Here is a 230,686-nt window from a genome sequence, read left to right as displayed (position 1 = left end):
ATCCGGATCGTGGATGACGGACAGCAGAAGATGCAGACGTCTTTGCATGCCGCCGGACAGATTCTTCGCCAGCACCTTGCGTTGATCAGAGAGCCCGATACTCTCCAGCAGCATAGCTGTACGCCGCTTGGTTTCTTGCCTGTCCATTCCATTCAATCTCCCTGCAAAATGAAGCTGCTCCTCACAGGTCAGCATCGGCCACAGCTGTAGCTCCTGACTGCAGATTCCCACCCGGTTGTTCAACGAACGGTTACGCCGGGAGGGCGTGCCGCCAATGCAGATGTCGCCATTGTCCGGCTCAAGTGTTCCGGCAATCAAACGAATGGCCGTTGTTTTACCGGCACCGTTCGGACCGAGCAGACTAAAAATCTCCCCCCGCCTGACGGTGAAGGATAAGCCATCCACCGCTTTGAGGCGGCCAAAGCTTTTATCCACTTCCTTCAATTCCAGTAGTATTCCGTTCATGATCCTCACCTCTAGACACTTATAATACGGCGCTTACACACTGAAGGATTCTATTTCCTGTTATTTTATCCCACAATCTCCCTGCCGTCTGTGATCTATGGCAATTTATCTTGCAGAAATAGAATCAACAAAGAACCAAAGGAACGGATTCCCTTGGTTCTTCGTCATTTCATCATTTCAGTCTGGCTGATCCGGACTACGGTTGGTTATTCACTGCGCAGGGCAGTCACCGGGTCCTTCTTCGCCGCCATCTTGGCCGGAATAGCTCCACCAAGCATAGTCAGCAGGACGCTGATGACACCAAGAATGAGCGCGTGGAGCGGATTCAGCTGGGCGACATTTTTGAGCTCCGTCAGGTTGTAGAGGACCGCATTGACCGGGATGGTCAGCAGATAAGTGATGCCGATGCCCAGAATCCCCGAGCAAGCCCCGATAATGAAGGTCTCGGCATTGAACACCCGCGTGATATCCTTCTTACGGGCACCCAGTGCACGCAATACGCCGATCTCCTTCGTACGTTCCATCACGGAAATATACGTAATGATCGCAATCATGATCAGGGAGACCACCAGGGAAATCGCCGCAAAAGCAATCAGCACCATCGTAATCCCGTCCATAATTCCACCGGAAATATTCGTCACAATCGCTGCAAGGTCAGTGTACTGCACTTGATCCTCCTCCGCTTTGCCTTCATTCCATTTATCCAGATAAGCATTTACGGATTCCTTCGCACTGAAATCAATCGGATACAGCGAGACTGCACTTGGAATATCCGTGGCCCCCAGCGCTGCAAGGGCATTCTCCTTCGTGGGCGCTGCCATACCAGCAGCGGCTGTCTGACCCGCATTCATCATAACAGACCCGCCCATCGGGCCGGTTGAACCCGAGCCTGTGAGGCCATCCGACAGCCCCTGCCCCGTTAATACATTGATATCTGCCTTCTCTTGGGCCAGGACAATCTCGGATTCTTTCGCATCGGCAATGAAGGAGGCCGCCAGTTCATCCGAATAGACCAGACCGGGCGACAGTGTTGAGATTCTCGACCCTTCCTGCGCACGCAGCACACCTACAATGTTAAGGGTAACCGCCTTGGGACTGTTATAGAGATCCTTCAGATCCCCTCCGGCTGCATTGACCACAAACTGTTCGCCATTCTTTTTATAATAGTCATTGTTATTGATCAATTTCAGCTGTGTTCCGACCAAATCGCTCAGATTGATGCTCTTGGCTTCATAATCCAGCCCGAGCGCATCCACTGCCGCATTAGTCAGACGGTTGTATTGATCGACGATGAGCACCAGATCCGTCTTCTCTGTAGGGAACTTTCCCTCTAGCAGATCATAGTACTGCTCCAGGTAGCTTCCCGAGTCACTGCCCTGTTTGCTCGGGTAGGGAGCTACAGTAATCTTGCTTTTATCCAGCGCTGCCGCCTTGTCCCCGTCCTTCACCAGCCAATTCATATTCACACTGCGGGTATAGGAGACGCCGTCCAGCAGCTTGGGATCGATTCCCTCCAGATACTGCATATACTCCTTGGTCAGCACATTCACATGCATGGCTGAGTTCACAGTCGGGTCGTACGGGAAAAGCTTTTTCTCTGTCGGGTATGAGGTAAGCTCCGTGTTCTCCTTGCCTGGAGGGCCCGCATTCTGCAGATTGACCGCCGTCTGGTTGATGGAGATCGGGAAGTTGGATAAGGCCCCGGTCTCATAGGAGCTGATCTGTTTGTCGAAGCCATTGGACAGGGACAGAATCAGGGCAATACCGATAATCCCGATACTGGAGGCAAAAGCGGTCAACCCCGTGCGCCATTTCTTGGTGGCAATGTTTTTGCCGGATAATTTCAGGGCTGTGAAAAAGCTCATGCTTGTCTGCTTCAGCTTGTACGCACTTGAGGTCTTCTGCGTAGCCAGCGGATTGCTGTCCGAGATCGCATGACCGTCTGAGAAGCGGATCACGCGGTCTGCATAATTCTCCGCCAGCTCCGGGTTATGGGTAACCATGATGACGAGCTTATCCTCGGCAATGGTCTTGATCAGCTCCATGATCTGCTCACTCGTCTCCGAATCCAAGGCGCCGGTAGGCTCATCGGCCAGGATAATATCGGGATTGTTCGCGAGCGCCCGGGCGATGGCTACACGCTGCATCTGTCCGCCCGAGAGCTGATTCGGCTTTTTGTGCACATGATCCTTAAGGCCGACCTTCTCCAGTACCTCCAGCGCCTTACGGTGCTTCTCGGCTGAAGATACCCCGCTGAGTGTCATCCCCATCTCCACGTTGTCCGTGATGCTTAAGTGCGAGATCAGATTATAGCTCTGAAAAATAAAGCCGACACTGTTATTGCGGTACGCATCCCACTCGCTGTCCTTGAAGCGCTCGGTAGATTGGCCGTTAATGATCAGCTCTCCGCTGTCATACTGATCCAGTCCGCCAACGATGTTGAGCAGCGTGGTCTTGCCCGAGCCGCTCTGGCCCAGAATCGCAACGAACTCACTTTCTCTGAAATTAAGATTTACTTTATCCAGTGCGACTTGAGTGAATTCCCCGGTCTTGTAGCTCTTGGTGATGTTTTTTAATTGCAGCATTGTCCAGTCTCCCTTTCCATTCCTATACTCTTATTCTCTGTATGTGCTACGTGCTTCCTGTCCTGCTGTTCCCCAGTATAATCGTCCAATATAAACTAAACCTAAACTCCCGGTTGAGATTAAGTTGATCTTGGTGAGGTATACTGGAAGAATCCGCAAAACATCTATACAAGCTATACGTTAAATTACATGGAACCGTTCCAGGAGGAGAATCTATGTTTACTATTCTTGTAGTGGAGGACGACGCCAAGCTGCGGCAGCTCTTCTGCACTGTACTGACCAGACAAGGCTACCGCGCGGTTCCGGCTATGAATGGCGAGGATGCGCTGGAGATGCTGGATAAGGAATATATCGATCTGATGATCTGCGATATTATGATGCCCGTGATGGACGGCTTCGAGCTGACACGGATGCTCCGGGACAACAATAGCCAGCTTCCGGTCCTGATGGTGACGGCGCGGGAGACTTTTGCCGATAAGCAGCAGGGCTTCCTCGTTGGCATCGATGATTATATGGTCAAGCCGGTCAATGTGAATGAGATGATCCTGCGTGTCGGGGCGCTGCTGCGCCGGGCCAAAATCATCAGTGAACGCAAAATCGAATGGGCAGAAACGGTGCTGGACTATGATACGTTAACCGTGATTCAAGAGCCTGAGAGTATCGTGCTGCCGCAGAAGGAATTCTATCTCCTCTATAAAATGATCTCGTATCCAAATAAAATATTCACCAAGCAGCAGCTCATGGATGAAATCTGGGGGATGGACTCCGAGTCGGATGAGCATACGGTGGTGGTCCACATTAACCGGCTGCGGGAGCGCTTCAGGGACAACCCGGATTTTGAGATTGTTACGGTCAGAGGGCTGGGCTATAAGGCGGTGAAGCGGGGATGATCCGGGGGAGAAACCGAGGGCTATGGTGGTATTTCGTCTCGATGGTGTTCGTAATCATTCTGTTCTTTGTGTTTATTCTGTCTGTGCTGGCGTACCTGTATTTCCGGGTAGGGAATAATACGATTGGGCACCGCAATATGTTCCCGCCTGTGCTCATGATGATGCTGTTCAGCGTGGTCATCGGGACTACGATCAGTATTATGGTCGGCAAAAAGATCCTGGCCCCGATCACGGACTTCAGCCGCGCCGCCAAAGAGATTGCCAGAGGCAACTTCGACATCTATCTGAATGAGTCGCACCGTGTGGATGAGATCAGTGAAGTAGCGCATCACTTCAACCTTATGGTACAGGAGCTGCGCAGTATCGAGACCTTGCGCAATGACTTCGTCGTGAATGTGTCTCACGAATTCAAGACGCCTATTGCGGCGATTGAAGGGTACGCCATGCTGCTGCAGGAGGAGAATCTGAGCAAGGCGGAGCATGATGAATACACCGGAATGATTATCGAGAGCTCACGGCAGCTGTCCAATCTGTCCGGTAACATCCTCAAGATATCCAAGCTGGAGAACCAGGAGATGCTCTCAGAGCTGGCCGAATATCCGCTGGATGAGCAGCTCCGCCAGGCACTGCTGCTGCTGGAATCCCTCTGGTCAGCCAAGCAGCTGAACCTGGATATTGAGCTGGATGAGGAGCGGTATTATGGCAATGAAGAGCTGATGATGCAGGTGTGGCTTAATGTGCTCGGCAATGCGATCAAGTTCACGCCGGAGGGCGGAACGATCTCGGTCGCGCTGCACTCGGACGGGACCTGGATCTCGGTGGTTATCGCGGACACCGGCATCGGCATGACCCCGAAGGTGCGCAAGCACATCTTCGAGAAGTTCTACCAGGGCGACCCCGCCCGCTCCGACGGAGGCAACGGCCTCGGCCTGCCGCTGGCCGCGCGCATCATCAGCCTGAGCAAAGGCACCATTGAGGTGCGCAGCGAGCCGGGCCAGGGCTCAGCGTTCACGATCAAGCTGCCGGGGGGCGGGGCGCATTAGGCCCGTGTGTTCGGGGCCGCTTGTGGGGGGAACGAGAGGGAGGTGCACTTCTGCTCCTCATTTCCGCCTACTGCCTACCTTTGGCTAATTCAGGTGCACTTCTGCTCCTCATTTCCGCTCACTGCCCGCTTTCGGCTAATTCAGGTGCACTTCTGCTCCTCATTTCCGCCCACTGCCCGCTTTCGGCTAATTCAGGTGCACTTCTGCTCCTCATTTCCGCCTACTGCCTACCTTTGGCTAATTCAGGTGCACTTCTGCTCCTCATTTCCGCCTACTGCCCGCTTTCGGTCGAATTGCCTACCATATCTCGGAATCCATCATACTTTGAACAAGCTCATAGCGGCAGATCCGGTTACTCCCGGGTGTCAACACTGGTTTGAATTTACCTTTGTCACATAGAGTAGTTAAATGCTTTGTCGCCGTCCTCCGATTGATCCCAAGCCCCTTCACCACATCCACCGGCCGTATCATCCCATTCATCCGGCTCGCCATGTGCAGTATGTCGCGCTCTATCCTTGTATACTGGCGGCCGCCCTCAGCCCTCTGTTTCAACAAACATGGGGTTAACAAAGCTTTCAGCAAGGAGATGGTCTGCTCCGGTGCGGACTCCAGATCATCGTACGGGATGGCGATGACGCGGTATCCGGCAATCTGCAGATACGTCTCCCGGTTCAGCTCCTGGCGGTAGCGGGTGCGGTCCGTATTCTGAACATGCGGTCCATATCCCTTGATCTCAATAGCGAACTTAACCTGTCCCGGCTTCCACACAAAATCAACAAAATACGGCCTGCCCCGCCAGTCTGCTACCTCGTACTCGGGATGCAGATCATCCAGGTTACCGAAAATCGGCCACCATACCCGCTCCACAAACATCTGCTCGCCGTGCCGGTGCCCCCGGTCCAGACGGTCCAGTCGTTCCCCTGCCCTGCGTTTCTTGTGATACTCCAGCCATCTGTCATGCTCTTCGGCAAATCCCATTTCCTTCTTCCTCCTCTGAAAAATCGACTCTTTCCCCGCAAACAGAGCATCATCTTCAACACTTGCTCACTCGCTTACTGGGGCACTTGAACCTAAAGTTACCGGCATATCCACACACAAAAAATCCCGCACCCGATAAACCAGGGTGCGGGATGTGCTTCATCCGTTTTACAAATTATAGTATCGCCACACTGCAGGCGTCAATAGCATCCTTCACCGGTGCATCAACTTCGCTTCCATGCGTACCTCTCACTGCGAAAATGTACCTCACACTGCGAAAATGGTGGGGGCGATGGAGGATTCACGGACCCAGGGTTTGGGCAAACAAGATTCTGCCAGCAGCTACGCTCCCCCGCCACACCCCTACTTTCCCTCCGCCCAGCACATCCGCTCTGTTCTTATGGCTTCGCCGGACTCAATGGCCTTCTCGATCATCTGGCCGAGGTATACATCCTGCGAGGCTTCCTCCAGTCCGTAGAAGCTGGGGCCGCCAGCGGCATAGAGGGCCATCTTGTCCAGACAGGACGCAATGGCGAGCTCGTCATCGTACAGCCGGGCTGGGGCGAACGGATTGGTATAGAGCCATTGCTCTCCGCAAATAATCCCCTGAAGGTAATAGCCTTCGGCATTCTCCAGTTCCCCGCGGTTTATGCGCTTCAGCTCCATTTGCAGAGGCACCAGGTTCTCCTGCTGGATCAGCACCCGGTTGTCGAAGATCTCTCCCCGTTCTCCGCGCACGTTAAGATGATTCGAACGCGTCCAGGAACGGTGCTGGTCTTTGGTGAAATCATAAATGCCTAAGCAGTCTCCGAAATCCAGCCAAGCCAGATCCCTGTGCAGCGGAATCAGCTTGTCTTCAGCCGGGGGGCCGCTGCGGGTTGGGCCGCTAACCCAGCTGGAGTCGAACCGCATCCCCCGGATGACTGCCTCCTCGAACCCGATGCCGAGCATCCTGCGGATCAGGGCTGCCCCGTGATACAAATGAGATACGGAGACTGTCGTCTCCGTGATTCTGCCCAGCCTGCCTGAGCGGATCAGCGATAGCCGCGCCTCTTGAACCGGATGATACGGGTACTGCTCTGCGACTTGTATCGAGGCCCCGTGTACGGTCAGCTCCTTATGCAACTGCTCCAGCTCTTCTAGACTGGAGGCAGGCGGTGTCTCTGTCAATGCTGGAAGGCCGGTCTCTGCCAGCCTGTACAAATAGTTCATTGCCGCCCCGCCGCCGACAGAGACCACTGCGAAATCCGGGTCCTCACTCCGCAGCAGCTCGTCAAGCGAGCGGTACGTCTGAACGCCCCACTCTGTTTCTATCGCCAGTCCCTGGGCCCGGTCTCTGACCACAAGGCCGCCAATCCGGAACAAATCCGGCAAGACCCGGGCAATTCGTAGATAATACTGTGCGCGGAATCCGGCTCCGCCGATAATACTGAAACTAACGGGCATAACGCTGTCCTCCCTGATGGCACATTGATGTTGATGCAGCTTTAGCCGCAAGTCCCTGCTCCGTCATCGCGGCTTCTACCATCATACTTGTCTCTGGTGGATTATATGTGTCATCATTTGATCAGCTCGGTGGGATTCATGCCGGTAATCTTTTTGAATAGCGTGCTGAAATAAGGAATGTTCTTGTAGCCTACCCGCTCCGCCACTTCATAGACCAGCATATTACGCTCCATTAATAGTTCCCTGGCCTTCTCGATCCGTACCCGGGTCAGGTAGTTATTGAAGGTCTCCCCGGTGATGTTCTTGAAGATGATCGACAAATGATTCCGGGAGATGAACACCTTATCCGACAGATCAGCCAGCGTAAGCTCCTCTGCGTAATGCTCATGAATGTAGTTGGTCATGAAATCCACGACCTGCCGGTGCTTACTGCTGCCCTTCCATTGACGGCTGGCACAGATCGCTGTGATTTTGGCGGACAACCAGCTTGCCAGCTGGTCGGGTACGGCCAGGTTACCAATCTCCTGGGCAATCTGGTCATTGGTGAACAGATCATCGAGTACGAAGCCCGACTCATACAGGGAGTAGGTGATAATGCCCCATAGCTCGCTGCCGAGCATCTGCACATAGTTGGCGGAGACCCCTTGCTGTGCCTGCAGCTCGGTAATATAACCGTATACAAGCTGCTGTGCCTCTGCCTCTTGTGAAGCCTTCATCGCAGCAGCCAGCTTGTAGGAGAATTTCACCGGGAAAAGGACTCCCCGGTCCTGCCCGCTGCTGTGGCTCTCCCGGTAGCAGTATACCTCATATGCCGGGCTAATCCGTAACGCCCCGTGATCCATGGCACGGAAGGCCTCCTCTGTCGATTCGGGGATCTTCGTCCACGTATCCTTCAGACCACCTATACCGATACGAACCATCAATCGGAGATAGGAGTGAATGCTATCGACCAGCCGGGTCGCCAGCTCTTCCAGCTGCTGTGTACATTGTGCTTCAGGGTGAATAATCAGCAAGGCCCGATAGCTGTTCAGCTCAGTGTATTCCATATTGGCGTAATGCTTGCGCGTGACCTCACAGGCAATGTTACTGACCGCGAAGCGCAGCAGGTTCCAGTCCGAGACCGAGAAGGAGCTGGCCCGGTCATCGCGGATCAGCTCGATCCCGATGCTTACATGCCTGCCGTCGAGCCAGTAATGATACGAAGGCGGAAGATGGGAATTGTTCCGGTACGAAGGCTCCAGGGTACCGACCGCTGCGGACCGGACCCATTCCTTCTCGACAAAAGGCTCGTACAGCATCATTTTCAGCTCCAGCTCACCTTGTCTGATCACCGTCTCCTGCTCTCGGAGCAGCTCTGCAATCACCTTGTGAAGGATCGTTCTAAGCGTAGGCAGACTGATCGGCTTGGAGACGTAGTCACTGACCTGAAGCCTGAGGGCTTGTCTGGCATGCTCGAAGTCTGAATATCCGCTTAGTATTATAATTTTGCCCTTGAAGCCCTCGTTCCTTAATTGCTCCATCATCGTAAGGCCGCTCATCACCGGCATATAGATATCCGTGATTACAATGTCGGGGCTGGTTGCGCGGATCATCGCCAGGCCGTCTTCCCCGTTAAGCGCCTCACCGGCCCATTCCGCACCCAGCTCCTCCCATGGAATCGCCCGCTTCATCCCCTGAAGTACCTGCCTTTCATCGTCAACAATAGCGATCTTCCACATCATGTCTGCCTCCTTAAGCTTCTCTGGCCTGCAGCAGCCGTATCAGCCTTCCTTCGCGGCGAGAGAAGCAGTCAGTATCTGTGCCGGAGCCTCTGTGAGCAGCGGCAGAACAATCTCTACCCGTGTCCCTCCCTCTTCACGTTCCTTCAGCGTGACCCCATAGTCATTTCCGAAATATCCGGCAATCCGCTCCCGCACATTCCGTATGCCATAACCGCCGGTATGCCGCCCTGGCGGACGCGCCTCCGGCTGCTTCAGGCCTGCCCCGTTATCATCAATTCTAATCTGCAGCGTCTCCTCTACCTTAGTTAAGGAGATCAAGACATGTCCGCTGCGCTGCTTATTGAAGCCGTGCACAATTGAATTCTCCACGAACGGCTGCAGGGTCAGCTTTGGAAGATAGGACTCCTGAATCCCCTGTTCCACATCAATGGTGTACTCCAGGCCATCGCCCCAGCGGAGTTGCTGGATTTCGAGATAACACTGGATGTGCTGCAATTCCTCCGATACCATGATAAAGCTTGCCCCGTTGGATAAGCCGATCCTGAACATCTGTCCCATCAGCTCCAGAATCCGGCTCAGCTCATCCTGTCCGGCCTCAATGGCCATCCAGTTGAGCTGGTCCAGCATATTGTAGAGAAAATGGGGATTGATATTGGCCTGCAAGGCCTCAATCTCCGCTTTGCGCTGCTGCTCATACCGCCGCTCCAGCGACAGGTACAGCTCCTCGATACGCTCGGTCTGCTTGCGGTAGCCGGAGAATAAATAACCGAATTCATTCTCATAGTCGCTGGGCAGCTCTTCCTTGTGCCCGCCAACTGAATACATTTTCATAGCGCTTACAAGCTGCTTAATCGGCTTGGAGAATTGCCTGCTCAGATAATGCGTCAGGAGCAGGACCAGCAGAATCGCTCCAATCCCGATTAGCCCGATCCATTCCGCCAGTTCCAGACTGCTCGCCGTAATCTGCTTCCAGGAGGTGAACTCAATCAGCGTCCAGATGGAATTATCCATTCTGGAGTAGACCAGCAGCGTATTTCCGGTATCCTTATCGCCGGGAATGTGAACATAGCCGGATTTGTTGCTCTTGAGGTCGATCCATTGAGACCACTCGCTCTGCTCCAGCGTCTCTCCGATGCTCAGAATCTGCTTGCCGGCGCTGTCCGCCATGATCCGGTTCGACCCGGAGGAGTTGCCGGTCAGTAGCGCACGGATCTCCTTGGCCTTGATATGAACGACCAGCACACCCAGGTAGTCGTTCTCGTTCATGATTTTCCGGGCGAAGCTTAGTACCGGAATGTCTCCCTGCACACTGGGAATGGAATATTCCCCCGACCAGGCGAAATCGCTTTTCACCAGATTCTTGGACCAGGACTGCTTATCCAGATCGAGAATATTGCGGAACTGAATATAGCTCTGCCCGCTGCTCGGCATCGGCTGATCCATGTAGAGGTCAATCCCCTGGATTAACGGAATGGCATAGGTCAGATTGCCGAGTGCACTCTCAACGCTTATACGCTTTCGGTACCGCTCGAAATCATCCTGCCTGTTCGATAGAAAGGTCGTCAGCTCGTTGTCCCGTGAGGTGGATAGTGAGATCTGCTCGATCATATCCAGCCGGGTGGTAATTTCATTATTCAATTCATCCAGCAGCCGCTGCTGATAGTGGGAGGTGGTCTGCACAAGGGCTTTGGAGGAATTGCTGTAGCTGGTCCAAGCTGTAACCGCTATCACCAGAATAATTATAATAGCAAAACTGTGAAAAAAAAGACGGTCGATCCTGTACTTTTTAAAAGGATTGGTCAAATGGTCCCCTTCCTTCTCCTCCGGCTCACACGAAATAAACGGTAAAGCGTCGAATAAGGCTCAGGCGCTTTACCGTTATCGGACGGATGTTTTTTTACATCTTATCCCTTTATGCCTGTTGTCGCAATCCCGTCTACGAAATACTTTTGCAGGAAGGTGAACACAAGCGTTGCCGGAACAATAGAGACAAGTGACATGGCCAGAAGCTGGCCCCACTCGGCTGCAGACTGGGAGTCATTGATCATGCGCAGCGCCAGACCCACCGTGTACTTGTCTACCGTGTTGATGTACAGGAGATGTCCCAGGAAGTCATCCCAGTTCCACAGGAAGCAGAAGATCGTCACCGTAACAACCGCCGGGAAGGCCAGCGGCATGACCACTCTCCAGAAAATCCCGAACCAGGAGCAACCGTCGATTTTGGCCGATTCGTCCAGCTCCTTGGGCACGCCGCGGATGAACTGGATCAGCAGGAAGACGAAGAAGCTCCCGCCGGCCCCGCCCGCCAGCAGATGGGGAACGACAAACGGCAAATACGTGTTGACCCAGCCCAGCTGATGGAACAAGGCGTACTGGGGAATAATCAGCACCTGGCCCGGCATCATCAGCGTCAGCATTAGAATCGAGAACCAGAATTTCTTCAGCGGAAAATCAAGTCTTGCAAATCCGAAAGCAACCAGCGTGCAGGATAACAGCGTTGCGATCAGCACCATAATCTCAAGGCCGAAGGTGTTAAGATAGAAATCAGTGAATGTATGTCCGGGAACCGATTTCCAGCCTTTGGTGAAGTTCTCCCACTGCGGGACGGACGGGAAGATTCCCGGTGAACTCAGCTCGGTGCTATCCTTCAGTGAGGCCCCGATCCACCAGACAATCGGATAGACCATGAGGAAGCTGAAGAGAATCATGAACACATGCCGGAGTGCAGGCTTCCAATTCAAAGTTGTCATTTGCGTTTTTTCCCTCCAGTGTCAGTCTCATAGAATACCCAATATTTCGAAGTGTAGGAGATCAGCAGCGTTGCAGCGACGATGGCGACCAGCATAATCCAGGCCAGTGCAGAAGCGTAGCCCAGCTCGTACCGGCTGAAGGCCCGTTCATACAAATACATAGCGTACACGTATGTAGCGTTCATCGGTCCGCCATTCGTAATCACGAAGGCCGAGGTGAACATCTGGAAGGCATTGATTACGGCCATGATCAGGTTGAAGTAGAGAATCGGCGACAGCATAGGCAGTGTAATGCGGAAGAATTGAATGAACTTGTTCGCCCCGTCTACCGAGGAAGCTTCATACAAGTCATTGGGGATCTGCTTCAGTCCTGCCAGGAAGATAACCATGGTGGAGCCGAATTGCCAGACCGTCAGCAGAATCAGTGTGCTAAGCGCAGTGTCCGGGTTGGTGATCCAGCTTTTTCCTTCGATGCCGAAGACAGCGATCAGCTTGTTGAAAATCCCGTCAACCCCGAAGATGTTACGCCAGAGCAGCGATACCCCGATACTGCCTCCGATTAGAGAAGGGAAGTAGATCGCTGTGCGGTAAGCACTGATCCCTCTGACTGCCTTGCTAAGCACCATGGCTACTAGCAGGGCTGCAATCAGCTTAAGAGGCACGGAAGCCAGCACATACATGACCGTGACTTTGGCGGATTGAATGAATTTGGGGTCTGCGGTGAAAATCCGTTCGTAATTGCGGGTCCCGATCCATTTCATTGGCTGCATCAGGGTGTAGTCAGTAAACGAATAGTACAGTGATAAGAACAACGGATACGCCGTCAGTACCAGGAACCCGAGCAGCCAGGGCGAAATAAACAAATAGCCTGCAAGCGGAGCGTTCCACCGGCTTTTGAAATAGGAGCTTTTTTTCGGCGCTGGCGAGGCTTGGGCTAAAGTGGTTGTGGAGCGGTTCATCTGTGGTCACCTCTTGTGGTCAATTTGTATAGCTTAAGTATAGTATTGGGCCACACTTCGGCTAAAGGAGGGCAATGCTCGAATTCTTTCAAAATATAACGATTAATTCGAAAACACGAGTATAACCGCGTTCCAAGTGGAAACGGCATTGCCGTCCTTATAAAGGACGGTACCATTTCAGCGAGAAAGATAAGGATAATTATAGTGCGAAGCATATAAATTCTTATCTTTTAAAAAGATAAAGCCCGGAACATTGCTGTCCCGGGCTTTCAGTTCATACCTTATTTCTCGTAAGATAACGAGGCTTCCTTCAGCTGCTTGAACGCCTCTTCCGGTGTGGATTTACCGAAGCTGAGCTGGTCACGAACCAGTACCCAGTCTTTATCCACGAAGTTCGTCCAGCCGCCGGCTCCGGCCGACCAGGTCTGGCCATCCGGCTCCGTAGCACGGAGCAGTGCCAAGCCTACCTTATCCAGATCGCTCATATTAGCTTCCAGCATAGTGGCGTTATCCTTGTTGGCCGGGAGGCCGCGGAAGGTTTGGGTAATCTTGGCAGATTCAGTATCATTCACGAACCAGTTAATGAATTTCTTGGCTTCTTCAGCATGCTTGGAGTTCTTGGAGACCGCCATGTACATCGACGGCTTCAGCCAGCCTCCGGCCTCTTCGGCACGCGGCATGGTTACAAGTGCGTAGGCTCCTGGCTTAATGCTGTCCCAGGTTCCCAGATTGTTGGAGAAGCTGTAACGGAACAGCACCTTGCCTGCTGCGAGCAGATCCATTTGCGGATCATTTTCCTTATCGGAGGCATTCACATCCGCTGGAGGAACAAGCCCTTCCTTGCGGAGCTCTTCGAACTTGCGGGTCCATTCCAGATAGGTGGCTTCATCCACGTTGAAGTGACCGTCATCCGTGATGACCTGCCCTTTGCCTCTGGCATACTGATACGCCGAGTACATGAAATAGTTACCTGCGTAGTCGAGGGTGAAATACTGTCCCTTCGGCAGCTTGGACTTGGTTTCCTTCGCTAAGGCGAAGAACTCATCCCAGGTCCAGCCGTTAGCCGGGTTCGCAATGCCCAGCTTATCCATAGCCGCTTTATCATATACCATACCGAAGGCTACCGAGCCGAGTGGAACAGCATACTGCTTACCGTCCAATTGGCCGCCTGCCAGCAGCTTCGTATCGAATTTGCTCACATCTACCTCGGGAGCCAGGTCAGCCAATTGCTGGCGGGCCATCCAGTCCGGCATCCAGCCCGGGTCAAGCTGAACCACATCGGGTGCATTGTTGGCCGCAGCCTGCGTGGATAATTTGTCCAGATAACCGTCCATACCGGAATACTCCGGCTCGAAGGTTACGTTTGGATTATTCTTCGTGTACAATTCCAGGGCCGCCAAAGTGGCTTCGTGACGCGGCTGGGAGCCCCACCACATAATCCGCAGCTTGACCGGCTCATTGGTGCTTGGCGCATCAGTTGCAGCAGCTGTCGCAGCAGCATTGGTGCTGGCAGGTGCTTCTGTAGCCCCTCCTGCATTGTTTACTTTATTCCCTCCGCCGCCGCAGGCAGCCAGTGTACCTAATATCGCTGTCATCGCCAGGACCGAAAGAGAACGCTTCCATTTCAACATCTTTAACCCTCCTGTATACATCTGTATTCTCTTGCTACATTGCTATATTAACAAGACGGGTTGGAAGTTCATAGGAGGACGATGCACGAATTCTTATAAAATCTTACGAATATGCCATCCTGCAGCTAGGCAAAAAACGTTCAAAGGCTGCTCCGCTATCCTAAGATAGCTGGGCAGCCCTGAGTCTCAACTCTGCGTTACTTATTTCATCATACTGGCGGCAATGCCGATAAGCTCATCCTTCGTTAGCTCCGTATTCTCCTGGCCGGCGATCACACGATAGTTGACCTTTGCATCGGGGTCAGACCAAACCAGACTGTATTTATACCCCAAGTCGAGCTCCTTGTTGTCCGTATCGTCCGAAAAAATGGCCTGTCTGCCTTTAATCTCTATATTCTCCATCTTTGTATATTCACTCCATGAGAGCGGATCTGCCGGGTTTTGGTTGTCATCCACACGCGAGACACCGATTCTCACCTGAACCTCCCCCTTCTTGTATACCAGTGAGGAATACGAGTAGTCAATGTTCTCCGCCTTCTCCACTCTCCAGGCCAACTGGAAGTTGTCTCCCAGGTCTCTCTCGTTTTCGCCTTTAAGCTCCTGCACATCCGGCACTTTTAAGAAAGAAGGGTTGATGATGGCCTCGTCCAGGGTATACCCTTCCGGCAGATACGCCGGCTGCTCCAGGACCGGAGCGTTGTGCTCCTCTACACTGGTCTTATAGGCGGTATAGTCCTTGAACGTGAGGGGCGGACGATACATATTCATACTCCCCTCTCCCTCCTCTCCTTCACGTGTAATTAGATAGGTGGCATACTCTCCAGGAAGCAAAATCTCCTTCATGAGCTCTGCCCCTTTTGAATACTTCTGGTTATAGAGAATACTCAGCTTCTTGTTGGCTTCATCGTCTGCACCCGGCTCTGCGTTGGGAATATAAGGCTTCAGGGGTTCTTTCGCCTTCTCAATCATCGTTCCGCCGGAAGCCGTCGCCGGAATCGGCTGATAAGGCAGCACCTTATACTGGGCTCCGGCCCCTTGCCGGACTTCATCCGGACTCTGGGCTTCAGCTCCTTGCTGGAGTTTGCCGGAGAACTGGGTATAGCCGCCGCCCAGCAAGACCAGTGCCAGGACCGCCGCCGCCCAGCCCTTCACCGGAATCCGTTTCTGTCTCCGCCCGGTTCTGGTTTCCATTCTGCGCATTACTTTAGGTGCCTCTCCGCTTGGCGGAAGGGTCTGAAGCAGGTTCTCATCTTCTTCAGCAGTCAATGCCCCCTCAAGCCCGAGCGCCTTCATTACTGGTTCATGAACATCAACGGTGTTCCAATGTGCTGAACGGTCTCCATCCTTGAGAAACTGCTCCTCCGGAGTTAATTCACGCTTGCCCATAATTGTTTCTCCTTTCGCTCAATCGCTTTTTTAAGTTTTTCTCTGGTCCGTTCATATCTTTTGCGTACGGTAGCCGTACTCACACCCAGAATTTCACTGATTTCCGCAAACGATTTATCTTCATAAATCCGCAGGATCAATAAATTCCGGTCCTCCACATCCAGCTTCCCCAGAGCCGCCGAGACCGGCTCGCTGAACAGGCGGTTCTCAACCATTTGCTCGGCGCTCTTTTCCGTAACCTCCTGCCCGATCAGCTTCCGCAACTGCTGCCGGGATTTCTGCCTCCGCAGCTGATTCAGGCAATGATGATAAGCAATCTTGTAGAGCCATGAGGTGAAATCTGCCTGAGGCTTGTACTGCCCGATATTCTGGTAGGCCTTGATCAGGATATCCTGTACTGCGTCTTCTGCCTCTTCCTTGTTATTCAACAAGCGATAACAATAGAGGTAAATCCGTTGCTGGTACAGCCTGATCACATCTGAGTACAAGCCTCCTTCTCCGCCCTGAATCCTTCTAATCTTCTCTTCGATAGGGTCCACGTTAATCTCCTTTCTGCAAATCATATAGATATAACACATGAGCCGTATGTAATGTGACAATTATCTTTTATCGGCGCCACAACAAAAAAAGAGACCCCCAGATGAATTCTGTTGATCTCTCCGTTGCAGAACCTATGAACCTATAGCTTCCTAATACCGTCTGTCTGCTCTATTCCAGCTCGACCGTCTGATTCAGATTCAGCCCGTCCGTGTCCTGGCCGGTCATCCGCTTGAACATGTATACAGCCTTCTCGGCCATATTGCCGCTCTTCCAGTATTCGGCAGCTTCGGCATGGACTTTTATCAGAATGACATTCGGATCATCATAGCTTGTCTTCAGGAACGTATCGTACCCTGCACTCCAGAGCTCTTTCTTCTTGTTCACATCGGTTACAATCTCAGCCGTCCCACGAATGGATACATAGGATTTATCGGCATACACGACATTCACGCGCGGGTCATACAGAATCTCCCCGAACTTGCTGGTATCCTTCTTGGTCAGGAACCACAAATCCCCGTCAAATTCGACCTCCTGGGTCTTCATGGGCCGGGAGACCAGCCCTTCCTCCGAAATCGTGGTGAGCATAGCCATATCGATACCCTTGATCAGCTTCCGGACCGTCTCAACGGCTTCCTCGTGACTATGGTGTGTAGTTGACATCTTTACCGCCTCTTTTCTTCCAGGATAGGGAATAGGTTATCCAAATGCATAGCATTTATTAACCAGAAGCAGCGAAACATTACCGGATGCCGGTGAAATCCGCGAGATCAGCAGCGTACATGCTTGCGCTTGAACCCGGTCCGTCCTTTGCCGACAGCCTTCATAATATTATCGTATGCGCTGATACGCTTGCTCTTCGGCTTGTCCTTGTCCACCTCGACCGGACCCACCCGCTCCGCCGTCTCGCGTGCCAGATCATGAAGCGGCGAATACGATACGGCCACCGTATACATAAAGTTGTTCATCGAATACCGGGTGCGCTCAGGGGACTGATGAATGCTCTGCTCTGCCTGCTCCAGCATACTGGCCAGCTTACTCTCCGAGAACTCCTGATCCGGGCGGCTTCCCAGCAGCCAGCAGTAACAGCTCCAGCCTGCCGACATTCGAAGGTCCTCTCCGCTCCTGATCCACTCATCGGCCACCTGCTGGGCAATATCCGCTTCAGCCAAGGTTACAGCCACCACGAAATCGGACAGCATATAGAAATAAGCCCCGTCTATCCAGCGGTTGTAATCCGCCTCTGTCATCCCGTTCGGATCAGCAATGATCCCGGCAAAATACATCGCATCATAATTACCTGTGGCATACAGCTCCTCAGCCAGCGTCTGATTGATTCCGGTTTGCCTGAAAATCGGCTTCATGGCACCGGTAGCCACACCAAAGAGCGGTTCCCGTGCACCGTTTGCGGTATACATCTTCTTGGTCCGTTCCTTGCCAAGCGCTTCAAGCTCCTGCATTACCTGTTCTGCATTCATTGAACGTTCCTCCTTATAGCTACCTCTCATCTTCCGCCGGAATATCCGGCAGCAGCGGACGGCCCTCAGGGTAGGCATTCTGATTCAGCTGGTCGCCAATCCACGCTTTGCCGTCCTCGCCGGTTTCTTTTTTCCAGATGGGGACGATTTGCTTGATCCGCTCAATCACATATTCATTCGCTTCATAGGCAGCCTTACGGTGGGGCGATGAGACTGCGATGACTACAGCAATATCGGTAATCTCCAGCCTGCCGATCCGGTGGGTGACCGCAACCTTCGTATCCGGCCAGCGCTCCAGCACTTCCTGCCCGATGCGCTTCAGCTGCGTTACAGCCATAGACGGATACGCTTCATATTCAAGATACAAGGTTTTCTTTCCCTGCGTGAACTCACGCACTGTACCGATGAATAAGGTAATCGCCCCGGCCTCTCTACGCAGAACTTTATCGGATACCTCAGCAGGTATTATCGCGGACTCTGTAATTTCAAATAACGAATCGCCCATTTCCTCACTTCCCTTCGATAGATGCAGCAGCTGCTCATATTGCTCGGGTGTATCTATATCTGCCGCGAAATCTTCCTCTAGCCCCGCACCGGCCAGCTCATCCCGTTCCACGCCTAACCAGTGCAGTGATTCTAACAAACCGCCCAGCCGGTACTCCCGGTTCGCAAGTCTTGCTGTAATGTCCGGCAGGAGCCGGTGCGGCCGGTATACGCCATGCAACATCTGATGCTTGCCGTCAATGACTGGCAGAACCGCATCATAACCGCCGGCCTCAAGCCGGGTAAGCATCCATGCGGCAGCTGGAGCTGATATATCGGGGCTGTCACAGCTTACCACCCAGGCATAGTCCGTCTCTACATTTGCAAAAGCAGCATGAAACCCGCTAAGCGGCCCATGCCCGGCATAAACATCCGGTATATATAGAATATCCGATGGAAGACGTTCCAGATACGGGGTAGGATCGTTCGTGACCACAATCACGCTGGAGCACAGGGACTGCAGCTCCCTCACCTGCCGGACAATGAACGCTTCCCCGTGATAGGTCAGGAGGGCTTTATTGCGGCCCTGCATGCGGGAATTCTGTCCGCCCGCCAGTATAATTCCTGTCAGCACCAAGGGCACCTCCTGTAGTAGAATCTAGGACTGAAGCAGTGACAGCGCCAGTGCGATAACCGCCTGATCCGCAAGCGCCTGATCCCGCAAAGGCAATACCGGCGGACTATCCGGGCTAATCCGGGAACCAGACGCTGCACTCTGTAGTTCCACAGCCTCTTCCCAGCTTAACCACAGGCGTATGTTTGTTGCTTCCTTGTGCAGCGTTATCTGGTCTGCTGTGCGGCGAATTAGGGCGATCTTGGGATAATCCGCAGATTTGAACCCCTCAGCAATCACCAGATCTACTCTGCCGCGCATCGACTCGGCAATTTCCCGCAGTGAAGCCGCAGATCTGCGCATGACCCTTGTCGCCTCCGGCGAGGTCAATACCGTCTCCACTGCACCGTGCAGGAGATGCTTGCTGCTATCCGTTCCCGGATCATCCAGCTGGAAGAGATGGGCATCATGCTTGGCAGAGCCAACCCGTAGTCCTTGCGCAGACAAGGCCTCGATTAACCGGCAGGCGAGGGTTGTTTTGCCGCTGTTCTTGTATCCGACGATTTGCAGTACAGGAACTAGGCGCTGTACCGCCGCATGCTGAGATTCCATAGTCACAGTGTCTGCTCCTCTGCTTGAAGATCTATTTTCGATTATACACTATTCCGGCCGCTGCCCATTCCCCGCCTAATCTCTTGACAGCGCTACTGTGCTTGAAATCACCAGCATTCTCCGCCGGGTACAAGTATAGTTAAAGAGTCTAGTAGCTTACGTGTCATGATATATCCGTGAAGGAGGTCTATTGCTGCATGAAAAAATACATCCCCAACCAGCACGGCGCCTGGGCGATGCTCGTTCTCCCTTTTCTGCTGGGCGTCGCCGCTTCCAAGGGGCAGTTCATACATATTCCGCTGTTTATCTGCTGGCTGCTGATCTATCTGTTCAGCTTTCCGCTCTTGCAGGGGGTGAAGACCCGGAAGTTCGCACGTTATTTCCAGCCGCTCAGGTTATACGGACTTCTGCTGCTTCCGTTCGCCCTCTATCTGGTGATTGTCCAGCCTGTGCTGCTGGGGTTCGCGCTGCTGCTCTTGCCGTTATTCGCCGTTAACCTCTATTATGCCCGGACCCGAAATGAACGCGCCTTGCTTAATGACATCTCCGCTATTGTGGCGTTCTGCCTGGTGATTTATCCGGTCTTCTATGTGGGGCTTGGGGAGAACTGGAGAGCCGTGAATGAGCTGTTCGTGCTGGCGGTGCTGTACTTCATTGGAACTGCCTTCTATGTCAAAACCGTCATCCGTGAGCGGAACAATATCCGTTTCTATTATGGCTCCGTCGCCTATCATCTGCTGTTCGCGGCAGCCGGTCTGTATCTGTTCCCTTCACTGCTGGTCCCGCTGCTGGTTCTGCTGTTGCGGGCAGCCATTCTGCCGAGGACAGGAATTACCGCCAAACGTACGGGAATCATCGAGATCGGCTTCTCCGTCATCTTATATGTGTCTGTGCTGGTGCTGTATTTCTAGGAGAATCACAATGCTTATTCGGACAAAAAACAGGAAGCTCCTTCGCCAATCTGCGCGAGCGGAGCTTCCTTCGGTCTGCCAGCCTATTCTACGATCATATCCTGATTGCTTGAGCCTGGCGGTACAATGGGATAGACATTATCCTCCTCGGTGATATCAAATTCCATCACAACCAGTCCTTCCGTATGCAGAGCCTGTTCAATAATCTGCTCCGCTTCAGCCAGCGTTCGCGCCCGGAACCCGTGGGCGCCGAAGGATTTGGCTAAGGCCACGAAATCCGGCGAACTGATCCGCACCGAGGAATAACGCCGGCCCAGAAACAGCTGCTGCCATTGCCGTACCATTCCCAGATACCCGTTCTTGAAGATTGCCACCTTGACATTCAGGCCGTGATCCACGGCGGTCATAATCTCCTGCATATTCATCTGGAAGCTTCCGTCCCCTGTAATACACACCACATCGCGGTCAGGAAAAGCAACGGCCGCCCCAATCGCAGCAGGCAGGCCGTACCCCATCGTTCCCAGCCCGCCGGAGGTCAGGAAGGATCGGGCTTCCGAGAATTCATAGTGCGTAGCCGTCCAGATCTGATGCTGGCCGACATCGGTGGCAATCATCGCATCGCCTGCGGTAGCCTTTTGGAGGGCGCGGATGACTTCCTGCGGGGTCAGCTTAGCGCCTTGTTCCCGGCCCGGCTTCGGCTTGCGCTGACGCCAGACCTTAATCTGCTCCTCCCAGAGCAGATGCTCCGCGGTATATACCTGTTCCTGTATTCCTCTGAGCAGCTCCTCACAAGAGCCAGTCACTGCAAGGTCTACGGGGATGTTCTTGTTCAGCTCTGAGGTATCCAGATCCACTTGGATTTTATACGACCCCGGCGAGAATGCCTTCCGCTTGCCCGTTACCCGGTCGCTGAACCGTACCCCGAGACATAACACGACATCGGCGCCTTGCAGCGTACGGTTGGCTGCCACCGTTCCATGCATCCCGACCATTCCCAGATGCAGGGGATGCCCGGAAGGGAAAGCCCCGATCCCCATCAGCGTACTTGCTACGGGGAAGTGATGCCGCTCCGCGAATTCCCGCAAGAGGGCAGGGGTCTCTCCCTGCATGCAGCCTCCACCGACCAGCACCAGCGGCCGCTCTGCACGGCTCAGCCGCTCTGCCGCAAGCTGAATATCCGCAGGATCAATGGACGGATTCGGCTCGTATCCCCGGATCACCGGCGCAGAGCAAGGCTCAGCCGCTCCACTGACAGGAATGAACTCCGCATTCATCACGTTCTTCGGCAGATCAATCAGGACGGGGCCTGGTCTTCCCGTGACCGCTACATGGAATGCTTCGTGGACGATTCTGGGAAGCTCGGCAATATCTCTGACGATATAATTGTGCTTCGTGACCGGCATGGTCATTCCGTAGATATCCACTTCCTGAAAGCTATCCAGACCAATAAGGTCAGTGGCTACCTGACCTGTAAGCACAATTAACGGAACAGAATCCATGAACGCAGTAGCAATTCCGGTTACTGCATTGGTGGCTCCGGGACCGCTGGTTACCAGCGCTACCCCCGGCCGTCCCGTTACTCTGGCGTATCCGTCTGCAGCGTGAACCGCAGCCTGTTCATGGCGGACCAGCACATGCTGAATCCGGTCATTATCATAGAGCGCATCATATAGAGGCAATACGGCACCACCGGGGTAGCCAAACAGGGTCTCTACCTTTTTATCAATCAGCATCTCAATCAGCAGTTCTGCTCCGTTCATAGTTACACTTCGCCCCTTGTCATGCGAATTATCCTCCAATATAGGACATGCCAATCTTGGCCTTGCTTCTGCGGGTCTCTTCCGTCCGCTCATCGGAATAACGGTCGCTGCGCTGCTCCCATACCTGCTTAATTGCTGCCAGCAGCTCTTCGTCGCCAGCCCCTCCGCGCAGCATGGCCCTAAGGTCAAAGCCCTTGGAGGCAAACAGGCAGGTATACAGCTTACCGTCCGAAGACAGCCGGGCACGCGAACAGGTGGAACAGAACGATTCGGACACGGAAGTGATGAAGCCGACCTGGGCCGGACTGCCAAGATAGCCGTAGCGCTGCGCGACCTCGCCGCTGTAATTCTGCTCAAGAGCTTCCAGCGTATAGACGCTTTGCAGTTGCTGCAGGATTTCTTGCTTGGTGACGACCTTATCATAGCTCCAGCCGTTATCGTTGCCGACATCCATGAACTCGATGAAGCGCAGCGTGATCTTCCGCTTCTTGAAGTAGGCGGCCATCGGAAGAATCTCTGATTCGTTCACGCCCCGCTGGACGACCATATTCACCTTGACCTCGAACCCGGCGGCTGCTGCCTGATCTATAGCCTCCAGAATCATTCCCGGCCTGAAGCCCCGCCCGTTCATTCTGCCGAACAGCTCGGGCTCCAGCGCATCCAGGCTGACATTCAGCCTGCGCAGGCCCGCAGTATACAGCGGAGCTGCCTGTCCGCCCAGCAGGACTCCATTCGTCGTCAGTCCCATATCCTCTACACCGGGAATGGCGGAGATCTTGGTAACCAGCTCCGGCAGATGGCGGCGCATCAGCGGCTCGCCCCCGGTCAGACGGATCTTGCTTACGCCGAGCGAGACGAACAGTTTCGCCAGCCGGGTGATCTCTTCGAAGGTGAGCAGCTCACCGGATGGAAGAAAAGCATAGTCGTCACCGAAAATCTCCTTCGGCATGCAGTAGGAACAGCGGAAATTACACCGGTCCGTGACCGAAATCCGCAAATCATGGATAGGCCGCCGCAGCTGATCTTGCAGTGGATGATGATTCATGTGCGTCTATCTCCCTTCCCGTACACTTGGCCTTACAATACCCAATCATTCATGCCCTCTTCCACCCCGAGCAGCAGGACATCCACCTTATCCCCTGCGGCGAAGCCTCTTGTTCCGCCAGGCAGTACTATCAGGGAATTGCCGCGTGCGATGGACGAGACAGCATTCGATTTATTGAAGCCGGCAGGCCGGACCGAAGTGCCGTCATATACCGCCCGGACGAACCGGGTGAACGGATTCGCCTTGGCGAAATTCTCCGCCAGAACAGCTATGGTACGCGGCAGATACAGATGGTCTGACCCCATCATCTTAAGTAGCGCAGGTCTTACAAACAGCTCGAAGCCAGTGAAGCACGCTGAAGGATTGCCGGACAGTCCGAACAGGAATTGATCCCCGGCCACTGCCACTGTAGTCACACTGCCGGGACGCATCGCCACCTTATTGAACAACACATCGGCTCCAAGGCGCTTGTAGATCTCCGGCAGGTAGTCATAATCACCCACTGATACTCCGCCCGTTGTGATCAGACAGTCGGTCTCAGCGAGCGCCCGACGGACAGTCTGCAGGCATTCCTCCAGCCGGTCCGCTGCCGTATCATAGATCCGGTACGGGATACCCATCCTGGCGAGCTGAGCGGCAATCATCGGCCCGTTGCTGTTACGGATTTTGCCAGGTACGAGCGCGTCTGTCACTGCCAGCAGCTCGGTGCCCGTAGACAGAATCCCCACCACCGGCCGCTTCCCTGCCTTAACCTCCCCGTAGCCGAAGGTAGCCAGCAGTGCCACAACCCCAGGATGAATGAAGCTTCCGGCCGGAATGACCGTTTCACCCGCTAGCATATCCTCCCCTTGCAGGGACAGATTCTCCTGCGGCGCAAACGCCTTACGGATCGTAAACGTCCGCCCCTCTGAGACTGCTTGTTCAAACATAACTACCGCATCTGCCCCAGCAGGCAGCGCTGCCCCCGTCATCAGCCGTACCGCTTCGCCAGCACCGATCACTGCCTGCGAGACTTCTCCTGCGCCGATATGATCTACCACGGTGAAGCTGACCCGGTTGCTGCCGGAAGCCTCGGCCGAATCCCGGGAAGCGATGGCATAGCCGTCATACGGGGAACGGGTGAAATGCGGTACATCATGGGTTGCCGTGAGCGGCTCAGCCAGAATACGTCCATAGCTGGCTTGAAGCGGAACGGTCTCTGTACCTGTGCGGCATACTCTCCCGGTTACCCTCTGCACAGCTTCCGCTACAGTAACCGGAGTTCTGGTCTTCTCCACCTTCATCTGCTCCTTACCGGGTGACGGACTGAGCATCCGTACATCCGTTTATTTCTCTGTAATATCGCTGAAGGTGCCTACATACCGGACATCTTCACCGGTCTCATCCTTCACAGCGCTGATATTCAGCCACTGCAGGTATTCTTCTCCATTCTTGCGCTTGTTCCAGATCTCTCCCTGCCACATGCCCTTTGCCTTGACTTCACCCCACATCACGCGGTAAAAGTCCTTCGGCTGGCGGCCGGATTTCAGCAGGCTTGGCTGTTTGCCAAGCACCTCTTCCTCGGTGTAGCCGGTAAGCTTCGTGAAGGCCGGATTGACCGTCTTGATGTGGCCGGACACATCCGTAACCAGAATCCCCTGGCCGGTCGAATTGAACACCTCAGAGGTGAGAGCAAGCCGGTCCTGGAAGTACAGCCATACCACGAGCACCAGACTGGCCAGCGCCACCTGGGACAGCAGCATGAAGCCGATGGAATATTGTCCGGTTGCCGCATGAATCACAGATAGCATGATCGGAGGGAAGAATCCGCCCAGACCGCCCATCATCGACACGATCCCGTTGGCAATCCCCGCCTGCTTATTGAAGTACAACGGCACCAGCTTGAAAATAACACCGTTGCCGATTCCCGCACTTACAGCAATCGCCAGGCAGCCTGCTGTATACAGGCCCATGTCCGGCATGAATGCCAGAATAATGGCAGCCACGGTGTAGACACTGAAGGTAAAGATAAGTAAGAACAAGGGCTGGAACTTGTCAGCCAGCCAGCCGCCAATCGGACGGAAGAAGGTCGCTACTGCGATGAAGCCGGCGGTGCGCATCCCGGCGTCCACTTTTTCCAGGCCAAAACTGGATACCAGAAAATTCGGCAAATAAATGGTAAAGGATACGAAGGAGCCAAAGGTAATGAAATAGAACAATGAGAACAGCCAGAGCTTCTCGTTCCTTGACACGCCCTTGATCTGTTCAATAATCGGAGTGCGGAGCTTGGGCTCCTGACGGTCCCCGAAGAAGAAGTTAAGGACGATGAAGACCAGCAGCAGAATCAGATACATTTTGACTGCGTTCGCCCAGCCGAACTGTGCTGCCAGGATAGGCGCCGAGAAGGTTGTAACCGCTGTGCCGAGATTTCCGATTCCATAGATACCGTTAACCAGACCATGCTTCTCCTTCGGATAATACTTCGGCAAAGAGGTTACCCCTACAGAGAAGACCGCGCCGCCGACACCCAGGAACAGGCCGCCGATAATCAGATGGGTTACGGTTGAAGCCACACTGATGAAGTAGACCGGGAACAGCAGCAGCACGAAGCTGGACATAAAAATAATCCGCGCCCCCAGAATATTCGCATAATAGCCCAGCGGAATTCTCAGAATCGAGCCAAGCACGACCGGAATGGCCGTCACCATCGCCAGCCGCCCGGGAGGGATGCTGATATCCTCCGAGATAAAGGGCATCAAGGAGGAGATAATGACCCACACCATGAATCCGGTAATCAAGTTTAAGGTTTGCAGCGGCAATTGCATTTTTTTAATCATTCGTTTCACCTTTTCGCCGTTTTTTCTTGTGATGATTTCCTGTGATCTATACTTCCTGTACTCATTGTATCCGCCGTTCCCCGGCTCAGATATAGGGGAGTCCCCTTTCCCTGACAGGGGAAACCCTAAAATAACCCCACAAAGTGGGGCTTTAGCGTAGGTGATGATTCAGGTACTTTGCGGGGACCCCAAAACATATAAATCCTTGTAAAAAATAACGCCGCCTAATGGACTGTATGCGTTACAGAGTTTTAGGGACAGAATAGCATTGTTTGTATACAAAAAGGCTGATTTTGTTTACGTTAACTGAGATCATATTAATGAATTCTTACACAGATAAAGATGCTCCGGCTGAAAAGCAGTCCATACTGGACATCAAGGCGAAAACGGCAGAGGGCAAGCGAATTAACATCGAAATGCAATTGTTCAATCCTTACAATATGGAGAAGCGGACACTTTTTTACTGGAGTGAGATGTACTATCATCAAAGGGTGTTGAACAACCAAACTGGGAGGTGCAGACCATGAATGAACCCATGTTAAAAAAAGCAATGGATACACTTGAATTTCTTAGCCAAGATGCCGCTACACGTATGGAGTATGATGCCCGGATGAAGTATTTGCGTGATGAGGCTTCACGGATGAACGGTGCTAAAGCGGAAGGACGTGCAGAAGGACGTGCGGAAGGAATTGCGGAGGGAATTGCTAAGGGTGAACAAAAAAGAGCAGAGGCCATAGTACTTGAACTTCTTGCGCTTGGAGTAGAGACCTCAGTTATTCTTAAAGCTTCAGGTCTCACAGAACAACACATCCTAAGGTTGAAATCACAGATGGGTAAGCACTGACCGTGAATAGTCCCTTGTTGAAAAAGTATCAAAAGCCGCCCCAGTTAGAATGGAGCGGCCTGTTTTTTGTCACGTAATCAGCGTATTTAACTGTTCACTTAAACGTTCCTTGTCCTTCGGACTCAGCTGGTTCTCACCCATCGGGAAGATCACCGTCTCTTCTTTGACAAAATGGACGGTCAGCACCTCGAAGGCCTCTCCCGCATCGTGCACTGCTGAGCGGATTCCCTCAAGCGTCATCTGGTTGATATCCCCCTCAGAGTGATGCAGGAAATGCCCGATGTACCCGTCAATCTCGCGGTGCTCCTCCTGGATGCCTGCCAGCGGGCCCTGGTCGAAGCCGATATACTGGCCCAGCAGCGGGAAGAAATACGTCTCTTCCTTCTCCGTGTGCCGCTTCAGCGGAACGCCGAACTCCTGCACTGCCTTACGCAGCTTCTCAAGCTGTGTCTTGGCCTCTTCCAGCGTAATCTGCTCCTGCTCAAACCAGAGGACAATGGCATGCCATTCCTCCATCAGAAAAGTCAAATAGCGGTGTTCATTCTCAAGGATGCGCATCGCGGGCAGCGTAAACTTAAGGTTTGTATGTTCCGGCATACAGCTAACCCTCCAGTGGCCGGTCAGAAATCCAGCATTTTTTTCCTCAAAGCGTATTCGACCAGCTCGGGCCGGCTTTTAAGGTTAAGCTTCTCCATAATTTTGGCCTTGTGGGCCTCCACGGTCTTGACAGAAATAAAGAGCTTCTCGGCAATCTCCTTATTCCCGTATCCCTTGGCAATGAGCGGCAGAATCTCCAGCTCCCGCTTGGACAGCAGCTCGAACAGATCCTCGGTCCCGCCGGTCTTGTCCTGCTTAATGAACTCACGGACCAGTGAGGTAGCCATCTTGGGATGAATATAAGTACCGCCTTCATAAATCGTGCGGATCGCCAGCAGCAGCTCCTCATCCGGTGCACTCTTGAGCACATACCCGGAGGCCCCGTTCTTCAAGACATGGAAGAGATATTCATCATCGTCATGCATCGTCAGAATGAGAATTCGGGTATCGGGATAATCCTCCTTGATCTTGCCGGTCGCGGTCAGCCCGCTTTCTCCAGGAGGCATGCTTAAATCCATAATCAGGATATCCGGCCGGAGCTTGGCGACCATGGTGTAGGCTTCCCTGCCGTCCGCCGCTGCTCCGATCACTTCAATATCATCCTGAAAATTAAGAATCATGGAGAATCCGCTGCGTACGATCGCATGGTCGTCTGCAATGACGATCTTCATCAGAAGCTCATTCCTTTCCTCGGGCCCATCATACAGGAACCTGCAGCATAATCCGGGTCCCCTTGCCGGTCTCTGAATCCACACTGAAGGTTCCGCCCACCAGTTCCGCCCGCTCCTGCATCCCGAACAAGCCAAGCCCGGTTCCAGTAGGCTCATCTCCCAGATGGAAGCCGATGCCGTCATCCTGAACCAGAAGCTGCAGCATGCCGCCGTTCTCGGTGAGCGAGACCTTGACGCTGTCTACCTGGGCATACTTCAAGGCATTCAGCACCGCTTCCTGGCATACCCGGTACATGACCGTCTCGATCTCACTCCCGTACCGCTTCTCGGGCAGCCGGGATTCATACTCAATCACAAGGCCATATGTTTGTTCTACCCGCTTGAAGTGGGAGCGGAAAGCCGCCTCCAGACCGAAATCATCCAGGGCAGCCGGCCTAAGCTCCACCGACAGGTTGCGGATATCACTCAGCAGCCGGGTCATCGACACTTCGGTTTGCTTCACTTTCTTCAACAGGCCATCATCGGCTGTCATATATTTCAGCACACGCAGATCAATCACGGCACTCATCAGCTCTTGCGCAACGCTGTCATGCAGTTCACGGGAGATCCGCTTGCGTTCATTCTCCTGGGCTTCAATAATATGCTTCATCATCTTGTTCTGGTAGAACTTCTCTTGCGTCTTGAACTGTCTCGTTAAATCCCTGAGCATAAAGATCCGGATTCCGTTCTCTTCATCTATCGTGTGAAAGGTCGCGGCATAAGGCACAATCCCCTTGTCCCTGGTCTCCAGATAGACCTGATAAGAGGTGAACTCCTCTGAGTCCGGGGTGTGAAAATAACAATTCAGGCAGGTACGCAGCTCCGTCTCACTGGTATATCCCCGGCAGGTTCCGCAGAGCGCTTCAGGATTCCCCTGATACAGCTGCCTTAGAATATCCTTGTCGACAATCGTCTCGGCAGCCGGATTCATCGCCAGGGCTTTCCCTTGCCGGTCAAAAAAGAACATCGCCTCCGAGCTGTTCTCGAACAGCTTCGTCATAAGCTCACTGCGCAAATCCGTAGCAGGGTTCCTCAACTGAGCAACAATTCCTTCCCGTTCAAGTCTCCAATGCCGCCCCGCGCTGTCGCTTCCAGGTCACGCAGCATCTCAGCGGTCACCTGCCGGTCCCCTCTGAAGCCGCCCAGAAGCACGCCAGCCACACGGGCATCATTCCACATCGGCACCGCCCCGATGCTGTTCAGATTCTCCATCTTAGTGATGGGGTAATTGAACAGGCTGTCTGGCTTCACCATAAGCTTCACCGAAGGGATCAGGAAGGGCTTGCCGGTCTTGAACACGATGCCGGCAATCCCTCTGCCGGATTGCAGCACAATCCGTTTGTAGCGGTCACTTATATTGCCTGAGGCGTATTTCCAGCGGATCGCATAGTCATACTCCGCCGGTTCGGCGAACGCCAGCGACATGAAGTCATATCCCAGGCACTTACGGATCTGGTCAAGCCGGGTCTGGTAATCCACCTTATTCATCATCGCTTTCTCTCCTCGGATTGAACAGGGAAAGAAGTCCACGCTGCTCTCTTCCGTTAATTTGATTTATTTCTTCTGTATAGGATATAACTTCTGCCTACATAATTCAACGGAACACTCCATACGTGAACCAGCCGGGTGAACGGCCAGAAGGCAAAGATCGCGAACCCTGACAGAATGTGCAGCTTGAAGGAGAACGGCACTCCGCTCATCAGCGACGGGTCCGGGCGGAACATGAACAAGCCGCGGAACCACACCGAGATCGTATCCCGGTAGTCGAACTCAGGCTGTACCACATTCGTGACAATCGTGGAGTACATCCCCATGAACACAATGAACAGCAGGAGCGTGTTGACGATCAGATCGGAGGCGCTGCTGAGCCGGCGGACGTTCTTCAGTGTGAAGCGCCGTGAGGTCAGGATCAGCATCCCTGCCAGGGTAGCCGCACCGAAGATTCCCCCGATGTATACAGCACCGATATGGTACATATGATCGCTGACACCGACAGCCTCCAGCCAGGACTTGGGAACGGCGAGACCGCCGATGTGGCCCAGAATGACCGGCATGATGCCGAGGTGGAACAGAATGCTGCCGAATTTCAGCTGTTTTTTCTCAATGAATTCGCTGGACTTAGCTGTCCAGTTGAATTGATCCTTACGGTAGCGGGCAATATGCCCGCCGATAAATACGACCATACACATATACGGGAAAATAACCCATAAAAACTGACCCATCATATTCATTGACTTAGGGCCTCCTGTTCCGCACAAGCTTTGAAGGTTTCTCGCAACCCTTTAACCAGGTGATAATATGGACTCTCCCGCTGCTCCAGCGCCTTCACCAGATGATACGAGCCATCCTCCAGAATCGCCATCAGCATCCGGAAGTTCTCCGGCGCGCCGGGAACGTCCAGCCACTCTGCAGCATAGATGAATTCGCACATCAGCGGCAAGTAATCGGGCAGCTCGCTCTCCGGCATTTCAAGGCCGAACATTTCGTACAGCAGCTTCAGTTTGGCGAGCATTTGCCCGCGTTCCTTGGCATCCTCGAACTTGAAATAGGTCATATAGAGCGCACAGTCCTTCTGAAAATCAAACGTAGCCGCATAGTTCTCCTGAATCTCTTCCAGGCTGAAGCTCTGCATGTGCTTCCAGTACGTCTGCACGTGGGCATATCCCGGGTGAGCAGGGTCAAACGCCTCTTCCAGAAAAGCCGGATGGAAATCCAGCTTCTCCGGGTACATAAGCTGCAAGGCGAAATAACCGAAGGACTCCTTGTATTGATGCAGTTTGTTCAGATCAATCACGCCAGATCCCCCCGTAGAAATTCTCTTCATACATCTCCTTGCCGGTCTTCATGGTGTCGCCGGAAGGACTGGCCGGTCCGCAGCCGTCACAGCCGGAGCCGAAGCCCGAGCCGCCCATGTCGCTGCCATAGCCAGCCGCGCCTTGCGCGCGGTAAGGGTTCATGTGCTGCTCCTTGTGGGAGGTCGGGATCACGAAGCGGTCCTCATATTTGGCAATCGCCAGCAGGCGGTACATCTCCTCGGTCTGCTGCGCCGTCATGCCGACACGGTCCAGACGGCTAAGATCGAATTCCTGACCGGTAGACTGGGCGCGCATGTAAGAGCGCATCATCGCCATCCGCTGCAGGGCTTCCTTCACAGTCTCCGTATCGCCAGCCGTCAGCATATTCGCCAGATATTGAATAGGCGTACGCATCTCTTCGATGGCCGGGAAGATCATATCCGGGTTCTTCAGTGAATCCTTGCCCTCAAAGTAATTCATGATCGGGCTAAGCGGCGGTACATACCATACCATCGGCAGCGTCCGGTATTCCGGGTGCAGCGGGAAGGCCAGCTTATGCTCAATCGCCAGCTTGTAGACCGGTGAGTTCTGCGCAGCCTCCAGCCAGTCCTCAGAGATGCCGTCCGCCCTCGCCTGGGCTCTAACCTCTGGATCATGCGGATTCAGGAACAGATCACACTGGGCCTGGTACAGATCTTTCTCGTCAGGGGTGGACGCAGCCTCCAGAACCTTGTCGGCGTCATACAGCAGAACACCAAGGTAACGGATACGGCCCGTACAGGTCTCGGAACAGACCGTTGGCAGGCCTGCCTCCACACGCGGGAAGCAGAAGGTGCATTTCTCCGCCTTGTTGGTCTGCCAGTTGAAGTACACCTTCTTGTACGGACAGCCGGTCATGCAATATCTCCAGCCGCGGCAGGCCTCCTGGTCCACGAGGACGATGCCGTCCTCATCGCGTTTGTACATCGCTCCCGATGGACAGGAAGCCACGCAGCTCGGGTTCAGGCAGTGCTCACAAAGACGGGGCAGATAGATCATGAAGGATTTCTCGAAGTTGAACTTGATCTCTTCCTCGATCTTCTGAATGTTCGGGTCCAGCGGGCCGGTCACATGCGCACCTGCCAGATCATCCTCCCAGTTCGGTCCCCATTCCAGATCCATCTTCTCGCCGGTTACAGCAGAGTGGGCCCGGGCAACCGGGGAATGCTTCTGCTCCCCGGCATTAGTCAGATGCTCATAATTATAGGTCCAAGGCTCATAATAATCCTTCATTTCCGGCATATCAGGGTTGTAGAAGATTTTGCCGAGCGCGATCTTGGACAGCTTGTTGCCGGATTTCAGCTCCAGCTTCCCCTTGCGAAGCTGCCAGCCTCCCTTGTACAGTTCCTGGTCTTCCCAGCGCTTCGGATAGCCGATGCCCGGCTTCGTCTCCACGTTGTTGAACCACATATATTCCGCACCCTTGCGGTTCGTCCAGGTGGTCTTACAGGTCACGCTGCAGGTGTGGCAGCCGATGCATTTATCCAGATTCATTACCATTGCAACTTGCGCTTTAATTTTCAAGCCAGTTGACCTCCTTCATTTTGCGAACGGCTACGTAGACATCACGCTGGTTGCCGATCGGACCGTAGTAGTTGAAGCCGTAGCTGAGCTGTGCATATCCGCCGACCATCTGGGTAGGCTTCAGATGAATCCGGGTTGGCGCATTATGGCTTCCGCCGCGCGTATCCGTAATCTCGGAGCCCGGTACTTGAATATGCTTATCCTGGGCGTGGTACATGAACATGGTGCCTCTCGGCATCCGGTGGCTGACTACGGCGCGTGCAGTGACCACACCGTTCCGGTTATAGACCTCAAGCCAGTCGTTGTCCGCAATGTTATGAGCCGCCGCGTCCTCGTTATTGATCCACACCGTCGGACCGCCCCGGAACAGAGTCAGCATGTGCTGGTTATCCTGGTAAGTCGAATGGATATTCCATTTGCCGTGCGGCGTCAGGTATCTCAGAACCAGTGCATCCATCCCGCCCTTCACTTCCTTGTCGCGGGGTCCGAAGACCATTGGAGGCAGGGTCGGCTTGTAAACCGGCAACGCTTCGCCGAACTGCTGGAAGATCTCATGGTCAATATAGAAATGCTGTCTTCCGGTCAGGGTACGGAACGGAACGAGACGTTCGATGTTCGTCGTGAACGGCGAATACCGGCGGCCTTGCTTGTTCGAGCCGCTGAATACCGGTGTCGGAATCACCTCACGCGGCTGAGCGGTAATGCTCTGGAACGTAATTTTCTCAGCGGCCCGGTCTGCCGAAATATCCCGCAGCTCGACCCCGTGATCCTTCTCCGCCGACTCATAAGCCTTCTGGGAGACGCGGCCGTTGGTGGCGGAAGACAGATGAAGAATGGCATCCGCCGCCTGACGGGCCGTCTGCAGCTTCGGCAGTCCGTGCCGGATCGATTCATCGTAATGCACACCGCTGATCTTCTTCAGCTCTTCGTATTCCTCCGCAACCGAGAAGCTGACGCCGTGTGCGCCTGCTTTGCCGGTAGCCAGGTTCGGTCCGAGCGAGCTGTATTTATGATGAATCTGCGTGTAATCCCGCTCGACAATGGTGAAGTTCGGCATGGTTTTACCCGGAATGGCCGGCACTTCGCCCTTGGTCCAATCCTTGACCAGACCCATCGGCTGTGAGATTTCGCTAATGGAGTCATGGCCCAGCGGGGACATCACTACATCCTTATAGACTCCGGGCAGCTGCGATTTCGCCATCTCGGAGAATACCTCCGAGAGCTGACGGTAGATATCCCAGTCCGAACGGGATTCCCACAGCGGATTCACGGCCGGATTGAACGGATGGACGAACGGATGCATGTCGGTGGACGACAGATCTGTTTTCTCATACCAGGTTGCGGCAGGCAGAACCACATCGGCATACAGCGGCGTAGTGGTCATCCGGAAATCCAGCGCCACCATCAGATCCAGCTTGCCTTCCACATCCTCACGCCAGACGATCTCCTCCGGCTTCTGCTCCTCATTCGGCTCGGCCAGCAGACCATCTGATGCTCCGAGCAAATGCTTCATGAAGTATTCCTGTCCCTTAGCGGAGCTTGAGATCAAATTCGAGCGCCAGATGAACAGGGAGCGCGGGAAGTTCTCAGGTGCGCCGGGATCTTCTACAGCAAAGCGCGTCTTCCGTGAAGTAACCTCTTCTACAGCATGGCTGATAATCTCCGCATCCGTCTTCTTGCCTTGCTGCGCCGCTTCCTCGGCGAACAGCAGGCTGTTCTTGTTGAATTGCGGGAAGGACGGCAGCCAGCCCAGACGCGCAGCCAGTACGTTGTAATCTGCCGGGTGCTGGTAAGCAACCTCTCCGCCTGTCGGCGATTTCAGCGAATCGGTGCCGCTCTCCTCATAACGCCACTGCTCGGTAGCAAAATAGAAGAATGAGGTTGCATTCTGCAGCCGCGCCGGGCCCTGCCAGTCCTTGGCGAAGGCAATGGTGGACCAGCCTTCAATCGGACGGCATTTCTCCTGGCCGACATAATGCGCCCAGCCGCCACCGTTGACGCCTTGGGATGCAGTCAGCACCACCAGATTCAGAATTGAACGATAGATGGTATCGCTGTTGAACCAGTGGTTGATGCCTGCGCCCATGATAATCATGGAGCGTCCGCCGGTCTCAATGGAGTTCTGGGCGAACTCGCGGGCAATCTGCACGACCACGCTTGCTTTTACTGTAGTAATCTTCTCTTGCCAGGCCGGAGTGTAATGGGACAATTCATCCTCATACCCCTTAGCGTTCAGCAGACTGTCTCTGCGCTTAATGCCGTACTGGCTCATCATCAGGTCGTATACGGTGGCGACATAACGTTCCGTGCCGTCCGCAAGCTTCATCTTCCGGGCCGGAATGATCCGGCTGAAGGTGCCATTACCGGCATTGTCGAAGTAAGGGAACACAATCTCTGTCCATTCTTCCCCGTGCCCTTCGATGGTCAGAGCCGGCTCCACCTTGCTGCCGTCCTCCCGCTCCAGAATCAGGTTCCACTTCTTGCCTTCCTCCCAGCGCTGTCCCATTGTCCCGTTCGGCACGATCATCTCGCCAGTTGCTTCATCGAAGATTACCGGCTTCCAGTCCGAGTGCGGGGAAGCATCGCCCAGATCACTGGCCCGCAGGAAGCGTCCGCCCTTCAGGCTGTCCTCATGCGGATCAAGCAGAATCAGGAACGGCATATCCGTATATTGCTTCGCATAATTCAGGAACATCGGCTCCTGGCGTTCCTGGTAGAACTCCTGCAGGATGACATGCGTCATCGCCTGGGCAAGCGCCGCATCCGAGCCGGGGTTCGGAGCCAGCCAATTGTCGGCGAACTTCACGTTCTCAGCAAGATCCGGGGCGACCGATACGACCTTCGTGCCTTTGTAGCGCACTTCAGTCATGAAGTGGGCATCCGGCGTCCGGGTCAGCGGTACGTTCGAGCCCCACATCATCAGGTACCCGGCATTGTACCAGTCCGAGGATTCCGGGACATCCGTCTGCTCGCCCCAGATCTGCGGCGAAGCCGGAGGAAGATCGGCATACCAGTCATAGAAGCTCAGCATCTGACCGCCCAGAAGGGAGATGAACCGCGCCCCTGAAGCATAGCTGACCATCGACATGGCCGGAATCGGGGTGAATCCGGCGATCCGGTCAGGACCGTATTTACGGATCGTATAGATCAGCTGCGCTGCGATTAGCCGCAGTGCATCATCCCAGGCCACCCGGACATGGCCGCCCTTGCCGCGTGCCTTCTTATACTGGCTGGCCTTCTCAGGATCTTCTACAATGCTGGCCCAGGCATCGACATAATTGTCATGCTCCTGGAGCGCCGTCTGCCACAGCCGCCATAGCTTGCCTCTGATATACGGATACTTCACGCGCAGCGGGCTGTATTCATACCAGGAGAAGGTAGCTCCGCGCGGACAGCCGCGCGGCTCGAACTCCGGCATATCCGGTCCGCAGGACGGATAATCAATCTGCTGGTTCTCCCAGGTGATAATCCCGTTCTTCACGAACACCTTCCAGCTGCAGGAGCCTGTACAGTTCACGCCATGGGTGGTGCGGACTACTTTATCGTGAGACCAGCGCTGGCGGTACATGTTCTCCCAATCTCTATTTTTCTCTTCAAGAATGGACCAGTTCCCGGAATAGCTCTCCACCGGCTTAAAAAAGTTAAGGCCGAATTTCTTCTTCATCTGTCCAGAACACTCCTTTGTACGAATCTATTCAATTAATCTCATTATGGATCTCCCCGGCCGTGCTTCCCATTAGGGAAACACCTATTGAACCTCGGGAATTCCCTTGATCTCATCCCGCAGCAAAAAAGCCTTTCCCCCTGAGGAGAAAAGCTCTGATTCTGCGCTGCACCGCCGGGCCCGGAGTTCCATTAGGGACTTCCCTCTTTATATTCGGGGGAAGTTCCTAGCGGGAATTCCATGGCAGCACTCTATGCTATACTGACCAGTAGATACGTCTGAGATAGTTATACTACGGGAGGATGAAGAATAATGTCAGGACCCTCACTACGCCAGCTGCACGCCCATCATGCCATACATCAGGGCGGGCTATCCGGCGCTGTAGCCAAGACAGAAGAAGTGGAAGAACTGCTGGCGCTTAAGGAAGTGGAGGTGGCCCGCCAGGCGGCTGACCACTTGATTGAGTACTGGGAGACGCGGATACTCAGCCATGCTGATGCGGAAGAAGACGGCTTCTATCAGGAGATGATTGCGAAGAATCCCGCTCTGGAAGAAGCCGTTACCCGGCTGAAGCGGGATCATGAGCTGCTGCGGATCATCGTGCAGGATGTCAAAAGTATGCTCGCCGAAGACGGCCTCACCTCAGAGGTGCTGCACCAGTTCCATGCGCTGCTGGTAGTGAATGCTATTCACAGCCGGGATGAAGAGCGGCTGCTGTTCCAGGAGCCGTAATGCCGCCCTGAATAGAAGGGTACACAAAACACACGGACTGCATAGCGGATCTGAATGTTCCGGTTGGAGTCCGTGTGTTTTTCTATATGCGGCCGGAGTCTTATTCCTACGGGCCCCGGCTGCTTAAACCAATAATTTTCTTGTCATCATATTTGACCAGATGATAAGTTAATTTATCCTGATACCCCCACGTTCGAACCGCTGTTAGATTTATATAATGTGACGCTGAATGATCCGAGATTCCACATTGCGCTGCTGTCTGATTTGGTCTCTTTGAAACCGAACAAAAGATTGTCCCCTTTGATTTCTACAGTTCCTTTTCCGCTGTTTCCCCAACCATCATCAGTGTAGGAGAAAACCCCTTTGCCATTCTTAATTTCTGTTCTGATCTCAACATCAGCTATCCGATTGGATGGAGGGGAACTAATAGAGAAAAAATGTCCGGTCAGCATATTATTTTTGAAGCTTTTCAGTTCGAAATAAATAGCACCATCAGTTAACAGCTGTTCTTCTGAATTTTTAATGTCCTTCTTTTCTACCCACAGCCCTGTACTGAGACTTACTGTCTTAGAAGCTACATTGATTACTGCATATGTGCTTTTGCCGCCTGAGCTTGTATATATGATTGCTTTTCCTGGATTGACAGCCGTTACTAAACCGCTCACATTTACCGTTGCTACCTTAGTATTGGTTGAAGAGTATGTAATCTTTACATTTGTACCTTTGGGTGAAGTAGCTACGTTTGGCTTTAATTGAAATGTCTGTTTTGGTTTCAATGCGTTTGACGGACTTGCGACCGATATTGAAATCACTTTTACCGCTTGATCTGCATAAACCACGAGAGTTGGAATAGTAACCAAGATCACAGAAGACAGGGTTAGAACAGATACCAGTAGAATATTTTTAATTAGTTTCATTGTGAAGCTCCTCTCCATTGCCGCTCTCCTGCAGAATAGCACGCAGATCATCTCTATTCATCAGCAGATCCTCGAGCGTATACTCATCCAGCACCTTCAGATAGGCGTGCAGAGCCTTGCCCAGCACGCCTTTGAGTCTGCACACCGGAGAGATCGGGCAGCTGCCGCCTGTGGGATTGAAGCACTCCACGAGATAGAAATCATCCTCCATCCGGCGCACAACCTCCCCGATATTGATCATCTCCGGCGCAAGCGCAAGCCTGATCCCTCCCCCGCGCCCTCTCACTGTTTCGAGATAACCCGCCTTGCCGAGTTCATGCGAGACCTTCATCAGATGATTCTTGGAGATACCGTAGGCACTAGAGATATCCTGTATTGTAGTTAACTCCTCCCGCTGCTTGGCTCCTAGATACATGAGGATTCGCAGGGAATAATCGGTATATAACGTCAGCCTCATAGTCATGCTCCGTTCTATTTAACTCAGCTTAATGTAAGTGATATTTATTGCAAAGTTTATCATATTCTTTGTCTAATTTGTTAAAGTGGTATTTTAAATATATCTTTTCTCTTCAAAACCGTATATATTAATTTTGTACTATATGGAGAGGGGATGATCAATATTTTAACACAAGAGACTCGTGACATTGTCAAATCCACAGCGCCAGTCCTGGCGGAGCACGGCACCACCATTACAACGGTGTTCTACCGGAATCTGTTCGAGGCCCACCCGGAGCTGCTGAATGTGTTCAACCACGCCAACCAGGCGCAAGGCCGCCAGCAGGCAGCACTGGCCAATGCGGTCTACGCAGCGGCAGTCCACATAGACAACCTTGAGAATATACTGCCGGCGGTGGTTCAGATCGCACACAAGCATGTCAGTCTCGGTATCAAGCCGGAGCATTACCCGATCGTCGGAGAATTCCTGCTGAAGGCCATCAAGGAGGTGCTGGGCGATGCCGCTACGGATGAGATCCTGAGTGCCTGGGAAGCCGCGTACGGAGTGATTGCTGATGCATTCATCGGTGTGGAAGACAGCATGTACAAGGAAGCGCGGGAACAGGACAACGGCTGGAACTTCTTTAAGCCTTTTACCGTGGTGCGTAAGGTTGAGGAGAGCGGCAGCATTACATCGTTCTATCTGAAACCGGCCGACGGCTCGAATGTACCAGACTATAAGCCGGGCCAGTACATCTCTGTCCGTGTGCTGATTCCTGGAGAGCAATACACCATGATCCGCCAATACAGCCTGTCCCAAGCGCCGAAGCCGGATGAGTTCCGCATCTCGGTGAAACGCGAGGAGACGAATGACCCGAATGGCGTGGTATCTGTCTATCTTCATAACGGAGTGAATGAGGGCGATACCGTTGAGGTGAGCGCTCCTGCCGGTGAGTTCCTGCTGGATACTTCTATAACTACCCCAGTAGCCTTTATCTCAGGCGGCGTAGGCATCACCCCTATGATGAGCATGCTCGAGACCGTGGCTAATGTAACACCGGACCGGCCGGTTGTCTTCCTCCACTCTGCGCGGAACGAATCGCTTGCTGCCTTCGGAAAGGATATTGAAAAGCATGCGGCGGCGCTGAGCAACGTCAAGACCCGAACCTTCTACTCCGGCGGACCGGATGGCGTGATTACCGGCGAAATTCTAAAGAGTTATGTAGATGTTACCGGAGATGCTTACGTGTGCGGGCCTGTTCCTTTTATGGAAGCCATGATTGGTGAACTGCAGAAGCTCGGAATGACCGAGTCTCAGATTCATTATGAGTTCTTCGGACCGGCACTGCAGCTAAGCAACGCGTAGATTGTTCAGCTAAAAGCACACGGGCCGCCTGCCGAACGGATATTCATTCGGAGGAGGCCCGTGTGCTTTTTTAACCGCAGATCAGCCATTCATAGAGTACCTTCGCATGGTTATGGACCGGGTCCTTCGCGGCATAGACCAGCGTGACCCTCTGTTCAAGCGCCCGCTCCCGGATCGCTTCCGCAAGCCCCGCGCATTCCGGATTCTCCTCCAGCTCCATAGTATACCGTTCCTTGAATGCCGCGAACCGCTCCGGCAGATGCCCGAACCACTTGCGCAGCGCCGGGCTTGGCGCGATCTCCTTCATCCACTCGTCAATGGCCGCCTGCTCCTTCGTCACTCCGCGCGCCCACAGCCGGTCCACCAGAATCCGGTATCCGTCTCCGGAGTCCGCAGGCTCGTATATCCGCTTCAGACCTATAGAGTATGGAGCATCAGCGGCTTCCCCGCCGGACGGCTCTCCCATGCTGCATCCCTCCTGCTCACCACTAAGTACACCCAATATAACACGGAGCCCATTCTGCTTCCAGCGGCTGTCCGCCCGGAGGGACGCAGCATAACAAGCTGGCGGGCTACCGCACTGTCTGCTGCTATTCTGCTACTCTGCTATTCTGCTACTCCTCTACTCCGCTTCAAGAATGTAGCGGTTCCACCGCTGCTGCCAAGCCGCATCCTGCCAGAACGGATGATGCGGCGCACAGTTGGAGCACAGCGTCATGCCCCAGAAGCCCAGGGCCATCCCCTTACGTAGCGCATACTCGGCAATGAACTTCCCGACCGGCCCCTCCTCGAAGCCTGCAAGCAGCGGGGTATAGCCGACATAGCCTTCGCCGATCACCACCGGCAGGCCCGAATGTGCAGCCCATTCCTGCGCTTCTTCCAGGCGCATGTCCGCTTTTTGCAGCATCGCCAGCTTGTGGGCTCCGTAACGGTCATACAGATAGAGATCCCATAGATCAGGGTCGGCCCAGTCATGCAGATAGATCAGCTTCATCCCCACCGGATTGCCCTCCATCCGCCACTCCTGCCCTGCGGGCAGGGTCCATTCCCCGAAGGGCGGGGCCTCTTCCCTCAGCATAGACCGGACAAAGGCATTTGGAAAAGGCACCTCATCATCATTCAACCCCGCCGCGTCCATAAGCTCATTCAGCACGCCTTTAATATAGAGATGATAGTGGGCCACCTGCAAATTACGGGCTACATATGCCTTCGGATAAGCTTCGTTCAGCGTATAGCTGGCCGTGATTAGAATATCGGGATGCTGTTCCCGAAGATACCCTACAGCTGCCTCAATATAAGGCTGCATGGCCTCCACCAGCCTGGGCGTATCCGCTGCGCCGATTCCCTGCTCTGTGCCCACAGCGGTAAGCTGTCCGAATTCGACTTCATTATGCAGCTCGGCATAGACAATCTGACTGGCAAAACCCTCCGCCTTAATGTACCTGATTAGCTGGTTCATCGACCGGGCCAGGGTCATGAACCGCTCTGCGGGAGCAATTGCAGCCAGCTCATCCCGCAGCGCGGGATAAGCCAGGAAGCTGGGGCTCTGCTGATATTCCCAGGAAGACAGCATAATATAGAGTCCGTGCGCCTTGGCCTGTCTGAACAGCTCCAGCAGATGCGCATGCCCGTCCAGCTCGGCACCGCCGCGGCAGTTGTACCAGCGGGTACGTTGACCTACTTCCCCCAGACTGCCGAAGTACAGCGGTCCGGGGCGTTTGCCTTCCTCCGTGAACAACAGGAACGGCATCGCACAGATCCGGATGGTGTTGTACCCTCTGTCCGCTGCTTCCCTGCATCTTGCCGCCAGATCATGATAAGGCTCGCCCGGCAAGGTCATCGTATACCAGGAGAAATCCCACATGGTTAGGGTAAGCTTGCGCGGCAGCCTGCTCAGCACTGTATCCATTCTTTTCACTCCTTAGGATTTGGTTGTATTACCGGGTCAACTACTGTCCCAATCCCAGCTCCAGCACGCTGAAGCCGTTCGGACGATAGACCGTTAGTGTCAACTCCGTTACAGGAGCATCAGGCAGCTTGTGGCTTAGGGTGAGGACCTCTCCCGGCTGCATATCAGGAATCACCTGTGTCGCTCCTTCCACGCCATCTGTAGACAGTGTTACATAATAACCCTGCACAGCATAACTGGGAATATCCTTCCGGCATTTCAGGGTAATTTCAAGCTCACGTTCCTTCAGCACAGGGGCATCTGCGAGCAGGAGCGGTGAAGCTATCTCACGCAATGCGGCAAAAGAGGGCTTCACCCGGTTATGCACATCCACCGAACCATGAACCCGCTGCTTCCATCTTCCCTGCCCGTCTTCTCCCATTTGCGTGCGGTAATCATTCAGACTGAAAAAGATCAGGGCTGCAAACTGGGGATACTTGCGGTATAGCTCTGTTTTGTGCATAAGGATCTCTGTTCTTCTAGGGTCTCCGCCTTCGTAGACCGGCTCGCATAGGCCATATTCAGCCACCACCACCGGCTTATCCGGGTAATCGGCCAGAATCTGCCGGATAACCTCATCCTCATCCAGCTCGCCGTGCCAGGTTCCGATATAGTCATTCCACATCAACAGATCCCCGGCTCCCGTAGCATCACTACACGGCTGCAGGTGGACCGTGTTGCTCACATAGTTAATCAGCCGCTGTGAATCCAGCTTATTGATCTCCTGCTTCAGCTGCTCCATGTACCGGAGGGTAGTCTCCGACTGCCCGTCCAGCTCATTCCCCATTCCCCAGGCGAAGATACACGGATGATGGGAATGGCCGCGGATCATCTCCTTCGCCTGGGATAAGGCTACCGCGAACGTGTGCTGATCCGGCTCCGCCGGCTGCTGCCAATGCGGGATTTCCTCCTGCACAAGAATGCCGTTGTGGTCACACCAGTCCAGCAGCTCATTGCCCTGCTGCCAGTGGAAGCGCGTGATCACAGCATTCGCCTCCTTCAGCCGCTCCAGCATCGCGCTGAGATCCTCCCGCTTCTCGGCCATGCCAACCACAGGGTTAGAACCCGGCATCCATTCTGCGCCCATCAGGCGGACAGGCTCGCGGTTCAGCCATAGCTCTTGCCCTTTGACCACAATCTCGCGGAACCCGAAATTGACGGTTACCTCGTCATGAAGCTGTCCGCCCTCATGGATAGTGAGCTGAAGCTGGTAGAGGTGCGGGTGATCGAAATGCCACAGCTCTACCGATAACCACTCCATCTCTGCAAGTTGCCAGTTCGCGCATTGCGGAGGCAGGGGGCGGTGATCCTCCCAGATTTGTGCTCCGTCCTTGAAAATAGTGGCCCCTATTGTTGCTGAAGCAGAGGGTCCGCATAGCTGCACTTCTGCCAGCAACCGGCCGGACGCCTGCTGGTGCCCGGATCCAAACCGGACTTCCGGGAAGACGCGGATATGCTTGACGGCCGTTTGCCCGGTCACTATAAGCTGTACAGGCCGGATGATCCCTCCATCATCCGCCCAGTCGAAGCTTAAGTCTTGCGGAAGCGCCTGAGCGGACGGGGAATTATCCGCTTTTACCGTAATCCGGTTCTCCTTGCCATGCAGAATATGCGCAGTCACCTCCAGCTCAAAGGCAGTATACCCTGAGTTGACATGCGAACCAGCCTTGCGGCCATTGACCCAGACTACCACATCACGGTAGACGGCTTCAAAATGCAGGCGGAACCGGCTGCTGCTCCACGCCTCAGGAATACTGATGCTATACTCATACCACCCGGCCCCCCGGTGCTCCTCCAGACCTTCCTCCACATTCCAGGTATGCGGAACCGCAACCTTCCTTGGGGCTGGCAAGCCTGTAATCTGCCATTCCTCATGCTCCCCTATACCTGCTGTGTCCGCCTGAAAACACCAGTCTTCGTCCAGAATAATCGTATGCCGTCCTGTTGTATGCATATTATATTGTCCCCCATCTGCTTAGAATTGTCCCCGGTTCAGGGCACTGCCGGCCATCCGTCTGTGAACCCCGGCTCCCTGATGATTAGGGTCCAGGTCAAGGGCTAGATCCAGCTCTGATACCGCTGCTTCATACCGGCCCAGCCCGAGAAGCCCGAGGCCCCGCATATAGCGGCAATGAATGACATTGCGCCGGTTAAGGTCATCCTCAAACACCAGGAAATCCGGCAGCGACACAGCGAAATAATCCAGCTTGATATCGTCGAAGAGATGACGCTCGGCATAATCAATCAATCGATTGAAGCGGCGTTTCGCCTCCATCGGCTCCTGAAGCCTCAGCCAGGCCAGCCCCTGGTAGAAAATCATCTCCGGCGGCTGGTCATTGTAGAACACTGCACTTGCCGGCTCCGACAGACCTTGTGAGGCCGCCCTGTAGCAGCGCTCAGCCTCTTCTTCCTGCTGAAGCCCTTCGTATACCCGGCCAAGAGCATAATGAATATTATTCTCCTGCGCCCCTTCCAGCCTCCCTTCGCCCAGATTATGCGGATAGGCCAGGGCCAGCCGGAAATGCTCAAGCGCAGCTTCAAATTGCCCGATATCCAGCGCCTGTCTGCCAAGGCCGCTGTGGGCGAATTGGTATTGCCCGGTCACCTTACCCTCTCCTCCCTCCCAGGGATGGAAGTTACGCGAGCTTAATGCCCTAACCGCTTCGTCATAGCGCTCAAGCTGGTTAAGCAGCGTAACATATTCGATATACAGATCATCCCGCTGCGCCACCAAATTGCACTGTGCCTCTAGATGACCCAGTCGTTCCCCGGCAGACCAGGCGAGCTTCTTGCGCAGCTGATCCAGCTCATACAGAATCCGCGCATCCTGCGGCGCACAGGCGAAGGCCTGCTCCAGTGAAGCAAGCGCCGCCTCAGGATTATTCTGCTTGTTGTAATAGGCCAGGGCCAAATTGCGGTGAACGATGGCGAAATCCCCTCTCAGTTCACGCGAACGTTCCCAGCTCGCCGCCGCTTCCTCCGGCCGCTTCTTGTCATAATAGAGATTGCCGAGATAGTAGTGGGCCTTATCATCCAGGGGATTCGCCCGAATGGCGCTTAACAGCCAGTCAAGCTCGGACAGCGTGTTCGGGAAGCAGTGCAGCGGACAGGCCGCTTGCCCCTTGCTACGGGCCTCCCGTGCCTGCTCGCCTTGTCCCGTACGTTCATAACATTCGCCAAGGGCATAATGCAGCATTGGATAGACCGATTCGGATTCTAATTCTAGTCCGGGTTCAGATTGAGGGTCGGATCTGCCCCGCTGGGCCCCTCTCTCTCCTACAGCAAGAGCTTCCGCATACAGTCCGCAGCCTATATAATCCGCCATAAGATTAAGGTAGTTGTGTGCGTCACCACGCATAAGCCGCTCTAATTCTATCAGCGCCTCTTCTGCCGCAGCAGGGTCATCTAGTGCTGCAAGAGCCAGGACAAGTTCGTTATAGGCGCCAAAATCAGCAGGATCAAGCTGCACAGTCTCACTGGCGAATCCTCTCGCCTGCTGCGGCCGGCCAAGTCTGCGCAGGAGAGCAGACCTCAGATTCCTCGCCTTATAATTACGCGCATTGCGGATCAGCGAACGCTCCACCAGCTCCAGCGACTCGGTATACCGGCCCCGCTGGCAGGCAATCTGAGCAAGTGAGAAATACCCCGCATCCTGCCAGGCTGCCGACCATACCGCCTTGTAATAAGCGGCAAAAGCCTCATCCAGACGGTTCTGGCCGCGCAGGGCAACCCCCAACTGGTAATAGGCTTCGCTGTCATACGGGTTAGGATTACGCGAGGTCAGACGTTCAATGGCGCGGCGGAACAAGGGCTCACTCTGCGCATATTGCCCGCGGCGGAGCAGCAGCGTTCCATACGCTACATTCAGCCGGATATCCCCGCAGTCCCGCTTAAGCCCCTCCAGATAATAGGCCTCCGGCTCAAAGGTGGCATGCCGGTACTGCTCCAGATGCAGGCCGGCCAGATATAGCTCCTCTGTTGAACGCAGCTCTTCCGGCGCTGCCAGCGGCTTCGCCGCCTCGGGGATGCGCTCGATCTCCGGCCGCTTCGGCTGATAGGCGACCAGCAGCCTGCCCTCTGCACTATGGACCGTCAGCTTGAGGTTATGCTCCTGCTCTCCATGGTGCAGTATGACCGTACGCTCTATAGCCTCTGCCGGGGACAAATCTGCAGTCTCCCGGAGATACTCGCCAGCGGCACCGCTTAAGCGGATAACAGCCTGTGCAAGCTGTGAGGTCACGTATACCTTCACCACCGCCTGAGCTGATACCGCATCAACTTCCAGATTGACCGCAGCGTCTACCGAGGCATTTTTCACCAGACCGATGCCTTTATACGGCATGAAATACTGGATGAAGCTCTTCTCCTCATACGGCTGCAGCCAGGTGAAGTCAGGCTGATTATCGGTGTACACGCCCGTCATGAGTTCAATATAAGGCCCGTCTTCATCGGTCAGCTGGCGGTCCCAGGCCTGACCGAACTCCCCGTTCCCCCAGGTCCATTGCTTCTTTCCCGGTGAGATATGATGATCAGCCACATGCAGCAGCCCCGCCTGGACGCCGTGATCATATCCGCCGACGAAATTATAATCCGACTTATAGGCCATATAAGAGGTCGGAACCGGAATATTCTTGTAGCGGGAGATGTCCACGCCTTCCGAATAATCCTGTTTGTAGTAGGTACCGGTCGCAATAGGGAACCGTGATACATCCCTTTTTCCATGGTCGAAGACGGCTGTAACATCAGGCGGAAAAACAGACTGCGTCTGATCATTGACCGCAACCGCCGGATTGGCCCACCAGAGGAAGGTCTGCGCCTGCGGCGTCCGGTTATAGCACTGGGCCCGGGCCTCCAAATAGGCTCTCCCTGGATAGAGTCTGAATGCAGCGGTAACCTTCGTCCCGTACATCCGGTCAATCTCGCTCACCCATACGGCAGCGCTCCCATCCAGAGCAGCCTCAAGCTTATATTCTACGGGCCCGAACGTATTCGGGCGGTGATGCTGCGGCCAGTTGAACTCAATGCCCCCGGAGATCCAGGGACCCGCAAGGCCGACCAGCGCAGGCTTGATTACGCGGTTATAGTAGACAAAATCATAGTTATTCGTCTTGTCCAGCGCCCGGTAGATCCGCCCTCCAAGCTCCGGCATGATCTCTATGCGCAGATATTCATTCTCCAGAATAATCAGCTTGTACACCCTATCCTGCTTCACATCCGAGATGCTCTCGATCACGGGATGAGGGTATACACGCCCCGAGCTCCCCTGATAGACTCTTTTCTCCAGAAACATAGGATTTGGATCAGCAGCCCCCGCTTCATAGGTTGGTATAATCACACAGGTCTCCCGTACCTGCACCCGGTCCGCTCTGTCCGCGTTGCCCGAATTATACGCGTTGTCTGTGTTGTCTGTGTTGTCCGCGTTGTCCGCGTTGCCCGCATTATACGTGTTGTCCCCATTGCCAGCGAAGTCTGTGTTCCCCCCGCCTGCCTCCGGCATCTTACCGCTACCTGTATGCTTCATCCCTTCACTGCCTCCCTTGACTTGATAGTTCTACTCTAGCCCCTGGCCGGGAAGGTTCCAATTGACGAAATGCGGGAAGTGATGGATTATATTCTTATTCTGTGCAAGATTGTTTACATACTATCTGTTAGGGGGAGCCCGCGTGAATCAGGGTCATATCCGCAAGCCGGAAGGGTTTGTCGAGGAGAAGCTGTATGTGCTGCCTGAATATTGGATGAAGGAGCTGGAGCAGGAGGAGTTGACCGCGTCCTTGTTCATTACGGACATCGGGTACTTTCCGAATGCCCGGTATCATTTCAGGGAACGCCTCGAAGGCAGCCCGTCGCATATCTTGATCTTATGTGAAGCTGGGGAGGGTTGGGTGGAGCTGAACCACGGGGAGCAGATGAACATGCAGCCGGGGGATATGGTCATTATTCCTCCAGGCACCCCGCATCGGTACGGGGCCATGCAGGAGAATCCATGGAGCATTTACTGGTTCCATTTCAAAGGAAGCCATGCCGACCGGCTGGTGAAGCTGTTCGGATTGTCCGGCGCCCCCCTTGCCCTAGCCCCGAGCGGCAAGGCCCGGCTTATCGACTGGTTCGTCCCTGCCTACGAGCTGCTGGCTGAGCGGACCTATGCCCTGGCTACCCATGTGCACATCGCCCAGACGGTTAGGCAGCTGCTCTCCGGGATTGGCCTGAGTACCGGGAAATCAGCTCAGGAGAAGAAGCGGGAGACGTATCTGGAACAGGCGATCCAGTATATGAACGGACGGCTGGGCAGCACCCTCACCCTGCCTGAGCTGGCTAAGCATGCCGGCGTATCGAAGCAGCATCTGATCTATATTTTCAACGCTGGGACCGGCGTCTCCCCGATTGAGTATTTCCTGCGGCTCAAAATCCAGCGCGCAGGCCATCTGCTCGATCTTACCGAACTCAGCATTAAGGAGGTCGGCGCTGCCGTAGGGATCAATGACCCTTATTACTTCTCCCGGCTATTCAAGCGAATCTCCGGCTTCTCTCCCTCCAGCTACCGCCGCATTCCGAAGGGCTGAGGCCATGCCCGCTGCACTCCTGAGATCCACATCTGTAAGCACTACTAATTGAAGCCTTTGTCATTTCCGGAAAAGAGTGAACCGGCTCCGCCCCTGCTTCCGCCGACGCCAGAACCGGTACCCTCTGCGGACCATTTCCAGAATCAGACGGGGAACCGGAAATACCCGGCGGGAAGCCACCGGCTGGTACAACCGGTAATACAACCGCTTATAATCCTCCCACATACTGCAATCATCATCCTTCAGGAAATCCGAGACATCTACAATCAGTCCCCGGCCCTCCCGGAGCATCACATTCTTGGCGTGGATATCATGCGGGCGCAGTCCCCGGGATCTGGCATACTGAAGCGCGTTGTCAATGTCTTCAATAGCCTGTCCGGTAATGAGAATGCCGCGTTGCATGGAATCGTAGAAGGTGACTCCGCCCAGCCTTTTGAGGACCAGGAAATCTGCTCCGGCATAATAGCATTCCGAGAAGGCTGGATGCTGCCCAAGGCGGCGGTACACCTCAGCTTCTTCCTCAATGCCCGGCCTGCCCGGCGCGTAAATCTTCACTGCGTATTCCTCTGCTCCCTGACGGCAGAAGACAGCCGCGTAATTTCCGGTTCCGAGCACCCTCCAGAGCCTCCCTACACCGCTGACCTTCACCGGCTCCAGCGGATTCACGCTTTCTATTTCAACCTGTCCCAGCAGCTCGCCTGTGATCTGCTCCAGCAGCTTGTCCATCCTTCTCACCCCGCAGCTCAAGTTCAGTAATGACTCTATTCACCCAGTGTACGCTATTCCCCGGCGATCAGCCAATCTTGCCGGTAAGCATGGCAAAGAACCGGACAGCGGCTCCCCGGTTCTTCGTATACCGCCCCTTAGAGCTATGCCAAATGAATGACCTCATGCTCTTCCGCACTCCGGTAGGTCCCGAATACAAGCTCCAACGTCTTCAGATTATCTTCGCCGCTCGTCTGGAATTCCTCACCCGTGTTCAGGCATTCAATGAAATGCGACTGCAGCCGGTAATGGCTCTCTTCAAAATCAAGGCCGTTCTTCTCCGACACAACCGTCTCGGCCCCGCTGTTATCAATCAGGCTGAGTGTACCGCTGCTGTACAGCTTGATCGTTGCCTGATTGCCTTCAATAATCAGCTGTTCCTTATGGTCCGGCAGCACAGGCAGCGTGAGCTTGCCCGGCAAATTCTGCCGGGTGGCCCAGCTCATATCCATTAAGCCCATGTAATCCTCATAGCCGAGGGTAATCAACCCGGCATCCTCCCCGGTAATATACGGGCTGACCTTCCGGGTCTCCGCATAGAGCCGCTTCGGTTCCCCGAACAGGAAGCGCCACGTATCATACCAGTGAACCCCCATCTCATAGAACAGCAGCTTCGGCATCTCCCGGAAGAACGGCTGCGGCAGCTCATTCTCCGGGGCAAACCGCGGTGAATAATAATCCGTATGGATATAGCGGATCGTCTGGAGCCGTCCTGCCGTTCCCTCATCCAGCAGCTTGCGGATAGCCTGAATCGGCTGCAGCCAGCGCCAGTTCTCTGTAACCATCAGCCGGACGCCCGCAGCATGGGCTGTTTCCACCATCTCACAGGCTTCCTCCATAGAACGGGCAAACGGCTTCTGGCACAGGATATGCTTCCCGGACCGTGCAGCCAGTCCGACCAGCTCGGGATGGGTATCCGGCGCGGTAATAATATCCACTATATCCAGCTCCGCAGAAGACAGCATGTCTTCCAGCGTGGAGTACAGCATGTCCCGGGGAATTCCGTATGCCACACCCTTACTGTGCAGCTTGTCCGAATCCAGGTCGCACAGGCCTTGAATCTGAACGCCGGGGATACGCTGCCATGCCTGCAGATGCTTATCTGACCAATACCCGGCGCCCACAACACCAACCTTCCACATCTTATTTCGCCTCCAGGTCTTGCTCTTCGTGCAGGCGCGTCATTCTCAACGCCATATAAGTCCGTCCCGGCAGATCGACCCTGAAGGTTCCCTGATAGCTACCCGCAAGCTCCTCCACCGTCATGTTCCAGGTATCCAGCAGCTCCACCTTATAGCGGATCTCCGGGTTCATGGTAAACTGGCGGAAGCCCGGCCGGTTGAACCCGAAATAATACAGATAATATTCGTCCTCCACCCCGGCTCTGGGCAGATCCCAATCCGAAGACAGCGGGTTCAGTCCCTCTGAAGGCCCTTCCTCCAGCACACGGCGCAGAAAAGCAATCCGCTCAGGACTCGTGCCATACAGCCGGCCGCCCTTGGCCCACCAGAGCTTATCCTCCGGGTGCAGGTAGGTTTCCCCATGTCCGACATATCCTCCACGGACCGCGCCTTCCCAGAAGCGCCGGACCATCTCTTCCCCGGTAATATTTCCCCAGCCATGCTCGATATTGCCCTCGTAGACACATTCATCGATCACGACAGGCTTATTCCAGCGCCGTCTCCATTCGTCTGTATTCTCGGAGGTCTTGTACACATCCACACGCTGAATACTGCAATGCGTAACCCAGGGCTGGTTGAAGTCATAGAAGGCAATACCGTTGTGGTTAGAGATCAGGTGCCCGTAAGGATCATACGACGTTACAATATGCGCATACCTCTCCCAATCGGCCAGCAGCTTGTTGCTCATGAAATCATATTCATTAGCCAGCGACCACCAGATATGGCGGTAAGCCGAGAGTCTGGCTACAAGGTACCGGAGATAGCGGTCATCCGCCTCTTTGCCCATATCTGCGAAGCCCCAGCGGTCATACGGGTGGAACAGAATCAGGTCAGCCTCGACGCCCAGCTCCCCAAGGTCTGCAATCCGCTCCTCCAGATGCTGGAAGAACGCCGGGTTGAACCGGCTGTAATCCCACCCTGCCTGGACCGAGCCTTCATAAGGATAGTACTCCGGTTCATTCTCGTTATAGGAGTAGGATTTCGGGAACACGCACATTCTTATTTTGTTAAAAGAAGACGCTTTCAGCGTATCCAGCGTCTGGCGCTCCATTTCATCCCCCTGATGGGTCCAGGCGTAGCAGGTGGTGCCGACAGGAAGATAGGACGTTCCGTCCGCATAGGCAAAATGAAAGGTATTCCGCACCCGGACCGGACCATGGGCCCCCTCTGCCGCAGCCGTGCATTCCAGTTCTCCCTCAAGTCCATGCAGAGCAGGTGCATTGCTGCCGGTCCGGAAGGTCCACTTCCCCTGATGCTCCGGCATGAAGCGGATGCGGTACACTCCGTCCCCGTCATAGAAGCCCAGAGCCAGAACGGAGTATTCTCCCATTGAAAATTCCGCCTGTAGCGCTACCTCCGTAAACGGATTGCCCCCTGCAGGGCCTCCATGCAGTACAATTTCACATACCCCCCACTGTGAAGTCTGGTCCGGCACCGATACGGAGACCCTCCCCTGGAATGCTTCAGCCTGCCCTGCTTCCTTCGGATTAGCCATAAGTCCTGCTCCCTTCTGTATGAATCCTTAGATATACAATTAGCAACATCGAACTAAACACTAACTAAACAAAACCAAATCATTTAACTATACAACTATTCTAAATCAATCCTACATCACCTTATAATTATCGTCAACGTTATTATTTTCAGCTAAACAACACTAAACAAACGAACTAAAAACCTGGTTCATTGCTAAAATCTGTGCCTTCCCTTACACTAAACATACTTAAGCTACGATGCTGAATGGAGGTCTTGTCATTGAATATGGAGGAGCTTGCCCGGCTGGCCGGGGTCTCCAAAGGGGCCGTCTCGCTGGCCCTGAACGGGAAGCCGGGGGTCGGGCCAGAGACACGCGGGCGAATTCTGCGCCTGGCGGAGACCTATGGATATACCGGCAGGGGAAGAGCGGCCGCCGCTGAGGCGAACCCCACCACCCTGCGGTTCCTGGTGTTCACCAATGCCGGACTGGTCCATGAGGAGTATTATCAGCAGCCCTTCTTCCGGGAGCTGATTCATCATATTGAGGAACGCTGCCGGATGGGGGGCTACAGTCTGATTTTCTCCGCTATTGAAGAGAAGAACTATGAGCAGGGCATTCATTCCGTGATGGAGGAGCCCACCAGCGGCGTGATTCTGCTCGGAACCAGCCTGGATGCGGCCAGAATAGCCGATATCGCGGACAAGCTGCCCGGCCTGATCGTGCTGGACACCTGCTTCGATGCGCTGCCTGTCCATTTTGTCGAGATCAATAATTATATGGGGGCTTATCAGGCAGGCACCTATCTGACTAGTCACGGTCACCGGAGAATTGGTTATATCGCATCCGAGGAGCGGATTCATAACTTCGGGGAACGGCAGCGCGGGTTCATGGACGCCATGGCGGAGGCGCAGGTGGAGATCCCCCGGAGCAGCATACTGGCGGTGCCGCCGACCTTATTTTCCTCTCAGGGGCCGTTACGGGACAAGCTGCAGCGGCTGAAGGACAGCGGACAGCCCTTTCCCACCGCCTTCTTCTGTGAATGTGATTACATCGCCATCAGCGTGATCAAGGCACTCGGCGAGCTGGGCTTCTCCATCCCGGAGGATGTATCCGTCATCGGCTTCGATAATATCAATGAATCGCAGATTGTAGCCCCGGAGCTGACCACAGTTCATGTGGAGAAAGAACGGATGGCCGCATGGGCAGTCGATCTGTTCACCGCTTCTCTTCACCGGCAGCCCGCAGTCAGCACCAAGGTCAAAGTCGACACCCTCTTTATCGAGAGAGCTTCCTGCCGCCAGCTCGAACCCTCTGCGGATTAATAAGCTACATTCATCGAATATTAGCAAAAAAACAGGAGCCAGCCCTAACCGCCTGATCGCGGCTAAGAGGTTGGCTCCTGTTCCTGTTCCATGGACCTGTTTTAGGGTCCGTCCTATTTGTCCTGCTCTATTCGTCCAGCCAGGTACGCATCATTGATAACAGTTGTCCGCTGTTCACCGGCTTGGTAATATAATCCGAGCAGCCTGCTTCCAGGCACAGCTCCCGGTCTCCCTTCATCGCCTTGGCTGTAAGCGCAAGTATCGGGAGGTCCCTCCATTCCGGCTTCTCCCGGATCGCCCGGGTAGTCTCATAGCCGTCCATTCCCGGCATCATGATGTCCATCAGGACAATGCCGATATCCGGCGTCTGCTCCAGCAGCGTGATCGCATCCTGGCCATTCTCCGCAGGGATCACCTTCATCTGATGGCGCTCCAGAATGGAGGTGAGCGCAAAGATGTTGCGGATATCATCATCCACTACAAGCACCTTTTTATACTCGATCATCTCATCCGACTGATAGAGCTTCACCAGCTTATCTCTGGAGAGCGGCGGCAGATTCCCTGCCTTGCGGTGCAGGGCGAGGGTGGATTCATCAATCAGCTGGGCATCCGACTTCACCTCTTTGAGCACCGCCATCTTCGCCAGCTCATCCCACTCGGCTTCTTCCTCCGATGTCAGCTTCCGGTTCATCTGCACCAGGACGGGGATTCTCTTATTTCTGGCGTTCTTGTACATCTCCCGGAGGAAGCGGATCAGCTTCATGTCCGCCAGGCTGCTGTCCAGCACGATCGCCTCGAACGTCTTGCTATTCAACTGGTTCAAGGCTTTGCGCCCGGTCTCTACAAGAGTAAGCGTAAGATCCGGGTTGTCCAGCAGCTCGGCTATATGCTTGCGCTCCTGTTCATCCTGAACGGCGACCAGCAGATTAGCTGTGGCGTGATCAGCGAACCGGTTCAACCGGTCCAGCGCATTCTCCAGCTCCTCATTGGTCACGGGCTTGCGGAAATAATCGTAAGCCCCCTTCTGCAGCAACAGCACCTCGTCTTCATCCACAGTCATTACGCAGACCGGAATATGCCGTACCCCGATATCGTTCTTGAGCTGCTGAAGTACCAGCCAGCCGTCCGTATCTCCGCCAAGATGCAGATCAAGCGTGATGGCCTGTGGCTGATATTTCTGAACCAGCTCCAGGACATCCCAGCCGCTGGTGGCGATTACCGCTTTAATTCCTTTTTTGTGGAGCATCCCCAGAATGATCTCATTGAACTTCTGGTCATCCTCAACGATCAGGAACACCCGGTCTCCCGGTTCAATCTGCTCGCGGTCATCCGCGAAGGGCTCCACTTCCGGCCTTGCAAGGCTGCTTCTGCGTTTGGCCGGGGTGATATCAATGACCTCGGGAACATGAGCTTTCGGAGGCTCCGGTTCAGTGAATTCAGCTTCCGTCGGCAGGTACAGGTTAAATACACTGCCCTTGCCAACTTCACTGTATAAGCTAATCTCCCCGCCGAGCATCTCGGCAATCTCGCGGGAGATGGCAAGCCCGAGACCCGTTCCGCCGTATTCCCGGTTCGTACTGCCGTCCGCCTGCTGGAACGCTTCGAAGATAATCTGCTGCTTCTCCGCCGGAATGCCGATTCCCGTATCGCTTACCGAGAAGCAGATTACGGTGGTGGCGCGCTCAAGTGACTCCTTATCCGGGTGCCACCCGTCGGCCGCTTTGCGGATCTGCAGCATAATCTGTCCCTGCTCAGTGAACTTGAAGGCGTTCGACAGCAGGTTCTTCAGGATTTGCAGCAGACGCTTGGAATCCGTAGCGATGCTGGCCGGTACACCGGGATCAATCTTGATCCGGTAGTCAAGCTTCTTGGCATCCACCATATGACGGAAGGTACGGTCCAGCCCGTCCGTCAGCTCTGCCAGCGAGACTTCGCTGAAATCCGGCGTGATCGTGCCGGATTCGATTTTGGACAGATCGAGGATATCATTAATCAGGTTCAGCAGCTCCAGCCCGGAGTCCTGAATGGTCTTCGCAAACTTCACCTGCAGCTCATGCAGATTCTCATCCGGGTTCTCGGCCAGCTGTTCTGCCAGGAGCAGCAAGGAATTCAGCGGCGTGCGCAGCTCATGGGACATGTTCGCCAGGAATTCGGATTTGTACTTGGAGGTAAGGGCAAGCTGCTCCGCCTTCTCTTCCAGGTAACGCTTGGCTACCTCCACCTCATGGTTCTTGCTCTCCACCTCTGCCTTCTGCAGCACCAGCAGCTTCGCCTTATCCTCCAGCTCGTCATTCGTGCTCCGCAGCTCCAGCTGTTGCTTCTGCAGCTCCTCGGTGAGCGACTGGGACTGAATCAACAGCTCTTCCGTACGCTGGTTCGCCTGCATCGTGTTGATCACACTGCCGATGGATTCAGTAAGCTGATCCAGGAAGGCGATGTCGATATCGCTGTAAGGCCGGAAGGTCGCCAGCTCCAGAATCGCCAGCACCTGATCCTCGAAGATGATCGGCAGCAGGATGATATTGAGCGGAGTGGCTTCGCCCAGTGCGGACGAGATCATCACATAATCGCCCGGAACATTAGTCAGCAGAATCCGCTGCTTCTCAATCAGGCACTGGCCAACCAGCCCCTGGCCCGCACGGAATTCATTCGCCAGATGCTTGCGGTTCTGATACGCATAGCTGGCGAACAGCTTCAGGACCGCCTCCCCGCCGGAGGGTTCATTAATATAGAAGACGCCATGCTGCATCGATACCAGCGGAGCCAGCTCGGACAGGATCATCCGGCTGACTGCATACAGATCGCGCTGCCCCTGAAGCATCCGCGAGAATTTGGCCAGATTAGTCTTCAGCCAGTCCTGCTCGGTGTTGATGCGGGTCGTCTCCTTCAGATTACGGATCATCTCGTTGATGTTGTCCTTGAGCGTGGCAACCTCCCCGGAGGCGGACACATCAATCGCCCGTGACAGATCGCCGTTAGTCACTGCTGTAGCCACATTGGTGATGGCCCGCACCTGTGTGGTCAGCGTACTCGCCATGTAATTGACGTTGTCGGTCAAATCACGCCAGGTACCCGCAGCCCCCGGCACGCTGGCCTGTCCGCCCAGCTTCCCTTCGGCTCCAACCTCGCGTGCCACGGTAGTGACCTGATCAGCGAAGGTAGCCAGCGTCTCGATCATGTTATTGATCGTATCCGTCAGCTCGGCAATCTCGCCCTTGGCCTCCACCGTCAGCTTCTGCTTCAGGTTACCGTTCGCCACTGCCGTCACGACCTTGGCGATGCCGCGCACCTGATCGGTCAGATTGGTCGCCATGATATTCACGTTGTCGGTCAGATCCTTCCAGATCCCCCCGACACCGCGCACCTGGGCCTGTCCGCCCAGCTTGCCGTCCGTGCCGACCTCGCTCGCTACGCGCGTCACCTCGGAGGCGAACGAATTCAGCTGATCCACCATCGTATTGATCGTGTTCTTCAGCTCCAACAATTCGCCTTTGACATCCACCGTAATCTTCTTGGACAGATCCCCGTTCGCTACCGCCGTGGTTACACCGGCAATGTTGCGCATCTGAATCGTCAGGTTGCTCGCCATGAAGTTCACCGTATCAGTCAGATCCTTCCAGGTCCCGGAGACATCCTTCACCTCGGCCTGTGCGCCCAGCTTACCATCCGTGCCCACCTCGCGCGCTACACGCGTCACCTCGGAGGCGAAGATCGAGAGCTGATCCACCATGGTGTTAATCGTATTTTTCAGCTCCAGAATCTCGCCCTTGACGTCTACGGTAATCTTCTTGGACAGGTCGCCCTTGGCAACCGCCGTAGTCACATCTGCAATATTACGCACCTGATCCGTCAGATTGCGGGCCATGTTATTTACACCTTCGGTCAAGTCCTTCCAGGTGCCGCCTACTCCCTTCACCTGCGCCTGGCCGCCGAGCTTGCCGTCTGTACCCACCTCGCGCGCTACACGCGTCACCTCGGAGGAGAACATGGAGAGCTGGTCCACCATCGTATTGATCGTATTCTTCAGCTCCAGAATTTCGCCTTGCACATCCGCAGTGATTTTCTTGGACAGATCGCCGTTCGCCACCGCTGTCGTTACCACCGCAATATTGCGCACCTGATTCGTCAGGTTGGACGCCATGTAGTTCACACTCTCGGTCAAATCGCGCCAGGTCCCGGCTACACCCTTCACCTGCGCCTGCCCGCCCAGCATCCCTTCAGTGCCGACCTCGCGCGCCACACGCGTCACCTCGGAAGCGAAGATCGACAGCTGCTCCACCATGGTGTTAATGGTGTTCTTCAGCTCCAGGATCTCGCCGGTTGCATTCACCGTAATCTGCTTGGACAGATCCCCCTTCGCCACGGCTGTCGTCACTTCTGCGATATTGCGCACCTGATCCGTCAGCGTACCCGCCATGAAGTTCACGCTGTCGGTCAGATCCTTCCAGGTCCCGGAGACGCCCTTCACATCGGCCTGTCCGCCAAGAATCCCTTCTGTTGATACCTCTCGCGCCACTCGCGTGACCTCGGAGGCGAAATTGCTGAGCTGGTCCACCATGATATTAATGGTGCTTTTCAGCTCCAGAATCTCGCCCTTCGCATCGACGGTAATCGTCTTCGACAAGTCTCCCTTGGCTACCGCCGTGGTCACTTCCGCGATATTGCGCACCTGATTCGTTAAGTTGGACGCCATATAGTTGACGCTCTCAGTCAAATCCCGCCAGGTGCCGGACACACCCTTGACGTCAGCCTGCCCGCCGAGAATCCCTTCCGTACCCACCTCACGTGCCATGCGAGTGACCTCAGAAGCAAAGGTCGATAACTGATCCACCATCGTATTGATCGTGTTCTTCAGCTCCAGAATTTCGCCCTGCACATCGGCCGTAATCTTCTTCGACAGATCGCCGTTGGCAACCGCCGTGGTCACCACCGCGATGTTCCGCACCTGATTCGTCAGGTTGGACGCCATATAGTTGACGCTCTCGGTCAAATCCCGCCAGGTGCCGGAGACATCCTTCACATCAGCCTGTCCGCCGAGCTTGCCTTCAGTCCCGACCTCACGCGCTACCCGGGTCACCTCAGAGGCGAACATGGAGAGCTGATCCACCATTGTGTTGATCGTATTCTTCAGCTCCATGATTTCGCCGCGCGCATTGACCGTAATCTGCTTCGACAGATCGCCGTTCGCTACCGCCGTGGTCACCGCCGCAATATTGCGCACCTGATCCGTCAGATTCGTCGCCATATAATTGACGCTGTCGGTCAGATCCTTCCAGGTGCCGGAGACCCCCTTCACATCAGCCTGTCCGCCCAAAATACCTTCGGTACCGACCTCACGCGCCACGCGTGTAACCTCGGAGGCGAACGTGCTGAGCTGATTCACCATCCTATTAATATTGCTTGCCGTCCGCTGGAACTCGCCGGTAAGCGGCCGTCCTTCGATCGCCAGCTCCACCTGCTGGGACAGATCGCCCTTGGCCACGGCGTTAATTACCCGGACCATCTCGCTGGTCGGCTGAATCAGGTCAATCACCAGGCCATTCAAGGAATCGGTCACCGTCTCCCAGGACCCGCCCAGATTCTTCTGCACGAACCGTCTCGACAGATTCCCTTCCTTGCCGACCACTCTGGCCACCGTCTGAACCTCGTTCACCAGGCTCTCCTGAATATCCATAATCTCGTTGAACGTATCCGCTACCTTACCGGCGATCCCCGTACGGTCATAAGGCATCCGGTGGGAGAAATTGCCCTTCTTCATCGCCATCAAGGCGCTCAGCAGTTCACCGGCGTCTATTCCATCGCCCTGGTTCTCTTTGATTTGGTTGTCATCGCTCATAGTATCAACCCTGCCCCTTATTCAGCACGTATTTTTGCTCCAATCCAAGATGCTCACGAACGGCAATTGTAAAAACAAACGTAGCCCCGGGTTCCTCCGATGGCTCGACCCGGATGCTTCCGCCCATCAGCTCCACCAGAGCTTTGCTGATCGATAAGCCTAGCCCCGTGCCTTCGAACCTGCGCGTGGTAGAGGCATCGAGCTGGGAGAAGGGCTGGAACAGCTCACCGATTTTATCCGGGGGAATCCCGATTCCTGTGTCTCTGATTGTGAATTCTAGCGTAAGCTGCCCCGCCGGTCCCTCCAGCCTGTTAACCATTATGTATACACTGCCTGCCTGGGTGAACTTCACGGCGTTGCCCACGAGATTATTCAATACCTGGCGGAGACGGTTCACATCTCCCACCAGATCAGGAGGCACAGCAGGATCAATCTCCACCACCATATCAAGCTTCCGCTCACGGGTCCTCGCGGTGAATAGGGCAACCGTCTCGCTCAGGCAGTCGTGCAGAGAGAACGGCACCTCTTCCACCACCAGCTTCCCGGCTTCCAGCTTGGAATAATCGAGAATGGGATTGATCACCGACAGAAGGGCATTGCTGCTCGTGTGGATAATTCCCGCCATCTCACAATATTCCTCCGGCAGATCCGAGGCCAGCAGCAGATCAGACATCCCGATGATCCCGTTCAGCGGCGTGCGGATTTCATGGCTCATCATCGCCAGGAATTCCGACTTTACCTTAGAGGCAATTTCTGCGGTTTCCTTCGCTTCCCTCAGCTCCTGATTCGTCTTCTCCAGCTGCCGGGCCTGCTGCTTCAGCATTTCGCTCTGGAGCTGCAGCGTTTTATTCGCTTCATACATGCTGACGTAACCCTCAATCTTCGACTTGAACAGCTGCGGGACGAAGGGCTTCGTCATGTAATCCATCGCACCCACAGAATAACCGGCGAAGATATCCTCCATCGTCGTACTGTTAGCGGACATGAAAATAATCGGCACCACATGATTCTTCTCCCGAGTACGGATAAGGCGCGCCGTCTCCAGCCCGTCCATCCCCGGCATTTGCACATCCATCACAATGACGGCGAATTCCTCCTCCAGCAGACAGCGTAAAGCTTCAGTCCCGGAATAGGCCCGAAACAACCGGTAAGGCTCTCCGCGGAGAACGGCCTCAAGGGCAAGCAGATTCTCGGGATGATCGTCTACGAGCAGGATGTTGACCGGAAAATCCATGAGAACCCTCACTTTCCAGCTTGTGGCTCGCTTACGTTTATATTTCGAAAATATAGCTTATATACCCAAAATTTCAAATCACGAAACTCAGGTCTGCTGGTAATTCACCGCTGTTATCAGGCACTCCCGGCACAGAAAAGCATAATAAATCCCCTCGTCCTCGGCTACCTGGCCCATATCCGCCTGCGCTGCAAAAGTCATCGTCTGTGCGCAGCAGGGACACGCCGGATAATCTGCATCCTGAATCCAGGCCGGATGTCCTCCGATCTGCGAGGCCGGCGCCTCCAGCACCCAATGTGCACTCTCATAAGTGCCAGCCGGCTGTTCCGACAGCTGCATTACATGCCATGTGTCGAACGCCAGTGCTCCTCCAGTATTGTCAGGCAGATATCCAGGAACAACATTATATTCACTCCATGAATAACCGCCCTCCAGATCAGCCTTCATATATACAGTACCGTAACAGTTGCAGTGCATACAGGCTGCAATTCTTAGCCGCTTGCCGGGAAGCTCCATGAATCTAACCTGCGGATGCTGCAAATCGTAATCGAATAAGACGGTTAGCGCACCTCCACACCAAGGACAGGCGTGCGTTTCTGTCTGGAGCATTTGAACAGCCGCCGGTGCCCCTGGCGCTTCCGGAGTGTCTTCCCTGCTTACCAGGAAGGGGTAACATTCAGAAGGGTACAGCTGCCTTTTGCCGCCTCCGGCATCCAGCTCCCAGCCTGCTTCAAGGGCATACGTCTCGGGTGCCTGATATAACGCCGCAGCCCACTCCGGCGGGGAGTGCCGCCACTGTGCAAATAGCCTGACCACCTCTTCATCGCCAATCCAGGCCAGCGCCAGCAGCAGCAGATTACGGTTAGCCGGATCGGACTCCACCTGGGCAATGAGCCGGTCCCGGACCTGCGCGTCAGCACCCTTGAAGAGGATGGCAGGCGCATAATTCCCTGTGTGGAGGAGCATTTCCAGAGCCGGCCCAAGCCGTGTATCCGTGAAGCAGAGGAGTGACACCAGAATCATCTCCGCCTGGTCTCTATCCTCTTCTTCCAATAAATGAACAGCGTAGCTCTCCATCCGATCTCTCTGTTCCTCCGTCAGATCATGATACAGCTCCTGTGCGGTCCGGGGGTATGGTACTTCCTTGATTAGCGGATCAGGCTTCCGCGGGCTGTGCATTATGGTGAGAATTCCAACCGGATCATGGATACCGGCATACCTGTTCACCTCTTTGCGATTCTGTTCAATATAAGCCTGTTTTCCCATCGCTCTCTTCTGCTGGTAGCAGGGCATACAGATGCCTCCGGTCTTCAGTGCGGTTGCAGGAAGAATCGTTCCCGTGCAGCCCGGAGTCTGACAAGGCAGACGTTCGCTCATATCCTCTCTCTCCCTTCATGATCAGTACGCAGATTATGCCCTCATTATAATAGATATGGACCTTCCGATCGAATGTAGCCCCGCCCCCGTCTGTAAGGGACGGACTTCCAGAATCTAGAATACAAATTCAGCCTTAACCCTTGACTGTTCGCCCGCCATCTAAGATAATAACAACCTCTGCCGTAATCCATGCAGGATAAGACTAACATTGATACAGAAAAGGGGCGGTCGTCATCAGCTGGTTAAATGATCTCTACAAATTACAGAAGAAGGAGCCGGCCAAAGACGCCGAGCCTGCTCTGGTCAATGCCATCTTCCGCATGTATGACCGGTTCAAACGGCTCGGTCTCACCGAACGGCTCGGCCAGCAGGATATGTCGCTGGATATTGCCGACGCTTATATCCATGGCCGAAATGCAATGATTGAAGCCGGAGTCGGCATCGGCAAATCCTTCGCCTACCTGATTCCCGGCCTGCTCATTAACCAGCTCTCCCGGCAGCCGGTCATTATCGCCACCTCGTCCATCCAGCTCTCCGAACAGATCCATAAGGATCTGCGGTTCATCGGCAGCCGGCTCGGCTTCTCGATGGTCCGCTCTGTAGTCGGCAAGGGCATGGGGCAATATGCCTGCCGGTACCGGGCAGCGGACCTGTTCCCCTCCGGGAAGCCCGGTTCCCCGCTCACTGTACTCGCAGAAGGTATCCTGAATGCAGAAATCAACGAACGGGCAGATCTGAAGGGCGGGGTCAGTGATGCCTTGTGGTCTAACGTGTGTGTGACGGATTGCAAGTTCGAGCACTGCCACTACAAGCATACCTGCGCCTTCTATGACATGCGGGCCAAGATCAACGCCGGCCCGGGCGAGATGGATATCATCATCGTGAACCAGGACCTGCTGATCCGTGACCTCATTAAGAAAAAAGAAGGAACCAAGGGCCTGATCACCGAGCGGCCTGCGCTGATCATTATAGATGAAGCGCATAATCTGGAGGCCAAGGTCCGGGATGCCCAGACACTGGAATTCACCTTCCGGGGGACCTCACGGGTGCTGGAGGATGCCATGCAGCTGCTGTACAAGCAATCCGCAGACCGCAGCCTGATGAAGTCCTTCCAGTTCGTCCGGCGCTGCGCCAAAGAGCTGTTCAGACAGATAGAAGCAGACCTGCTGCATACGGCCAAGCAGGACACTGACCGGATTAAAGTATCGGCGATTACAGGAGTCCCGCTAGAGCAAGCTGTGCAGATTCTGCAGGAGTTCCGCCTCAGTCTCTCGGTCCTAACTTCCCGGCATGAGCGGGAGATCGACAATACCTTCGAAGCGGTTAACGGAATGATTGACCTCTTCCAGGTGCTTGCCGGGACAGAGGACAACTATCTGCTCTGGGCCAGCCAGCCCCGGGGAGAAGCTGCCGTCAGCATCTGCCCCAAGGGGATCAGCCAATTCCTGAAATACAGTCTATTTAGCGGCAAGACCTCTGTCATCCTGACCTCCGCAACCCTCAGCCAGTCCGGTGATACGCTTGCGGAGCAGTACGCTTATCTGTCCCGTTCACTGGGCTACAGGGGGGAGTATATGGAGCGTCAGGCTTCACCGTTCGATTATGACCACCATACGATGATGTATATTGCCAAGGACGTTCCTTACTATAACCACAACAACCGCGAAGCTTATCTGGAAGCGGCGTATAAGGAGCTGCTGCGGCTATGCAATGTAACGGACGGGCGGACGCTGGTGCTTTTTTCGGCCAAAGAGGATATGAAGTACATTCACAAGAAGCTGAGTGCGGAGAAGCTAAACTGGGCGCTGCATATGCAGCGGGAAGGCTCCTCCCAGGACGGGGTGATCACTGAGTTCCGGGCGAGTAAGGGCGTGCTGCTGAGTACCGGTGTGTTCTGGGAAGGCGTGAATATCGAGGGGGCGGATCTGTCGCATCTGATCGTCTTCCGGCTGCCGTTCCCGGTTCCGGCCGATCCCGTCTACGAATACAAGGCTGCGCAGGCGGCGAATCCGCTTATGGAGGTCTACGTGCCGGACATGCTGCTCCGCCTGCGGCAAGGCACCGGGCGTCTAATCCGCAGCGAGACAGACCTCGGCGTGCTCAGCATTCTGGATTCCCGCCTGTCGGCAGGAGCCCGCAACCCGTACCGGGAGCAGGTCCTTGCCGCGCTGCCCTTCCCCAAGGTGACGGAGGAGTTCGGGGTGCTGGAGAGGTTTGTGCGTGAGAAGGGGATTCACCGGTGATCGGCGATCACCACTTCATCAGCCTACGGATCTCGGACGTTAATCTGTCTGCTGCTTTGCGGTGGGTCAGCTGGGAGGGATGGAAGTCAACGGCGTAGCCGTCCTCTTCGCGCTGTACCTCGAACTTCATCACTGAGATCCTGCTGTCGCCGGTTTCCTTGGTATAGCGGCCAACCGCTTGCTCTAGGACAGGATACAGCCTGTCTCCCATGATCCCGAGCGTACATAGAATGGTGGAATCGGGATTATTCCGTCTGACCTTTTGGAGAAAAGAGACATAGTTCTCTGCATAATCCGCCTGCTTGGCGGAGTCCTCCTTGGTGTACGAATCGTCGTTGGTCCCCAGATTAATGACGATCAGCTCCGGCGTGAATCTGCTGAAATCCCAAGGTGTCTCCTGAGGCAGCAGGCTGCCGCCGAACCTCCCTTCAGACTTGCCTACCCTCTCGTAATAATCGGGCAGAAGATGTGTGGTCAGCTTCTGATCATTTTCTGTATACCCGGTAATAATGCCGTATCCGCTGTAACACACCATACTGTAATCCGCACCAAGCTGCTCTGCGCTCAGGTAAGCATAGGCCTTTGTCACATCTTCTGTAGCCGTAGAAAAAGTATGTAGCGCCTCTTCATCATCCACACCATACCCGCAGGTAATGGAATCGCCGATGAATTCAATCGTATGCTGCGGAGATGGAGTCGGCATAATTCCGCCCTCGGCTTCCACCTCAATCTCGCTTATTCCAACCGTTGACATGGCCGCTTCAGACAGCTTCGTAATTCTTACAGTAACCTCTTGCGCGGTGTCGCTTTCGAACACTGTATAGGTTTTGCGCGGCTGATCCACCTGATCGTCTATCACCCGCCGGCCGTTAACGCTGATCCCGATCCGGGCCAGATTGTTGCCGGTTGCAGCAATATCATCGCCTTGCAGAGTGATCCGGGCCGCCCGGCCGTAGAAAGAGAATTCCACCCCGCCGCCGGAGAGCGCCAGCCACAGCACCTCCCCCATCCAGTGGGTGCGCCCGATAATTCTGACATGATGAGCTGCCGGTTTGTACGTTTGCATCTGGGACATTCCATAACCTTCCTTCTTTCGTTTCTATTCGTAACAGTAGCAAAGGTGCTTTATCTTGGCAATGAAGATTGTTTAGCAGTGCTTTTCATATAGCTGCTTAGGTTGGTGTGCTAAGATAATAAGTACTTGTCAAGTGGTAACATATACATTCTATATTTTGAAAAAAGGAGGATCTCCATGGACATCCCCAGAGGAACCTATGGCTTTCGCTTTGCCGAAGATAAGGAGCTGCAGCTGTGCGTATTGTTCGCCGCCGGTTATGATTCCGTCTCCGATCCCGCTTACCGCTGGGACGGTATGGAGCGCAGCGACGGCCCGCTGCTGCTGTTCCAGTACACCCTCTCCGGTGAGGGCGTGTTCGAGTCAGAGAACCGGACCTACCGGGTCCGGGCCGGACAGGCTCTGCTGGCGGAAATCCCGGGGCCGCACCGGTATTATTATCCGCCGGATGCGGCAGAGCCCTGGGAGTTCCTGTTCCTCCTGCTGCGTCCAAGCCTGATCCTGCCCCACTGGCGCAGATTCCTGCGCGAAGCGGGCGAGGTGCCCCGGCTGCCCGCAGATTGTGCCCCTGTCCGGCTGGCGCGGATGATGGTAATGGATGCCGGAGCGGGCAGAATCTCCGATCCGCTGATCGCCTCGTCCAGCGTCTACCAATTCATGACCGAATTGACCCGCATGCAGGCAGCTACGCTGCGCGACAGGGACAACTGGTCAGAGAATATCAAGCGCGCCGCTGCATTCATTGAGCAGCATTACTCGCAGATGATCAGCATCGACCAGCTGTCGGAGCATGTCTCCCTGTCCAAGTATCATCTCATCCGCCGCTTCTCGGCCAGCACCGGCCATACGCCCGGCGCTTATCTGACCCGGGTCCGCACGGAGAAGGCGATGGAGCTGCTCCGGGGGACGAGCTTAAGTATTGAAGCCATTGCCCAGCAGATCGGCTACTCCAGCGGAAGCTACTTTATCAAGGCGTTCCGCAGCCTGACCGGACTGACACCGGGCGATTTCCGCAGCGGGGGCGAGAGCCTGACTTACCGCCAGCTCTTTTTTGACTAAGCGCAATATAGTGCTATTCGGCTTATAAGATTACTATAGATATTGGATTTATCCTTGATTATGATGGACTTATGAAGAGCAATAATCCATCTGACAAGGAGATTATACAATGAATCATAAGCTTGCAGCACCTGTCCCCCCGCTGGGCTGGAACAGCTGGGATTGCTACGGCGCAGCCGTAACAGAAGCGGAAATCCGCGGCAATGCGGAATATATGGCCGAGCATCTTAAAGACTTCGGCTGGAGCTATATCACCGTTGACATCCAGTGGTATGAGCCTGGTGCCGTGTCCTCTCTGTATCGTCCCTTCGTCCCTCTAATCATGGATGAATACTCCCGGCTGATGCCTGCCGAGAACCGCTTCCCTTCGGCAGCGGGCGGACAGGGCTTCAAGCCGCTAGCAGACTATGTCCACAGCCTGGGACTGAAGTTCGGTATTCATATTATGCGCGGCATTCCGCGTCAGGCCGCCCATGCGGGAACCGCTATTCTGGGGACGGAGGCAACTGCCCGCGAGATCGCGCACACGAACTCCATCTGTCCGTGGAATACAGATATGTACGGTGTCGATGCATCTAAGGAAGGCGCTCAGGCCTACTACAATTCACTCTTTGAACTGTACGCCCAGTGGGGCGTCGATCTGGTCAAGGTGGATGACATCGCCGCCTCCAGACTGTACGATACCCATCAGCCGGAGATTGACCTGATCTCCCAGGCTATCGAGAACTGCGGCCGCCCGATGGTACTAAGTCTCTCACCCGGCCCTGCTCCGGTAGAATACGCACAACATTTCACCGGGCATGCCAACATGTGGCGCATCACGGATGACTTCTGGGACCGCTGGGAGCTGCTGCTGGACATGTTCAGCCGCTGCCGCAGCTGGCAGGGCGTCCCGCAGGCCGGCTCCTGGCCGGATTGTGATATGCTGCCGCTCGGCCACATCGGCGTCCGCTCCGTCGACGGCGGCGGGGATGACCGCTGGACCCGCTTCACCCGGGACGAGCAGCTGACGATGATGTCGCTGTGGAGTATTTTCCGTTCGCCGCTGATCTTCGGCGGCGAGCTGCGGGACAATGACGACTGGACCCTGTCCCTGCTCACCAACCGCGAGGTGCTGCGGATGCAGCGCGAGAGCCATGGCGCCAGGGAAGCCCTGTACCGCGATGAGCTGATCGTCTGGACCGCAGCTCATGACGACGGCACCCGGTATGCAGCCGTCTTCAACATTGGCAACAGTCCGCTGCCGGTCGACCTGAGCCTCGAAGAGATCGGCCTCGGCGGCGTGGCCGCAGGTACGGAGCTGTGGAGCCAGACGCCTGCTGAGCTTAGCGGCGGTGTGCTGCAAACTACCGTGCCTGCACACGGGGTACGGTTATACAGCTTCTCGTAGGAGAAGCTAGGCAGAATTACTAATAGCCTGCGGGAATGGAGTAGTTCCATTCCCGCAGGCTATTTTTCAAACAATATAGATTAAAGACCTTACTCCTCTAAAAACTTATGCCTTCCCCATCGTGCTGATATCAATTACAAAGCGGTAACGCACATCCGAGGCCAGCACACGCTCCCAGGCTTCGTCAATCTGGTCAGCCGAAATCACTTCAATCTCGGAAGCAATCTGATGTTCTGCGCAGAAATCAAGCATCTCCTGCGTCTCGCGGATTCCCCCAATCATCGAACCGGCAAAGGAGCGGCGGTGGCCGATCAGCGAGAAGGCGTTAACAGCTAAGGGATCAGCAGGCGCACCAACATTCACCAGGGTTCCGTCCAGCGCCAGGAGTGACAGGAAAGCATTGATATTCACCTGCGCACTGACCGTATTAATGATCAGATCGAAGGAACCGGCTAGCTGCTTGAATGTCTCCGCATCACTGGTCGCATAATAATGATCTGCGCCCAATTGCAGGCCGTCTTCCTTTTTCTTCAGGGATTGGGATAACACCGTAACCTCAGCCCCCATGGCATGAGCAATTTTGACTGCCATATGCCCCAGGCCGCCGAGACCCACTACAGCTACCTTTTTGCCGGGAGCAGCTCCCCAGTGGCGCAGTGGTGAATAAGTGGTGATTCCGGCACACAATAGAGGTGCAGCAGCGTCAAGTGGAAGGCTGTCGGGAATCCGCACCACGAAGTCTTCAGTGACAACGATATGTGTGGAATATCCGCCTTGTGTATAGTGTCCGTGGCGGTCAGTCGCTCCATATGTTCCTGTGTTCCCCTCCAGGCAATATTGCTCCTCACCTTGTTGGCAGCTGCTGCATTCGCCGCAGGAATCCACCATACAGCCTACCCCTACACGGTCGCCAACAGCATATTTCGTCACTCCAGAACCGATCTGGCTGACAATCCCGGCAATCTCATGCCCCGGAACCAGCGGATATTTCACCGGTCCCCATTCTCCGCGGGCGGTATGAATATCGGAATGGCAAATCCCGGCATATTTAATCTCGATCAGAACATCCTGCGGCAGTAACTCCCGGCGTTCGATCGTAGTCAGCTTGAACGGGCCTTCCTGGCTGAATGCAGCGCGTGCGTTAACTTGTATCATAATGAGACCTCTTTTCAATAGAATAGTAGACATCTTGCCTTAAGCTTTACAAAGCCTATGATATTCCTTAAAGTTAACTCTAAGTCAAGCCCGAAATATTCAGGACAGGAGATATAAGATGAAGACCTATTCCATAAGTGAAGCCGCAGCGCATTTCAACATGACCCCGCATACCCTTCGTTATTATGACAAAGAGGGCCTGCTCCCTTCTATAGAGAGAACTCCCAGCGGCAAACGCGTATTCAAGCCCTCCGACATGGAGGCCCTGCGGATCATTGAATGCCTGAAGGCCTCCGGGATGCCCATCAAAGAGATTAAGCATTTCATTGAATGGTGCTCCGAAGGAGATTCCACCCTGCAGCGCCGATACGACATGTTCCTGGAGCGAAAGGCTTCCGTAGAAGCGCAGATGGAGGAATTAAGAAAAACGATGGAAGTCATAGACCATAAATGCCACTATTATAAGACTGCCCTGGAAAAGAGTATGGAAGTGGTCCACCACTCCTAACCAGCCTTATGGTTCATCATCCTCCGCTGCGGTTATCGTTACATAGAACGGTTATTGCAGACACATCCTAAGACAGAACCTGCACATAGAAGGGAGACTTACAGATGAAGGATGATGATAAAGCTCCGCTCGACGGACGCACCGCAGGTGTCCACCCGATTCCGGAGGGCGAATCCAGTCCGGCAGACGGTCAATCGGAAACAGACAAGCTGGATGAGATCGTAGGCGCCGTGCTGGGGAATGACCCGGAAGTAGCAGCTCCCGGCCTTGCACCAGATTCGGAAGAGAAGAAGGAACGCAAGAATCCCTAAACTAACTACTAGGCAGTAAATAACCGGGCCGGACAAGAGTATCTCTTATCCGGCCCGGTTATTTGGCATGCTGCTCTTGCCGCTGCTGGTGGGTGTTGTTAGCAGGCATTTCTCCAAGAATTGCAACAACAAGGTCAAGCAATTATGATTAACCTCAGAATGGTTAGTGCCCGGGAGGTAGTCCAATGTCAAAAACGATATTAGTTGTAGACGATGATGAAGAAATCGTGAAACTCATCACCAAGACGCTAAGATATGAGCAATTCGCCGTCATCACGGCCAGTTCCGGGCGGGAAGCCCTATCAGCGGTGGATGATCACCCCATTGATTTCATTGTTCTGGATATAGTGATGCCTGATATGAATGGACTGGATGTCTGCAGAACGATCCGGTCCTCTTATAATGTTCCCATTCTGTTATTAAGTGCGCGGGATCAGGACATCGATAAAATTATCGGTCTGGAAATCGGCGCAGATGATTACATGACCAAGCCGTTCAGTATTCAGGAGCTGGCCTCCAGGATCAAGGCTCATTTCCGTAAAGTGGACAGGCTGCATAAAGAGTGGGGCGAGCTTATTCCCGCCAAAGACACGGCTGATGCTCCGCTCATTTTGAATGACAAAACGTATGAAGCCTTCCTGTACAGCCGGAAGCTCGACTTATCCGCGAAGGAATTTCAGATTCTGTCTATCCTGATGCGTCACCCTAACCAGGTACTCAGCCGTGAGCAGATCTATGAGAATGTCTGGGGAGACGAATACGGAGAGATCAATACTGTAACGGTTCATATCAAGAATATCCGCAAGAAACTGGGTCCTGAGCATAACTTCATCAAAACCATTTGGGGCATAGGCTATAAATACACGGAAAGAGAGCAATAGGATGAAACTGAAAATAAAGCTTCCCCTGCTATTCCTGCTGATGCTGCTGATTCTGATGTTCTCTATTGGTTTGTATTTGAAGTTTGTCTTTGCGGTATATTCCCCTATACGTACCACCTTACTGGATTCACCATATATAGTATTACTGCTACCCATCTTCGCCATCGCGGGCTGTATATTTTTCATTCTGATCATCTATATTCATTATTATATTGAGAAGCCTATCCGGCGTCTGAATGCCCGGCTGGGGGAAGTCAATGTGGTCCATCCCTTGCCTCCGCTGGCTTTGAAGCGTAAGGATGAGATCGGAGAGCTCTATAAGCATTTCAATAAAATGGAGCATCGGCTTCAGCTCGCCCACAGAGAACAGACCGATATGCTTGCCGCCATCGCCCACGATTTGAAGACACCCCTCACCTCAATTAACGGCTTCACTGAACTTCTGGCTACACATAGGGACTTACCCGAAGCTGAAAAGCAGGAATTTTATGAATTGATTCAGCGAAAGTCAGCCTTTATGGTTGAGCTCCTTAATGATTTCTCCAGCTTCACCAAAGAAAAACTGGAGCTCGAATCCATGACAGCTACACCTGTAAAAGCGACAAAATTGTTTGAAGAGATTGCTTTTGAATACGAATACGAGCTGGCGGGACTTGATATTGAACTGACATGCCGCCATTCCTTCACGGACAGCATTTGGCTGACGGTCAATGAACCGATGCTCCGCCGGGTGTTCGGCAACCTCTTCAGCAATGCCGTACGATATGGTGGAAAGAATGAGCTGAAGGTGTATATGACCGGATACCTGCGGGAGCATCATGCTTATTTTCAGATTGAGGATAATGGCATTGGCGTGCCGGATAAGGATATGTCTTCGCTGTTCCTCAAATTCTTCACGGTGGACCCGTCGCGGCAGATCCGGAAGGGCGGACTTGGCCTGGGGCTGGCCAGCTGTAAATCGATTATTGAGCATCACGGGGGCGAGATTGTGGCCTACTCCTCCGAATACGGCGGTCTCGGGATTAGATTCAGCCTGCCTTTATAGTTTTTTATATTTTCTTCAGATCAATTTATTTTTCTTTTAATAAAGCTTCATGTTTGGATGTGACAATACGTTGTAGAAGGATGCAACAATCACTGGAACCAAGCAGGAGGTTTGAGGAAGAATGAGTATTTTATCCAAGAAAAGAATCGGCAGCACGCCCGCTATACAAATTGACGGAGTGCACAAAAGCTTTGGCGACTATACCATATTAAACAATCTTTCGCTGGAGGTCAGCCGGGGAGAGATCTACGGATTCCTGGGACTTAACGGCGCCGGGAAGACAACGACGATCAAGATGCTCCTGGCGATGATTAAGCCTACTTCCGGCAAGCTCTATATGTTAGGTGAGAAGGTCGATGCTGGAAACTCTAAATTATGGAGTAACGTCGGATATTTGGAGGAGGCTACCTTTTATCCGGATCTGACGGTAACGGAGAATCTGGATATCGCACGGCGTATGCAAGGCTTGCCGGACCCGGATGCCGTACATCAGGTGATCTATAAGCTGGGGCTGGAACCGCACAAAAATAAAAAAGCAAAGCATCTCTCACTGGGGAACAAGCAGCGCCTGGGACTTGCCAAAGCGATGATTCACAACCCGGAAATTCTAATCCTGGACGAGCCGATCAACGGCCTTGATCCCGCAGGCGTGGCGGAGATACGGAATATGTTATACAATCTGGCGCACAATTTCGGCATCACTGTTTTTATATCCAGCCATCTGTTAGAGGAGCTCTCGAAGGTGTCCACACGGATTGGCATTATCCACGGCGGCCAGCTGGTGCAAGAAGTCGCAATGGATAAGCTGGAGCAGTCCTTAGAGAAAAGCCTGGTCGTGAACGGCCGGAACAAACCTGCCTTAAAGAAGGTGCTGGAAGAGCATGGCTATGACTTTGTGGATACCCCGGACGGCTCTATTAAACTAACCAATGAACATGCGGCAGATCATCCTGAACGGCTGGCCGAACTGCTTGTTACCTGCAATCAGCCGCCAACGTCACTCCGGGTAGTTACAGAGGATCTGGAAGGCTATTTTCTCCGCACCATCGGGGTTAACAGGGGGATTAAATAATGAATATTCTATCGGTGTTACATTGTGAGCTACGCAAGATTATCCGCTCGAATGTGTTCTGGATTATGTTTCTGGTTCTAGGCTTCGGGCCCATCATGATGGGCGTCGGAAATGTATTATCCAGTGACGGTGTCAACTGGGAAGCGTATTTAAACGGATTGCTGGAGACACTTGCCCCGCTGGGACTGATCGGATACACCTTTGTAGCCGCATGGGTATTCGGACGGGAATTTTCGGACCGGACCATCAAAGATTTACTGGCCAAGCCCATTTCCAGAGCGAAAATTGTATTGTCCAAATTCCTGGTCATTTTAGCATGGTGTCTGTTACTTTCCATCTATATGTTTGCCGTAGGTCTTGCCGTAGGGGCCATCCTCGGCGTTGCAGGCGGGTCCGCCGCTTTCATTTGGAGCTTGTTCATTAAATTCCTGATCACCTCACTGCTGTACATCTTTGTGACCGCGCCAAGCATTCTTTTCGCTAATGTGACCAAGGGCTACCTGGCCCCCCTTGGGCTTATCCTGATCATCGTCATTCTGTCCAATGTATTGGCCTCCTTCGGATTCGCGCCTTATTTCCCATGGACCATCCCCTCGGTATTTCAAAGCACCGGTTCGCTGCAGCTAAGTAGTATCATCATACTTGCCTATACCGGGATTATCGGAATCGCCGGAACCTTTGCCTGGTGGAGATATGCGGAGCAGCCTTAAGCGGGAAATGATCACTCCTCATCACCTGCGGCGCCTTTCATCGCCTCCTGCTCACGGAAGGCCGAAGGGGTCAGCCCGTACTTTTTCTTGAACAGGGTGGAGAAGTAAGTGATGTTGTAGATCCCGACCGCTTCACTGATCTTGGCCGCCGTGTCAGGTGTAGCAGCAAGTAACTCCCTGGCTTTGTCCAGCCGGGTGTTGTTCAGGTATTCACTGAAGGATTGCCCGGTTGCTCCTTTGAACAGCTTGCCCAAATAGCTGGGTGACAGTCCGGCGATTTTGGACACCAGATCGAGGGAAATATTAGGCTCGGCATAATGTTCATGGACATAATTCTGTACTTTTTCAATGAGACTATTATGCTTCTTAGCATTCATCCAGTGATTTTTGTCTTCAATTAACTTGCAGATCGTGGAGCAATAGCGGCCAAACAGGTTGCGGATCTCCGCCAAATCCTCAGCACCTTCAATCTCGGTTACCGCCTGCAGGTAATCATTGAAGTTAGAATCCGGCACATGCTGTAAATAATCGAAATGTTTCAGCAAAGACAACATGAGCTGAGTGCTAAAGGTAATGATCTGATGAACCGAACCGCCGGATATGGTATCGATAAATTCTTGGGTGGCGCTAATAATAGGCTCCGGCTTGCCCTGCTGCACGGCATCAATCAGCTTCTTCTCGCAGGCGCCGGGATAGCTTAAGGCCGTCAACACATGGTGCCTTGTCGCCGCTGCATCCAGAATCGCTTCCTTTCCATAGATTAAGCGGTATTTCACATACTGCTGCGCGGAAGTATACGAGGACGGAATATTTCCCTTGCCAAAGGCTATATCTCCTATACCAATAGATACTGTCACCTTGAAGTAACGGTTCAGGAAGCTTTGAACATCACGCAAGGCAGGCTTCAGCTCCTCCGGGAGCTGATTTTTCGTGTATTGAAGGATGGCGGCCGCTTCGTTTCCTCCCATAATGAGAACATCACAGGGGCCGATATGCTCCAGCAGCTCTTTGGCGATATTCCCAAGCGCGAAGCGTAGCAAGGCCTGCTGTTTCCCTTCCATCCTCTCTCCTGCAGGCTCAAGCTCATTAATCTTGAACACCAGCACGCCAAAGAACGGCCCCGCAACCTCCTCGCCGATCTCCTTAATAATTTCGCTTGAGACCGAATTCTCCAGAGAATGACCACGCAGCAAGGCATGAAGATAATGCTCACGAACCGTCCGGGAAGAATGGCTGATGACGAACTGCATCGATTTCTCACGTTCATGATAGGATTGGAACACTTCGTTCACCATCTTGTACTCATCTATAAGTGCCAGGCCGGATGCGGGTGTAGCCGGGGCAGGCATAACTTTTTCCAGCAGCGCCGATAAGGGCTTATTCATGTTCGAGGTCAACAGGATAGAGCTCAACAGGCCTGCGAGTACAATTCCGGCGGTCACCAGCAGCGTAATTCCCCGGAGCTGATCAATATTAGAAATAAGCTCCGAATACGGTGAAACGCTTACAAAATACCAGTCCAGTTCCTCTGATTTCACATAAGTGACCAGACTCTTTTTGTTTGCGATCGTCGTGGTGAAGCTGTTCTCCGGTTGGTTCTCAATTAATATCGTCCGCACATACTCCTCCCCGGATAGATCATCCAGGAACAGATTGGAATCGGTGTGAGACAGCACTTTACCTTCATTATTAATCACGAAGACATTATTAGCGGCGTCCGCTTTGCCGATCTTGCGGATGGTCGCCAGAATCGACTGCTCCTCCACATTGATATAGATCAGCGGACTACCTGTGGTCTGGTATGCGAAATTCGGGTACAGCAAGAAGGTCAGGAACTGTAAGGGTCTGCCGCTATTACGGCTTGCAACCTTCAGGCTGCGCGGATTGAATTCCATGTACTGCTTCGCGCTGAGCGCAGTGAGCGATGCGTCGAACGGAAGCCCGGCTGTATCGATTGTTGTTCCTGTAGAAGGCCGGTGGATTCCGATACTATGGATATAAGGGTTCAAATTGGCAATTTGTTCGATCTGCTGAAAAATATGATAATTGCTTACCTTGTCCTCCACCGTCTCATCCAGAAAGGTAAGGATCTCCGGTTGAATCAGCAGTGTATTTCCGATCGTCATGACCTGGTTATAGACGACATCGGAGGCGTAAGTAATCTGGGATAACATCGCCCGGGAATTGCGTTCGATCTCCTTGATGGTGCTTCTGGAGAACAAGGAGAAGAGTACACTGGAGAGCAGGCTTACAGTTAGCAGAACGAGAAGGAAATATGAGATTGTGAGTTTTTGAAAGGCCTTGTATCGAACAAGCCGCTTGATGGTTGTCCGCATGCTGAATTCCTCCCCTTGCTGCCCGTTATCATTTCTAAATATAGACCATTTACGGCCGAAAAGGTACTGAATCAGGGGAAAATGAAAGCCATTCCGTTTTTTTGAAAGCCTTGTCAGCTAATTCGAAAGCGTTTGCCGGGTTTCGAAATAGACACTTGCTGCGGCTATGGCTAAGCTGAAATCATGGCAACAGTCATTTATAACAAATAGGGGGGAACAGGAATTGAAGAAAAAACGGCGGCCAGGATTGAGCATACTGTCTGACATCCGCAGGAATGGCACATCCTATTTGTTAGTTTTGCCGGCCATGGCATACACATTTATTTTCGGGTATATGACCTATCCTTATCTGGTCATTGCTTTCCAGCGCTTCAATTATACAAAGGGAATCTTCCATAGCGAATGGGTGGGGTTCAAAAACTTTGAGTTTTTCTTCCGTTCCAATAAAGCGCTTACAGTTACCTTTAATACCATTTACCTTAATTTACTGTTTATTATTTTTGGTACCCTGATGGCGCTGGCTATTTCATTGGTGCTGAACGAGCTGCGCAAGAAGCTATTTGTGAAGATCAGCCAGTCGCTGATGTTATTCCCGAATTTCATCTCATGGATCGTCATCAGCTATGTTCTGTATGCGCTTTTCTCCATGGATATGGGCGTGATTAATAGAATCCTGAACCAATTCGGAATGGACTCCGTGAACTGGTATACCGATGCCCAGTCCTGGCCGGCGATTCTGACCATCATGCATGTGTGGAAAGGCGCCGGTATGAGCGCTATCATCTACTTGGCAACCATTACCGGCATTGACGAGACGTTGTATGAAGCCGCAGAGATTGACGGGGCGAACCGCCTGCAAATGTGTTTTAGGATAACACTTCCGCTAATGATGCCAACGGTTATTATCCTGACCATGCTCTCAGTCGGCAAAATTATGTATGGCGATTTCGGGATGATCTATGCACTCATCGGGGACAACGGCACACTGTATTCGACCACGGATATTATTGATACGTATGTATTCCGTTCCTTGCGCCAGATCGGCGACCCTTCCGAAGCCATGGCCGTAGGACTGTTCCAGTCCGTTATCGGATTCATCCTTGTCTTTGGTACCAATGCCATTACCCGCAAGTACTTTAAAGACGGCGCATTATATTAAATCCGGGAAGGAGGAGTTTTAATGAAAAAGTTCTCAATCAGCAAGACGGTCATGTACACACTGACTGCGGTCTATTCGGCGCTGTGCCTGCTTCCGATGCTGCTTGTGCTGATGATCTCGATCACGGATGAGGATGCCATTCTTAAGAACGGCTATAGCCTGTTTCCGGAGAAATTCTCTCTGTATGCCTATAAGCTGATCTTCACGAGCGGCTCCCAGGTCATTCAGAGCTATGGCATTTCGATCTTTGTCACTCTCGTCGGTACCACGCTGGCCCTGCTGATTACTTCTATGGCAGGCTACACCCTGGCGAACAAAAATGTGAGGCACCGCAATCTGCTGGCCCTGTACTTTTTTATCACCATGATTTTCTCCGCCGGCATTGTGCCCTGGTATCTGATGAACCGGGCGCTCGGCTTAACCGATAATATTCTCGCTCTGATTATTCCGTCCCTGCTGTTCAGCCCGTTCAACCTCTTCCTGGTGCGCAATTTCATGAACGGCATTCCTGACTCGCTGCGGGAATCCGCCACCATAGACGGGGCCAGTGATATTGTCATTGCTTTCAAGATCTATCTTCCGTTATGTAAACCGGTACTGGCGACCATCGCCCTCTTCTATGGACTGGATTATTGGAACAATTGGTGGAATGCGATCATGCTGATCGACTCGAAAGACTTGTACCCGCTGCAATTCATGCTGCTGCAGATGCAATCGGAGATCAGTATGCTGAACGATATGGCCATGCTGGCCGGAACAAGCGACGTTACGCTTCCTTCGGAGTCGGTCAAGATGGCGACAGCCATCGTAACCATCGGGCCGATCATCTTCCTCTATCCTTACTTACAGAAGTACTTCGTGAAAGGGCTCGTGATCGGTTCAGTGAAAGGCTGATGTCATCCCTTAGGGGTTAACATATAGAAGACAACATAAGAGGAGGTCCGTATTATTCATGAGAAAATCCTATGCAACCCTGTTAGCTGTGGTGCTTGCCCTGTCCACCCTGGTCGGGTGCGGCAAGGCGGATAATGCCAGCCCTGGCGCAAATGGAGAAAGCAATGCTTCATCCCCGAATGCAGAGAATGCTAATAACTCTGAGGTCGTCAAGATCAAATACGTAGTTCCCGGCACCGAGCCGAAAGACTACCAGAAGGTGTTCGAGAAGGTCAATGAGAAGCTGGCTGCAGACGGTGTCGGCGTTGCCGTGGAGAAAATCTTCATCCCCTGGGATGCCTGGGACCAGAAGCTGAACCTGATGCTGTCCACCGGCGAAGAGTTCGATCTGTTTCATGTCATGCAGGACCGCACTCCTTTTTCCAACTATTATACCCGGGGTGCACTGGCCGGTATCTCAGAGGAGATTGAGAAGTACGGAGCCAACCTGAAAAAGAATATTCCGGAGGACATCTTCAATGGAGCCACCATCGGCGGGAAATATTATATCGTCCCCTCCTACTGGGTTGAAATGGCCAGTGAAGGCCAGTTCAATATCCGCCGCGACATTCTCCGCGAGAACAATTTGCAGGAGCCTACAACTCCGGCTGAATTGATTAGCGCCTGGGAGACGGTGATGAAGAACTGGAAGGGGAAGAACAAGCCTTACTTAGGCACCCGGGCCGATTTTGACCCGATCAATCTGCATACCTCCATCCTGCACCGGACCTATGACACCTTCCCGTTCACCGTTAAGGATAAGTTCTTCTATGTCAACCAGAACGGAGAGGTCAAATCCTGGATTGAAACCGACGAATTCAAGAAGGATGCCGCCTTCATGCACGAGCTGTACACCAAGGGAATTACGAATCCTGATATCCTGGTTATGAAGCAGGAGCAAGTAGATGCCCAGCTCGACAGCGGAGAGTGGTTCGTGCGCCTGGGAACCGGCGGAAGCTTGAACGGACTCCAGAAGTACAACCCGGATGCTACGGTGGACGATATCGGCGTAGTATGGTTTAACCCGGATAAAGAATATCTTCGCCCCCTCTCCTTCAAGAACGGAAATGCCGTACCGGCGAACAGTAAACATCCGGAGGCCGCCGTTAAATTTATGGATTGGATGCTGGCCAGCCAAGATAACTACGACCTGGTTCAATATGGCATCGAGGGTGAGCACTACACCAAAGATGGCGACAAAGGCTTAAAGCCGATCAGAGACCCGAACAACAACAATAATCCGCGGTACAGAGGCTCTGATTCCCAGAACGGCAATGTGAACTTTATGCGCTTTGACCCGGAGAGCAGTATTCCTGAGAATAATAAGGTCTTATTCGAGCCTAATCCGAGTGCGGTCAACAGTATTGCAGCCAACTTTATTTTTGACCCGACGAATGTAAGAACTGAATATACCAATATTCTCTCGGAAGCTTCAGCCAGCATCACTCCGATCTATATGGGTGTGCTGGACTACGACAAGGCCTTCCCGGAAGCGCTGGATAAAATGAAGAAGGCAGGTCTGGACAAGGTCGTTGCCGAATATCAGAAGCAGTTCAAGGAATATCAAGCTTCTCTTCAATAAAAAGTGCTGCTAGAATAAAGGAGTGAAAAAATTTTGAACCTGCATCAGCAAAAACAAGAGTTTGAAGCAACAAAAACTATTTATGAAAGCGCAACCCTGGAATTTAAAAATGTGGATGGATTTGATGTTTATAATATCTCGATTCCTTTTGAACGTGATGGAAAACATTACTTGTTCGGCCGGGTAGAACGCCGGGAAGAATGGGCCCGCTCATGGGTCCGTCTGTTCGAGGAAACAGGCCAGGATGAGTGGACCCTGGTGGAGAACAGCATGATCTATACGCTGGAGGACCCTTATATCAGCGAAATAGGTGATGAGCTAGTACTGGGCGGAACGCATGTGCAATATGAAAGCGGCAAATACAGCACGTATTTCGGTTATTTTTACCGGGGGACGGATCTCCACAATTTGTATTACTTTACTACCGGTCCTAACAAAATGAAGGATATCCGCCTTGTTGCTCTGGCGGACGACAGAATTGGCGTCTTCTCACGTCCGCGGGGCAACGAGGTGAAGGGCCAATATGGCAGCGAATCCATGATCGGCTTCACGGTGATTGATAAGCTGGAGGATTTGACTGCTGACGTTATTGAGAATGCCCCGTACATCCATGGTATCTTCGGAACAGGTGAATGGGGAGGCGTCAATCAGGCTTACCTGTTGAGCAGCGGCAACATCGGAATCATCGGCCATATTTGTTATTCGCATAAGGAGGAGAACGGGCAGGAAATCAAGGTCTATCTGAACATGGCCTTCATCTTCGATCCCGTGACCCGGGAATCTCATAACCTGCATCTGATTGGAAGCCGCTCCTGCTACCCGCCCGGACCTGCCAAGGCACCGTATTTGACGGACTGCGTCTTCTCTTCAGGGATCGTGATGCGTGAGGATGGCAAGGCTGATCTGTACAGCGGGATTGGCGACTGCCAGGCTGGACGTATTACGATTGACTATCCGTTCGCACCTTACGGAAGCATTGTCTAGCACACAGTTCAACATCCAAGGAGGATCATCAACGATGAATGATAACCATACACCCATCATAGGAGCTTTGGCATCAAGTCCGCTCATCCGCCGTCATCCGGCCAACCCTGTGCTGGATGCAGCGCGGGTCCCTTACCCCACCGCACTAGTATTCAACGCGGGAGTGGTTAAGTTTGGCGGCCGGTATGTGATGGTATTCCGCAATGACTATGGCTCCCTTGAGAAGCAGACCCTTGAGCCGTCTCATACAACGGATCTCGGTATCGCATTCAGTGAAGACGGAATCCACTGGACGGCCGGGCCGAAGCCGGTGTTCAAGCTGCATGACGAAGAGTTCGTGCGCGCTTACGATCCGCGTCTGACGGTAATCGGCGGCCGCTGCTACATGTGCTTCGCTGTAGATACGCGGCATGGTATCCGGGGTGGAATCGCAGTCACGGATGACTTCGAATCCTTTGAGATCTTGAGCTTGTCTACGCCGGACCTGCGGAATATGGTGCTGTTCCCGGAGAAGATCAACGGCAACTATGTGCGGTTGGAACGCCCGTTCACCGTATACAGCCGCGGAGGCTTGGACCGGTTCGACACCTGGATCGCGGAGTCGCCGGATCTGGTCTATTGGGGGCGTTCGGATCTGTTGCTTGCAGTGGAGCAGGTCCCGTTCGCCAATGACAAGATCGGTCCGGCAGCACCGCCCGTTAAGACTGACAAGGGCTGGCTCACCACCTTCCATGCGGTGGATCTTGATCCCGCCAGAGGCAAGAACGGCTGGGAGCCGTCCTGGAAGAAGCGGTATACAGCAGGCATTATGCTGCTTGATCTCCATAATCCAAAGAAAATCCTTGGGATGAGCGCCTCGCCGCTGCTCGCCCCTGAAGCCCCCTACGAAGTAGACGGAGGCTTCCGCAATGATGTCATCTTTCCCGGCGGCATGATCCTGGAGGACGATGGCGAAGTCAAAATCTATTACGGCGCCGCCGACACCGTAGAATGCCTGGCCACCGCACATGTCGATGATCTGATCAGGCTGTGTTTGGGACAGTGAGACTGGCATCCTAACTAACAGAAACGGGTATCATCCTTGAATGAGGATGATACCCGTTTTTTTCAAACTATGCTTCAACCGCTTGCGGTAACGTTCTTTCATACTCCTTATATAACACATAACGCTGGACACCTCTCGAAGCCTCTACTGCTTCCCTGGCATACTTGACCGCGAGCTCGCTATTGCCGGTTTTGCGTTCAATTTCCGCGAGAATAGCAAGAAATAAACAGCAATGCTCCAGCGAAGTCGTTTCATCATAAATCTCCTTTGAGTGTCATCCTTTACAAGTGAAATTCCATTTAAAATATTGTAGCACATTCCATAATCTATCAGCAGAATATATACATAACCTAAAATGTTAAATAACATAACACTAATTTATCATATTTATTATCATTTATAATATATACAGCAACTTCCCTTTGTTAAAATCTCTAAAAATAGTTCAATTTCATATTATTCATTGACTGAATTAATATACAATGTTATATTTCTTAACACAATTAATAATATACATAGAGGAAAGGGAGATTGCCAACATGAGTAAGTTAAAACGTCTGCGTAGAACCAAGAGGCAAGTTATAGCTACTTCCATTGCATTATCTGTTATTGCTTCAGGAGTCATTCCGTTTCAAACCGCCGATGCTTTAACCCGAGTTACTTCATCCAGTGGTACAGTATGGGAGATTCACGATGCTTTCGCTCCCAGCTTGGACACAGGAAGCTTGCGAACCGTTGGTACTACCCAAGTGCAAGGGTTCGGCAACATTTTTGTGAAAGTATCCTCGCCTGCAGCTTCCCTGATGAATGGACAAATGATGCGCGGGTTTGACCTCAAGTACGATGGTGTTAATAGATTCACTTCCTCTCAATCTGTCAATCTGGGAAATGTCACCGTTACCCGTGATGTGTATGTGGACACTATCAATAATCGAACTAGATTCTTTGATACTTTTACCAATAAGAATGATATGGCTGTAAAAGTAGATGTATCCTTCGGCGGCTCCTTAGGGTATGGCACAGCGGCCAATGCTTCAGTGGTCAAGGCAACCTACTCCAATGATCTGGAGGTAACGACAGACGATTCATGGATTGTGGTCGATAGCAGTGCCAGAAACAATAAACCTCTAGGTGTTGCAGTCGGGTCTCCACATCCATTTAATAATGGATTAACGGCTCTTGGGAATCAGCAGCAGAATCCATTCACCACACCTCTGGCCAAGTCCGGTAATGAGGCGAATTTCTATGGCTTCATTAATACCTTGAATCTTGAACCGGGCCAGTCGAAATCCCTGGTGAATTTTGTACAGGTTGGAGAAGCTGGGGAAGCTGGGCTGAACAATCTGGTTGCCACACTTAACGGACTCAATCAGCAGCTGGATGTGTCCGGCTTAACCCCTGCACAGATCCGCTCCATCAGTAACTGGGATATCTCAGGTATAGAGGGACTTAATACTGGAGATAACCTGTTCATTCCAGAGGCTCCTGCAGCGCAAAGCTTCGTTACTTCCTCCCCCTATGATGTTGTGAATAAATCCATTGCACAGATGCAGCAGGATATGATTAGCGGTACAACGACTTCTGTCCAAATTACGCAAGCGTATCTGGATCGGATCAAGGCGTACGATATGGGCCAACTCGGCTTCCATGCCTTCCTGCATGTATCCGAAACTGCGCTGGCTCAGGCCAAAGCGGCTGACGATGCCCGTGCACAAGGCGCTAAGGGTGATCTGCTGGGAATTCCGATTGCGATCAAAGACATCTATGACACCAAGGATATGCCGACAACAGGCGGCAGTAAAGCACTTGAAGGCTGGCGGCCAGAATCAGATGCCTTCCAGGTGAATAAGCTGCGGGAAGCCGGCGCTGTCATTATTGGTAAAGTGAATACTTCGGAGTTCGCGAACAGCGGAAGCTTCAGTGAAAGCGGCTGGATGCAGACCTGGAATGCGCTCTATCCGTCCAAAACCTCTTTTGGCTCCAGCGGTGGATCAGCCGTATCGGTTGCCGCTGATTTTGCAGCGGCCGCCATGGGATCGCAGACAGGGGTATCTCTCTACGCCCCTACGACAGGCGCCAGCTTAAAAAGCTTCCGCGGAACGGACGGCATGGCGAGTACAACCGGTGTGCTGCCGCTGACTTGGGGACAGGACTATGCGGGGCCTATTGCCAAAACCGTAACGGACCTGGCTATTATGCTGAACGCAACAACGGGTACGGACCCGCAGGATATTTTCACCGTAACTGCCGATGCCGATCATAAACGTCCGGAGAACTGGAAGGAATCGCTGGATGTCGGGGCCTTGAGAGGAAAGAAAATCGGATTCATCCCCGAATCCTTTGTCTCCAGTTATGCAGATGATGATACCGGACTAGCCGTAAAGAATAAGTTCTCAGAACTGCAAGCTGCGGGAGCGGAAATGGTTGAAATGTCAAAAATGCCAGCAGCCCCTACCCGTCCATCAGGCATTAACGGATCAACGGAAGGCTGGGCGCGCTACATTGAGCTTCACAAAGCCTTCCCTTACGCGGACGGAGCAAGTGTGCTTGCCTCAGATAAAGTGCTTATCTATAATCAGAGATCGTATACCGCGCCTACGCGGATGACGGAACAGGCTGTACAGGATTACATCAAGTATAGAACGGACTACAAGGAAGTGATCAAAGGCTGGATGGACGAGAATGGCGTGGATGCTATTGTGTATGCAGGTTTCATCAGTGACGTATATAACAATGACGCATCAGCCTCTCAGCTAAGTTCGGACCGCAACACGGGCGTATTAACATCTAATGTGGGTCTCCCTACGGTAGTGGTGCCTGTGGGAACGAACGACAGCGGCTATTCGATCTCGATGCAGCTTGTGGGCAGAGCGTGGGACGATGCCAAAGTTCTAGGTATGGGTTATGCGCTTGAGCAGCAAAGTCAGGCCAGACTGCTTACCGCTTTTGCACCAGCACTCCCATATGTCTCAAACCCTACTGATCCAGACCCAGTAGATAATGAACCAAGCAATCCAAGTCCTGGAGGAGGTACCGTAACTCCACCGGCAACACCAACACCAACGCCAGCACCTACTGCTACACCGGCTCCTACAGCTACACCAGCACCAGCAGAAACAACAGCACCAACACCTAAGCCGGAAGTGGTCAGCTTCACAGATACACTGAAGCATTGGGCAAAGGCAAGCATTGACCTGCTGATTTCCAAAGGATTACTGACAGGTTATGCCGATGGCACCTTCCGTCCGGATTCAGGTCTGACCCGCGCCGAGGCCATTAAGGTCATTACAACGCACATGGGGCTTGAAGGACAAGCAAGTACGTTCACCGATGTATCTGGGGCACATTGGGCCAATAAGTATATCGGCGCAGCAACCAGTGCCGGCCTGATGAACGGATACAGCGACGGTACCTTCCGCCCCAATGCCAAGATTAGCCGCAGTGAATTAGCAACACTAATCACCAGAGCTTTCAAGCTGACAGGTACCGGCAACACAACATTCAAAGATGTTAACAAAGAGGCCTGGTATTATAATTCCATTGATGCACTGGCATCGAATAAAATTATTACCGGCTACGAAGACAGTACGTTTAAGCCTGCAAAGGATATTACCCGGGCAGAGTTCGCTACTATGGTGGCGAGGTTGTTGGAGATCGGGAAGTAAGGGGAATTAAAAGTGTAAAGGAAAGGCCATCCCTTTCGGGATGGCCTTTAACTTGCTGTAAAAAGACAGCCCAGTGAACCCTTTCAGCCGAAATCATTACTGAATTTTCGGTACATAGGCGGTGTCTTTAATGAGTCCATATTTAAGGTCTCCATCTTTATCTTTAACAATAAACACAGCAAATCCCCCGATGAATCGACCGACGTAATAGTACTCAATGTTTTTAATCATTTTGCCGGAGGAATTGATTAAATCACTTCTATTATCGTCTGGTTTTCCGTTAGCGTCATAGACTCTTCCCCAAGCGCCTTCTTTTACAAACCAATAACGTTCTTTATGTTCTTTATCACCGCCCTCGGTCGAGAGGGACGGATCACGATAATGTTCATAAGGGACAACCAATTCGCCTTGCATGTTGATGAAGCCAATATCACCACTGTCGTTTTTAACAGGTGCAATACCTCCCCAGAAACTGCCCGGGTCTTGATATTTATTGCTCAAAGGGATCACTTCTTGCCCCGACACATTGAGGTATCCAATTTTCCCATCCTTTTTAACACTCACCAGACCTTCGCTAAACCGGCTTACTTGATCATAAATTAGCGGTATGACTACTTTTCCTGCGGTATTTATAAAGCCCCATTTGTTGTTTTTACTAACTTGTGCATATCCTTCTTCTTCGAATCTGTGGATAATATTGTATGTATTATTGAAAACAGCCTTTCCGCTTGAATTGATTACCTTTTTGCTAAAGGTTCCATCCTTCTTCTTGACCCAGACATGATACAAACGCTCGTTAAGAGATTCCACTCCATCGTAATCAAAAGGAATAACTATTTTTCCTGACGTATTAATAGCACCATACTTAGTACCTTTAAGAACCCACGCCAGGCCATCGTTGAAATTAAAAAGCGGTTTATTATCATAATCTGCCTTGTATGAAAAAGGGATGATTACCTGTCCTTTTTTGTTGATATAGCCAAGCTTTCCTGCATTAGGATCTTCTTTACCTATTTTTTTGAATTTTCCTGTTTTAGAATCATATTTTTCAATACCAACGGTAGGTATCTTGACGGCGGCCAAACCATCTTTGAACGGATAACCCTCGTTCTTAACGTTATAACCGTCATTGTAGCCGTTTAAGGTAACATCCACAAAATGATATTTCACCGGTATAACAACTTTTCCGGTCGTGTCAATGGCTCCCCATTGTAATATAATGTTTTTATCGTCACAAACAAGGGCAACACCGTCTCTGAAATCCAGCACTTTAACATATTTGGGAGGGACAATTTCTTTTCCAGAGATACTAATGAAACCATACTCAGTTTCTTTTCTGACTTGCGCAAAACCATTATGAAATGACCCTACCCAATCGTAGTTAAGTGTGAAGGGGATAACTACATCTCCTACTCGATTGATTACACCCCATTTCCCATTTTTTTTAACCGCCGAAAGTCCCTCACTTTCGGTCCCGAAACTGTTATCACCTGCTGGTATTATTACTTGATACCGCTCCGGTGCTTCCGCTGCCACATTAATTGATAGGAGCCCAAGCAATAACACCATCAGCAGGCTCACTAGAGATTTTTTCATAACTTCCTCCTAAACCAAGTTCAAATCACAAGAGATTCTTTATGAGTTTTCCGAATTAATGATAGCACAATTAATGGGCTTATGCTTTAGTTTGCAAGAAACACCAAGCCTTCAGTTGTACAAGCGCCGTCTAGTTCGTCATTTTTTATTGATTGTATAGCTTGAATTTTCACTAACAGCAAATTTTCAACATCACATAGTATACCTTCAAGTGAATGCGACTGTCACTATACGTCTAAATTTCGGCAACAAAAAGAGCCTGTCAAAAGACAGACCCGATTTGCTCACCCCTTCACGATACGAATTTCTTGAGGTTATGGACACAAAGTGATGTCATTATTTCAAGTTTACCGGATATCAAGTATTACTTTTGCATCCATCAGACGAAGCAGCATAATCAACGCTTCAGCCCGGGTAGCAGGATCAGCAGGAGCGAACCGATTACCATTCTTGCCCTTAATGATTCCCAGGTCAGCCGCGGCAGCAACCGACGGAAGTGCCCATGACTTAATCTGTTGCTTATCGGCAAATGAGACCGTTCCGTTAGAATGATGTTCGCCGTCGTACAGCCTCATGATCAGGACAGCCATTTCGGACCTGCTAATCCATTGGTTCGGACGGAAGCTGCCATCGGCGTAGCCTTTAATCAGGCCAGTCTGCTCCGCTTCCGCGATGTAATCCCTTGCCCAGACCGGGATCGTATCTACATCCCTGAAATTTAGCGGCATCGCGCCTTTCGCTTCGAAATCAAACGCCCTCGCGGTCATAACCACGAACTCTGCGCGTGTGATCCTCACATCCGGACGGAACGTCCCATCCCCGAAGCCGTTTATAAACCCCATACTGACAGCCCGTTCTATCCCTTCTTTGGCCCAATGATTAGCAATATCCTTGAATGTTATGTTATTCCCCGCTGCTTGCACCGCGATGTCTGCTTTCGTTCCCGGCTTGACAACTGTATCCGTAAGATCGCTTTTCACAAGCTTCACACGTGTTAATTCTACTGTCGGCTTCTTCGTATTCTTTCCAATGACTTCAAACGTAATGGCTGCGAGCTCGGCTTTTCCCGATAGGCCGGCGACCTTGCCAACCTTCGTATGCGCGAACACGACAAGGCCATCTGCAGGAGCAAGCGGGACGGAGAACCCTTGCAGCAAGCTTTCACTTTTTTTGTATAATAGAAGGTTTGTATCGTACTTCAAATTGATTTCGAAGCCATATACATCGGTAAGATCCGATCCCGTCACCGTCACGACAACTTGATTTCCCTTAATGGACGTAGAATTGGAGACCGCTAAGCTAAAGGAGGCGTCCTTGGCCATTGCGTACACCGGCAGCAGGGAAAGTGTGAACCAAGCAGCTAGAAGCATCATTCCAACCCGATATTTCAAGCGAATTCCCATCCTTTCGATATCTCCTTATTTCCACATGTAATTAATTCAGAATTTTACGGGCCAGAATGGAGATATCCACGATGTCAATCATACCGTCGCCATTCAAATCCAGCCTTCTGTACTTATTCCAATTTGAATTTTGATTATTTTTGCCATAGGCGGATGCAATAATTGCAAGGTCACCAACACTTACTCTGTTGTCGTTATTGTAATCTCCTTCGATGGATTTAATCATTGAACCCTTGAAGCTTTGCAGAGCTGCGTGCAGCTTCAATGTCGCCTCTTCAATTCCTGCCTGGCCTACTCCCTGAGCCGAAGCCACCACTTGAGCGGTATCAATAGCTGCCTGGAGAGTTGCCTTCGAGCCTAATGGATACTGGCCAGGAGATACGCCTTCAAGGGCTGCATCATGCGTACTTTGCGCTTCCGCAATCAGAAGCAGCAAGCCCGTCTTATCCATGTTATTAATTCGGACTGTGTGAGTTGCACCCGCCCAATCTGATTCTTGGCCTGCGCCATTCGCAACCGTTAACGGAGTGACGCGAATGGAAGCGCTCTGCGGATTATCCGCTGCAACCGCTCTGAACTTAAGCTTAATCAATCCCTTGGTCATATCTGTATTTCCAATAGTAGTCCCGATGGTTCTAAGCTTGCCGGCTTCATTCACTTCACCAACTAATTTGAAATCCTGCTGAAGCGATTCCATTGATATGAATTCCAGCTTATCCGCATCATAATTAATCGTAATATCTAGCGCTTTGACATCTGTTCCAGCATGCGCCAAGCTGAATTCAACATCAAAATTTTTGCCGCCTTCAACGGTTCCCGGTCCGGTCAGCAACGCGCTGCCTTCTTGACCGCTGATCTCTTTCACAAGTCTAACCTCACCCCATTGTGAACCGTTATTATAGGACTGTCCGGACACATCGTGCCACATGATAATGTCCTGACGGCCACCCGTTGCTTTTGCGTCATTGATCTGCACATCAAATCCGATTACATGATCAGCCGCAGGCGCACCAGCTTTAAAGGGAATCTTGGTTTCAATGTAATAACCGCCATCCACTACTTTGGCAAAAGACTCAAAACCCGCACTGACACTGCCTGGATTAAAGCTTTTCTCATTAAGATAGTTAGTACGGTATTGTCCCATACCCGGTCCGTACGAGGTTTGTTTACTGTTGGTCTCATCTACAAAGATCTCGACCGAGTCCTTCTCATGCGCTTCGCTGCTGCTGCTGTTCAGCACAGGGTCTTTTACACGCACCAGAACATACAGGTTAGAATCGTCCCATAGCACTTTAGCGGAACCATCCGCCGGACCGTTCACCATTGTCAGATGCTTAAGGATCGGCAGCGTGACCGTCGTATTCCAGAGCGGGTCGAGCTCGGAGCCGCCGAGAACAGGCGTCCCGTATACAGCGGTTGCAACTCCGCCAGATAACAGTTGAAGCCCTTTGATTGCGTCACGCAGCGCGTAATAGGAATGATCCGCTGCTGTCTGCGAGATCTCCTCATTGGCGGCAGCAGCTTTGGCCTCACGTAATGCGCCTGCAAAAGCGTTCCATGAATCACTTGTATACATCGTTTTTTCCTTGTTACCTGCGGCCTCGATCAAGGCGGTCAGCAAGGTTGTGTCAACCTTTGGAACCACGGGGTTCGCGGACCCGCCGCGGCCGGCTTTAACCTCGTTAAAATACGTTTCTACTTTCGTGATTTCATCAGCGGTCAGCACCCTGTCGTAGATGAGAATCTGCAAGACTCTGCCCATGAAGCGGTGGGGGGTTGCAGCCGCCATCGTGTAACCTACGCTCAGATCCGGTCTGTTCCCCAAAAGGGCCTTAGCGTTGGTTCCGGGAGTGCCGATGACGTTGTTATTAACATAAACTTCTCTTTTGCTTCCGTTTAGCTGCGCCCGGACGCTGACCAGATCATCAGTGGCTGTTGTTGTAAATTGTTGCCCGCCGCCCGATACACTGCCATCCGCATTACCAAAGCGGACGTTAACCCGGTTTGTTCCTACCCCGAGACTAATACCGCTCCAACCGTCGTTGGCGGCCCACGTTTGGTAAGCCTCGTTCAATCCGAAATAAACAAGACCATTTTGGTCGCTGGAGTTATTGGCTATTGTCGTTGGTCTAACCAGTGTATATATTGTCATCTGTGTACTGCCGTTATAGTCTTTAAAGCCAGCAGCCTTTAACGGCTTCGAGTTCGCGGCGAATTCTACATAGTCGTAAACATCTTTCTTTAGCTTGGGATTCCCGTCAGGTGTTCCAAGATTATCGCCGCCGCTTCCGGGGACGTTTGCCGGGACAAGCTTCGCCGGGATGTTCCCCATATTTCTCCACCCCGTCACGTTGCCACTGCTATCCATTTCCACGCCCTCATCGCCCTTGAGCCATAAATCAAGACCATCTCTGGGAATATCGGCAGGCGTTACATCTCTCACCACAACACGAGCGTGCGACTGACTTCGAACTTCGCCGTCTTTCGCCAGCACAAAAATAATGTACGGACCGGGCACCATGGGCGCGGTCATTCCGAGCGCGTCGCCGGAGGCTACGGTTTCATCATCGCCTCCATCAAAATGTCCGCCGCTCGACGAAGAAATCCATATCTTTTGGGCCGCGTCGTCCAAATCGTAGGCAAATCTAACGGTCCCGCCGGGGGCTACGGACACATCAGCCGGGAGCAGCTTGTTTGCCACCGATACTGTGGTGGTAAAGTTGATGGTTATTTCAGGCTTCGAAGTGCTGCCTACCAGGGTCCAGTTTCCTTCGGTACGGATTTCGTAACCATCCGCCACGGGCTTGCCGTTAAGCGTGAAGGTGTATTCATCACTCAAAGTTAGTTTAAGCGGCCTTATGGCTGAAACTTCGTAGCTTTTCCCATCCACCACATTGGTTGCCGGCTCGCTCGCGTCAACGTATACCGTGTACTTGGAAGTGGCTGTTTCTCTCCCGTCTCCATATAATATAAATAGTTTGTATTGTCCTGCGGCAGATGGAGTGTTGATTGTTTTTTCATTGCCGGCAGCTTTTGTCATCGTAGCGCCTTCTTTAAAGACAGTTGTGTTTGCGGGTGCGAGCCAAACCGTGTCTTCCGCCTTAAGCAGACCTCTGCGGCTCAGCTTTTCACCGCTTGCACCCATGATGACATTGGAAGCCAGTTCAAACTCGGTATCGGCAATGAGGCTTCTTGGGATCATATGTGTGTATTCGTTGGTAAGACCCGAATTCAGAACGATTTCGTTGCCTGCAACGGGCCAAATGCGGGCTTCGCTTTTGTAATTGTCGTAAGTAGTCCTGGGGGCGCCATTCTGGTTGTTATTCCCGTCCACGTATCCGTCGATGGCAATCATGTCGCTTTTACGCTTCCAGTTGTTAAATTCAAAAAGACGGCTCTGTCCGGCTGCATGTGAGAGCTTTGACTGCACGACATTGCCTATCATCTTGATGAACGTGCTGCCTTCGTCGGGATGAAATCCGTTTGTCCAGTTGTTAGAGGTCGTGGGTTTGTCCGTTGGATTCGGGTTAAGGAAGTTGTAGTTCATCTCGGTGAAATTCGTCCAGTTGTCAGAATGCCAGTTACTAGACTTGTCGGTGACAGGGTTATTGGTCAGATTGTTGATAGTGTCCCATGTCCCTCCGCCCGGCAAATTACCCGGATCACCCTGTCGTCCCAAGGAGTAGATCGCCCCGGAGTCGTTAACTACCGTGCAAATTTCCTCTACCCTGTTATAGTTTATTTTGTTATTCCTGGAGGTCGTAGAGATTACTGGAGATCTTGCGATGCTCGTTTCATGCGTACCCTGATAAGGGCCGCCGGTCTTGTTGGTACCTTGGGCGGTAAAGCCGAAACCATCGTATTCGTCCCAGCCCCAGCCAATGCTCATCGCGCCGTAAGTAGAATCATACAGGAAGTTGTGCAGTACCTGCATATTCGTAGTGTAGAAAGAGGTTAGGGAGTTGGCGCCCGGGAATCCGTAGCAGTTTCTGTACAAAAAGTTATTTGTGATATAAATATTTTCCGGCACAGCTTCAGTACCTGCCTTGAATTTTTCCTTATTAACACCGGCCCAGTTCCTTATTGGCGTACCAGAGACCGACACACTAGACTCATGCTTTATCGGCTCATCGTTCTCATAGATATGCTGTGGATGTCCGATTACAACGCCGGAAGCGAGCGTATCTACGATATAGTTGCCCGTGACTTCGATATCCTTGACATCGTTCTCGACATGGATACCATTAAATCCGGTAAGTCCGATCTCACCGTTCAGCACCTTGATATTCCTCGCCCCGTTGATCATGACCGCTGCCGGCGGTATGTCATAGCCCCGGTAGAAGGTCTCATGCCAGTTTATGCTGCCGGGGAAGTAAGCTGTGTTCACGATAGAGCCCTGAACGGACGCATACCCGCGGGAACGGGTTGTTACCGGACCGGTTCCGTCGCTAAGAGTATAAGTGCCCGTCAGTTCATACAGTTTGTAGTCGGTATGGGCAAACTTCAGCCCGTTGAAAGTTATATTTTTGACACGTCCATCATCCGAGCCCTGGACAGGGTTTAACCGGTCTCCAACAGGGTCCCCTTGTATGTCGAGGACTGTCTCAAGTCTGGGGATGACCACATCAGCGGTATTAATGTCCTCGCCTGCAAGCGGGATGTAATATAGCGTGCTTTCCGCCTGGTCGAAATAGAAATCTCCGCGTTTGTTGAAGAACTCGAAAGCGTTGCGGATGACTTGATTGTTACCTGGATTGTATTGCGTGTTATTACTCAAAGACTGTGAAATCGCACCATATGGCATCTGGAACCGGAGCATAACACCGCCGGGCTTATTGCTCTCTGCCGGAGCCTGTTCGATTGATGCGAAGGTGACAAACGGCCGCGACCACCTGGCGGTAGAACCGCCGATACTTTCGGCTTCGATGTTTTGGGGGTTTTTCGTTGCCGTACTCAGACCTACGCTGGCATCGAATACGATAGCCGCCCGAATATTGCTGCCGTTTTGCCACGCCCAGGGGTTATTGGCAGCGGTAAAGCTGGCTGTAGGGGTGCCGGTGACGGTTCTGTTGGCTGAAACGATTTGCGGGCTCAGCGTCATGGTAGCGCCTTTATCGTTTACATAGATCATCCGCAACTTATCGCTCCGGTTAAGGGTCGTTTTATACGCCTTTAAGCCGCCAGTCTGGGTAAGGCCAACCGCTTCGGTCCATACGCCTTTTTTCAGCATTTCACCGGCGCTGATTACCGGCTTCGCACCCGGCGCCGCCTCATAGCGAATCGTGCTGCTTGCACTTCCGGAATCATCCTTGTCAAAAACCAGCGTTTCATCAAGCGAATAGTATCCATCCGCAATTTGAACCACGATATCACCGCCGGTCTTAGGCAGAGTCCTTACTGCTGCCTTTGCCTTGGCAAGCGTTTTATACGGCTTTCCTTGTGTTCCATCCCCTGTGTTATCATTGCCATTTGTAGCAACATAGATAGTTACACTTGGCACACTGTCAGCCGAGACTACCGGCCCTGAGAATGGCAGCATGGGAATTACCATGATCAAAGTCAGAATCCATATTAATGCTCTTCTTCGCATTTCCATCCCCCTCTTGGATCACTTATCAGATGTCCCTTCTCCCACTTCACATTCTCACTTCAGAATTGCACCTGCAGTTAACGCATTTTCGATCTTTTCGTTGCCTATTAAATAAACGATGATCATAGGCAGGCTGGACAGCAGCATACTCGCGCCGATCGGCCCCCAATCCGTAACTCCCACATTAATGAAGAAACCAAGCAACCCGACTGTAAGCGGCCGGAATTGATCCTTGGAAGCAATAATAAATGCAAGCGGAAATTCGTTCCAGATTCGAATGAATATCAGAACACATTGCGTCACGAGCGCTGGCATTACGATTGGAAATATGATTTTGATATACGTTTGATAGACATTCGCCCCATCTATGCATGATGCTTCTTCCAGCTCCTTAGGCAAAGAACGGAAAAAGGCATACAGCATCAGTACGCAGGAAGCAATGGCGAAGCCAGAATACGGCAAGATAAGACCCAAATAACTATTTTTAATATGCATCCATTTAACCAACTGGAATAACGGAATAACGACTACTTCGATCGGGACAATTAAACCCATAGATACATAAAACAACATTGCCGAATTGAATCTCCATTGCATACGGCTGAGGCAATAAGCAAGCATGCTGCCCGTTGTCAACGTAATGGCAATTGTGCCTGTGGTATAAATCACGCTGTTCTCGAAATACGTATAAAAATGATATTTGGACAGCGCTTCGCTGAAGTTCAGCCAGTCCAAGGAAGACGGTAATCCAAAAGGATTGTCGTAAGCTTCACTTTTGGACTTTAATGACATCGTTACCATCCAGTACAAGGGAAATAGAAATGTGCATCCCATAGCTACCCAAAACACTCGGCTTAATAATTTCAGAAAGCTCCCCCCCAGCTTAAAACTCCAGTTTTTCTCTGGCAACGTACCTTTGAATGACAAAGGAGATCAAAAGGCATTCCAGAATAAAAATAACGGCGATCGCATTACCTTTGCCAAATTCGGAAGTATCAAACGCCGTATAATACATCTGGTAGATGACCGTCCTGGATAGATCTCCCGGACCTCCTGCCGTCATGACTCGTACATGCGAATAAAATGCCATTGAGCCTAATGTTGACAGAATAAGTACGTATTTGATTACATTCTGCAGCAAGGGGATCGTAATTCTTAAGCAAACTTGAATATAATTAGCGCCGTCGATTAATGCAGCTTCATAGTAACTCTTGGGTATAGTCTTGATTCCTGTATAAAATAGCAATGCGTTCAGTCCAATATATTGCCATAGGAAGGTCACTCCAATGCTGGGCATCACCGTTTTCTTTTCCGTTAACCACGAATGCGTCCAGGAATGTAGTCCTAACGAATCGAGAATCTTGTTCAGTAAACCCCAATTTGGTTCGTAGAACGCCACCCAAATCTGGGCAACAACCGTGACCGACAAGATAGCCGGAAACATCGCCACCGTCTTGAAGAATCGGCGAAACCTCGGTGTTTGAGCGTCCATAAAAAACGCAAGCATCATCGACAAGGGCAGCCCCAGCAATAATGAGATACCTACAATGAGATACGTATTCTTATGAGCGGTCCAAAAGGATGAGGTAGCCATCACTTCTTTGTAATTATTCAAACCCACAAAACCCAAATTTCTAAACCCGTCATGCTTATGCAGGCTCACCCAGATCTCCGGCAGCAAAGGGTATACGCAGAATAAGGTGAACAGCAGCAATGCAGGGAAAGCAAACACAAATATAGATACTTTCGTGCTAAAGTACTTGTTCATCGCTCTCTCCACCATTTAATTTGTGTCTAAACCCCCTTGGATCTATACGAAGGGGATTTAGCAGTTATTGCGTCTTTTACTTGTCAAACCACGTATTTTCGCTCCAGATCTTGTTCATCGCCACATTAAAATCTTCGGCTGCGTACTCGCCCGTTAATAAATTCGCTCCCTGCGTAGACATTTCGGCAGACGTCCTCGAATCTAGCGAATTAAGTGCCCATGACGCGATTTTATTCGGAATCGGATTGTACCAGTCAACGAACTTCTGCATCAGCGGGCTCCTGTCCATTGCCTGGTTGCCTGTCTGTAAAGATATAGGAGCACCGAGAGATTCAAAGTATAATGCATCCGCCATGGCTAGAAATTCAGCAAGCTTGACAGCCTCTTCCGGGTTCTCCGTTTTGCCGTTGACCGCATAACCGTTAAGCGGAGAACCCCAGAACTGTACGTTCTCTGCAGGGCTATACTTATCGCTGGCGCTTGGAAACGGGAAGAAGTCAACCGTTTCGTCTTTTGCGAGATTTGGCAGCTCCCAAGTAAACATCCATAACATAGCCGCCTTTTTGGACGTAAACATTTCCAGCGCCGGACCGTAATCCAAATTGGAAATACCGTCTGGGAACACGCCTTCCTTGACCAACGTTTCGATGCGAGCTGCACCTTCCTTGACGGAAGGATTGTTGAAGTCCGTTTTGTTGCTGACAAGGTCGGCCATCGCCTGCGGATCACCGATTTGAATCATTTGCTGCAGCATAAAGAGCTTCGGCCCCCATCCGTCCTTGCCTGGAGTCACAGCCGGTACCATGCCCTTGCTCTTGAGCGTCTTCGAGATTTGAATCAGCTCGTCGAACGTAGTTGGCACTTGAACCCCTGCTTGCTCGAACATGTCTTTGTGATAGAAGATAACAGGGGTAAAATACGTGTCCGCTCCGGAAGACAAGCTGTAGATCCCGTTATCGACATGCTTTAACGCATCAGGCACCGAGTATTTGTCCAAGAAACCGTCCTTGGAAATATAAGGTGACAGATCCAGAATGCTGCCTGTGCTCTTCAATGGCGTAAAGAAGCCGGCATCATTCCAGAATACGTCCGGCATATCCCCGGAAGCATTCAACGTCTTCAATTTGTTAGCCATTTCCTCACCGCCGCCGCCCGGCTCAAACTCGATTTCAAGATTAGGAAGCGCTGCAGCAATATTCGGTTTGATGAATTTGTCCATAATGTTGTTGCGGTTCTCGTCGGTCGTAAGCGTTATGACTCTCATCTTGATTTTTTTGCCGTCCGTCTTCGTAGTATTCTTGGTATCCTCCGTGCTTACTGCCGAGGGTGACGGATTGTCGGATGACTGGCTGGAACTTGGTTCATTCCCACTGCTGCATGCCGATGAAACCAGAAAAATACTTGCCATAAGGAACATAGCTGCTGCCTTCGACCTCTTTTTCATTGTTTACCTCCCCTATTTAGCGAAGCGGATATCGGATTGATATTGAAAGCGTTATCAATCTTGTGATCATTTTACGAATCTTCCCACACTTAGTACAGAGATTATTCTCGGGCCAGCAGTAAAATTAACGGCAAAAAAATAGACGATAAAGGCAAAGTTTTCACTTTCCCTCTAACGTCTGCATAGGCTACCGGCTTTGATTCACATATTTGCTGGGCGTGATTCCCATATATTTTTTGAAGCATTTACTGAAATAATTGGCGTCCGCATAACCCACCCGGTTCGCTACGTCTTGAATAACCTTCTCTCCCTGATCAAAAAGCTCTTTAGCTTTAGTAATCCGTATTTCGGTCAGGTAGTCATTGATCGTGAAGGTTGTTTCTTTTTTGAACACGAAGCAGAGATGATTATAGTTCATATGAACGCTTTTTGCGATATCCTCGATTCGTAATTCATCGTTGCCATAGTGCCCCGAAATATACGTTTTGACCGCCTCTATGACTTTGACGGCTCTATTGGGTTTGCGGCTATGCACATGATCCATGGTCTTTAGAACTAATACACGTATCCAGTCCTCCAGCTCGTTGAAGGTTTTCATCCGCTGAACGTGTTGTATCATATCGGGCTGTGTCGTATTTAGGAAGACATCTTCAAACGTTTGCGAGGCTTCGGACAAAAATTCCAGGCATGTGGATACGATTTCGATTCCGGCGAGAAACAGCATTTCCATAGTTGCATTTTTAACGCGGGTATCATAAAAAAAATTCGAGAGCCATTCTGCCGTCTCGGCCTGGTTACCGATTCGCATGTGCATCAGCAAGCTGCTTCTTTTATCCACCGAGAACAACCCAACCTTTATCCCGGATTCGGCTACCTGGGAATGTGCGAATACCTTGTTACCTCCCCAGACAAACCGATGCTTCAAGGCGATTAACGCTTCCTTGTACGAAACCGCAACCGACTCAAACTTGTCGTAACCATTCCCTAAGCCGATCGTTACCGTACAATCCAAATTGTCCTGCACGTTTAATCGAATACGTTCGCAAATCGTTTCCAGCTTGTTGAAGGAGCCGTCAGACGATCCTATGATTAGAACCAGACGAGCATCCTGATCGTGACAGCCTACACACTGAAAGGCACTTTGCATATCATTTTGAGCGATTTCCTGTAACTTGGCTTGGCGAATCCGCATGCCCTCCTCAAGATTCCTCTCATCGCTTGAATCCAGGTCGACAACAATCACCCGATAATGCAGCCCTTCGAGCTTTATTCCCAAATCATTTAATCGATCCCATTCGGAAGGTGCCCTAGAGATAGCCTTGCCCTGCAGCCAACCGTTCAGCACTTGCTCCTTCAGGACAGACAAGCCCTCGCTCGCCTGCCTTCTTAAATCGTCCAATTCAAGCTTGCCCAGACGCTCCGTTCGTATAAGTTCCTTTATATCTAATAAGGAGCTTTGGAGTTCTTCTTCGTTGATGGGTTTCAGCACGTAATTAACAACGCCTAATTGCACGGCCTGTCTGGCATACACGAACTCGCTGTGGCCTGACAACACCAGAAATTTAGTTGTCTGGTCGCGCTCCTTGGCTTTGTGTATGAACTCCAATCCATCCATAATCGGCATATTCATATCGACCAGCACAACATCAGGCTCTAACTCGGTCATCTGCTCCAGCGCTTCCGCCCCGTTTTTGGCTTCCCCCGCAATTTGAAAGCCCAGTTCACTCCATGGCAGCGAAATCTTCAAGGCTTGCCTGAAGTAATATTCATCATCGACGATAAGCACTTTGTACATGGTCTTTCCTCCTATTCTGTTCACTCCTTATTTTGCGGATTAATGATAACGAAGAGGCAGTACGATTATAATTTTCGTAGAAACTCCGTAATCGCTTTCAACCTGCAGTCCGTATCTTTCCCCGTACAGCATTCGAATCCGGTTGGATACGCTTCTGAGACCAAATCCGTTAATTTCATCAGGAACGCTGGTCCCATCCATAATCGCCTTGATCTGCTCCTTGTGCATCCCGGCGCCGTTATCATAAATTTCAATTTCCAGATGGTCTCCGCTTCGTTTTCCTGAAATGCGTATGATTCCTTTTTCCTGTTTGAGCTTCAATCCGTGATAGATCGCATTCTCGACGATGGGCTGCAAGGTCAGCTTCGGTATCGAATAGGACAAAATTTCATTGTCAATTTCCATCGTATACTCCATATATTCCACATAACGCAGCTGTTGAATTTCCAAATAGCTTTCCGTTAAACGCATCTCGTCACCTATCGGTATGATATCGTCACCTTTGCTTAACGAGATCTTATAGAAATTCGCCATGTATTGGGCTGCCTGTATGGCTTGCTTCCCTAAGCCCAGCTTAATGAGTGAAATAATGGTTTCAACCGTATTGTACAAAAAATGAGGCTTCACTTGCGATTGCAGCAATTTGAATTCTATCTCAGCCTTTGTCCTTTGTTTCTCAACGTTTTCGGCCATAAGCACCTCTATGCGATCCATTAAGTTATTGAAGCCCTCGCTTAAATATCCGATCTCGTCTTTGGATTGGTAGGGGCTTCTGACTTGCATCTGTCCGGACCGGATTTGCCTCATTGTCTTGGCCAGCTGGAAGATGTGCCGTGTGATCGACCGTGACAGCAGGAAGGACACAATTAATGCCAGCAACAAGCATGCTGCACCGACCCCGAGAATCAATTGATTGATTTCTTTCCGGCCTGAAGAAATATTCTTCATCGGGATAGCGCTTACAATTGTCCATTTCAACGGTTCGAAGCGATGGGTGAATATCAACATTTCTTCACTTCCGCTGCCCTGGGTAAAGGTTGTGTCTTCACCCTTCTCGGGAATGCTTATGGAGACAACTTCCTTGAAATCCCGGTACAATTTGGCTTTATTCTGTGAGGAAATAATTCGGCCGGCGGAATCGACGATATAAAATTCCCCGCCCTTATTTTCCTCTTCCTCGTAAATCGAGGCAATCGTCGTTTCTTTCACGTACAAAAAAATTCGGCCAATCGTTTTACCGGTATCTTTGTGAATGACCGTTTTGGAAACCGCAAATACGCTGTCTTCCCCTTCATACAAAAATCCGAATTTCATCAAGCCTGTCCAAATGGGTAAATAGTAACGATCCTCCGCTCCATAACCGTCACCGAATATGCGTGAAGCATAGGCGTTATCAGCAAACCCGACGTCTACCCAGTGATGATTCGCGGTGAGGATGCTTACCGCTTTGATTCTTGTGTTAGGCTCCACAATATTGCTGATCGTCTCTGAAAGTGTTTTTTTCATCGAAAGGTTATTTAAACCCTCAGCCGACTTGCTCGCATTCTGCTCATTATTTAATAATAAGTCGTTATAAAGCACGTTCTGCAAACGATAATCGCTGGCCAGAATTTTTGAATAATCTTCAATTGTAGATACCAAGGTTTGAAGGTTGTTTTTGATGAGCACAAGCTCCCGGGATGAATTATTGATCTCTTTCTCAATAATGGCCTTCTGTGAAATCGTGTTGGCAAAGTACGACTGAGTTGAAATAAATACGATAATGATTAATACATTCGATATGAATATTTTGTTTTTAATCGAAATCCCGCCTATATACCTCGAGAACCCTTTCATCACGCGCTGCCTTCCTTCCTTTTCCCCTATTGATATCCTATATTTCTTTGTATGTCATAATAGCACTCCTCATCAGTCAAAACTTAATTTTTAAAATATTTTTCTATAATTAATCCAGGTAGGAGTTCTCATGCGATTTCGGAGACATGATATTTAACATAGTTCGAGCATGTTTACAGTCACATCCGGAAAAGACTTTACTGTGTTACGATAATCTTATTACTCTTGCGGAGTTATAATAATGTCAACAACTTGCGAAAGAGGTGTGTAATTGAAACTTCCAACCATCCAATTCGGACATATTAAATCGAGGGTTCCTGTTATTCAAGGTGGCATGGGTGTAGGCATATCCTTAAGCGGACTAGCTGCTGCTGTAGCCAATGCAGGCGGGATTGGCACCATCTCTGGTACAGGAATCACTACTGAAGAGCTGAGAATACATATTCGCCAAACAAGAGAACTCTCTAAAGGGATCGGCTATATCGGTGTGAATGTACTATTCGCTGTGAAAGACTTTGCCGAAAAAATGAAGGTTGCTTTAGAAGAAAAGGTTGACTTTATCATTTCTGGAGCTGGCATTTCGAGAGATATCTATGCTTGGGGTAGAGAATATGGCACTCCTGTCGTAACAATTGTTTCATCCGCCAAATTAGCCCGAATTTCCGAAAGACTTGGTGCTTCCGCAGTGGTTGTGGAAGGGTTCGAAGCCGGGGGGCATTTAGGTACAGACAGATCCATGTTTGATATCCTTCCTGAAGTCTTAGAGGCCGTTTCGATTCCCGTTATTGCTGCAGGTGGAATTCTGACAGGGGATGATATCGCAAAAGCCCTTCGGATGGGCGCATCTGGTGTTCAAATGGGTACCCGATTTGTGGCTAGCCATGAGTGTGATGCTCCCTTAGCCTTCAAGCAAAAGTATGTAGATGCTCAGCAAGGAGATACTGTCCTCATCAAGTCTACTGTGGGTCTAGAAGGCAGAGCGATTCGGAATGAATTTACGGAACGGATCAGTAATGATGCCAAATTAAAGATTGTCAAATGCTATGATTGTCTAAAGGTCTGTTCACATCGCTTCTGTACAATGGAATCCCTGCTCACTTCCCTTAGAGGAGATGTTAAGAACGGATTGGTTTTTGCCGGGTCCAGAGTTCATGAGATTAAAGAGATTTTGTCTGTACAGCAGATTATCGACAATTTAATGAATGAGTATCAAGTGGCATTGAATCCTACCTTTTAAAGTTGTTCTAAGATACAGAAACACAAATAGCCTGTAGAAAGAGAAATTAATTTCTCATCTCTACAAGCTATTTTTCAAATTACCTCTATTAGTTTTTCTTAAGAAATGATCTCTATAGTTACCGTATAAACATAGATACCTTTCTTAATTTGATAGGGATCGTGAATATTCTTGGTCCAGCCGGTATCTCCACCCAGACCTGCATGTTTGTAATCAATATTAAGATAAACAGAATCTGAATTTCCCAGCTCGTCTTCATAGGCGGCGTTGTCATATTGCTCAATGCTGTGCCCATGAATATCAAAATGGAAATGTCCCGCTGCCGATACTTTTACTGCTTGTTCTTTGGATGACAAATATAAATACCGGACATCCTCCTTACCACCGCATTCTACCGGTAAGATATAGGGTACGTGCTGCTGTTCTACAGTGCTCTCATATACTCCAACGAATGCGGCAGATTTACGATCCGCGTAGTTCTCCCATGGCCCGCGACCATACCATTTCAACTTCTTCCAAGCATCAGAGAACTTAAAGCTTAACCCAATTCTCGGGAGAGTATCGACCTTGGCATTGTTCACAACTGTATTGGTGATTTCTATGCCTTTGCCGCCGACGGTATAATTAGTTTTTGTTTCAATGCATCCATGATATATACAATGAACTTGAATGATAACAGCAGTAGGTGCTGCAAATACCCGAATCTTCTTGATTTCTTTTTGATGGGAATGGAGTCCGAGAGCTTTCCACTCATCTGCATAATTGGACGATTCGAGATGAATACCTGCATCAATTCCTGTCGGAGGGCGATAAAAGTTATTTGTTCCTCCCGTGAAATAATTCTTGTTATTGTATTTTACAGTGATGAACTCTGCTGTTTCTTTCGAGAAAAGTACCGTTGTATTTTCATTATATATATGAATTTCATTTGTCGTTTCATCATACCTCAAACTATCCTTTTCTATCTCTCCGGTATGCACTTTATTAACAGAATCTTTAATCTCTATCTGGCATGCATAAATACAGGTTCCCTTATTAGAATAAAAGGTGTCCTCTTCCAAATAAGCATAGAAATTAACAAAAGCTTCCCCGGAGACTTTAGACGAATCATATGGCGCTTGAAGCTTATCAACGGATCCGGGTGCTGTGTGATATCTAGGCAAACTACCGCTTTCAACCACCTTTCCATCGCAAACTAGCTCCCACACCATATTCAAATGGCTTAAATCCCGATGCGTGTAATGATTATAAATTCGATAGCCATGATTCCCAGGCATGTAATCCATTTGGATAGGAGATTGTACATTTTTTATTTCATGCGCAGCCGGCTTGAGCGTTAGATCTGGGAAAACTATACCATTCAAGCACATATCAGGAGCAGGATCAGTAACTTCTTCATGGAATGCCCCGCCATAGACATACTTTTTATTTCCGTCTTTATCCTGCTTAACAAGCGCCTTATCCTGAAAATCCCAAATAAATCCTCCTTGAAACCGCGGGAATTTATGAATGAGATCCCAAAATTCCTTAAAGTTTCCGTTACTGTTACTTTTCGCGTACGCATATTCACACATAATAAAAGGACGCAAATCTTCGCTATCAGCCATGACATCCAAGATCCAATCTTTCTGAGGATACATAGGCGCCACAATATCGGAGATATTTGCCGGAGGACTCAGAGACTCATACTGAACATACCTTGTTTTGTCATACTCCTTAATCCAGCCGTACATCGCAGCATGATTCGCTCCATAACCGGATTCATTACCCAGAGACCAGAGAATAATGGATGGATGATTTTTATCTCTCAGAACCATCCGTGTAGCCCGTTCCATATACGCATGTGTCCATTCGGGGGATGCGCTTAACTGGCCGCCAAGACCGTGTGTTTCAATATTGGCTTCATCCACCAGGTAAATGCCCAGTTCATCACACAGGTCATACCACTCGATGGCGTGCGGATAGTGACTTGTTCTTACCGCATTGATATTCAGCGATTTCATGACCTTGATTTGCTCACGCATATATTCTGTTGTTACGACTCGTCCTGTTTCAGGACAAAAGGCATGAAGATTGGTTCCCCGTATAATGAGACGCTTCCCATTAATTCTCAGGACCCCTTTTCGATCGATCTTCACTTCACGGAAGCCGACATTCGCGCTCTCAATATCAACTACATTTCCAGAACAATCAATCATTTCTAAGACCAATTTATAGAGATAAGGGTTCTCGTCGCTCCACAATTGAGGATTTGAAATGGTTTTCGTAACCTTTGCTACATATTTCTCTCGCAGGTAGAAATCACAATCCGCAAACTTTGGCGTTTCAAACGCAGTAACCAATTTCTGCTCGCTATCATAAAGGGACAACCGAACATGGGCATCACCATAACCATTCGCTTGATTATTAGGTAGAACCGTTACGCTTAATTCGGCATTGTTATAATTACCTGAAAAGAGGGTTTCGACCTTATAATCATGGATGCGCATACGTGGTTTTGCATAAATAAGAACATCCCGGTAGATCCCCGAGAGATGCCAGTAATCCTGATCCTCCAGATAAGTACCGGCTCCAAACCGCATAACCTGAACAGCTATACGGTTTTGCCCCTTTTGAATGTAATCCGTGATATCGAAAGAAGCGTTAAGCTTACTGTCCTGAGAATAACCAACCAGCTTGCCGTTTAACCAAAGATAAAAACACGATTCTACACCTCCAAAATCAATAAATATATCCCTTTCGTAAAAATGTTCGTCAACTTCAAACGTTAGGACGTAACAACCGGTAAGATTACTCTCCGGCACATGAGGCGGATTCAAAATGTATTCATTCTTCTTGAGTTGAATCTCGTGATGTGAACCCTCCCCTTTTTGAACAAAGGGATACAACATATTGGTGTATACAGGTTTTCCATACCCCGAAAGTTCCCAATGGGAAGGAACCGGAATATGATCCCACTGGGAAACATCATGTTCAGGACTATAGAATTCATCCGTTACTTCATCGGGAGACCCAAACATTTTAAACTTCCACATTCCATTCAGGCTCTTCACATATTTAGACTTTCTCCGGTCTCCGCTTAAAGCCTGTTCAACGGTTTCGTATACTCCGTAGGGCTCATGCATGGGATAACGGTTTTTTTGAGTAACATGTTGATTTTCCCAATCTCTGCTTAGCTTCATTGGCTTCAATAACACTCCCATCGATTGTTCTAATTGGTTGATCTTTCAATGTAGATACCCCTATAATAGAAGGAAAATCCCTTATATTAAATGTTGAGTATGGTATTTCATTTATCCACTTTGGTAGGAGTGTGAATACATGAAAGTTGAAGACATTGAGGAAAATGATGTAATCTACCGATGTATCGGCAAAGATTTTAATCAAGGTATTTTATCTTGCGGATTTATGCGGAAAAGATCAGCAGAGCGTTCTCAATATGATTTTAAGATAGGATATTACAGCTGTTTTGTAGTATTGCAAGGCAGTGGAAAGTTTATTTCTACGGACGGTACCGTTACTCCTATGCAAGCAGGTGATCTTGTTCAACGTCTACCTGAACGTTTGCACTCTACTGCAATTGAACCAGATGGTAATTGGATCGAGTTTTATATCAGTGTCGGGTATCCTGTCTATTCATACTTAAAGACCCTTGGAATTATTAATTCCGATAAGGAAGTCCAATCGACACAACATACGAATGATTTTTTCTTTGATTTTGTTTCCTTGCTGAAAGCCTTAAAAAGTGCAACAGATGAAAGTCTTCCCTCCCTGCTAATGAAGTCTCAGGATTTGATTATCAGATTACACAGTAGCATTCATAATGCTCATAGCAATGAAAATGAAAGTAAAATAACAAAAGCCTGCGAGCTGATTAGTGTTTCCAATGATATTCACTTTGATATTCAGGAAGTGGCATCTGCCGTGAATATGGGCTACGAGAACTTCCGAAAATTTTTTAAAGATACTACGGGGATTTCCCCTAAGCGATATCACACGGAGCATTTAATGAGACAGGCAAAAATGATGCTGCTATCCGGACTTCCCATCAAACACGTAGCCGTTAGTCTTGGTTACGGGGATATCTATTCATTCACCAAACAATTCACGAAGTCAGAAGGGGTATCTCCAGGACGTTATATTCGTAAAACAAAAAGCAACTCATCCGCAGACAAGTTGCTTTAGAAATTGATTATGAGCTCACCGCTTCACCTTATAAAACTCATGATACAGCTTCATCAGCGCCCGCTTCTCAATCCGCGACACATAACTAATGTGTTGAAGCAAGCCGCAGCGGACCAAAAACGCAAGGCAGCGATCCTCCAATAACAAGAGAATCGCTGCTTTTTTAACAACATTTAGATTCAAGATGAGCTGTTATCTTCGTAGTAAGTCTACTTATGAGTCAGCTCCACTGCTTAAAGAGAGATGTGATCTAAAGACTTATTTCATGACTTCGACAAAACAGCCTGCTCCTCAACAGCTGTCCGTCCGGCAATTCGACCGAATGTGAAAATGTCGGTGAGCGAGTTACCACCCAGACGGTTACCGGCATGGATACCGCCTGCCACCTCACCGGCTGCGTACAACCCCGGGATGATCTGGCCAGATTCGCGAAGAACATGCGTCTGTGTATCAATCTTGAGTCCGCCCATCGTATGGTGAACAGCTGGCTTACGAGGTGTCGCATAGAACGGAGCCACTGCAACCTTAAGATCGAACGCATTTTTACCAAATTCCGGATCATGTCCCTGATCAACGTAAGAGTTGTACATCGCGATCGTATCCACTAGCGTAGTCGGATCGATATGAATTTGCTGGGCCAGCTCCTCCAGTGTGTCCGCTCTGAATAGCGTGCCTCGCTCCACCTGCTTATCGATCTTCGCTTGATTTGTGTTATAGGCCGTCTCCTTGATCTTGTCATCCGCAATCAGATAGAACAGGCCTCCGTTATTGATTGCTGCTATCGACAACTGATCGCGGCTACCATATTCGTTGACGAAACGTTTGCCCTGCTGATTGACCATGACAAAGTTCTGCGGCGGCACTTGCAACCCGCTAAACAAGGCGCCCGTCTGCGGATCGGACACTGGCATCATTTGCGAGAAGCCCATGCCGACCAGATCAGCGCCCGCACTTTGTCCCAGCAGAATACCATCGCCGGTAATCGCCGGAGAATTCGAGGTCTTGATGTCGTCATCGATCTCGTTCCAGTACGTATTGTACTGCTTCAGCATCTGCGTATTGGCCCCAAAGCCACCGGAAGCCAGCACCACCGCCGGCGCATGAACCGTTACCGTTTGCCCGGCTACTCCGGTACCAATTACGCCGCTAACTCGGCCGTCTGCTTCGATAATCAGTCGCTTCACCGGAGTATCGGTGAGGATCTGACCACCCTGTGCACGGACAAATTGCTCTAAAGCCGCTACGAAGGCATAGCCTTCATGCTTCACTGGTTTATGTCCACGGCGCCACAACGCTCCTACCGGCATGGTCACTTCGTTATAGTCAAATTCGACACCCAGTTCCTCCAACCATTTAACGGAGGCTAGCGCCTGATCGGTTAATACCTTAACCAGATCATATTGCCCGTAAATGGAATACCCCTGAAGGTCGTTCCGTTTGCCGCCGAAATAGGTCTGCATCCGGTGGAAGATCGCGGAGTCGAACAAGAATTCTTTGCCCTCTTTCGAATCGCGGAGATAATCAGCCACCTGATGTTTGAAGATACGGAAGTCCGCCAGATACTCGGCATCTACCTGTTCTTCCGGGGTTGCTGCCAGCTCTTCAATCGTATGACCTTCACCCGGAATCGCCGCAAATTTACGTTGCCACTCTGGATCGGCAGCGTTCATTGGACCACCTGTTCGTACCGTATTACCACCTATGGCTGGGAACTTCTCTACGATGATAGCTTTCTTGCCCTGCTGAAGCACGCTGGCTGCTGCTGCGAGTCCCGCACCACCCGCACCAACGATCACAACGTCCGCTGTATACTCTTCGTCGCCGTGATTGATCGCACTCTGTGCTTTTGGCCGTTTTTTTAATACATCCGGGTTGGCGCCTGCCATCTTGACCGCCTTCGCTACTCCGTCGATGACCCCATTGCTAGTGACGGATGCGCCGGACAAAATATCCACGTTCAGCGTCTGTCCTTCGATGATCTGACTCGGAATCCGGGTAAATACCACATCCGCAATCCCCTGTGATTCGCCCGCTGTATCGATGTCGATCTTCTCTATACGAGTCGAACTCATCTCAACGATCATCGGCAGATCACCGTTATGTCCGACCGCCTTTACCTCATAGGTTCCCGGTTCAAAGCTAACGTCTTCAGGGACATTCAGCAGATTAGCGATTTTGGCAAAACGCATAAAACGATGGAAGCAACTCTCCAAGAAATCAACCGTCCGCTCCGACTTGATCTTCCCCGCTTCATCAAAGGCTTCATTCGCACGGCCCAACAGGAACTCCGAGCCAGGCATCACGCTAGCATTGACACCGGGTGCATCTAGAATCTGACGCAGATGTAGTTGTGCACGGGAGGACCCCTGCACATCATACGCCGCACCGACAACCATGACCGGTTTGCCATCGAACGGGTGAAGATTCCAAGACAACCATTCCAGAATACTTTTCAGTGCGGAGGGGACCGAGTGATTATGCTCCGGTGTAGCGATAATGACACCATCCGCTTCCGTAATCTTCGTGTTAAAGTTCTGAATAATCGGACTCTGCGATTGATCGTCCGATTCATTAAACATCGGGACACCCTTCAGTTCCAGAATTTCAATGTCCACTTTTTCGCTAAAATGAGACTTCATAAATTCCAGTAGCTTCCGATTATAAGACTTCGACGCGTTGGTTCCTACAATTCCGACAAATTTCATGCCCGTTCGCCTCCCCAGATTACCGATTCCCAGCTAAATGCTTTGCTTTGCTCTGTCTTGAAGTGGTTCTCTTTAACCAACTGTTGGTTAATCTTCACGAACAATTGGAACTCTTCGAAGATCTCCTCCAGCTCCTGAACCTTATTTGCGTAGACCAGATCACCTGACTCGTCAAAAGCGGCAAGTGAATGTCCCAACAAAAATTCCGAGCTCGGCAGAACGCGAGCCTTAAGCTCTGGAGCATCCAGAATCTGACGTAGATGCATCTGGGCACGAGATGTACCAAGCAAACCGTGGGAAGCACCCACGATCAGAACTGGTTTGTTAATCAAAGGGCGGGTGGTATACGAGATCCATTCCATGGCGCTCTTGAGCGCCGCTGGGATGGTATGATCGTATTCCGGGGTCGAGATAATGACGCCATCCGCTGCCGCAATCTGCTCGCATAAGGCTTGTACTTCAGTGGGCGCCTGACGATCTTCCGGTTCATCAAAAGCAGGGAGGTGCTTAATCTCACAGACCTCAATCTCCGCCTGGCTGGAAAAATGCTTACGCATAAATTGCAACAGCTTGCGATTCGTCGAAGTATTCGAGTTCGTTCCGACAATACCGATTAGTTTCATAATTTTCTTCCTCTCTTACTTTGTGAATAATTGCACAATATAAAACGGATTTCTACAAATTCCTTTTGACTTGGTCACTTACCTTTACAAATAAATTTTAGTATGAAAAAATACATTTGTGAAATATCCATTTTCTTATCGTTCTATAACAGTTCTCTTATACCATCTTTAATGAGAGCAGGTGATCCTTATGACTACGATTGATTCTTCCAATATCCTTCATTATCTTGACGCGATTCTCAAGCACGGAAGCTATACTAAGGCCGCCAAGGACCTGTATGTTTCGCAACCTTACCTCACGCAGCTTATCAAGCGAATCGAGCATGAAATCGGCACAGAAATTTTGAATCGACAGACCTCTCCCTTGCAACTAACTGAGGCAGGCAAGCTGTACTATCAGTATCTGATGTCCCTTGAAATGGCGCAGGAACAATTCCACAAACGAATCGCTCACTATTCCATAAGAGACACCCAGACGATCAAGCTCGGTATCTTGTCCAGCTTAGGTTCGTATTTATTGCCTTTGTTTTTGCCCGATTTCATGAAAAATTACCCGTCTATTAAGATCGAGATTCAAGAGGATTACTCCGAGGTCAATGAAATCCGCGTGTTGAACCATGAACTGGATTTTTTTATCGGACAAAATCCAGAGACCCTCTCGCCCAATCTGAATGTTGTCTCATGGGGGCCTCATGGTTATTATGCGGTGGTGACAGAGGACTCCCCGTTGTATGACATTAATCCGAAGACGTTAGAGGAGAGCCATGCCAATCTGAAGCTGCTGCTGCAAAGTCCCCTTGTGCTGACCAAAAAAGGTTCTTCGATTCGCCGGCAGCTTGATCACCTATTTCAGAAGTTTAAGATCAAACCAACTGTTATATTGGAAAGCACGAATATTTTCACCACGCTGGAGTTAGCCAAGAAAGGCGTTGGTATCGCATTCGTCCCCTATAGTATCTGCATGTCGGAAGTCCCTCAGGGCTACCGCCTGTTGCCCTTATCACTGGATTTGTTGTCGCTCGATTATTTTATTGCCTATTCCAAAAACAAACCTCTATCTTCGGTGGAACAAGATTTGATCTCACTCTTTACTACAGATGTTCCATGTATGCACGCAGAGCATCCGTAACAGCCAGCTCGTTATGTTCCGTGATCACGATACCCTCAATCTCAGCGGTCGAATTCAGCGTACGAATGATCTCGGCCGCACGCTTGCCAAATAGACGGGTAGAACCAATCTCTCCCTCCAATGACTGCTCCGTTACAATTGTCAAGCTTGCTACATCGCTCTGTACCGGGTACCCCGTTTGTCCGTCAAAAATATGATGGTACTTCCGGCCCGCAACCTCCAACTTCCGCTCATACACGCCAGAAGTCACAATGGATTGGTTCTTCAATTTCAAGACCAACGCATAATTCCCTCGCGGTAGCTGTGGATTCTGAATCCCGACCCGCCATAACCCGTCTTCAGACGCCGGGTTCTCACCAAAAGTCAGCACATTCCCACCTAGATCGATGAACCCTGCGCTCGCCCCCTGACGCTTGAATACCTCCACAATTCGATCTGCAAAGTACCCTTTGGCCAGCGCACCCAGATCAACCTCCATCCTTTCCTTTTCCAGGAAAACAGTCTTCCGTTTCTCATCCAATTGAATATGATGCGGATCGATAAGCTGCCGACACTCCGCAATGACCGCTTCCGGAGGATGCTGCGCCCCTGCAAACCCGATCTTCCACGCCTTGACTAAGGGACCAATCGCGATGTTCAGCAGACTGTCTGCTACGAGACTCTCCCTCTTCCCGATTGCAATCAGATCGAACAGATCCGTATCGACAATTACGGGACTCTTCCCGGCTTGGTTATTAATCTGCATGAGCGCCGAGCTCGGATTATTCGCACTGAAGCGCTGCTCGTAGTCAATCAGCTGCTGCTCCGCATCCGCCAAGAGCGCCGCTGCATTCTGATGATGAACGACCATCGTAATAACCGTTCCCATGAGCTGTATAATTTTCTTTTCCATAGTGAGCATCCTTTGTTAATGAGATAGTGGAGATGAGTTGAATCGTGAATGCTTACAGTTAGCATAAGCGATCGAAATGGGCAAGAAGGGCTTTCGGCATGTTTAAGGAATGGCACGTTGTACGATTTAGCTTGCCTACGACAGAGTAGCTTCTATAGCAAAATTTTCTTTTCGCCCGATTAATTTCCTTATTTGCTTTACAGCTTACCGTCCAGCAGGCAGGTCGGCACTTCTGCAAACAAATTAAAAAACACCCCTTCAGTTCAGTAATCATAAACTACTAATCTCCGAATGAATAGGTGCTTTTAAATTTTTAATTCCTGATCAACCACTGCTAATTTATTGATACCAATCGTAGTCTCATAAGAATCCAACCATCGGCATTCAATGATTGTACTACCATTCGCAAAATTCTGAAAAGAAAAGCATCTAGTGAAAAGTATCCCCCATTTGGAGTCATACTTTTCACTAGATGCTTAGACGCAAACAACTCCTTCTTGTAACCTACCGCTTCACCTTATAAAACTCATGATACAGCTTCATGAGCGCCCTCTTCTCAATCCGCGACACATAGCTCCGTGAGATCCCCAGCTCCTTCGCAATCTCCCGCTGCGTCCGCTCCTCCCCGCCTGTATCAAGCCCAAACCGCCCGACCACGACTTCCTTCTCACGATCATCCAAGATATCCAGATTCCGATAAATCTTGCTCTTCTCAATCTTCAGATCGACCTCTTTAATCACATCATCCGCTTCTGAGCCTAGGATATCGATCAGGGTGATCTCGTTCCCTTCCTTATCCGTTCCGTTCGGATCGTGGAGGGATACATCTTTGCGGGTTTTTTTAAAAAATAAACCAATCAAGATCGTTTCCGATTCGAATTGGTTATTTTACGTTCTGTATTTAATTTGTAACTGTCTATCGATTAATTGTGCCCATTCAGGTAATTCATTTAAATAATATTTTATCCCGCTTTTATCTGCTTCAAGAATAAACTCGCCATCAGCTTTACTATTATCAACAACAATTAATTGATCAATCAGATCTAAGTGAGATAACAGATTATTCATACTGGTTATATTGCGTCTAATAATATCCTCGGTTTCAATATGATGACCACCGTTCTTCACTCGCAAAGCAACACGTTCAATATTTAGCCGTACATCCCCTAGTCCCACATAAAACATAATAATTTCAAAGCCTTGTTCCTTTGCATCTCTCATCTGCCTTATAACGTTACCACCAGCTAAAGTAGTTTCCACACTGAAATCCCACTTATTTCGAATACATTCCCTAGCTATCCTTATAGCTTCTTTCCCGGCAGATACTTTACTCTTTTCAGGATGCCCATTATTAATTTTACGGGCCAGTGCATCGGGGTCAATATTTACACTTACCCCAAGCCTGTCAACAATCAAGTTGCGGATTGTGCTCTTGCCACTTCCATTATTACCGGCAAACACAAACATCGTTGCCTTTGTCTCATTCATGGATGAAATCCTGTTCATTCATTTTCACGATCTTACCGGTACTGTACTCTCTAACGATTTGTCCTTCCGGTGTTTTGTATACTATATATGTTCCATTTGCTTTAGCATCCAATTTGGCACGGTCACCTGTTAGTCGAATCAATTTGGCAAGGTCCTGTGTAATATTTCTCAATATAGAAACACCTCATTTCCGCTTATAGTTCGAGTATACCACAGTAAAACGCAATTTATTTCAGCTAAGAGCTTGGTATATAGAATCTAATCGTTGAATTTCATTAAAAAAACCTGCAAGACTGAGACCTCCACTGTCTCATTCCTACAGGCAACCCTCTCTCTTCACCGCTTCACCTTATAAAACTCATGATACAGCTTCATGAGCGCCCTCTTCTCTATCCGCGACACATAGCTCCGCGAGATCCCCAGCTCCTTCGCAATCTCCCGCTGTGTCCGCTCCTCCCCGCCTGTGTCCAGGCCGAAGCGCCCGACAACGACTTCCTTTTCCCGATCGTCTAATATATCCAGATTCCGATAGATCTTGCTCTTCTCAATCTTCAGATCGACCTCTTTAATTACATCATCCGCCTCAGAGCCGAGGATATCGATCAGGGTGATCTCATTGCCTTCCTTATCCGTTCCGATCGGATCGTGGAGGGATACGTCTTTGCGGGTTTTTTTCAGCGACCGGAGGTGCATCAGGATCTCATTCTCGATACAACGGGCAGCAAAAGTTGCAAGCTTCGTGCCCTTGTTCGGGCGGTAGCTCTCGATGGCCTTGATCAGCCCGATGGTGCCGATGGAGATGAGGTCCTCCATGTCTTCGCCGGTGTTGTCGAATTTCTTCACTATATGGGCAACCAGCCGCAGGTTATGCTCGATCAGCAGGTTCCGTGCCTTGGCGTCTCCCTCGGCCATCATGCCTAAGTATTTGCTCTCGTCCTGCTCCGATAGAGGCTGGGGAAAAGCGTTGTTCCTTACGTAAGATACCAGCAGCGTCAGTTCTTTGATCAGCAGCGCAATCGTGCTTATGATTCCAGGCAACTTGGCGACACCTCCCGCACATGTACAATGAAACCGATCAGTTAGGAGAACAACGGGTTCATGGTCCTTTTATTGTATGTGGGTAGGTGCCTAGAAGTGCATGTACGGGGAAAATAGGTACGGGCCGCTTACGTCTCCCTAATCACTAGGCATCGCACCCGCCTTGTCATTATCATAGCTCCAGGCCACCACCGTTGCGCTATCCCGCCCAAGCTGTTCATGCACCCCCGTCAATACTTCCGCCACACATTCCTCCAGAACCTCTCTACCTGTAAAAGCTTCATACAGCCTGCGCGGGTCCTCCAGCAGTCTTGCTCCGGCTTCCAGCAGTCCGTCTGTGGTCGTCACGATGACGTTACGGCCCTGCCGCAGCTCGCGGATGCCTGACGAGTAACAGGCCACGGGCTGGGCGAAGGTGTTGACGAAGCCGATCCACTCATAATAATTGCGCTGGTTAAGCGCATACTGCCCGCGTGCCGCAAGCTCCGGATGAAGCAGATACAGTGAGTTATCTCCCACCGAGAGCCACCAGAGGTAATTCTCCATCCGAACACAGATTAGACATGCCGTCTCTCCCGTTACCTGCCTGCACTGGCCGAGAAATGCCTCAGACTGGAAAATAGACAGCAAAAAAGCCTCCAGCTCCCGGAACGCCTGCCGAACCGGCAGTGCCAGCAGCCTGATGATTTCATCTGCCTCACCGTTGATTGTAAGGATCAGCAGTTCTGCACTTTCCGCCGTATTGTGCGCATCCAGGAGCATTACGAACTCCCAGCCGCCGACCGACTCGCTTAATACATAGGCCCCATCTTCATTCTTATCGGCACCTGCCGCAGTGTTCCCTCCGTACCGGCCAATAACCATCCTGTTCAGTGTGGAAGTTGCCGGATGATCCAGATACCTCTCCTCGCTGCCCAACCAGCTGAACTTATCCCATGTCTGTTCCATCCCGATCCTCCTATTCCGGCTTGCCGGTTTTTATGTTTCTACCATTATAATTATCCTCCAGCGTTCTGTCAGCCTGCTCCAAGCCTCTCTTCATAATGAAGCTACAGTCCGCAGAGATAACACAGACTCGCATAGATGGGGCCAGTTTATAAAAAGTTTAACTCCTATTTATCTATACCCCGGGTTCTTCCTCCTTTTATTTATATCTGTGTTAACCCTTTCCCGTAAAATAGGAAACATCTTCTAGCGGCTTGCCTTAAGCCGTCAACCGGATGATGAATGTTGGGAGGGAATGAAATGAAGAATTACCGTGCCTGTGCCGCACTGGTACTAGGGATGATTATTGCAAGTACGCACCTGGGAATCACTGCCGCTTCTGCTGCATCCGGAAGTAAGGCCCCAAGCAAGCCGCAGCAAAATCAGCAACAGACCAGTGCCTTGACACAATTACCGCCGGTTACTGTGGGAACCGGAGTCAGCGTGAGACTGACCGATGTGCAATTAGCCAAGGCCGATGGCGGCAACAGTCTGACCTATACCCTGGTGTACAGGAATACAAGCAGCAGCACCTTTAAGCTGTTCAACGTCTTTTCCAAGATTACAACCCCGGCGGGAGCATCACTCAAGAGCAGCCCCATTCCCGAGGATAAAACCAAACTGGAGGTTCCCTCCAAGGAACAGCTAACCGTCACCTACTATGTAAACGTCAGCAAGACGGCTTCACTTCAAGGCCTCTCCATCTCGCTGTTCGGCTTCGACTTCAGCGGCTCTGATTACCAGAAGAAGCTGGGCAGCTTCACAGTCCCGGCCGCTTATACCCCTTATGTGCAGCAGGGTCTAAGCAAGCAGCTTACGATCAGCAACCTTCCGGTTAGCCTGAAGCCCCAGAGCCTGCAAATCTTTAGTTTCAATAATAAAATCTATGCCAAAGTTGCTCTGAGCCTGACGAATCAAGGAGCCAAGGTACTCACTGCACCCGGCCTCCGGGTATTCCTCGAATCCTCCGGCGGCTCCGCGTTTGAGCTGACGCTTGACAGTGCCAGCCGCGATTTCAAGGTACAATCCGGTGAGAATAAGAAGATCTTGTATCTGGCGGAGCTCCCGGCTTACATACCGACCACCCGCATGTCGCTGCTGATCACAGGGGAGAATGCAGGGCTGAAGGCGGATCTGCCGGTAGTCTCCTTCCGTCTCCCGGAAGCAAGCTATCCAAGTCTTGAGGTGAATGCTTACGCACTGAAGAAATTCGGGATGAGCAGCAATACTATTGAGACCCAGCTGAAGCAGGCTTCCGTATCCTCGACAGGCGAGAAGGCACTGTGGACACTTAAGCTGCGGATCAGGAATGCCGGCAACAAGGCGGTTACTCTGCCAGCCTATGAATTATCTGTAACCGCCAAGGAGGGCTACTCCTTCCCGGTCAACAGCAAAGCGCTGGCCAGCCTCACCTTGAAGCCGCTTGAGGAGAAGATCCTGCAATTCTCAGCCGAAGTGCCGCTGAATATAAACCAGAATACGCTGAAGCTCCAGATGGTAGAGCCCGCCGCAGAAGGCAAGATAATCTTCCCTACAGCTATGTACAAGATTCCCTATTCCTTAGAGACGACCAACTCCGTTGCTTCGGAGTACATTCTGGATAACAGCTTCGGAACCTTCGGTGCCGTACTGGAGTCAGTGCAGCGTATGCCGTGGACAACTGAGGATTTGCTTGTCGGCACCATTCGTATCCGTAATGTCAGGGATGCGGCAATGACCCTCCCTGCTTTTACAGGGACCATCCACGCAGGGCAGACCGCCTTGGATGCTCCGGTTCAAGTCGTTGCAACGGCCTCCAGCCAGCAGCTAGCCGCAGGAGCAAGTGCTGTGTATTATGTGATCGGCAAGCTCCCCTATGAGCAATCTCTGGACCAGCTCCGTATCGGACTAAATAGCGGGACAGGCGACACCACAGAGCCGTTCCTCTCCCTGAAAACACAGCAAATTGTTCCGGGTATGTCTGCCGCAGGTGATAACGCCACCTTCAAGATCGATACAGCAGGCAAGCAAGCAGAGGTTAAAGAGCGCCGGACCCTCCTTTATCCCGGAGCAAGCCAGAACATTCTATATACTGAGCTTGAGGTGAGCAGTCTTGAAACGCGGAGGGCAGAGCTGTCCAGACTAGTAGCTTATTATAAGACACCGGACAATACCTATTATGAGGCAGAAGTCAGTCAATCTGCACAGGCGGCCGGGCCCAAGGGCAAGAGTCTGGTGAGTATTTGGAGCAAGCTGCCTGCAAGCGTCGACGCCTCGCAGCTGACGCTTTTCGCGGGAGAAGGGGTTAGCGAGAACAAACTGACAGCGCCGGACGGAACGCCAACCGCCTATATTAATCCTAAGGCACTCGCCCTTAATATTCAGACTCCGGCTGCACTAGTCACTCTGGGTAGCGGAGTGCCATTGTTCCCTTATACGTTTACGGTTACTCAGGCCACAGGTGCTGTGTCCGAGGGCCAGGATACGCTGAGTGTCAATCTGACGTATACGCTTGCTAAGGACAACCAATATGATATGGGCGCTAATGCGCATAAGCTGGTCGTGCAGCTTACCGATCCTCTCGGCCAGACTCAGGAGAGAACGCTGGTGCCCGGGACGGATCTGGTGACAGGGAAATTCCTGACCTATTCCATGACTCTTACAAGCAATGCCTATAAAACGCTCCGCAGCGGCAAATTCCTCGTCACGCTCTATGACGAGTTCCAGGGAGAGCGGATTCTCTTGGGCAGCCAGAGCTACAGCCTGACTTACACCCCTGCGGCCAAAGCCCCTGAGACCACCACTGCCCCGAAAAACGCGGCAAATCCAGATCCCGGAGGATCGCTATGAACGTCAAAAAAACCTTAGGACTGTCAGCCGCAGTCATTGTCACTGCTGGAATTGTTGTCTATAGCTTATGGCCGGATAAGAGCACGCAGGACAGCCCTCCTGCTGCTCAGACTACTGTAGTGACCAAGGGCGATATATCTGTAACCGTCAAAGGCTCCGGCACTGTGAAGGCCACGAATACTACGATTGTCTATGCCAGGGACACAGGAAATGTAGCCAATGTTCTCGTTAAGGAGAATGAACTAGTCAAGAAGGGTCAGGTCCTGCTGACTTATGAGGGAGCCAATGTAGCCAGTAACGTAAGAATCCAGCAGAATACGCTCAAGCAATCGCAGAATGACCTGCTGGAGAAACAAGACCAGTACAAGAAGCTAATCATGGACGGTGCTGCCTTAACCGACATTGATGCGGCGAAGCTGGCCATTGAGAGAACCAAGGACACCATTACAGCCACATTGACCGAGCTTGCAGCACTCAATAAGGATCATATCCCGCCCGCTTCCCTGACAGCGCCGATGGATGGAACGGTTACCAAGATCAGCAGCTCCTCAGGCGGAATGGTGACGAAAGGAGCCGAAGTCTTCTCCATAACAGACTACAAGCACTTAAGCACTACGATTAAAATTGACGAGCTGGACATCCCCAAGATTAAGCCGGGGATGCCCGCAGTCATTAAAATGGATGCCCTGCCCGCTAAGGCCTATCCGGCCAAGGTCACGCGGATTGCGGATGAAGGAACGGTCACTAATGGCGTATCCGTCTTTGAAGTGACACTTCTGCTCACGGACGCAACCGGAGCCAGAGCCGGTATGTCAGCACAAGGAGTCGTTACTATTGAAGAGAAGAACCAGGTTCTGCTGCTTCCCATTGAGTCTGTGACCCAAAAGGACAACAAGTATTATGTTCAAGTGCAGGACTCCGTGCCGGAGCAGACCCCCTCGCCCAAGGGCAGCTCCGCCACTGGAAGCCCTGCCGCACCTCCGCCCGTTCAGCTGAAGCCTGTCACTGTAGGTGTGCATGATGAGAGCCGGATCGAAATTGTCAGTGGTCTGCGCGAAGGGGAACAGGTCATTGTCCCGACCATTATTGCTGCCAGTACGCCTGCTCCCGCAGCTCCGGGTCTATTCGATATGGGCGGTGGTGACGAGGGTGGCTTCGACAACAGCGGTGGCGGTGGCGGTTCCGGAGGAGGTCCCCAATGAACACAGAGCCCCTGATAAGGATTGAGCATATGGTCCACGGATACATGATGGCTAAGGAACAGATGACCGTGCTCAAGGATATCTCTTTTGAGATCCACCATGGCGAATTCGTTGCCATTATCGGCCCGTCCGGATCTGGAAAATCCACCTTGATGAACATGATCGGCTGCCTGGATATCCCGAATGAAGGGAGCTATTCTCTGGATGGACAGGATGTCCGCAGATTATCCGATAACCGGCTGGCCCGGATCCGCAATGAGAAAATAGGCTTCATCTTCCAAAACTTCAACCTGCTCCCTAAGTTATCCGCTGTCCAGAATGTCGAACTGCCCCTGGTCTACCGGGGCTTGTCACAACGGGAGCGAAGAACGCTGGCCGCTGCTGCCCTGGAGAAGGTCGGCCTCCATGAGCGGATGCACCACCGTCCGAGCGAGCTGTCCGGGGGCCAGCAGCAGCGGGTCGCCATCGCCAGAGCACTTGCCGGCAATCCTCCTATTCTACTGGCAGATGAGCCTACCGGTGCACTCGATTCCAAGACTGGAGAAGAGGTCATGCACATGATCAAAAGACTGAATGAACAGGGACATACCATTATTGTCATCACACATGACCTGGGCATTGCGGAACAAGCGAAGCGGGTCATCCGGATTCAGGATGGCCACCTGGTCGAAGATCGGAGAAATGACCAATGATTCTTGCCCAGAGTATCCGAATGGCGGTAATGAGTATCGTCGGCAATAAGGTCCGTTCCTTCCTCACCATGCTGGGCATCATTATCGGAGTATCCTCAGTCATCCTGCTGGTCTCGGTCGGGCAGGGAGTTACGGGTCAGATCACCAGCCAATTCAGTGATCTTGGCACGAATCAGCTGACGGTCATGATTACCGGACGGGGGGCAGTCACTTCCCTCACAACTGAGGAGGTTGCCGCATTCACCCGGATTCCCGGGGTGGATCAGGTATCACCTACGATCAGCAGCAATGTAACCGCCAAATATCGTAACGTCCATACCAATGTCTCGCTTGAAGGCATCACACCAAGCTATGAGAAAGTACAGAACTTTCATGTGCAGTCCGGCCGCTTCCTGCTGGATATGGACAACGAATACCGGCAGAAGACGGCCCTGATAGGAACCGAAACGGCGAAGAAGCTGTTCGGGACCGACAATCCGGTGGGCCGTGAGATCCAGCTGAATGGTACCTCCTTCCAGATTGTAGGCTTGCTCCAGGCGAAGGGAACCTCACTCAGCGAATCCAACGATAAGAAGATTCTCATCCCCTTGGCTTCCGCTGAGCGGCTGCTGCAGAGCAAGGGTATCCAGACTTTTGCCGTCACCGCCTTAAGCGACAAGGAAGTGGCGCCTGTGAAGGCCGCAGTCGGACAGATCCTCGACAAGAAATTCCTGCACGCCAAGGATTCTTACAGCATCTTCGATTCCAAACAGATGCTGGATACGCTGAAGAAAACCTCCGGCACCCTGTCCCTTGCCCTCGCTGGGATCGCCGGAATCTCCCTCTTCGTCGGCGGTATCGGCATTATGAACATTATGATTATCTCGGTGAACGAACGCACCCGGGAGATCGGCATACGCAAGGCGATTGGCGCCAAAAGAATCGATATCCTGCTGCAATTCATCATTGAGTCGGTTGTACTCAGCACCCTGGGCGGAATCATCGGGATTGGAGCAGGCTTAGGTCTGACCTGGCTGGTCGGCCAATCGACCGTACTGAAGGTGGGCTATGCCTGGAATATGGTTACAATCTCCTTCCTGTTCTCACTCTTTATCGGCGTATTCTTCGGCCTCCTGCCCGCCAATAAAGCAGCCAGACTCCGGCCGATCTACGCCCTGCGCACCGATTAGCCGTGCTGCTGCAACGAATGTTATGATGGAAGAAACGGTACGATAAATTGTCTGCAGGAAGGAACCGGGTATGACCATTAAGCGGCGCCTATTCATCTCTAATATCCTGATGATTGTAATCCCCGTATGTATTTCCCTAATTATCGCTTATGTGGGAATCTCGCTTCAGTTCATGGTATCGAAGCATGATAAGCAAGGTCCGTTCTATAACGGATATGATGATCTGGTCCAGCTATCCGCCAAGCTGCTGGAGGGCAAAGGAGAACCGAAGCAGGAAGAGATCCGCCGCCAGATCCAAGCCATATTGAAGCCGGCGGATATGAGTCTGGTTATCTACGATTCAGAGAAGAATCTGATCCGCTTCAATCTTCACGAGACCCCGGAGACAGAGAAGCTGCTGCAGATCGTCAGCGCCATGGATGGACAAGGATTCGCTTCCTTGGCCAATAAAGAGGTCTATACGGAGCAGATACAGGCTGAGGGCCGGGCATATACGGTGAGCATTATCGGTACGGCCACTGATGATACAGACGGACAAGTGACTCCGGCTATGGCAACCTTCCTTATTCTGGTGACCCTGGGCATCATCTCTGCGGTTTTTGTAACGAATCAATTTCTTACCCGATTTGTATTCAAGCGGATTAAGCAGCCTCTGGATACACTGGTAGACGGGGTGCATCAGATCCGGGACGGCAATCTGGATGTCAGAATCGAGTACGGGAACAAGGATGAATTCGCTTCTGTCTGTGAGGATTTCAATGATATGGCTATCCGCCTCAAGGAATCCCAGCGCCTGATCCAGAGGCAGGAGGAGAGCCGCAAGGAGCTGCTGGCCGGGATATCGCATGACCTCCGTTCCCCGCTGACCTCTGTCCGCGCATATTCGGAAGGACTGCTGGATGGAGTGGCCTCAACACCTGAATCGCAGAAGAAATATATCACCATGATCAAGAACAAGGCGGAGGATATTGACCGGATGGTCGGCAAAATCTTTCTTTTCTCCAAAATGGATCTGGGCGATTATCCCTATGAACCAGAGGTGCTGGAGGTTAATCAGGAGCTCTTCTCCTTAATCAAGGTCACTGCCGAAGAATACAGAGAGAAGGGCCTGGACGTAGTCATTGCCGCACTGGCTGCGGAAGTGTATATCTACGCCGATCCCGCGCAGTTCAGCAGCATGGTCTTCAACATTCTGGAGAATAGCTGGAAATACAAAGATAAAGAACGCGTCCAGGTCACGATCCGTACCAAGGTAATGGGTACCCATATGCTGATCTGCTTAGAGGATAACGGACCCGGAGTACCCGAGGAAGCGCTGGATAAGCTGTTCGATGTATTCTACCGCAGCGATCCTTCACGCAATAACCCGACTAAGGGCAGCGGATTGGGGCTGGCAATCACAGCCAAAGCCGTCAGCCGGATGGGCGGAAGCATTCACGCAGAGCTCTCCCCCGCAGGGGGGCTGCGCATCATTATCAAATTGCCAGTTACGAACAAAGGGGCCTGAGCATGACCAGAGTATTAATCATTGAAGATGACAGTGCGATTGCAGCGATTGAGCGGGATTATCTGGAAATCAATGATTTCACGGTGGAGGTTGCCGAGGATGGCATCACCGGGCTGGAGCTGGCGCTATCAGAGGAATTCCAGCTTATTCTGCTCGATCTGATGCTGCCTGGGGAAGACGGATTCTCGGTGTGCCGTAAGCTGCGGAGCCAGCTCGACATTCCTATCCTTATGGTCACGGCCAAGCAGGAGGACATCGACAAGATCCGGGGACTAGGGCTTGGGGCCGATGATTATATCGTCAAGCCTTTTTCACCAGGTGAACTAGTGGCCCGGGTCAAATCCAATCTAGCTCAGTATGCTCGTCTTAAGGGCATGAGCGGCAGCAACACAGAGAGCCGGATCGAGAGTGGTCCGTTCGTCATTCATACCTTATCGCACAGAGCCTATCTGCATGGCCGGGAGCTGGAGCTGAAGAAGAAGGAATTCGACCTGCTGCACTTCCTGATTGTCAATGCGGACATCGTTTTCAGCCGGGATTCCCTGTATGAACGGATCTGGGGCTTCGATGCCATGGGCGATAACGCTACCGTAGCTGTCCATATCAACAGGCTGCGCGATAAGATCGAGCCGGACCCCGGCAACCCGAAGTATATTCAGACCGTGTGGGGAGCGGGATATCGTTTTCAGGTGTAGCTAAGCAGCCTCCGGCCATTCGTATGGTCCGGGGGCTATTTTGATCCTCCGAAATAAAGCGCTCTGTACCAGCTATACAGAGGCTGCATCAGCAGCTTCCCGATCACGAAATAGAGCACAGCCATAATCAGCAATATACCATACACCACCGGCCGGTCCTGGCCATAGACAAAAAAGAGTATATCAAACTGTTTTGTCATGTTAAGGTTATAGGTGACGACCAGCCTGCTCATCAGCAGCATACCGAACAACAGGTAGAAGCCTGCGCCGAGCAGAACATGGATCAGCACAATCCAGGGCTTGAAGCGTAAGCGCTTCCCGTCCGCTTTTGAAGACAAGTAGTATGTAACAAGCAGTCCTGCGGCAGCCAGCGAAATCAGCAACAGATTATCCATGGGATGAAGGACGTACATAAGCAAACCGTTCAAGGCGGCAAAGATCAGAATATCTGCAAGAATAGACTTGGTCCGCTCCCGGAGGCTAACCGCTTGAAGCTGTACCTGGGAACCGCCCTGTAAGAAGTCGACAGCCCATACGATCAGGAACAGAACGCTGAACCAGACTAACGTAGTGGAAATGGGTATAAGATTGAAATACTGCAACAGGAATGCACCATCCTTATTTTTCCTTTAGTATAACACTATCATCGTCTCAGGAGGATTAACATTCATGCTATTACTGAAGTTATGCGCTATTGCTGTACTGCTGTCTTTTTCCTACCGGATCATCGAGAGGGTTCTTGGGCTGGTTGCCAGGGCACAGGTTCGGTATACGATCTATTATTGGGGGGCCGGAATGATTGCTGGAAGCGTTCTCTGGAGTGACAGTTATACGTTTGGCTTGCCGCATCAGGTGATGAGAGTACTTCCGCTGTTCCTTATCATACTGCTTGTGAACCTGATCATCTCCCGATCCTCCGGCTATAATCCAGTGGGAACATATAATACGGTCAACTTCGTGCTGTGCTTCCCGATCTTTGAAGAGATTGCCTTCCGGGGGCTGGTTCTGCCCATTCTCGCGGAGCATCCGGGTCTTGGACAGCTCCATGCCACGGGAATCATTGATGTCAGCGGCGCTATTCTCCTTACTGCGTTCCTATTCGCCGTGTCCCATTTGCAGTATTACCGGCTGAACCGCGAGAGTATCCGCTTTATGCTATTCGCTCTGAGCGCAGGGATCTCCTTCGGGTTAATTGCGCAGGTTACGGAGTCACTGGTGCTGACGATTCTGCTGCATATTGCTTTTAACGGATCGGCTGTATGGTATCAAAAAAAGAGCCACAGCTCCTCTACAGAGCCAGCGCCTCTTCCGTAATCTGCCTGATATCAATCGGAGACAGCGTCTCCTCGTTCACCATGTCCGGCAGAATCTCTGCCAGGAAGTAATCTACACACTTGAGGTCAATATGCTTGATCTTGATCAGTGCATTGCGGTACATCACCACAAATTCCTTCTCCGTGTTCCCTCTTTGCAGCTCGGCGAAGGCCTCATACACCTGATCCATCTTATCCGCAACCTCCAGAATCAGTCCCTCCAGCGACTCATCCTTGCCCTCGCGCAGCTGCTGGTAGAAGATGCTTTTGAATTCGTCCGGAATATGCTCCTTGATGAAGTTGTCGATCATGCCCTCCTCCACCTGCTGGATCAGTGACCTGAGCTGGAGCGAGGAGTGCTTCACCGGCGTTTTGATATCCCCGATAAAAATCTCCCCGTAATCATGGCTGCTCGTGATCTCGTACAGCTTCTTCCAGTCGATCACCGCGCCATGCTTCTCTTCAATATCCGCCAGCGTCTTCGCGTATTGCACGACCTTCCAGGAATGGGCCGCAACGCTATGCTCCTCGAATTTGAATTTGCCCGGGCAGCGGATAATGCGCTCCAGCTCATTCAGTGAGCGAAAATACTTGTGAATTCCCATGGCTAGTCCTCCCGTATGTTAGTTAGGCTACGCTAGAGTTAAGTCTAATCCTCCAGTGTTAACCCCGGATGAACCTGAGCAACCCATTGTGTAAAATCCGCACGGCTGCGCGTATCTAACGTTTTTCCCGAGCCTCTCCCCGTCCTATTGCGGTCCCCATCCCCGACTAAAGTCGGGATTCAAGAACAGTCTGCAGGCCGTTTTGCCAGGAAGAATAATTACGTACAATACATACATAGACAACGGAAATGAACACGCCGGCTACCGGCGGTCATCTAATATGAGAGGAAGATTCAATATGACAAAAAAATTAACCCGCTCCTTAACGGACAAGAAACTCACCGGCTTATGCGGAGGATTGGCACGCTATTTCAATGTTGATGCGACCCTGGTAAGATTGATTGTTGCTGCTGCCGCCTTTTTCAGCTTCGGTACAGCCATCCTGCTCTACATCATCGGCAGTCTCATTATCCCACAAGAATCTTACGGCGGATTCGATGACAGCTTCAACAACTACTAATTACTTGCGATACCCCTTGCCAAAATAACCAAACCAATTAAACCCACATATAAAGGAGATTATTATAATGAGCATATTCCAAAGAATCACTACACTAACCAAGGCTGCTATTCATGAAGGACTGAACAAACTGGAAGATCCGATCCTACTAACCGGTCAATACCTGCGGGACCTGGAGGACAAGATTGCTAATGCCGAAGGCAAACAGCGTGAACTCAAGGCAGCAGCCAGTGTGCTGGAGCGCCGGATCTATGAATACAAAGTGCTCGCAGAGCGCAGTGAAGGGGAAGCAGTCCAGTTCATGAGCGAGGGCAATGAACCTGCTGCCCGCTTGGCGGTAATGGCTAAGCTCCGCTACACGGAGAGCGAACAGGAATGCACCGCCGGGCTAAAAGAAACTCAGGCTACACTGGCCTCCCTTGAAGTACAGCTTAACAGCGTTAAGGAAGAACATACACGCCTCAAAGCCAAAAGAGCCGAACTGGCCGAACGTGCCCGCAAGGCCGCAGAGATCAAGCAAGCAGCCCAGGCTTACAGCACCGCTTCTCCGGCAGGCTATCCAGGCCAGGTGCTGAACAACGGCACAGCCTCACGCGGATTCGAACGGATGGAGGACAAAATCGCTATGCAGGAAGCAATGGCCGAGCAAGCCGGACTGGCCGCAGCCGCTCATGACTCTTCCATGAACAGCGCGGTGGAAGCCGAGCTGGAACGCCTCCGTAACCGGAAGTAAGCTGACGGTATCGTCCGTAATACAAGAAGGATGCCTCCCTGGTCATAGGGATAGCATCCTTTTTCTAGTGCTGTTGAATCATCCTGTACGCCATCAACGTCTGCTGGAATGCATCTGATTCACACCTGCCCGGCCGGTTCAGTGGCCTTGGTGTAGCGGTTCTGCGGAATAGGCAAGCCGAGATTCCCCCGCAGGGTATCGCTTTCGTATTCGGTGCGGAACAGCCCGCGCTCTTGCAGAATCGGAACCACCTGATCAACAAATTCCTCCAAGCCGTGCGGTACGGCTGCGGCCAGCATGAAGCCGTCGGCGGCCCCGCCCTCAAACCAGGCCTGCAGCTGATCGGCCACCTGCTCGGGTGTACCGATGAAGCTGCTGCGGGGCGTAGCCGACTGCAAGGCAACCTGCCGCAGGGTTAAGCCCTGCTCTTTGGCATCCTTCTTGATTTTGTCCGTTCCGCTCTGGAAGCTGTTCCGGCCCAGATCGCCCAGATCCGGGAACGGCTCATCCAGCGGATACTGCGAGAAGTCATGATGCTCGAAGAACCGGCCCAGATAGTTCAGCGCATTCTCGACCGTTACCAGTCCGGCAACCTCCTGGTATTTGCGCTCCGCCTCCTCCGGGGTGGCCCCGAGAATCGGTGCTATCCCCGGGAAGATTAACACTTCATCGGGGTTGCGTCCGAACGAGGCTACCCGGCTTTTCACATCCTTATAGAATTCCTGCGCCGATTCCAGGGTATCATGTCCGGTGAAGATGGCATCTGCCACGCTTGAGGCATAATCCTTGCCGACCTCCGAGGAGCCTGCCTGGAAAATCACCGGCTGTCCCTGCTTCGAGCGGGCGATATTGAGCGGTCCCTTTACCGAGAAGAATTCCCCCTGGTGACCGAGCGTGTGCAGCTTATCTTTATCGAAGAAGACGCCTGTCTCCTTGTTCCGTACAAAAGCATCATCCTCCCAGGAATCCCACAGCCCGCGTGCCACCTCCAGATATTCGGCGGCAATGCGGTAGCGCTTGCCATGATCGGGATGCTCCTTCTTGCTGTAATTCAGTGCAGAGCCTTCGAGCGGTGAAGTCACCACATTCCAGCCGGCCCGTCCTCCGCTAATCACATCGAGCGAGCCGAATTGCCGGGCTACCGTGAACGGTTCACTGTAAGAGGTGGACAGGGTCCCGACCAGACCAATCCGGCTGCTGACTGCCGCCAATGCACTAAGAATGGTCAGCGGCTCGAAGCGGTTCAGGAAATGAGGGATAGACTTCTCATTGATGAACAGACCGTCGGCAATGAAGATCAGGTCCAGCTTGCCTTCCTCCGCCTTGCGGACCCACTCCTTGTATAGCTCAAAGTTCACACTGGCATCGGGCTTCGCATCAGGATGGCGCCACATGGAGGTGCTTCCTCCCACTCCGTGCAATAAAGCCCCCAGCTTCAACTGTCTTGATTTCGTCATGTTCATTCCTCCTCGAATTGGTATTCAGTCCGCTTGGTTCCTCATGATAATATTCCTACAGAGCCGCTTGCTGCGATACTTGATTCGCTAGATTCGCTTGACCAGCCTGAGCTCCCCGCTTCACCCGTTCAATCTGGGCCAGATGATTCTGCACATGAGCGGTGAAGCTGCGGACAATATCGGTAATCCGCACCGGCTCGCCTTTGAAGTTAATCCCGCTTTTCTCCCATTCTGCGGGGCTCAGCCTTCCCAGCAGCAGCCTGTTGTAATGCAACAGGCTGCTGAACAGCTCCAGGCTGTCTGCGGCCTTCCCCTGATTACTATGCTGTCCACTGACCCACGCATCCTGCTGGAATGCCGGGAGCTGAACCTTCGTATCCGCCAGAATATCACGGATACGGAAGGAGACCACAATACTGTGATCCGCCAAATGGGCCAGCACCTCGGTCACGCTCCAGCTTGACGGCTCCGCCTTCCACCTCAGCTGCTCTTCGGATAAGCCTTCCACCGCCTGGACCAATTGCCCATGTGTATTCAAGTAACTGTCTAGCTCCACACTCACACTGCTCATTTATTGTCCCTCCATTGTTAGTTTTGATGGTTGCTGTTCAAGTCCGGCCGAGAAGCGCGACAACGCAAACGGAGCTATATTCTGCCGGGTATGTCCCTGCATAGCCAACTCCGCAAGAATCTCTCCGACCGCGCTGGAGAATTTGAAGCCATGGCCCGAGAAGCCTCCGGCCAACAGCACATGGCTGTGTGCCGGATGGCGGTCAATGATGAAATCCTCATCCGGTGTATGCTCATATTTGCAGACAGAACCCTTAAGCAGCTTCCCGGCAGCGCCGGGCATATAAGCTTCGAGCACGCGGCGCAGGTCGCCTTCATCACTCTCCCGGCTGCCGAAGGGGGCCAGCGGTTCACCCGGCTTCCACTCTTCGCCCGTGTCGTGGCGGCCGATCTTCAGCCCTGCCCCGCCGATAGCGGGGAAGCCGTAGAACCCGCCTTCCTCAGAACCAAGTGTGAACCCGGGGAATCTCCCGGCATCGAAGTCAGGCGTACTCCCGAACCAGCCTACTACCTTGCGTACGGCTCTAATGGGCAGGCTGACGAAGGGCGACAATGAGCTGAACCAGGCACCGGCGCTGAGAATAGCAGCGGCTCCATGGTAATCTCCCTGCTTCGTATGGACTGTGACACTCCCTGCACGGGCCGTCACCTTCAGCACAGGTGTATTCGTCAGCAGCTCCGCTCCATGAGCAAGCGCAAGCTGCCGGTAGGCTGTAATGCACCGCTCACTGTAGAGATAACCGGCATCGGGCTCATACATGGCCTCAAATGCTTCCGGAAGGGTCAGGGTCGGCCAGCGGCGGCGGATCTCCGCCGCATCCAGCTGCTCCGCCCGGACCTTCCGTTTCCGCGCCTCCTTATGGCGTCCGGCGAAGGAATAGAACCTGCTGTCTGCCAGATTGAGCACGCCGGACGGAGCTAGCAGCTCCAGGCCGCTCTCTGCCTCCGCCTCTTCCCACAGCACCTGGGCACGGAGCGCCAGGTCAATATAGGCCGGATCGCCGCTATAGGCATGCCGGATCAGCCGGGTATCCCCGTGATGGCTTCCTTCCGTATGCGGCGGATCGAAGGCATCGATCAACAGTGTCTTCACCCCGCGCCGGGCCAGATGATAACCTGCGCTCATCCCCATAGAGCCTGCGCCGACAATAATGACATCATAATCAGAATGCTCCGCTATGATCTGCACCCCTCTCCGCCGCCAGATGTTCAAGCACACGGACCGCCAGATCGCTGAAGAACCCTGCGCCTACCGGCAGCGCCGCTTCATCCAGTTCGAAGGCGGGATGATGCCATTCCCGGCTGCCGGCTGTGCCGGTGAAGACGAACAAACCGGGAACCGCCTGCTGATAGAAGGCGAAGTCCTCCCCGGCCGGAGACGGCACCGGCTGCACGGCGGTATAGCCCAGATTCGCTGCCGTCTCTTCGCCAAGCCGGGCAAGCAGCGCATCGTTGATGACCGGCGGCGGCCCGCCGATCCAGCGCACGCTGGCTTCAGCTCCAAGTGCAGCAGCCACACCTCTAACCACCTCCTCGAACCGCTTCAGCACCCTGCCGCGCACCGCTTCATCGAAGGAACGGATCGTCCCCTCCAGCACTGTCGTGTCCGGGATGATGTTCCACGAATTGCCGCTGTGGATCTGCGTAACGCTGATTACTGCGCTATCCAGGCTGCCCACATTCCGGCTGACGATGGACTGCAGCGCCGTTACAATATGCGAGGCGGCTACAATAGGATCGATCCCGGCCTCCGGCACGGCCGCATGGGAGCCGAAGCCCCGGATACGGACCGCGAAGCCGTCTGCGGCCGCCATCAGCGGGCCGGCCTTGATGCCAATGGTGCCCACAGGCAGATCCGGCTTATTATGCATGCCGATCACGGCACGGACCTGATCCAGCCCTCCGGCTGCGATGATCTGCTGCGCTCCCTTCGCCTTCTCCTCGGCGGGCTGGAACAACAAGCGCACCGTTCCCTTCAGGCTGCTCTCCTGCGCCTTGAGCTGATACACAGCTCCAAGCAGCGCTGCCGTGTGGAAGTCATGCCCGCAGGCATGCATCCTGCCGTGAACCTCCGAAGCATACGTCAGCCCCGTCTCTTCCTGGATCGGCAGGGCATCGATGTCTGCCCTCAGAGCAATTACCGGACCGCCGTGCTGGCCGCCGACCTCGGCAATGACCCCGGTCTTCAGCCCGTAGTCTGTAATCTTCACCCCCGCCTGATTCAGCAGCGATGTGATGTATGCAGTAGTCTCAACCTCTTCCCCGGACAGCTCCGGGTGCCGGTGCAGATGACGCCTGATCTCAACCAGACGCTCATTGAACGCCAGTGAATGCACTGCCTGGGCAGCGGATTCTGCGGCTGTACTGGTCATAATGAAGCCCCTGCAATAGCCCCGGCCAGCGCCTCACTCAGCAGCTCGAAGGAACGCTGCCGCTTGCCGAAGGGCTGTATATTCGTAGTGACGATGAACTCCTCTACACCGGAAGCTTCAGCTAACGCCAGCAACTGCTCACGTACGGTCTCCTTCGTCCCTTTGGTAATCTCAAGCTCCCGCTCCTCCAGCGTGTACGCTTCCTCACTCTGGCGGGTGAACTCCTCGGCCTGCTCCCGGCTGGCCAGAGTCAGGGTCTTGCCGCTGGCGAAGCGGATGCGGATCAGCTTATGCGCTCCGGCCAATTCTACGGCCTCCTCTTCCGTATCGGCCACGATGACAGCCAGCGCAATAATCACCTGCGGCTCCTGCCCTCCGCTGCTATTGAAGCCGCTGCGGTAAGCCCGCACCGCCTCTAGAGCAACAGCCTGATCGCCGCCGATGAACAATGAGAACACATACGGCAGGCCCAGGCTGGCTGCGATCTCGGCGCTCGCGACACTGGCGCCAAGCACATGCAGCTCCGGCGGGATGCCGGGGAGCGGGCCTGCCTTCAGCCCGTGCAGAGGATGCTTCGCCTCCAGCCGGTTATGCACATACTTTTCCAGCTCCACAATCTTGTCCGTTAACGAAGCAGCTTCTCCGCCGCCCTGCTGCAATGCCTGCGTGCTACGCGGCAGGCCGCCGGGAGCGCGTCCTACACCTAAGTCCACCCGTCCCGGGGCCAACGAAGCCAGCACGTTGAAATTCTCAGCCACCTTGTAGGGGCTGTAGTGCTGAAGCATAATCCCGCCGGAGCCGATGCGGATACGCTCCGTTTTGGCCAGCAGGTGCGAGATCAGCACTTCAGGAGAAGATCCGGCTACCTGCTCGGAATCATGATGCTCGGATACCCAGAAGCGGCGGAAGCCGAGGCGTTCCGATAGCTGTGCCAGGCTGATCGTATGCGCAAAAGCCTCTTCCGGTGTCTCCCCCGGATAAATCGGGCTTTGGTCGAGTACGCTGATTGTAATTGCCATAGATATGCCTCCTAGATGGAATAGTTCAGCTCCGGCGTAATCCGCTTCAGGAACTGCTTCGTTCGTTCTTCACGCGGATGGTTGAGTACCTCCGTGGGCGTGCCCTCCTCGACGATCACTCCGCCGTCCATGAACACCACATGATTCGCCACATCGCGGGCGAATCCCATTTCATGGGTCACCACAATCATCGTGATGCCTTCCTTGGCGATCTTGCGGATTACCGCAAGCACTTCACCTACCAGCTCCGGGTCAAGTGCTGAGGTCGGTTCATCGAAGAGAATGACCTCCGGCTCCAGGGCAAGCGCCCGGGCAATCCCGACCCGCTGCTGCTGGCCGCCGGAGAGCTGGCTCGGATAGGCATCCAGCTTCGCACCGAGTCCCACCTTCTCCAGCAGGGCGACGCTCTTCTCTCTCGCTGCCTCCTTCGGAAGCTTCTTGACGATCAGCAGGCCTTCCATCACATTCTCCAGCGCTGTTTTGTGCCGGAACAGATTATACTGCTGGAAGACCATAGCGGTCTTTTGCCGGAGCTGGTGGATATCTTTCTTACGGGCGTGCCGGAAGTCCAGCTTGAAGTCCCCGATGGAGATTTCGCCGCTGCTGGGCTTCTCCAGAACATTCACGCAGCGCAGCAGGGTTGTTTTGCCGGAGCCGCTGGGACCGAGAATGACGACCACCTCCCCCTTGGACACCTCCAGATCAATATGGTTCAGCACCTGATGGCGCCCGAACGACTTCGATAGCTGCGATAGCTTAATCATGCGACTCCCCCCCGGTTATATAGATTAATCCGTTTCTCGATCAGGGCTGTTGCCCGCTCAATCAGGAACGTCAGTCCCCAGAAGATCAGCGCCGCCGCCAGGTAAGCCTCGAAGAACTTCCAGTTGGTTGAAGCGACAATCTGCGCCTGGGCATTGATGTCCACCACCGATACGGTAAAAGCCAGCGTAGACCCGTGCAGCATCCCGATCACGGAATTCGACAGATTGGGCAGGCTCGCCGCCAGCGCCTGGGGGAACACAATCCGCCGCAGCGCCTGGGGCGTGCTCATTCCGATGGAATGGGCTGCTTCGAGCTGACCGCGGTCCACCGCCAGCAGACCGGAACGCACCACCTCGGACATATAGGCCCCTGCCGTAATGGAGAAGGAGATATAGGCAAAGCCGATCATCGGGATCGATGCAGAGCGGAAGCTCCAGCCGAACTGTGCAGCCAGCCCGTCGATGATCATCGGCAGCCCGAAATAAATCAGCAGCAGATGCGTCAGCATCGGGGTGCCGCGGATGAATGTGACATACCCTACGGCCAGCGGATACAGCCCGGGGACTCTATAAATCCGGATCAGAGCCACGACCGTACCAATCACGAAGCCTGCCAACACGGACACAACCGTGATATACAACGTCGTAGGAATGGCTCCCAGAATTTGCAGAAACGCTGTCCAGATAAACGATGGGTCCAGCTTCATAACGTACCGCCTCCTTTACCCGCTCCCATATCCGCGACGATTGTGCGGTAAGACGCTTTTCGCTGCAGAGTGAACCGCTTCTTAGCCGGGCTGTCCTGGGCTTCATGCCTGAGCAGACGTTTCTCCGCAACCAGCAGCAGCCTCTCAATACACAAACTGATCACAAGATAGATAAGGGCAAGCGCAATATAAGTCTCAATGAAATGCTGGGTCGCGCTGCCCAGGGTCTGAGCCTTGCCCGTCATCTCCATCACCCCAAGCGTGAACGCCAGCGAAGTATCCTTCAGCAGCGCTATGACCAGGTTCGAGAAGACGGGAATCGCAATGCCCAGCGCCTGCGGCAGCACAATACGGGTAAAAGCCTGATAAGAGGTCATCCCCGTAGCGTAAGCCGCTTCCACCTGGCCTTTATCGACTGCTATAACTGAAGCGCGGATCATCTCCGACATGAAGGCCCCGGTATGCAGACCGTAGGTCAGAATTACGAACACCAGCACCGGAGTCCGCGTCATATCCAGATTCACCAGCTTCAGCACCTCAGGCAGACCGTAATAGAACAGGAATAATTGAATCAGAATCGGCGTCCCTCTGAAAAAAGAAATGTACACCTCAGCGCAGGTCTTCAGGACCGGCACCTTATATAGGCGGGGAAGCGCAATGATAAATCCGACAATCATCCCTGCGAGCAGCGAGCAGGCTACGATTAGCAGTGTGGTGCTCAGCGTAGTCAGCAGCTTGGGCAGGAACGAGAAGACAAAACCTAGATCAAACGGTGCACCCATCCTGCACCTCCTTTCAGAGCTGTACGCGCCTCGCGCATTATTGAACTGATGAGGTAGTGACGTCCGCCCCCAGCCACTGTGTGCTTATTTTGCCAAGCGTGCCGTCTGTCTTCAGTTCCTTGACCACTCCGTCAATGGCCTCCGACAGCTTCTGTGAAGGGGCATCATCCTTGCGCAGCACATACAGAATATCAGCAGAGGACAGCTCGGGACCCACCGCCTGCAGCTTGCTCTGCGGGTCGATGATCGGCAATACGAAATCCGCAGCAAGGGTAGCATCTACCCGGCCCGAATCAATCTGGCTGACCGTATCGTTGGCGGCACCGTTCTGATAGACAATTTTGATCGAATCCGCACCGTGCTCCTTGTTATAGTTCTCAAGAATTTGCGCTTGCGCGCTGGTGGCGCCGGTCAGTACCTTCTTCCCCTTCAGATCGTCCAGTGTCTGGATTGAGGTATTCCCTTTGGCTACAACGATGCGGTTTCTCCAGTGGGCATAAGCTTCCTTGTTAAAAGCGTACTTCTGCTCCCGCTCTGGGTTCTTCTCCATGACATGGGCTACCAGGTCAATCTTCTTCGTCTCCAGACTCAGCAGCAGATTGCTGAAATCCATCGTCTGGAATTCGAACTCATACTCCGGCAGGCGATTGTCAATCTCCTTCAGCAGCTCCACATCGAACCCGGTCAGCTTGCCGTTCTCATCAATGAAGCAGACGTTGGGAAAAGCTGTCCCGGTGCCGACTATAATCTTGGTCACCTTAGCCGGATCGGCGGCTGCAGCCGTGGACTTCGCACTATTCTGAGGGGCGGCCTCTGCGGCCTTGCCGCTACTTACGCTATTATTATTGCCGCAGCCAGCGATCAGCAGCGTTAGTACCAGTGTGGATGCGAACGATATTGTCTTGTTCATGTCTCAAACCCCTTTTCAATTTAGATAATCCCTATCTGTTTAGTGGTGATTATATGCAATTAACTTTATCACTGCACGCTGCCATGCGCTAATAGAGTTTCTTAATATGGTTATTCAAGAAGTCAATTCAGCTTACTCAGCGTCCCCGTCCCCAGCTCCAGCAGGGTGTTCAGGAATTCCGCGTTCTCTCCGTTCAGCGAGATCAGACTAGTCCGCAGGGAGATGCCTTCGGTTTCCGTGATATCCACCCTTACCAGCGTCCCCGCCTCTACTTCCTCCTGCACACTCAAGGCTGGAAGGAAGCAGATTCCTGCTTGCTTCAGCACCAGCTTCTTGGCAGTCTCCAGGTTATCCACCTGATAGACAATGCCCGGCGGACGCTCCATACTCTCGAATACCCGATGCAGACGCATCCAGTCCAGCGAGCCGCATTCGAAGAATACGAGGGTCTGCTCAGAGATCTCCCGGATCGAAGCACGGCCCTTGCGGGCCAGCGGATGACCGGCGTACACATACAGCGAGATGGGGTCTTCACAGAAAGGAAAGGACTGGATGGCCGGATTCACAACCTTGCGGATAAAAGCGAGATCGATCTCCTTCGCCTTCAGCTTCTCAATCAACACTTCGGTGGGAGCGGTAGTCAGCTTCATTCGGATGTGCGGATACCGCTGCTTCAAATGGAGCAGGAGATGGGGCATCAGATAATTGGAGACGGATACCGTACTGCCGATTCTCAGCTCGCCGGGGATTTGGCCTTTGGATTGGATCTGATGCCTGCCGTTCTGATAGACCTGCAGAATTTGCTGCGCATAGGGGAGGAACTGGCGGCCTTTATCCGTCAGGTTAATCTGCTTGCCCAGCCGGTCGAATACCTTGCAGTCCAGTTCCCGTTCCAGCGACTGGATACGGGCAGTCACTGTCGGCTGTGAGATATAGAGCACCTCTGCCGCTTTATTGAAGCTTCCATAGTGGTTAATGTAGACAAAAGCCTCAATGTTCTCGATATTCAAGCATAGTCCCCCTCTGCATCAATAATTACATTATTCCTATCGTTTAACAATGAATTTAATTAATCTTATGCAGAGGCTATTTTTTTGTCAACTGACGGAATAGCCGAAACCATCCTATTGATCACAATTTCAGATAGAACTTTTCTATGGATTAATCGAAATCATTAAATTCCACTTATGCTCATCGGATTTGTGTATTATAATAACGCCACATCCCTTTACCGGACAGGAGGCACCAGATGAATCACTCAACAGAACTTGTAATCCGTGAAGCCGCAGCTTCCGACCGTGGAGCCATTGCCGGGGTCTTGCTCGAAGCTTACAGCGAATATGCAGCCGTGCTGTCCGAGCCGTTCTGGGCGGAGTACCGGGATTCTATTCTCGGCTCAGTTCATGGCGATGCACCGGTTCTCCGGATTGTAGCGGAGCTGGACGGACAAATTGTAGGAAGCGTACTGCTGTTCACCTCCTCAGAGGCTGCTTACGGCAGACCGGAGCTGGATATCCATACGCCGATCATCCGTCTGCTGGCTGTATCTCCGGCGGTCCGGGGGCGCGGGGTGGCCAGACTTCTAATCCAAGAAGCCGCAGAAAGGGCCATTGCGCTGGGGGCAGCCAGTCTGAACCTGCACACTTCGGATATGATGGCCTCTGCGATTAGGCTGTATGAGAGACTCGGCTTCAAGCGGGCTTATGAGACGGATCTGAAGAACGGGGATACTCTGGTCAAGGGCTATCGTCTGGAGCTGCCGGTCTCCGCCGATCCACAGGTGGAACCAACCTCTAAGGCCAGGGTAACAGGCTAAGCTGCCCTTTTCTTACGGCGATAACCAATTCAGCGGAGCGCTCTAGGGCTCCGCTTCGGGTTTGTTTCGGGTTCCGCTTGGGGTCTTGCTTGGGGTGCCGCTGTGGCTGGTAAATTCCAAAAATCCTGCCCACAAGACAACAATCTTCTCATCATTTGGACCAAAACTCTAAATTGTTGTATAAAAGTCAGCTTTCTTGCTCCTCCGGGCGGCTTAACGTGGACAATTCTTGCAATTGTTACAACATTCCTCATGGACGCCCAAATATTCAGGAATCAAAGCTGCATTATATGCAACATTCCTGGCATTGATGTGCAATCCGCCCGCAGTAGGGAGGCAAACTCAGTTTACTGTTAATGCTGCTAAAGAGCGGAGGTTCTAGGGTTCCCTACGAATGCTGCTAAAGAGTAAAGGCTACACGCTTCCCTGCGAATTCTGCTATAGAGCGGAACCTCTGCGTTTCCTGCGAATTCTGCTATAGAGCGGAACCTCTGCGTTTCCTGCGAATTCTGCTATAGAGCGAAGGCTGCTACTTAGCAGAGGCTATGTGCCTCCCCGCGAATGCTGCTACAGAATCCCCTTCGCCTTCGCAGCCTTCAGCCATTGCGGGAATTCATTCAACAGCTGGTCATACAGTTCCTCGTCGGATACGTCCTCGATGCGGTCCAGGTGCATGAAGCTGGCGTTATCCACCAGTCGGCCGTTCATCGTGTCGAGCTGCTTTAGCACCTCGAAGTCAGAGTCGCCGATGCCTACAAACTGCCAGAAGATTGGAAGAGAAGAGGCCGCCATGATGACTTTGCGGGTCAGCTTCACTACACCGCCGTCATTGATGAAGATAATGAACACAGGCGTCGTGTCCGGCTCCTCCTTCGTGTATTTCTGGATGACATCCTGCATCACCGGCGGTTCATTATTGCGTCCGAACTTATGAATCGCATCATTATTCGTAATATGGGTGAAGACATAGCTGCCAAGCTCCCGTTCGGTAACCGGCGGAAGTCTGCTGAATTCCGTATCGTAGACCCATACATCCAGCGAGCCGTTATCGTCGAACTTGCTGGCAACGGCGAGAATGCGTTCCACCACCTCCTGCACCACGCCTCTGGCATAGAGACTACGCATGGAGCCGGTGATGTCCAGCACAATCCCCACCCTTGCGGTGACACCGGTGAGCTGTTTTTTGACCAGGGTGAGCTCCACGATCTTTTTGCGCAGATTAATAGATGACAACACATTCAGCAGAGGTTCCGCCTCGGGCTGCCGGATTACCTCTGGGGTCTGCTTCAACACCCGAGGTGTCCGCTCCACTAACCCAGCTGTCTTCTCCATTCCGTCAGTTATGTGCTCCACTACCTCAGCCGCCGCTGCGGCTTCGTTCCCGGATTCCTGTTCCACCTCAAGCCCGTAGCTTCGGCACAGGGCCGCAAGTCCCCCATTATACCCGCTGCCGATTACGCTGAGCTTCCACTCTCCCTGATAGCGGTACAGCTCGCCGGCTACGACAGCGGTCTCCTCTGACAAATCTGCCCCGTACTCGAAGCGGTGCAATTCTTCCCCAGTCCTGCGATCTGTCAGCGTTAGCTGCAAGCCGGACAAGTCCTTCATCCGCTGATTGAGTTGCTCCCCCTCGTACAGGGTCAGGGTCACCGCAATGCGGGCATAATGCTGAGGTATTTTTGCTAACGAAATGGATAGGCTCGCCCCGTTCTCCCCATCCGCTGCATGAGCTATGGCCCCATCCCTGGAGACCGGATTGCCATAGAAAATAAAGTCTTCATCACGTTCACACCGGTTCTGATCCGACAACAGAAAGGCTGCTGCGTCCACCCCTATTCCGTTACGCCGTGTATTCCAGCCGAGCTGGACCGTTATGTCGCTTACGTCTCTTCCTTTGGTGATATCGGCTTTTTGACCTTTTGACAGCTGCAAATCTCTCATCTCCTCTTCATAGCAGTCTATTCCAGAAGTTCATAGATAAGGTATACCCCATTGGCGCAGCCTTGCATACTCTGAACGCATTGTATTTCCAGCTTTGCTCCTTTAATATGAATGGTATTAGATGATAGATAGGGGCCTTACCTGATGAATTTCACTGCGATAGATTTTGAGACTGCCAATTCCGGCCGCTCCAGCGCCTGTGCCCTGGGGCTTGTTCAGGTCCGCGATGGTATCGTTACAGCAGAACATAACTGGCTGATAGACCCGCAGCAACCGTTCGACGGGATGAATATTGCCATTCATGGCATTACACCTTCGATGGTCAGAGGCCAGCCTACCTTCGAGGAGCTGTGGCCTACGGTAGAGCCGCTGCTGCAAGGGGAGATTGTGATCGCGCATAATGCCGCCTTCGATATGAGTGTGCTGCGCTACTGCCTGGACGACTACTCTCTCTGCTATCCCGGCTTTCAATATTTATGTACCTACCTGCTCGGCAAAAAAATGCTCCAGGACCTCCCCTCCCATAAGCTGAATGTCATCTCGGCGCATTTCGGCATCCGGCTGAAGCACCATGATGCCTTGGAGGATGCCAGAGCTTCTGCACTGATTCTCCTGAAATTGATGGAGCAGTGGCAGCAGTTCGATCCGCTGCTGTTAGCCGGCAGCCAGGGCTATAAGGCCGGGATGATGTATGACGGCGGGTATACGCCATTCAAAGCAGCGCCCAAGAAGGCCGCGAAAAAGCCGGCGGCCGGGAAGAAGGCAGCCGCTAAGACCGCGGTTGCTGCAAGCCCGGGCTTGCAAGTTAGCGGAACGGTAGCCGGGCAGGCACAAGGTGAAGCGCCAGCAGCTTCACTTGACCAGCTTCCGGCCGCAGCACCTCCAGCCGCCGGTGCTGCGGCTGTCCCTACACTGGTTCGGGGGCAGCGCGTCGATATCGGCGGCAAGCTCAGCGCTTCCAGACTCCTTGCGGCTGTGGAGTGGGATGCATCGGCTTTGCACACGGAAGTGAGCCAGCCGGAGACTGCTGCCTTTCTGCTTCGGGAGAGCGGACGCTGTGAGCAGGAGCGGGAGCTTATTTTTTATGGGAATATGGAAGACCCCAGCGGCTCCGTCTTCTCCTCGAAGCCTGCTGCGCATATGGGGCATCTTTATCTTCAGTTAAGCAATCTGCCTGCAGCCATTACACGGATTGCGCTGGCCTTCACCGTTCCGGAGTTCAGCGGTAACAGGCATCCGGGCCCGATCTGGAACGCTTCCGTATCACTGATTGATTCCCGGACGGGAGTCAGGCTGGCGGTGTTCCCCTTCAGCCGGAATGTTATGCCAGGCATGTCCGTTGTTATCGGCGAGTTCTACCGTTATAAGGATAAGTGGAGATTCGCTGCAATTGGCGAGGGGTTCCCGGGCGGACTCCGTGCCCTATGCAGCCATTACGGTCTTACGGTGGAGGCCGATGGCCCTGCAGAGAAGGCTGCGGCTGAGTCCGCCGCCGCAGCGGAGGCTGAAGGTCCTAAATAAAGCAATCCCCCCAAACCGCAACTACGGAATGGGGGGATTGCTTTATTTTCAGCGATACAAGGGTCTCAGTCGTTATAACTTCAGCCGGTAGACGGCCTTATTCTCCAGTCCTCTAATGAACGGCGTCCATTCCTCCGTCTCCGGCGTAGTATCCAGAGCGTCCTCCACCATCTGCAGCTTGGCATCCATCGCATCAATATGATGCAGGGCAACCGCTTCAGCCGTCTGCGGCTGGACTGGGCTTCCCCACTCCCCGAGATTATGATGGGACAATACAAGATGCTGAAGCGCCATGACCTTCTCGGATTCCAGATCAATTCCGGTGCGGATGGCCGCTTCTGTAATCCAGCTTGAAGCCATTGAGATATGTCCAATCAGCTTTCCGTGCACGCTGTAGTCCGACACAATGCCGTACTGCGAGATCATCTCTTCAGGCTTGGCAATATCATGGAGGATGATGCCCGCTCTCATCAGATCAGGATTCAGGAACGGACGCTGCTTGCACAAGAAATCCCCAATCTCCAGCATACGTACCATGTGATAAGCAAGCCCGGCGAAATACGCATGATGGTGGGTCTTGGCAGCCGGATAATGCATCAGCTTCTCTTCTACCTTACCGACACAGAAGTTCACAATCGCTGCAATCTCCGGATCAGCAATACTAGCCATTTCGTTCTTGATCGTATGGACCAGGTCCACAGGGCGCACCGGGGCCGATCGGATGAAGTCGGTCAGCGATACCCCGTCGGATTCATTGACCAGTCTGAGCTTGGTGATTTTGACCTGGAGCTTCTCGCGGTACGTATGGGCCATTCCCCGGACCTTCACCAGCGCCATCGGGAAAAAAGTCTCCTTATCCGTCACGCTGACGTCCCAGTATTTCGCCGAAATCTGACCACTGGCATCACCTAGTACAATATCGAAGTAATCCTTGGGAGGAGTCCCGTTCGTCTGTTTCAGCACCAGTTCTCTAAGCAGATAGAAGCCGGTGAATTCATCCTGCGGGGCTAGCTGTTTGATTAATGTCATTGTGAAGCCTCCTATGACTTACAGGCCTGGGCCTGCTGGGTATATTAGTGTGTATATTAGAGGTTTGACACTCCCTTCCCAAATCCCTTTAAATTACTATACGATTGGCATTTCTATTTATGTCCACACCTGAAAAAAGGGCTGTCCCGGCGGCCATTTGCATGACCTTGGACAACCCTTAATAAATAGATTCTGTTATTTTCCGGCAGATTCGAGCGCTGCTTTGATCGCTTCTACCGCTTTGGCGGAGATGGCTTTCTGGGCATCATTCGCTCCGAAGGCTGCTGCACGGTACCCGTACTTATGCAGTCCCTTGCCGTTCGAGGTATTCTCGATCTCGTATTTCACAAGCAGTTCATCATCCGTCAGATTATATCTTACTTTACCCTTATCATCCAGGTAGTACACAGCCATAGTTACAGGCACATTATACTTAGTAGTAACCATGACATTTACAGTTTTATCCACACTTGCGCCGATGAAAATACCATCGAAATACGCAGCCTTATCCGTTTCCGTAACTTCCGCTTTACCATAAGCTCTGTCAACGGCTGCCTTCAGCGCATTGCTGCTGCTGGTAGCGCCGGATACCGCATCTACATCCTGAGCGCCTTCTCTTGTACCTGCGGCCAGGAAGCTGGCGGTCAGCACCGGAATAGCTTTTTGCACCTCAGCGTAAGCGGCTTTGCCCAGATCAACCATGTTCATGCCTACACGGGACAGAGCAACGTTTACGATCTTGCCGTTGCGCAGTGTAACATCTGCTTTGTTCGTGCCTTTGTCATACGCATCACCATAAGCGGTGAAGGTGCCGTCTTTATAAGTGCCTTGTACTTTGGACGCATTAGTCAAAGCATCCGTCAGTGCTGCCTTCGCTGCAGCCGACAGGGCTTCCTGTCCGGCGATATCTGGAGCCTGCACGCCGCTTGCGAGCAGTCCGGCGGTCAGCTTGTCGACCAATGATTTCTGTTCTTCCGTACGTTTGTCATCTGCAATCAGCTTGCCGTCTGCGCCGAACAGGCTCAGCTTGATTCCCGTTACCTGGTCAGCATCGATATCCACCAGCAGCATAACCTTGGACTGATTATCCACACCGGCAAATTTGCCGTCGAAGGTTCGACCTTCATCCGGAGTCTTCAAGGCTTTCTCAAAAGCGCGCTCTACGGCCTGGTTCCAGCCATGGCTGCTCTCCGTAGCACCGGAGATTCCATCTACCTTCTCATTATAGTTAGCGATGTAAGATCCGTTAGCCAGCAGTTTGGCAGTCATCGGAGCATTCGCCTTCACAACCTCTGCATAGGCGGTTGCACCTCTGTCGATCAGGTTGCTGCCAAGTCTGAACAGCTTCACATCCACCAGCTTGCCGTTACGGATCACAACATCCGCTCTCTCCACGCCTACACTTCTTGCTGTACCGTAGGAAGAGTAGAATCCGTCAACATAAGCAGCCTTGTTGTTGATGCTGGCATTCTGTTCGGCATCCCAGAAGGCGTTCACTGCGGCTTTGGTCTCTGCCTCGAAGCCGGCTACCGGCTGCGCACTAGCACCTTTGGCGAGCAGTGCAGGAGTGATTGCGGCAATCGCTGCGGTCTGTTCAGCCGTATATGTCTTCTCATCCACGAAATCTCCGGTAGCGCTCAGCGGATACAATTTAACCGCAGTCAGCTTGTTTGCTTCATAAGTAGCAAACACTGCATATTTGGCCTCAGGGTCTACACCCATGTGGACTCCATTGAAATAAGTGGCATCAGCCGCTTGGTGCGCAAGCGATCGCTCAAAAGCTCTGTCTACGGACAGCTTCCAGCCATTGCTCGTACGGGTTGCGCCGGATACAGCATCAACCGCAGCTGCGCCGTCTCTGGTTTTGCCCATCAGTCTGTCTTTCATCAGACCGTAGGCTGCCCACACGCCGCTGTAATTCTCACGGGCATTGCGGTCGATGATCTTCGGGCTGGTTCTGAGCAGCTCGATATCGGCAATCTTGCCGTCTTTAATCGTTACCTTCGCACCCTCTGTACCTTTGGAATACGCATCTCCGTAGGCTACATATACTCCATCCTGATATACATCCTTGTGCACAGTAACTGGTGTTGCTGTTGCTACAGGCTTCGCGGTTGCTGCTGGCTTTGCAGTTGCCTTGGCGGATGCCGCCGGTGCAGTGGTCGCTGCCGGCTTAGCTGTTGCTGCGGGTGCAGTGGTCGCCTTCGGAGTGGCTGCCGGTTTGGCTGTCGCCTTCGGAGTGGCTGCCGGTTTGGCTGTTGCCTTCGGAGTGGCTGCCGGTTTGGCTGTTGCCTTCGGAGTTGGCGCCGGTTTGGCTGTTGCCTTCGGAGCTGGTTTAGCAGTCGCTGCCGGCGCTTCTTCCGAGGCTGCTGAAACCGCATCCACCTTCAGGTTCAAAGCCGGTGCGTTAATCGTGTAGGCTAATGGCGCGAGCAGCAAGGCTGCGCTTACAGTCAAAGAAATTAATTTTTTCAAATGCGTATTCTCCTTTATTATCCCCAGTAGTATGTAGCGTTTTCAAATCGTTTTGGTCCATTCATTTCCTTCTGATTACGAAGAGCAGCCAACTCTTCCTGAACGTCACCCACTCCTTCCTTCATTCCTGCTCGGCCCAGCCCGTGTAAGAAAAGATTCATCTATATATACAATCTTTCAAAAGGTGAAACAATTCACATAATGGAGTGAATTAATTCACATAAGTGGACTTCAAGCTGCTGGTGAATATTTCTGGCTTGATGGTAACAAAATTGAAACTCTTTTCTCTGTGTAGAAAATCACACACCCTATAAGAAACATCACTTTTTTGCAATAACACAAAATATATATTTCTTACACCTCTCATAATCTCCCATATCCTCCTTCATATGATAGCCGTGCGATATACTATATTGTGTGGTTGTGCTTGAATATGATATTTTTAAACGATGTCATGTTCATGGAAAGGAGGAACAGCTGCTCATGAATCAGTCGTGTATAGGCGTTATTCTTGCTCAGATCGGAACCCCTGACGCCCCGAGCGCCAAGGCGGTCCGCCCTTATCTGAAGCGGTTTCTGTCCGACCGCAGAATCATTGATTATCATCCGCTGCTCTGGCAGCCGCTGCTGCGCGGCATTATTCTGCGCACCCGTCCGCGCCGGTCCGCGAAGCTGTATCAGGAGATCTGGATGGAAGAGGGTTCGCCTCTGCTCGTCCACTCCAGAGCACAGCAGGCTGCGCTCCAGGCACTGCTGGGCAGCAGCTATCAAGTCGAGCTGGGGCTTGCTTACAGCACACCCGGCATGGCTGAAGCCTTCCGCAAGCTGGAGGCTTCGGGAGTGACCCGCATCATAGTCCTTCCGTTATTCCCGCAGTATTCCTCGACAACGACCGCTTCCGTCTATGAAGCTGCAAGCTTTGCCGCTCTGGGACGACATAGCCGCTACGGGCAGGTATCCAAGCGCTTCGTACCTGCGCTGCGGTTCGTAGAAGCCTACCATGATGCACACGGCTATATCGCAGCGATACAATCCTTATTACAGCGGCAAATCCGCGCCATGAGTGAAGACCCGGACTATTATGTCCTGTCCTTCCACGGCATTCCCCGCCGTTATGCCGAGACCGGAGATCCCTATCCGCAGCAATGCCAGGAGACAGGCCGTCTGCTCGCAGAAGCTATGGGCTGGACCCCGGAACGCTGGCAGCTCTCCTTCCAGTCCCGTTTCGGGCCGGAGACCTGGGTAGGGCCGTCGACTGCGGACACGCTGAAGGAGCTTCACGGACGCGGAATCCGGCGGCCGCTTATTTTCTCTCCTGGACTAGTCACAGACTGCCTCGAAACGCTGCATGAGCTGGCCGTAGAAGGCCGGGAGCTCTTCGCCATGGGCGGCGGAAATGCTGAGATGCTGGAGGTAGCCCCTTGCCTGAACGACACGGAAGAGTGGATCAGCTTTCTCGCAGATCTGGTAGACTGCTCGGCCCAGGGCTGGCTGTCTTCCGCCGAATGAAGACAAAAACGCCCGGTCTCAGGGATGCTATCATCCTGTGAGCCGGGCGCGTTTTATTTTAATAGTACGACTATTGAAGAGTGAGCTGTTTATATTTGGCAGTCAGTTCCTCGAACCACTGCTTATCCTGCAAAGTCAGCGCAAAATCGATCAATTCAGCAATTTCATCAGGCTGCAGATCCGGAGAATCCTTGAAGCTGATCTCAGCCGAAGCCGAAGCTGTTCCCTCCGAGTCCTCCGCAAAATCATAGGAGAACATCAGCTTGATGTCACTTTCCAGAAACTCATTGCGCAGGAAGTAGAGCACCTCGCACATCAGAACAGGTCTGACATGGTTCTCGAACACACACTCCATGACCTTAGCCCAATAATGCTGGTTGCTGAGATGCAGCTTATCATTGGTCAGCAGATACTGCTCACCCTGATAGTCATTGACAAATTTCAGTTCAACCGGCTCCATTTTAAAAATACTGGTAATTTGCTTCCTTGTGATATTCAAGATGTCGCGCGTTTCTAATCTCATCATTCTCATGCACCCCGTTCCTCAGGTTTGGACTCTCTGTATATGCTGAATTTTCATGATTCGACAATAATTTTAACTAATTTAAAAGTATTATCGTCTTTTCCGCACCTATTGTTAATGCTTTTTCATTAAAAACTTAAAATTTTCTGTTTCACGCTGTGAAAAATCGGTTAATTAATATATTTTTTATGCACACAGACGAGGACATAATGGTGCAGGATATGGAGTATGAATTACGGCGACGCTTCGGAGCACGCTCCGCAAACGGAATGTTGTTCCAATCGCTCTTGTATCCAGATTTTTCTCATTCCCCTAATCGGTGAAAATCCGGATACAAAGGCGACCGCTCCGCTTCTCCACAATCATTCCGCCCGCTCCGCTGTTTAAGAGTAGGAGTATCAAACCTAATACATAGCATTGTTGGACATCTTGCAGGAACTCCCTACAAATGCTACTGGCTGCGGAGCATGGAGCCATACGTCATCGCAGCAGCACTGATTGTATTCGGTATTTCATATAATTTAAGCAACAAAAAAAGCCACCCAGTCTGCAATAGACTGAATGGCCCAGTAGCCCAATATTAGAATAAAAGTGTGCCTTCCCCTTAGCTAACGAACAACGGTACCAGTTGAATACCCTCTTCGGGGGAGATCCGCACCAGGCCTTTATCGGAAATCCGCAGTGCGGGGATAACCGCCAGGGCCAGCAGAGACAGGGTCATAAAAGCATAGTTCAGCGTACACCCCGCATCATATAGCGCTTTGCTGATGGCAGCGGATTGCGCGGCGGCAATCTCAAACGGCTCTGCCGACATCAGTCCGGCAATCGCCAGCGGGAACAAGGTGGTTCCGGCAGCGGTAATCACCGCAACACCGCCCTGCGCTTCCGCCACGGCGGCAGCCGCCTGCGCCATCAGTCCATCATCATTGCCGATGACCAGCACATTATGGCTGTCATGAGCTACGGTCATCGCTATGGCCGCAGGCTCGCGGAAGCCGATGCCCTGTACAACCCCGACGGATTTGTTGCCGGTTCCCTTGTGCCGCTCCAGAACAGCGATTTTGCACAGACCGTCTTGCACCACCAGCTCCGATCCAGCTATTGGCAGGCTCATGATCAGCTCGCCGGTCTCCACATGGTTCTCAATGACTTGGATGACCCGCGTGGCCAGAACACCTTCCTCAATCGGCGCATGAATCACAAAGTCTGCGGGAACCGGAGGCTGCTGCAGATGCACAGAGGCCAGCACTTCATCCGGGTAGGTGTACGGGCTCAGCTCAGCCGTCATGCTGCCGTTCTCAGCCACAACAACGCCAGCTGCAATCGTCATGACCACATGAACATCGGCCAGATTACCGTCCAGCAGAATGATATCCGCGCAGGAGCCAGGCGTGATAGAGCCGATATCGCGGGCTACACCGAAGCGCTCGGCGGTGTTGATCGTTGCCATCTGAAAAGCCGTGACCGGCTTCACCCCCTGGGAGATCGCATGGCGTACGACAAAATCCATATGCCCCTCATCGCGCAGCGATTCGGAGCTGCGGTCATCCGTCACCAGCATCATCCGGCGCGGGTCCAGCCCGTGCTCGGTATGCGCCGTGATGGTTTTGGCGACATCATGCCAGGCAGAGCCGCGGCGCATTTTGGCGTACATCCCCAGACGTACGCGTTCGATCACATCCTCCGCTGTCACACATTCATGATCCCCAGTCACCCCTGCTGCGGCATAGACCGGAAGTCTCCAGTCACTCGCCGGCCAGGTGAAATGCCCGTCAACATACCGTCCCGCACGCAGCGTGGCCTGGATCTCTCCGATCATCTTCTCATCGCCGTAGACCACTCCCGGGAAGTTCATGACTTCGCCGAGTGCGATCACATCCTCGCCCCAGGTGTAAGCCTCCGCTACTTCCTCCGGTCCGATCGACGCGCCGGTTGTCTCAAATTCCGCACCCGCAGAAGGGACACAGGAAGCCACCTGCATATAAGCAGCCAGCGGCGTTCCCCGCATCTCGTCCAGCATCAGCTTAATTCCCTTAAGCCCGAACACGTTGGCAATCTCATGGGCATCGAAGAAGCCTCCGGTCGTCCCCAGCGGCAATACAGCGCGGGCGAATTCAGTCACCGTCAATTGAGTGCTCTCGATGTGGCAGTGTCCGTCAATCAGGCCGGGAGCAATGTATCTGCCCGCCGCATCAATAACCTGCGTTCTCTCCCCAATCGTATGGGAGACGTCCTTGCCGACGTAAGCAATGCGCCCGCCTTGTACAGCGACGGACATGCCGTCCAGAATCTCCCCGGAGCAGACATTGACCAGCTTGCCGCCCGTAATGACCAGTGTAGCCTTCTGATCTCCCCGGGCTGTAGCTACCAGCTCAGGCACGCAATCAGCCAATGGTTGTCGTGTATAAGTCATCATGTGCACTCCCTTCCAGTTATCTATTTAGAAAAAACGGCCCTGACACCCCTCCAGGGGCGCAAGCCGTCACTTAAAGAAATCGCATTGTGTATGATTATCTTACTTATGACTCATATACGTCAAGTGCCGCCTGAACACCCTGTCCGGCAGGTACCGCATACCCGTGGCGGATAAGCACGGCCTCCAGCGCGCCAAGCAGACGCAGCACATTATTCTCCCGGCAGCTGAAGCCCATGGTACCGATCCGCCAGATCTGGCCTTGTAACGGCCCGAAGGAGCTGGCAATCTCAATACCGAAACGCTGCAGCAGCATGGAACGGACGGATTCCCCGTCTATGCCCGCCGGAATGTGCACACAGGTGACCACCGTCAGCTTGCTATCCGCCTCCCCGTATAACTCCAGCCCCATAGCTGACAGTCCGGCAGTAAGGGCTTGCTCATGGAATCTGTGCCTTGCATGCCGCGCTTCCAGCCCTTCCTCCAGGACCAGCCGCAAGCCTTCACGCAGAGCGTATAGCATGGAGGTCATCTCTGTATGGTGATTGAGCCGCCGGGGACTCCAGTAATCCTGCAGCATACTCAGGTCCAGGTAATTGCTGCGTACCACGGGCAGCTCGCTGACAGCAGCAGCGGCAGTTCTAAGTCCGCGCTCTACCTGCTTGCGCTTCAGCAGCTTGGCCTCAGCCCGGTCATTGTACGTCACCGGGGCCATACCTGAAGGGATGGACAGGCATTTCTGCGTTCCGCCGACCACGGCATCCAGCATCCAGGCATCCGTCTCTACCGGCACCCCGCCGATCGTCGCCACCGCGTCTACAATCAGCAGCGCATCCTGCTCCCGGCAGGCCCGCCCGATCTCGGCCAGCGGCTGCACACGGCCTGTAGAGGTCTCCCCGTGAACCATTGCCACCACATCCGGCTTGAACCTCCGTATAGCTGCAATTACCTCTTCCGGGGGAAAGACACGGCCCCAGGTCTGTTCAATCGTGAGTACTTCAGCGCCGCAGCGTTCAGCAATCTCATGGAGCAAGTGGCCGAAACGGCCAAAGACCGGAATCAGCACGCGGTCCCCCGGCGCAATCAGGCTGACCATCACCGCCTCAATGCCGGAACGCGAAGTCCCGTCTACCGGATACGCCCACTGATTCTTGGTGGCGAATAGCTCACGCAGCATCTCCATCGTCTCATTCATGATCTCTGTGAATTCAGGATCGAATTGTCCCAGCACCGGATAAGACATCGCCCGCAGCACACGCGGATCAACCTCCACGGGGCCGGGGGTCATAATGCACCGCAAGGACGGCGACAAATCTTCGTACCGCTTCATGATTCTCCCCCCTCCAGACTTCTAAGTGATCAGCCCCCGCTGTTTATTACACAATTAAGATTACAACTCTAAGCTTGGTCGTCTCTTATTCATAAGCTAATCCATATAATATAGCTGTCAGCACTTCCAGTCCAGCAGCGAGATCCTCCGGGGAGGTGTACTCCACAGGAGAATGACTGATCCCGCCTTGGCTGGGCACGAAGATCATCGCGGACGGGCAGCGCGGGGCGAACAACTGGGCATCATGGCCCGCACCGCTGACCATGCTCAGGTAAGGCTTCTCCTGCTGGAGACAGATCTCTTCAAGAGCTGTGCGAAGCTCCTGATCCATAGGAGCAGGGGCTGTCTCCAGCAGCGTCTGTACCTCAAGTGTCAGGCCGCGCCTGCGGCCAAGCTCTGCGAACTCTGCCAGGATAGCTGCGCAGAAGCGCTCCAGTACCCCGGTTTCGCTATGCCGGATGTCCAGCGTGAACTGCACTTCGCCGGGAATTACATTGGATGTACCCGGATAGACCTCGAGCCGCCCCGTTGTGGCTACCAGCGGATCACCCTCCGCCAGGGCGGACCGCTCCAGGGCCAGCAGCATCTCCGCACTACCAGCCAGTGCATCCTGCCTTAACCCCATCGGCGTAGTCCCTGCATGATTGGCCGTCCCGCCTACCTTGACAAGATACCGCCGCTGTCCGGCGATAGCCTGCACAACCCCAATTCTCCGGGACGTCCGTTCCAGAATAATCCCCTGTTCAATATGCAGCTCGACATACGCGGCAATATCACTGCGCACAGGACTATTACTGTGCCAGAAGCTTTCCTGCAGACCCGCTGTTGCTCCAGCTTCCGGTTCCCCACTCCCGCTTCCGCCACTCTGCTCCAGACCCGCCGCAGCTTCAGCAGCCAACCCTTCACTCTCCCCAAGGCCGCAGGCCGCCATCGCAGCCGCCAGCGTGATTCCATCCGCATCTGCGCAGTCTATACATTCCTTCCCGTTATAAAGCCCGGTTACATTCCCCGAGCCCCAAAACGTCAGCGGAAAGCGGCTGCCCTCTTCCTCGCAGAAGGATACTACCTCCAGCGTCCGCAGCGGCGGACCGAAGGTCTCCAGAAGATAATGCAGCGCAGTTACAGCAGCCGCTACTCCATAAGCGCCGTCATACCGTCCGCCATTGACTACCGTGTCGATATGCGAGCCGGTCAGGATAACCTTATCGCTGACCTGAGAACCGGCCAGTGTGCCATAGATGTTCCCCACCTGATCCATCCGGACTTCAAGCCCGAGTCCAGCCATTCTCTCCTGCAAAAAATGCTGAACCCCTTGCCACTCCGGCGTATACAACAGCCGGGTAACTCCTGGACCCGGGGCGCTATAGGCTGCGAGTTCATCCAACAGCTTCAGCATCTCCCCGGCCGGGACATGCGGGACCGGCGGCTTCATAGCCCGGGCTGGCTGTGCCTGATCCGCAGCCATTCTCCTCCACTGCCAGCAACAACGCCTTTCGTAGCAGTATAGACTGTATTGCCCCGGCAGATCGTTGCCGTTACCTTGCAGGATAACGTCATTCCGACATAGGGGCTATGCCGGTGGCGGTACAACAGATCCTCTGCACGCAGGGTATAGGCTGCATCTGGATCAAGCAGCACCAGATCTGCATCCAGCCCCGGTGCGATGGAGCCCTTGCGCCCCTCCAGCCCGAACCGCCGGGCAGGAAGCCCGGAGAGCAGCGCCGAGATCTGCGTAACCGGCAAGCCGCGCACATGAACGCCTTCATGGAACATCAATTCCAGACTGCTCTGGGCTCCTGAGATCCCGCCCCAGGCTTCCATGAACGACAGCCCGGGCGCCAGCTTCAAGTCGGGCGGACAGGGGGAATGATCGGAAGCAACCAGATCCACCTGCCCCGCAGCCAGCGCCGTCCAAAGCCGGTCCCGCTCCCCGCTGCTGCGAAGAGGCGGAGCGCACTTGGCCAGCGGCCCAAGGGTCTCCATGCTGTCTTCATCCAGAATCAGATAATGGGGACAGGTCTCTGCGGTCACATCCAGGCCGCGCAGCTTGGCCTCATGAATCAGCTCCAGGGCTGCCGCTGTGCTGATATGGACGAAGTGCAGCTTACAGCCGGTCCGCTCACTATACAGCAGCGCACTGGCTACAGCCGCAAGCTCCGCTTGCGGAGGGCGCGAAGCCGCAAAATCCCTCGCGCTGCTGCGCCCGGCGCGTATTGCCGCCGCCCCAAGCGTCGAGGTTATCGCTTCACTCTCCGCATGCAGGGCGAGAATCCCGCCGGTTGCGGCGATCCGAAGCATCCCCTGATACAGGGTATCATCGTCCACCTCACGGAACCGCCCTTCGCCTTCACCGCCGGGATTCGAGATGAAGGCCTTGAACCCGGTAACGCCCGCTGCCGCCAGTCCCTCCAACTCCTCCAGATTCCCTGGCATAAGGCCGCCCCACAGCACATAATCCACCGCCGAGTTCCCGGCTGCGGCCTCCGCCTTCAGCCGGAGCGCTTCCAGACTCACCGTCGGCGGATTCCCGTTCAGCGGCATATCCGCATAACAGGTGCAGCCGCCGGCCGCAAGAGCAGCCGACCCGCTGCGGAAGCCCTCCCAGTGACCGAGCGCAGGCTCATTGAAGTGAACATGCATGTCGATCATACCGGGCAGCACGTATTGCCCTTCCGCATCCAGAATTCTGGTCCCGGACGAGGCCTGTAAGTCTTCGCCCAGTGCAGCGATTTTGCCATCCTTCACTCCGATCTCAAGCCTGCGGACTTCTTCGGGCAGGACCACCTGTCCGTTCCTGATGATAAGCTCATAACCTTCTTCCTTCATGATAGGCCCACCTCCGGTCTATTGGCTTAAGATTAGATGCAGCGGTACACTGGACTGCCGTGTTAACTCCCGCGATAAGTGCTGTATCCTCCAGGTGCAACCAGCAGCGGTACATGGTAATGGGCGGAGGGGTCCGGCATATTGAAGCGGATCGGAATCTGGTCCAGGAACGGAACAACAGCCCCCGCTTCCTCCTCCGTCTCCGGTTCTCCGGCACCAGCCTGAGTGCCCCGGAAATAATCACCGGCCATAAATAGCAGCTCATAGCTTCCGGCCAGCATCTCTTCTCCAGCCAGCAGCGGAGCGTCCAGCCTGCCGTCCTCATTCGTTAGCGCCTCACGCAGCAGCACAGGCCCTCCGGTATCCATCCGCCAGAGCTGAAGCGACAGGCCCGCAGCAGGCTTGCCCTGTGAGAGATCCAGCACATGGGTGCTCAGCCGTCCGTTCATTCCAGACATTTGCGTCACCTTCCTCCTATAATATGCAGTGACCTGCCTCTATTCCGCCCCCAGCAGATCCTCCAGCCGAAAACGAGTGATTGTTCCAATCTCCAGCAGCGCCTGCTCCTGCTCCTCCTTAAGCGGACGGTCCACACGCTCACCGATGACGGTAAGGATGTCTTCTTTCGTTTTGCCCCGTACAGCGAAGATGAACGGAAAGCGGAATTTCGCTGTATAGGCAGCGTTCAGTCCGGTAAGCTGTGTGAATTCCTCCGGTGTCAGCCGGTCCAGTCCGGCCCCCTGCTGCTCAGTCGCCGAGAGCGGACTGACTGCAAGTCTTGTCGCCAGATCCGGGTGAGCTCTCAGCAGCGCCAGCACTTGGTCCGGCTCCGCCTGCCGTGCGATCTCCATCATGGCAGCATGCAGCTCCTGCACCGAATCGAACGGACGCTTGCTGTACACCCCCTCTGCTACCCAAGGGGAATGCTCGAAGATACCTCCGAGCTGCTCCACGAAGTCCTGTTTTGCCATCGAGTTAATCTGCTTCAGAGTCAACCGGTCCGCCGGTATAGTCATACGCCAGCCCCCATCCCTCTAATTTATATATTGCCGCCTGTGCTCTTCAGGCCTAGAACCGCTGTTCACGGATATAAGGTGTTCCCAGTGATTCCGGCGTACCGGAGGGCTTGTTGCGGTTGCGGTATCCCAGATACATCAATACGAGAATGGTTACGACGTAAGGAATCATTTTCAGAAAATAGGACGGCACCGCACTCCCCAGCAGCTGAATACGGAAGCCCAGCGAATCGAGCGCTCCGAAGAAGTAGGCGCAGAAGAGCGCGCGCAGCGGATTCCATCTGGCGAAAATCACCAGACCCACGGCGATCCAGCCCCGTCCGGCGGTCAGCCCTTCATTCCAGGTCGGCGCATACGCCAGCACCATATCCGCACCGGCCAGTCCAATCAGCGCCGCTCCGGCAGTAACATAGCAGTAACGGATCAGCTGCACACGAATCCCCATGACGTCCGCAGTGGCCGGATTGTCGCCGACTGCCCGCAGATGCAGTCCCCACGAGGTATGATGAATCAGCAGATGCAGCACAAGGACGAGCAGGAGACTGAACCAGGTCAGCATATCCAGCCTTCCAAAAAGCTCCCCGAGCACCGGCACCGGCTTCAGCGCCGCCAGATCCAGCTTCGGCAAACTGCCGGGAAGCGGAATGCCGCTGATCGACTTACCCACATAAGCGCTAAGCCCGCTGCCGAACAGCGTCATCGCCAGGCCCGACATCGTCTGATTCGCCCTCAGCGTGACACATAAGAACGAATGAACCATACCCAGAAGAGCGGTAATGGCTACCGCCGAGAGCAGCGCAAGGATGAGATTCCCGCTGCGGATGTAGACGATACAAGTCGTCACTGCCCCCATCAGCATCAGCCCCTCCGCGCCGAGCTGGATAATGCCGGCCCGTTCGGTCAGAATGCCTCCCAGCGTAGCCAGCAGCAGCGGTGTTCCGGCGGAGATAGCGGCGATTAATAATTGTGTAGTGAAATCCATGAGTGAACTCCCTCCTGTACGAGAATGCTGTTATGCGCTCCGGCGGATGCGGAACCGGTGAATCATGTCGCCGGCAATCAGGAAGAACAGGATCGCGCCCTGCAGCATTTCCGATATGGACGAAGGCAGTCCGATCGTCTGAACACTATAGCCGCCCACAATCAGGCCGCCGAACAGAATCGAAGTCACAACCAGGCCCAGCGGGTTCAGCTTGGCAAGCCAGGCTACGATGATCGCCGTATAGCCATAGCCCGGGGAGATCCCCTGCATCAGCTTATGCGTAACCCCGGACACCTCGGCCATGCCGGCAATCCCGGCAAGACCGCCGCTGATCAGCATGACGATGATAATATGCTTCTTGATATGGATGCCCGCATAACGGGCGGCTGTGGGATTGGCGCCGATTAGACGCAGCTCATAGCCCCAGCGGGTGAACCGGATCATCAGATAATAGATCAGCACGGCCACGAGGCCGAAGATCAGCCCGATGTGCAGCCGGGTGCTGCCAAGAACCGGCAGCGACTGGGCAGCGGTGAACATCGGCGAACCCGGGAAGTTGAACCCCTTCGGGTCCTTCCATGGGCCGAATACTACATAATCCAGAGCCAGCAAGGCCACGTAGTTCAGCATCAGCGAGGTAATCAGCTCATTGACACCGAAATGGGTTCGCGGCACCGCCGTCATCAGACCCCACAAGGCTCCGGCCGCTGTACCGAAAACCAGCATCAGCGTAATGGACCAGAAGGAAGAAAGGCTGGGGAAGTAGATCGTTACCGCAGTAGCCGCCATAGCACCTACCGTCAATTGTCCCTCCGCCCCGATATTCCACACGGAGATCCGGTAAGCTACAGCAATGCCTAGCCCGCAGAGCAGCAGCGGAATAGCCTTGACCATGGTTTCAGTGAAGCCGTAGGAGGTGCCGAAGGCTCCCCGGAACATTTTCTCGTAGACAACCAGCGGGCTCATTCCATTAGCGGCGATGAACACCGCACAGAGCAGGAGCGCCAGAACAACCGACAGAATAGGCGTCCACCACGGTGAACGGGTACGGCTTGAATCATATTCCAGCCTGAGGGAGTACCACCTCCCGCTGCGCCCCGCCAGCGGCGGAAGCGTTGCAGATTCATTTCCAGGCTTCGGACTCATACCGCACTTCCCTCCCTGCTCCGGATACCGGCCATCATCAGGCCGATTTGTTCCCGGTCCGCCTGCTCATGGTCGCTCTCGCCTATAATTGAACCTCCGTAGATCACCAGAATACGGTCGGATAACTGCAGCAGTTCATCCAGATCCTCGGAGATCAGCAGCACCCCGCTCCCGGAGCTGCGCAGCTCCATCAGCAGCTCATGTACCCCTGCCGCCGCGCCGACATCCAACCCTTGCGTCGGATGCACGGCCACCATCAGCTTCGGACGGTGGCTGACCTCGCGGGCGAACAGCAGCTTCTGCTGATTCCCGCCGGACAATTGCTGCACAGGAGTATCCAGCTCAGGCGTCTTCACATTGAAGCGGCGGACCAGCTCCTGCGACCAGGAGCGGTTCCTGGCCGCCTTCAGGAAGCCGAACCGGGAATGCTCCCCGCTGCGGTAAGACTTGAACAGCAGGTTGTCAACTGACCCCAGCCGTCCGGCCAGACCGCTCTTCATCCGGTTCTCCGGCACATGCGAGATGCCCGAATCGATCGCCCCTCTTACCGAAGCTGTTTTCACAGGACTGCCGTCAAATCGGATCTCGCCCTTCCTCCAAGCTCTAAGTCCCGTCAATACCTCAGCCAGCTCCTTCTGCCCGTTGCCCGCAACGCCGGCCACGCCCACAATTTCGCCTTCATGAACCGTAAGCGACAGGGCATCCAGCGCCTTGCGGCCATGATCTGCTGCGACCTCCAGATCGCGGACAATCAGCAGCGGCTCTCCGGCCGTTGCCTCGCGCTCCTGACGGCTGATCGCAACCTCCCGGCCCACCATAAGCCGGGCCAGCTCCAGCTCATCCGTCTCGCCTGTCATCAGCGAAGCAATCATTTTCCCCTTGCGCATCACGGAGATCCGGTCTGAGGAGGTCATGACCTCCTTCATTTTATGCGTGGTCATGATCACCGTCTTTCCCGCCTGCTTCATCACCTGAAGGGTCCCGAACAGCTGCTCCGCCTCTCCCGGTGTCAGCACCGAAGTCGGCTCATCCAGGATGATGATGTCTGCCCCGCGGTATAGCGTTTTGACAATCTCAACACGCTGCTGCTCGCCGACAGACAGCTGCCAGATTGGCCGGTCGACGGGAAATTTCAGGCCAAACCTTTCTCCAAACCCCTCTATCTCTTCATGCTTACGTTTGATCCATCTGCTGCCGCGCCAGAAAGACGACTTTTCGCCAAGCACGATATTCTCCGCCGCTGTAAGGCTTTGCACCAGTCTGAAGTTCTGAAAGACCATGCCTACACCAAGCATTGCCGCATCCTTCGGGGAACGGATTCTGGCCGGTTTGCCATGAATGAGAATCTCTCCGGCGTCCGCCCGGTACACCCCTGACAGCATGCTCATGACTGTGCTTTTCCCCGCCCCGTTCTCCCCGAGCAGCGCGTGAATCTCTCCCGCATTTGCCGAAAAATCAACTTGATCGCTGGCCGTTACAGCACCGAATGTCTTCACTATCCCGCGCATTTCAACCGAAGGGTCCTGCATAGTGCTACGCTCCTTTCCGGGTAGTTATAGTACAGGTGGGGAAGGCTCCGGTATCCGGACCCCGCCCCACCCGTAAGGCTGTGCTGTATGAAGATGTGTTGCAGCAGCTGTTACTGCGGAATCGTGCCCTCGACACCTTTGACCAGCCAGTTCATGCCAAGCACCTCTTCAAGGGTCAGCTTCTGGCCGTCCTTAACAGTTACATTGCCCTTGTTGTCCGAGATCGGTCCGGTGAATACCTCCAGCTCGCCGCTGATGATCTTGGCCTTGGCGTCCTCCACCAGCTTCTTCACATCCTCGGGAACCTTGTTGCCGAATGGCGCCAGCTCCACCATGCCGTCAGCCATATCGCCGGAATACTGCTCACTTTTCCAAGTTCCGTCCATCACGGATTGAACAGCTTTTACATAATAAGGCCCCCAGTTCCATACAGGGTTGGTTAAGTAGTTGTCCGGTGCATACTTGCTCATATCCGAGTCATTCCCCCCGGCAAAAGCTCCCCGTTCCGCCGCAGCCTGAAGGGTAGCCGGTGAATCCTGATACGCCAGCAGGACATCCGCCCCTTTGTCGAGCAGGCTGATTGCCGCCTGACGTTCCGTCGCAGGGTCATACCAGGTATTCGTCCACACCACATCCACCTTCACCGCCGGGTTGACACTCTGCGCGCCCAGCGTGAAGGCGTTCAGATTATAGATCACCTCGCTGATCGGGAAGGCTCCCACATAGCCGAGATGATTTTTCTTTGTCATTTTACCTGCCGCGATCCCGGACAGATAACTGGCCTGATAGTTTTTGCCGAAGTAGGTTCCCATGTTCTCGGCTGTCTTGTAGCCGGAGGCATGCATGAACTTCACGTTAGGGAATTTCCCTGCCACGTTCAAGGTGAAATCCATATAGCCGAAGCTTGTGGTGAACACGATGTCATGGTTCTGCGCAAGCTCTGTGATGATCCGCTCGGCATCGGCGCTTTCCGGTACATTTTCCACGAAATCCGCCTTGATCCCAAGCTCCTTCTCCATATATAGCCGGCCCTGATCATGCTGATACGTATACCCGCCGTCACCCGGAGGCCCGATATAGACAAAAGCAACCGTCGGCTTCTCCGCTGCCGGCTCTGTTGTTGCCGCTGCCTCACCGCCTGCCGGTGTACTTGCCGCCGGAGGCGCCGCCGTTGCAGTTGCATCTGTATTAGACGCCGTATTATTCTTCGCGCACCCCGTCAGAACCACCGCCAGCAGGAACATCGTGATGATGCTGAATTTGAATGCCTGACCCCTTTGTTTCATAATTCTCCTCCTCCAGGATATCTCTCCTAATGGCTATAGCCATTAATGTATCTCTACTATACTGAGGAGCAGCACTTACGTAAATTTATATAACATAGCTTTGTGTGGGTGGATAAGAAGAGGGGTCGCTTTTGTGCTTCATGCACGAAGTCATCTCAAAATTTAACTTAAATTATGTGATATTGGCTTACATCAATTTAGAAAATATCGAATTTACTGTCTGTTGCCGCTCCGCACGCTCCATTCTCTGCGGTACCCTCCGAAGCTCTCCGGCAGCCCGGGCTCTGCGAACGCCTGAACAGACTTTTGAGGCAGGATGAGCCCCTTATACTCCTTGGTCCGCATAATGGCAGCTATGCCCTCTTCATCGTCCAGCTCCTGAAGTCCGCGGAACAGCGCGCTTGAGAACAGGGTAGGCGGCATCAGCAATCCTTCTTGTGCACTCGTGACATAATCAAGCTCCGGGTGCTGCTCATACGCTTGGATGAACCGGCGGATCTGAGCGGCTGCCACAAACGGCTGATCCGCCGCCGCAATGACCACTGCATCCGGCTGAAGCGAAGCTACAGCATTCAAGCCGCAGCGCAGTGAGAAGGACAGGCCCAAATGGGCCGTCAGGCAAGTCTCAATCCGCCGCATATTCTCCGCCTTCCCGGCAGGAGGCAGCCAGCCCAAAGGATCATCCGCACGAACCACCACAACCAGCGGCGCAAGCCCGCAGTTCTCCAGCTCACTGAGCATCGCCGCACCTGCTGAACCCGCGCCCGCCCTGTTCAGAGAACCTTCCGAGGCCCCTGCTCCATTCCTGCGGCCTGCCGCCAAAAAGATTCCGGCCACCTTCATGGTTCTCCACTCCTTTTTTTGGCAATCTGCTCATGGACGGCTGTTATTCGCGCTCCAGCATTCTGCGGAACAGGAAGACCAGCTTCAGCTTCATGAGATCATTGATTTTTTTGAAATCGACATCCAGCAACTCACTGAGCTTCTCAATCCGGTAAGTGGCCGTATTGCGGTGAATGAACAGCTTCTTGGCCGTCTCGTTCACATGGCCGTCATTCTCCAGGTAGACCTCCAGCGTATGGAGCATCTCCTTAACATATTCCGGTTCCCGGCTAAGTAGCCCCCGCAGGCTTCCGCTGTAATAACGCTCCATGGTCTCTGCCGGAATCTTGCTCAGCAGCAGATCAAGCTCCAGCTGGCGGTAATGCACCACATTTCCGTGTGCGCCCCATTGCCGGGCCATGCCCATACATTCCTTAATCTCGGCAAAAGCTTCCTTCAGCCCCTCCGGCTTCTGCTTCACACTGCTGACAGCGGACTGCGGATAATAACCTTTATCGAACTTCAGGTTGTCGAAGCATTCCTGAATCAGTGCCCGGAACTCCTCGGGCTGATGCGGCCCGGCCGGATACAGCGACACCAGTCCCTCTTCCACCAGGAAGTGGACCGCCTGCAGGCCATGCAGCACCGGATGCTCCGAATACTCCTCCTTCAACCGCAGCAGCTCTCCCTGCCGGGCTTCTCCCGCAGCAGCCACATCGGTAAGCAGCAGTTGAAACGGGGCCTCAAGCAGCGTAATCTCCAGCCGGAGCGCTGCCTGTGCCAGCTCAGCGTATTTCAGCCCGTCATTCAGGAACCGCCGCAGCAGCCCGCTGAATTCACGGTGTCCGGCCTGCTCGAAATAATCCTCCAGCCCGGTATGCATATGATAAGAAATCAACTCCGCCCCCTGGACGAACAGACTTTCCTCCACGGGCAGCAGCAAGGGATCAATATCGCAATAATGAAGGTAACCTAGGCATTTCCCGGCTTGCAGCAGCGGAAGCCGGTAGCCGGTGCCTTCGCCGAGACGGAAGCGCTGATTGCGTGGCGGCCAGGGCCAACCTTCCAGTTGCTCACTTTCGGTGTACCCCGAGTTGTTAAATACTACCGTTCCCCGGTTGCTGATTACAGCCAGCGGGGAACCGATGATCTCCGAGACGGTGTCCAGCAGCGGACGGCTGCGACCGGAACGCAAGGCAAGACGCATCAGCAGCCGCTGCTTCTCCATCATGCTCTGCAGGGTGCCCACGCTGCGCGACAGCTCTGCGCGGAACAAGCCGTTCATCTGGTCGGAGAAGGTGAACTGGAACGGCAGCTCAATCAGCGGGAAATTCAGCTGCTCTGCTTCCGCAATCAAGGGCGGCGGCACAGTCTCCCAGAACCGGCCCAGCTTAATGCCCAGCCCCGCTGACCCGCGCCGGTTCAGCATCTGCAGCAATGCCGAAGCTTCCTCCGGGCTGTCCTTGATCAGATAGGCTGTGGTCAGCAGCATTTCCCCTTCCTTGATCCAGTCCGAGATATCGGGAGCATCCATGACATTGATCGATTTCACAATCCTGTGCTTCCCCTTGGACCCGGCAATCAGCTTCGCTTCGGATAAAGGATAAATGGACAACGCTTCTTCCACTGTAAGATGCATAGCCACCCCTCCTTCTCTACCTTCATAATAGGTTCATTCGATTCATATGTTACTTTATGTAACATTATAGATAAAATGACCGCTGTTGGAAAGAGAAAAGTTAAAATCGGGTTATTTTGTGTTATATAATATTACGCATAAGTAACAAATGGCAGCATCGCCCCTCATTCGGTCCCTTGGACCTGCATACGGCCTGCTCATCTCCGCACCGAATGTATGCTGTTTTTCGCATACATTCGGTGCGCTCATCCGGCACGCTCACCCGCCACCTGCCATTGTATGCTGTTTTTCGCACACATCCGGACCACTCACCCCCGCACCGCCCCATTGCAATCAGCCCGGTAGCCCTCGTGCCACCCAAAGTAATCGGTTTTCCGATTACAATCGCTCCGTCAGCCCTCGCGCCGCCCGATGTAATCGGTTTTCCGATTACAATCGCTCCGTCAGCCCTTGCACCGCCCAATGTAATCGGTTTTCCGATTACAATCGCTCCGTCAGCCCTCGTACCGCCCAATGTAATCGGTTTTCCGATTACAATTGGATACTGTTTTCCGCATACATTGGGCAATCAGCAAAAAGCCCTGGTTCTCTTCATTCAGAGAACCAGGGCTATGACTTCCTACTTCCATACCTCCTGTATCCAGGACAGGAGCCGGAGATCTTGTCCGTGCCCGCCGATGACGGACAGTCCCAGCGGCAGTCCGCCGGGGCCGGGCACCGGCAGCGTAACCTGCGGCAGCCCGGCCAGTCCGGCCAGGCAGCTGAGCATCATGGCGCTGCTGCGGCTCCGCTCCAGCTGCCCGGGTCCGGCGACGCGCAGCGGGGCCGGACCCGGCACGGTCGGAAGGACGAGACAGCCGTCCTTCCCGAGCAGCGCCCGCAGCCGCTGAGTGATCCGGCTGCGCAGCATAGCGGCCGGGCTGTGATCCGCCCCGGCTAGCCCCGCCGCCCAAGCGAACCGGGCGGCAATATCCGGCCCGAAGACCGGCTGCTCCCGCCCGATCCACTCCCCATGGGTTGCCCAGATCTCGGCACCCTGCAGCTCGCGGAAGACGTCCATCCAGGTCTTCAAGCCTTCAGGGGCCACCACGGCTTCAGCAGCCTGTAACGAAGCGCCTGCCTGAAGCTTGTCCAGCCCCCGCCTCAGGTAGTCTGCACAGTCCAGCTCCACAAGCGCCCAGCCTTCAGGCGGGAAGAACATCCGGGATATTCGAAGGTCACCGGCAGACTTATCAACCATCTCACCGCCGCTCTGCTCCATACTATTCTGCATGCCCTGGGCAATGTCGCCTCTGCCCACAGACCCGAGTAGCTGGCCCCACTTCTTCCTATTCTCACCGCCTTGGGCATGACCGCTGCTATCCGCAAATCCGAGCAGATCGCCCGCTTTCTTCTTGTCATCCCCGCCCCGGGCATCGCCGCCGCTGTCCACAGGCCCGAGCAGAACGCGTCCTGTCTTCAGCAGCAGCTCCGTGCTTCCCGCGATCCAACCCACCGTGTCAAAAGCAGGGGCCAGCGGAATAACTCCCTCCAGAGATACCGCGCCGTGAGTCGGACGATAACCGAACACACCGCAATAAGCGGATGGAACCCGGACAGAGCCGCCTGTATCCGTCCCGAGGGCAAAATCCACACTCCCCGAGGCCACAGCTACCGCTGACCCGCTGGACGAGCCGCCGGGAATCCGGTTCTCCCCGTGCGGATTCACCGGTGTGCCGTAATGATAGTTCTCTCCGCCAAGGCTGTACATCAGCTCATCCGTATGGGCAGCCCCCCGCAGCGTAGCTCCGGCTTCCAGCATCCTGCGTACAGCAGCTGCATGGGAGTCCGCCGGTTTGTGGCTGCGCAGCCAGTCCGGGTTACCGGCGGAAGAGCGGTGCCCGGCCACTGCGAAGACATCTTTTACCGTGAAGGTCAGGCCGTGCAATGCCCCATGTCCGCTGCCGGGAATCTCCAGCTCCGGGACCCGGAATGCACCGTGCCGATTATCAAGAACCATGCTGTTCCACCCTCTCCCTCCCGTACAAAACCGGATTATTCTATCCTTATCTCCTTAATCACCCTGCCTTCTCCTCTTCTAGTAGAACAAGTAAGGGATGAAGCTGCGTTTAAGCCGAGCATTAGGCGATAGTTGTATTCTGTACATCTAAATACAGTGAAAAGAAAGGTTTTCCTCTTCTAACTGCACTCTGTACAACTAAATCTGCCCGAATGGGTGAAAATCCAAGTACAGAGGTATTTTAATTGTACGAAATACATCTAAACGGAGATTCGGCGGCACATTCGAGGATTTAGTTGTACGGATTACAATTAAGCCTTCTTTAAGCATCCCCTTTACACCCTTACTGGGGCGCGGCAAACCTTCAGTAAGCGATTAGTTAAAGTAATTTTCACAAGCTGAAATCTGTTACTCTATTAGTCTTCGTGTATTCCTGTCTTCCTAACTTCCTGTTCCCCTTATTTCCTTACTCCTGCCACGAATTCATTCCCTCTACCACCCGATAGCAGCTCCATCAGAGCGCGGATCTGTCCCTCCGCTGCGGTAGCCGTTACCGTCAATGGAGATCGCATGGGCGTGCCCCATCACCCCGTCATAGCTCTCTGCCTCACGGACGAGATGCCCCGCCTCCGCCAACTCTGCCCGCACAGCTTCCGCTACCCGGTTCTCGATCCGCAGCTCCTGAGTCGGCTCCCCCCAGGTTCTGCCCCAGACGAAACGGGGTTCACTCACCGCAGTCTGCGGGTCCATCCTGTAGTGAAGCATGCGCGTGAGCAGCATGGTCTGCGTCTGCGGCTGGCCTTCACCACCCTGTGTGCCATAGAGATAAGCCGGCTTCCCGTCCCGGCAGGCCATCGCCGGCATCAGCGTGTGGAAGGTGCGCTTGTGGGGCTCCAGCGTATTGACATGGGTAGGATCAAGCGAGAAGAAGGACCCGCGGTTCTGGAGCAGAATCCCCGTATTCCCAGCCACAACCCCCGACCCGAATTCGAAATACAGACTCTGGATGAACGAGACTGCATTTCCCTCTTCATCCACCACCGCTGCGTAAGCCGTATCCCTTCCAACCGGTTCGCTGCTGAGAGCAAGCGCCTTACGGGGAGAAATCGCCGCCGCGAGTTGTGCCGCATAGGGCTTACTCAGCAGACGGTCCAGCGGAATGCTGCTGAAGGACGGGTCGGTGAGCACCTGGTCGCGGTCACGGAAGCTCAGCTTCAGCGCCTCCACCAGCAGATGATAATACTCATAGGAGCCGTGCCTGATCTCCGCAAAATTAGAATGCTCCAGGATATTTAGCGCCATGAGCGCCGTGAAGCCCTGCGAATTCGGCGGAACCTGATAGACGGTATGCCCATGGTACACCGTCTGGAGAGGCTCTTCCCAGCTACCCTGGTGATCCGCGAAATCATCGCGGGTCAGGTACCCGCCGGAAGCCTGCATATAATCACTGATCTCTTCTGCAATACTCCCTTTATAAAAAGCATCCCGGCCTCCCGCCGCAAGCGCCCGCAGCGTCCCGGCCAGCTGCCGCTGCACAAACCGCTCGCCCGCCGCCGGTATCCGGCCGCCGGGAAGATACACCGCCGCCGCTTCGGGCGACAGCGCGGCTCCGGCCAATACGCTGCCGCCATGCTGGTCCGGCGACAGCGGAAAGCCCCCGGCGCTGTAGCCGATAGCCGGCTCCAGCACCTCGGCCAGGGTCAGCCGTCCATACTCCCGCTGGACAGCCTCCCAGCTATCCGCCATTCCGGGCACCGTAATGGCGCTGCGCACCCCCCGCCGGGGAATGGCTTCCTCCCCGGCATAGCAGTCCCGGCGGACGGCGTAGCCCGAGCGTCCGCTGCCGTTGTAAGCCCGCACGCGCCCTTCACTGGCGCTGTACCCCAGCCAAAAGGCGTCGCCGCCGAGCCCGGTCATATGCGGATAGACCACCGCCAGCGCCGCGCTGACTGCAACCGCCGCATCATAGGCGTTGCCGCCTTTGGCCAAAACTTGCGCGCCCGCCGCCGAGGCCAGATAATGCGGGCTGACCACCATCGTTTTCGTTCCGGTCACCGGTCCTCTCCTCATGTTCCGCCTCCCTTCCCTGCCGCTTAAGTTAGTGTCATTTAACAGCAGGCCCGGAGCCCCTGTCAACGGTTTCCGCAGGACCGTACATTTGCTGCCGCTTATTTTGTGAGCCATGCACAAATTTCAGGAAGGAGGCCTAGGCGTGGCATTCGTTCTATCCGTCTGTTATATGGAGCTGCCGCAGGCTATGGCCTTAGTACGCCCTCTACGCACACCCCTTATTTCAGGATATATTGCGACAGCACAGCTTGCACTTCATAGATATCGACCGATTTGTTGAAGGTTTTCTTCAGCGGCAGCCCCGCGCCCGAGATATATAGGCACAGCTCCGCATCCAGGTCGAAATGCCCCGCCGTCTCCACAGAGTAATGGGTGATGCTTTTGTAAGGAACAGAGTGGTATTCGGTTTTTTTGCCGGTCATCCCCTGCTTGTCTACAAGAATCAGCCGCTTGTCTGTAAAAATAAACATGTCCCGGACCAGCTTATAGGCGCGCTCAATCTTTTCATTCGGAGCCAGAATCCGTCCGTATTCCCGCTGCACCTCTCCCAGCTCAACCTGGGTCGCATTACCCAGTAATCCGTTAAAAATCGCCATAGCTCTCCTCTTTTCCCGCAGCCGGTATAAGGGCAACGCCCCTTCGCCACACTTCATACTACTTGCAGAACCATACTTTTATGTCTGGAGAGAACATTTCTCCCTTGCTTATTTCGGGATTTTTGGTTACACTAGCTTTAAATTTATCAAAAAGGAGGTGTAGGAGAATGGATCACAATCGGACCAACAGTGTTAGCAGCCGGCTGATTAATATTATGGCGGGCATCGTTCATGTAAAATCGGACAACGGGAGAAGTCTGTCCATTTACACGAACTTAATAACACTACAACATTGTGAAATGCCTTTCTCGCCTACACTTCAACGGATGTCTTAACCCGAAGAATTCTCAGGCCGTGGGGAAATTTCCCTGCGGCCTTTTTATGTGCTTTTAAACGGATATTTCGGATAAATTGAAGCGGCAGAGCAAAGAGCATTCTAATAAAAGGAGCCTAACGATGATTATCTCATGTCAAAATATCCAAAAATACCACGGTGCCCAGCTCGTCCTGAGCGATGTCACCTTCGATATCCGCCAAGGCGAAAAAATCGGCCTGATCGGCCGCAACGGCTGCGGCAAAACCACCCTCTTCCACTTGCTCAGCGGGGAAGAACGCCCGGACCAAGGGCAGCTCTCCATCCGCCGGGGCAGCGTCATCGGCCTGCTTGCCCAGATTCAAGAGGTGAACGAGAGCGACACAGTCTACGCCGTACTTCAGCGCAGCTTCGCGGAGCAGCTTGGCTGGCAGCGCCGCCTGCGGGAGCTGGAGCAGGAGCAGGAGATGTCATCCTCCGGCGCGGGCGACAACGAGCAAGCCTGGAACCGGCTGCTTAAGGAATACGGCACCCTCCAGGAGAAGTTCGAGGCCGCAGGCGGCTATGAGCTGGAAGCCTCGATCCAGCGTGTAGCCTCAGGACTGGGGATTGGAACGGAGCAATATGACCGCAGCTTCTCTTCCCTCTCCGGCGGAGAGAAGACCAAGGTAGGGTTGGCCGAGCTGCTGCTGCGCCGTCCCGACATCCTGCTGCTCGATGAGCCGACCAACCATCTGGACATGGAGGCTATCGAGTGGCTGGAGCAGTTCCTCCAGAGCTATGACGGCACGGTGCTCGCTATCTCCCATGACCGTTACTTCCTGGATGCCGTGGTGAAGAAGGTCATCGAGCTTGAAGACGGGGAGGCTTTCACCTTCCATACGAACTACAGCGGTTATCAGGTGGAGAAGGAAGCCAGGCTCCTTCAGCAATTCGCTGACTACCAGGAGCAGCAGAAGAAGATCAAGCAGATGCAGGAGAGTATCAAAAGGCTGATTGAATGGGGCAACCGCTCCAATCCGCCGAACCCTTCCTTCCACCGCCGTGCGGCGTCCATGCAAAAGGCGCTGGACCGGATGGTCAAGGTCAAACGCCCGATCCTGGAGCGGAAGTCGATGGATCTGCAGCTCCAGCAGGATGACCGGACCGGCAACCAGGTGGTTATCCTGGACCGCATCAGCAAGTCTTACGGGGAGCGCAGGCTGTTCTCGGCCGCCAGCGATATTCTGAGATACGGCGAGACCACGGCACTGATCGGCGGCAACGGAGCAGGCAAAAGCACCCTGCTGAAGATCATCCTCGGCCAGGAGACACCAGATAGCGGGAGCTATACGCTTGCTTCCCGGGCTGTCGTCGGTTATCTGGCCCAGGAAGCTGTACCGGAGGAGGGCGGCCACTCCGTGTTGCGTTATTTCCGCGAGGAGGCCGGACTTGAAGAAGGCGAAGCCCGCGGCCAGCTGGCCCGCTTCCTTTTCTACGGCAGCGATGTCTTCAAGAGCATCACCAACCTCTCAGGAGGAGAATGGACCCGGCTGCGCTTCGCGATCCTGATGCACAAGAGGCCGAACCTGCTGATTCTGGATGAGCCGACCAACCATCTGGATATCGATTCCCGCGAGGCGCTGGAGGAGGCGCTGGAGGAGTTCCCCGGCACCGTGCTGGCGGTATCCCATGACCGTTATTTCATCAACCGCTGCTTCGGCAAGCTCTGGCATATTGACGGCGGACGCTTCTCCTCCTTCCCGGGCAACTACGAATACTATAAGGAAAAGCAGGCCGAAGCCGCCCAGCGGCAAGAGGCCACGCAGCCGGAATCTTCCGGGGGCAGCACCGGCAAGCCCCGCTCTGTAAGCGGGCGGGCAGAAGCATCCCCATCCGGCCCTGCCAGTCCGGACCACAAGAAGCGTCCGGCGGCTTCGTGGGAGCAGGACATTGCCGCAGCGGAAGCACAGCTTGCTCTTATCGATGCCGAAATGCTGGACCCTCAGCTGTCGAGCAATGCAGAGAAGCTGGCCGGGCTGCAAGAAATGAGAGATGCTGCGCAGCAGAAGCTCGATGGCCTGTACAGCAGTTGGTTAAGCGAAGCGGACTGATCTGCACTACTCTCCCGTCCTCGCCCAACTGGAATCGGCTTTGCTTCACGATCAATGAATATACACTTACAAATCTAAGATAGAGGTGACCGTAATGACATTAACCCCGGAAATTGCAAAATATTGGGAGAGTTATCTGGTGAAGCACCCGGAAGCGGCAGACAAATTCGACAGCGCCTGGGCGTTCGGCGACAATCCCCGGCTGGCAGATGAGCTGCTGGATCTGGTGCTGAAAGGAATCAAGACAGGAACCGCGCAGAATTATGAGCTAATTAAGGCTCAGGGGCTGAGCATGCCTTTTACAGGCGGGTTATCCGTCTTGCTGGACAGCACAGGGCAGCCGCGCGCGATCATCGAAACAACGAAGGTAGAGGTCGTTCCATTCGCAGAGGTAACCGCTGAATTCGCCTACTCCGAAGGGGAGGATGACCGCAGCCTTGAATCCTGGCGCTACGAGCATGAGGTGTTCTTCACCAGGGAGCTGGAGCGTGAGGGCAAGCCTTTTGACCCGGATATGCGGGTGGTCTGTGAGAACTTCCAGCTGGTGCATATTAACAACGAATTGTAATATTAATTATATATTTAAAAAGGCTGCTTCTTCACTTCGAAGAGGCAGCCTTCATTGTATATGTGCAGTTAGTAGTAGTGAGACTTAGCTATTGCTGCGGACGGGTCTTAGAATTTCCAGATGCCCATCATCCAGCCGATCAACGAGATCCATAAGGGAATACTGATCAGGACACCCCATACCAGGCCCGTGGCGATATTGCCCTCTGTAGGCCGGGACATCCCCTCCTGCGCAAGCGGAAGTCTTAGCTCTTCTTGTTCCATGCGATCCCCTCCTAAAATTCTTATCGTCAAAGCAGAGGAAAAAATGTAGACCGCCAGGCCCAAAAAGAGATGTTTTCGATAATTTTTTTAGATATAAAGGCTCAGCGGATTATCATTGTAAAGGCTTACATAAACAATATTAACCAAAAAATGTATTCATAAAACTTATATACACTCTTGGTTATCTATTATATGCAGTGCTTTAGTCCAATATTACTTCTTTTTCGGGATTATGTAAATATTGGAATATTGTGTGCAGCTGCTCAGCCGTATTGCGTTCTTCAGACAATTCGGGTAATTCATCCTCAGCAAAAAATCCCGCACCGCTCGTCTCCACACCACCCGCCGCTTCCCCGCCGGTAATTCTGCACAGGATGAACATTTTATAGGTATGGTACGGCTCCGGCGGATGATGATGGAACTTCTTATCCAGCACGGCAAGCAGACGGACCGCTTCCGCCTGGTAGCCGGATTCCTCGGCAATTTCCTTGACAGCTACCTCGCTTGGTGACAGGCCGATATCCGCCCAACCTCCGGGCAGTGCCCATTTTCCGTCGAGCTTCTCGTGTACGAGCAGAATTTTATCATCCTGAAAAATAACTCCCCGGATATCCACCTTAGGCGTACTATACCCGTCTTCGCCCGCGAAGGAGAGCCGGATACGCTCCTTGCTCTCATACGTATAATTCGCCAGAATGTCCACGCTCAGCTCGCGCAGTGCCTGATAACGTTCAATATCATATACATCCTTGGCATAAGCCAGCCCTGTCTGGGCAATCCCTTGAATTTCTTTGGCCCAGGTTAACCATTTCGGTTCCACAAGCACACCGCCTTCACTCGGATTTAATTACGATACTTCTTCCATGCGCTCTACTCGCACAGCATCAAATGACGGGAGAACGCACCTTTTCGCGCCACACAACGATCTACAATCGTAAAACCGGCCGCAGCAATCATCTCATCCACTGCTTCAATCGCCACAATGACCACTCTGTCCGCAATCCGCCGCGTATGGCTTAGAATCGCAAACTGCTCTTCAGGAGTAATCCGTGAATACAGATTATAAGGCATGTCCACGATCGCTGCATCGTAATGCTCCTGGATGTCTGCGATATCTCCGAGCGTAACGACACTCTCGAAGCCGAAATGAGCGATGTTCGTCCGCGCACCTGCCGCTATGAGCGGGTTAATATCACGGCCAACGACATCGATTCCCATCGACAGAGCTTCCACCATTACTGTGCCAATTCCGCAGCAGGGATCGATCAGCTTCACACCGGGTATGCGCGGAACCGCCATATTGACTGCTGCCCGGGCTACCCGTGTGCTAAGCGCTATCGAGTAGCTACGGGGCTTGTGCATCTGCCGGAACCAGGTTGCATTGTTCTTATGATAAGGGCCGAAGTACCAGCGTCCGCCGAGCGTAACAATCCCGTACACCAGCTCCGGATGGTTCACATCCGCCTCTCCCTCAATCCGCAGGCCGATTTCCCGCTCAATCACTCTGCGCTCACCGTATTCGATTTTATGCTCAGGAGCCAGATCATTAGTCTTCACAAAAATAACCTTGAAGCTCCGCCCCCCCAGTTCTACCTGCTCTGTCTGTTTGTAGATCTCCGGGAGCGTGTCCCCTTCGTACATCACATCTATCCGTTCTTTGATAAAAGGACTGCGGCTGACATCCACCTCTACCCCGCTTGCGAATATAGCCGGAGGGATCTTCCGGCCGAACAGGCAGCGCAGCTCCATTCCGCATAATGAGGTCTCATCCGGTGAATGGGCATACGTATAAATATATATCGGTTCAACACTTGCAGGTATGTTCGTTGACACTACAATTTCGCTCCTGTCGCTTCCGCCGTGCCCGGCGGTTCCTTTGCTTAAACTAAGTAAGTCTATCACGGTTACTGCCAGTAATCAACAGCCTGCAAGGAACTGTCTCCTGAGCTACGCAGTTCCAGTCACCCTCTGCTCTAGCGATGGACAATCCTTTTTTGATCCCTCGGGATATCTCCAGTATAATGAATGCATTACACTGCCGACCTGAGCCGCAGAGACCCTCCGTTATGCATGTTGCCGCATAATACGGGTAGCTGTGGTATTAAGCAGCGAATTCCAAGGAGGTACATACCTACAATGTCATACGAAACTTACTTTCAGGCTGAGCGTGAAGCCCAGCTTGGCGAACTCAAGCAATGGCTGGCGATCCCCAGCATTTCAGCCCTGTCCAGCCACAAAGAAGATATTAATACCGCAGCCGGCTGGCTGGTAGAGACCCTGAAGCGTGCGGGTCTTGAGAATATCGAGCTGCACCCTACCGCCGGTCATCCGGTGATCTATGCAGATTACCTTCATGCCCCCGGCAAGCCGACCATTCTGGTCTACGGCCATTATGATGTACAGCCGGTTGATCCGCTGAACCTGTGGACTACGCCTCCGTTTGAACCGGAGATCCGTGACGGCAAGCTCTATGCCCGCGGCGCTACAGACGACAAAGGCCAGGTATTCATGCATATCAAAGCCATCGAGGCTATTCTCAAGCAAGAGGGCACTCTGCCGGTCAACATTAAGCTCTGCATCGAAGGGGAAGAAGAGATTGGCAGCGTCAACCTGCCGCCATTCCTGGAAGCTAACCAGGACAAGCTTGCGGCAGATGCTGTTCTTGTCTCGGATACCTCCCTGCTGGAGCGCGGACGCCCTGCCATCTGCACCGGGCTCCGTGGTCTCTGCTCGATGGAGGTTACAGTGAACACTGCCTTGACTGACCTGCACTCCGGCTCCTACGGCGGCGGCGTTCCCAATGCGCTGCATGCGCTGGTCTCGCTGCTCAGCACCCTTCATGATGACAAGGGCCGCGTATCTGTAGAAGGCTTCTACGAAGGCGTGCCTGCCCTGTCCCCGCTGCTGCGCGAAGAATTCGCCAAGCAAGGTGTCGACGAAGACAAGATCCGGGCCGCCCTCGGCCTGGAGCAATTGTACGGCGAAGAAGGCTACACCTTCGTGGAACGGGTCGGCGCGCGTCCAACACTGGAGCTGAACGGTGTATACGGCGGCTTCCAAGGCGAAGGCAGCAAGACGGTAATCCCGAAGGAAGCCCATGCCAAAATTACCTGCCGCCTGGTTGGCGACCAAGACCCGCAGCACATCCTGGATGCCGTTGAAGCCCACCTGAAGGCGAATATCCAAAAGGGCGCCAAGGTTCAGGTGAAGCAGATGGAGAAGGCACGCGCCTTCAACATCGATCCGTCGCACCCGATCCTCCAGACCGCTGCCGATGCTTACGGTAAGGTCTACGGCACCCGCGCCCTCTTCACCAAAGATGGCGGCTCCATCCCCATCATGGAGAGCTTCGCCCGCATCCTGAAGGCGCCGGTCGTCCTGATGGGCTTCGGACTCGATGACGAGAACCTGCATGCACCGGACGAGCACTTCAACCTGGAGAACTTCGACAAAGGCCTGCTGACCCTTGTAGAGTTCCTGAAGACCGTCTAACGTCCAAGACAGTCTTACCTGTCATTTCATAAAGCCAGGCCCCCGGAGGATCAGGGGGCCTGGCTTCTTTTTGTTTATTTTTGCACGTGCGATACACAACAAAAAAACCCTTGCGGACAAGGATTTCGGAAGTTAATTATGGAGCGGGTGATGGGAATCGAACCCACGCTATCAGCTTGGAAGGCTGAAGTTCTACCATTGAACTACACCCGCAACTCAAATTGAGTACAAGAAACATTGTAGCATCACTACGAATAAATTGCAACCCTATTAAATTCACATACCGGAGATTACGACGGCATTTCCAGCAGAGGCCTGAGGAAGGACTGCTCGAATTCAGCCGCCTTCACCGGCTTGCTGAACAGATACCCCTGGGCCTCATGGCAATGCTGCTGGCGCAGAAAGTGCAGCTGCTCCTTGTTCTCCACGCCTTCGGCGGTAACCTTGAGCTTCAAATGGTGGGCCATCGAGGTAATCGTAGAGACAATCGCGGCATTGTTGCTGTCCTCCATGACATCCGATACGAAGGAACGGTCGATCTTCAAGCGGTCAATCGGCATATTCTTCAGATAATGCAGCGAGCTGTAGCCTGTGCCGAAATCATCGATGCTGATGCATACGCCAAGTCTTTTGAGACGGTTCAATTGGTCGAAGGCGGTCTCCTTGTCCAGGGTCATGCTCTCGGTAATTTCCAAATCCACGTAGCAGGGATCTAGACCGATATCCTTCAGGATAGCATCAATTTTGCCCGCCAGATTGGGCTGCAAGAACTGGCGCATCGAGAGGTTAATGGACACGCAAATCGGATGATAGCCAGCATCCTGCCACATTTTATTCTGCATACAGGCCGTCTTAAGCACCCATTCCCCAATGGGAACAATTAGCCCGCTCTCTTCAGCGATAGGAATGAAATCTACTGGAGAGACCAAGCCGCGTTTGGGATGGTTCCAGCGCAGCAGCGCCTCCATACCGACAATCTCTTCTGTCTCAAGCAGTACCTGGGGCTGATAGACCAGATAGAACTCCCCCCGCTCCAGCGCCCGGCGCAGATCGTTCTCCAGCTTGAGGCGTTCCTTCGCCTTCATCTGCATAGCCGGAATATAGCGGCGGATCTCCACCCCCTGCTCCTTGGCATTGTGCACCGCTGTGTCCGCATTTTGTATCAACTGCTCAGCCGTATCTCCGTCCCCGGGATAGATGCTTACCCCCAGACTAAGCGAGATATGGTATTCACCCGACTCCAGGCCTACCGGTGTCTCGAACAGGCGCAGCAGCTCACCCGCGCGGACCAGACAGTTCTCCAGCCCCGTCCGCTCCGTCATCAGAAAAGCAAACTCGTCCGCCCCCATACTAAAGAGCTCTTCATTGACTCTAACCTCGTCCCCGATCCGCCGGGCGACCAGCTGCAGCAGCAGATCTCCTGCATAATGACCAAGGGAGTCATTGATATTCTTGAAATGGTTGATGTTCATAATGACCAGCCCGGAGAAGCCGCGGCTTTTGTCCTGCTCACTCTGGAGCACCACCTCTTCCATGCGCTGCATCAGGCGGCGTCTGTTCGGAAGACCTGTCAGCTCATCGTGGTACGCCAGATAATTAATCCGCGCTTCCGCCTGCTGGTTCTCCTGGAACGGCTCCTCAATCGTCAATCTGTAGACTCCGGTCAGCAGAAGATAATACGCCGCTGCGCTGCTGAGCATCCCGAAGAGATAATCCAATTCTCCGACACTGAACAGATTCATGAAGAAGACCTGAGCCAGTGAGAAGAATACAAGGGAACGGATAATAATCAGCAGAGAAGCCGACTTCTCGCTTTTGCCAGGATAGATGATAATCGCAGCGCCAAGCAAATAGACGAACAGTATCGCCATATTCATCAGATCTCTTGCCGTTTCTGCCCATGGTTCGTCCGCCAGCCCGGGGACAATCAGGTTGCCGAGACCAAGTACCGCCAAAGACAGCAGAATCACCACAAATGCATTCCTGAATACCTTCCCCTTGCTGCCGGTTCCAACCAGCTGGTCTTCTCTGCTAAAAATAAGCATAATTCCCAGTGCACTGGCCAAGCGGGAGAACGTCAGGAGCCATAAGGACTGCCCCTGGCTGATATAAGGGGTGATTCCGGGAATACCTACAAACCCGAGTACATGCAGGAAGTCAAAAATACTCACCCCCAGGAACAATGCAGAGGTGTACAGCCTGGCCTTGGATAAACTATTGGCGAACAGCAGCCAGCCCTGGGCGAAAATCGCAAAACCGAATGCGATAGTACAGCAGCCCAAAATAAGGTAAAACGCCATCAGCAAATCCTTGTCCTCTATTTGTCCCAGCGGTGTACGAAAAATCTGGATCAGAAGGAATAGCGCAGCCCCCAGAATAGCCGCATGAATCGTCTTTCTCTCTTCTTGTCTCATAAGTCCCTCGCGTCTAAAAATAATATCTATAAAGTCAGATGGATGTGTATGATGTCCTATGTATAAATATCGGCCAGACGGCTCTGTAAAGTTACATTGATCATCTAGAATATTGCAAGGAAGCAGTTCCGGCAGAAAAAAAGCACCTGCCTACAAATAGAGGCCAGTGCTTTCTCCTTCCAGACGGTTATTTGTCCCCGAAATTGACTTCAGGTGTTGTTAGTGTGTCATAGAAGTCAACCGCCTTATCTTTATCGGCCGAAGATCGCAGCGCCATTGCCGAGCGGGGATGCTCATCCAGCGTTCCTGTAATCATATACGGAATGATGTAGCCCCACTCTTCCTTCTCCCGCAGAGGGATCATCAGGTTCTCAACGATATCCAGCACAGGACGGAGCGTATAATTCGTGTTCTTCAGATGGGTAACCAGCAGCTCTGTAGGACAGTTGCCTGCAGCGCGGCCCATTCCATAGCAGGAAGCATCCAGAAGCTCTACCCCCTTCTCGGCTGCAATCAGCGTATTGGAGAAGGCCAGCTGAAGATTGTTGTGGGTATGCACACCGAGCCGCTTCTCCGGCAGATGTGTCTTGAACTTCTCTACCAGGTAATGAAAGTCATTATGATCCAGGCTGCCGTAAGAATCCACGATATAGACTACATCAACTACACTCTCACGAATCTGCTCGAAGGCTTCCAGCAGCTCATTCTCCATCACGTTGGACAGGGCCATAATATTAATGGTCGTCTCATAGCCCAGGTCATGGAACGTCTGCACCAGTTGAAGGGCCTTGTCCACATCCTTGCTGTAACAAGCCACACGGATCAGATCGAGCATGCTCTCACTGCGGGGCAGAATATCATTCTCGTCCACACGCCCGATATCGACCAGAGCCGACAGCTTCGTATGCCCCTTTTGCGGAATTACCTTGCGCAGGAAGTCATCATTCAAAAAGCGCCAAGGACCTGCACCCTCTGCCCCTTTGAGCAGCTTCGGCGAGTTTTTATATCCGATTTCCATATAATCAACACCGGCTTCATTCAGTCCGGCATATAATTTCTGAATAAATTCAATACTGAAATCCCAGTTATTCACCAATCCCCCATCACGGATGGTGCAATCGACAATTTTACTATGATTAGTCTTCACAATCTGTTCTCCCTTCGGGGTATCTATTAAGTACTATGCTTATATTATCGTTCAATCATACTTTAATGAAGAAGATATTGTAAAGAAAATTTCAGCAATCTTCATATCGATTTTCGCAAACAGAAACAATGACATTAATCACAGAAAAAATGGGAGTAAAATGCTACATTACAAGAAATCATTGAGATTGATTATCAGTCTCTTTCGGAGGGATAACAATGGCTCTAACATCCTGCTCCTTGCTGCGTCTGCAACCAGGCACTACCGGCTCCATTCAAAGAATTGAAGGCATGAATCCTATCTTGCGCCGCCGTCTGGCCGATCTGGGAGTATCTGAGGGTGTAATGATCCGTCTCAAGGGCAAAGGGCCTTTCATGGGTCCGATTACGCTTGAATGCAACGGTCAGTTATTTGCTATCCGGCGTAAGGAAGCATCTATGATAGAGGTGAAGGTGTCATGAGCTCTATCGCACTTGTGGGGAACCCCAACACAGGGAAAACCTCGCTGTTTAATACCCTGACTTCTTCCTACGAATACGTAGGCAACTGGGCAGGCGTTACGGTTGAGAAAAAAATCGGCAGTCTGAAGAATGGAGCCGGCAAGCTGATCGATTTGCCCGGAATCTACTCTCTTCACCCCCTCTCCCGCGATGAGGGCGTAGCCGCACAATATCTGATCGAAGAAACCCCTGAAGCACTTATCAATATTGTCGATGCCTCGCAATTGGAACGAAACCTGCTGCTTACCCTGCAACTGCTGGAGTATGGCAAGCCGACGATCCTCGGACTGAATATGACCGATGTCGCCAAGGCACGCGGCATTCAGGTGGATCCCGACATCCTTAAGGAACGGCTTGGTGTTCCCGTGCTGCCGCTGATTGCACGGACAGGCAAGGGAACCAGTCAGGTGCTTAGCGTGCTGGAGCAGCCCTCCCATATCCCGCCTGTTACCTTCCAGTTGAATTATGGCGACATCGCTGAGGAAGCCATAACCTCCATTGTTGCGCAATTGCAGAAGACCTCTGGTCTACCTAATCTCCGCTGGGTTGCTCTGCAGCTGATGGAGCAGAACCCGGTAATCCTTGAGCTGCTCAAGAAGCGGATGGATATTTCCGGATTACTGTTGATCGCAGAAGCCTGTCAGACCCGGCTGCAGCAGGATAAGCTCGCCCTGACGCTTCCACAGTGGATTCGTTCTGTCCGCATGGACTACATCCGGATGGTATGCGCTGACGCTATAGACTCTACCCTGCAAAAACCGCATAATCTGACCGAACGTCTGGATTCCATCCTTACCCACCGTTTTCTGGGACTTCCCCTGTTCATCGTCTTTATGTATGCCATGTTCAAAACTACCTTTGACTGGATTGGCGGGCCGTTGTCCGATCTCTTGGATGGCTTTATCGGCGGTCAGTTCAGCGATTCGACAAATTCGCTGCTGGGGGCCATCGGGGCTTCTGAATTCACGCACGCGCTAATCGTTGATGGCCTCATCGGCGGTGTAGGCGGCGTGCTCGTATTTGTTCCACAGATCTTCATCCTGTTCCTGATGATCTCCTTCCTGGAGGATTCCGGGTATATGGCCCGTGTCTGCCTGCTGATGGACAGCACGATGGAACGGATGGGACTGAACGGCAAGGCCTTCATTCCGTTCATTATCGGCTTCGGCTGCAACGTACCGGCGATTATGGCAGCCCGGAGCATTGAACAGCCCAAGGACCGGCTGCTGACAACACTGCTAATGCCGCTGATGTCCTGTTCTGCCCGGCTTCCGGTATATCTGCTGTTCGCAGCGGTCTTCTTCCCTGCCCAGCAAGCCACAGCTGTACTCTCTATGTATGTATTGGGTGTTGTATTTGCACTGATTCTGTGTAAGTTCTTCTCCAAGTACCTGTTCAAAAATGAGACGTCTATCTTCATTATTGAACTGCCTCCTTACCGGATGCCGCAGTTCAAGACACTGAGCCGCAGCACCTGGGAAAAGGGCAAAGGCTTCCTGCGCAAAGCAGGGACCATCATCCTGGCCGGCTCGGTTCTGATCTGGCTGATGTCCTATGCCGGTCCTGGCGGTCTCAATGTGGACATGGATCACTCCTTCCTGGCCAAATTCGGCGGCTTCATCGCCCCGCTGCTGCATCCGCTCGGCTTCGGAACATGGCAGGCCGGCTCTACCCTGGTGCCCGGCTTCCTCGCGAAAGAGGTTGTGGTCTCCACCATGAACATCATCTACCATGCCCCGGATGCAGCAGGACTGGAAGGGCAAATTGCTTCAGTCTTTACACCGCTTAGCTCGATCAGCTTCATGGCCTTTATCCTGCTCTACATTCCTTGCCTGGCCACTGTCGGCGTTATCAAGAAGGAGACTGCATCCTGGAAATGGACATTCTTCTCCATGGGTTACTCTCTGGTATTAGCTTATGCGGTGTCACTGGTGATCTATCAAGGAGGACGTTTGCTTGGATGGTCGTAGCCCCGTAGCAAGTCCAAGTTATTTTGAGAGGAAGCGATGACAGCAATGATCGTTAATATTGTGATCGTGACGTTAATATTCGGATATTCCGGCTGGATGATCTACCGCCATGTGCAGAAGGGCAAGCAGGGGGCCTGTGCGGGCTGTGACAAGGGCAAGACCTGTCCTGCAGCAGCGATGGATTCCCCTCTGTCCTGTGGCAGTGCTACACTGGGCAGCAAGCGCTAGGATGCAGTTCTACCTGATACAGATTGGTATTCTTTCGTTTAGAAACCTTGGCATGCGGGTATGTTAGTTATAAGCTTTTAACAACCAGACTAGTGCCAAGGAGGAATAACCATGAACACCAAGAAGACTCTGTTTACAACGGTAGCCTTGGGAGCCGCCTACTTGCTGAAGAATAAGAATACACGGGATAAGATTATGAATGGCGTCCAATCCCTGACTGCCCAGATGAAGGCCCGTAAATAGGCTGTCATTCCGCAGTTATGAGAAGCAGGATTCCAAATGCACAAAGAGCCGCAGGTCTCAGGAAACTGAGATTCTGCGGCTCTTTGTCTGTCAGGACGATTCGGGTTAGGCTTCAGGGGAGCGGTAATCCGGTTCAGCCGCAGCGCTCAGCAGATATTCCAGCAAGGTGCGGACCATTACGCCCGTGGCCCCCTTAGGATTCATTCCACGTTCCGCTGACAGAAAAGCAGTCCCTGCAATATCGAGATGCACCCACGGCAGTCCTTCGGCGAATTCTCCAATGAACAGCCCCGCCGTGCTGGCAGCTCCATACCGCCCGGCAGCATTGCGGAGATCCGCAACCTCGCTTGTCAGCATTTCCCGGAATTCAGGATAGACGGGCAACGGCCAGATCTGCTCCCCCGACAGCCTTGAGGCTGCCAAAAGTTCTTCCAGGAATGCTTGATCATTCGTTACTGCCCCTGTAGCCACATCTCCCAGTATCGACACCACAGCTCCTGTCAGCGTGGCTACGTCAATGATCCGCTGCACCCCCCACTCCCGGGCATAGGTAAGCGCATCTCCCAGAATGATCCGGCCCTCCGCATCGGTATTGATAATTTCAATTGTTCTTCCACTGAGAGTAGTAATGATATCACCCGGTTTAAAAGCATTCGCTGCAGGCATATTCTCTGCCGCCGGAATCAGCATGACCACATTGATCTTGGGACGCAAATGCCCCAGCGCATCCATGACCGCCAGAACGGCTGCGGCACCGGCCATATCGCTGTGCATGCTCTCCATGCCCGGTGCCCGCTTCAGAGAGATGCCTCCGGTATCGAAAGTAATTCCTTTGCCGACTATACCTACTGCGTTCTCCCATTGGTTCGTTCCCTGATAGCGGATAACAATCATGCGGGGAGCATTCACACTGCCGCTGCCGACCGCAAGCAATCCGCCCATTCCCTTAAGCTCCAGCTCCCGTTCATCCAACACTTCAGCGGGAAGACCGTGCCGTTCAGCGATTTCTATAGCGGCCATCGCAAGCCCCGACGGAGTCAGCAGATTCCCCGGACGGTTGGTCAAATCACGGGCAAGGTTGGCAGCCTCCCCGAAAGCCTTCCCCCGCTTGATCCCTTGTCTCCAGGCTTCCCCTTCTGCTGCTTCGCTCTTGCCTTGCATACGCAGAAGTACCGTCTCAATACCTGCGTAGGCTGCCTGTTCCAGTTTATATTGTCTTCTGCGGAACGACCCCAGGACCAGCCCTTCCGCGATGGCCTGGCCGGCCTGCTCTGCCTTCAGATCCCCAGCACGCCCGCCTAGTGCCGACGGTACCTGCACAACGAGCGCAGCAGCCTTCAGCCTGTAAGCCGCCTTGGCAGTCTGTGCCATCAGCTGCCGCAGCTCGTGCATACCCATCTGGCCTTTTCCGCTTCCGGCCAGAATGACCACAGGCTGCTCGGGTTGCTCCATTACGGGCATGATATACAGTTGCCCCTGTTTGCCGCTGAACAGCCCCGCTGCGGACAATAGGCGGACTCGCGCGGCCCAGCCCGCCGGAAGTCCTTCTCCCTGTGCCTGTGCCTCTGAGATCATTAGACATACAGCCTCTCCTCGGGCCATGGCTTGACTGGCATCACTGCTCCATTCAATAATCAAAATTCATCCCTCCGACAGACGCAGATAAGGCTGATCTCCCGCACTTGTTCGTGCATTGCAGGAATCAGCCCTTACATATTGATTATAACCCGTATGCACTCCACCGAGAACAACGGGCTTAAAATAAGCATTAATGAGTAAGCGGAAGTGAAATGACGAATCGGGTTCCTTCATTCAGCCGGCTGCTGACCGAGATGCAGCCGCCATGATTCTTGATGATCCGGTCACTGACGGAGAGTCCAAGTCCCGTCCCATTCTCCTTCGTGGTGAAGAACGGATTGAACAGTCTGTCAAGCGTGCAGATATCCATTCCCTTGCCGTTGTCAGAGATGAAGATGCGCACCTCTGTTCCTTCTTTACGTGCGCCTACCTCAATTCGCCCTACAGAATCATCCACCCGCTCCGAGATTGCTTCCATCGCATTTCTGATCATATTCAGCACAACCTGCTTCATTTGCTTAATATCCCCTGAGATGGCCAGGTCCTCCTGGAGCACCTGCAAGTTGATCTGGCAGCCCTTCATCAGCGCCTCGCTCTCTGTCAGCAGGACTACTTCCTTCAGTAATGCAGAGACAGGAATCATGCTGATCTGCGGCACAGAAGGCTTAGAGGAAGTCAGAAATTCATGAATAATGTCATTGGCACGGTCAATCTCCGCTAATATAATCTTCGCATATTCTTCTTTGCCGAGCAGATGCAGATGGGGATGAAGCAATTGGATGAACCCCCGGATAGCCGTCAGGGGATTGCGGATCTCATGGGCGATGGATGCCGATAACCGGCCCAGCATGGCCAGGCTGTCATTCTGGTAAGCTGTCTGTTCAATTAGCTTGTAGTCGGAGATCTCTTTGAATGTGAACAGGTAGCTGCCCTTCATTTCCTCTCCGCTGGACAGGGTTGCGCGCCAGTACCGTCCATATTCATCCACAAATTCATAGCTTGGCTTACCTTTGAGCACCATTTCACGGTAACTCCTGAGCACCTGCTTCTTCTTGAAGCGGCTAAGCTGAATATGGGATAACAGATGATGCAAGGTGCAACCCAGAAGAGAGTGACGGTTAAGCTCCAGAATGCCATACATCTGCTTGTTGACAAAAGTTAGCACACCCTCATCATCAAAAAGCAGAATCCCGCTGTCGATGTGCTCCAGCACATCCTCAAATGTGGTATCCATCGGACCAGATTGAAACGTTCTTGCCGATAATAGCAAGCTTTCCTGATATTGGCTTATCACGATACGAAGTTCCCCCTTTTACTGCAATTGACGAAGACGCTTAAGCGACATCAAATTACTATGTATCTGAGTATATGACGAAGCCGCCAGAACATTCGAAAATCGTATTGTATTATCCAACCGTTTCAACTATATTCCAATCATATCCAAGAGAAGAAGACAACGCAATCAGAGAATCTGTCGAATGACAAAAATATTCCTAAAATGATTCTAAAGACACATTTAAGTAGGAGGGGAATGATTTATTTCCTGCAAATACATTGAAAAGAGCCCCCGCCATATGGCGGGAGCTCACTAATTTATAACATGATGGTGGCAGGAGCTAGACAGATATTCAAGCCTTCTGCTGGAGCCGGAGACGCCGCTGGCTCATGACAGCCAGACGCTTCTTCAGCTCACGTTCCCATTTGGAGTCGCCGATCTGTTTAGCAACTGCCAGCAGGTCCAGCGACATATCGATCTGGCTGCGTATGATCGCGAGCGGGTCCTCGCTCTCCATATTGATGACGTTCTCGAAGATCGCTTCCTCTTCCTCCATCACATAATCCTGGAAATCCACATCCGTGACGCCGTCGCCATGGGCATATTCCGCCAGAATTTCATATTCATTCTCGACTTTGTAATGTACCTCTACCCGGTGGCATACCGGACAAAAAAGCAGGGGAACATTATGGACTTGCGTGCGATAATGCTTTAGGGTCCCCTTCGTTCCAACCATACTCGCTCCACAGCAAAAGCTCATTTTTGTTCACCCTCCTTGAGTGTTGTCGTTGATTTGAATTCCTATTAGTATATTACAAAGCAGCGGGAGAGATTCCTCCCCTTACAAGCTATATATTAACCTTTATGCCCATTTTCAAACGCCTGCCCTTATCTCAAGTGGAAACGGTTTTGCCGTCCTTTTAAAGGACGGTACCGTTCCAGCGAGAACGATAAGGATAATTATAGCGCGAAGCATATACATTCTTATCTTTTTGCAAAAAACCTCCTTGAAGGGAATAATACTTCCCGCAAGGAGGTCCTCTTAGTATATCAAAGATCGCGGCTCATGAGGCCCGGAAGCTTACAGGTTCTTGTCGCCTGGTTTCCAGTTCATAGCGCACAGCCCGCCGGATTGGAGAGCCTGCAGCACACGCAATGTCTCTTCAACACTGCGGCCTACATCATTATGGTTAACAACCTGATACTTCAGTTCACCTTCAGGATCGATGATGAACAGTCCGCGCAGCGCAATGCCTTCTTCTTCAATCAGGACGCCATAATCACTGGCAACCTTCTTCGTGATATCAGAGGCCAGCGGGAAGTTGACCGGACCCAGACCGTTCATATCCTTAGGTGTGCTCAGCCAAGCCTTATGGCTGTGGATCGAGTCCACGCTCACACCGAGAATCTCTGTATCAAGCTCTGCGAAATCAGCAGCAGCATCACTCAAGGCTGTGATTTCAGTTGGACATACGAAGGTGAAATCAAGCGGATAGAAGAAGAATACAAGCCATTTGCCGCGATAGTCGGACAAGCTTACCTTACCGAAATCCTTACCGTCTCCTGTTACTGTCTCCATGAAGAAGTCAGGAGCGGGTTTACCTACCAAACGTTCTGCCATTGCTTAAATCCTCCTTTTGATTATGTAAGAAAAACAGCTACGGACCGTTGCCGGATGCAATATGCTTTTCTTGATTTTATGGGATGGTTACATTCTTACGGGTACAGACCAAATGTTATCATCGTACAAAATCAAAGTCAATATTGCATTGATTACTTTTTTATAATAATTATAAATAAGCAACATTTTGTGAAGTTTTTCTCCGTTCTGCGTCAAAAGGGATACATGTGGTAGAACTAGGCTTTGCGGATAGCTGCTACAATCAGGTCACCCATCTCTGTGGTGCTGATCGCCTTGCTCTTATCAACTGCGATATCACTGGTGCGGTGACCGGCATCCAGTACCTCTGCAACTGCGGCTTCAATGGCAGCGGCTGCATTCTCGTAGCCGAAGGTCATGCGGAACATCAGTGCAAGCGACAGGATCGTGGCGATCGGGTTCGCCAGTCCTTGTCCGGCAATATCAGGCGCGGAGCCGTGAACCGGCTCATAGAGGCCATAGCTGCCTTCTCCCAGTGAAGCGGAGGCCAGCATACCAATCGAGCCTGTCAGCATCGCTGCTTCATCGCTCAGGATATCGCCGAACATATTCTCGGTCACGATGACATCGAAGCTCGAAGGACGGCGCAGCAGCTGCATCGCACAGTTATCCACCAGCACATGCTCAACCTCAACCTGCGGATATTCCGGCGCCACTCTGTTCACCACTTCACGCCACAGACGGGAGGTCTCCAGTACATTGGCTTTGTCTACGCTCGCCAGCTTACCCCGGCGCTTCCCGGCAATCTCGAACGCCTGGCGTACAATCCGCTCAACCTCCATGACATTATAGACACAAGTGTCTACCGCTTCTTCTCCATGCTCGCCTTGACGGCGCAGCTTGTCCCCGAAGTAGATCCCGCCTGTCAATTCACGTACGACCATCAGGTCTGTTCCTTCCAGTACCTCCGGCTTCAGCGTCGAAGCATCCTTCAGACAATCGAAGACCACTGCCGGTCGCAGATTGGAGAATAGACCAAGCGCCTTGCGGATACCCAGCAGTCCAGTCTCCGGACGCAGCTCCTTCGGATTGTTATCCCACTTCGGTCCGCCTACGGCTCCAAGCAATACAGCATCGGCGCTGCGGCAGATCGCAAGCGTATCCTCAGGCAGCGGAGTTCCGCGTTCATCAATGGCGATTCCGCCGAACAGGGCGTGCTCCGTTTCAAATGTATACCCGAACAACTCTTCCGTTCTCTTCAATACCTTTTCTGCTTCTGCCACAACTTCAGGTCCGATACCGTCCCCGGCAATTACGGCGATTTTTTTGACCTCGCTCATTCCTGTCACTCCTTAGGTAGTCCTGCTGGTCGCAGACATAGTTCTTCTGTATATTGTTGTATCATAACGAAGGACAAAGGACAAAGATATAGATTCTATCACGTTCATAGATATAGCCTATAAGTGAAGCGGAGCGTGAATTTGCCCTTGTCCCGCCAATTGATTACAATTAATGGGCAGGTGAAATTATCGGATCTCTAATCATATGGAAGAGGAGTGATCTTAAGATGCAATACGCGAAGCTTGGCAAGTCTGGTATGAAGGTAAGCCGCCTCTGTCTGGGAACGATGAACTTCGGTCCCATCACCGACGAGAAGGAAGCCTTCCGCATTATGGATGCAGCGCTGGACGCGGGAGTCCAGTTTTTTGATACTGCCAATGTGTACGGATGGGGTGAGAACTCGGGTCTGACCGAGACCATTATCGGCCGCTGGTTCAAGCAGGGCGGCGGACGCCGTGAGAAGGTTGTCCTGGCGACCAAGGTCTACGGGGCGATGAGCGACAAGCTGGATGGACCCAATGATGAAGGCGGCCTCTCTTCCTACATTATCCGCCGTCATCTAGAGGGCTCCTTGCAGCGTCTGCAGACCGATCACATCGAACTCTACCAGATGCACCATATCGACCGTAACGTGTCCTGGGACGAGCTGTGGGGCGCCTTTGAGCTTGCGGTCAGCCAAGGCAAGATCGGCTACACCGGCTCCAGCAACTTCGCCGGCTGGGATATTGCCGTTGCCCAGCAGGAGGCGAAGGCCCGCGGGTTCCTCGGACTGGTATCCGAGCAACATAAATACAGCCTGACCTGCCGTCTGCCAGAGCTTGAAGTTCTGCCTGCGGCGCAGCATCTGGGCCTAGGCATTATTCCTTGGAGTCCGCTTGACGGAGGACTGCTTGGCCGCAATGCGTTGAAAAAGATTGAGGGCAGCCGCAGCGGCGGCAACGCGGAACGTGTGGAGCAGCACAAGAAGCAGCTTGAGGCCTTTGCGGAACTGAGCCTGGAGCTGGGTGAGCCGCAGGATAATATCGCTCTGGCCTGGCTGCTGGCGAATCCTGCCGTCACAGCTCCAATAATCGGACCGCGTACCCTGGAGCAATTCGAGAGCGCGCTGCGCAGCCTGGAGGTTGTTCTGGACGAATCCGTGCTGAAGCGTCTGGACGAGATTTTCCCCGGACCCGGCGGCGCAGCTCCGAAGGCATATGCATGGTAATCGGGACTAACTGGCTGCAGCCCGCATAATCTCCCGGAAATCATTTCTTCTCTTACAATAAAGAGCTGTTCACCGGCATAATGTTACCGGTGAACAGCTCTTTGTGCTTGATGTCTTTTATTGCGCCGTATCCACTGTTATAGAACCATTGCTGGTGGACAAGGTGACCTCATGGGTGCCTTTGCCAAGTACAGCCGTTCCATGGTCCTCATCGTCGCCGCCCCAGTCCACATCGCCTTTAAGCGATCCGTTACTGGTATCTGCCGTAATCTTGGCATCCGTTACCGCAGGAAGGCCTAAGACAATCTTGCCGTTGCTGGATTTCAGCTCCCATGCACCCGTGATTGCCGAGTTCACTGTTATCTTGCCGTTACTGCTTCTGGCCGACACAGCGCCGTCAATATTCCCGAGCGTAATCGCACCGTTCGAGCTAACCAGATCTGCTCCGCCCTGTACATTCTTTACCGTCAGCGTGCCATTGCTGCTATGAGCCTTCACACCTCCAGAGACATCATGGATATCCATCGTTCCGTTGCTCGTATCCACATTAATGCCTGCGGCCAGTCCCCCGGCTTCGATGGAACCGTCACTGGTCTCTACCTGAGCGGCCAGATTCTGCGGAATGCTGACATTCAGATATGGCGCATTGTTGTTGAAGCCGATCTGGATATTGGAGAGCCAGCCTGAATCTCCCTCAAGCGCCATCACAAGCGTGTCGCCCTCGGTCGTCACTTTCCATTTACGCTCCAGAGCACTTGCCGCTTCATTGTCTGTATTGCCCGGCAGCTCCAGCTTCCCTTCATACGCCAGCGTGTTCCCATCCACACCCTGAAGCTTAACCTTGCCTTGGGGCAGATTAATCCGCACGTTCTTAATATCCTGCTGCACTTCTACCTTCCCGTTCACCGGCACCAGCTTGGTATTGCCGAAGATACTGCTCAGCGATCCTCCAGCCAACACCGTCTGTGCCCCGCTTGCCGCTATAAGCACAATGATCAGCAGAATGGCCCAGCCGCTTACCCGGCTTTTGACATCGGATTTGATGAAGAGCCTAAGCAGCATCTCCAGGCCGAACAGGATAAGCAGGGCCGGCCAGATATAGCCCAGCACATCGTACGTGATTGCACCATACTGAGCCATGACTACAATAACGCCTACTATTATGCACCCTATTGCGGCGGTAAAGCTGCCGATTTTCCATCTCCCCATCCTTCAATTCCCCATTTCACTATACTTTTGAATTATTCTTCAGCATCCTGAATCCATACCCGATCAAGGCAAGCGACAGTAGAATCGCTCCGATATTCATATCGCTCAGAATTTCCCACAAAGCGGGAAATGCAGTGATAAGCAGCAGCAGGATGCCCGCGATAACACACCCTATACCGACCCACACCGGATTCACATCATCATGCGGGTACATCGGGGGCGCAGACATTCCCATCGACCAGGGTGCTCCAAAGCTGTCCGGATGGAACATCATCCGCTCATGCTCGGCAGCCGATACCTTCATCCAAGCCGCCTTTTGCAGCGCATCGAATAATTGATAGAACCAGAGCGCAGCAAGCGCGAACGGAAACACGGCGGGCATTGACGGAATGAATATAATACAGAGCGATGCTCCAATCATATACTCCAGACCCAATTTTTTAAAGCCCAGATACATGTGGCCCAGTCCTGGAACCATAGCCAGGAGAAACGTGAGCCAGCGTCTTTTCTTAATCATATGTTACCCTCCCAAAAGTTTTGTTGAAATAAAATAGATAACCGGCGAAGCCGCTATGGATTTATTTATTGTTACCTTGCGGGCCGAACCAGGAACTGACCGATGTGGACATATGCCCGTTGATTTCAGTAATGCCATAGGCCAAATTCTCAAATACGCCAAGCTGCAGCAGGAGAAACGTCAGACCAACTGCCACACCGTAATGCATCCAGGAGGTTCCCCGGGTCGTGCGCCGTCTGGTCATGGTGGATTTCACGATTCGTTCTCTGCGCCCGTTCTCCAGCTGGCCGATCCTTGCCATAACATCCCCGGTCAAATCAGGGAAGTCATGCGGCAACACGGGCTCCTGCCCGTTAAGATCAAGCCCGGCTTCCATATCGCTCCACATCGCCGCAAGCCCGCGCGCCTCCTCCAGCCATTCCGCGCAGCCGGGGCAGGTCAGGGTATGCAGATAGATGGCCTGCTGGGCCTCTGGTGACAACTGTCCATCTATATAATGCGGCATCCACTCTTTTACTGTTGAACAATTCATCGCCATTCCTCCCCGCTTTTGCGCATCATCTGTCTGGCCCGATAGAGCTGCGATTCAACCGTTTTAACTGAAATCCCTTTTTGTTCAGCAATCTCCTGATACGAGTGTCGCTGAAAATAGTACAGCTGCACAACCGACCGGTACGGTTCCGCCAGACTATTCAGGTTCTCACCCAGCTCACGGGAGGCCTCCTTGCGAAGCACTGCCTGTTCAGGTGTCTGTGAAGTCACCCAGTCATTCTCTGTGTAATCTGCCGTACTCCGGTGCCGCCATTCCCGGTCATTGGCCCGTTTCCAGTCCAGACAGGTGCGGTAAGCAATCCGGTACAGCCAGGTGGAGAAGGAAGACTGTCCTCTGAAGGTGGGAAGAGCTTTATAGGCTTTGATGAAGACTTCCTGAGCCATATCCTTGGCAGACTCGGCTTCTCCTGTAATTTTGATACACACACTATATACCATGCCTTGATAACGGGTCACCAGATTCCCGAAGGTCTGATGCTCACCGCTTAGCACAGCACTGATCCACTCCGTCTCTTCCAAGTCTTTCTTCCCTCCTTCAGCTACATAACGTTAGACGCCTGGCTTTAAGGTTCCACTGCATGGTTTTTTAATTTATTTTAGAATAACAGTATTTCTATTCAAAAATCAGCCTCAAGCGCAAGCTTAGAGGGAGGATAACCCGCATCCTTGTCGAATTATCCTTAAACAGCCTATGACAAGACAACATTCCTTAATGAAGTGGTGGGATAGATATGATTCAGGCCTTGCTGGTAGATGATGAACGGCTTGCTCTTATGAAGCTGAAAAAGATGCTGGAAGAACTGACAACTATAAATGTAATCGCTGCTTATACTGATCCCTCCGAGGCGGTCAATGCAGCTCCGCTGCTACGCCCTGATGTGATTTTTCTCGACATTGATATGCCTGAGATGAATGGCGTCCAGGCTGCGGAGGCCATGCAAAGGCTGTGCCCGCAGGCAAGCATCGTATTTGTGACTGCCCATAACAGCTACGCCATCGAAGCGTTCGAGCTTTATGCGCTTGACTATGTTCTTAAGCCTGTACAGCGGGGCCGTCTGCTGAAGACCATTGAGCGGCTGGAGGAGCGTGTCAGCCAGGCACAGGATGATTCCCGCAAGCCTGCGCAGACGGTCATGATCCGCAGCTTCCAGTCACTAAGATTCGAACGCAGCGGCCAGCCGCTGCCCAATATCCGCTGGCGCACCACCAAGGCACAGGAATTATTCGCTTATTTATTTCATAACCGCAACCGGTTCGTAAGCAAAGATACCTTAACCGATTTGCTGTGGCCCGATTTCAATCTCAAGAAGGCCTCCACTCATCTTTATACAACGATTTATCAGGTTCGGCAATCCCTGAAGCAGGCAGAGATCGATCTGCAGATCAGCAATGCCAGCGGGGGAGAAGGCTACACCCTGGAGACCGGCAGCCTGCTGATAGATAACTACGAATGGGAGAAGGGCATTCTGACTCAAGATGCCATCAATAAGGACAACTATGAGGAGCATCAGCGGTTGTTCGATTTCTATTCGGGCGACTATCTGAACGATTACGATTACCTCTGGGCTGAAGGGGAACGGCAGCGTCTACGGACCATCTGGCTGCATCACGCAATGAATATCGCCGAATTCTATGTCGACAGCGGCCGGATACCGGAAGCAGTTACCGTGTACCAGAGGGTGGTGCAACTCCAGCCTTATTTTGAACAGGGGCATCTCGGGCTGATGAAGGTCTACGACAGCATCGGGGAGCGTTCAGCGGTAGAGGAGCAATATCATATTCTGACGGATTTACTGAAGCGGGAGCTCGGCGTGAAGCCGCCCGCGAGTATTAAGCGCTGGTATGACGAATGGAAGCATCTTAACCTCAGAAGTATGTGATTCTCCATAATAGAAACGGCAATGCCGACCTTTCAGGGGACGGTATTATTTCAGCGACTTTATATTTGTTACAGCAAAGACACCCGCAACCTGCTGCGGGTGTCTTTGTCTATACTGCCATATTAGCTGTTAATGCTTGATAAGGTGTTCTCTCCTACATTTTCTTGCGGGCATTGAATCTTCTGGACAGTATAACTCCCAGAATAATCAAGCCGCCGCCAGTCAGATACAGCGGGAGAGGACTTTCTTCTCCGGTCTGTGGAAGCTTGCCGGGAAGTCCGCTGTTGTTGCCTTTGTCAGTTGGCTCAGTAACCGTGCCCTTAGGCACTTCATCGACGCCAACTTCAATTGTAATCTCTTCCTCATTGCCGTCTTCATCTGTAACGACAATCGTGAATTTATCCTTGCCGGTGTAGCCTGGATCTGGAGTATACGTCCATTTGCCATCCGGTGTAATTGTTACTGTACCATGCGCCGGCTCATCACTGATGCTAGGGATTCCCCCCAGCGGAATCTCACCATCGATAGGCACTTCCTCAATCGTAGTCACCTGTGTAGCTTGCGGCGTTGGAGTGCTAACCGTTCCAGGCTGGGCCGGTGTGGCTGCTGGCGTAACTGCCGGTGTAATTACAGGTGTTGCTGTAACCCCAGGAGTACTTGAAGCATCCGGAGTCACGGTTGGTGCCGGTGTTACCGACGGTGTCGGTGTTGATGTAACAACTACTCCAGGAACACTTGATGTTTCAGGTGTAGGTGTGTAGTATACCGGCGGTGATGTTGGTACCGTTGTCGGTTCTGTTGTTGGCGCCGTTGTCGGTGCTGTCGTTGGCACCGTTGTCGGTTCTGTTGTTGGCGCCGTTGTCGGTGCTGTCGTTGGCGCCGTTGTCGGTTCTGCCGTTGGCGCCGTAGTCGGTGCTGTTGTTGGCGCCGTAGTCGGTGCTGTTGTTGGCGCCGTTGTCGGTGCTGTTGTTGGCGCCGTTGTCGGTGCTGTTGTTGGCGCCGGTGTTGGTGTTGCTGTTGGCGCCGGTGTTGGTGTTGCTGTTGGCGCCGGTGTTGCTGTCGGCACCGGTGTTGGCGTTGCTATCTTCTGGTTTTTCACAGTCACAGTCGTTTCCAGTGTAGAATTAAAAGTTACTGGATAACGAGTAGGATTAAGGCTATAACCGGCTGGTGCAGTAATTTCCTGCAATGTATATGTCCCCGGCCATAGATTATTAAAGTTTATTTCCCCTTTAGAATCGGTAGTGAGTGTGTTAAAGGCAGCTTCAGTTCCTCCAGCTTTGCGATAAAGTGTAAACGTAGCACCACTTAACTTAAGTGAAGATTGGGCAGAATCCTCTTTAACAACCTTCAGGTTTTTTCTACTGCCTGTTCCTACGCCGTCTGCATCTGACAGTGCAACTGGAACATCCTTGCTGGTTTGCTTGGTGAACGTTGTAGAATTTTCTCCGCTTATTTTCACACTATTGGAAACTGTATCCCCATCGTTGGCCACAATCAGTGACTCATACTCCAAAATATAAGGTTTCTCTATAGGAGCCTTGAAACTGAGTACAAACTGTTGTTTACCAAGATCAGGGTCAGTAGTGATGACCAGATCATAATCCGTTCCCTTAGTTAGCGGCGTAGCCACCTTATTAACAGTACCTCCTGAATTAACTGTAGTACCATACAGTTTGAACGAGTCTGGAAGAAGGATTTGATTGTTACTTGGATCATCTACTATTTTAGCTGACTCAATGTATGACTGATTGTGGTTAATATTCACAGTCCATTTAATGTTCAAATTATTCTGTGTTCCCGACTTTGTAACATATTCGCCGGCTTTGGGAATCGTCACTGAAGCCTTGAGGTCTTTGGACTCCGGTTTTGTACCACTATACAGGTTAGCAGTGTTGTTCAACGTTGATGTATTAGTCAATTGGCCTTTAAGACTTGTTTTAAAAGTAATAACATAACCCGTTGTAATTGTTTTTGTGAAATCTATTTGCAGCAGTTTACTCACTTCATTATAGCTAACATTATAATCTGTACCCGGAGCAAGCTTAATTGATCCTTTGGAGTAACCACCATCTCCATTGACATTCATAGTGTGAATTTCTACAGAAGAAGGCACGAATTTTTGATTATCCAGAAGTACGTCTGTTACTTTAGCATTTACTAGTGTATGCCGGTTAAAATTCACACCAACTGTCCAAGTGATCTCCTTTTCTTTTGCATTGTAGCTTCCACTCTTATAACCGTTGGCTTTCTCTGCAGAAACAAGATCAAAGTTTGCAGTTACAGTTTTTGTTTTAAGTTCCGTGGAGTTAGGATTATTCCATTCTACCGTCGCTTGATTTACGAAATCAGCATCCTTTGTAAGCCAATCATAATTCAGCCATTTATTATCAAAATAAGTATCATAACTTATCGTATAAGGTCCACTAATTGGTGAACTAAATACAACATTAAAACCTGTAGTATTGACTAGATTCTCAATAGTATAACCTGTGGTAATCGTTGATGTACCTTGTTTAACAACAATAGTTTCGGGAATAATCTCCAGACCTTTATTGGTGAAAATATCCTTAACCACTACATTCTCCATCGGATAACTGTCACCATTAATAGCCACTGTCCAAGTAACCTTTTTACTGTTGTAGTTTACACTTGCAGACTTATTAATAATCACTTGATCAATAGTTCTTACTCCAGGTACAGTTGTAGATCCGGATGTAACCGAGTTGTTAATAGTCTCAGGTCCCTCAACTCGCTTGATCGCCTTTGTCTGATACTGAATTTGGTACGCACTGTTGATGTTTTCATTGAATTTCAGTTCAAATCCGTTCTTCTCAGGCTGGGTTGCAGGATTAACCGTATAATTACTAACCTCAGTGCTTCCAACAGTTCCAGCCGCATCTGTCAGGAAATTTACCGGAAATACCTTTACGGAACCCTTTACCAATTCCTGTGAGTCATCAAAATAATCCTTTAAAACGGCATCATCTTTAAGAACCGATGACTCGTTATAGTTATAATTGATCTCCCAGTAGGTTACCTGGGTTGCAGAATGATAATCAGATGATTTTTTGCTCAGATAAGCTCCTCTAGTAACATTGACTGTTGCCGATGCAGGGACAGCCTGTAAGTTTGTTCCACTGAAAGAAGCATTATTTGTAAAGTTTGTTTTGGTTGCATCAGTAATATCGGTAGTGAACTGAATCCGATAAGCGCCAATAATTGGCGATTCATTAAATGCGACATTCAGATTACCCGAAGGAGTTGTAACCGAATACCTGGAGTTTGAAATTTCTGACCCTTGTGTAACTGACCCGTTAAGTTTAACATTCAGATCATATACTTTAACATCCAGTGGATTAGTCAAAGTAAGACCTGCAGGAATAGTATCAAGGAGATTAGCTCCATAGACGCTATCCAATACTTTATTAACGTCGACACTCCAAACAATTTGTTTCGCATTTAGATTACCTGAGTTAGTTCCTTTAGGAACACCGCTTTTGGAGATTGTCAAGTCTACCTTAGGCTTGAAAGTAATTGTAACTGTCTGATTTCCGCCGTCAATAGGGAAGACAATCGTCTGTACTGTTGTTTCGGTGAATTTGCTCATATCAAAAGAGGTTTTAATTGTAAAGGAACCATGCACTCCGAAAAACTTATCTACATCATTGCCCAACGTCATTACAACCTTATTCGGGCTGCCTTTAATTACATCAAAGTATCCCAAATTCATTCCATCCGCCACAAGTGCCACATTTTTAATATCTGAAGCGAGCACAAATTTGTCAGGCAAATCAAAGGAGTAAGTATCTCCCCCTTTAAAATTATGGTTATCGGGAAGCTCCCAGTTATAAGTCAGCTTGACCTCAGCCCCCTGCTTGTAGACAACATCCGTTACAGGAACACCATTATCGTAGACTGACATAGTCACACTCGTAATTAGTGGATCTGTTATCTCCGTCCCATCCGCCTTAACCTTCGTCATGAACCCGAAACCGCTGGCAAACTGTGTAATCAGCATTACAACAACCAGCCAGGCGCCTATCGTCTTTTTCTTCATATAATTATAACCTCTCTCTTTAGCAAAATGATTGTTCCAGCGTCGCCATTACCCGTTCCCGCCTGCTTCTTCCCGATCGTCCCCCTGTCGCTAGTATGTATGTGGGCCTTCAATTTCGCTTGTACTGTACTTTCGTAACTTTACTTCCCGCCTCTGAACAATTTCTGAACAGATTATGAGATAAATCATAGATAACTTAAAAATAAAATATTTTTTATGACAAAAAGAGCGTTTCAAACGCAGGATATGAGGAATCCACACTGGGTTATGAACTTTTTTTCATCTTTCCGACTCATCTTGTTCATTCTTTTCATTCAAAAACTTGTTTCAAATCCTCTTCAGCTGGATTCAAAACCAAAATTCTCAGCGCAAAAAAATTTCTACAGATTTTTGAACAAAAAAAGAAGCCTCCCCGGACCAATCGTACTGGTCCGGGGAAGCTTCTTTTAAATAATTGAATTAGAGATTGGCATGCTCACGCTTGGTGTAGGTCTTGCGCTTCTCAATCAGCTTGTTCAGTGCATCCAGGTAGGCTCTGGCACTCGCTTCAAGAATATCGGTGCTAAGTCCGCGGCCCTGCGCAGCAACCTCGCCTTGCGAGAGCACCACATGTACCTCACCCTGAGCATCTTTACCTCTGCTGACGGCTTTAATCGAGTAATCGCCAAGTGTGACTTCTTCCCCTGTAGCCTGGTCAATGGCATTGTAGATTGCGTCTACCGAGCCGTTGCCTTCGGCAACCGCCACAATCGGCTGCGGGTCCTGGCCGTGAATGATTACCTTAGCGGTTGGAGTAGCCTCATTGCCATACGTAACATAGATCGTCTGCAAGCTGAAGGTCTCCGGCGTATCGATCAGCTTCTCTTCCAGAAGCGCAAGGATATCCTCGTCCGAGACTTCTTTTTTCTTATCGGCGAGATCCTTGAACTTGGCAAAAGCGGCATTGACCTCTTCCTCAGAGATGTCATAGCCCAGATCACTCAGCTTATCGCGGAAAGCGTGACGGCCCGAATGCTTGCCGAGCACCAGCTTGCTTTCTTTGAGACCGATCGTTTCCGGTGTCATAATCTCGTAAGTCGTCTTCTCCTTCAGCATGCCATCCTGATGAATCCCGGATTCATGGGCGAAGGCATTGGCGCCGACAATCGCCTTGTTGCCCGGCACAACCATCCCTGTCAGCTTGCTGACGAGACGGCTGGTACGGGAGATTTCAGACAGGACCAGAGAGGTCTTAGCACCGAAATACTCACTGCGGGTCTCAAGCGCCAGAGCGACCTCTTCAATCGCTGTATTGCCGGCACGTTCCCCGATCCCGTTAATCGTACCCTCAATCTGGTCTGCACCATTCTGAATGGCAGCGAGGGTATTGGCAGTAGCCATCCCCAGATCATTATGACAATGGGCGCTAAGCTGTACCCGCTCGATATCAGGCACCGTATCCTTCAGGAATTTGAAGATGTCTCCGTATTCCGCAGGATTCAGGTAACCGACCGTATCTGGAATATTCACCACATTCGCACCCTCGCGGATCGCCATCGCCACCATTTCGGCCATGAAATCACGTTCGGTACGGCCGGCGTCCTCCAGGGAGAATTCCAGCTTGGGAAAATACTTCTTGGCATAGCGGATCGCCGATTGTGCCGTTTCCAGCACCTGTGACTTCTCCATGCGCAGCTTATGCTGACGGTGTATCGGCGAGGTTGCCAGGAAAATATGAATACAAGGGTCCTGTGCCCCCTGCAGCGCTTCCTTGACCGCATCAATATCGCTCTCTCTGGAACGGGACAGACCGATTACAGTGACATTCTTAACCGCTCTGGCCACTGCGTTCACCGCAGCCAGATCTCCCGGCGAAGCGGCAGGGAAGCCTGCCTCCATCCGGTCAATTCCCAGCTTTTCCAGCTGATAAGCGATTTCTACCTTCTCACGCGTATTGAGGTTCACACCCGGCGACTGCTCCCCGTCACGCAGCGTCGTGTCGAACACATAAATTTTCCGCATGCTGAGCACCTCCTGAAGATTGTCCATAAACCCTCAAATGCGGCCCGCAAAATTACGGCCGCATCTGAGGGTTACCTATGGTTCATTGCAATTGTAAGTATACGACCTATTTCTTAATCCAGTGCATCATTTCACGCAGCTGGCTGCCGACTACTTCTACCGGATGAGCAGCTTCGTTGCGGCGGGTAGCGGTCAGGAAGGCACGACCGGATTGGTTCTCAAGGATAAAGTCGCGGGCGAATTTACCTTGCTGAATATCAGACAGTACTTCTTTCATAGCTTTCTTAGTCTCAGCAGTAATGATGCGTGGTCCAGTTACATAGTCACCGTATTCCGCAGTGTTACTGATGGAATCGCGCATGCTGGACAATCCGCCTTCATATACCATGTCAACGATCAGCTTCAGCTCATGCAAGCACTCGAAGTAAGCCATCTCAGGAGCATATCCGGCTTCAGTCAATGTCTCGAAGCCAGCCTTGATCAGTTCGGACACACCGCCGCAGAGGACAGCCTGTTCACCGAACAGATCCGTTTCAGTCTCTTCACGGAAGGAGGTTTCGATAACTCCCGCACGAGTACAGCCGATGCCTTTGGCATACGCCAGACCGATAGCCTTGGCATTGCCGGTTGCATCCTGTTCAATAGCGATCAGGCCGGGAACGCCGAAGCCTTCAACATAAGTACGGCGTACCATGTGTCCCGGGGATTTAGGAGCTACCAGCAGCACATCGGCATCCTTAGGAGCTACGATTTGTCCGAAATGTACATTGAAGCCGTGGGAGAACATCAGAGCCGCACCATTCTTAAGGTTCGGTTCGATATCGTTCTTATATACAGATGCCTGTGTTTCGTCCGGCATAAGGATTTGTACCACATCTGCACGGGATACCGCTTCTGCTACAGACAATACTTCAAAGCCGTCATTCTTGGCAGTATCAAATGATTTACCTTCACGCAGACCGATAACCACCTGAAGACCACTGTCACGCAGGTTCTGTGCCTGGGCATGTCCTTGGCTACCGTACCCGATTACCGCAATTGTCTTTCCTTTCAATACGCTAAGCTCTGCATCCTGTTCATAGTACGTTGTAACTGCCATTGTCAAAATCCTCCTTTAATTTGGGACCCATCGTAAAGAGCGGGTGCTTCAAAAACACGTTGCATATTAGTCTTACTATATAATGACGCGTTCCTCAAGCCCCCGCTCTTTCGCGGGCAAGTCTAAGCTAATCTTAATAAATTAATGCACGCAAGCAGTAATTCGTTAAAGCTGTAAAATGTGACGATTAGGCATTCCCGCGAATCATCGCCGTTACTCCAGTCCGGGACAGCTCCTTTATACCATAAGGCTTCAGCAGCTCGATCATTGCATCAATCTTGGTGGTATCTCCAACTACCTGTACTAGCAGGCTGGTTGAGCCAATATCTACTACAGAAGCACGGAAGGTTTCGACTACGCCCATAATCTCCGGCCGTTCTGACGGCTCTGCCTTCACCTTAATTAGTGCCAGCTCCCGGGCTACCATTGGTTTTGCGCCCAGATCAACTACCTTGATTACATCGATCAGCTTGTACAACTGCTTCTCAATCTGCTCCAGGGTATGCTGGTCGCCCAGTGTTACAATTACCATCCGGGACAATCCGACCTCTTCGGATTGTCCAACCGTAATACTCTCAATATTGAAGCCGCGGCGGCCGAATAATCCGGATACCCGCTGCAACACACCAGGCTGGTCATTTACGAGCACAGCAATCGTATGTCTCATCACTGTTATTCATCCCCCATCAGCATTTGATCAATGGTAGAGCCTTGAGTTACCATCGGGTAGACATTCTCATCCTTTGGAACAACGAATTCTACCAGGACGGGTCCAGGTGTTTCCATGGCTTCTTTCCAGGCCGCGCTGGCTTCTTCCTTGTTGGTTGCCCGCAGTCCCTTCACGCCGTAAGCTTCAGCCAGCTTTACAAAATCCGGACTTCCCGCGAGATCAGTATAGCTGTAACGCTTCTCATAGATCAGGTTCTGCCACTGGCGGACCATTCCGAGCACCTGATTGTTGATGACAACAATTTTGACCGGAATCTTATTGATCGCACAGATGGCAAGCTCCTGGGAACACATCTGCATTCCGCCGTCACCATTAATGGAGACTACGAGCCGCTGCGGATGGGCCATTTGCGCCCCAATCGCCGACGGGAAACCGAAGCCCATAGTTCCAAGGCCCCCCGAAGTAATCCATGAACGCGGATGGTTGAACTTGTAATATTGGGCAGCCCACATCTGATGCTGGCCTACGTCTGTAGTCACAATCGCTTCACCATTAGTGGTGTCATTAATCATCTGGATAACCCATTGCGGCTTCAGCTCTGTCTCCGAATCCTTGTAGCGATACGGCTGGTCCAGCTTCCACTGGGCAATCTGTGTTCTCCAGGCATCGGCCTTCGAGGCGCGCTTCACATCCGGGATCAGCATTTCCAGAACAGTCTTCACATCGCCGACAATGGGGATATCAGTTGCAACATTCTTGCCGATCTCGGCAGGATCAATATCAATATGCACGATCTTCGCTTTGGGAGCGAAGCCGTCCAGCTTGCCGGTTACGCGGTCATCGAACCGGGCACCGATGTTAATCAGCAGATCGCATTGCTGAATGGCATTATTGGCTGTGTACGTGCCGTGCATCCCCGGCATTCCCATCCATAACTCTTCGCCGCTCGGGTAACACCCCAAGCCCAGCAATGTAGTTGTAATTGGAATCTCCGTGCGTTTCACGAATTCATACATAGACTCATGCGCTCCAGAGTAGATGACTCCGCCGCCTGCAATAATAATCGGACGCTCCGCTGCATCGATAGCCTTCACCAGCTTATCCAGCTGCAGCTTATTGGGAACCGTGCGCGGATTGTAGCCGCGAAGGTTAACCCCCTGCTGTTCTGCCGGAGTGAACAATGTCATCGCCGCCGATACATCCTTTGGAATATCGATCAGTACCGGACCTTTACGTCCTGTATTGGCAATATGGAAGGCTTCATGAATAATCCGCGGCAGGTCCTCAACATCCCGTACCAGATAGCTGTGCTTCGTAATCGGCATCGTAATCCCGGTAATATCCGCTTCCTGGAAAGCATCTGTACCGATCAGGCTGGAAAATACGTTACCGGTGATCACTACCAGCGGCACGGAGTCCATAAACGCTGTAGCTATTCCAGTCACCAGATTGGTTGCTCCCGGACCTGAAGTGGCAATACATACGCCAACCTTACCGCTTGCTCTGGCATACCCGTCAGCCGCATGGATCGCTCCCTGCTCATGGCGGGTCAGAATATGGTTGAAATCATCGAATCCATAAAGCGCATCATAGATATAGAGTACAGCCCCGCCGGGGTATCCGAATACAGTATCTACACCTTCCAGTACAAGACTGCGCAGGAGGACTTCGGAACCCGAAACCACCTCTGGATTTTTCCATTTCTCACGTAACTGTTCTATCGACCGCACTTCTTCCGGTAATTGCGCGCTCATCAGTATTCCTCCCTTCGATCATTCACATGCATTATTTAGAGTGACAGGACGCCCTTATCAACAACCTTTAATATTAGCGAACAGGCCGTATTTTCTCCCTATTCAACAAAAAAACCTTTCGCCTCCCACGCGCAGAAGAAGCGCGTGAGGGACGAAAGGTTTAGCTTCCGTGGTACCACCCATGTTTGCATTACATCTCGCGATGAAATGCCTTATCAGGATACAAAAATCCATCGATGTAGGCAGGGCCCAAATCTTCGTAACCTGAAGTCCCTAACGCGGACCAAACGATTCCCCCTAATAATTCCACCGCTCTTGCTGATGGACCTTTCAGGAAAACAGCTCCGAGGTGAGCTCGTATATAAGGGATTCTGGTGGAGGTTGCAGCAATTCCTCTCACTCTCTGAACAAAAGAGCCCTTAAAACTTCGTCCTCATCATCGCCGATACATGTATGCTCGTTAAATGTTTAGACACATTATATGATTCCTCACACGGTTAGTCAATACCCCTTCGCAGGTTATACATTAAATTCTTCATAAAATCCTGTTCTATTCTTGCCGGAACGCCCACACCGCCCGGGGCATATGATGTACAACAATGCGTGGAAAGGGGGCAGTATTTATGATTCGTTACCGCAGACCCAGGCAGGATGACACGATTATTTATGACTTGATTGAAAAGCAGCTTGTCCCGTTATCTCATCTTCCGCAGACGATCATTAATCAGGTCAGGAAGGATCTGCCGCGCCGCCTGGGACAGGGAGTCACACTTGTTGCTTGTCCCGACTACGACAGCGATCCGCTGGGGTTCGTGCATTTTCTGCTGCATGGCGATCTGTTATACATTGATATGCTCGCTATTGCCCCGGGAGCAAGGCGTAAGCGCTACGGTAATATGCTTATGGATAGAGCGGAGCGGTTTGCACTATCCCGTGCATGCCATAGAGCGAAGGTCTCTGTAGATACCGGAAATACCGCCGGTTTGGCTTTTTATGAAAAACTGGGCTACAGCGTAGCCCGTTATCAACCGCAAAATTACTGTTATGAGCTTGAAAAGCAGTTCCGCTGATGGAGCAGGCAAGCTCTATGGCTTAAAAAAATCCAATCGGCGGAATGCCATAACCAGGACCTGGACCGTAGCCGCCATATGGACCAGGAACAGGGCCAGGGCCAGGTCCATGGCCATAACCGTAACCGCCCCCATACGGGTTACCACCGTAGCCTCCGCCATAACCCCCGCCGTAAGCGTAAGGGGCCGTACCGATGGCCAGCAAATCAAACAACACGAGCGGAATCAGTGCCTTGGTTTGTACTTTTTTACCACTGATGCGCTGCAGGATTAACCGGTTGCCTGAGATGCGGACCAGTTTGCCCGTCACTCTGGACCCGTCTTTTTTTACCGCCACGATATGTTTACCTATCAGTTTGATCACCTGTTGTTTCGTTACCGGGTGTGCCATAATATCCCTCCTATATTTGTTTCTTAACAGTCTATTCGCCTCACCCGGTAATTGCCTGTACATCCGCCCGCCTCCGGACTGGAAGTATCCGCAGCAGCAGCCTGCATATTTGCAAAAAGAGCGCATTCCCGGAATCCGGAAATGCGCTCTGTCTGTAATGCACTAGAAATGGTATTGCTGATCACCCTAGCGTTTGCTCGGGTCGTAAGGCTCACCAAGCGCCTTAGGTGCCGAGGAGCGGCCTACTGCACTCACCAGAACAATAATGGTTAGCACATAAGGAATCATGAAGATGAACTCCTGCGGAATGCTCTTGGACCATTCAAACAATTGTACATAGTTGCGGATCGCCTGAGAGAAGCCGAAGAATACAGCTGCCCCGAATGCACCAAGCGGGTTCCACTTTCCGAAGATCATCGCCGCAATGGCAATGAAGCCTTGGCCCGAGATCGTATTGTGGGCAAACGTACCGGTAGTGGTCAACGTAATGGTAGCTCCGCCGATACCCGCCAGAAGTCCGCTCAGCATGACACCGATATATCTCATCTTGTTAACGTTGACCCCCAGGGTGTCAGCCGCACTCGGATGTTCTCCGACTGCGCGCAGACGAAGCCCAAACGGAGTTTTGAACAGGATGAAATAAATGACAATGACTAAGATAATCGCCAGATAAGTGGTTGGATAGGAGTTAAATATCCCCTCTCCGATGACCGGAATCTTGGAGAGGCCAGGAATAGCCACTTTGCTGAAGCCGTCGATCAGTGGAGTTTCGCCTGATCCTTCGAAGAACAGCTTAACCATGTAGAGCGTGCTGCCTGCAGCCAGGAAGTTAATAACCGTACCACTTATCGTCTGATCCGCCTTGAAGGTAATCGCAGCCACAGCATGGATCAGTGAACCGATTATGCCTACAGCCATGGCACAAAGCACACCAACCCAAGGAGCCCATTCGCCCATACCTGCATCTTGAGCATAATAACCGCCTACGGCAGCTGCAAAGGCACCAAACATCATTAAGCCTTCAAGTCCGATGTTCACGACACCGGATCGTTCAGAGAAGATGCCACCGAGGGAGGCAAATATTAGCGCTGTGGAAAAAACAAGCGTCGTATTGAGCAGTTGGCCTAAGACTACGAAGTCCATCTATAACACCTTCTCTTTCTTGCGCTTGAAGTAAAACGGTTTGAGCACCCAGCGTACAATGCCTTGCGCAGCAATGAAGAATATAATCGAACCGATTACAATACGGATCAGCTCCGGCGGCACATCCGCACCAAAGCTCATCCCTGCCGAGCCGTACGTCAGCGTGCCGTATAGAATGGCAGCAAGAATGACACCCAGCGGATGGGTCAGTCCGAGCAAGGCAACAGCGATACCGTCGAATCCATAACCAGGTGAAGCTGCGAATACCGATTGATAATGGAATACGCCCAGCACTTCACCGGCGCCTGCGAGGCCTGCGAACACGCCGCTGATGAACATGGCCTTCACCACATTGCGTCCGACATTCATTCCCGCATATTCGGCAGCATGCGGATTTAAGCCTACTGCACGCATTTCGTAACCCTGCTTGGTCTTCCACAGATAGACATAGAAGAAGGTGGCTGCCGCCAGGGCAATCACAGTTCCCCAGTGCAAGCGGGCATTATCAAAGGTGGAGAAGAGGAAGGTCATGGAGAGAGAAGCCGGATTATCCTCCGACCGGTTCTGCCCTTGGAGAAGCAGGAAGGTCCGGACAATATAATTCGACAGGAAGAGCGCAATCCAGTTCAACATGATCGTTGTAATAACTTCATTAATTCCGCGCTTGGCCTTCAGATATCCGGCAATACCGGCCCATAGCCCGCCGCATACAGCAGCCGCTATGACCGCAAGCGGGACTAACAGGAAGCTCGGTAATACCCCGCCAAGCTTAATGCCGACAACAGATGCAGCCGTCATCCCGATCATGACCTGTCCGTCCGCACCGATGTTAAACATCCCTGAACGGAAGGCAAAGGCTACGGCCAGACCCGTAAGCATCAGCGGAGTCATCTCGCGGATCGCCTCACCGAAATCGTACGGGCTGCCGAACACACGCTTGAACAGCGCAGAGTAGGCTGCGATAGGATCGTAACCGCCAAACAGCATGACAATAGCACCCACCAGGAAGCCCATTAGAATCGCTACAAGCGGAACGATATAGACGTCTGTTGCGAATATTTTCCGGAGTCTAGACATCCGCATGACCTCCCCGCTTCAAACTGCCCGCCATCATCAGACCCAGTTCCTGGTCATTCGTATCCTGCGGGAATACTTCTCCGACAATCTGGCCTTCATAAATAACGGCAATCCGGTCAGACACATTCATGATTTCATCCAATTCAAAAGAAATAAGCAACACAGCCTTGCCTTGGTCCCGCTGGGCAATAAGCTGCTTTTGTACAAATTCAATCGCCCCGACATCCAGACCGCGTGTTGGCTGTGCGGCAATCAGAAGAGTCGGATTCTTGTCTATTTCCCGCGCAATAATCGCTTTTTGTTGATTACCGCCGGATAAGGAGCGGGCTTTGTTCTCTATGGACGGTGTACGCACATCGAACTGCCTTACCAGGTCTTCAGCATGCTTGTTAATCACATCTGTGTTCAAGAATCCGTTCTGGTTATATGGACTCTTATAATACGTCTCCAGAACCATGTTCTCACTCACAGTGAAGTCGAGCACCAGACCATGCTTGTGACGGTCCTCCGGAATATGGGAGACATTCATTTCAGATACCTTACGCGGTGACAGATTAGCAATCTCCTTGCCGGAGACCTGGATCGAACCCGAGTCAATCTTGCGCAGCCCGGTAATGGCCTGAATCAGCTCACTCTGGCCGTTACCGTCCACTCCGGCGATTCCGAGTATCTCCCCTGCCTTCACTTCGAAGCTCAGGCCATTCAGCACAGGCACGCCATCCTTGCTCTTGCTGCTCACATTAGACAGCTTCAGGATGCTCTCGCCAATGTGAGGTGTCTGCTTGTCCACTTTGAACGTAACCCCGCGTCCGACCATCTTCTCAGCCAGCTCATTAGGATTGGTCTCGGAGGTCTTCACAGTATCAATTACCTTGCCGCGCCGGATAATGGTGACACGGTCGGAGATCTGCATAATTTCCTTCAGCTTATGCGTGATCAGGATAATGGATTTACCTTCAGCAACGAGCCGCTTCATAATCGCCATCAGTTCCGTAATTTCCTGCGGCGTAAGTACAGCGGTAGGCTCGTCGAATATAAGTATATCCGCTCCGCGGTACAGGGTTTTCATAATTTCTACCCGTTGCTGCATGCCTACCGAAATGTCATGAATTTTGGCATTTGGATTGACTTGGAGCCCGTACTGCTCAGATAGCTTACGAACCTGCTCCGCAGCGGATTTATAGTCAATTTTAAGACCTTTCTTCGGTTCCATACCCAAAACAATGTTCTCGGTGACCGTAAAAGGATCAACAAGCTTGAAATGCTGGTGAACCATACCAATGCCAAGCTCAATAGCTTTATTGGGGTTATCAATAATAACCGGTTTCCCGTCGATTTCGATGCTGCCTTCATCGGGCTGGTACAGTCCGAATACGATATTCATTAAGGTTGATTTGCCTGCCCCGTTCTCACCAAGCAGCGCATGGATCTCCCCTTTTTCCAGCGTCAGACTAATAGAGTCGTTCGCAACGATACCGGGAAAGCGTTTTGTGATTTGCTTCAACTCTACGACAGGAGCCGCAGCACTCATGGAATCACCCTCATCACAGAATAGATATAATATTGCCTTCAAGACACGGCTGTACCGCCCCACACAAGGACGGTACAGTTGTGATTGTCTATAACAGATGCTGACAGAGAACAAGGCCAGTACTTGAACCGGCCCTGCTTCGTCGTTATGTTAAATCGGGTAAAGCTGAAGCAATGAATTACTCGGCAGGAACAACGATTGTTCCATCAATTATTTGCTTGCTGTATTCGTCAACCTTAGCCAGAATATCTGCGCTAACGTTAGCTTTGGATGTTTCAGGAAGGCCTACACCGTTGTCTTTCAGACTAAGAACAGTTGTAGTACCGCCTTTGAAAGTACCATCAACAACCTGCTGGGAAACCTTCTTAACCGCTTCGTCAACACGTTTGATCATGGAAGTCAGCGTTACATCATCACCGAATTCCAGGGATTGGTCTTTGTCAACGCCGATAACCCATACTTTGGAACCGCCGGCTTTGTTGCGGGACTTCGCTTCGTTAAATACGCCGTTGCCTGTTGCGCCTGCAGCAGGGAAGATGATGTCATTGCCATCATTATACAGGGTAGCTGCCAAGGATTTACCAGTATCAGGCTTGTCATACGCACCTGCATAAGTGATTTTCACAGTTGCATTAGGGTTAACCGCTTCTACGCCGGCTTTGAAGCCCACTTCGAAACGTTTGATAACCGGGCTTTCCATACCGCCGATGAAGCCTACTTTGTTGGTTTTGGTTGTCAGACCTGCAACTACACCTACCAGGAAGGAGCCTTCGTTCTCGGCAAAGGTTACAGATTCAACGTTAGGGGCATCTACTACACTGTCGATGATCGCAAGGTTAGCATTCGGGTTCTCTTTGGCAACCTTCAGCACTGCATCGCCAAGGTCGAAGCCGATTCCCCAAGTCAGGTCATAGCCGCCTTTAACGAACTGGTTAAGGTTAGGCTCATAATCTGCATTGGATTTACTCTGCAGGTATTTGATCTCAGCGCCAAATTCCTTCTCCATAGCCTGCAGTGCTTCCCAAGAAGACTGGTTAAAGGACTTATCGTTAACTCCGCCTACGTCAGTTACAAGGCCCAGCTTGACAGCCTTAGGAGCCTCGGTTGGTGCCGGTGCTTCTGTTGCAGCTGCGTCTGTTGGTGCATTAGTTGATGTTCCAGCATTGGAGCCGGAGTTAGCGCTGTTATTGTTACCGCATCCTGCCAGAATGACAGTGAAGGCCATAACCATAACCAAAGATAGTTGGTAAAACTTCTTCATCGAAAGTGATCCCCCTTAGTAAATTGGATGTCTTCTGTGTTCTGCTTTGGACATACCATTAGTACAAATTATACCTGCAAAAAAAGCTAAAATCCAGTCTATTAATGACCTCAGGTCAATAATAATTTGCATTTTTCAACAAGAAATCGCTTACCTTGACACGATATGTCACTTTTATGTCTGTTATGTGTTAGAAAACCTAAAAATGTAGCTTATGGCTCCAAGTGCATTAACATTATTATTGCACAGGGAAGGCTTTTCTATTATCATGTATGATTACATCTTGTACGCAAAGGGAGTTACTGAAAATGGAACAAGAACACACACCACAAGCTGCACCCGACTTCAAATACTGTCACGAATCCCGCGTATTCAAAACCGGCCGTGTCTTCCCCAATGATGTGAACAATCACAAGACACTGTTCGGCGGCAAGCTGATGAGCACCATTGATGAAGTGGCCTCCATCTCGGCTATGCGCCACTGCCGGGTCAACGTGGTAACAGCCTCCGCTGACTCTGTAGACTTCCTCCTGCCGATCCGGCCGACGGACTCCGTCTGCTTCGAATCCTTTGTCTCCTGGACGGGCCGCACCAGCATCGAGGTATTCGTCAAGATTATCTCTGAGAATCTCTATACAGGCGAACGCGCCGTTGCCGCTACTTCCTTCTTGACCTTCGTAGCCATGAATGAAGACGGCACTACAGCCCCTGTTCCGGCCATCGTGGCCCAGACCGACGAAGAGAAGTTGATCTGCCAGTCTGCGGACGAGCGGTCCGCCTTGCGCAAGCTGAGACGCTCCAGCAGCAAGAAGCTCGCTTCGCTGCTCAGCACTACGAAATACTGGGAATAGCTGTCCATCCTGCGGTTCCCACCGCGCAAAAAAGCACCGTCACACGGGAGAACCCGCAGGCGGTGCTTTTCGATTTATATCGTCTTACGCGTTGATCTTCTCTTTGGCAACTACAGCCAGGGAGTTGAAGGCGTTCAGATCGTTCACTGCCAGATCAGCCAGCATCTTACGGTTCACTTCTACACCAGCCAATTTCAGGCCGTATACAAGCTTGCTGTAAGACAGACCGTTCAAACGGGCTGCAGCATTAATACGAACGATCCACAGTCTGCGGAAGTTACGTTTAGTCTGACGACGGTCACGGTATGCGTAAACCATCGATTTCATTACTTGCTCTTTAGCTGTTTTGAAAATGCGGTGCTTGGAACCGAAGTAACCCTTTGCCAGCTTCAATACTTTTTTATGTCTACGACGAACTACAAATCCGCCTTTAACTCTTGCCATATTAATAAACCTCCCAAAAATGTGTGATTAACTATTTCAAGTTAGCGAGTCCTTGTTTCAAACGTCTTACATCCCCAGGGGCCATTACCGGATTGCCGTTCAATACGCGTTTTGCACGTTTCGATTTGTGGGACAGCAAGTGGTTCTTGTGAGCTTTGTAACGCAATACTTTACCAGTTCCAGTGATCTTGAAGCGGCCTTTCAGGCTGCTATGTGTTTTCATTTTAGGCATGGTGTTTCCTCCTTGAATATTATGCGGCGCCAGATTGCTATGCAAGTGACTCCATGATTATTGGGGCTTCGGAGCCAGAATCATAATCATGCTGCGGCCTTCCAGCTTAGGCTGGCGCTCTACAACAGCAATTTCTTCTACTTCGCTCTTCACGCGCTCCAGGATCTTCTGGCCGATACTAGCGTGGGTAATCTCACGGCCGCGGAAACGGACGGAGCACTTCACTTTATCGCCTTCACCCAGGAACTTGATTACATTGCGGAACTTGGTCTGATAATCATGTTCCTCAATGTTTGCACGGAACCAGACTTCCTTGAGATCCACGATCTTCTGGTTCTTACGGGCTTCTTTCTCTTTCTTCTGCGTTTCATAACGGAACTTGCCGTAATCCATGATGCGGCATACCGGCGGCTTCGCCTGCGGTGCTACGTTGACTAAATCCAGATTAAGATCGATCGCCATTTGTAACGCCTCGCGGATCGGCTTGATCCCGATTTGTTCACCCTCTGCTCCGACCAGCCGAACCTCTTTGGCACGAATTTCATCATTGATCATATGTTCCTTACTGATAATCCTCCACCTCCGAATAATTTTCAGATAATATATTACGGTTCTCCATAAAAAAGGGATGCCGGTAATTCCCCGACACCCCGTTTGATCAACGTTCATGAATTGTAACCATTCATAAAGCATTGAGATCAAAACCAGCAGGCTGTTAGCCAGTCAGGTGAGAAGCCGGTGCTTCTGCTTGCAATCCCTATGTTTTGCACACTTGAATACTATACATCATCAGACCGAAGGTGTCAACACTTTCGGAAATTATTAATTTACAGTGCGAATTATGAAACCTGCTTGCTCTGTACTTCTTCCAGCCGGACTACGCGCGTATGTTTGGTATGACTCCACTGCTTGTTGTTCTGCGTGAAGAACGCATAGAACGTAATGGGATACCACGAGAGCAGATAGACCGGGAATACCAGCAGGTACAGATAGACCTTCTTGAACTTCACCCGCTCCAGCGCCATAGCCAGCAGGAAGGTCAGAATGTTCGCCCCAACCGCAAAGTACCCGAGCCACAGTGGCAGATGTCCGTAAATATTCGCAATATGCGGACCGTCGAACACAGCATTATCCACAAACATTACGGCAGTCATCAGGAACGTAAGCAACACAATGTATACGTTCGCTCCGTACAGTGCCAGGTCGAACTTCGTCAGGCTGCGCTCCTTGATCCCCTGCCACAGCAGCGGGAAGAAGTAACGGCGGGCCACGGTGAAATGACCCTGCATCCAGCGCAGACGCTGTCTGGAGGAAGCCTTGAAGGTAAGCGGCTTCTCATCGAATACTTTGGCATCATAATTAAATCTTGGATATACGCCTTTGGAGGCGCTGCGCATGGTGAACTCCAAATCCTCCACCAGACTGGTTGCGCCCCAGCCCATTTCCTTCAGCAGGTTCGTCTCGAAGCACATGCCTGTTCCGCCGAGGAAGTTAGCCATCTTCAGATTATGGCGCGACAGCTGCCACAGCCGGTTGATGTACCAATAGGATACGCCGTAAGCAGCCGTGATCCACGAATCCTCCGGGTTCTTCGTATCGATGTACCCTTGAATGACCTGTCCGCCTGAACACAGATCGTTGTTCATCTCTGTCAGGAACTCTGTATGTGCAAGGTTGTCGGCATCGAACATGACAACAGCGTCATACTGGCGCGGCAGCGCCCACAGTTCCTTCAGCATCCACTCGATAGCATAGCCTTTACCGCGCAGGTTACTGTTGGTACGTACACAGGCATTCATGCCGTGCTCCCGTACAATCGCAGCTGTATTATCCGTGCAATTGTCACAGATGACAAATACATCGTACAGTTCCTGGGGATAATTAAGCTGCTTCAGGTTTTCCATCAGGGCGCCGACCACTTCTTCTTCGTTATGCGCGGCAACCAGCACGGCAAATGACTTCTGCGGCGCATGCTTAACCTTATTCTTCTTCTTGCGCAGTCCAAACAGTGAGAATGCAAACTGATAAACTGCAATTGCCGCCAAGATCACTTGGAGCGAAACAAATAATGCGTCTGTCATGATCTTTTGATGCCCCCTTTTTCCAAGTCTAGATGTTCTTTCTCTCTCTGGCTTGTTAACGTTCTATCTGACCCTTTTGTTGCATCCCTTACTGTAGACTTAGGAATTTCCCCTTAGTTTCGGGCAGGATTCCGATTTTGTTATGTCACGTTACACAAGATATGAATATGGATTCCAGTGTACTGGCTGGCTCCTTATTTCTCTGTTACCTTATAAACGCGATCTTCCTGCTTGAATCATTGTAGTCGCTTTGGGGCTCCCAAGTCAAAAGAGACATTTTTCGAGCGGACCTGAGCTTTTTCTTGAACGGGCTACCTTAAAAAAGTATGATAAAGACAGCTTCAGGCCGTGAAATCTGCTGCTTAAGCTGCGCCAGAACTCTTTTAGCCGGACTATCGGAGGGACATGATATGAGACCTTTATTCAAGAAACTGCATCTCCTGGAGCAGCGGGTGTTTCAATGGATTAACGGACGGATGCATAATCCGTTTCTGAACTTCTGGCTCTTCTACCTCACTCATCTCGGAGGTGCAACAAGTGCGATCGGTATCAATCTTCTGGTCTGGGCAGTATGCCCGCAGCCATGGAGAACTACAGGACTGCAAGCGCTGGCCGCGCTGGCGATAAGCCATGTGCCCGTCGCTATCGCCAAAAAGCTCTACCCGCGCCTGCGGCCTTATCTGGCCCTGCCGGACACCAATACGTTCCGTAATCCGCTTAAGGATCATTCTTTTCCTTCAGGCCATACGACCGCTATCTTCGCCTCAACGGTTCCTTATATGATAGCCTACCCTGTCCTGACTGCGGTTCTGCTTCCTCTGGCCTGCACAGTCGGCTTCTCCCGGATCTACCTCGGGCTGCATTATCCGTCTGATGTCCTGGCTGGAGCGGTCATTGGGTCTGGAGTCGCAGCCGGTACGCTTGCCCTCTGGATATGATGCCTGAGGGGCGTCCGGCTAGTGAATACCTCTAGGGAACAGGTGAACTATACATTGCGCAAAAAAAGAATATTATTGCTGTCGGAGGGCTTCGGTGCCGGGCATACCCAGGCTGCATATGCGCTGTCGAGCAGCCTGCGGAAGCTGTCTCCGGAGGTGCAGACCAAGGTGCTGGAGCTGGGAAGCTTCCTGAATCCCAAGGTGGCCCCGCTCATTGTCTCGGCCTACCGCAAGACGGTCACCTCCCAGCCCCGGCTGATGGGCTACGTGTACCGTCACCAGAAATCATTCAATCGTCTTACCACACTTGCCCTGCACCACTTGTTTTATACGCATGCCCAAAATATTGTAAAGCAGCTGAAGCCGGACATTATCGTCTGTACCCACTTCATTCCCGGCGCTGTTATCTCACGCCTGAAGCGGCTTCATCCGTCGCTGAAGGCCCCGCTGATTACGGTTATTACGGATTATGACGCCCATGCCAGCTGGATCAGCCCGCAGGTGGACCGCTATCTGGTATCCACCCCTGAGGTCAAGGCGAAGCTGCGCCGCCGCGGCGTTGCCGCCTTCAAGATCCGGGTAACCGGCATCCCGGTGCACCCGAACTTCTGGGAGCAGCACGGCCGGGAAGACATTCAAGAGCAGTTCAAGCTGCAGCGTATTCCGACGGTCATGGTCATGGGTGGTGGATGGGGCATGATGAACGACGAAGTAGTGAACGCAGCTCTCGCCGGATGGCGGGACAAGGTGCAGATTGTGTTCTGCCTCGGCCAGAATGACAAGCTGTTGCAGCTGATGAAGCAAGATACGCGGTTCAGGCACCCTAACATCCGGCTGCTGGGCTTCACCCGGGAGATTGACAAGCTGATGGAGGTATCCGACCTGCTGGTGACCAAGCCGGGCGGCATGACCTGCAGCGAAGGCTTGGCCAAGGGCATTCCAATGCTCTTCCACTCTCCCCTGCCGGGCCAGGAAGAAGAGAACTGCCGGTACTTCACTGCCGCCGGCTTGGGGGAGCCGATCAGCTCCCTCGAAGTAGTTGACCGGTGGATGGAGCGGCTGCTGAATGATTATGGGAATGTCCGTGCGGCGCGCAAGGCTCATCTGGAGGCCATCTCCAGGTACAACCCGCTGCAAAGCGCCCAAAGCATTATTGATATGCTGGATAAACCGCGCGCAGAACAGGGAAAGTAGAGAACTCAAGTTAGAACGCAAAAGGCAGTCCGGTATGAACGAACCGGACTGCCTTTTGCTGTAATAACCGGTAATGCAGTCTAGAGCCGGTACTTGTCCAGACGGGTGGCCTGATATTGCTTCAGCGCCTCATCTCCGACAATCGCCTCGCAGCGGTGAATGTTCACGCCGCGTCCATAGAACTTGGTCTCGTATTCGGTCATTACATTCTCTTCGTTGATCACGCCGCCCTCATGCAGGTCAAGGGAAATATTCTTCATCTGCAGACCGTAGTCCGCAAAGGCATTAAGCGAGAATTCAAACAGGCTGCGGGAATCCGTCTTCAAATGGATTTCGCCGAGCGGACTGAGCAGTCCGCGGTATTTATCAAGAAAACGCGGATGCGTCAGACGGCGGCGGGCATGCTTGCTTTTCGGCCAGGGATCACTGAAGTTGAGATAGATCCGTTCCAGCTCCCCCGGAGCAAACACTTCCTCTGCGTAATCGATATTGGCCAGCGCCACTCTCACGTTCGGCGGTGTCTCTTCGCCTGCCGGCTCCCATACATTCCGGGCCTTCTCGGCTGCGCGCCGTACCAGCTCGTCATACATATCTACGCCGATGAAATTAATCTCCGGGTATTTGAAGCTCATTTGACTGATAAACTGCCCCTTGCCCATTCCGAATTCCACATGAATCGGATGGTCATTGCCGAACAATTCGGACCAGCGCCCCTTCAGGCTGCGTGGTTCCAGGATGACCAGATCGGTCTGCTCCTCAAGACTTTCACGTATTCCTTTTCTTCCGCGTAAACGCATAGGTATTCCTCCGCTTATCTCTTATTGCCTTATCTGTGAATAGGATAAATGCCACTTGCAATATTGTGCCGAACTTACCGGCAAAAGTAAAGGGATTTCAACAAAAGAAAAGGAACCTCCATCCCGCCCCTGCTTGGACTGGTCGAAAGTTCCGTGCGTCTTGTATCTGCATTACCGGCCCGCCGTTCAGCGGACTGCCATTTATTTATCGAACTCGAAGGTCTTCTCGAACGCATTGCGGATCTTCCGCTGCGCTTCTGTCTTGATCTTGTGGTTGCCGTTGAATTCTACGCCTGTCAGGGCGAGAGCTTCATCGGGAGTCAGCTGCACATCAATCGAACCTTTGTTATCAGCAAATACCGTTGGAGAATTCATCGTTATCACCTCTAAGGTTTAGTATGGACCGGACGACACGAAATTATGAATTCAAGCAGATGATTGTGGTTGCTGCAGCGGCTTTTTTAACACTTTAAATATAACATAATGTGTAAGCATTTTCAAGCCAATTCGCGGTAAATCACAGCCTATTCTCAGCTTTTTTTTCGGCGGAATTCCGGGAGGGATTGTTACGTTCATCACGGATTTTTGATACAATGGGAAGGTTAATGAAAGGAGCTGCACATGTCTAATCTTCAACAAGCCTCCTCTCCGCTTCTGTGGGGGGATAAACGGTTCCATACCTGGAACTACGAAATGCGCGGGCAGATGGATACCAAGGTGTTCAAGGTCATGCTCGATGCGGGCTTCACCTGTCCGAACCGTGACGGTTCCATCGCCAAAGGAGGCTGTACGTTCTGCAGTGCCAGAGGGTCAGGCGATTTCGCCGGAAGCCGACGGGATGATCTGGTCACCCAGTTCAACCATATCCGCGACCGCCAGCATCAGAAATGGCCGAATGCCAAATATATCGGCTACTTCCAGGCCTACACCAATACGTATGCTCCAGTCGAGGAGCTAAGGGAATATTATGAAGTCATTCTGCAGCAGCCCGGGGTTGTCGGCCTAGCCATAGCCACCCGCCCGGACTGCCTCCCGGATGATGTAGTGGAGTATCTCGCGGAGCTGAACCAGCGCACCTATCTATGGGTGGAGATGGGGCTTCAGACCATTCATCAGTCCACTTCGGATCTGATTAACCGCGCACATGATACCGCCTGCTATACTGAAGCTGTTGCCAAGCTCCGCCGTCACGGCATCCGGGTGTGTACTCACATCATTCACGGGCTGCCTCAGGAAACACATGAGATGATGCTGGAGACTGTAGCTGCTGTAGCCAATATGGGGGTTCAGGGAATCAAAATTCACCTGCTTCACCTCATGCGCAAAACGCCGATGGTGAAGCAGTACGAAGCCGGGCTGCTGAGATTCCTGGAGCAGGATGAATATGTGAAGCTCATCGCCGATTCGCTGGAAATTCTGCCGCCGGACATGATCGTCCACCGGCTGACTGGTGATGCCCCGCGCGATGCCCTGATCGGCCCGATGTGGAGCCTCAAGAAATGGGAAGTGCTGAATGCCATTGACCAGGAACTGGTTGCCAGGGACACCTGGCAGGGTAAGTACTGGAGGAAGGGCTGATGGGCTTCCTGTCTGTCCTTAGCTTCGCCCATAAGCTGACCGCTGAGCGGCTCTCGACGGGCGGACTGGCTATAGACGCCACCGTGGGAACCGGCGCCGACACCCTGTTCCTCGCCAAGGCGGCCGGGCCGCGCGGCGGGGTGTACGGGTTCGACATCCAGCCGCAGGCGCTGGCTCTTGCCGGCGAGCGCCTGCGGCTGGCCCGGGAGGAAGCGCCGGCTGCGCTGGCTCCCGTGACGCTGCTGCTGCAGAGCCATGCAGCCATGGCTGAAGCCGTTCCGCCAGCCTGGCGCGGAACGGTTGCGGCGGTGATGTTCAACCTCGGCTATCTGCCTGCAGGCGATGCCGATAAGACCATCATCACCGAGCCGCAGAGCACGCTGGCCGCGCTGGAGGCGGCGCTTGCGCTGCTTCGCCCGGGCGGGATCATCACGGCCGTGCTGTATCCCGGCCACGAAGGCGGCGGCAGCGAAGCCGCCGCTGTCGAAGCCTGGGCCGCCGGACTGGCCCAGCAGGACGCGCAGACCATCGTGTACCGGCAGCTTCAGCGCGAGTCTGCACCATATGTTGTAGCTGTAGAGAAGAGACAAAGGGGCTAACACCTGAAGACAGTGAGCCCCTTGTAACTGAAGATCATCTTATTATCAGGAAGGAAGATGTTGTAATGACGAAACCATATCCTCTGAAATTTCAGCCGGAGTTCAAAGAACGTGTCTGGGGAGGCCGGGCGCTGGAGAAATTCGGCCTGGATCTGCCGCAAGGCCATATCGGCGAAGGCTGGATGATTGCCGATCATCCGAACGGCACCTCCTCTGTAGTCAACGGCGAACTTGCCGGACAAGGCCTTGATGCCATCCGTGAGCAGTTCGGGCACGAGTGGTTCGGCAGCAAGGGAATTACGGAAGAAGGCGGAAGATTCCCACTGCTGATCAAGCTGCTGGATTGCAACGATAACCTCTCCGTACAGGTTCACCCTACGGATGATTATGCCGGACTTCCCAAGGGAGAGCTGGGCAAAACCGAAATGTGGTACGTGCTGGACGCCAAGCCGGGCGCCAAAATCATCTACGGCCTGAAGGAAGGCGTCACCCGCGAGATGCTGAAGGACGCGCTGGAGAATGGAACGGTTATGGACAGCCTGCAGGAAGTGACTGTAGCTGCCGGTGACTCCTTCTATATCCCTGCCGGGACTGTACATGCATTGTGTGCAGGAGTCGTTGTAGCAGAGATCCAGCAGAACTCTGACACTACATACCGGATTTACGATTATGACCGTCCGGGTCTGGACGGGAAGCCGCGCGAGCTGCATATCGAGGATTCCCTGAATGTGACTGCCTATGAGGGAGCAGGCGCGACTTCGATGAAGACAGATGGTGCTGTGGCCGGGGAATGGCTTAGAATTGCCTCCTCGCCTTATTTTATCGTGGAAAAAGGACTGGTGTCCGGCGAATGGCAGCTCGCCACCACGGATGACAGCTTCACCATTCTGGTAATCTGCGAGGGCAGCGGCCATTTGATCTGGGAGGGCGGCTCCCAGCCATATGCAGCGGGCGAATGCTATCTGCTTCCGTCCAGCCTCGGCGCTTACAGCATTGAAGGACAATCTACAGTGCTGCGCTCTTATCTGCCTTAACCAGCCGGACTGCGTTACTTGGATCAGAAGCAACAGGTACTCTTTACGCTAAGAATGCTGAATTTCACTTTCAGGAGGACAGGCGATGACTGAGAACACTTTTACCATGACTGATCCCTTAGATGTCAAAATCCATGTCTATGAATGGCTGCCGGACGCGGGAACGGAGATCCGGGGGATTGTGCAGATCGCACACGGTATGTGTGAGACGGCTGCGCGGTATGCCCGGTTCGCTTCGGCGCTCACCGCAGCCGGTTATGCCGTATATGCCAATGACCACCGGGGACATGGCCTTACTGCCGGCAGAGTCAACCTGCTCGGCGACAGCGGGGAGAACGGCTTCTACTGGATGCGGCGCAATCTCCTTGAGCTTGCAGAGCTCGCCTGCTCCCGGCATGAGCATGTGCCCATCTTCCTGTTCGCGCACAGCATGGGCTCATTTCTGGCTCAGAAGCTGATGTGCGAGGAAGGCCACGAGATCTATAGCGGCTTCATCCTCAGCGGCACCAACGGTCCCCGGAGTATGCTGCGGCTGGCGGAGTCCCTGTCGAAGGTGCAGTTAAGGCTCCAGGGAGATCACCACCGCAGCGTGTTGCTGAACGGAATGGTCTTCGGTACGTATAACCGCTCCTTTTCTCCGGTCCGGACAGCTTTTGACTGGCTCAGCAGCGACCCGGAGGAGGTGGACCACTTCATTGCCGACCCGTACTGCGGGGCGATCTGCACTACCCGCTTCTTCCGTGATTTCTTCCATATGCTGCGGGAGCTTCATACCAGGTCCACTCTTCAGCACTTATGCAGCGACAAGCCGGTCTACCTGTTCGCGGGTGAGAAGGACCCTGTGGGATCGAATGGTCAAGGGGTGAAGCGTCTGGCTGAGTTATATCGGAAGCAGGGGCTTCAGGATGTAGAATGCAAGCTATATCCGGGAGGCCGGCATGAGATGCTGAACGAGGTCAACCGGGATGAGGTCACGGCCGATGTGCTGGACTGGCTCGCCCGCCACCTGCCTGCCGAATCCATGTGGCTTCAGCCTACGGCGGATTAATTTTTACAGTCCCCACCAGGTTCAATGGCATAGAACACAATGTATGCTGTTTTTCACATATATTTGGGCCGTGTGCCTGCTTGCGAGCGTAATGTATGCTGTTTTCCACATACATTTGGTCCATATGCCTTGTACCAGCCATTGTATTCAGTTGTAAGCACCGCCTTTTAAAGGGCGGTACCGTTTCAGCGGGAAATAGAAGGATAAGTTGTCGTGTGAAACATAGAAATTCTATATCTTAACCAAAGAGAGGCACTCCGTCAGGTACGGGATGCCTCTCTTTGGATTGTGCAGGTTAAGAACCTGCAGAGTGATTACGCCAGGCGACCAGCCTATCCTTCAAAACTTGCTTATAGACCCCCAGCGCATACGCAGAATTATTTACTTTTGTCTTATTCAAGCTTAACAGGTTGTATATGTTATCTTCCAGCTTGCTTCTGCTCTTAAGTACCTCCAGCGTACCTTCTAAGCCCTGGAATCCCTGTCTCAGGCCATATCCCTGTGAGGTGTAATACTCGATGAACCCATCCGACCACTCCAGGGGTCTCCCGTGGACAGCTTTGCGGAAAGCCTGCTCCAGATCGTCCTGTTCAATAACAAACAGTAGCGGGTTCAATGGCTTAATAATGGCCTCCAACTCCTGAATGTAGCTTATCATGTACTCCTCGGCTTCGGCTGCATCGTGCCTGATCATCCCCATAGTCACAGGATTCTGAATAAAACAGCAATCAAACACATACGTATCCGGCCCCCGTAAGGCACTCTCCGTAAACTGCCTCCACCTTGCTGTAATCAGCTTCCTGTGCTGAGCCAGCGGCAGTTCATATACATCCTTTCGGGTCAATCTGTCCATCCATTCCTTCGGAAGGAGAGGACCGTAAGCATTTATTATTTTCCGGTATCCGACCAGATAATTGTTGTCTTGACAGGTAGTGTGCGCGCTTAATACTTCCCCCGAATTCCCGCCGCAGATTCTCGACAGCTCATCATATTCTGCTTGGTAAGGCAAGCAACTCCATCATAATCAGCGGGATGATCCAGATTCCCTTCCAGGACAAGCTGAGCGCTCACATTCATCTCCGTAAGAATTTCGTAAACCAGCTGTGCCGTTGTGGACTTCCCATAGCCGGGTAAACCCTCGACTAAGACTAATTTCGGTTGTTTCATATATCGTTCCCCCGTTCACTCATTAGGAGGATAGGCAGGTAAAGAGCCATATAGATGCTATTTCCGGCAACAAAAAAGGATACCCCTAGGTATCCGCAGAAGTCGGTATACGAACCATTCACCCTGCATACCCTGTAAGTTGACAGAAAGACATGCCTAATAGCATAGTGATCCCCACTATTACCGGCCCGTCCTTCAGTTCATTCACACTTACAAAGTAATCCACATGATGGTGTTTATGCTCCTTTACTGGCATCTCTTTATTGATCGTAACACTGGAGAAGGATAAATACAATTAGGTGTTCACCCACACGGTTCCTCAGCAATTCCTTAGATTCCCAAAGCTTAGTTTCACCGGGAGGATAGACTCCACGATGAGCATCATAATCGCTCGCTAGCTCTGCAAGCCGCTCCAATGAATCATATTCAGAGGTTAAGTCAGGCTGCCATTAACATCCTACTGTGGTTCACCATGGCGGATAAGATAAAATTGCGTCACTTATATCCCCCCCAACTTTACATATATTCTACCAAGGAACCACTGTAAGCTCCGGCCATTTGGACTTCCATTTCTGCGTCTTCGCTTCGTAGATCTTCTCGCTGATCAGTGCTTTGTTGGGCCGTAGAATTAAATGAAATAAATCCTCCAGACCAAATGGGGCATAAATCTTCCATTCACCATTCAGCTCAAGCCTTGCTCCCAGCGAGGTCACTGTAGTCGGCCAACTGTCGATTGCTGCTTCCAGGGAGAGGTAGGGTGGGATTTCCACACCGAACTTCTGCGGATACCACAGATGAACGCGGGCCTGATTCTTGAGATCGACCGGAAGGGGAACGCCGTCAAAAAGCTCTCTGCCCTTCGCAACCACCTTATCCTCAGCAGCATAACTCAGATCAGCTGCATCATAGTAGATAATATCGATGTCACTGATTCCGTATCCCGGCGACCGTCCGGTAAATTCATTCCATATTGTTTGCACCAGGCATCCTGCGCCAATGTAGTAAGGAACTGGAGCCAGACCTTGGGCACGCTTGAAAATATCCATTAGCAGTGTATCTCGGGTGAATAGCTCCATAAGACGGTTATGCAGTACATCCCCCTCATGCATCAGCAGAAGCCTCAACAGGCTCAGAGGATAGCCGATATTGCAAAATCAGCTGTGTTCCTTTGCTTCCGCTCCGCCGCAGACCATGATCCTGAAATCCGGCCCCAAGATATAGCTGACTGGCGGCGGTATTGCATTCATTCACAGCCAGCACAATTTGCCGGGCTTCAGGGTAGTGGCGGCGGACAAGATCCGGCAGCAGCAACATTGCTGCTTTAGCGAACCCACGGCCCTGGCTGGCATGGTCCATCAGGAAAGCGCGCAGCAGAACTGCATCGGCATAGTCAGGAAAGAAATCGGCTATGCCCTCACCAGTGTGGAGGATGAAGAAGCCCACCGCCTGTTCTCCGCAGGCAATGACCACTCCCTCCTTACCGGTATCCTCCTTGATATCCTGAAGCGTCTCCTCCGGCAGTCCAGTGAACTGCAACTGCTCCGCTGGAAGCTTAAAGCCAAGTAACTGGTCCTTGAATTGCTCCCCATACTCGTCACCGTACCTAAACAATGATATGTGCTGCCCCTGACTCAACTGTATTCCCCCCGTAGGTAACTAACTCAGAAGTCCTTCTTTCCGCAAAAGTTCAGTTTGCGCAGGTTATCGGAACACGCACCTGTAATCTCGCTCATTGTATTCAGTTTTTTGATTACATTTGGACCACGTGCCCGCGCGACGCCGAATGTGGTCGGTTTTTCGATTACATTTGGCCCACGTGCCCACTCAGCGCTGAATGTAATCGGTTTTTCGATTACATTTGGTCCACGTGCCTGCGCGACGCCGAATGTGGTCGGTTTTTCGATTACATTTGGTCCACGCACCCACGCAGCGCTGAATGTGGTCGGTTTTTCGCACACATCAGCCCATGTCCGGTGCAACCAGGGTCCCTAACCTACAAAGGCAAAGCGTAATACTGCGCCCGCTGGCTCTCGTCCTGCTGATACAGAATGACCAGCAGCGTGCGGCCATCGCTTGCCCCAGGGTGCGGATCGTTAAGGACCGCCGCTGGCACACCACCAGCCACTGCTGCCACAGTAGGCAGAAGATCTGCCTCAGTAGCGGCCACGCCGCCCGCTCCAGCTCCCCCGCGTTCTGCCGGGGCCGATGCTGTAACCGCCGCGTGTATCTCCCGGCCGTTCCCGTTCCCGTTCCCGTTCCCGTTCCCGTTCCCGTTCCCGTTCCCGTTCCCGGCATCAGCACCCGCTTCGGCACCCGCCTCAGCGCCAAGCTCCCCGTCATAGCGAAGCCCGCTGATCGATTCCAGCACCGGCGCAAGGCGGAACGGCAGCTCATCGAGCACGATGAACTTCTGGAGCTCCCGCTCGCTAAGTCCGGCTTCCGCCAGCTTGGCCGAGATCAGCTCCGGCTGACTGGCGATCTGCTTCAGGTGCTTCGCCCACTCCGCTTTATCAAGCACATCGTCCCACCAGATCTTGCGGGGCTTGTACTTGTGGGCGAGGAAGTAGTCCAGCTTCATCAGGCCGGTGACAATGTCCATGGAGGCCGTGCCCCGGTCCGTCAGGAAGTCCTGCAGCCGGGTGAACAGATCCTCCAACTGATGCCCGATCTTCTGCCAGCCCCGTTCTTCCCAGTAGTCCCCGAACTCCTGGAAGAAGTCGAACGGAGACGGGAACACATGTCGGATCAAATACTTGACCGAATGAGCCAGCCGCTGGCTGTTCCAGTACTTCTCCAGCACATCCTCCAGCCGCTTGAGCCGGATAATATCGGCGAACGGCATAACATGGCTGCTGAGAATTTCGTATGGTGCATGCTCCATATACGTATAGTCATATTTGGCAGCCTGGGCGCGCAGCCCGGTACCGCGCAGCATTTTGAGGAAACCTAATTGCAGCTCCTCCGGCTCCATGGCGAAGACGTCATTGAAGGTCTTGCGGAAGGTGGCGTAATCCTCCATCGGCAGTCCGGCGATCAGATCAAGATGCTGGTCGATGTTGCCGCTGGCCTTAATCTTCATCACAGTGCGCGACAGCTTGGTGAAGTTCTGGCGGCGCTTGACCAGCTCATTGGTCTCATCATTCGTCGACTGAACGCCGATCTCGAAGCGGAAGACGCCCGGCGGGGCGTTTTGCGCCAGGAAATCCAGCACCTCGGGACGCATAATATCAGCGGTAATCTCGAACTGGAACACGCAGCCCTGATGATTGTCGATCAGGAACTGGAACATCTCCATCGCATAATTGCGGTTGATATTGAATGTGCGGTCCAGGAACTTGATCACCTTGGCCCCGCCCTCAATCAGATAGAGCAGATCGGACTTCACCCGTTCGATATCATAATAACGCACGCCCACCTCAATGCTGGACAGGCAGAATTGGCAGTTGAAGGGACAGCCCCGGCTCGTCTCAAAATAAACGATACGCTTGCTCAGCTCCGGCAGATCCTCCGCGAAGCGGTGCGGGGTCGGCAGAGTGTTGAGATCGCTTTTGGGACGGGGAGGATTGACGATCAGCTCTTCACCCTTGCGGTAAGCCGCACCATATACGAAATGGTACTTATGTTCATCCCGGATCTCCTGCAGCAGATGGTGGAAGGTCTCTTCCCCGTCACCGTTCACGACGAAGTCTACTCCGGCCTCCCGCTTCATCCAGTAGAGCGGCTCATAGGATACCTCCGGCCCGCCCAGCACAATCTTGACCTCCGGCATGACCTGCTTGAGAATTCCGACCAGCTTGATGGTCTCCTCGATGTTCCAGATATAACAGGAGAAGCCGATCACATCCGGCTGCTTCTGAAAAAGGTCAGACACGATATTCATCGCGGGATCTTTGATGGTATATTCCGCCAAAAGGATATCCTTGAACTCATGCTCGCTATACGCCTTCAGCAACCGGATCGCAAGCGACGTATGAATATATTTGGCATTTAATGTGGCCAGGATGATTCTCATGCCTTATAACCTTCTTTACATGTCATTTTGAAAAAACTCCAGGAAGGCCTTGCCGTACTTCCGGTACTTCACTTCACCGACACCCTTCACCCTCAGCATCTCCGATTCCGTCTGCGGACAGACCACGCTCATCTCACGCAGCGTCGCATCATTGAAAATGATGTACGACGGCACATGCTCGCGCCCCGCCAGCTCGCGGCGGATCAGGCGCAGCTGTTCGAACACCGTCTCATTGACCGCAGACGGTGAAGTATCACGCGAGCGGCTGCGGTCCCGCGTGCCGGAGGTGACCAGCGTGCGGGCTACGCGCTGATGCACCTGGCGCTGGCCGCGCAGCACCTCTGCTGCCAGCGGCTGCAGCCGGACCACCGGATACTGGCCTTCGGACAAGGCCAGATATCCTTCCGAGATCAGCATATTGATGATCTCGGTAATCTCCTTCTCACTGCGGCTGGACATAGCGCCGTGAGTTGGCAGCTGCTCGAAGCCGTATTGCAGCACCTTCTGGTTACGCGAGCCCTTCAGCACGGATGAGACCAGCGCCACGCCGTAACGCTCCCGCATCCGGTGGATGCAGGAGAAGATCTTCTGCGCTTCTACGGTGATATCCACCAGCTCACGCTCATCAGTACAGGAGCTGCAGATCCCGCAGTGATCATCGTCATGGCTCTCGCCGAAATAGTCGAGCTGTGCACTGCGCAGGCAGCGGGTGGTATAGCAGTATTCAATCATCTGCTGGAGCTTGCGGTATTCGTTGGCTTTGCGTTCCGGGTCCTGCGGGTTCTGCTCAATCAGGAATTTCTGGGTCATGATATCCTGCGCACTGAACAGCAGGATACAATCGCTCGGCTCCCCGTCACGCCCGGCACGGCCCGCCTCCTGAACATAGGCCTCCATGTTCTTCGGCATATTGTAATGAATGACATAACGCACGTTAGACTTGTCGATCCCCATCCCGAAGGCATTCGTAGCGACCATGACACGGATATCGTCATACAGGAAGCCTTCCTGGCTGTCCGCCCGCTCCTGGTCGTTCATTCCGGCATGATAGCGCCCCGCCGTGATGCCTGCGGCCTGGAGGCGCTGGTAGAGATCATCCACCTCCTTGCGGGTGGCGGCATACACGATGCCAGGCTGATGGGCATGCTGAGCCGCGTAATCCAGCACGAACTCTCGCTTGTTCTCTCCGCGCAGCACGGACATCGCCAGGTTGTCACGGCCAAGTCCGGTCATGAAGACGCCCGGCTCGCGCAGGCGTAGCAGCCGGACCATATCCTCCATAACCTCCGGGGTAGCCGTAGCGGTGAAGGCCGCCAGAATCGGACGCTGCGGCAGCTGCTCCACGAACGGGGAGACCGCCAGATAACTGGTGCGGAAGTCATGGCCCCACTGCGAGACGCAGTGCGCCTCATCGACAGCTACGCAGGAGATATTCAGTCCCGCCATCTCCAGGCGGAACCAGTCCAGCTCCAGACGCTCGGGAGCTACATAGAGCAGCTTCAAGTCGCCGCGGCGGGCCGCACGGATGCGCTCATTCACTTCTTTGCCGCTCAGGGTGCTGTTGATATAAGCAGCGGGAATCCCTGCTGTCGTAAGAGCATCCACCTGATCCTTCATCAGGGAGATCAGCGGGGAGACGACCAGGGTAAGCCCCGGATGCAGCAGCGCCGGAACCTGATAGCAGATGGACTTACCGCCTCCGGTAGGCAGAATGCCAAGCGTATCGCGGCCTTCCAGCAGATTGTTCACAATTTTTTTCTGGCCGTCCCGGAAATCGGGATAACCGTAATATTTTTGCAGCTCGGCCTGAGCCTGCTCCATTAATGATCCTTGCATCTCCATGTCTATTCAAACTCCTTAAGGCTTTCTACCTTTTAGTTTACCGGGCAACCGGCTGCCAAGCAACCGCCTGAAGCAGATATCATCGCTCTCCTGCCGGGACCCCATCCCTTCCGTAGTATTTCTTCACGGCCCATGGTATATTGAGGAGTAACCTATTAAAGGACGGAGAATGCGGTCATGAATACAAGAAGAACCAGAAATCAGGGGAACAGAACCTCTAACCATAAACAGGGAACAAGATCCGGAGCCCCGGCCAAGCCGGCAGCTGCACCCAAATCCTATACGGTAGCCGAACCTGCGGAGCTGCTTGTTTTTCTGCTGAAGACGATTACGAATAAGGGGCGCAACTCAATCAAATCCATGCTCTCCCGCGGACAGGTTGCTGTGAACGGCAAACCGGTGACCAAGCATAACCATCTGCTCCATCCAGGCCAGACCGTGACGATTGACCAGGAGAAGCCTGCTGAAGCCAAGGAGATGCTGGGACTGACCATTGTCCATGAGGATGACGATATTATCGTGATTCAGAAGGATGCGGGGCTCCTGTCCATCGCAACTGGAGAAGATAATGAACTGACGGCTTACCGCCAGCTGATGGAGCATGTCCGCCTGAGCAATCCGAAGAACCGCGTCTATGTGGTGCACCGGCTGGACCGTGATACCTCGGGCGTCATGATGTTTGCCAAAAGCGAGGCGATTCAGCAGTCCCTCCAGAACAGCTGGAAGGAGACCGTCAAGGAACGCTCCTACGTGGCTCTGGTGGAAGGCGCCGTTAAGAGATCCGAGGGCACGATCAGCTCCTGGCTGAAGGAGACCTCCACGCTGAAGATGTACTCCAGTCCGCATGAGGGAGACGGGCTGCATGCCGTAACCCGTTATAAGCTGATCCAGGCGAACCGCCACTTCTCCCTGCTGGAGGTGCATCTGGAGACCGGACGGAAGAATCAGATCCGTGTTCACATGTCCGACATCGGCCATCCGATTGCCGGGGACAAGAAGTACGGCGCAGAGACTAAGGCAGTCGGCCGTCTCGGTCTGCATGCCCGTGTGCTCTCATTCGTTCATCCGACCACAGGCGACATTCTGACGTTTGAGAGCGCGATTCCGAAGACTTTTCTGAAATACACAGCACCGGCACCTACGAACTAATCCCTAAGCTGTGAGTGCCGACAGCAGATCATAATATAATATAGAGAAACGATAGAAGGTGCCGCTCTTGTTCCACCCTACTGTTTTTGACAATATCAAAATCGCCCTGGAGAACCAGATCTATGACTACGACAATCTGGATGGGGTTCTAGTTGTAACAGACCGGTCTGATCTGCTCAATCTCGCGCTGATGTCGCGTGAATTCAGCCTCGCGTTCAAGCTGACCGGAGGCCTGAATGTGACGTCCGAGATTCTGCTCCAGTCTACAGTGAAGGACCTTGGCGATGAGATTCTGGAGACGCCGGGCAGCGATCCGGGATGCAGTCTTTTCTTACGCTTTTATCTGGAGATTGAAGATGTGAATGAGCAGTGCCCCACGATTGAAGAGATTCTGACCCGAATCTGGGGACCTGAATTCCAGCCTGTGCAATCGCTCAGCTTCCGCTATGGACAGACGGCAGATACGTACAACAACTGTGTTGAACTGCAATTCAAACGGCAAATTACCGAAGAGCAAATGGAAGACCTTCCGAACCTCTTGAAGTTCCTGCTGCAGAGCGCCGAAGAACTGGAAGAGGTATAACGCTATACATGGGGTGAGCTGATAATGAATTTCCTGCCTCCTGCCCGGACGGGCCGCTGGCTGGCATGGTCTGCCGGTTACGCGCTGCTGCTATGGCTATTGCTGATTCTGCACCGGTATCTGTGGTTAGGTGAGCCTTTCAACTTTATTCTTGCCCTACGCTGGGCCCTCCTTGCCATTGTAATCTCCGGTATAGTCAACGGATTCGGCTGGTTGGGTGCGCAGCTTGTGTGGATTTTCTCAAGCGCTGGAACTGTGGCGGGACTCTTCCTGATGTACATGTACACTTACCGTGAAATGTCGGGCTTCGAGGATCTTGCAGGCTTTCTGTCCTTCGGCCTGTTTACAGCAGGCGGCTTCGCTCTGGGTCTTATCGCCGAGGGCGGCCGCCTGCTGATACACTATTGGCGCAAACGCTGATTCCTGTTAGGAGCTGATGACCCTTATGTCCAATTCCCTGCTGACCAAAAATGCGCTCGCACGCTCACTCAAGGACCTGATGGCCCATCTTCCGCTGAACAAAATCTCCGTCCGGCATCTGGTTGAGGATTGCGGCGTGAACCGGCAGACCTTTTATTATCATTTTCAGGATATCTATGATTTGCTGGGCTGGATCTACAAGACGGAGGCTGTCGAGAGCATTGCCCAGTACCGCAGCTACAGCACGTGGACCGACGGATTCTACCGGATATTCTGCTACATCGAGAACAATAAGGCCTTCTGCTGCAACACCTTGGACTCCCTCGGACGGAGGCATCTGGATGCGTATCTGTATGAGGTGACGAGTGATCTCGTCATGGGCGTCATCAACGAGTTGGCCGCCGGGCTGAATGTCGGGACGCCGGATAAGCAGTTCATCGCCAACTTTTACACACTGGCCTTCACCGGACTGATCATTCAGTGGATGCAGGACGGGATGCAGGAGCCGCCGGGGCCGATGATTGAGAAGCTGAGCGTCCTGATCGAAGGGAACTTCCTGAAGGCGCTGTATAAATATGAGAACATTTTGTCGTAACCTCAGGGTTACGGCTTTTTTTTTGCCCAAAAACGTTACACTTTGTTCCATATGTCCAAATTTTATACAGATCATACGCTTTGATGATACCCTCCAGGGCGGGACTGGATTACACTCGGTTCAGGTCCAGTATTCAAGCAAATCTATGGAGGCGGTAATCAGTGAAAAAAGAGTACGGTAACGAGCAGGTATATTTCGTAGGCGGTGGCATTGCATCCCTTGCGGGTGCGGCCTATCTGGTTAGAGACTGCAATTTTCCCGGACAGAACATTCACATTATTGAAGAGATGAAGATCCTTGGCGGCAGCAATGACGGAGCCGGCGATGCAGAGCATGGATATGTCATTCGCGGCGGCCGCATGCTGAACGATGAGACCTATGAGAACCTGTGGGAGCTATTAAGTACCATTCCGTCCATTGACCAGCCGGGGATGACGCTGCGGGAAGAAATCGTTCAATTTGACGAGTCCAATCCAACCCGCGGCCAGGCACGGCTAATCAACAGCAAGGGTGAGGTTCTGGATGTCACCTCAATGGGCTTCGATATGGCAGACCGCCTGGCCATGGGCAAGCTGGTCATTACGCCGGAGCCAGCCCTGGGCACCTTGCGGATTAACGACTGGTTCGGACCGCATTTCTTCACGACGAACTTCTGGTACATGTGGGCAACCACCTTTGCTTTCCAGCCTTGGCATAGTGCGGTTGAGTTCAAGCGGTATATGCTCCGCTTCATGCACGAGTTCCCTAGAATTCAAACGCTTGAAGGCGTAACCCGCACCCCATACAACCAATATGATTCGATTATTCTGCCGCTGCATCAATATCTGGAGCCGCTGGGCGTAGATTTCACCTTGAAATGTACGGTAACCGATCTGGAATTCAAAGATGGCGACGGCATTACAGTAACCGCGATGAAGGTCGTCCGCGATGGCGTGGAGGATGTCATTACTGTCAATGAAGGTGACCGGGTCATTGTGACGAACGGCTCGATGACCGAAGGCTCCAGCCTCGGATCAATGACCTCCGCTCCCGGGATGAACGGTAAGGGCAGCTCATGGAAGCTGTGGGAGACGATCGCCGCGAAGAAGCCAGGTCTCGGTAATCCTTCTTCCTTCGACGATCATGTGGATGAATCCAAATGGGAATCCTTCACGGTGACCTTCCAGGACTCGAAGTTCTTCGACCTGATGGAGAAGTTCACCCGCAACCGGGCCGGTACCGGCGCACTCGTAACGTTCAAGGATTCCAGTTGGTTCATGTCGGTCGTGCTGGCCTTCCAGCCACATTTCCGCAACCAGCCGGAGCATGTCAAAGTCTTCTGGGGATATGGCCTGTACCCGGACAAGGTCGGCGATTATGTACACAAAAAAATGTGCGACTGTACCGGCGAAGAAATTATGGAGGAGCTGATCGGACATCTGCACTTCGAGGCGCATAAGGAAGAGATCATGGCTACCGCCAACTGTATTCCTTGCATGATGCCATATATCACCTCCCAGTTCATGCCGCGCCTGAATAGCGACCGGCCGCAGGTAGTGCCTGAAGGCTCCACCAACCTGGCCTTTATCAGCCAATACTGCGAGATCCCGGACGATATCGTTTTCACGGAAGAATATTCAGTCCGTGCCGCCCGTATCGCCGTCTACACCTTGTTCGGCGTGAACCGCCCGGTAGAGCCGATCAATGCGTACCAGAACGATGTCCGCACACTGTTCTCCAGTCTAATAACCTCATTCCGGTAACGGCCTGATCCAGCTACTGCGGTGTTGCCCGCCCGGACGTTGAGCCCGCCCTCTGAGGACGGCGGGCTGGGCGCGCGGACTGGCAGCCGGATTCACACATGTACAGCCGCGGCGGTCCAAATATGTTCGGTTTTCCGCATACATTTGGACCACTTGCCCACGCAGCTGCGATTGTGTTCGGTTTCCCGCGCCAGGCCTGTGGTCTCTGTAAGCAACAAAAACCCCTGCTGCATGAATTTCATGCGGCGGGGGTTTCGTGCGTCCATTTGTTGCAACCTTGCTAAGAAGGTCCAGTGACGGCGGGAATTCCATATTTTACAGCCTTTTCCGATTAGCCGAAGCCTCCTGACTGGATGGATCACGTTACACAGACTCCAGCGGCGGACTCCAGTGCGCTTATTTGTACCAAATCATCTTTTGCGGCAGCGTTGCGGACACAAGTGCGCTTAAGTGCCGAATATCCTGCAATTTTGCTTAAAAAACCTCTGCATAGCGTCCTCAGAGTCCGGCAAGCTGCCCAAAATGGCCTTTTGGCGCGATTAGCGGAACTGTAGTCCGTAACCAGACTCGTTCGTCCAGGCACAGCACGCAGCAACGCTTACTTCAAGCCTGCCTCTGATCACAATCAGATGCTGCAGGAGCCGTCATCGCAGCCGTCATCAGACGGTGCAGCCCCGGATTTCGGCTGGCCGACCACCTGAAGCTCTGGACCCTTCTGCTCCTCCGCCCATACCGTGTCCAGCACTTCAGTAAAGACCGGACCCGGCTGTGCGCCGGATACTGCGTACTTATTATTGAAGACGAAGAACGGAACGCCGGTGATGTTCAGCTGCCGGGCAACTTCAATGTCAGCCTCTACCCGGTCGCCATAAGCCTCACTGTCGAGCACCTCAGCCACTTTGGCCTGATCCAGTCCGGCCTCGGCAGCCAGCTCAGCCAGCACTTGGCGGTCACCCAGATTCAATGAATCGGTGAAGTACGCACGCAGCAGCCGTTCGGTCATCTGCGGAGCCTTGCCCTGAGTAGCGGCATAATGGCTCAAGCGGTGAGCGTCAAAGGTATTCGTGGACTGAATTGTATCGAAATTGAACTCCAGACCCACACCCTGCGCCTGCTCGGCCAGCTGTGCGTTCATCTCCTTGGCCTTGTCACGGGTCATGCCGTATTTACCGGCCAGCAGCTCATGGATATCTCTCGTCTCATCGGTGCGTGCATTCGGGTCCAGCTGGAAGCTGCGGAACACGACCTCTACCTGGTCACGGCCGGGGAATTGGCTCAGCGCGTGCTCCAGCCGTCTTTTGCCGATATAGCAGAACGGGCAGGCATAATCAGACCATATATCTATTCTCATGGGAATTCCTCCTGAATGGTAATGGTATTTGTATTGCAATTCACTTACTATTATATAGTTAAAAACCGAAAATTACAAACAAACTTTCTGAACAATCCTTGCTCGCTAAATGCCCCGCACACTCTCTCCCCTGCTGGCTTCCGGGAGAAAAGTAAACGAAAGAGGTATATACGTCCGCCCGGGCGGACAGGTAAAATTAGAGCAACTAAGAAGTCCCGAAAGGAGTCAACGGTATGCATGACCTGTCTATAGTCATTCCCACGCGTAACCGGATCAGCGATCTGACCCTCTGCATTGAATCCATCGGCGCGCAGACCGGCCTGGAGGATGTCTCCATCGAACTGCTGATCGTGGACGACGGCGAGATCGGAGAACGGGTGCTGGAGTATTTCCGCGAGGTGCTCGGGCGTCTTCCAGATGCCAGCCTGTGTTATTACCGCAAAACCAAGCCCGGCGTCTGGCTCTCCCGCTACGAGGCCCTCGGGCTCATCGACGGGGAGATTCTGCTCAGCTTCGATGACGATGCGGAGCTGGACGATTCGTTCTATATCCGCCGGATGCTCGATACCTATGCCTCAGACCCGTCCATTGTCGGGGTCGGCGGAATCGCCAAGGGTCTCTCCAGCAGCAAATCGGGCAAGCTGCTCGGCAGGCTGACCTGCCAAATGTCGGCTTCGCCAGGCAGACTGTCGGCAAGCACACTGGCCGGGTCTCTTCTCTTATGGGGGGAGACGGAGAATATTTTTGAGACGGACTTCTTCCATGGCTGCAATATGTCCTTCCGCAGCTCGGCGCTGCGGGATATGAAGCCGTACCCCTGGATGACCAGCTACGCAGTAGCAGACGATATCTATATGTGCCATCTGGCGAGCAGATACGGCAAGCTGGTGATTAACCCGGAGCTGAAAATCATGCATCATGAATCGCCCAGCTCGCGCGACAAGGCAGGCCGGGTCGCACGGGCGACCGCAGTCAATCATTATTATCTGCTGAATCTGCGCAAAGCACCCGTGAAGAATTATGCAGCTCTGCTCTGGACCTTGTCTTACCTCGCCGTCAAGTCTACGCTCAAGCGGAACTTCAATGCCGTCTCCGGCTACGCCAGCGGCATTCTGTTCGTGCTTAATCCCCGCAAGAATAAATACAGGGAATTTATGCTGGACTAGGCACAGAACTCCACGAAAAACCGCTAGTGTGCACAGAACCAAACAGTTCAAGGATGTTATGAGGCCCTATGCCCCATACATCCGGTTCATACACCTTCTGGTCAGCACATTACTTCGTATTCGGTTTTCCGCATACATTCGCCCCACTTCCCTCGCCACCTCTCATTACTCCTTATCCGAATGATAAATCGCAAAAAGGGTGCCCCCGAAGCAGCTTAGTGCTGCCCCGATGACACCCTTTTACCTACTTGGTTCTTAGGCCGTATACCCGAAGCCCAGGATGGTGAAGCACTTCTCCTGATCCTCCGGCGCCATCCGGATCTCCACCACATGCTCCTCGCTCTGCTCATTCTTATACAGAATCACAGCGTTGCAGTGGGTCCAGCTATTCACATGCGGATCTGCCGTCAGAACCAGCTTGCCGTCCACATAGACCTCCGCCTTGCCCACATCCGGGCTGCCCGAATCCTTGAAGACCAGGATCAGATTCTTGCTGGTGATTGTCAGCCTGAAGCGATCCTCACCAGACGCAGCCGTGTGCATCCAGTTATGCGGGAATTGCGGAGTGCCGAACGGATTGGCATCCATCTCCACCTGCTGCAGCTCCTCATCCGTACCGTCGAAGCCGCCTGCTTCAATAGCAATCGCAGCACCTGCGCTGCCCAGATCACTTATGCGGTCCAGCAGCCGGACATGGGCAAAATCATTGCCGAGCACAGGCGCACCCGTCAGCGTATCCTCACCCTCTTCATCCATCCCCGCCCGGGCGGTTTCGGAGAACAGGTAGCCCAGGGAATCCGCCA

The 230,686-nt window shown here is 52.6% G+C and carries 186 protein-coding genes, 1 tRNA gene and 5 pseudogenes (2 of these 192 only partly in view); 61 read left to right on the top strand and 131 right to left on the bottom strand.

From position 1 onward, the window contains the following. Together MKZ07_RS31785 and MKZ07_RS31780 are read right to left on the bottom strand one after the other, a co-directional pair. Positions 1-465 carry the 5' portion of an ABC transporter ATP-binding protein gene (locus MKZ07_RS31785; protein WP_341029486.1) on the bottom strand. Its footprint begins 462 nt before the window's first position, so only the first 465 of its 927 coding nucleotides appear in the window; its start codon is at positions 463-465; its stop codon lies off the left edge, out of view. Positions 466-671: 206 nt separating this feature from the next. Continuing rightward, positions 672-3,050 carry an ABC transporter ATP-binding protein/permease gene (locus MKZ07_RS31780; RefSeq protein WP_076155399.1) on the bottom strand — a complete coding sequence of 793 codons (2,379 nt, stop codon included), beginning with the start codon at positions 3,048-3,050 and terminating at the stop codon, positions 672-674. Between the two features lie 215 nt (positions 3,051-3,265). Here MKZ07_RS31780 and MKZ07_RS31775 point away from each other — a divergent pair, with 215 nt between their 5' ends. Both MKZ07_RS31775 and MKZ07_RS31770 read left to right on the top strand, forming a co-directional pair. Continuing rightward, positions 3,266-3,940, top strand: coding sequence for a response regulator transcription factor (locus tag MKZ07_RS31775; protein ID WP_036690960.1), 675 nt, complete (start codon positions 3,266-3,268; stop codon positions 3,938-3,940). Beyond that, positions 3,937-4,983 carry a HAMP domain-containing sensor histidine kinase gene (locus MKZ07_RS31770; protein WP_051493163.1) on the top strand — a complete coding sequence of 349 codons (1,047 nt, stop codon included), beginning with the start codon at positions 3,937-3,939 and terminating at the stop codon, positions 4,981-4,983. The genes MKZ07_RS31775 and MKZ07_RS31770 overlap by 4 nt, the downstream gene beginning before the upstream one ends. 297 nt (positions 4,984-5,280) lie before the next feature. On the opposite strand, the gene MKZ07_RS31765 is transcribed toward MKZ07_RS31770, so the two are convergent. The 14 genes and pseudogenes from MKZ07_RS31765 to mobB all read right to left on the bottom strand — a co-directional run bounded on the left by MKZ07_RS31765 (position 5,281) and on the right by mobB (position 19,577). Then, a complete protein-coding gene (locus MKZ07_RS31765; protein WP_341029481.1) occupies positions 5,281-5,961 on the bottom strand; it encodes an RAP domain-containing protein in 681 nt (226 codons plus the stop codon). Positions 5,962-6,324: 363 nt separating this feature from the next. Next, entirely contained in the window at positions 6,325-7,407 is a 1,083-nt protein-coding gene (locus MKZ07_RS31760) for a Gfo/Idh/MocA family protein (RefSeq protein ID WP_076155390.1), read from the bottom strand. A gap of 113 nt (positions 7,408-7,520) precedes the next feature. Continuing rightward, entirely contained in the window at positions 7,521-9,125 is a 1,605-nt protein-coding gene (locus MKZ07_RS31755) for a response regulator transcription factor (RefSeq protein WP_341029824.1), read from the bottom strand. A 42-nt stretch (positions 9,126-9,167) separates the two neighbouring features. Beyond that, entirely contained in the window at positions 9,168-10,931 is a 1,764-nt protein-coding gene (locus MKZ07_RS31750; RefSeq protein WP_051493164.1) for a sensor histidine kinase, read from the bottom strand. Positions 10,932-11,032: 101 nt separating this feature from the next. After that, the gene (locus MKZ07_RS31745; RefSeq protein ID WP_036690968.1) at positions 11,033-11,878 is read right to left on the bottom strand and encodes a carbohydrate ABC transporter permease; all 846 of its coding nucleotides are present in this window, start codon (positions 11,876-11,878) and stop codon (positions 11,033-11,035) included. Next, positions 11,875-12,837 carry a carbohydrate ABC transporter permease gene (locus MKZ07_RS31740; RefSeq protein WP_036690971.1) on the bottom strand — a complete coding sequence of 321 codons (963 nt, stop codon included), beginning with the start codon at positions 12,835-12,837 and terminating at the stop codon, positions 11,875-11,877. Before MKZ07_RS31740 ends, MKZ07_RS31745 begins: the two co-directional genes overlap by 4 nt. A gap of 281 nt (positions 12,838-13,118) precedes the next feature. Continuing rightward, complete coding sequence (locus MKZ07_RS31735) at positions 13,119-14,468, bottom strand: ABC transporter substrate-binding protein (RefSeq protein ID WP_076155383.1); 1,350 nt, start codon at positions 14,466-14,468, stop codon at positions 13,119-13,121. Between the two features lie 201 nt (positions 14,469-14,669). After that, the gene (locus MKZ07_RS31730; protein ID WP_341029477.1) at positions 14,670-15,854 is read right to left on the bottom strand and encodes a DUF4367 domain-containing protein; all 1,185 of its coding nucleotides are present in this window, start codon (positions 15,852-15,854) and stop codon (positions 14,670-14,672) included. Then, entirely contained in the window at positions 15,836-16,393 is a 558-nt protein-coding gene (locus MKZ07_RS31725) for an RNA polymerase sigma factor (RefSeq protein ID WP_235218333.1), read from the bottom strand. The genes MKZ07_RS31730 and MKZ07_RS31725 overlap by 19 nt, the downstream gene beginning before the upstream one ends. A gap of 169 nt (positions 16,394-16,562) precedes the next feature. Next, positions 16,563-17,054: a pyridoxamine 5'-phosphate oxidase family protein gene (locus tag MKZ07_RS31720; RefSeq protein ID WP_036690979.1), complete on the bottom strand. Its 492-nt coding sequence runs from the start codon at positions 17,052-17,054 to the stop codon at positions 16,563-16,565. A gap of 107 nt (positions 17,055-17,161) precedes the next feature. Next, positions 17,162-17,869, bottom strand: a complete 708-nt coding sequence (locus MKZ07_RS31715; RefSeq protein WP_036690981.1) for a DNA alkylation repair protein — start codon at positions 17,867-17,869, stop codon at positions 17,162-17,164. A gap of 19 nt (positions 17,870-17,888) precedes the next feature. Further along, positions 17,889-18,374 carry a molybdenum cofactor biosynthesis protein MoaE gene (locus tag MKZ07_RS31710; RefSeq protein ID WP_036691149.1) on the bottom strand — a complete coding sequence of 162 codons (486 nt, stop codon included), beginning with the start codon at positions 18,372-18,374 and terminating at the stop codon, positions 17,889-17,891. A 168-nt stretch (positions 18,375-18,542) separates the two neighbouring features. Further along, a pseudogene (mobA, locus tag MKZ07_RS31705) lies at positions 18,543-18,986 on the bottom strand (molybdenum cofactor guanylyltransferase); the annotation flags it as partial. Between the two features lie 24 nt (positions 18,987-19,010). After that, positions 19,011-19,577, bottom strand: coding sequence for a molybdopterin-guanine dinucleotide biosynthesis protein B (gene mobB, locus MKZ07_RS31700; RefSeq protein WP_051493166.1), 567 nt, complete (start codon positions 19,575-19,577; stop codon positions 19,011-19,013). Between the two features lie 197 nt (positions 19,578-19,774). Here mobB and MKZ07_RS31695 point away from each other — a divergent pair, with 197 nt between their 5' ends. After that, on the top strand, positions 19,775-20,488 hold the full coding sequence (locus MKZ07_RS31695) for a YwiC-like family protein (protein WP_036690983.1): 714 nt from the start codon (positions 19,775-19,777) through the stop codon (positions 20,486-20,488). Between the two features lie 83 nt (positions 20,489-20,571). Here the strand turns inward: MKZ07_RS31695 and ilvB (MKZ07_RS31690) are convergent, their stop codons facing one another. From ilvB (MKZ07_RS31690) to MKZ07_RS31675, 4 genes are read right to left on the bottom strand one after another with little or no spacing between them, the layout of a single operon-like run. Beyond that, positions 20,572-22,248: a biosynthetic-type acetolactate synthase large subunit gene (gene ilvB, locus MKZ07_RS31690; RefSeq protein WP_036690985.1), complete on the bottom strand. Its 1,677-nt coding sequence runs from the start codon at positions 22,246-22,248 to the stop codon at positions 20,572-20,574. A 28-nt stretch (positions 22,249-22,276) separates the two neighbouring features. Continuing rightward, complete coding sequence (moaA, locus tag MKZ07_RS31685) at positions 22,277-23,293, bottom strand: GTP 3',8-cyclase MoaA (protein ID WP_036690987.1); 1,017 nt, start codon at positions 23,291-23,293, stop codon at positions 22,277-22,279. A 32-nt stretch (positions 23,294-23,325) separates the two neighbouring features. Further along, positions 23,326-24,576 (bottom strand): molybdopterin molybdotransferase MoeA, encoded by a 1,251-nt coding sequence (locus tag MKZ07_RS31680; RefSeq protein ID WP_341029822.1) that lies wholly within the window; start codon positions 24,574-24,576, stop codon positions 23,326-23,328. A gap of 42 nt (positions 24,577-24,618) precedes the next feature. Further along, positions 24,619-26,109 carry a nitrate/nitrite transporter gene (locus tag MKZ07_RS31675; protein WP_341029472.1) on the bottom strand — a complete coding sequence of 497 codons (1,491 nt, stop codon included), beginning with the start codon at positions 26,107-26,109 and terminating at the stop codon, positions 24,619-24,621. Positions 26,110-26,411: 302 nt separating this feature from the next. Here MKZ07_RS31675 and MKZ07_RS31670 point away from each other — a divergent pair. Continuing rightward, positions 26,412-26,953, top strand: a pseudogene (locus MKZ07_RS31670) (Rpn family recombination-promoting nuclease/putative transposase); the annotation flags it as partial. Between the two features lie 69 nt (positions 26,954-27,022). Here MKZ07_RS31670 and MKZ07_RS31665 read toward each other — a convergent pair. The 8 genes from MKZ07_RS31665 to MKZ07_RS31630 are packed head-to-tail and all read right to left on the bottom strand — an operon-like array spanning position 27,023 to position 36,282. Then, a complete protein-coding gene (locus MKZ07_RS31665) occupies positions 27,023-27,550 on the bottom strand; it encodes a hemerythrin domain-containing protein (protein ID WP_036691000.1) in 528 nt (175 codons plus the stop codon). Between the two features lie 23 nt (positions 27,551-27,573). Then, positions 27,574-28,221 carry a response regulator transcription factor gene (locus MKZ07_RS31660; RefSeq protein ID WP_036691001.1) on the bottom strand — a complete coding sequence of 216 codons (648 nt, stop codon included), beginning with the start codon at positions 28,219-28,221 and terminating at the stop codon, positions 27,574-27,576. Positions 28,222-28,249: 28 nt separating this feature from the next. Next, on the bottom strand, positions 28,250-29,260 hold the full coding sequence (locus MKZ07_RS31655) for a sensor histidine kinase (RefSeq protein WP_051493182.1): 1,011 nt from the start codon (positions 29,258-29,260) through the stop codon (positions 28,250-28,252). A 32-nt stretch (positions 29,261-29,292) separates the two neighbouring features. Continuing rightward, a complete protein-coding gene (locus tag MKZ07_RS31650) occupies positions 29,293-29,751 on the bottom strand; it encodes a GAF domain-containing protein (RefSeq protein ID WP_036691004.1) in 459 nt (152 codons plus the stop codon). 53 nt (positions 29,752-29,804) lie between these two features. Continuing rightward, complete coding sequence (gene narI, locus MKZ07_RS31645) at positions 29,805-30,491, bottom strand: respiratory nitrate reductase subunit gamma (protein WP_036691006.1); 687 nt, start codon at positions 30,489-30,491, stop codon at positions 29,805-29,807. Next, positions 30,488-31,054 (bottom strand): nitrate reductase molybdenum cofactor assembly chaperone, encoded by a 567-nt coding sequence (gene narJ / locus MKZ07_RS31640; protein WP_036691008.1) that lies wholly within the window; start codon positions 31,052-31,054, stop codon positions 30,488-30,490. The genes narI and narJ overlap by 4 nt, the downstream gene beginning before the upstream one ends. Then, positions 31,047-32,618 carry a nitrate reductase subunit beta gene (gene narH / locus MKZ07_RS31635; RefSeq protein ID WP_036691010.1) on the bottom strand — a complete coding sequence of 524 codons (1,572 nt, stop codon included), beginning with the start codon at positions 32,616-32,618 and terminating at the stop codon, positions 31,047-31,049. Before narH ends, narJ begins: the two co-directional genes overlap by 8 nt. After that, positions 32,608-36,282, bottom strand: a complete 3,675-nt coding sequence (locus MKZ07_RS31630) for a nitrate reductase subunit alpha (RefSeq protein WP_076155371.1) — start codon at positions 36,280-36,282, stop codon at positions 32,608-32,610. The genes narH and MKZ07_RS31630 overlap by 11 nt, the downstream gene beginning before the upstream one ends. Before the next feature lie 312 nt (positions 36,283-36,594). Here MKZ07_RS31630 and MKZ07_RS31625 point away from each other — a divergent pair, with 312 nt between their 5' ends. After that, entirely contained in the window at positions 36,595-37,014 is a 420-nt protein-coding gene (locus MKZ07_RS31625; RefSeq protein ID WP_036691013.1) for a hemerythrin domain-containing protein, read from the top strand. 173 nt (positions 37,015-37,187) lie between these two features. Here the strand turns inward: MKZ07_RS31625 and MKZ07_RS31620 are convergent, their stop codons facing one another. Beyond that, positions 37,188-37,931, bottom strand: a complete 744-nt coding sequence (locus MKZ07_RS31620) for an Ig-like domain-containing protein (protein WP_156949523.1) — start codon at positions 37,929-37,931, stop codon at positions 37,188-37,190. After that, positions 37,918-38,388, bottom strand: a complete 471-nt coding sequence (locus MKZ07_RS31615) for an RrF2 family transcriptional regulator (RefSeq protein WP_083677823.1) — start codon at positions 38,386-38,388, stop codon at positions 37,918-37,920. The genes MKZ07_RS31620 and MKZ07_RS31615 overlap by 14 nt, the downstream gene beginning before the upstream one ends. A gap of 162 nt (positions 38,389-38,550) precedes the next feature. Here MKZ07_RS31615 and hmpA point away from each other — a divergent pair, with 162 nt between their 5' ends. After that, the gene (gene hmpA, locus MKZ07_RS31610) at positions 38,551-39,732 is read left to right on the top strand and encodes an NO-inducible flavohemoprotein (protein ID WP_036691152.1); all 1,182 of its coding nucleotides are present in this window, start codon (positions 38,551-38,553) and stop codon (positions 39,730-39,732) included. 70 nt (positions 39,733-39,802) lie between these two features. Here hmpA and MKZ07_RS31605 read toward each other — a convergent pair whose 3' ends face one another. The 4 genes from MKZ07_RS31605 to MKZ07_RS31590 form a co-directional block, all read right to left on the bottom strand. After that, entirely contained in the window at positions 39,803-40,198 is a 396-nt protein-coding gene (locus MKZ07_RS31605; RefSeq protein WP_051493168.1) for a DUF488 domain-containing protein, read from the bottom strand. Positions 40,199-40,354: 156 nt separating this feature from the next. Further along, entirely contained in the window at positions 40,355-41,641 is a 1,287-nt protein-coding gene (locus MKZ07_RS31600; RefSeq protein WP_076155366.1) for a cellulase-like family protein, read from the bottom strand. Positions 41,642-41,681: 40 nt separating this feature from the next. Continuing rightward, a complete protein-coding gene (locus tag MKZ07_RS31595; RefSeq protein WP_341029465.1) occupies positions 41,682-43,634 on the bottom strand; it encodes a glycoside hydrolase family 2 protein in 1,953 nt (650 codons plus the stop codon). A gap of 21 nt (positions 43,635-43,655) precedes the next feature. Then, positions 43,656-47,201, bottom strand: coding sequence for a DUF5107 domain-containing protein (locus tag MKZ07_RS31590; protein ID WP_341029462.1), 3,546 nt, complete (start codon positions 47,199-47,201; stop codon positions 43,656-43,658). A 142-nt stretch (positions 47,202-47,343) separates the two neighbouring features. Between MKZ07_RS31590 and MKZ07_RS31585 the strand changes: the two genes are divergently transcribed. After that, on the top strand, positions 47,344-48,240 hold the full coding sequence (locus tag MKZ07_RS31585; RefSeq protein ID WP_051493169.1) for an AraC family transcriptional regulator: 897 nt from the start codon (positions 47,344-47,346) through the stop codon (positions 48,238-48,240). Positions 48,241-48,300: 60 nt separating this feature from the next. Here the strand turns inward: MKZ07_RS31585 and MKZ07_RS31580 are convergent, their stop codons facing one another. From MKZ07_RS31580 to MKZ07_RS31570, 3 genes are all read right to left on the bottom strand, one after another. Further along, the gene (locus MKZ07_RS31580) at positions 48,301-48,966 is read right to left on the bottom strand and encodes a serine/threonine-protein kinase (RefSeq protein ID WP_036691020.1); all 666 of its coding nucleotides are present in this window, start codon (positions 48,964-48,966) and stop codon (positions 48,301-48,303) included. 143 nt (positions 48,967-49,109) lie between these two features. Further along, positions 49,110-50,147, bottom strand: a complete 1,038-nt coding sequence (locus tag MKZ07_RS31575) for a Gfo/Idh/MocA family protein (protein ID WP_341029459.1) — start codon at positions 50,145-50,147, stop codon at positions 49,110-49,112. A gap of 1 nt (position 50,148) precedes the next feature. After that, positions 50,149-51,681: a DUF5605 domain-containing protein gene (locus MKZ07_RS31570; RefSeq protein WP_051493170.1), complete on the bottom strand. Its 1,533-nt coding sequence runs from the start codon at positions 51,679-51,681 to the stop codon at positions 50,149-50,151. Positions 51,682-51,947: 266 nt separating this feature from the next. Between MKZ07_RS31570 and MKZ07_RS31565 the strand changes: the two genes are divergently transcribed. Further along, on the top strand, positions 51,948-52,985 hold the full coding sequence (locus tag MKZ07_RS31565; protein ID WP_327196371.1) for a LacI family DNA-binding transcriptional regulator: 1,038 nt from the start codon (positions 51,948-51,950) through the stop codon (positions 52,983-52,985). Between the two features lie 127 nt (positions 52,986-53,112). Here the strand turns inward: MKZ07_RS31565 and MKZ07_RS31560 are convergent, their stop codons facing one another. The 3 genes from MKZ07_RS31560 to MKZ07_RS31550 form a co-directional block, all read right to left on the bottom strand. After that, positions 53,113-58,821, bottom strand: coding sequence for a HAMP domain-containing protein (locus MKZ07_RS31560; protein ID WP_036691027.1), 5,709 nt, complete (start codon positions 58,819-58,821; stop codon positions 53,113-53,115). A gap of 4 nt (positions 58,822-58,825) precedes the next feature. Beyond that, on the bottom strand, positions 58,826-60,055 hold the full coding sequence (locus MKZ07_RS31555; protein ID WP_341029453.1) for an ATP-binding protein: 1,230 nt from the start codon (positions 60,053-60,055) through the stop codon (positions 58,826-58,828). Positions 60,056-60,142: 87 nt separating this feature from the next. Then, positions 60,143-61,432, bottom strand: a complete 1,290-nt coding sequence (locus tag MKZ07_RS31550) for a hypothetical protein (protein WP_036691032.1) — start codon at positions 61,430-61,432, stop codon at positions 60,143-60,145. Between the two features lie 320 nt (positions 61,433-61,752). On the opposite strand from MKZ07_RS31550, the gene MKZ07_RS31545 reads away from it, so the two are divergent. Continuing rightward, the gene (locus MKZ07_RS31545; RefSeq protein WP_341029449.1) at positions 61,753-63,675 is read left to right on the top strand and encodes an ATP-dependent DNA helicase; all 1,923 of its coding nucleotides are present in this window, start codon (positions 61,753-61,755) and stop codon (positions 63,673-63,675) included. Between the two features lie 7 nt (positions 63,676-63,682). Here MKZ07_RS31545 and MKZ07_RS31540 read toward each other — a convergent pair whose 3' ends face one another. Next, positions 63,683-64,750 carry an SGNH/GDSL hydrolase family protein gene (locus tag MKZ07_RS31540; protein ID WP_051493171.1) on the bottom strand — a complete coding sequence of 356 codons (1,068 nt, stop codon included), beginning with the start codon at positions 64,748-64,750 and terminating at the stop codon, positions 63,683-63,685. Between the two features lie 177 nt (positions 64,751-64,927). Here MKZ07_RS31540 and MKZ07_RS31535 point away from each other — a divergent pair, with 177 nt between their 5' ends. Continuing rightward, positions 64,928-65,809, top strand: coding sequence for a helix-turn-helix domain-containing protein (locus MKZ07_RS31535; protein ID WP_036691037.1), 882 nt, complete (start codon positions 64,928-64,930; stop codon positions 65,807-65,809). 109 nt (positions 65,810-65,918) lie between these two features. Further along, on the top strand, positions 65,919-67,199 hold the full coding sequence (locus MKZ07_RS31530) for a glycoside hydrolase family 27 protein (RefSeq protein ID WP_036691040.1): 1,281 nt from the start codon (positions 65,919-65,921) through the stop codon (positions 67,197-67,199). A 105-nt stretch (positions 67,200-67,304) separates the two neighbouring features. Here the strand turns inward: MKZ07_RS31530 and MKZ07_RS31525 are convergent, their stop codons facing one another. Next, positions 67,305-68,354: an NAD(P)-dependent alcohol dehydrogenase gene (locus tag MKZ07_RS31525; RefSeq protein ID WP_036691043.1), complete on the bottom strand. Its 1,050-nt coding sequence runs from the start codon at positions 68,352-68,354 to the stop codon at positions 67,305-67,307. A gap of 118 nt (positions 68,355-68,472) precedes the next feature. Between MKZ07_RS31525 and MKZ07_RS31520 the strand changes: the two genes are divergently transcribed. The 6 genes from MKZ07_RS31520 (at position 68,473) to MKZ07_RS31495 (ending at position 72,881) form a co-directional block, all read left to right on the top strand. After that, positions 68,473-68,862 carry a MerR family transcriptional regulator gene (locus MKZ07_RS31520; protein WP_036691045.1) on the top strand — a complete coding sequence of 130 codons (390 nt, stop codon included), beginning with the start codon at positions 68,473-68,475 and terminating at the stop codon, positions 68,860-68,862. 104 nt (positions 68,863-68,966) lie between these two features. Beyond that, complete coding sequence (locus MKZ07_RS31515; RefSeq protein WP_036691048.1) at positions 68,967-69,173, top strand: hypothetical protein; 207 nt, start codon at positions 68,967-68,969, stop codon at positions 69,171-69,173. A gap of 185 nt (positions 69,174-69,358) precedes the next feature. Further along, positions 69,359-70,054: a response regulator transcription factor gene (locus tag MKZ07_RS31510; protein WP_036691051.1), complete on the top strand. Its 696-nt coding sequence runs from the start codon at positions 69,359-69,361 to the stop codon at positions 70,052-70,054. A 1-nt stretch (position 70,055) separates the two neighbouring features. Further along, the gene (locus tag MKZ07_RS31505; protein WP_036691052.1) at positions 70,056-71,099 is read left to right on the top strand and encodes a HAMP domain-containing sensor histidine kinase; all 1,044 of its coding nucleotides are present in this window, start codon (positions 70,056-70,058) and stop codon (positions 71,097-71,099) included. Between the two features lie 121 nt (positions 71,100-71,220). After that, positions 71,221-72,171 (top strand): ABC transporter ATP-binding protein, encoded by a 951-nt coding sequence (locus MKZ07_RS31500; RefSeq protein WP_036691054.1) that lies wholly within the window; start codon positions 71,221-71,223, stop codon positions 72,169-72,171. Beyond that, positions 72,171-72,881: an ABC transporter permease gene (locus MKZ07_RS31495; protein ID WP_341029443.1), complete on the top strand. Its 711-nt coding sequence runs from the start codon at positions 72,171-72,173 to the stop codon at positions 72,879-72,881. Before MKZ07_RS31500 ends, MKZ07_RS31495 begins: the two co-directional genes overlap by 1 nt. A gap of 11 nt (positions 72,882-72,892) precedes the next feature. Here MKZ07_RS31495 and MKZ07_RS31490 read toward each other — a convergent pair whose 3' ends face one another. After that, positions 72,893-75,217: a helix-turn-helix domain-containing protein gene (locus MKZ07_RS31490; protein ID WP_341029441.1), complete on the bottom strand. Its 2,325-nt coding sequence runs from the start codon at positions 75,215-75,217 to the stop codon at positions 72,893-72,895. A gap of 223 nt (positions 75,218-75,440) precedes the next feature. On the opposite strand from MKZ07_RS31490, the gene MKZ07_RS31485 reads away from it, so the two are divergent. From MKZ07_RS31485 to MKZ07_RS31460, 6 genes are all read left to right on the top strand, one after another. Continuing rightward, positions 75,441-76,376 carry an ABC transporter permease gene (locus MKZ07_RS31485; RefSeq protein ID WP_036691061.1) on the top strand — a complete coding sequence of 312 codons (936 nt, stop codon included), beginning with the start codon at positions 75,441-75,443 and terminating at the stop codon, positions 76,374-76,376. Between the two features lie 21 nt (positions 76,377-76,397). Continuing rightward, positions 76,398-77,270, top strand: a complete 873-nt coding sequence (locus MKZ07_RS31480; protein WP_051493172.1) for a carbohydrate ABC transporter permease — start codon at positions 76,398-76,400, stop codon at positions 77,268-77,270. A gap of 58 nt (positions 77,271-77,328) precedes the next feature. Next, positions 77,329-78,891 carry an extracellular solute-binding protein gene (locus MKZ07_RS31475; RefSeq protein WP_341029439.1) on the top strand — a complete coding sequence of 521 codons (1,563 nt, stop codon included), beginning with the start codon at positions 77,329-77,331 and terminating at the stop codon, positions 78,889-78,891. 33 nt (positions 78,892-78,924) lie between these two features. Continuing rightward, the gene (locus tag MKZ07_RS31470) at positions 78,925-79,875 is read left to right on the top strand and encodes an MTP-1 family protein (protein ID WP_341029437.1); all 951 of its coding nucleotides are present in this window, start codon (positions 78,925-78,927) and stop codon (positions 79,873-79,875) included. Positions 79,876-79,909: 34 nt separating this feature from the next. Next, positions 79,910-80,920 (top strand): glycoside hydrolase family 130 protein, encoded by a 1,011-nt coding sequence (locus MKZ07_RS31465; protein WP_036691064.1) that lies wholly within the window; start codon positions 79,910-79,912, stop codon positions 80,918-80,920. 539 nt (positions 80,921-81,459) lie between these two features. Then, on the top strand, positions 81,460-84,585 hold the full coding sequence (locus tag MKZ07_RS31460; protein ID WP_341029435.1) for an amidase family protein: 3,126 nt from the start codon (positions 81,460-81,462) through the stop codon (positions 84,583-84,585). Positions 84,586-84,681: 96 nt separating this feature from the next. Here the strand turns inward: MKZ07_RS31460 and MKZ07_RS31455 are convergent, their stop codons facing one another. From MKZ07_RS31455 to MKZ07_RS31420, 8 genes are all read right to left on the bottom strand, one after another. Continuing rightward, positions 84,682-86,181 carry a WG repeat-containing protein gene (locus MKZ07_RS31455; protein ID WP_341029431.1) on the bottom strand — a complete coding sequence of 500 codons (1,500 nt, stop codon included), beginning with the start codon at positions 86,179-86,181 and terminating at the stop codon, positions 84,682-84,684. Positions 86,182-86,528: 347 nt separating this feature from the next. Next, positions 86,529-87,584 (bottom strand): S-layer homology domain-containing protein, encoded by a 1,056-nt coding sequence (locus MKZ07_RS31450; protein ID WP_341029430.1) that lies wholly within the window; start codon positions 87,582-87,584, stop codon positions 86,529-86,531. A 31-nt stretch (positions 87,585-87,615) separates the two neighbouring features. Next, positions 87,616-93,174, bottom strand: a complete 5,559-nt coding sequence (locus MKZ07_RS31445; protein WP_341029427.1) for a sugar-binding protein — start codon at positions 93,172-93,174, stop codon at positions 87,616-87,618. Positions 93,175-93,228: 54 nt separating this feature from the next. Beyond that, the gene (locus MKZ07_RS31440) at positions 93,229-93,966 is read right to left on the bottom strand and encodes a carbohydrate ABC transporter permease (protein ID WP_256706356.1); all 738 of its coding nucleotides are present in this window, start codon (positions 93,964-93,966) and stop codon (positions 93,229-93,231) included. A 91-nt stretch (positions 93,967-94,057) separates the two neighbouring features. Further along, complete coding sequence (locus MKZ07_RS31435) at positions 94,058-94,942, bottom strand: carbohydrate ABC transporter permease (RefSeq protein WP_341029425.1); 885 nt, start codon at positions 94,940-94,942, stop codon at positions 94,058-94,060. Positions 94,943-95,018: 76 nt separating this feature from the next. After that, entirely contained in the window at positions 95,019-96,386 is a 1,368-nt protein-coding gene (locus MKZ07_RS31430; protein ID WP_341029423.1) for an ABC transporter substrate-binding protein, read from the bottom strand. A 187-nt stretch (positions 96,387-96,573) separates the two neighbouring features. Further along, positions 96,574-98,181 carry a response regulator gene (locus MKZ07_RS31425; protein WP_341029420.1) on the bottom strand — a complete coding sequence of 536 codons (1,608 nt, stop codon included), beginning with the start codon at positions 98,179-98,181 and terminating at the stop codon, positions 96,574-96,576. 39 nt (positions 98,182-98,220) lie between these two features. Next, positions 98,221-100,017, bottom strand: a complete 1,797-nt coding sequence (locus MKZ07_RS31420; protein ID WP_341029820.1) for a cache domain-containing sensor histidine kinase — start codon at positions 100,015-100,017, stop codon at positions 98,221-98,223. Positions 100,018-100,288: 271 nt separating this feature from the next. On the opposite strand from MKZ07_RS31420, the gene MKZ07_RS31415 reads away from it, so the two are divergent. After that, the gene (locus tag MKZ07_RS31415; protein WP_076155258.1) at positions 100,289-101,254 is read left to right on the top strand and encodes an NAD(P)H-dependent flavin oxidoreductase; all 966 of its coding nucleotides are present in this window, start codon (positions 100,289-100,291) and stop codon (positions 101,252-101,254) included. Positions 101,255-101,352: 98 nt separating this feature from the next. Here the strand turns inward: MKZ07_RS31415 and MKZ07_RS31410 are convergent, their stop codons facing one another. Then, positions 101,353-104,436, bottom strand: a complete 3,084-nt coding sequence (locus MKZ07_RS31410; RefSeq protein WP_341029416.1) for a glycoside hydrolase family 2 TIM barrel-domain containing protein — start codon at positions 104,434-104,436, stop codon at positions 101,353-101,355. A gap of 139 nt (positions 104,437-104,575) precedes the next feature. On the opposite strand from MKZ07_RS31410, the gene MKZ07_RS31405 reads away from it, so the two are divergent. Continuing rightward, entirely contained in the window at positions 104,576-105,439 is an 864-nt protein-coding gene (locus tag MKZ07_RS31405) for a helix-turn-helix domain-containing protein (protein ID WP_036691073.1), read from the top strand. Positions 105,440-105,454: 15 nt separating this feature from the next. Here the strand turns inward: MKZ07_RS31405 and MKZ07_RS33695 are convergent. The 3 genes and pseudogenes from MKZ07_RS33695 to MKZ07_RS31395 form a co-directional block, all read right to left on the bottom strand. Then, positions 105,455-105,526 (bottom strand): annotated as a pseudogene (locus tag MKZ07_RS33695) (RNA polymerase subunit sigma); the annotation flags it as partial. Between the two features lie 176 nt (positions 105,527-105,702). Continuing rightward, positions 105,703-108,144 carry a flavocytochrome c gene (locus tag MKZ07_RS31400; RefSeq protein ID WP_036691074.1) on the bottom strand — a complete coding sequence of 814 codons (2,442 nt, stop codon included), beginning with the start codon at positions 108,142-108,144 and terminating at the stop codon, positions 105,703-105,705. After that, entirely contained in the window at positions 108,141-108,767 is a 627-nt protein-coding gene (locus tag MKZ07_RS31395) for an NADPH-dependent FMN reductase (RefSeq protein WP_036691076.1), read from the bottom strand. Before MKZ07_RS31395 ends, MKZ07_RS31400 begins: the two co-directional genes overlap by 4 nt. Positions 108,768-108,957: 190 nt before the next feature. Here MKZ07_RS31395 and MKZ07_RS31390 point away from each other — a divergent pair, with 190 nt between their 5' ends. Then, complete coding sequence (locus tag MKZ07_RS31390; protein WP_341029414.1) at positions 108,958-109,896, top strand: LysR family transcriptional regulator; 939 nt, start codon at positions 108,958-108,960, stop codon at positions 109,894-109,896. On the opposite strand, the gene MKZ07_RS31385 is transcribed toward MKZ07_RS31390, so the two are convergent. The 6 genes and pseudogenes from MKZ07_RS31385 to MKZ07_RS31360 all read right to left on the bottom strand — a co-directional run bounded on the left by MKZ07_RS31385 (position 109,859) and on the right by MKZ07_RS31360 (position 114,262). Beyond that, a complete protein-coding gene (locus MKZ07_RS31385; protein WP_341029413.1) occupies positions 109,859-110,788 on the bottom strand; it encodes an FAD:protein FMN transferase in 930 nt (309 codons plus the stop codon). The two genes, MKZ07_RS31390 and MKZ07_RS31385, sit on opposite strands and share 38 nt — an antisense overlap. A 504-nt stretch (positions 110,789-111,292) precedes the next feature. Next, a pseudogene (locus tag MKZ07_RS31380) lies at positions 111,293-111,634 on the bottom strand (sigma-70 family RNA polymerase sigma factor); the annotation flags it as partial. A gap of 42 nt (positions 111,635-111,676) precedes the next feature. After that, positions 111,677-112,276 carry a zeta toxin family protein gene (locus MKZ07_RS31375; protein ID WP_036691081.1) on the bottom strand — a complete coding sequence of 200 codons (600 nt, stop codon included), beginning with the start codon at positions 112,274-112,276 and terminating at the stop codon, positions 111,677-111,679. Next, a complete protein-coding gene (locus tag MKZ07_RS31370) occupies positions 112,269-112,448 on the bottom strand; it encodes a hypothetical protein (protein ID WP_036691083.1) in 180 nt (59 codons plus the stop codon). Before MKZ07_RS31370 ends, MKZ07_RS31375 begins: the two co-directional genes overlap by 8 nt. A 164-nt stretch (positions 112,449-112,612) precedes the next feature. After that, positions 112,613-113,314 (bottom strand): RNA polymerase sporulation sigma factor SigK, encoded by a 702-nt coding sequence (sigK, locus tag MKZ07_RS31365; RefSeq protein WP_036691086.1) that lies wholly within the window; start codon positions 113,312-113,314, stop codon positions 112,613-112,615. Positions 113,315-113,452: 138 nt separating this feature from the next. Beyond that, the gene (locus MKZ07_RS31360) at positions 113,453-114,262 is read right to left on the bottom strand and encodes a protein phosphatase 2C domain-containing protein (RefSeq protein WP_341029412.1); all 810 of its coding nucleotides are present in this window, start codon (positions 114,260-114,262) and stop codon (positions 113,453-113,455) included. 297 nt (positions 114,263-114,559) lie between these two features. Between MKZ07_RS31360 and MKZ07_RS31355 the strand changes: the two genes are divergently transcribed. From MKZ07_RS31355 to MKZ07_RS31330, 6 genes are all read left to right on the top strand, one after another. Then, positions 114,560-117,127, top strand: a complete 2,568-nt coding sequence (locus MKZ07_RS31355; protein WP_341029406.1) for a hypothetical protein — start codon at positions 114,560-114,562, stop codon at positions 117,125-117,127. After that, positions 117,124-118,329, top strand: coding sequence for an efflux RND transporter periplasmic adaptor subunit (locus MKZ07_RS31350; RefSeq protein ID WP_051493174.1), 1,206 nt, complete (start codon positions 117,124-117,126; stop codon positions 118,327-118,329). Before MKZ07_RS31355 ends, MKZ07_RS31350 begins: the two co-directional genes overlap by 4 nt. Then, on the top strand, positions 118,326-119,021 hold the full coding sequence (locus MKZ07_RS31345; RefSeq protein ID WP_036691094.1) for an ABC transporter ATP-binding protein: 696 nt from the start codon (positions 118,326-118,328) through the stop codon (positions 119,019-119,021). Before MKZ07_RS31350 ends, MKZ07_RS31345 begins: the two co-directional genes overlap by 4 nt. Next, positions 119,018-120,190 (top strand): ABC transporter permease, encoded by a 1,173-nt coding sequence (locus MKZ07_RS31340; protein WP_036691096.1) that lies wholly within the window; start codon positions 119,018-119,020, stop codon positions 120,188-120,190. The genes MKZ07_RS31345 and MKZ07_RS31340 overlap by 4 nt, the downstream gene beginning before the upstream one ends. 70 nt (positions 120,191-120,260) lie before the next feature. After that, positions 120,261-121,697, top strand: coding sequence for a sensor histidine kinase (locus tag MKZ07_RS31335; RefSeq protein ID WP_036691098.1), 1,437 nt, complete (start codon positions 120,261-120,263; stop codon positions 121,695-121,697). A 2-nt stretch (positions 121,698-121,699) separates the two neighbouring features. After that, positions 121,700-122,392: a response regulator transcription factor gene (locus MKZ07_RS31330; RefSeq protein WP_036691100.1), complete on the top strand. Its 693-nt coding sequence runs from the start codon at positions 121,700-121,702 to the stop codon at positions 122,390-122,392. A gap of 35 nt (positions 122,393-122,427) precedes the next feature. On the opposite strand, the gene MKZ07_RS31325 is transcribed toward MKZ07_RS31330, so the two are convergent. Continuing rightward, positions 122,428-122,994 carry a hypothetical protein gene (locus MKZ07_RS31325; protein ID WP_036691102.1) on the bottom strand — a complete coding sequence of 189 codons (567 nt, stop codon included), beginning with the start codon at positions 122,992-122,994 and terminating at the stop codon, positions 122,428-122,430. A 67-nt stretch (positions 122,995-123,061) separates the two neighbouring features. Between MKZ07_RS31325 and MKZ07_RS31320 the strand changes: the two genes are divergently transcribed. Further along, entirely contained in the window at positions 123,062-123,706 is a 645-nt protein-coding gene (locus MKZ07_RS31320) for a CPBP family intramembrane glutamic endopeptidase (RefSeq protein ID WP_051493175.1), read from the top strand. On the opposite strand, the gene MKZ07_RS31315 is transcribed toward MKZ07_RS31320, so the two are convergent. Continuing rightward, positions 123,681-124,310 carry a YfbR-like 5'-deoxynucleotidase gene (locus tag MKZ07_RS31315; RefSeq protein ID WP_036691104.1) on the bottom strand — a complete coding sequence of 210 codons (630 nt, stop codon included), beginning with the start codon at positions 124,308-124,310 and terminating at the stop codon, positions 123,681-123,683. The two genes, MKZ07_RS31320 and MKZ07_RS31315, sit on opposite strands and share 26 nt — an antisense overlap. A 298-nt stretch (positions 124,311-124,608) precedes the next feature. On the opposite strand from MKZ07_RS31315, the gene MKZ07_RS31310 reads away from it, so the two are divergent. Continuing rightward, positions 124,609-124,830 (top strand): PspC domain-containing protein, encoded by a 222-nt coding sequence (locus tag MKZ07_RS31310; RefSeq protein WP_036691106.1) that lies wholly within the window; start codon positions 124,609-124,611, stop codon positions 124,828-124,830. Positions 124,831-124,897: 67 nt separating this feature from the next. Beyond that, positions 124,898-125,563, top strand: a complete 666-nt coding sequence (locus tag MKZ07_RS31305) for a PspA/IM30 family protein (protein ID WP_051493176.1) — start codon at positions 124,898-124,900, stop codon at positions 125,561-125,563. A gap of 119 nt (positions 125,564-125,682) precedes the next feature. Here MKZ07_RS31305 and MKZ07_RS31300 read toward each other — a convergent pair whose 3' ends face one another. The 10 genes from MKZ07_RS31300 to MKZ07_RS31255 form a co-directional block, all read right to left on the bottom strand. Further along, positions 125,683-127,020 (bottom strand): LLM class flavin-dependent oxidoreductase, encoded by a 1,338-nt coding sequence (locus tag MKZ07_RS31300; protein ID WP_036691109.1) that lies wholly within the window; start codon positions 127,018-127,020, stop codon positions 125,683-125,685. Positions 127,021-127,075: 55 nt separating this feature from the next. After that, the gene (locus MKZ07_RS31295) at positions 127,076-127,591 is read right to left on the bottom strand and encodes a DinB family protein (protein ID WP_051493177.1); all 516 of its coding nucleotides are present in this window, start codon (positions 127,589-127,591) and stop codon (positions 127,076-127,078) included. Then, positions 127,592-128,797, bottom strand: a complete 1,206-nt coding sequence (gene solA, locus MKZ07_RS31290) for an N-methyl-L-tryptophan oxidase (RefSeq protein WP_445670319.1) — start codon at positions 128,795-128,797, stop codon at positions 127,592-127,594. After that, a complete protein-coding gene (locus MKZ07_RS31285; protein WP_341029401.1) occupies positions 128,754-129,962 on the bottom strand; it encodes an amidohydrolase in 1,209 nt (402 codons plus the stop codon). Before MKZ07_RS31285 ends, solA begins: the two co-directional genes overlap by 44 nt. Next, positions 129,959-130,981, bottom strand: coding sequence for an LLM class flavin-dependent oxidoreductase (locus MKZ07_RS31280; protein ID WP_341029399.1), 1,023 nt, complete (start codon positions 130,979-130,981; stop codon positions 129,959-129,961). Before MKZ07_RS31280 ends, MKZ07_RS31285 begins: the two co-directional genes overlap by 4 nt. A gap of 11 nt (positions 130,982-130,992) precedes the next feature. Continuing rightward, the gene (locus MKZ07_RS31275) at positions 130,993-131,745 is read right to left on the bottom strand and encodes an amino acid ABC transporter ATP-binding protein (RefSeq protein ID WP_036691112.1); all 753 of its coding nucleotides are present in this window, start codon (positions 131,743-131,745) and stop codon (positions 130,993-130,995) included. Beyond that, on the bottom strand, positions 131,742-132,452 hold the full coding sequence (locus tag MKZ07_RS31270) for an amino acid ABC transporter permease (RefSeq protein ID WP_036691113.1): 711 nt from the start codon (positions 132,450-132,452) through the stop codon (positions 131,742-131,744). Before MKZ07_RS31270 ends, MKZ07_RS31275 begins: the two co-directional genes overlap by 4 nt. Then, positions 132,449-133,234 carry an amino acid ABC transporter permease gene (locus MKZ07_RS31265; RefSeq protein ID WP_036691115.1) on the bottom strand — a complete coding sequence of 262 codons (786 nt, stop codon included), beginning with the start codon at positions 133,232-133,234 and terminating at the stop codon, positions 132,449-132,451. The genes MKZ07_RS31270 and MKZ07_RS31265 overlap by 4 nt, the downstream gene beginning before the upstream one ends. Before the next feature lie 37 nt (positions 133,235-133,271). After that, positions 133,272-134,144 (bottom strand): transporter substrate-binding domain-containing protein, encoded by an 873-nt coding sequence (locus tag MKZ07_RS31260; RefSeq protein ID WP_036691117.1) that lies wholly within the window; start codon positions 134,142-134,144, stop codon positions 133,272-133,274. A gap of 122 nt (positions 134,145-134,266) precedes the next feature. Beyond that, a complete protein-coding gene (locus MKZ07_RS31255) occupies positions 134,267-135,154 on the bottom strand; it encodes a LysR family transcriptional regulator (protein WP_036691118.1) in 888 nt (295 codons plus the stop codon). 239 nt (positions 135,155-135,393) lie between these two features. On the opposite strand from MKZ07_RS31255, the gene MKZ07_RS31250 reads away from it, so the two are divergent. Then, entirely contained in the window at positions 135,394-135,960 is a 567-nt protein-coding gene (locus MKZ07_RS31250) for a GNAT family N-acetyltransferase (RefSeq protein WP_051493179.1), read from the top strand. A gap of 567 nt (positions 135,961-136,527) precedes the next feature. Here MKZ07_RS31250 and MKZ07_RS31245 read toward each other — a convergent pair. Beyond that, complete coding sequence (locus MKZ07_RS31245) at positions 136,528-137,193, bottom strand: vWA domain-containing protein (RefSeq protein WP_341029819.1); 666 nt, start codon at positions 137,191-137,193, stop codon at positions 136,528-136,530. A gap of 186 nt (positions 137,194-137,379) precedes the next feature. Beyond that, a pseudogene (locus tag MKZ07_RS31240) lies at positions 137,380-137,901 on the bottom strand (TerD family protein); the annotation flags it as partial. A 144-nt stretch (positions 137,902-138,045) separates the two neighbouring features. Between MKZ07_RS31240 and MKZ07_RS31235 the strand changes: the two are divergent. Next, a complete protein-coding gene (locus tag MKZ07_RS31235) occupies positions 138,046-139,422 on the top strand; it encodes a TerD family protein (RefSeq protein WP_341029397.1) in 1,377 nt (458 codons plus the stop codon). A 72-nt stretch (positions 139,423-139,494) separates the two neighbouring features. Here MKZ07_RS31235 and MKZ07_RS31230 read toward each other — a convergent pair whose 3' ends face one another. Together MKZ07_RS31230 and MKZ07_RS31225 are read right to left on the bottom strand one after the other, a co-directional pair. After that, the gene (locus tag MKZ07_RS31230; protein WP_036691120.1) at positions 139,495-140,451 is read right to left on the bottom strand and encodes a 3'-5' exoribonuclease YhaM family protein; all 957 of its coding nucleotides are present in this window, start codon (positions 140,449-140,451) and stop codon (positions 139,495-139,497) included. Between the two features lie 195 nt (positions 140,452-140,646). Then, the gene (locus MKZ07_RS31225; protein WP_341029395.1) at positions 140,647-142,926 is read right to left on the bottom strand and encodes an FMN-binding protein; all 2,280 of its coding nucleotides are present in this window, start codon (positions 142,924-142,926) and stop codon (positions 140,647-140,649) included. Positions 142,927-143,409: 483 nt separating this feature from the next. Here MKZ07_RS31225 and hemH point away from each other — a divergent pair, with 483 nt between their 5' ends. After that, positions 143,410-144,435 carry a ferrochelatase gene (gene hemH, locus MKZ07_RS31220; RefSeq protein ID WP_341029394.1) on the top strand — a complete coding sequence of 342 codons (1,026 nt, stop codon included), beginning with the start codon at positions 143,410-143,412 and terminating at the stop codon, positions 144,433-144,435. 70 nt (positions 144,436-144,505) lie between these two features. Here the strand turns inward: hemH and MKZ07_RS31215 are convergent, their stop codons facing one another. From MKZ07_RS31215 to MKZ07_RS31140, 16 genes are all read right to left on the bottom strand, one after another. Then, positions 144,506-144,961 carry an IDEAL domain-containing protein gene (locus MKZ07_RS31215; protein ID WP_036691179.1) on the bottom strand — a complete coding sequence of 152 codons (456 nt, stop codon included), beginning with the start codon at positions 144,959-144,961 and terminating at the stop codon, positions 144,506-144,508. 601 nt (positions 144,962-145,562) lie between these two features. Next, positions 145,563-147,371, bottom strand: coding sequence for an adenine deaminase (locus MKZ07_RS31210; protein ID WP_076160670.1), 1,809 nt, complete (start codon positions 147,369-147,371; stop codon positions 145,563-145,565). Positions 147,372-147,477: 106 nt separating this feature from the next. Beyond that, the gene (locus MKZ07_RS31205) at positions 147,478-148,701 is read right to left on the bottom strand and encodes a pyridoxal-phosphate-dependent aminotransferase family protein (RefSeq protein WP_341029392.1); all 1,224 of its coding nucleotides are present in this window, start codon (positions 148,699-148,701) and stop codon (positions 147,478-147,480) included. A gap of 85 nt (positions 148,702-148,786) precedes the next feature. Then, positions 148,787-150,166 (bottom strand): Zn-dependent hydrolase, encoded by a 1,380-nt coding sequence (locus tag MKZ07_RS31200; protein WP_235218336.1) that lies wholly within the window; start codon positions 150,164-150,166, stop codon positions 148,787-148,789. Continuing rightward, positions 150,130-151,527, bottom strand: coding sequence for an allantoinase AllB (gene allB, locus MKZ07_RS31195; protein ID WP_036691126.1), 1,398 nt, complete (start codon positions 151,525-151,527; stop codon positions 150,130-150,132). Before allB ends, MKZ07_RS31200 begins: the two co-directional genes overlap by 37 nt. 62 nt (positions 151,528-151,589) lie before the next feature. After that, entirely contained in the window at positions 151,590-151,976 is a 387-nt protein-coding gene (uraH, locus tag MKZ07_RS31190) for a hydroxyisourate hydrolase (RefSeq protein WP_341029817.1), read from the bottom strand. A 48-nt stretch (positions 151,977-152,024) separates the two neighbouring features. Continuing rightward, complete coding sequence (gene uraD, locus MKZ07_RS31185; protein WP_341029389.1) at positions 152,025-152,543, bottom strand: 2-oxo-4-hydroxy-4-carboxy-5-ureidoimidazoline decarboxylase; 519 nt, start codon at positions 152,541-152,543, stop codon at positions 152,025-152,027. 52 nt (positions 152,544-152,595) lie between these two features. Further along, a complete protein-coding gene (locus tag MKZ07_RS31180) occupies positions 152,596-153,525 on the bottom strand; it encodes an ABC transporter permease (RefSeq protein WP_036691130.1) in 930 nt (309 codons plus the stop codon). Positions 153,526-153,555: 30 nt separating this feature from the next. After that, positions 153,556-154,671 (bottom strand): ABC transporter permease, encoded by a 1,116-nt coding sequence (locus tag MKZ07_RS31175; RefSeq protein ID WP_036691132.1) that lies wholly within the window; start codon positions 154,669-154,671, stop codon positions 153,556-153,558. After that, positions 154,668-156,200 carry an ABC transporter ATP-binding protein gene (locus MKZ07_RS31170; RefSeq protein ID WP_341029386.1) on the bottom strand — a complete coding sequence of 511 codons (1,533 nt, stop codon included), beginning with the start codon at positions 156,198-156,200 and terminating at the stop codon, positions 154,668-154,670. Before MKZ07_RS31170 ends, MKZ07_RS31175 begins: the two co-directional genes overlap by 4 nt. A gap of 110 nt (positions 156,201-156,310) precedes the next feature. Then, positions 156,311-157,486 (bottom strand): BMP family ABC transporter substrate-binding protein, encoded by a 1,176-nt coding sequence (locus MKZ07_RS31165; protein WP_036691135.1) that lies wholly within the window; start codon positions 157,484-157,486, stop codon positions 156,311-156,313. Positions 157,487-157,699: 213 nt separating this feature from the next. Beyond that, positions 157,700-158,329 carry an NTP transferase domain-containing protein gene (locus MKZ07_RS31160; RefSeq protein WP_341029384.1) on the bottom strand — a complete coding sequence of 210 codons (630 nt, stop codon included), beginning with the start codon at positions 158,327-158,329 and terminating at the stop codon, positions 157,700-157,702. Between the two features lie 43 nt (positions 158,330-158,372). Then, complete coding sequence (locus MKZ07_RS31155) at positions 158,373-159,947, bottom strand: PucR family transcriptional regulator (RefSeq protein ID WP_341029383.1); 1,575 nt, start codon at positions 159,945-159,947, stop codon at positions 158,373-158,375. 619 nt (positions 159,948-160,566) lie between these two features. After that, the gene (locus MKZ07_RS31150) at positions 160,567-161,946 is read right to left on the bottom strand and encodes an amidase family protein (RefSeq protein WP_341029382.1); all 1,380 of its coding nucleotides are present in this window, start codon (positions 161,944-161,946) and stop codon (positions 160,567-160,569) included. Between the two features lie 492 nt (positions 161,947-162,438). Next, on the bottom strand, positions 162,439-164,016 hold the full coding sequence (gene ggt, locus MKZ07_RS31145; protein ID WP_341029379.1) for a gamma-glutamyltransferase: 1,578 nt from the start codon (positions 164,014-164,016) through the stop codon (positions 162,439-162,441). 218 nt (positions 164,017-164,234) lie between these two features. Beyond that, positions 164,235-164,612, bottom strand: coding sequence for a PH domain-containing protein (locus MKZ07_RS31140; protein ID WP_036696174.1), 378 nt, complete (start codon positions 164,610-164,612; stop codon positions 164,235-164,237). Positions 164,613-165,068: 456 nt separating this feature from the next. On the opposite strand from MKZ07_RS31140, the gene abc-f reads away from it, so the two are divergent. Together abc-f and MKZ07_RS31130 are read left to right on the top strand one after the other, a co-directional pair. After that, entirely contained in the window at positions 165,069-167,018 is a 1,950-nt protein-coding gene (gene abc-f, locus MKZ07_RS31135; RefSeq protein WP_341029378.1) for a ribosomal protection-like ABC-F family protein, read from the top strand. A gap of 94 nt (positions 167,019-167,112) precedes the next feature. After that, positions 167,113-167,586, top strand: a complete 474-nt coding sequence (locus MKZ07_RS31130) for an ASCH domain-containing protein (protein WP_341029377.1) — start codon at positions 167,113-167,115, stop codon at positions 167,584-167,586. A 107-nt stretch (positions 167,587-167,693) separates the two neighbouring features. Here the strand turns inward: MKZ07_RS31130 and MKZ07_RS31125 are convergent, their stop codons facing one another. The 3 genes from MKZ07_RS31125 to MKZ07_RS31115 all read right to left on the bottom strand — a co-directional run bounded on the left by MKZ07_RS31125 (position 167,694) and on the right by MKZ07_RS31115 (position 169,682). Further along, positions 167,694-167,849, bottom strand: coding sequence for a hypothetical protein (locus MKZ07_RS31125; protein WP_341029376.1), 156 nt, complete (start codon positions 167,847-167,849; stop codon positions 167,694-167,696). A 202-nt stretch (positions 167,850-168,051) separates the two neighbouring features. Next, positions 168,052-168,669 carry an NUDIX hydrolase gene (locus MKZ07_RS31120; protein WP_341029375.1) on the bottom strand — a complete coding sequence of 206 codons (618 nt, stop codon included), beginning with the start codon at positions 168,667-168,669 and terminating at the stop codon, positions 168,052-168,054. A gap of 50 nt (positions 168,670-168,719) precedes the next feature. Continuing rightward, the gene (locus MKZ07_RS31115; protein ID WP_445670313.1) at positions 168,720-169,682 is read right to left on the bottom strand and encodes a TRM11 family SAM-dependent methyltransferase; all 963 of its coding nucleotides are present in this window, start codon (positions 169,680-169,682) and stop codon (positions 168,720-168,722) included. 303 nt (positions 169,683-169,985) lie between these two features. On the opposite strand from MKZ07_RS31115, the gene MKZ07_RS31110 reads away from it, so the two are divergent. Further along, positions 169,986-171,341, top strand: coding sequence for a dipeptidase (locus MKZ07_RS31110; RefSeq protein WP_036696163.1), 1,356 nt, complete (start codon positions 169,986-169,988; stop codon positions 171,339-171,341). Positions 171,342-171,480: 139 nt separating this feature from the next. Here MKZ07_RS31110 and MKZ07_RS31105 read toward each other — a convergent pair. The 3 genes from MKZ07_RS31105 to MKZ07_RS31095 all read right to left on the bottom strand — a co-directional run bounded on the left by MKZ07_RS31105 (position 171,481) and on the right by MKZ07_RS31095 (position 174,902). Beyond that, positions 171,481-171,554: transfer RNA gene (locus tag MKZ07_RS31105), tRNA-Gly, on the bottom strand. A gap of 77 nt (positions 171,555-171,631) precedes the next feature. Next, the gene (locus MKZ07_RS31100) at positions 171,632-173,755 is read right to left on the bottom strand and encodes a putative bifunctional diguanylate cyclase/phosphodiesterase (RefSeq protein ID WP_036696161.1); all 2,124 of its coding nucleotides are present in this window, start codon (positions 173,753-173,755) and stop codon (positions 171,632-171,634) included. Positions 173,756-173,942: 187 nt separating this feature from the next. Further along, a complete protein-coding gene (locus MKZ07_RS31095) occupies positions 173,943-174,902 on the bottom strand; it encodes an aldolase catalytic domain-containing protein (RefSeq protein ID WP_341029374.1) in 960 nt (319 codons plus the stop codon). A gap of 218 nt (positions 174,903-175,120) precedes the next feature. On the opposite strand from MKZ07_RS31095, the gene MKZ07_RS31090 reads away from it, so the two are divergent. From MKZ07_RS31090 to MKZ07_RS31075, 4 genes are all read left to right on the top strand, one after another. Next, positions 175,121-175,363: a FeoA family protein gene (locus MKZ07_RS31090; RefSeq protein ID WP_036696155.1), complete on the top strand. Its 243-nt coding sequence runs from the start codon at positions 175,121-175,123 to the stop codon at positions 175,361-175,363. After that, positions 175,360-177,372, top strand: coding sequence for a ferrous iron transport protein B (gene feoB / locus MKZ07_RS31085; protein ID WP_341029373.1), 2,013 nt, complete (start codon positions 175,360-175,362; stop codon positions 177,370-177,372). The genes MKZ07_RS31090 and feoB overlap by 4 nt, the downstream gene beginning before the upstream one ends. Before the next feature lie 36 nt (positions 177,373-177,408). Beyond that, entirely contained in the window at positions 177,409-177,600 is a 192-nt protein-coding gene (locus tag MKZ07_RS31080; RefSeq protein ID WP_235218462.1) for a FeoB-associated Cys-rich membrane protein, read from the top strand. Positions 177,601-177,711: 111 nt separating this feature from the next. Further along, positions 177,712-177,843: a hypothetical protein gene (locus MKZ07_RS31075; protein WP_256707444.1), complete on the top strand. Its 132-nt coding sequence runs from the start codon at positions 177,712-177,714 to the stop codon at positions 177,841-177,843. Positions 177,844-177,948: 105 nt separating this feature from the next. Here the strand turns inward: MKZ07_RS31075 and MKZ07_RS31070 are convergent, their stop codons facing one another. From MKZ07_RS31070 to leuB, 5 genes are all read right to left on the bottom strand, one after another. Then, positions 177,949-179,481, bottom strand: a complete 1,533-nt coding sequence (locus MKZ07_RS31070) for a leucyl aminopeptidase (RefSeq protein ID WP_235218461.1) — start codon at positions 179,479-179,481, stop codon at positions 177,949-177,951. A 130-nt stretch (positions 179,482-179,611) separates the two neighbouring features. Further along, complete coding sequence (locus MKZ07_RS31065; protein WP_036696151.1) at positions 179,612-180,715, bottom strand: ATP-binding protein; 1,104 nt, start codon at positions 180,713-180,715, stop codon at positions 179,612-179,614. A 334-nt stretch (positions 180,716-181,049) separates the two neighbouring features. Next, on the bottom strand, positions 181,050-181,457 hold the full coding sequence (locus tag MKZ07_RS31060; RefSeq protein WP_036696149.1) for a hypothetical protein: 408 nt from the start codon (positions 181,455-181,457) through the stop codon (positions 181,050-181,052). Positions 181,458-181,778: 321 nt separating this feature from the next. Next, the gene (locus MKZ07_RS31055; RefSeq protein ID WP_036696146.1) at positions 181,779-182,318 is read right to left on the bottom strand and encodes a peroxiredoxin; all 540 of its coding nucleotides are present in this window, start codon (positions 182,316-182,318) and stop codon (positions 181,779-181,781) included. Positions 182,319-182,554: 236 nt separating this feature from the next. Then, on the bottom strand, positions 182,555-183,637 hold the full coding sequence (leuB, locus tag MKZ07_RS31050; protein ID WP_036696145.1) for a 3-isopropylmalate dehydrogenase: 1,083 nt from the start codon (positions 183,635-183,637) through the stop codon (positions 182,555-182,557). A gap of 227 nt (positions 183,638-183,864) precedes the next feature. Here leuB and MKZ07_RS31045 point away from each other — a divergent pair, with 227 nt between their 5' ends. Continuing rightward, positions 183,865-184,845, top strand: coding sequence for an aldo/keto reductase (locus MKZ07_RS31045; RefSeq protein ID WP_036696143.1), 981 nt, complete (start codon positions 183,865-183,867; stop codon positions 184,843-184,845). Between the two features lie 117 nt (positions 184,846-184,962). Here MKZ07_RS31045 and MKZ07_RS31040 read toward each other — a convergent pair whose 3' ends face one another. The 4 genes from MKZ07_RS31040 to MKZ07_RS31025 form a co-directional block, all read right to left on the bottom strand. After that, the gene (locus tag MKZ07_RS31040; protein WP_083678098.1) at positions 184,963-186,054 is read right to left on the bottom strand and encodes a LiaF transmembrane domain-containing protein; all 1,092 of its coding nucleotides are present in this window, start codon (positions 186,052-186,054) and stop codon (positions 184,963-184,965) included. Positions 186,055-186,073: 19 nt separating this feature from the next. After that, positions 186,074-186,571, bottom strand: coding sequence for a hypothetical protein (locus MKZ07_RS31035; protein ID WP_036696139.1), 498 nt, complete (start codon positions 186,569-186,571; stop codon positions 186,074-186,076). A gap of 61 nt (positions 186,572-186,632) precedes the next feature. After that, positions 186,633-187,103, bottom strand: a complete 471-nt coding sequence (locus tag MKZ07_RS31030) for a zf-HC2 domain-containing protein (protein WP_036696137.1) — start codon at positions 187,101-187,103, stop codon at positions 186,633-186,635. After that, positions 187,100-187,642, bottom strand: a complete 543-nt coding sequence (locus tag MKZ07_RS31025; RefSeq protein ID WP_036696135.1) for an RNA polymerase sigma factor — start codon at positions 187,640-187,642, stop codon at positions 187,100-187,102. The genes MKZ07_RS31030 and MKZ07_RS31025 overlap by 4 nt, the downstream gene beginning before the upstream one ends. 212 nt (positions 187,643-187,854) lie before the next feature. Between MKZ07_RS31025 and MKZ07_RS31020 the strand changes: the two genes are divergently transcribed. Next, a complete protein-coding gene (locus tag MKZ07_RS31020) occupies positions 187,855-189,003 on the top strand; it encodes a response regulator (protein ID WP_051493657.1) in 1,149 nt (382 codons plus the stop codon). 154 nt (positions 189,004-189,157) lie between these two features. Here MKZ07_RS31020 and MKZ07_RS31015 read toward each other — a convergent pair whose 3' ends face one another. From MKZ07_RS31015 to ilvB (MKZ07_RS30995), 5 genes are all read right to left on the bottom strand, one after another. Next, positions 189,158-193,063, bottom strand: coding sequence for a collagen binding domain-containing protein (locus MKZ07_RS31015; protein WP_341029371.1), 3,906 nt, complete (start codon positions 193,061-193,063; stop codon positions 189,158-189,160). Positions 193,064-193,522: 459 nt separating this feature from the next. Continuing rightward, a complete protein-coding gene (locus MKZ07_RS31010; protein WP_036696128.1) occupies positions 193,523-195,064 on the bottom strand; it encodes a 2-isopropylmalate synthase in 1,542 nt (513 codons plus the stop codon). A gap of 106 nt (positions 195,065-195,170) precedes the next feature. After that, positions 195,171-196,163: a ketol-acid reductoisomerase gene (gene ilvC, locus MKZ07_RS31005; RefSeq protein WP_036696125.1), complete on the bottom strand. Its 993-nt coding sequence runs from the start codon at positions 196,161-196,163 to the stop codon at positions 195,171-195,173. 187 nt (positions 196,164-196,350) lie between these two features. Continuing rightward, the gene (gene ilvN, locus MKZ07_RS31000) at positions 196,351-196,830 is read right to left on the bottom strand and encodes an acetolactate synthase small subunit (RefSeq protein ID WP_036696181.1); all 480 of its coding nucleotides are present in this window, start codon (positions 196,828-196,830) and stop codon (positions 196,351-196,353) included. Positions 196,831-196,835: 5 nt separating this feature from the next. Beyond that, positions 196,836-198,587 (bottom strand): biosynthetic-type acetolactate synthase large subunit, encoded by a 1,752-nt coding sequence (ilvB, locus tag MKZ07_RS30995; RefSeq protein WP_036696122.1) that lies wholly within the window; start codon positions 198,585-198,587, stop codon positions 196,836-196,838. 623 nt (positions 198,588-199,210) lie between these two features. On the opposite strand from ilvB (MKZ07_RS30995), the gene MKZ07_RS30990 reads away from it, so the two are divergent. After that, positions 199,211-199,657 (top strand): GNAT family N-acetyltransferase, encoded by a 447-nt coding sequence (locus tag MKZ07_RS30990; protein WP_036696120.1) that lies wholly within the window; start codon positions 199,211-199,213, stop codon positions 199,655-199,657. 22 nt (positions 199,658-199,679) lie between these two features. Here MKZ07_RS30990 and MKZ07_RS30985 read toward each other — a convergent pair whose 3' ends face one another. From MKZ07_RS30985 to MKZ07_RS30965, 5 genes are all read right to left on the bottom strand, one after another. Then, positions 199,680-200,048 (bottom strand): hypothetical protein, encoded by a 369-nt coding sequence (locus tag MKZ07_RS30985; protein WP_036696179.1) that lies wholly within the window; start codon positions 200,046-200,048, stop codon positions 199,680-199,682. A gap of 186 nt (positions 200,049-200,234) precedes the next feature. Continuing rightward, on the bottom strand, positions 200,235-201,191 hold the full coding sequence (locus tag MKZ07_RS30980) for an ABC transporter permease (RefSeq protein ID WP_036696117.1): 957 nt from the start codon (positions 201,189-201,191) through the stop codon (positions 200,235-200,237). Beyond that, the gene (locus MKZ07_RS30975) at positions 201,192-202,268 is read right to left on the bottom strand and encodes an ABC transporter permease (RefSeq protein WP_036696116.1); all 1,077 of its coding nucleotides are present in this window, start codon (positions 202,266-202,268) and stop codon (positions 201,192-201,194) included. It lies immediately after the preceding gene. Beyond that, entirely contained in the window at positions 202,261-203,799 is a 1,539-nt protein-coding gene (locus tag MKZ07_RS30970) for an ABC transporter ATP-binding protein (protein ID WP_036696113.1), read from the bottom strand. Before MKZ07_RS30970 ends, MKZ07_RS30975 begins: the two co-directional genes overlap by 8 nt. A gap of 178 nt (positions 203,800-203,977) precedes the next feature. Further along, a complete protein-coding gene (locus MKZ07_RS30965) occupies positions 203,978-205,060 on the bottom strand; it encodes a BMP family lipoprotein (protein WP_036696110.1) in 1,083 nt (360 codons plus the stop codon). A 308-nt stretch (positions 205,061-205,368) separates the two neighbouring features. Between MKZ07_RS30965 and MKZ07_RS30960 the strand changes: the two genes are divergently transcribed. Beyond that, a complete protein-coding gene (locus tag MKZ07_RS30960) occupies positions 205,369-205,911 on the top strand; it encodes an acyl-CoA thioesterase (RefSeq protein ID WP_036696107.1) in 543 nt (180 codons plus the stop codon). 84 nt (positions 205,912-205,995) lie between these two features. Here the strand turns inward: MKZ07_RS30960 and rplT are convergent, their stop codons facing one another. The 4 genes from rplT to MKZ07_RS30940 all read right to left on the bottom strand — a co-directional run bounded on the left by rplT (position 205,996) and on the right by MKZ07_RS30940 (position 208,668). Then, positions 205,996-206,355, bottom strand: coding sequence for a 50S ribosomal protein L20 (gene rplT, locus MKZ07_RS30955; RefSeq protein ID WP_036649386.1), 360 nt, complete (start codon positions 206,353-206,355; stop codon positions 205,996-205,998). A gap of 31 nt (positions 206,356-206,386) precedes the next feature. After that, positions 206,387-206,587: a 50S ribosomal protein L35 gene (rpmI, locus tag MKZ07_RS30950; protein ID WP_036696104.1), complete on the bottom strand. Its 201-nt coding sequence runs from the start codon at positions 206,585-206,587 to the stop codon at positions 206,387-206,389. A gap of 57 nt (positions 206,588-206,644) precedes the next feature. Further along, positions 206,645-207,142, bottom strand: coding sequence for a translation initiation factor IF-3 (infC, locus tag MKZ07_RS30945; protein WP_036696103.1), 498 nt, complete (start codon positions 207,140-207,142; stop codon positions 206,645-206,647). Between the two features lie 284 nt (positions 207,143-207,426). Continuing rightward, positions 207,427-208,668, bottom strand: coding sequence for a glycosyltransferase family 2 protein (locus tag MKZ07_RS30940; RefSeq protein WP_036696100.1), 1,242 nt, complete (start codon positions 208,666-208,668; stop codon positions 207,427-207,429). 410 nt (positions 208,669-209,078) lie between these two features. Here MKZ07_RS30940 and MKZ07_RS30935 point away from each other — a divergent pair, with 410 nt between their 5' ends. Then, positions 209,079-209,606, top strand: a complete 528-nt coding sequence (locus MKZ07_RS30935) for a phosphatase PAP2 family protein (protein ID WP_036696099.1) — start codon at positions 209,079-209,081, stop codon at positions 209,604-209,606. 54 nt (positions 209,607-209,660) lie between these two features. Beyond that, the gene (locus MKZ07_RS30930; protein WP_036696097.1) at positions 209,661-210,800 is read left to right on the top strand and encodes a UDP-N-acetylglucosamine--LPS N-acetylglucosamine transferase; all 1,140 of its coding nucleotides are present in this window, start codon (positions 209,661-209,663) and stop codon (positions 210,798-210,800) included. An 80-nt stretch (positions 210,801-210,880) separates the two neighbouring features. Here the strand turns inward: MKZ07_RS30930 and trmB are convergent, their stop codons facing one another. Both trmB and MKZ07_RS30920 read right to left on the bottom strand, forming a co-directional pair. Continuing rightward, a complete protein-coding gene (trmB, locus tag MKZ07_RS30925; RefSeq protein ID WP_036696096.1) occupies positions 210,881-211,597 on the bottom strand; it encodes a tRNA (guanosine(46)-N7)-methyltransferase TrmB in 717 nt (238 codons plus the stop codon). Positions 211,598-211,798: 201 nt separating this feature from the next. Continuing rightward, positions 211,799-211,972 carry a hypothetical protein gene (locus MKZ07_RS30920; RefSeq protein ID WP_179090500.1) on the bottom strand — a complete coding sequence of 58 codons (174 nt, stop codon included), beginning with the start codon at positions 211,970-211,972 and terminating at the stop codon, positions 211,799-211,801. 246 nt (positions 211,973-212,218) lie between these two features. On the opposite strand from MKZ07_RS30920, the gene MKZ07_RS30915 reads away from it, so the two are divergent. From MKZ07_RS30915 to MKZ07_RS30900, 4 genes are all read left to right on the top strand, one after another. Continuing rightward, complete coding sequence (locus tag MKZ07_RS30915) at positions 212,219-213,175, top strand: TIGR01212 family radical SAM protein (RefSeq protein ID WP_036696094.1); 957 nt, start codon at positions 212,219-212,221, stop codon at positions 213,173-213,175. Beyond that, positions 213,175-213,774: a tRNA (mnm(5)s(2)U34)-methyltransferase gene (locus MKZ07_RS30910; protein ID WP_076160575.1), complete on the top strand. Its 600-nt coding sequence runs from the start codon at positions 213,175-213,177 to the stop codon at positions 213,772-213,774. The genes MKZ07_RS30915 and MKZ07_RS30910 overlap by 1 nt, the downstream gene beginning before the upstream one ends. Positions 213,775-213,839: 65 nt before the next feature. Continuing rightward, positions 213,840-214,808 (top strand): type I phosphomannose isomerase catalytic subunit, encoded by a 969-nt coding sequence (locus MKZ07_RS30905; RefSeq protein WP_036696069.1) that lies wholly within the window; start codon positions 213,840-213,842, stop codon positions 214,806-214,808. A gap of 85 nt (positions 214,809-214,893) precedes the next feature. Continuing rightward, positions 214,894-215,856 carry an alpha/beta fold hydrolase gene (locus MKZ07_RS30900; RefSeq protein ID WP_036696068.1) on the top strand — a complete coding sequence of 321 codons (963 nt, stop codon included), beginning with the start codon at positions 214,894-214,896 and terminating at the stop codon, positions 215,854-215,856. Between the two features lie 295 nt (positions 215,857-216,151). Here MKZ07_RS30900 and MKZ07_RS30895 read toward each other — a convergent pair whose 3' ends face one another. From MKZ07_RS30895 to recQ, 5 genes are all read right to left on the bottom strand, one after another. Next, a complete protein-coding gene (locus MKZ07_RS30895) occupies positions 216,152-216,865 on the bottom strand; it encodes a hypothetical protein (RefSeq protein WP_341029361.1) in 714 nt (237 codons plus the stop codon). 685 nt (positions 216,866-217,550) lie between these two features. Further along, a complete protein-coding gene (locus MKZ07_RS30890) occupies positions 217,551-218,132 on the bottom strand; it encodes a nucleotidyltransferase family protein (RefSeq protein WP_036696066.1) in 582 nt (193 codons plus the stop codon). Beyond that, complete coding sequence (locus tag MKZ07_RS30885) at positions 218,125-218,634, bottom strand: GNAT family N-acetyltransferase (protein WP_063829034.1); 510 nt, start codon at positions 218,632-218,634, stop codon at positions 218,125-218,127. The genes MKZ07_RS30890 and MKZ07_RS30885 overlap by 8 nt, the downstream gene beginning before the upstream one ends. A gap of 382 nt (positions 218,635-219,016) precedes the next feature. Further along, the gene (locus MKZ07_RS30880; RefSeq protein WP_341029357.1) at positions 219,017-221,035 is read right to left on the bottom strand and encodes a B12-binding domain-containing radical SAM protein; all 2,019 of its coding nucleotides are present in this window, start codon (positions 221,033-221,035) and stop codon (positions 219,017-219,019) included. A 15-nt stretch (positions 221,036-221,050) separates the two neighbouring features. After that, on the bottom strand, positions 221,051-222,877 hold the full coding sequence (gene recQ, locus MKZ07_RS30875) for a DNA helicase RecQ (RefSeq protein WP_036696060.1): 1,827 nt from the start codon (positions 222,875-222,877) through the stop codon (positions 221,051-221,053). Positions 222,878-223,054: 177 nt separating this feature from the next. On the opposite strand from recQ, the gene MKZ07_RS30870 reads away from it, so the two are divergent. The 5 genes from MKZ07_RS30870 (at position 223,055) to MKZ07_RS30850 (ending at position 227,366) form a co-directional block, all read left to right on the top strand. Further along, the gene (locus tag MKZ07_RS30870) at positions 223,055-224,026 is read left to right on the top strand and encodes an RluA family pseudouridine synthase (protein WP_036696058.1); all 972 of its coding nucleotides are present in this window, start codon (positions 223,055-223,057) and stop codon (positions 224,024-224,026) included. 67 nt (positions 224,027-224,093) lie between these two features. Beyond that, positions 224,094-224,609, top strand: coding sequence for a hypothetical protein (locus tag MKZ07_RS30865; RefSeq protein ID WP_076159186.1), 516 nt, complete (start codon positions 224,094-224,096; stop codon positions 224,607-224,609). Between the two features lie 24 nt (positions 224,610-224,633). Then, positions 224,634-225,029, top strand: coding sequence for a hypothetical protein (locus MKZ07_RS30860; protein ID WP_036696054.1), 396 nt, complete (start codon positions 224,634-224,636; stop codon positions 225,027-225,029). A 25-nt stretch (positions 225,030-225,054) separates the two neighbouring features. Then, on the top strand, positions 225,055-225,624 hold the full coding sequence (locus tag MKZ07_RS30855; protein ID WP_036696052.1) for a TetR-like C-terminal domain-containing protein: 570 nt from the start codon (positions 225,055-225,057) through the stop codon (positions 225,622-225,624). Between the two features lie 161 nt (positions 225,625-225,785). Beyond that, positions 225,786-227,366 (top strand): oleate hydratase, encoded by a 1,581-nt coding sequence (locus tag MKZ07_RS30850; protein ID WP_076159182.1) that lies wholly within the window; start codon positions 225,786-225,788, stop codon positions 227,364-227,366. A 625-nt stretch (positions 227,367-227,991) separates the two neighbouring features. On the opposite strand, the gene MKZ07_RS30845 is transcribed toward MKZ07_RS30850, so the two are convergent. Beyond that, positions 227,992-228,717, bottom strand: coding sequence for a DsbA family oxidoreductase (locus tag MKZ07_RS30845; protein ID WP_341029352.1), 726 nt, complete (start codon positions 228,715-228,717; stop codon positions 227,992-227,994). Between the two features lie 233 nt (positions 228,718-228,950). On the opposite strand from MKZ07_RS30845, the gene MKZ07_RS30840 reads away from it, so the two are divergent. Further along, positions 228,951-229,883 (top strand): glycosyltransferase family 2 protein, encoded by a 933-nt coding sequence (locus MKZ07_RS30840; RefSeq protein ID WP_036696044.1) that lies wholly within the window; start codon positions 228,951-228,953, stop codon positions 229,881-229,883. A 255-nt stretch (positions 229,884-230,138) separates the two neighbouring features. Here MKZ07_RS30840 and MKZ07_RS30835 read toward each other — a convergent pair whose 3' ends face one another. Continuing rightward, positions 230,139-230,686: the end of an SGNH/GDSL hydrolase family protein gene (locus MKZ07_RS30835; protein WP_036696042.1), read on the bottom strand. Its footprint extends 1,207 nt past the window's final position; 548 of the gene's 1,755 nt are visible here — the last part of the coding sequence; the start codon falls outside the window, past its right edge; the stop codon is at positions 230,139-230,141.

The organism is Paenibacillus sp. FSL P4-0338 (genome assembly GCF_038002365.1).
In the GTDB taxonomy this organism is placed as follows: domain Bacteria; phylum Bacillota; class Bacilli; order Paenibacillales; family Paenibacillaceae; genus Paenibacillus_AQ.
The sequence above is the reverse complement of the archived record's forward strand: the minus strand, read 5'-3'. Positions and strand labels throughout refer to the sequence as shown.

What these genes read in the sequence shown, in the direction of transcription:
- MKZ07_RS31780 (WP_076155399.1), bottom strand. Translation starts at nt 3,050, where the DNA reads ATGCTGCAATTAAAAAACATCACCAAGAGCTACAAGACCGGGGAATTC.
- MKZ07_RS31775 (WP_036690960.1), top strand. Translation starts at nt 3,266, where the DNA reads ATGTTTACTATTCTTGTAGTGGAGGACGACGCCAAGCTGCGGCAGCTC.
- MKZ07_RS31770 (WP_051493163.1), top strand. Translation starts at nt 3,937, where the DNA reads ATGATCCGGGGGAGAAACCGAGGGCTATGGTGGTATTTCGTCTCGATG.
- MKZ07_RS31765 (WP_341029481.1), bottom strand. Translation starts at nt 5,961, where the DNA reads ATGGGATTTGCCGAAGAGCATGACAGATGGCTGGAGTATCACAAGAAA.
- MKZ07_RS31760 (WP_076155390.1), bottom strand. Translation starts at nt 7,407, where the DNA reads ATGCCCGTTAGTTTCAGTATTATCGGCGGAGCCGGATTCCGCGCACAG.
- MKZ07_RS31755 (WP_341029824.1), bottom strand. Translation starts at nt 9,125, where the DNA reads ATGTGGAAGATCGCTATTGTTGACGATGAAAGGCAGGTACTTCAGGGG.
- MKZ07_RS31745 (WP_036690968.1), bottom strand. Translation starts at nt 11,878, where the DNA reads ATGACAACTTTGAATTGGAAGCCTGCACTCCGGCATGTGTTCATGATT.
- MKZ07_RS31740 (WP_036690971.1), bottom strand. Translation starts at nt 12,837, where the DNA reads ATGAACCGCTCCACAACCACTTTAGCCCAAGCCTCGCCAGCGCCGAAA.
- MKZ07_RS31735 (WP_076155383.1), bottom strand. Translation starts at nt 14,468, where the DNA reads ATGTTGAAATGGAAGCGTTCTCTTTCGGTCCTGGCGATGACAGCGATA.
- MKZ07_RS31730 (WP_341029477.1), bottom strand. Translation starts at nt 15,854, where the DNA reads ATGGGCAAGCGTGAATTAACTCCGGAGGAGCAGTTTCTCAAGGATGGA.
- MKZ07_RS31720 (WP_036690979.1), bottom strand. Translation starts at nt 17,054, where the DNA reads ATGTCAACTACACACCATAGTCACGAGGAAGCCGTTGAGACGGTCCGG.
- MKZ07_RS31715 (WP_036690981.1), bottom strand. Translation starts at nt 17,869, where the DNA reads ATGAATGCAGAACAGGTAATGCAGGAGCTTGAAGCGCTTGGCAAGGAA.
- MKZ07_RS31710 (WP_036691149.1), bottom strand. Translation starts at nt 18,374, where the DNA reads ATGGGCGATTCGTTATTTGAAATTACAGAGTCCGCGATAATACCTGCT.
- mobB (WP_051493166.1), bottom strand. Translation starts at nt 19,577, where the DNA reads ATGGAATCTCAGCATGCGGCGGTACAGCGCCTAGTTCCTGTACTGCAA.
- MKZ07_RS31695 (WP_036690983.1), top strand. Translation starts at nt 19,775, where the DNA reads ATGAAAAAATACATCCCCAACCAGCACGGCGCCTGGGCGATGCTCGTT.
- ilvB (WP_036690985.1), bottom strand. Translation starts at nt 22,248, where the DNA reads ATGAACGGAGCAGAACTGCTGATTGAGATGCTGATTGATAAAAAGGTA.
- moaA (WP_036690987.1), bottom strand. Translation starts at nt 23,293, where the DNA reads ATGAATCATCATCCACTGCAAGATCAGCTGCGGCGGCCTATCCATGAT.
- MKZ07_RS31680 (WP_341029822.1), bottom strand. Translation starts at nt 24,576, where the DNA reads ATGAAGGTGGAGAAGACCAGAACTCCGGTTACTGTAGCGGAAGCTGTG.
- MKZ07_RS31675 (WP_341029472.1), bottom strand. Translation starts at nt 26,109, where the DNA reads ATGATTAAAAAAATGCAATTGCCGCTGCAAACCTTAAACTTGATTACC.
- MKZ07_RS31665 (WP_036691000.1), bottom strand. Translation starts at nt 27,550, where the DNA reads ATGCCGGAACATACAAACCTTAAGTTTACGCTGCCCGCGATGCGCATC.
- MKZ07_RS31660 (WP_036691001.1), bottom strand. Translation starts at nt 28,221, where the DNA reads ATGAAGATCGTCATTGCAGACGACCATGCGATCGTACGCAGCGGATTC.
- MKZ07_RS31655 (WP_051493182.1), bottom strand. Translation starts at nt 29,260, where the DNA reads ATGACGAAGCTGTTCGAGAACAGCTCGGAGGCGATGTTCTTTTTTGAC.
- MKZ07_RS31650 (WP_036691004.1), bottom strand. Translation starts at nt 29,751, where the DNA reads ATGATGAATAAGGTGGATTACCAGACCCGGCTTGACCAGATCCGTAAG.
- narI (WP_036691006.1), bottom strand. Translation starts at nt 30,491, where the DNA reads ATGAATATGATGGGTCAGTTTTTATGGGTTATTTTCCCGTATATGTGT.
- MKZ07_RS31630 (WP_076155371.1), bottom strand. Translation starts at nt 36,282, where the DNA reads ATGAAGAAGAAATTCGGCCTTAACTTTTTTAAGCCGGTGGAGAGCTAT.
- MKZ07_RS31625 (WP_036691013.1), top strand. Translation starts at nt 36,595, where the DNA reads ATGTCAGGACCCTCACTACGCCAGCTGCACGCCCATCATGCCATACAT.
- MKZ07_RS31620 (WP_156949523.1), bottom strand. Translation starts at nt 37,931, where the DNA reads ATGAAACTAATTAAAAATATTCTACTGGTATCTGTTCTAACCCTGTCT.
- MKZ07_RS31615 (WP_083677823.1), bottom strand. Translation starts at nt 38,388, where the DNA reads ATGAGGCTGACGTTATATACCGATTATTCCCTGCGAATCCTCATGTAT.
- MKZ07_RS31605 (WP_051493168.1), bottom strand. Translation starts at nt 40,198, where the DNA reads ATGGGAGAGCCGTCCGGCGGGGAAGCCGCTGATGCTCCATACTCTATA.
- MKZ07_RS31600 (WP_076155366.1), bottom strand. Translation starts at nt 41,641, where the DNA reads ATGGATACAGTGCTGAGCAGGCTGCCGCGCAAGCTTACCCTAACCATG.
- MKZ07_RS31595 (WP_341029465.1), bottom strand. Translation starts at nt 43,634, where the DNA reads ATGCATACAACAGGACGGCATACGATTATTCTGGACGAAGACTGGTGT.
- MKZ07_RS31590 (WP_341029462.1), bottom strand. Translation starts at nt 47,201, where the DNA reads ATGAAGCATACAGGTAGCGGTAAGATGCCGGAGGCAGGCGGGGGGAAC.
- MKZ07_RS31580 (WP_036691020.1), bottom strand. Translation starts at nt 48,966, where the DNA reads ATGGACAAGCTGCTGGAGCAGATCACAGGCGAGCTGCTGGGACAGGTT.
- MKZ07_RS31575 (WP_341029459.1), bottom strand. Translation starts at nt 50,147, where the DNA reads ATGTGGAAGGTTGGTGTTGTGGGCGCCGGGTATTGGTCAGATAAGCAT.
- MKZ07_RS31570 (WP_051493170.1), bottom strand. Translation starts at nt 51,681, where the DNA reads ATGGCTAATCCGAAGGAAGCAGGGCAGGCTGAAGCATTCCAGGGGAGG.
- MKZ07_RS31565 (WP_327196371.1), top strand. Translation starts at nt 51,948, where the DNA reads ATGGAGGAGCTTGCCCGGCTGGCCGGGGTCTCCAAAGGGGCCGTCTCG.
- MKZ07_RS31560 (WP_036691027.1), bottom strand. Translation starts at nt 58,821, where the DNA reads ATGAGCGATGACAACCAAATCAAAGAGAACCAGGGCGATGGAATAGAC.
- MKZ07_RS31555 (WP_341029453.1), bottom strand. Translation starts at nt 60,055, where the DNA reads ATGGATTTTCCGGTCAACATCCTGCTCGTAGACGATCATCCCGAGAAT.
- MKZ07_RS31550 (WP_036691032.1), bottom strand. Translation starts at nt 61,432, where the DNA reads ATGAGCGAACGTCTGCCTTGTCAGACTCCGGGCTGCACGGGAACGATT.
- MKZ07_RS31545 (WP_341029449.1), top strand. Translation starts at nt 61,753, where the DNA reads ATGTATGACCGGTTCAAACGGCTCGGTCTCACCGAACGGCTCGGCCAG.
- MKZ07_RS31540 (WP_051493171.1), bottom strand. Translation starts at nt 64,750, where the DNA reads ATGTCCCAGATGCAAACGTACAAACCGGCAGCTCATCATGTCAGAATT.
- MKZ07_RS31535 (WP_036691037.1), top strand. Translation starts at nt 64,928, where the DNA reads ATGGACATCCCCAGAGGAACCTATGGCTTTCGCTTTGCCGAAGATAAG.
- MKZ07_RS31530 (WP_036691040.1), top strand. Translation starts at nt 65,919, where the DNA reads ATGAATCATAAGCTTGCAGCACCTGTCCCCCCGCTGGGCTGGAACAGC.
- MKZ07_RS31525 (WP_036691043.1), bottom strand. Translation starts at nt 68,354, where the DNA reads ATGATACAAGTTAACGCACGCGCTGCATTCAGCCAGGAAGGCCCGTTC.
- MKZ07_RS31520 (WP_036691045.1), top strand. Translation starts at nt 68,473, where the DNA reads ATGAAGACCTATTCCATAAGTGAAGCCGCAGCGCATTTCAACATGACC.
- MKZ07_RS31515 (WP_036691048.1), top strand. Translation starts at nt 68,967, where the DNA reads ATGAAGGATGATGATAAAGCTCCGCTCGACGGACGCACCGCAGGTGTC.
- MKZ07_RS31510 (WP_036691051.1), top strand. Translation starts at nt 69,359, where the DNA reads ATGTCAAAAACGATATTAGTTGTAGACGATGATGAAGAAATCGTGAAA.
- MKZ07_RS31505 (WP_036691052.1), top strand. Translation starts at nt 70,056, where the DNA reads ATGAAACTGAAAATAAAGCTTCCCCTGCTATTCCTGCTGATGCTGCTG.
- MKZ07_RS31500 (WP_036691054.1), top strand. Translation starts at nt 71,221, where the DNA reads ATGAGTATTTTATCCAAGAAAAGAATCGGCAGCACGCCCGCTATACAA.
- MKZ07_RS31495 (WP_341029443.1), top strand. Translation starts at nt 72,171, where the DNA reads ATGAATATTCTATCGGTGTTACATTGTGAGCTACGCAAGATTATCCGC.
- MKZ07_RS31490 (WP_341029441.1), bottom strand. Translation starts at nt 75,217, where the DNA reads ATGCGGACAACCATCAAGCGGCTTGTTCGATACAAGGCCTTTCAAAAA.
- MKZ07_RS31480 (WP_051493172.1), top strand. Translation starts at nt 76,398, where the DNA reads ATGAAAAAGTTCTCAATCAGCAAGACGGTCATGTACACACTGACTGCG.
- MKZ07_RS31475 (WP_341029439.1), top strand. Translation starts at nt 77,329, where the DNA reads ATGAGAAAATCCTATGCAACCCTGTTAGCTGTGGTGCTTGCCCTGTCC.
- MKZ07_RS31465 (WP_036691064.1), top strand. Translation starts at nt 79,910, where the DNA reads ATGAATGATAACCATACACCCATCATAGGAGCTTTGGCATCAAGTCCG.
- MKZ07_RS31460 (WP_341029435.1), top strand. Translation starts at nt 81,460, where the DNA reads ATGAGTAAGTTAAAACGTCTGCGTAGAACCAAGAGGCAAGTTATAGCT.
- MKZ07_RS31455 (WP_341029431.1), bottom strand. Translation starts at nt 86,181, where the DNA reads ATGAAAAAATCTCTAGTGAGCCTGCTGATGGTGTTATTGCTTGGGCTC.
- MKZ07_RS31450 (WP_341029430.1), bottom strand. Translation starts at nt 87,584, where the DNA reads ATGGGAATTCGCTTGAAATATCGGGTTGGAATGATGCTTCTAGCTGCT.
- MKZ07_RS31445 (WP_341029427.1), bottom strand. Translation starts at nt 93,174, where the DNA reads ATGCGAAGAAGAGCATTAATATGGATTCTGACTTTGATCATGGTAATT.
- MKZ07_RS31440 (WP_256706356.1), bottom strand. Translation starts at nt 93,966, where the DNA reads ATGTCATTAAAGTCCAAAAGTGAAGCTTACGACAATCCTTTTGGATTA.
- MKZ07_RS31435 (WP_341029425.1), bottom strand. Translation starts at nt 94,942, where the DNA reads ATGAACAAGTACTTTAGCACGAAAGTATCTATATTTGTGTTTGCTTTC.
- MKZ07_RS31430 (WP_341029423.1), bottom strand. Translation starts at nt 96,386, where the DNA reads ATGAAAAAGAGGTCGAAGGCAGCAGCTATGTTCCTTATGGCAAGTATT.
- MKZ07_RS31425 (WP_341029420.1), bottom strand. Translation starts at nt 98,181, where the DNA reads ATGTACAAAGTGCTTATCGTCGATGATGAATATTACTTCAGGCAAGCC.
- MKZ07_RS31420 (WP_341029820.1), bottom strand. Translation starts at nt 100,017, where the DNA reads ATGAAAGGGTTCTCGAGGTATATAGGCGGGATTTCGATTAAAAACAAA.
- MKZ07_RS31410 (WP_341029416.1), bottom strand. Translation starts at nt 104,436, where the DNA reads ATGAAGCTAAGCAGAGATTGGGAAAATCAACATGTTACTCAAAAAAAC.
- MKZ07_RS31405 (WP_036691073.1), top strand. Translation starts at nt 104,576, where the DNA reads ATGAAAGTTGAAGACATTGAGGAAAATGATGTAATCTACCGATGTATC.
- MKZ07_RS31400 (WP_036691074.1), bottom strand. Translation starts at nt 108,144, where the DNA reads ATGAAATTTGTCGGAATTGTAGGAACCAACGCGTCGAAGTCTTATAAT.
- MKZ07_RS31395 (WP_036691076.1), bottom strand. Translation starts at nt 108,767, where the DNA reads ATGAAACTAATCGGTATTGTCGGAACGAACTCGAATACTTCGACGAAT.
- MKZ07_RS31390 (WP_341029414.1), top strand. Translation starts at nt 108,958, where the DNA reads ATGACTACGATTGATTCTTCCAATATCCTTCATTATCTTGACGCGATT.
- MKZ07_RS31385 (WP_341029413.1), bottom strand. Translation starts at nt 110,788, where the DNA reads ATGGAAAAGAAAATTATACAGCTCATGGGAACGGTTATTACGATGGTC.
- MKZ07_RS31375 (WP_036691081.1), bottom strand. Translation starts at nt 112,276, where the DNA reads ATGAATGAGACAAAGGCAACGATGTTTGTGTTTGCCGGTAATAATGGA.
- MKZ07_RS31360 (WP_341029412.1), bottom strand. Translation starts at nt 114,262, where the DNA reads ATGGAACAGACATGGGATAAGTTCAGCTGGTTGGGCAGCGAGGAGAGG.
- MKZ07_RS31355 (WP_341029406.1), top strand. Translation starts at nt 114,560, where the DNA reads ATGAAGAATTACCGTGCCTGTGCCGCACTGGTACTAGGGATGATTATT.
- MKZ07_RS31350 (WP_051493174.1), top strand. Translation starts at nt 117,124, where the DNA reads ATGAACGTCAAAAAAACCTTAGGACTGTCAGCCGCAGTCATTGTCACT.
- MKZ07_RS31345 (WP_036691094.1), top strand. Translation starts at nt 118,326, where the DNA reads ATGAACACAGAGCCCCTGATAAGGATTGAGCATATGGTCCACGGATAC.
- MKZ07_RS31340 (WP_036691096.1), top strand. Translation starts at nt 119,018, where the DNA reads ATGATTCTTGCCCAGAGTATCCGAATGGCGGTAATGAGTATCGTCGGC.
- MKZ07_RS31335 (WP_036691098.1), top strand. Translation starts at nt 120,261, where the DNA reads ATGACCATTAAGCGGCGCCTATTCATCTCTAATATCCTGATGATTGTA.
- MKZ07_RS31330 (WP_036691100.1), top strand. Translation starts at nt 121,700, where the DNA reads ATGACCAGAGTATTAATCATTGAAGATGACAGTGCGATTGCAGCGATT.
- MKZ07_RS31320 (WP_051493175.1), top strand. Translation starts at nt 123,062, where the DNA reads ATGCTATTACTGAAGTTATGCGCTATTGCTGTACTGCTGTCTTTTTCC.
- MKZ07_RS31315 (WP_036691104.1), bottom strand. Translation starts at nt 124,310, where the DNA reads ATGGGAATTCACAAGTATTTTCGCTCACTGAATGAGCTGGAGCGCATT.
- MKZ07_RS31310 (WP_036691106.1), top strand. Translation starts at nt 124,609, where the DNA reads ATGACAAAAAAATTAACCCGCTCCTTAACGGACAAGAAACTCACCGGC.
- MKZ07_RS31305 (WP_051493176.1), top strand. Translation starts at nt 124,898, where the DNA reads ATGAGCATATTCCAAAGAATCACTACACTAACCAAGGCTGCTATTCAT.
- MKZ07_RS31300 (WP_036691109.1), bottom strand. Translation starts at nt 127,020, where the DNA reads ATGACGAAATCAAGACAGTTGAAGCTGGGGGCTTTATTGCACGGAGTG.
- MKZ07_RS31295 (WP_051493177.1), bottom strand. Translation starts at nt 127,591, where the DNA reads ATGAGCAGTGTGAGTGTGGAGCTAGACAGTTACTTGAATACACATGGG.
- MKZ07_RS31285 (WP_341029401.1), bottom strand. Translation starts at nt 129,962, where the DNA reads ATGACCAGTACAGCCGCAGAATCCGCTGCCCAGGCAGTGCATTCACTG.
- MKZ07_RS31280 (WP_341029399.1), bottom strand. Translation starts at nt 130,981, where the DNA reads ATGGCAATTACAATCAGCGTACTCGACCAAAGCCCGATTTATCCGGGG.
- MKZ07_RS31275 (WP_036691112.1), bottom strand. Translation starts at nt 131,745, where the DNA reads ATGATTAAGCTATCGCAGCTATCGAAGTCGTTCGGGCGCCATCAGGTG.
- MKZ07_RS31270 (WP_036691113.1), bottom strand. Translation starts at nt 132,452, where the DNA reads ATGAAGCTGGACCCATCGTTTATCTGGACAGCGTTTCTGCAAATTCTG.
- MKZ07_RS31265 (WP_036691115.1), bottom strand. Translation starts at nt 133,234, where the DNA reads ATGGGTGCACCGTTTGATCTAGGTTTTGTCTTCTCGTTCCTGCCCAAG.
- MKZ07_RS31260 (WP_036691117.1), bottom strand. Translation starts at nt 134,144, where the DNA reads ATGAACAAGACAATATCGTTCGCATCCACACTGGTACTAACGCTGCTG.
- MKZ07_RS31250 (WP_051493179.1), top strand. Translation starts at nt 135,394, where the DNA reads ATGAATCACTCAACAGAACTTGTAATCCGTGAAGCCGCAGCTTCCGAC.
- MKZ07_RS31235 (WP_341029397.1), top strand. Translation starts at nt 138,046, where the DNA reads ATGAATTTCACTGCGATAGATTTTGAGACTGCCAATTCCGGCCGCTCC.
- MKZ07_RS31230 (WP_036691120.1), bottom strand. Translation starts at nt 140,451, where the DNA reads ATGACATTAATCAAACAGCTAGCCCCGCAGGATGAATTCACCGGCTTC.
- hemH (WP_341029394.1), top strand. Translation starts at nt 143,410, where the DNA reads ATGAATCAGTCGTGTATAGGCGTTATTCTTGCTCAGATCGGAACCCCT.
- MKZ07_RS31215 (WP_036691179.1), bottom strand. Translation starts at nt 144,961, where the DNA reads ATGATGAGATTAGAAACGCGCGACATCTTGAATATCACAAGGAAGCAA.
- MKZ07_RS31210 (WP_076160670.1), bottom strand. Translation starts at nt 147,371, where the DNA reads ATGACTTATACACGACAACCATTGGCTGATTGCGTGCCTGAGCTGGTA.
- MKZ07_RS31205 (WP_341029392.1), bottom strand. Translation starts at nt 148,701, where the DNA reads ATGAAGCGGTACGAAGATTTGTCGCCGTCCTTGCGGTGCATTATGACC.
- MKZ07_RS31200 (WP_235218336.1), bottom strand. Translation starts at nt 150,166, where the DNA reads ATGGCTGCGGATCAGGCACAGCCAGCCCGGGCTATGAAGCCGCCGGTC.
- allB (WP_036691126.1), bottom strand. Translation starts at nt 151,527, where the DNA reads ATGAAGGAAGAAGGTTATGAGCTTATCATCAGGAACGGACAGGTGGTC.
- uraH (WP_341029817.1), bottom strand. Translation starts at nt 151,976, where the DNA reads ATGAACGGACGGCTGAGCACCCATGTGCTGGATCTCTCACAGGGCAAG.
- uraD (WP_341029389.1), bottom strand. Translation starts at nt 152,543, where the DNA reads ATGACTATACCGGCGGACCGGTTGACTCTGAAGCAGATTAACTCGATG.
- MKZ07_RS31180 (WP_036691130.1), bottom strand. Translation starts at nt 153,525, where the DNA reads ATGGATTTCACTACACAATTATTAATCGCCGCTATCTCCGCCGGAACA.
- MKZ07_RS31175 (WP_036691132.1), bottom strand. Translation starts at nt 154,671, where the DNA reads ATGAGTCCGAAGCCTGGAAATGAATCTGCAACGCTTCCGCCGCTGGCG.
- MKZ07_RS31170 (WP_341029386.1), bottom strand. Translation starts at nt 156,200, where the DNA reads ATGCAGGACCCTTCGGTTGAAATGCGCGGGATAGTGAAGACATTCGGT.
- MKZ07_RS31165 (WP_036691135.1), bottom strand. Translation starts at nt 157,486, where the DNA reads ATGAAACAAAGGGGTCAGGCATTCAAATTCAGCATCATCACGATGTTC.
- MKZ07_RS31160 (WP_341029384.1), bottom strand. Translation starts at nt 158,329, where the DNA reads ATGAAGGTGGCCGGAATCTTTTTGGCGGCAGGCCGCAGGAATGGAGCA.
- MKZ07_RS31155 (WP_341029383.1), bottom strand. Translation starts at nt 159,947, where the DNA reads ATGCATCTTACAGTGGAAGAAGCGTTGTCCATTTATCCTTTATCCGAA.
- MKZ07_RS31150 (WP_341029382.1), bottom strand. Translation starts at nt 161,946, where the DNA reads ATGGTTCTTGATAATCGGCACGGTGCATTCCGGGTCCCGGAGCTGGAG.
- ggt (WP_341029379.1), bottom strand. Translation starts at nt 164,016, where the DNA reads ATGAGGAGAGGACCGGTGACCGGAACGAAAACGATGGTGGTCAGCCCG.
- MKZ07_RS31140 (WP_036696174.1), bottom strand. Translation starts at nt 164,612, where the DNA reads ATGGCGATTTTTAACGGATTACTGGGTAATGCGACCCAGGTTGAGCTG.
- abc-f (WP_341029378.1), top strand. Translation starts at nt 165,069, where the DNA reads ATGATTATCTCATGTCAAAATATCCAAAAATACCACGGTGCCCAGCTC.
- MKZ07_RS31130 (WP_341029377.1), top strand. Translation starts at nt 167,113, where the DNA reads ATGACATTAACCCCGGAAATTGCAAAATATTGGGAGAGTTATCTGGTG.
- MKZ07_RS31125 (WP_341029376.1), bottom strand. Translation starts at nt 167,849, where the DNA reads ATGGAACAAGAAGAGCTAAGACTTCCGCTTGCGCAGGAGGGGATGTCC.
- MKZ07_RS31110 (WP_036696163.1), top strand. Translation starts at nt 169,986, where the DNA reads ATGTCATACGAAACTTACTTTCAGGCTGAGCGTGAAGCCCAGCTTGGC.
- MKZ07_RS31100 (WP_036696161.1), bottom strand. Translation starts at nt 173,755, where the DNA reads ATGAGACAAGAAGAGAGAAAGACGATTCATGCGGCTATTCTGGGGGCT.
- MKZ07_RS31090 (WP_036696155.1), top strand. Translation starts at nt 175,121, where the DNA reads ATGGCTCTAACATCCTGCTCCTTGCTGCGTCTGCAACCAGGCACTACC.
- feoB (WP_341029373.1), top strand. Translation starts at nt 175,360, where the DNA reads ATGAGCTCTATCGCACTTGTGGGGAACCCCAACACAGGGAAAACCTCG.
- MKZ07_RS31080 (WP_235218462.1), top strand. Translation starts at nt 177,409, where the DNA reads ATGACAGCAATGATCGTTAATATTGTGATCGTGACGTTAATATTCGGA.
- MKZ07_RS31075 (WP_256707444.1), top strand. Translation starts at nt 177,712, where the DNA reads ATGAACACCAAGAAGACTCTGTTTACAACGGTAGCCTTGGGAGCCGCC.
- MKZ07_RS31060 (WP_036696149.1), bottom strand. Translation starts at nt 181,457, where the DNA reads ATGAGCTTTTGCTGTGGAGCGAGTATGGTTGGAACGAAGGGGACCCTA.
- MKZ07_RS31055 (WP_036696146.1), bottom strand. Translation starts at nt 182,318, where the DNA reads ATGGCAGAACGTTTGGTAGGTAAACCCGCTCCTGACTTCTTCATGGAG.
- leuB (WP_036696145.1), bottom strand. Translation starts at nt 183,637, where the DNA reads ATGAGCGAGGTCAAAAAAATCGCCGTAATTGCCGGGGACGGTATCGGA.
- MKZ07_RS31045 (WP_036696143.1), top strand. Translation starts at nt 183,865, where the DNA reads ATGCAATACGCGAAGCTTGGCAAGTCTGGTATGAAGGTAAGCCGCCTC.
- MKZ07_RS31040 (WP_083678098.1), bottom strand. Translation starts at nt 186,054, where the DNA reads ATGGGGAGATGGAAAATCGGCAGCTTTACCGCCGCAATAGGGTGCATA.
- MKZ07_RS31035 (WP_036696139.1), bottom strand. Translation starts at nt 186,571, where the DNA reads ATGATTAAGAAAAGACGCTGGCTCACGTTTCTCCTGGCTATGGTTCCA.
- MKZ07_RS31030 (WP_036696137.1), bottom strand. Translation starts at nt 187,103, where the DNA reads ATGAATTGTTCAACAGTAAAAGAGTGGATGCCGCATTATATAGATGGA.
- MKZ07_RS31020 (WP_051493657.1), top strand. Translation starts at nt 187,855, where the DNA reads ATGATTCAGGCCTTGCTGGTAGATGATGAACGGCTTGCTCTTATGAAG.
- MKZ07_RS31015 (WP_341029371.1), bottom strand. Translation starts at nt 193,063, where the DNA reads ATGAAGAAAAAGACGATAGGCGCCTGGCTGGTTGTTGTAATGCTGATT.
- MKZ07_RS31010 (WP_036696128.1), bottom strand. Translation starts at nt 195,064, where the DNA reads ATGCGGAAAATTTATGTGTTCGACACGACGCTGCGTGACGGGGAGCAG.
- ilvC (WP_036696125.1), bottom strand. Translation starts at nt 196,163, where the DNA reads ATGGCAGTTACAACGTACTATGAACAGGATGCAGAGCTTAGCGTATTG.
- ilvN (WP_036696181.1), bottom strand. Translation starts at nt 196,830, where the DNA reads ATGAGACATACGATTGCTGTGCTCGTAAATGACCAGCCTGGTGTGTTG.
- ilvB (WP_036696122.1), bottom strand. Translation starts at nt 198,587, where the DNA reads ATGAGCGCGCAATTACCGGAAGAAGTGCGGTCGATAGAACAGTTACGT.
- MKZ07_RS30990 (WP_036696120.1), top strand. Translation starts at nt 199,211, where the DNA reads ATGATTCGTTACCGCAGACCCAGGCAGGATGACACGATTATTTATGAC.
- MKZ07_RS30985 (WP_036696179.1), bottom strand. Translation starts at nt 200,048, where the DNA reads ATGGCACACCCGGTAACGAAACAACAGGTGATCAAACTGATAGGTAAA.
- MKZ07_RS30980 (WP_036696117.1), bottom strand. Translation starts at nt 201,191, where the DNA reads ATGGACTTCGTAGTCTTAGGCCAACTGCTCAATACGACGCTTGTTTTT.
- MKZ07_RS30975 (WP_036696116.1), bottom strand. Translation starts at nt 202,268, where the DNA reads ATGTCTAGACTCCGGAAAATATTCGCAACAGACGTCTATATCGTTCCG.
- MKZ07_RS30970 (WP_036696113.1), bottom strand. Translation starts at nt 203,799, where the DNA reads ATGAGTGCTGCGGCTCCTGTCGTAGAGTTGAAGCAAATCACAAAACGC.
- MKZ07_RS30965 (WP_036696110.1), bottom strand. Translation starts at nt 205,060, where the DNA reads ATGAAGAAGTTTTACCAACTATCTTTGGTTATGGTTATGGCCTTCACT.
- MKZ07_RS30960 (WP_036696107.1), top strand. Translation starts at nt 205,369, where the DNA reads ATGGAACAAGAACACACACCACAAGCTGCACCCGACTTCAAATACTGT.
- rplT (WP_036649386.1), bottom strand. Translation starts at nt 206,355, where the DNA reads ATGGCAAGAGTTAAAGGCGGATTTGTAGTTCGTCGTAGACATAAAAAA.
- rpmI (WP_036696104.1), bottom strand. Translation starts at nt 206,587, where the DNA reads ATGCCTAAAATGAAAACACATAGCAGCCTGAAAGGCCGCTTCAAGATC.
- infC (WP_036696103.1), bottom strand. Translation starts at nt 207,142, where the DNA reads ATGATCAATGATGAAATTCGTGCCAAAGAGGTTCGGCTGGTCGGAGCA.
- MKZ07_RS30940 (WP_036696100.1), bottom strand. Translation starts at nt 208,668, where the DNA reads ATGACAGACGCATTATTTGTTTCGCTCCAAGTGATCTTGGCGGCAATT.
- MKZ07_RS30935 (WP_036696099.1), top strand. Translation starts at nt 209,079, where the DNA reads ATGAGACCTTTATTCAAGAAACTGCATCTCCTGGAGCAGCGGGTGTTT.
- trmB (WP_036696096.1), bottom strand. Translation starts at nt 211,597, where the DNA reads ATGCGTTTACGCGGAAGAAAAGGAATACGTGAAAGTCTTGAGGAGCAG.
- MKZ07_RS30920 (WP_179090500.1), bottom strand. Translation starts at nt 211,972, where the DNA reads ATGAATTCTCCAACGGTATTTGCTGATAACAAAGGTTCGATTGATGTG.
- MKZ07_RS30915 (WP_036696094.1), top strand. Translation starts at nt 212,219, where the DNA reads ATGTCTAATCTTCAACAAGCCTCCTCTCCGCTTCTGTGGGGGGATAAA.
- MKZ07_RS30910 (WP_076160575.1), top strand. Translation starts at nt 213,175, where the DNA reads ATGGGCTTCCTGTCTGTCCTTAGCTTCGCCCATAAGCTGACCGCTGAG.
- MKZ07_RS30905 (WP_036696069.1), top strand. Translation starts at nt 213,840, where the DNA reads ATGACGAAACCATATCCTCTGAAATTTCAGCCGGAGTTCAAAGAACGT.
- MKZ07_RS30900 (WP_036696068.1), top strand. Translation starts at nt 214,894, where the DNA reads ATGACTGAGAACACTTTTACCATGACTGATCCCTTAGATGTCAAAATC.
- MKZ07_RS30890 (WP_036696066.1), bottom strand. Translation starts at nt 218,132, where the DNA reads ATGCATGAGGGGGATGTACTGCATAACCGTCTTATGGAGCTATTCACC.
- MKZ07_RS30880 (WP_341029357.1), bottom strand. Translation starts at nt 221,035, where the DNA reads ATGAGAATCATCCTGGCCACATTAAATGCCAAATATATTCATACGTCG.
- recQ (WP_036696060.1), bottom strand. Translation starts at nt 222,877, where the DNA reads ATGGAGATGCAAGGATCATTAATGGAGCAGGCTCAGGCCGAGCTGCAA.
- MKZ07_RS30870 (WP_036696058.1), top strand. Translation starts at nt 223,055, where the DNA reads ATGAATACAAGAAGAACCAGAAATCAGGGGAACAGAACCTCTAACCAT.
- MKZ07_RS30860 (WP_036696054.1), top strand. Translation starts at nt 224,634, where the DNA reads ATGAATTTCCTGCCTCCTGCCCGGACGGGCCGCTGGCTGGCATGGTCT.
- MKZ07_RS30855 (WP_036696052.1), top strand. Translation starts at nt 225,055, where the DNA reads ATGTCCAATTCCCTGCTGACCAAAAATGCGCTCGCACGCTCACTCAAG.
- MKZ07_RS30845 (WP_341029352.1), bottom strand. Translation starts at nt 228,717, where the DNA reads ATGAGAATAGATATATGGTCTGATTATGCCTGCCCGTTCTGCTATATC.
- MKZ07_RS30840 (WP_036696044.1), top strand. Translation starts at nt 228,951, where the DNA reads ATGCATGACCTGTCTATAGTCATTCCCACGCGTAACCGGATCAGCGAT.